Origin of the sequence: Comamonas sp. Z3, from assembly GCF_008121565.1 — a bacterium.
Lineage (GTDB): Bacteria > Pseudomonadota > Gammaproteobacteria > Burkholderiales > Burkholderiaceae_C > Comamonas > Comamonas brasiliensis.
Genome location: NZ_VOQU01000007.1, coordinates 113,781 through 339,711, shown reverse-complemented (window position 1 = coordinate 339,711; position 225,931 = coordinate 113,781). Strand labels below are relative to the sequence as shown.

The 225,931-nt window shown below is 60.6% G+C and carries 215 protein-coding genes and 2 tRNA genes (2 of these 217 only partly in view); 116 read left to right on the top strand and 101 right to left on the bottom strand.

The genetic code is table 11. The features are described from left to right. Positions 1-47: the 5' portion of a catalase family peroxidase gene (locus FSY59_RS21295; protein ID WP_255439628.1), read on the bottom strand. 1,054 nt of this gene lie to the left of the window's left edge; only the first 47 of its 1,101 coding nucleotides appear in the window; its start codon is at positions 45-47; its stop codon lies beyond the left edge, outside the window. Continuing rightward, positions 1-369: the 5' portion of a hypothetical protein gene (locus FSY59_RS21290; protein WP_019042853.1), read on the bottom strand. The gene continues 21 nt to the left of window position 1, outside the view; only the first 369 of its 390 coding nucleotides appear in the window; it begins with the start codon at positions 367-369; its stop codon lies off the left edge, out of view. Before FSY59_RS21290 ends, FSY59_RS21295 begins: the two co-directional genes overlap by 68 nt. 270 nt (positions 370-639) lie before the next feature. Between FSY59_RS21290 and FSY59_RS21285 the strand changes: the two genes are divergently transcribed. Beyond that, positions 640-1,089, top strand: a complete 450-nt coding sequence (locus FSY59_RS21285) for a MerR family transcriptional regulator (RefSeq protein WP_029158467.1) — start codon at positions 640-642, stop codon at positions 1,087-1,089. Here the strand turns inward: FSY59_RS21285 and FSY59_RS21280 are convergent. Then, positions 1,074-1,760: a type 1 glutamine amidotransferase domain-containing protein gene (locus FSY59_RS21280; protein ID WP_148729624.1), complete on the bottom strand. Its 687-nt coding sequence runs from the start codon at positions 1,758-1,760 to the stop codon at positions 1,074-1,076. The genes FSY59_RS21285 and FSY59_RS21280 overlap by 16 nt on opposite strands. 293 nt (positions 1,761-2,053) lie before the next feature. Here FSY59_RS21280 and FSY59_RS21275 point away from each other — a divergent pair, with 293 nt between their 5' ends. Then, complete coding sequence (locus tag FSY59_RS21275) at positions 2,054-2,854, top strand: MetQ/NlpA family ABC transporter substrate-binding protein (protein WP_148729623.1); 801 nt, start codon at positions 2,054-2,056, stop codon at positions 2,852-2,854. Between the two features lie 4 nt (positions 2,855-2,858). Beyond that, on the top strand, positions 2,859-3,962 hold the full coding sequence (locus FSY59_RS21270; RefSeq protein WP_148729622.1) for a DUF6817 domain-containing protein: 1,104 nt from the start codon (positions 2,859-2,861) through the stop codon (positions 3,960-3,962). Positions 3,963-4,080: 118 nt separating this feature from the next. Here FSY59_RS21270 and upp read toward each other — a convergent pair whose 3' ends face one another. The 5 genes from upp to FSY59_RS21245 form a co-directional block, all read right to left on the bottom strand. Continuing rightward, a complete protein-coding gene (upp, locus tag FSY59_RS21265) occupies positions 4,081-4,713 on the bottom strand; it encodes a uracil phosphoribosyltransferase (protein WP_003053872.1) in 633 nt (210 codons plus the stop codon). A 111-nt stretch (positions 4,714-4,824) separates the two neighbouring features. After that, positions 4,825-5,799, bottom strand: coding sequence for a threo-3-hydroxy-L-aspartate ammonia-lyase (locus FSY59_RS21260; RefSeq protein ID WP_043373650.1), 975 nt, complete (start codon positions 5,797-5,799; stop codon positions 4,825-4,827). A gap of 181 nt (positions 5,800-5,980) precedes the next feature. Further along, positions 5,981-6,877: an enoyl-CoA hydratase-related protein gene (locus FSY59_RS21255; protein ID WP_148729621.1), complete on the bottom strand. Its 897-nt coding sequence runs from the start codon at positions 6,875-6,877 to the stop codon at positions 5,981-5,983. Between the two features lie 93 nt (positions 6,878-6,970). Beyond that, the gene (locus FSY59_RS21250) at positions 6,971-8,545 is read right to left on the bottom strand and encodes a methyl-accepting chemotaxis protein (RefSeq protein WP_148729620.1); all 1,575 of its coding nucleotides are present in this window, start codon (positions 8,543-8,545) and stop codon (positions 6,971-6,973) included. Between the two features lie 260 nt (positions 8,546-8,805). Further along, positions 8,806-10,332 carry a helicase HerA-like C-terminal domain-containing protein gene (locus tag FSY59_RS21245; protein ID WP_019042846.1) on the bottom strand — a complete coding sequence of 509 codons (1,527 nt, stop codon included), beginning with the start codon at positions 10,330-10,332 and terminating at the stop codon, positions 8,806-8,808. An 80-nt stretch (positions 10,333-10,412) separates the two neighbouring features. Here FSY59_RS21245 and FSY59_RS21240 point away from each other — a divergent pair, with 80 nt between their 5' ends. The 7 genes from FSY59_RS21240 to rng all read left to right on the top strand — a co-directional run bounded on the left by FSY59_RS21240 (position 10,413) and on the right by rng (position 17,123). Beyond that, positions 10,413-11,132, top strand: a complete 720-nt coding sequence (locus tag FSY59_RS21240; protein ID WP_043373644.1) for a YebC/PmpR family DNA-binding transcriptional regulator — start codon at positions 10,413-10,415, stop codon at positions 11,130-11,132. After that, the gene (gene purD / locus FSY59_RS21235; protein WP_019042844.1) at positions 11,129-12,421 is read left to right on the top strand and encodes a phosphoribosylamine--glycine ligase; all 1,293 of its coding nucleotides are present in this window, start codon (positions 11,129-11,131) and stop codon (positions 12,419-12,421) included. Before FSY59_RS21240 ends, purD begins: the two co-directional genes overlap by 4 nt. Next, positions 12,421-13,374, top strand: a complete 954-nt coding sequence (gene hemF, locus FSY59_RS21230; RefSeq protein WP_019042843.1) for an oxygen-dependent coproporphyrinogen oxidase — start codon at positions 12,421-12,423, stop codon at positions 13,372-13,374. Before purD ends, hemF begins: the two co-directional genes overlap by 1 nt. 250 nt (positions 13,375-13,624) lie before the next feature. Next, a complete protein-coding gene (gene rsfS, locus FSY59_RS21225; protein WP_003053898.1) occupies positions 13,625-14,302 on the top strand; it encodes a ribosome silencing factor in 678 nt (225 codons plus the stop codon). After that, on the top strand, positions 14,303-14,770 hold the full coding sequence (gene rlmH, locus FSY59_RS21220; protein ID WP_003053899.1) for a 23S rRNA (pseudouridine(1915)-N(3))-methyltransferase RlmH: 468 nt from the start codon (positions 14,303-14,305) through the stop codon (positions 14,768-14,770). 110 nt (positions 14,771-14,880) lie between these two features. Then, positions 14,881-15,495 carry a nucleoside triphosphate pyrophosphatase gene (locus FSY59_RS21215; protein ID WP_148729619.1) on the top strand — a complete coding sequence of 205 codons (615 nt, stop codon included), beginning with the start codon at positions 14,881-14,883 and terminating at the stop codon, positions 15,493-15,495. Between the two features lie 140 nt (positions 15,496-15,635). Continuing rightward, the gene (rng, locus tag FSY59_RS21210; protein WP_019042841.1) at positions 15,636-17,123 is read left to right on the top strand and encodes a ribonuclease G; all 1,488 of its coding nucleotides are present in this window, start codon (positions 15,636-15,638) and stop codon (positions 17,121-17,123) included. Positions 17,124-17,605: 482 nt separating this feature from the next. Here rng and FSY59_RS21205 read toward each other — a convergent pair whose 3' ends face one another. The 5 genes from FSY59_RS21205 to hisD all read right to left on the bottom strand — a co-directional run bounded on the left by FSY59_RS21205 (position 17,606) and on the right by hisD (position 22,959). After that, positions 17,606-18,394, bottom strand: a complete 789-nt coding sequence (locus FSY59_RS21205) for an HpcH/HpaI aldolase/citrate lyase family protein (protein WP_148729618.1) — start codon at positions 18,392-18,394, stop codon at positions 17,606-17,608. Between the two features lie 331 nt (positions 18,395-18,725). Beyond that, positions 18,726-19,769: a tripartite tricarboxylate transporter substrate binding protein gene (locus tag FSY59_RS21200; protein ID WP_255439626.1), complete on the bottom strand. Its 1,044-nt coding sequence runs from the start codon at positions 19,767-19,769 to the stop codon at positions 18,726-18,728. A gap of 78 nt (positions 19,770-19,847) precedes the next feature. Then, positions 19,848-20,867 (bottom strand): LacI family DNA-binding transcriptional regulator, encoded by a 1,020-nt coding sequence (locus tag FSY59_RS21195; RefSeq protein WP_148729617.1) that lies wholly within the window; start codon positions 20,865-20,867, stop codon positions 19,848-19,850. After that, positions 20,864-21,637, bottom strand: coding sequence for an SDR family NAD(P)-dependent oxidoreductase (locus FSY59_RS21190; protein ID WP_148729616.1), 774 nt, complete (start codon positions 21,635-21,637; stop codon positions 20,864-20,866). The genes FSY59_RS21195 and FSY59_RS21190 overlap by 4 nt, the downstream gene beginning before the upstream one ends. Positions 21,638-21,639: 2 nt before the next feature. Then, the gene (hisD, locus tag FSY59_RS21185) at positions 21,640-22,959 is read right to left on the bottom strand and encodes a histidinol dehydrogenase (RefSeq protein WP_148729615.1); all 1,320 of its coding nucleotides are present in this window, start codon (positions 22,957-22,959) and stop codon (positions 21,640-21,642) included. A gap of 381 nt (positions 22,960-23,340) precedes the next feature. On the opposite strand from hisD, the gene hsdR reads away from it, so the two are divergent. The 3 genes from hsdR (at position 23,341) to FSY59_RS21170 (ending at position 29,264) form a co-directional block, all read left to right on the top strand. Further along, on the top strand, positions 23,341-25,941 hold the full coding sequence (gene hsdR / locus FSY59_RS21180) for an EcoAI/FtnUII family type I restriction enzme subunit R (RefSeq protein ID WP_148729614.1): 2,601 nt from the start codon (positions 23,341-23,343) through the stop codon (positions 25,939-25,941). A gap of 80 nt (positions 25,942-26,021) precedes the next feature. Then, positions 26,022-27,509 carry a class I SAM-dependent DNA methyltransferase gene (locus FSY59_RS21175; protein WP_148729613.1) on the top strand — a complete coding sequence of 496 codons (1,488 nt, stop codon included), beginning with the start codon at positions 26,022-26,024 and terminating at the stop codon, positions 27,507-27,509. Positions 27,510-27,551: 42 nt separating this feature from the next. Beyond that, a complete protein-coding gene (locus FSY59_RS21170) occupies positions 27,552-29,264 on the top strand; it encodes a restriction endonuclease subunit S (RefSeq protein WP_148729612.1) in 1,713 nt (570 codons plus the stop codon). Positions 29,265-29,470: 206 nt separating this feature from the next. Here FSY59_RS21170 and FSY59_RS21165 read toward each other — a convergent pair whose 3' ends face one another. Continuing rightward, positions 29,471-31,261: an acyl-CoA dehydrogenase gene (locus tag FSY59_RS21165; RefSeq protein WP_148729611.1), complete on the bottom strand. Its 1,791-nt coding sequence runs from the start codon at positions 31,259-31,261 to the stop codon at positions 29,471-29,473. A 484-nt stretch (positions 31,262-31,745) separates the two neighbouring features. On the opposite strand from FSY59_RS21165, the gene FSY59_RS21160 reads away from it, so the two are divergent. The 3 genes from FSY59_RS21160 to FSY59_RS21150 all read left to right on the top strand — a co-directional run bounded on the left by FSY59_RS21160 (position 31,746) and on the right by FSY59_RS21150 (position 33,797). Next, a complete protein-coding gene (locus tag FSY59_RS21160) occupies positions 31,746-32,726 on the top strand; it encodes a quinone oxidoreductase (RefSeq protein WP_019042837.1) in 981 nt (326 codons plus the stop codon). A 92-nt stretch (positions 32,727-32,818) separates the two neighbouring features. Continuing rightward, positions 32,819-33,475 (top strand): DsbA family protein, encoded by a 657-nt coding sequence (locus FSY59_RS21155; RefSeq protein WP_148729610.1) that lies wholly within the window; start codon positions 32,819-32,821, stop codon positions 33,473-33,475. Continuing rightward, positions 33,444-33,797 carry a Rieske (2Fe-2S) protein gene (locus FSY59_RS21150; RefSeq protein WP_050874111.1) on the top strand — a complete coding sequence of 118 codons (354 nt, stop codon included), beginning with the start codon at positions 33,444-33,446 and terminating at the stop codon, positions 33,795-33,797. The genes FSY59_RS21155 and FSY59_RS21150 overlap by 32 nt, the downstream gene beginning before the upstream one ends. A 138-nt stretch (positions 33,798-33,935) precedes the next feature. On the opposite strand, the gene FSY59_RS21145 is transcribed toward FSY59_RS21150, so the two are convergent. The 4 genes from FSY59_RS21145 to FSY59_RS21130 form a co-directional block, all read right to left on the bottom strand. Then, positions 33,936-35,048, bottom strand: coding sequence for a porin (locus tag FSY59_RS21145; RefSeq protein WP_255439625.1), 1,113 nt, complete (start codon positions 35,046-35,048; stop codon positions 33,936-33,938). Positions 35,049-35,290: 242 nt separating this feature from the next. Continuing rightward, positions 35,291-36,343: a tripartite tricarboxylate transporter substrate binding protein gene (locus FSY59_RS21140; RefSeq protein ID WP_148729609.1), complete on the bottom strand. Its 1,053-nt coding sequence runs from the start codon at positions 36,341-36,343 to the stop codon at positions 35,291-35,293. Positions 36,344-36,442: 99 nt separating this feature from the next. Beyond that, positions 36,443-37,045 (bottom strand): alpha/beta hydrolase, encoded by a 603-nt coding sequence (locus FSY59_RS21135; protein ID WP_148729608.1) that lies wholly within the window; start codon positions 37,043-37,045, stop codon positions 36,443-36,445. A 15-nt stretch (positions 37,046-37,060) separates the two neighbouring features. Next, a complete protein-coding gene (locus tag FSY59_RS21130; RefSeq protein ID WP_148729607.1) occupies positions 37,061-37,972 on the bottom strand; it encodes a TauD/TfdA family dioxygenase in 912 nt (303 codons plus the stop codon). A 110-nt stretch (positions 37,973-38,082) separates the two neighbouring features. On the opposite strand from FSY59_RS21130, the gene FSY59_RS21125 reads away from it, so the two are divergent. Next, positions 38,083-39,105, top strand: coding sequence for an AraC family transcriptional regulator (locus tag FSY59_RS21125; RefSeq protein ID WP_148729606.1), 1,023 nt, complete (start codon positions 38,083-38,085; stop codon positions 39,103-39,105). A 78-nt stretch (positions 39,106-39,183) separates the two neighbouring features. Here the strand turns inward: FSY59_RS21125 and FSY59_RS21120 are convergent, their stop codons facing one another. Continuing rightward, positions 39,184-40,236, bottom strand: coding sequence for a tripartite tricarboxylate transporter substrate binding protein (locus FSY59_RS21120; protein ID WP_255439624.1), 1,053 nt, complete (start codon positions 40,234-40,236; stop codon positions 39,184-39,186). A gap of 482 nt (positions 40,237-40,718) precedes the next feature. Here FSY59_RS21120 and FSY59_RS21115 point away from each other — a divergent pair, with 482 nt between their 5' ends. Beyond that, positions 40,719-41,789, top strand: coding sequence for a 3-keto-5-aminohexanoate cleavage protein (locus FSY59_RS21115; protein WP_019042828.1), 1,071 nt, complete (start codon positions 40,719-40,721; stop codon positions 41,787-41,789). 143 nt (positions 41,790-41,932) lie between these two features. Here FSY59_RS21115 and FSY59_RS21110 read toward each other — a convergent pair whose 3' ends face one another. Continuing rightward, positions 41,933-42,871 (bottom strand): MBL fold metallo-hydrolase, encoded by a 939-nt coding sequence (locus FSY59_RS21110; protein ID WP_148729605.1) that lies wholly within the window; start codon positions 42,869-42,871, stop codon positions 41,933-41,935. 97 nt (positions 42,872-42,968) lie between these two features. On the opposite strand from FSY59_RS21110, the gene FSY59_RS21105 reads away from it, so the two are divergent. Further along, a complete protein-coding gene (locus FSY59_RS21105) occupies positions 42,969-43,562 on the top strand; it encodes an NUDIX domain-containing protein (RefSeq protein ID WP_148729604.1) in 594 nt (197 codons plus the stop codon). 232 nt (positions 43,563-43,794) lie between these two features. Continuing rightward, positions 43,795-44,103 (top strand): metalloregulator ArsR/SmtB family transcription factor, encoded by a 309-nt coding sequence (locus FSY59_RS21100; protein WP_003053925.1) that lies wholly within the window; start codon positions 43,795-43,797, stop codon positions 44,101-44,103. A 59-nt stretch (positions 44,104-44,162) separates the two neighbouring features. On the opposite strand, the gene FSY59_RS21095 is transcribed toward FSY59_RS21100, so the two are convergent. Beyond that, positions 44,163-44,576, bottom strand: a complete 414-nt coding sequence (locus FSY59_RS21095) for a DsrE family protein (RefSeq protein WP_019042825.1) — start codon at positions 44,574-44,576, stop codon at positions 44,163-44,165. 160 nt (positions 44,577-44,736) lie between these two features. Here FSY59_RS21095 and FSY59_RS21090 point away from each other — a divergent pair, with 160 nt between their 5' ends. The 11 genes from FSY59_RS21090 (at position 44,737) to FSY59_RS21040 (ending at position 54,757) form a co-directional block, all read left to right on the top strand. Continuing rightward, a complete protein-coding gene (locus FSY59_RS21090) occupies positions 44,737-45,771 on the top strand; it encodes an MBL fold metallo-hydrolase (RefSeq protein WP_148729603.1) in 1,035 nt (344 codons plus the stop codon). Further along, entirely contained in the window at positions 45,768-46,262 is a 495-nt protein-coding gene (locus FSY59_RS21085; protein ID WP_019042823.1) for a hypothetical protein, read from the top strand. Before FSY59_RS21090 ends, FSY59_RS21085 begins: the two co-directional genes overlap by 4 nt. Positions 46,263-46,377: 115 nt before the next feature. Continuing rightward, positions 46,378-46,698 (top strand): c-type cytochrome, encoded by a 321-nt coding sequence (locus FSY59_RS21080; protein WP_019042822.1) that lies wholly within the window; start codon positions 46,378-46,380, stop codon positions 46,696-46,698. A gap of 55 nt (positions 46,699-46,753) precedes the next feature. Beyond that, positions 46,754-48,106 carry a sulfite dehydrogenase gene (gene soxC, locus FSY59_RS21075; protein ID WP_019042821.1) on the top strand — a complete coding sequence of 451 codons (1,353 nt, stop codon included), beginning with the start codon at positions 46,754-46,756 and terminating at the stop codon, positions 48,104-48,106. Beyond that, positions 48,090-49,160, top strand: a complete 1,071-nt coding sequence (locus FSY59_RS21070; protein ID WP_148729602.1) for a c-type cytochrome — start codon at positions 48,090-48,092, stop codon at positions 49,158-49,160. The genes soxC and FSY59_RS21070 overlap by 17 nt, the downstream gene beginning before the upstream one ends. 36 nt (positions 49,161-49,196) lie before the next feature. Further along, entirely contained in the window at positions 49,197-49,652 is a 456-nt protein-coding gene (soxY, locus tag FSY59_RS21065) for a thiosulfate oxidation carrier protein SoxY (RefSeq protein ID WP_019042819.1), read from the top strand. A gap of 32 nt (positions 49,653-49,684) precedes the next feature. After that, positions 49,685-49,996, top strand: a complete 312-nt coding sequence (gene soxZ, locus FSY59_RS21060; RefSeq protein WP_003053938.1) for a thiosulfate oxidation carrier complex protein SoxZ — start codon at positions 49,685-49,687, stop codon at positions 49,994-49,996. Between the two features lie 167 nt (positions 49,997-50,163). Next, on the top strand, positions 50,164-50,973 hold the full coding sequence (soxA, locus tag FSY59_RS21055; RefSeq protein ID WP_019042817.1) for a sulfur oxidation c-type cytochrome SoxA: 810 nt from the start codon (positions 50,164-50,166) through the stop codon (positions 50,971-50,973). A 9-nt stretch (positions 50,974-50,982) separates the two neighbouring features. Then, the gene (soxX, locus tag FSY59_RS21050) at positions 50,983-51,636 is read left to right on the top strand and encodes a sulfur oxidation c-type cytochrome SoxX (RefSeq protein WP_148729601.1); all 654 of its coding nucleotides are present in this window, start codon (positions 50,983-50,985) and stop codon (positions 51,634-51,636) included. 181 nt (positions 51,637-51,817) lie between these two features. Next, the gene (soxB, locus tag FSY59_RS21045; RefSeq protein WP_148729600.1) at positions 51,818-53,551 is read left to right on the top strand and encodes a thiosulfohydrolase SoxB; all 1,734 of its coding nucleotides are present in this window, start codon (positions 51,818-51,820) and stop codon (positions 53,549-53,551) included. Positions 53,552-53,647: 96 nt separating this feature from the next. Beyond that, positions 53,648-54,757 (top strand): YeeE/YedE family protein, encoded by a 1,110-nt coding sequence (locus tag FSY59_RS21040; protein ID WP_148729599.1) that lies wholly within the window; start codon positions 53,648-53,650, stop codon positions 54,755-54,757. 116 nt (positions 54,758-54,873) lie between these two features. Here the strand turns inward: FSY59_RS21040 and FSY59_RS21035 are convergent, their stop codons facing one another. The 5 genes from FSY59_RS21035 to lptF are packed head-to-tail and all read right to left on the bottom strand — an operon-like array spanning position 54,874 to position 59,722. Beyond that, positions 54,874-56,040, bottom strand: coding sequence for a pyridoxal phosphate-dependent aminotransferase (locus FSY59_RS21035; RefSeq protein WP_148729598.1), 1,167 nt, complete (start codon positions 56,038-56,040; stop codon positions 54,874-54,876). Positions 56,041-56,080: 40 nt separating this feature from the next. Next, a complete protein-coding gene (locus FSY59_RS21030; protein ID WP_019042812.1) occupies positions 56,081-57,022 on the bottom strand; it encodes a CysB family HTH-type transcriptional regulator in 942 nt (313 codons plus the stop codon). Between the two features lie 58 nt (positions 57,023-57,080). Next, positions 57,081-57,509, bottom strand: coding sequence for a sirohydrochlorin chelatase (locus FSY59_RS21025; RefSeq protein ID WP_019042811.1), 429 nt, complete (start codon positions 57,507-57,509; stop codon positions 57,081-57,083). A gap of 3 nt (positions 57,510-57,512) precedes the next feature. Then, entirely contained in the window at positions 57,513-58,616 is a 1,104-nt protein-coding gene (gene lptG, locus FSY59_RS21020; protein ID WP_019042810.1) for an LPS export ABC transporter permease LptG, read from the bottom strand. After that, positions 58,613-59,722, bottom strand: coding sequence for an LPS export ABC transporter permease LptF (gene lptF, locus FSY59_RS21015; RefSeq protein WP_019042809.1), 1,110 nt, complete (start codon positions 59,720-59,722; stop codon positions 58,613-58,615). The genes lptG and lptF overlap by 4 nt, the downstream gene beginning before the upstream one ends. Before the next feature lie 23 nt (positions 59,723-59,745). On the opposite strand from lptF, the gene FSY59_RS21010 reads away from it, so the two are divergent. From FSY59_RS21010 to FSY59_RS21000, 3 genes are read left to right on the top strand one after another with little or no spacing between them, the layout of a single operon-like run. After that, the gene (locus FSY59_RS21010; protein ID WP_019042808.1) at positions 59,746-61,302 is read left to right on the top strand and encodes a leucyl aminopeptidase; all 1,557 of its coding nucleotides are present in this window, start codon (positions 59,746-59,748) and stop codon (positions 61,300-61,302) included. A 52-nt stretch (positions 61,303-61,354) separates the two neighbouring features. Beyond that, the gene (locus FSY59_RS21005; RefSeq protein ID WP_029158463.1) at positions 61,355-61,786 is read left to right on the top strand and encodes a DNA polymerase III subunit chi; all 432 of its coding nucleotides are present in this window, start codon (positions 61,355-61,357) and stop codon (positions 61,784-61,786) included. A gap of 3 nt (positions 61,787-61,789) precedes the next feature. Beyond that, positions 61,790-62,596, top strand: coding sequence for a hypothetical protein (locus FSY59_RS21000; RefSeq protein WP_148729597.1), 807 nt, complete (start codon positions 61,790-61,792; stop codon positions 62,594-62,596). A 36-nt stretch (positions 62,597-62,632) separates the two neighbouring features. On the opposite strand, the gene FSY59_RS20995 is transcribed toward FSY59_RS21000, so the two are convergent. Then, positions 62,633-63,652 carry a D-2-hydroxyacid dehydrogenase family protein gene (locus FSY59_RS20995; protein ID WP_029158462.1) on the bottom strand — a complete coding sequence of 340 codons (1,020 nt, stop codon included), beginning with the start codon at positions 63,650-63,652 and terminating at the stop codon, positions 62,633-62,635. A gap of 621 nt (positions 63,653-64,273) precedes the next feature. Between FSY59_RS20995 and FSY59_RS20990 the strand changes: the two genes are divergently transcribed. Next, positions 64,274-65,704, top strand: a complete 1,431-nt coding sequence (locus tag FSY59_RS20990; protein WP_255439622.1) for a diguanylate cyclase — start codon at positions 64,274-64,276, stop codon at positions 65,702-65,704. 213 nt (positions 65,705-65,917) lie between these two features. Further along, positions 65,918-67,084 carry a GGDEF domain-containing protein gene (locus FSY59_RS20985; RefSeq protein ID WP_029158461.1) on the top strand — a complete coding sequence of 389 codons (1,167 nt, stop codon included), beginning with the start codon at positions 65,918-65,920 and terminating at the stop codon, positions 67,082-67,084. Between the two features lie 11 nt (positions 67,085-67,095). Here FSY59_RS20985 and FSY59_RS20980 read toward each other — a convergent pair whose 3' ends face one another. Both FSY59_RS20980 and FSY59_RS20975 read right to left on the bottom strand, forming a co-directional pair. Continuing rightward, the gene (locus FSY59_RS20980) at positions 67,096-67,875 is read right to left on the bottom strand and encodes a YoaK family protein (RefSeq protein WP_029158460.1); all 780 of its coding nucleotides are present in this window, start codon (positions 67,873-67,875) and stop codon (positions 67,096-67,098) included. A 142-nt stretch (positions 67,876-68,017) separates the two neighbouring features. Next, the gene (locus FSY59_RS20975) at positions 68,018-69,235 is read right to left on the bottom strand and encodes a GGDEF domain-containing protein (RefSeq protein WP_019042801.1); all 1,218 of its coding nucleotides are present in this window, start codon (positions 69,233-69,235) and stop codon (positions 68,018-68,020) included. Between the two features lie 320 nt (positions 69,236-69,555). Between FSY59_RS20975 and FSY59_RS20970 the strand changes: the two genes are divergently transcribed. Further along, positions 69,556-69,810, top strand: coding sequence for a DUF333 domain-containing protein (locus FSY59_RS20970; RefSeq protein ID WP_034399487.1), 255 nt, complete (start codon positions 69,556-69,558; stop codon positions 69,808-69,810). Between the two features lie 391 nt (positions 69,811-70,201). Here FSY59_RS20970 and FSY59_RS20965 read toward each other — a convergent pair whose 3' ends face one another. The 5 genes from FSY59_RS20965 to FSY59_RS20950 form a co-directional block, all read right to left on the bottom strand. Next, a complete protein-coding gene (locus FSY59_RS20965) occupies positions 70,202-70,396 on the bottom strand; it encodes a hypothetical protein (RefSeq protein ID WP_019042799.1) in 195 nt (64 codons plus the stop codon). 67 nt (positions 70,397-70,463) lie between these two features. Continuing rightward, complete coding sequence (locus tag FSY59_RS27430) at positions 70,464-70,634, bottom strand: hypothetical protein (RefSeq protein WP_155496371.1); 171 nt, start codon at positions 70,632-70,634, stop codon at positions 70,464-70,466. Positions 70,635-71,777: 1,143 nt separating this feature from the next. Next, entirely contained in the window at positions 71,778-72,125 is a 348-nt protein-coding gene (locus tag FSY59_RS20960; protein ID WP_019042797.1) for a PRC-barrel domain-containing protein, read from the bottom strand. Between the two features lie 68 nt (positions 72,126-72,193). After that, complete coding sequence (locus FSY59_RS20955) at positions 72,194-72,388, bottom strand: hypothetical protein (protein WP_148729596.1); 195 nt, start codon at positions 72,386-72,388, stop codon at positions 72,194-72,196. 471 nt (positions 72,389-72,859) lie between these two features. Continuing rightward, positions 72,860-73,720, bottom strand: coding sequence for a hypothetical protein (locus FSY59_RS20950; protein ID WP_019042795.1), 861 nt, complete (start codon positions 73,718-73,720; stop codon positions 72,860-72,862). Positions 73,721-74,103: 383 nt separating this feature from the next. Here FSY59_RS20950 and FSY59_RS20945 point away from each other — a divergent pair, with 383 nt between their 5' ends. Then, on the top strand, positions 74,104-75,906 hold the full coding sequence (locus tag FSY59_RS20945; RefSeq protein ID WP_187427951.1) for a clostripain-related cysteine peptidase: 1,803 nt from the start codon (positions 74,104-74,106) through the stop codon (positions 75,904-75,906). Between the two features lie 230 nt (positions 75,907-76,136). Here the strand turns inward: FSY59_RS20945 and FSY59_RS20940 are convergent, their stop codons facing one another. After that, a complete protein-coding gene (locus FSY59_RS20940; protein WP_019042793.1) occupies positions 76,137-76,580 on the bottom strand; it encodes a universal stress protein in 444 nt (147 codons plus the stop codon). A gap of 329 nt (positions 76,581-76,909) precedes the next feature. Here FSY59_RS20940 and FSY59_RS20935 point away from each other — a divergent pair, with 329 nt between their 5' ends. Continuing rightward, positions 76,910-78,715: an alpha/beta fold hydrolase gene (locus FSY59_RS20935; protein ID WP_148729594.1), complete on the top strand. Its 1,806-nt coding sequence runs from the start codon at positions 76,910-76,912 to the stop codon at positions 78,713-78,715. A gap of 89 nt (positions 78,716-78,804) precedes the next feature. Here the strand turns inward: FSY59_RS20935 and FSY59_RS20930 are convergent, their stop codons facing one another. The 3 genes from FSY59_RS20930 to FSY59_RS20920 all read right to left on the bottom strand — a co-directional run bounded on the left by FSY59_RS20930 (position 78,805) and on the right by FSY59_RS20920 (position 80,370). Further along, the gene (locus FSY59_RS20930; protein ID WP_043373585.1) at positions 78,805-79,446 is read right to left on the bottom strand and encodes an FABP family protein; all 642 of its coding nucleotides are present in this window, start codon (positions 79,444-79,446) and stop codon (positions 78,805-78,807) included. A 115-nt stretch (positions 79,447-79,561) separates the two neighbouring features. After that, the gene (locus FSY59_RS20925; RefSeq protein WP_029158458.1) at positions 79,562-79,966 is read right to left on the bottom strand and encodes a hypothetical protein; all 405 of its coding nucleotides are present in this window, start codon (positions 79,964-79,966) and stop codon (positions 79,562-79,564) included. 95 nt (positions 79,967-80,061) lie between these two features. Further along, positions 80,062-80,370 (bottom strand): hypothetical protein, encoded by a 309-nt coding sequence (locus FSY59_RS20920; protein WP_019042789.1) that lies wholly within the window; start codon positions 80,368-80,370, stop codon positions 80,062-80,064. An 891-nt stretch (positions 80,371-81,261) separates the two neighbouring features. Between FSY59_RS20920 and FSY59_RS20915 the strand changes: the two genes are divergently transcribed. Next, positions 81,262-81,645, top strand: coding sequence for a hypothetical protein (locus FSY59_RS20915; protein ID WP_019042787.1), 384 nt, complete (start codon positions 81,262-81,264; stop codon positions 81,643-81,645). A gap of 287 nt (positions 81,646-81,932) precedes the next feature. Here FSY59_RS20915 and FSY59_RS20910 read toward each other — a convergent pair whose 3' ends face one another. The 4 genes from FSY59_RS20910 to lexA all read right to left on the bottom strand — a co-directional run bounded on the left by FSY59_RS20910 (position 81,933) and on the right by lexA (position 84,459). Continuing rightward, complete coding sequence (locus FSY59_RS20910; protein WP_019042786.1) at positions 81,933-82,394, bottom strand: universal stress protein; 462 nt, start codon at positions 82,392-82,394, stop codon at positions 81,933-81,935. Between the two features lie 133 nt (positions 82,395-82,527). Next, positions 82,528-82,773, bottom strand: coding sequence for a hypothetical protein (locus FSY59_RS20905; protein ID WP_019042785.1), 246 nt, complete (start codon positions 82,771-82,773; stop codon positions 82,528-82,530). A 426-nt stretch (positions 82,774-83,199) separates the two neighbouring features. Next, positions 83,200-83,610 (bottom strand): hypothetical protein, encoded by a 411-nt coding sequence (locus tag FSY59_RS20900; RefSeq protein ID WP_148729593.1) that lies wholly within the window; start codon positions 83,608-83,610, stop codon positions 83,200-83,202. 177 nt (positions 83,611-83,787) lie between these two features. Next, positions 83,788-84,459: a transcriptional repressor LexA gene (lexA, locus tag FSY59_RS20895; RefSeq protein ID WP_029158456.1), complete on the bottom strand. Its 672-nt coding sequence runs from the start codon at positions 84,457-84,459 to the stop codon at positions 83,788-83,790. Between the two features lie 82 nt (positions 84,460-84,541). Between lexA and FSY59_RS20890 the strand changes: the two genes are divergently transcribed. Continuing rightward, positions 84,542-85,525 carry an asparaginase gene (locus FSY59_RS20890; protein WP_148729592.1) on the top strand — a complete coding sequence of 328 codons (984 nt, stop codon included), beginning with the start codon at positions 84,542-84,544 and terminating at the stop codon, positions 85,523-85,525. Between the two features lie 274 nt (positions 85,526-85,799). Here the strand turns inward: FSY59_RS20890 and adk are convergent, their stop codons facing one another. The 5 genes from adk to FSY59_RS20865 form a co-directional block, all read right to left on the bottom strand. Beyond that, entirely contained in the window at positions 85,800-86,456 is a 657-nt protein-coding gene (gene adk / locus FSY59_RS20885; protein WP_003054002.1) for an adenylate kinase, read from the bottom strand. Between the two features lie 390 nt (positions 86,457-86,846). Beyond that, a complete protein-coding gene (gene kdsB, locus FSY59_RS20880) occupies positions 86,847-87,623 on the bottom strand; it encodes a 3-deoxy-manno-octulosonate cytidylyltransferase (RefSeq protein ID WP_148729591.1) in 777 nt (258 codons plus the stop codon). Between the two features lie 3 nt (positions 87,624-87,626). Beyond that, positions 87,627-87,818 (bottom strand): Trm112 family protein, encoded by a 192-nt coding sequence (locus FSY59_RS20875; protein WP_003054006.1) that lies wholly within the window; start codon positions 87,816-87,818, stop codon positions 87,627-87,629. A gap of 96 nt (positions 87,819-87,914) precedes the next feature. Then, on the bottom strand, positions 87,915-88,958 hold the full coding sequence (gene lpxK / locus FSY59_RS20870; protein ID WP_148729590.1) for a tetraacyldisaccharide 4'-kinase: 1,044 nt from the start codon (positions 88,956-88,958) through the stop codon (positions 87,915-87,917). A 292-nt stretch (positions 88,959-89,250) separates the two neighbouring features. Next, complete coding sequence (locus FSY59_RS20865; protein WP_148729589.1) at positions 89,251-90,153, bottom strand: LysR family transcriptional regulator; 903 nt, start codon at positions 90,151-90,153, stop codon at positions 89,251-89,253. A gap of 135 nt (positions 90,154-90,288) precedes the next feature. On the opposite strand from FSY59_RS20865, the gene FSY59_RS20860 reads away from it, so the two are divergent. Both FSY59_RS20860 and dkgB read left to right on the top strand, forming a co-directional pair. Then, positions 90,289-90,480 carry a hypothetical protein gene (locus FSY59_RS20860; RefSeq protein WP_148729588.1) on the top strand — a complete coding sequence of 64 codons (192 nt, stop codon included), beginning with the start codon at positions 90,289-90,291 and terminating at the stop codon, positions 90,478-90,480. Positions 90,481-90,590: 110 nt separating this feature from the next. Then, positions 90,591-91,397 carry a 2,5-didehydrogluconate reductase DkgB gene (gene dkgB / locus FSY59_RS20855; RefSeq protein WP_148729587.1) on the top strand — a complete coding sequence of 269 codons (807 nt, stop codon included), beginning with the start codon at positions 90,591-90,593 and terminating at the stop codon, positions 91,395-91,397. Between the two features lie 21 nt (positions 91,398-91,418). On the opposite strand, the gene FSY59_RS20850 is transcribed toward dkgB, so the two are convergent. Both FSY59_RS20850 and FSY59_RS20845 read right to left on the bottom strand, forming a co-directional pair. After that, positions 91,419-92,258 carry a CHAD domain-containing protein gene (locus FSY59_RS20850; protein WP_043376568.1) on the bottom strand — a complete coding sequence of 280 codons (840 nt, stop codon included), beginning with the start codon at positions 92,256-92,258 and terminating at the stop codon, positions 91,419-91,421. A 202-nt stretch (positions 92,259-92,460) separates the two neighbouring features. Continuing rightward, on the bottom strand, positions 92,461-93,021 hold the full coding sequence (locus FSY59_RS20845) for a hypothetical protein (protein WP_255439621.1): 561 nt from the start codon (positions 93,019-93,021) through the stop codon (positions 92,461-92,463). Between the two features lie 66 nt (positions 93,022-93,087). On the opposite strand from FSY59_RS20845, the gene FSY59_RS20840 reads away from it, so the two are divergent. The 6 genes from FSY59_RS20840 (at position 93,088) to FSY59_RS20815 (ending at position 100,186) form a co-directional block, all read left to right on the top strand. After that, on the top strand, positions 93,088-93,537 hold the full coding sequence (locus tag FSY59_RS20840; protein WP_148729586.1) for an SRPBCC family protein: 450 nt from the start codon (positions 93,088-93,090) through the stop codon (positions 93,535-93,537). Between the two features lie 413 nt (positions 93,538-93,950). After that, positions 93,951-94,433, top strand: coding sequence for a GreA/GreB family elongation factor (locus FSY59_RS20835; RefSeq protein ID WP_148729585.1), 483 nt, complete (start codon positions 93,951-93,953; stop codon positions 94,431-94,433). A gap of 436 nt (positions 94,434-94,869) precedes the next feature. Next, entirely contained in the window at positions 94,870-95,367 is a 498-nt protein-coding gene (locus FSY59_RS20830) for an RNA polymerase sigma factor (RefSeq protein WP_029158488.1), read from the top strand. Positions 95,368-95,447: 80 nt separating this feature from the next. Then, positions 95,448-96,605 (top strand): FecR family protein, encoded by a 1,158-nt coding sequence (locus FSY59_RS20825; RefSeq protein WP_148729584.1) that lies wholly within the window; start codon positions 95,448-95,450, stop codon positions 96,603-96,605. Positions 96,606-96,734: 129 nt separating this feature from the next. Beyond that, a complete protein-coding gene (locus FSY59_RS20820; RefSeq protein WP_148729583.1) occupies positions 96,735-99,149 on the top strand; it encodes a TonB-dependent receptor in 2,415 nt (804 codons plus the stop codon). A gap of 581 nt (positions 99,150-99,730) precedes the next feature. Beyond that, a complete protein-coding gene (locus FSY59_RS20815) occupies positions 99,731-100,186 on the top strand; it encodes a DUF4198 domain-containing protein (RefSeq protein ID WP_255439620.1) in 456 nt (151 codons plus the stop codon). A 288-nt stretch (positions 100,187-100,474) separates the two neighbouring features. Here FSY59_RS20815 and FSY59_RS20810 read toward each other — a convergent pair whose 3' ends face one another. After that, a complete protein-coding gene (locus FSY59_RS20810) occupies positions 100,475-102,121 on the bottom strand; it encodes an S-layer protein (RefSeq protein ID WP_148729581.1) in 1,647 nt (548 codons plus the stop codon). A 279-nt stretch (positions 102,122-102,400) separates the two neighbouring features. Continuing rightward, entirely contained in the window at positions 102,401-102,883 is a 483-nt protein-coding gene (locus FSY59_RS20800) for an ATP-binding protein (protein ID WP_148729580.1), read from the bottom strand. 410 nt (positions 102,884-103,293) lie between these two features. Here FSY59_RS20800 and FSY59_RS20795 point away from each other — a divergent pair, with 410 nt between their 5' ends. The 4 genes from FSY59_RS20795 to blaOXA all read left to right on the top strand — a co-directional run bounded on the left by FSY59_RS20795 (position 103,294) and on the right by blaOXA (position 108,701). Beyond that, complete coding sequence (locus FSY59_RS20795) at positions 103,294-103,830, top strand: sigma-70 family RNA polymerase sigma factor (RefSeq protein ID WP_050874342.1); 537 nt, start codon at positions 103,294-103,296, stop codon at positions 103,828-103,830. A 27-nt stretch (positions 103,831-103,857) separates the two neighbouring features. Next, positions 103,858-104,928 (top strand): FecR domain-containing protein, encoded by a 1,071-nt coding sequence (locus FSY59_RS20790; RefSeq protein WP_148729579.1) that lies wholly within the window; start codon positions 103,858-103,860, stop codon positions 104,926-104,928. A gap of 295 nt (positions 104,929-105,223) precedes the next feature. Beyond that, positions 105,224-107,671: a TonB-dependent receptor gene (locus tag FSY59_RS20785; protein ID WP_148729578.1), complete on the top strand. Its 2,448-nt coding sequence runs from the start codon at positions 105,224-105,226 to the stop codon at positions 107,669-107,671. Between the two features lie 229 nt (positions 107,672-107,900). Beyond that, positions 107,901-108,701, top strand: a complete 801-nt coding sequence (gene blaOXA, locus FSY59_RS20780; RefSeq protein ID WP_148729577.1) for a class D beta-lactamase — start codon at positions 107,901-107,903, stop codon at positions 108,699-108,701. A gap of 227 nt (positions 108,702-108,928) precedes the next feature. Here the strand turns inward: blaOXA and FSY59_RS20775 are convergent, their stop codons facing one another. Continuing rightward, positions 108,929-109,378, bottom strand: a complete 450-nt coding sequence (locus FSY59_RS20775; RefSeq protein WP_148729576.1) for a helix-turn-helix domain-containing protein — start codon at positions 109,376-109,378, stop codon at positions 108,929-108,931. Between the two features lie 97 nt (positions 109,379-109,475). Here FSY59_RS20775 and FSY59_RS20770 point away from each other — a divergent pair, with 97 nt between their 5' ends. Next, positions 109,476-110,693 (top strand): MFS transporter, encoded by a 1,218-nt coding sequence (locus FSY59_RS20770; RefSeq protein ID WP_148729575.1) that lies wholly within the window; start codon positions 109,476-109,478, stop codon positions 110,691-110,693. 209 nt (positions 110,694-110,902) lie between these two features. On the opposite strand, the gene tssA is transcribed toward FSY59_RS20770, so the two are convergent. Together tssA and FSY59_RS20760 are read right to left on the bottom strand one after the other, a co-directional pair. After that, positions 110,903-111,973, bottom strand: coding sequence for a type VI secretion system protein TssA (gene tssA, locus FSY59_RS20765; protein ID WP_148729574.1), 1,071 nt, complete (start codon positions 111,971-111,973; stop codon positions 110,903-110,905). A gap of 550 nt (positions 111,974-112,523) precedes the next feature. Further along, positions 112,524-112,600: transfer RNA gene (locus FSY59_RS20760), tRNA-Val, on the bottom strand. Between the two features lie 174 nt (positions 112,601-112,774). Here FSY59_RS20760 and FSY59_RS20755 point away from each other — a divergent pair. Beyond that, positions 112,775-113,695: a Dyp-type peroxidase gene (locus tag FSY59_RS20755; RefSeq protein ID WP_148729573.1), complete on the top strand. Its 921-nt coding sequence runs from the start codon at positions 112,775-112,777 to the stop codon at positions 113,693-113,695. Between the two features lie 81 nt (positions 113,696-113,776). Here FSY59_RS20755 and FSY59_RS20750 read toward each other — a convergent pair whose 3' ends face one another. Together FSY59_RS20750 and FSY59_RS20745 are read right to left on the bottom strand one after the other, a co-directional pair. After that, the gene (locus FSY59_RS20750) at positions 113,777-114,208 is read right to left on the bottom strand and encodes a biopolymer transporter ExbD (protein ID WP_019042942.1); all 432 of its coding nucleotides are present in this window, start codon (positions 114,206-114,208) and stop codon (positions 113,777-113,779) included. A gap of 19 nt (positions 114,209-114,227) precedes the next feature. Then, entirely contained in the window at positions 114,228-114,860 is a 633-nt protein-coding gene (locus FSY59_RS20745; RefSeq protein WP_019042941.1) for a MotA/TolQ/ExbB proton channel family protein, read from the bottom strand. A gap of 446 nt (positions 114,861-115,306) precedes the next feature. On the opposite strand from FSY59_RS20745, the gene xseA reads away from it, so the two are divergent. After that, on the top strand, positions 115,307-116,644 hold the full coding sequence (gene xseA / locus FSY59_RS20740; RefSeq protein ID WP_043373549.1) for an exodeoxyribonuclease VII large subunit: 1,338 nt from the start codon (positions 115,307-115,309) through the stop codon (positions 116,642-116,644). A 325-nt stretch (positions 116,645-116,969) separates the two neighbouring features. Continuing rightward, positions 116,970-117,554, top strand: coding sequence for a superoxide dismutase (locus tag FSY59_RS20735; protein WP_043007846.1), 585 nt, complete (start codon positions 116,970-116,972; stop codon positions 117,552-117,554). Positions 117,555-117,740: 186 nt separating this feature from the next. Here FSY59_RS20735 and FSY59_RS20730 read toward each other — a convergent pair whose 3' ends face one another. Next, complete coding sequence (locus tag FSY59_RS20730) at positions 117,741-118,310, bottom strand: SMI1/KNR4 family protein (RefSeq protein ID WP_148729572.1); 570 nt, start codon at positions 118,308-118,310, stop codon at positions 117,741-117,743. 525 nt (positions 118,311-118,835) lie between these two features. Continuing rightward, positions 118,836-119,609, bottom strand: a complete 774-nt coding sequence (locus FSY59_RS20725; RefSeq protein ID WP_019042458.1) for a helix-turn-helix transcriptional regulator — start codon at positions 119,607-119,609, stop codon at positions 118,836-118,838. 177 nt (positions 119,610-119,786) lie between these two features. Here FSY59_RS20725 and FSY59_RS20720 point away from each other — a divergent pair, with 177 nt between their 5' ends. Together FSY59_RS20720 and FSY59_RS20715 are read left to right on the top strand one after the other, a co-directional pair. Next, complete coding sequence (locus FSY59_RS20720; protein WP_187427950.1) at positions 119,787-121,022, top strand: MFS transporter; 1,236 nt, start codon at positions 119,787-119,789, stop codon at positions 121,020-121,022. A 437-nt stretch (positions 121,023-121,459) separates the two neighbouring features. Continuing rightward, entirely contained in the window at positions 121,460-121,828 is a 369-nt protein-coding gene (locus tag FSY59_RS20715) for a DUF1428 domain-containing protein (RefSeq protein WP_019042460.1), read from the top strand. Positions 121,829-122,026: 198 nt separating this feature from the next. On the opposite strand, the gene FSY59_RS20710 is transcribed toward FSY59_RS20715, so the two are convergent. The 5 genes from FSY59_RS20710 to FSY59_RS20690 all read right to left on the bottom strand — a co-directional run bounded on the left by FSY59_RS20710 (position 122,027) and on the right by FSY59_RS20690 (position 128,714). Continuing rightward, positions 122,027-123,544 (bottom strand): PepSY domain-containing protein, encoded by a 1,518-nt coding sequence (locus tag FSY59_RS20710; RefSeq protein ID WP_019042461.1) that lies wholly within the window; start codon positions 123,542-123,544, stop codon positions 122,027-122,029. An 11-nt stretch (positions 123,545-123,555) separates the two neighbouring features. Continuing rightward, the gene (locus tag FSY59_RS20705; RefSeq protein WP_187427949.1) at positions 123,556-125,742 is read right to left on the bottom strand and encodes a TonB-dependent siderophore receptor; all 2,187 of its coding nucleotides are present in this window, start codon (positions 125,740-125,742) and stop codon (positions 123,556-123,558) included. A gap of 90 nt (positions 125,743-125,832) precedes the next feature. Further along, a complete protein-coding gene (locus FSY59_RS20700; protein ID WP_019042463.1) occupies positions 125,833-126,192 on the bottom strand; it encodes a DUF2946 family protein in 360 nt (119 codons plus the stop codon). A 411-nt stretch (positions 126,193-126,603) separates the two neighbouring features. After that, positions 126,604-126,897, bottom strand: a complete 294-nt coding sequence (locus FSY59_RS20695; protein ID WP_029158384.1) for an H-NS family nucleoid-associated regulatory protein — start codon at positions 126,895-126,897, stop codon at positions 126,604-126,606. 1,253 nt (positions 126,898-128,150) lie between these two features. Then, positions 128,151-128,714: a fasciclin domain-containing protein gene (locus FSY59_RS20690; protein WP_019042465.1), complete on the bottom strand. Its 564-nt coding sequence runs from the start codon at positions 128,712-128,714 to the stop codon at positions 128,151-128,153. A 425-nt stretch (positions 128,715-129,139) separates the two neighbouring features. On the opposite strand from FSY59_RS20690, the gene FSY59_RS20685 reads away from it, so the two are divergent. The 4 genes from FSY59_RS20685 to FSY59_RS20670 all read left to right on the top strand — a co-directional run bounded on the left by FSY59_RS20685 (position 129,140) and on the right by FSY59_RS20670 (position 132,515). Then, the gene (locus FSY59_RS20685) at positions 129,140-129,715 is read left to right on the top strand and encodes a sigma-70 family RNA polymerase sigma factor (protein ID WP_019042466.1); all 576 of its coding nucleotides are present in this window, start codon (positions 129,140-129,142) and stop codon (positions 129,713-129,715) included. Positions 129,716-129,733: 18 nt separating this feature from the next. Further along, positions 129,734-130,537 carry an anti-sigma factor domain-containing protein gene (locus tag FSY59_RS20680; RefSeq protein ID WP_148729571.1) on the top strand — a complete coding sequence of 268 codons (804 nt, stop codon included), beginning with the start codon at positions 129,734-129,736 and terminating at the stop codon, positions 130,535-130,537. Between the two features lie 780 nt (positions 130,538-131,317). After that, on the top strand, positions 131,318-131,992 hold the full coding sequence (locus FSY59_RS20675) for a dihydrodipicolinate reductase C-terminal domain-containing protein (protein ID WP_148729570.1): 675 nt from the start codon (positions 131,318-131,320) through the stop codon (positions 131,990-131,992). A gap of 100 nt (positions 131,993-132,092) precedes the next feature. After that, entirely contained in the window at positions 132,093-132,515 is a 423-nt protein-coding gene (locus FSY59_RS20670) for an Imm10 family immunity protein (protein WP_043373517.1), read from the top strand. Positions 132,516-132,690: 175 nt separating this feature from the next. Here FSY59_RS20670 and FSY59_RS20665 read toward each other — a convergent pair whose 3' ends face one another. Next, positions 132,691-133,251 (bottom strand): GNAT family N-acetyltransferase, encoded by a 561-nt coding sequence (locus tag FSY59_RS20665; RefSeq protein WP_148729569.1) that lies wholly within the window; start codon positions 133,249-133,251, stop codon positions 132,691-132,693. 157 nt (positions 133,252-133,408) lie between these two features. On the opposite strand from FSY59_RS20665, the gene FSY59_RS27755 reads away from it, so the two are divergent. Beyond that, the gene (locus FSY59_RS27755) at positions 133,409-133,543 is read left to right on the top strand and encodes a hypothetical protein (protein WP_019042470.1); all 135 of its coding nucleotides are present in this window, start codon (positions 133,409-133,411) and stop codon (positions 133,541-133,543) included. Positions 133,544-133,838: 295 nt separating this feature from the next. On the opposite strand, the gene FSY59_RS20660 is transcribed toward FSY59_RS27755, so the two are convergent. Together FSY59_RS20660 and FSY59_RS20655 are read right to left on the bottom strand one after the other, a co-directional pair. Continuing rightward, positions 133,839-135,689, bottom strand: a complete 1,851-nt coding sequence (locus tag FSY59_RS20660; protein WP_187427948.1) for a diguanylate cyclase — start codon at positions 135,687-135,689, stop codon at positions 133,839-133,841. Between the two features lie 297 nt (positions 135,690-135,986). Continuing rightward, entirely contained in the window at positions 135,987-136,520 is a 534-nt protein-coding gene (locus FSY59_RS20655) for a type II toxin-antitoxin system MqsR family toxin (RefSeq protein WP_255439619.1), read from the bottom strand. Positions 136,521-136,524: 4 nt separating this feature from the next. Between FSY59_RS20655 and FSY59_RS27750 the strand changes: the two genes are divergently transcribed. From FSY59_RS27750 to FSY59_RS20630, 5 genes are all read left to right on the top strand, one after another. Then, positions 136,525-136,989 (top strand): hypothetical protein, encoded by a 465-nt coding sequence (locus tag FSY59_RS27750; protein WP_148729567.1) that lies wholly within the window; start codon positions 136,525-136,527, stop codon positions 136,987-136,989. 9 nt (positions 136,990-136,998) lie between these two features. After that, the gene (locus FSY59_RS20645) at positions 136,999-138,396 is read left to right on the top strand and encodes a hypothetical protein (RefSeq protein ID WP_148729566.1); all 1,398 of its coding nucleotides are present in this window, start codon (positions 136,999-137,001) and stop codon (positions 138,394-138,396) included. Continuing rightward, positions 138,389-138,610, top strand: coding sequence for a hypothetical protein (locus FSY59_RS20640; protein ID WP_148729565.1), 222 nt, complete (start codon positions 138,389-138,391; stop codon positions 138,608-138,610). Before FSY59_RS20645 ends, FSY59_RS20640 begins: the two co-directional genes overlap by 8 nt. A 147-nt stretch (positions 138,611-138,757) precedes the next feature. Further along, positions 138,758-138,991, top strand: coding sequence for a Com family DNA-binding transcriptional regulator (locus FSY59_RS20635; protein WP_148729564.1), 234 nt, complete (start codon positions 138,758-138,760; stop codon positions 138,989-138,991). Next, positions 138,912-139,703: a DNA adenine methylase gene (locus tag FSY59_RS20630; protein ID WP_148729563.1), complete on the top strand. Its 792-nt coding sequence runs from the start codon at positions 138,912-138,914 to the stop codon at positions 139,701-139,703. The genes FSY59_RS20635 and FSY59_RS20630 overlap by 80 nt, the downstream gene beginning before the upstream one ends. A gap of 40 nt (positions 139,704-139,743) precedes the next feature. On the opposite strand, the gene FSY59_RS20625 is transcribed toward FSY59_RS20630, so the two are convergent. Both FSY59_RS20625 and FSY59_RS20615 read right to left on the bottom strand, forming a co-directional pair. Continuing rightward, positions 139,744-141,057, bottom strand: coding sequence for a hypothetical protein (locus FSY59_RS20625; protein ID WP_148729562.1), 1,314 nt, complete (start codon positions 141,055-141,057; stop codon positions 139,744-139,746). 300 nt (positions 141,058-141,357) lie between these two features. Continuing rightward, complete coding sequence (locus FSY59_RS20615; protein WP_148729560.1) at positions 141,358-141,654, bottom strand: hypothetical protein; 297 nt, start codon at positions 141,652-141,654, stop codon at positions 141,358-141,360. A 587-nt stretch (positions 141,655-142,241) separates the two neighbouring features. Here FSY59_RS20615 and FSY59_RS20610 point away from each other — a divergent pair. Together FSY59_RS20610 and FSY59_RS20605 are read left to right on the top strand one after the other, a co-directional pair. Beyond that, positions 142,242-144,473: an NADP-dependent isocitrate dehydrogenase gene (locus tag FSY59_RS20610; protein ID WP_029158278.1), complete on the top strand. Its 2,232-nt coding sequence runs from the start codon at positions 142,242-142,244 to the stop codon at positions 144,471-144,473. Between the two features lie 188 nt (positions 144,474-144,661). Next, positions 144,662-144,952 carry a CPCC family cysteine-rich protein gene (locus FSY59_RS20605; RefSeq protein ID WP_043373505.1) on the top strand — a complete coding sequence of 97 codons (291 nt, stop codon included), beginning with the start codon at positions 144,662-144,664 and terminating at the stop codon, positions 144,950-144,952. Here FSY59_RS20605 and FSY59_RS20600 read toward each other — a convergent pair. The 3 genes from FSY59_RS20600 to FSY59_RS27935 form a co-directional block, all read right to left on the bottom strand. Further along, on the bottom strand, positions 144,932-145,492 hold the full coding sequence (locus FSY59_RS20600) for a hypothetical protein (protein WP_043373502.1): 561 nt from the start codon (positions 145,490-145,492) through the stop codon (positions 144,932-144,934). The two genes, FSY59_RS20605 and FSY59_RS20600, sit on opposite strands and share 21 nt — an antisense overlap. Positions 145,493-145,516: 24 nt before the next feature. Continuing rightward, entirely contained in the window at positions 145,517-146,017 is a 501-nt protein-coding gene (locus FSY59_RS20595; RefSeq protein WP_019042029.1) for a DUF192 domain-containing protein, read from the bottom strand. A gap of 214 nt (positions 146,018-146,231) precedes the next feature. Next, positions 146,232-146,651, bottom strand: coding sequence for a hypothetical protein (locus tag FSY59_RS27935; RefSeq protein WP_370458238.1), 420 nt, complete (start codon positions 146,649-146,651; stop codon positions 146,232-146,234). On the opposite strand from FSY59_RS27935, the gene icd reads away from it, so the two are divergent. Further along, a complete protein-coding gene (icd, locus tag FSY59_RS20585) occupies positions 146,650-147,912 on the top strand; it encodes an NADP-dependent isocitrate dehydrogenase (RefSeq protein ID WP_043373500.1) in 1,263 nt (420 codons plus the stop codon). The genes FSY59_RS27935 and icd overlap by 2 nt on opposite strands. Positions 147,913-148,116: 204 nt before the next feature. Further along, positions 148,117-150,504 carry a membrane-bound PQQ-dependent dehydrogenase, glucose/quinate/shikimate family gene (locus FSY59_RS20580; protein ID WP_148729559.1) on the top strand — a complete coding sequence of 796 codons (2,388 nt, stop codon included), beginning with the start codon at positions 148,117-148,119 and terminating at the stop codon, positions 150,502-150,504. A 154-nt stretch (positions 150,505-150,658) separates the two neighbouring features. On the opposite strand, the gene FSY59_RS20575 is transcribed toward FSY59_RS20580, so the two are convergent. Beyond that, positions 150,659-151,429, bottom strand: coding sequence for a DsbA family protein (locus FSY59_RS20575; RefSeq protein WP_148729558.1), 771 nt, complete (start codon positions 151,427-151,429; stop codon positions 150,659-150,661). Between the two features lie 145 nt (positions 151,430-151,574). Here FSY59_RS20575 and FSY59_RS20570 point away from each other — a divergent pair, with 145 nt between their 5' ends. Continuing rightward, positions 151,575-152,117 (top strand): TIGR02281 family clan AA aspartic protease, encoded by a 543-nt coding sequence (locus tag FSY59_RS20570; RefSeq protein ID WP_148729557.1) that lies wholly within the window; start codon positions 151,575-151,577, stop codon positions 152,115-152,117. A gap of 329 nt (positions 152,118-152,446) precedes the next feature. Next, entirely contained in the window at positions 152,447-153,502 is a 1,056-nt protein-coding gene (mnmH, locus tag FSY59_RS20565; RefSeq protein WP_148729556.1) for a tRNA 2-selenouridine(34) synthase MnmH, read from the top strand. 39 nt (positions 153,503-153,541) lie between these two features. Here mnmH and FSY59_RS20560 read toward each other — a convergent pair whose 3' ends face one another. Continuing rightward, positions 153,542-154,069 (bottom strand): GNAT family N-acetyltransferase, encoded by a 528-nt coding sequence (locus FSY59_RS20560; RefSeq protein WP_148729555.1) that lies wholly within the window; start codon positions 154,067-154,069, stop codon positions 153,542-153,544. Positions 154,070-154,390: 321 nt separating this feature from the next. Next, positions 154,391-155,008 carry a LysE family translocator gene (locus FSY59_RS20555; RefSeq protein ID WP_043003791.1) on the bottom strand — a complete coding sequence of 206 codons (618 nt, stop codon included), beginning with the start codon at positions 155,006-155,008 and terminating at the stop codon, positions 154,391-154,393. Positions 155,009-155,142: 134 nt separating this feature from the next. On the opposite strand from FSY59_RS20555, the gene FSY59_RS20550 reads away from it, so the two are divergent. Next, positions 155,143-156,630: a PLP-dependent aminotransferase family protein gene (locus FSY59_RS20550; RefSeq protein WP_043373486.1), complete on the top strand. Its 1,488-nt coding sequence runs from the start codon at positions 155,143-155,145 to the stop codon at positions 156,628-156,630. A 101-nt stretch (positions 156,631-156,731) separates the two neighbouring features. Continuing rightward, on the top strand, positions 156,732-157,523 hold the full coding sequence (locus FSY59_RS20545) for a hypothetical protein (protein ID WP_043373484.1): 792 nt from the start codon (positions 156,732-156,734) through the stop codon (positions 157,521-157,523). A 7-nt stretch (positions 157,524-157,530) separates the two neighbouring features. On the opposite strand, the gene FSY59_RS20540 is transcribed toward FSY59_RS20545, so the two are convergent. Further along, the gene (locus tag FSY59_RS20540) at positions 157,531-157,866 is read right to left on the bottom strand and encodes a cupin domain-containing protein (RefSeq protein WP_043003822.1); all 336 of its coding nucleotides are present in this window, start codon (positions 157,864-157,866) and stop codon (positions 157,531-157,533) included. 461 nt (positions 157,867-158,327) lie between these two features. Here FSY59_RS20540 and FSY59_RS20535 point away from each other — a divergent pair, with 461 nt between their 5' ends. From FSY59_RS20535 to FSY59_RS20515, 5 genes are all read left to right on the top strand, one after another. Then, positions 158,328-159,314: a tripartite tricarboxylate transporter substrate binding protein gene (locus tag FSY59_RS20535; RefSeq protein WP_043373481.1), complete on the top strand. Its 987-nt coding sequence runs from the start codon at positions 158,328-158,330 to the stop codon at positions 159,312-159,314. 1 nt (position 159,315) lies between these two features. After that, positions 159,316-160,602 (top strand): CaiB/BaiF CoA-transferase family protein, encoded by a 1,287-nt coding sequence (locus FSY59_RS20530; protein ID WP_148729554.1) that lies wholly within the window; start codon positions 159,316-159,318, stop codon positions 160,600-160,602. Next, entirely contained in the window at positions 160,587-160,979 is a 393-nt protein-coding gene (locus FSY59_RS20525) for a cupin domain-containing protein (RefSeq protein ID WP_148729553.1), read from the top strand. The genes FSY59_RS20530 and FSY59_RS20525 overlap by 16 nt, the downstream gene beginning before the upstream one ends. 83 nt (positions 160,980-161,062) lie before the next feature. Then, positions 161,063-162,226 carry an acyl-CoA dehydrogenase family protein gene (locus FSY59_RS20520; protein ID WP_148729552.1) on the top strand — a complete coding sequence of 388 codons (1,164 nt, stop codon included), beginning with the start codon at positions 161,063-161,065 and terminating at the stop codon, positions 162,224-162,226. 976 nt (positions 162,227-163,202) lie between these two features. After that, on the top strand, positions 163,203-164,120 hold the full coding sequence (locus tag FSY59_RS20515) for a LysR family transcriptional regulator (protein ID WP_043373470.1): 918 nt from the start codon (positions 163,203-163,205) through the stop codon (positions 164,118-164,120). 57 nt (positions 164,121-164,177) lie between these two features. Here the strand turns inward: FSY59_RS20515 and FSY59_RS20510 are convergent, their stop codons facing one another. The 15 genes from FSY59_RS20510 to FSY59_RS20440 form a co-directional block, all read right to left on the bottom strand. After that, a complete protein-coding gene (locus FSY59_RS20510) occupies positions 164,178-165,698 on the bottom strand; it encodes an aldehyde dehydrogenase family protein (RefSeq protein WP_148729551.1) in 1,521 nt (506 codons plus the stop codon). Between the two features lie 34 nt (positions 165,699-165,732). Then, a complete protein-coding gene (locus FSY59_RS20505) occupies positions 165,733-166,821 on the bottom strand; it encodes a saccharopine dehydrogenase family protein (protein WP_148729550.1) in 1,089 nt (362 codons plus the stop codon). A gap of 270 nt (positions 166,822-167,091) precedes the next feature. Beyond that, positions 167,092-167,424, bottom strand: a complete 333-nt coding sequence (locus FSY59_RS20500) for a cupin (protein WP_148729549.1) — start codon at positions 167,422-167,424, stop codon at positions 167,092-167,094. Between the two features lie 4 nt (positions 167,425-167,428). Continuing rightward, complete coding sequence (gene mmsB, locus FSY59_RS20495; RefSeq protein ID WP_043373462.1) at positions 167,429-168,325, bottom strand: 3-hydroxyisobutyrate dehydrogenase; 897 nt, start codon at positions 168,323-168,325, stop codon at positions 167,429-167,431. Between the two features lie 72 nt (positions 168,326-168,397). Next, the gene (locus FSY59_RS20490) at positions 168,398-168,817 is read right to left on the bottom strand and encodes a DUF488 domain-containing protein (protein WP_148729548.1); all 420 of its coding nucleotides are present in this window, start codon (positions 168,815-168,817) and stop codon (positions 168,398-168,400) included. 18 nt (positions 168,818-168,835) lie between these two features. Next, complete coding sequence (locus FSY59_RS20485) at positions 168,836-169,339, bottom strand: TfoX/Sxy family protein (RefSeq protein WP_043373458.1); 504 nt, start codon at positions 169,337-169,339, stop codon at positions 168,836-168,838. Positions 169,340-169,370: 31 nt separating this feature from the next. Then, positions 169,371-170,537 (bottom strand): acyl-CoA dehydrogenase family protein, encoded by a 1,167-nt coding sequence (locus FSY59_RS20480; protein ID WP_148729547.1) that lies wholly within the window; start codon positions 170,535-170,537, stop codon positions 169,371-169,373. Between the two features lie 54 nt (positions 170,538-170,591). Continuing rightward, positions 170,592-171,041, bottom strand: a complete 450-nt coding sequence (locus FSY59_RS20475) for a lysozyme inhibitor LprI family protein (protein WP_370458241.1) — start codon at positions 171,039-171,041, stop codon at positions 170,592-170,594. A 38-nt stretch (positions 171,042-171,079) separates the two neighbouring features. Then, on the bottom strand, positions 171,080-171,553 hold the full coding sequence (locus FSY59_RS20470; protein WP_255439617.1) for a lysozyme inhibitor LprI family protein: 474 nt from the start codon (positions 171,551-171,553) through the stop codon (positions 171,080-171,082). A gap of 82 nt (positions 171,554-171,635) precedes the next feature. Beyond that, positions 171,636-173,159 (bottom strand): CoA-acylating methylmalonate-semialdehyde dehydrogenase, encoded by a 1,524-nt coding sequence (locus FSY59_RS20465; protein ID WP_019042050.1) that lies wholly within the window; start codon positions 173,157-173,159, stop codon positions 171,636-171,638. A gap of 292 nt (positions 173,160-173,451) precedes the next feature. Beyond that, a complete protein-coding gene (locus FSY59_RS20460; RefSeq protein ID WP_148729545.1) occupies positions 173,452-174,120 on the bottom strand; it encodes a hypothetical protein in 669 nt (222 codons plus the stop codon). 385 nt (positions 174,121-174,505) lie between these two features. After that, entirely contained in the window at positions 174,506-175,480 is a 975-nt protein-coding gene (locus FSY59_RS20455; RefSeq protein ID WP_370458240.1) for a Bug family tripartite tricarboxylate transporter substrate binding protein, read from the bottom strand. A gap of 136 nt (positions 175,481-175,616) precedes the next feature. After that, positions 175,617-176,261 carry a maleylacetoacetate isomerase gene (gene maiA / locus FSY59_RS20450; RefSeq protein WP_043373447.1) on the bottom strand — a complete coding sequence of 215 codons (645 nt, stop codon included), beginning with the start codon at positions 176,259-176,261 and terminating at the stop codon, positions 175,617-175,619. Between the two features lie 12 nt (positions 176,262-176,273). After that, positions 176,274-176,981, bottom strand: coding sequence for a fumarylacetoacetate hydrolase family protein (locus FSY59_RS20445; protein ID WP_043373445.1), 708 nt, complete (start codon positions 176,979-176,981; stop codon positions 176,274-176,276). A gap of 157 nt (positions 176,982-177,138) precedes the next feature. Then, a complete protein-coding gene (locus FSY59_RS20440; RefSeq protein WP_043373443.1) occupies positions 177,139-178,266 on the bottom strand; it encodes a cupin domain-containing protein in 1,128 nt (375 codons plus the stop codon). A 272-nt stretch (positions 178,267-178,538) separates the two neighbouring features. Here FSY59_RS20440 and FSY59_RS20435 point away from each other — a divergent pair, with 272 nt between their 5' ends. The 5 genes from FSY59_RS20435 to FSY59_RS20415 all read left to right on the top strand — a co-directional run bounded on the left by FSY59_RS20435 (position 178,539) and on the right by FSY59_RS20415 (position 182,040). Next, positions 178,539-179,087: a MarR family winged helix-turn-helix transcriptional regulator gene (locus FSY59_RS20435; protein WP_043373441.1), complete on the top strand. Its 549-nt coding sequence runs from the start codon at positions 178,539-178,541 to the stop codon at positions 179,085-179,087. A 23-nt stretch (positions 179,088-179,110) separates the two neighbouring features. Then, on the top strand, positions 179,111-180,013 hold the full coding sequence (locus tag FSY59_RS20430; protein WP_043373439.1) for a LysR family transcriptional regulator: 903 nt from the start codon (positions 179,111-179,113) through the stop codon (positions 180,011-180,013). 270 nt (positions 180,014-180,283) lie between these two features. Continuing rightward, the gene (locus tag FSY59_RS20425) at positions 180,284-180,604 is read left to right on the top strand and encodes a heavy metal-binding domain-containing protein (protein ID WP_043373436.1); all 321 of its coding nucleotides are present in this window, start codon (positions 180,284-180,286) and stop codon (positions 180,602-180,604) included. Positions 180,605-180,719: 115 nt separating this feature from the next. Further along, positions 180,720-180,796, top strand: a tRNA-Gln gene (locus FSY59_RS20420). Positions 180,797-181,563: 767 nt separating this feature from the next. Further along, a complete protein-coding gene (locus FSY59_RS20415; RefSeq protein WP_043003769.1) occupies positions 181,564-182,040 on the top strand; it encodes an Lrp/AsnC family transcriptional regulator in 477 nt (158 codons plus the stop codon). Positions 182,041-182,160: 120 nt separating this feature from the next. On the opposite strand, the gene selD is transcribed toward FSY59_RS20415, so the two are convergent. Next, positions 182,161-183,231, bottom strand: coding sequence for a selenide, water dikinase SelD (selD, locus tag FSY59_RS20410; RefSeq protein ID WP_148729544.1), 1,071 nt, complete (start codon positions 183,229-183,231; stop codon positions 182,161-182,163). Positions 183,232-183,792: 561 nt separating this feature from the next. Between selD and FSY59_RS20405 the strand changes: the two genes are divergently transcribed. From FSY59_RS20405 to FSY59_RS20335, 16 genes are all read left to right on the top strand, one after another. Further along, positions 183,793-184,605: an ABC transporter permease gene (locus tag FSY59_RS20405; RefSeq protein WP_255439616.1), complete on the top strand. Its 813-nt coding sequence runs from the start codon at positions 183,793-183,795 to the stop codon at positions 184,603-184,605. Beyond that, entirely contained in the window at positions 184,602-185,273 is a 672-nt protein-coding gene (locus FSY59_RS20400) for an ABC transporter ATP-binding protein (RefSeq protein WP_148729543.1), read from the top strand. Before FSY59_RS20405 ends, FSY59_RS20400 begins: the two co-directional genes overlap by 4 nt. Then, a complete protein-coding gene (locus FSY59_RS20395; protein ID WP_187427947.1) occupies positions 185,270-186,400 on the top strand; it encodes a chain-length determining protein in 1,131 nt (376 codons plus the stop codon). Before FSY59_RS20400 ends, FSY59_RS20395 begins: the two co-directional genes overlap by 4 nt. Before the next feature lie 26 nt (positions 186,401-186,426). Beyond that, the gene (locus tag FSY59_RS20390; RefSeq protein ID WP_148729542.1) at positions 186,427-188,205 is read left to right on the top strand and encodes an SLBB domain-containing protein; all 1,779 of its coding nucleotides are present in this window, start codon (positions 186,427-186,429) and stop codon (positions 188,203-188,205) included. Between the two features lie 50 nt (positions 188,206-188,255). Next, the gene (locus tag FSY59_RS20385; protein WP_222864301.1) at positions 188,256-189,266 is read left to right on the top strand and encodes a glycosyltransferase family 4 protein; all 1,011 of its coding nucleotides are present in this window, start codon (positions 188,256-188,258) and stop codon (positions 189,264-189,266) included. Next, complete coding sequence (locus FSY59_RS20380; protein WP_148729540.1) at positions 189,259-190,917, top strand: capsule biosynthesis protein; 1,659 nt, start codon at positions 189,259-189,261, stop codon at positions 190,915-190,917. The genes FSY59_RS20385 and FSY59_RS20380 overlap by 8 nt, the downstream gene beginning before the upstream one ends. A gap of 5 nt (positions 190,918-190,922) precedes the next feature. Further along, positions 190,923-192,377: a glycosyltransferase family 2 protein gene (locus FSY59_RS20375; RefSeq protein WP_148729539.1), complete on the top strand. Its 1,455-nt coding sequence runs from the start codon at positions 190,923-190,925 to the stop codon at positions 192,375-192,377. Next, complete coding sequence (gene kdsA / locus FSY59_RS20370) at positions 192,374-193,207, top strand: 3-deoxy-8-phosphooctulonate synthase (protein ID WP_148729538.1); 834 nt, start codon at positions 192,374-192,376, stop codon at positions 193,205-193,207. The genes FSY59_RS20375 and kdsA overlap by 4 nt, the downstream gene beginning before the upstream one ends. 175 nt (positions 193,208-193,382) lie before the next feature. Continuing rightward, positions 193,383-194,639, top strand: coding sequence for a 3-deoxy-manno-octulosonate cytidylyltransferase (gene kdsB / locus FSY59_RS20365; RefSeq protein WP_255439614.1), 1,257 nt, complete (start codon positions 193,383-193,385; stop codon positions 194,637-194,639). Positions 194,640-194,660: 21 nt separating this feature from the next. Beyond that, on the top strand, positions 194,661-195,653 hold the full coding sequence (locus FSY59_RS20360) for an SIS domain-containing protein (RefSeq protein ID WP_255439613.1): 993 nt from the start codon (positions 194,661-194,663) through the stop codon (positions 195,651-195,653). A 103-nt stretch (positions 195,654-195,756) separates the two neighbouring features. Beyond that, a complete protein-coding gene (locus tag FSY59_RS20355; protein WP_255439612.1) occupies positions 195,757-197,394 on the top strand; it encodes a capsular polysaccharide biosynthesis protein in 1,638 nt (545 codons plus the stop codon). Between the two features lie 2 nt (positions 197,395-197,396). Continuing rightward, positions 197,397-197,747 carry a hypothetical protein gene (locus tag FSY59_RS27745; RefSeq protein WP_255439610.1) on the top strand — a complete coding sequence of 117 codons (351 nt, stop codon included), beginning with the start codon at positions 197,397-197,399 and terminating at the stop codon, positions 197,745-197,747. A 158-nt stretch (positions 197,748-197,905) separates the two neighbouring features. Continuing rightward, positions 197,906-199,342: a capsule biosynthesis protein gene (locus FSY59_RS20350; protein ID WP_255439609.1), complete on the top strand. Its 1,437-nt coding sequence runs from the start codon at positions 197,906-197,908 to the stop codon at positions 199,340-199,342. Positions 199,343-199,363: 21 nt separating this feature from the next. Then, a complete protein-coding gene (locus FSY59_RS20345) occupies positions 199,364-200,677 on the top strand; it encodes a hypothetical protein (RefSeq protein ID WP_148729536.1) in 1,314 nt (437 codons plus the stop codon). Next, entirely contained in the window at positions 200,674-202,059 is a 1,386-nt protein-coding gene (locus FSY59_RS20340) for a cytochrome P450 (protein ID WP_148729535.1), read from the top strand. The genes FSY59_RS20345 and FSY59_RS20340 overlap by 4 nt, the downstream gene beginning before the upstream one ends. Further along, the gene (locus FSY59_RS20335) at positions 202,056-202,403 is read left to right on the top strand and encodes a hypothetical protein (RefSeq protein ID WP_003054158.1); all 348 of its coding nucleotides are present in this window, start codon (positions 202,056-202,058) and stop codon (positions 202,401-202,403) included. The genes FSY59_RS20340 and FSY59_RS20335 overlap by 4 nt, the downstream gene beginning before the upstream one ends. A gap of 195 nt (positions 202,404-202,598) precedes the next feature. Here FSY59_RS20335 and FSY59_RS20330 read toward each other — a convergent pair whose 3' ends face one another. From FSY59_RS20330 to FSY59_RS20290, 9 genes are all read right to left on the bottom strand, one after another. Next, complete coding sequence (locus tag FSY59_RS20330; RefSeq protein ID WP_003054160.1) at positions 202,599-203,771, bottom strand: acetyl-CoA acetyltransferase; 1,173 nt, start codon at positions 203,769-203,771, stop codon at positions 202,599-202,601. A gap of 1 nt (position 203,772) precedes the next feature. Next, complete coding sequence (locus tag FSY59_RS20325; RefSeq protein ID WP_148729534.1) at positions 203,773-204,171, bottom strand: Zn-ribbon domain-containing OB-fold protein; 399 nt, start codon at positions 204,169-204,171, stop codon at positions 203,773-203,775. Then, positions 204,168-204,872, bottom strand: coding sequence for a 3-oxoacid CoA-transferase subunit B (locus FSY59_RS20320; protein WP_003054165.1), 705 nt, complete (start codon positions 204,870-204,872; stop codon positions 204,168-204,170). The genes FSY59_RS20325 and FSY59_RS20320 overlap by 4 nt, the downstream gene beginning before the upstream one ends. Next, positions 204,869-205,555: a 3-oxoacid CoA-transferase subunit A gene (locus tag FSY59_RS20315; RefSeq protein ID WP_003054167.1), complete on the bottom strand. Its 687-nt coding sequence runs from the start codon at positions 205,553-205,555 to the stop codon at positions 204,869-204,871. Before FSY59_RS20315 ends, FSY59_RS20320 begins: the two co-directional genes overlap by 4 nt. Before the next feature lie 8 nt (positions 205,556-205,563). Beyond that, the gene (locus FSY59_RS20310) at positions 205,564-206,544 is read right to left on the bottom strand and encodes a tripartite tricarboxylate transporter substrate binding protein (RefSeq protein ID WP_148729533.1); all 981 of its coding nucleotides are present in this window, start codon (positions 206,542-206,544) and stop codon (positions 205,564-205,566) included. Between the two features lie 201 nt (positions 206,545-206,745). After that, a complete protein-coding gene (locus FSY59_RS20305; RefSeq protein WP_148729532.1) occupies positions 206,746-207,750 on the bottom strand; it encodes an alpha-ketoacid dehydrogenase subunit beta in 1,005 nt (334 codons plus the stop codon). After that, positions 207,740-208,723: a thiamine pyrophosphate-dependent dehydrogenase E1 component subunit alpha gene (locus tag FSY59_RS20300; RefSeq protein ID WP_003054173.1), complete on the bottom strand. Its 984-nt coding sequence runs from the start codon at positions 208,721-208,723 to the stop codon at positions 207,740-207,742. Before FSY59_RS20300 ends, FSY59_RS20305 begins: the two co-directional genes overlap by 11 nt. A 2-nt stretch (positions 208,724-208,725) precedes the next feature. Continuing rightward, the gene (locus FSY59_RS20295) at positions 208,726-209,448 is read right to left on the bottom strand and encodes an HpcH/HpaI aldolase/citrate lyase family protein (protein WP_148729531.1); all 723 of its coding nucleotides are present in this window, start codon (positions 209,446-209,448) and stop codon (positions 208,726-208,728) included. Between the two features lie 56 nt (positions 209,449-209,504). Next, entirely contained in the window at positions 209,505-210,818 is a 1,314-nt protein-coding gene (locus FSY59_RS20290; protein ID WP_148729530.1) for a Rieske 2Fe-2S domain-containing protein, read from the bottom strand. Between FSY59_RS20290 and FSY59_RS20285 the strand changes: the two genes are divergently transcribed. From FSY59_RS20285 to FSY59_RS20235, 11 genes are all read left to right on the top strand, one after another. Next, the gene (locus tag FSY59_RS20285) at positions 210,807-211,772 is read left to right on the top strand and encodes an IclR family transcriptional regulator (RefSeq protein ID WP_255439606.1); all 966 of its coding nucleotides are present in this window, start codon (positions 210,807-210,809) and stop codon (positions 211,770-211,772) included. The two genes, FSY59_RS20290 and FSY59_RS20285, sit on opposite strands and share 12 nt — an antisense overlap. 8 nt (positions 211,773-211,780) lie before the next feature. Further along, a complete protein-coding gene (locus tag FSY59_RS20280; RefSeq protein WP_148729529.1) occupies positions 211,781-212,722 on the top strand; it encodes a PDR/VanB family oxidoreductase in 942 nt (313 codons plus the stop codon). A gap of 322 nt (positions 212,723-213,044) precedes the next feature. Then, positions 213,045-213,548: a hypothetical protein gene (locus FSY59_RS20275; RefSeq protein ID WP_148729528.1), complete on the top strand. Its 504-nt coding sequence runs from the start codon at positions 213,045-213,047 to the stop codon at positions 213,546-213,548. Between the two features lie 384 nt (positions 213,549-213,932). Further along, positions 213,933-214,625: a substrate-binding domain-containing protein gene (locus tag FSY59_RS20270; protein ID WP_003054184.1), complete on the top strand. Its 693-nt coding sequence runs from the start codon at positions 213,933-213,935 to the stop codon at positions 214,623-214,625. Between the two features lie 162 nt (positions 214,626-214,787). Then, the gene (locus FSY59_RS20265) at positions 214,788-216,185 is read left to right on the top strand and encodes an MFS transporter (RefSeq protein WP_148729527.1); all 1,398 of its coding nucleotides are present in this window, start codon (positions 214,788-214,790) and stop codon (positions 216,183-216,185) included. A 39-nt stretch (positions 216,186-216,224) separates the two neighbouring features. After that, positions 216,225-217,253 carry an amidohydrolase family protein gene (locus FSY59_RS20260; protein WP_148729526.1) on the top strand — a complete coding sequence of 343 codons (1,029 nt, stop codon included), beginning with the start codon at positions 216,225-216,227 and terminating at the stop codon, positions 217,251-217,253. A 133-nt stretch (positions 217,254-217,386) separates the two neighbouring features. Beyond that, positions 217,387-218,070 carry a 4-carboxy-4-hydroxy-2-oxoadipate aldolase/oxaloacetate decarboxylase gene (gene ligK, locus FSY59_RS20255; RefSeq protein ID WP_019042088.1) on the top strand — a complete coding sequence of 228 codons (684 nt, stop codon included), beginning with the start codon at positions 217,387-217,389 and terminating at the stop codon, positions 218,068-218,070. A gap of 177 nt (positions 218,071-218,247) precedes the next feature. Further along, complete coding sequence (locus FSY59_RS20250; RefSeq protein ID WP_019042089.1) at positions 218,248-219,165, top strand: amidohydrolase family protein; 918 nt, start codon at positions 218,248-218,250, stop codon at positions 219,163-219,165. A gap of 82 nt (positions 219,166-219,247) precedes the next feature. Continuing rightward, positions 219,248-219,706 carry a protocatechuate 4,5-dioxygenase subunit alpha gene (gene ligA / locus FSY59_RS20245; RefSeq protein WP_003054194.1) on the top strand — a complete coding sequence of 153 codons (459 nt, stop codon included), beginning with the start codon at positions 219,248-219,250 and terminating at the stop codon, positions 219,704-219,706. 3 nt (positions 219,707-219,709) lie between these two features. Next, complete coding sequence (locus FSY59_RS20240; RefSeq protein WP_003054198.1) at positions 219,710-220,579, top strand: class III extradiol dioxygenase subunit beta; 870 nt, start codon at positions 219,710-219,712, stop codon at positions 220,577-220,579. An 89-nt stretch (positions 220,580-220,668) separates the two neighbouring features. Continuing rightward, the gene (locus FSY59_RS20235) at positions 220,669-221,628 is read left to right on the top strand and encodes a Gfo/Idh/MocA family oxidoreductase (RefSeq protein WP_148729525.1); all 960 of its coding nucleotides are present in this window, start codon (positions 220,669-220,671) and stop codon (positions 221,626-221,628) included. 151 nt (positions 221,629-221,779) lie between these two features. Here FSY59_RS20235 and FSY59_RS20230 read toward each other — a convergent pair whose 3' ends face one another. Continuing rightward, on the bottom strand, positions 221,780-222,787 hold the full coding sequence (locus tag FSY59_RS20230; RefSeq protein WP_255439604.1) for an AraC family transcriptional regulator: 1,008 nt from the start codon (positions 222,785-222,787) through the stop codon (positions 221,780-221,782). A 230-nt stretch (positions 222,788-223,017) separates the two neighbouring features. Here FSY59_RS20230 and FSY59_RS20225 point away from each other — a divergent pair, with 230 nt between their 5' ends. Next, positions 223,018-224,478 (top strand): NAD(P)/FAD-dependent oxidoreductase, encoded by a 1,461-nt coding sequence (locus FSY59_RS20225; RefSeq protein WP_148729524.1) that lies wholly within the window; start codon positions 223,018-223,020, stop codon positions 224,476-224,478. 53 nt (positions 224,479-224,531) lie between these two features. Further along, positions 224,532-225,479, top strand: coding sequence for an alpha/beta hydrolase (locus FSY59_RS20220; protein ID WP_043373329.1), 948 nt, complete (start codon positions 224,532-224,534; stop codon positions 225,477-225,479). Positions 225,480-225,931: the final 452 nt, after the last annotated feature.

Genomic DNA, 225,931 nt, shown 5'->3' with positions numbered 1-225,931 from the left:
GCTGTTGTTGAGCAATCCATCTCCCGTCCTGTCTCCGGGCTTGGCATCCTTGGCCCAGTAATAGAGAGGGCGGCCCTTGTAGGCCCATTGCTGGTCACCGTTGTCGCGGACAACCATGCTCCAGTCACCGGTAGCCGTCACACCCGGGGTAACCATCAGAGGGGGCCAGTTCGTGGCGCAGCCACCGTTGCATACGCTCTTGCCGGATCCTGCGGCATCTTTGTCGAAGACATAGAGCGTCATCTGGTTGGGGCCTACGAGCACGCCATTCATGGCAGAAGCGGGCGTCTGCGCCTGGGCAGCAGTTGTCACGGCGCAGGCCGCCAGGAACACCGAGGTGAGGGTGGCGAAGGAAGCGAGACGGGTCATGGAGATCTCCTTGAGGTTGACCTGCTGTAAACAGTTCAAGGACGCTGTTTATTCCATTGAAGACTCTGCCCTTTCATCCTTCGAGGCTGGCCAGGCAGAAATCGTCTTATAGAGTGCCGTGCAAGGCGATCTGACCGTTGGTACCCGAATGGATCTGCGCTTCCGTTCCTTGAAGAATAGGCTTCACCAGCCTCGACGACCGGGAATGACGCAAGCGTAAGCTTGAAGCTTGGTTCAAGGTCAAGCGCGGATTGCGCGAGAATGGCGCACATGAAGATCGGAGAACTCGCCCAGCGCACAGGTCTGGCCGCATCGCGCATTCGTTTTTACGAGCGCATCGGCCTGCTGGGCGTTGCCCAGCGCCAGGCCAATGGCTATCGCAGCTATCCCGAAGAGGCGGTGCTGGCGCTCAGGCTGATTGCCACGGCGCAGCGGGCCGGCTTCAGCCTGCAGGAGCTGCGCCAGCTGCTGCCCGAGGATCTGGAGAAGTGGCAGCATGACGAGTTGCTGGCCACGCTGCATCGCAAGCTGCAAAGCATCGATCTGATGCTGGCACAGCTGACGCAAAATCGCGCCGAACTGGGCGAGCTGATCGCCCAGATCGAGGCCAGACCCGAAGACATGGACTGCGCCGGCAACGCTCGGCGTGTGCTGTCGCAGATGCGCTTGCTGGGGCGGGACGAGGAGGCGGCGGGCCGGCCCGCTCAGCCCAGCAACTGAGCCACCTGCAGGGCAGTGGCCCGGGCCGACTGCGGGTTCTGCCCAGTCACCAACCTGCCGTCCGTCACGACCTTGGAGACAAAAGGCAGGCAGGCTTTCTCATACTGGGCGCCGCGCTGGCGCATCAGCGCTTCGGCGTTGTACGGCACTTTGCCGGCCACACCGGCGAGCCTTTCCTCCAGCCAGGAAAAACCTGTCAGCCTGCGTCCGGCGACCAGCAGCGAGCCGTCGGACAGGCGGGTTTCGAGCAAACCGCAATAGCCGTGGCAGACCGAGGCAACGACGCCACCGCGCTCATGGATGTCGCGCGTGATGCGCTGCAGTCCCTGCGAGGATGGAAAGTCCCACATCACGGCATGGCCGCCGGTGAAATAAATGGCATCAAAGTCTTGCGCGTCCAAGGCATCAGGGGCGGCCGTTTTGGAGAGCAGGGCCATGCGCGCTGCATCCGCGAGCCATGCCCTGGCCGTGGCATCCCGGTTCGGCCATTTCAGCGAGCGCGGCTCGAGCGGCGAGCGGCCGCCCAGCGGGCTGACCAGTTGCTGCGCATAACCCTGCCTGGCAAAGATTTCCCAGGCATGGCTGAGTTCCGACAGCCACAGTCCGGTGGTCTCGGCAGGGTCATCGTAATGGGCGACGTTGCTGACAACGTGAAGAATGCGACGAGGCATGGGGAGTCTCCTGTGGCTCCCAACTTAAGCTTGAAGTGCAGTTCAATGTCAAGCATGCGGTGTGCTGGAGGTATTCCTGTTTTGATAGCTTTAATCGCTTGTTAGGTAAGGGATTGATCCGGTCTTTATAGATATTTTCCGAGCCGCGCTGCCAGCCATCCTGCTTTGTGATGGGGGCAGGCCTCAGCCTGGCTGCCGAGGTTTGCTTTATGCGTTAAGTTTCAAGCTGCTGTCCCTGAGCGTGCACATGCTTGGCGGACCCGAGTTTCCCGGATTTGTCTTGAAAGGTGCCCATGGTGCACAAGCGTTCTCTCGTAAAAGCCCTGGCAGTTGCCGCCCTGGTACCTGCCGCATTGCTGGCCCAGGCCCAGGATCTGGCCGTGACCGTCGGCGTGACGGCCGGCCCCCACGCCCAGATTGCCGAAGTGGCCAGGCAGGTTGCGGCCAGGCAGGGCCTGAAGGTCAGGCTGGTGGAATTTGGCGACTTCATCCAGCCCAATGCGGCGCTGTCCACCGGCGATCTCGACGCCAACATCTACCAGCACCAGCCCTTCCTCGATGCCCAGAACAAGGACCGTGGCTACAAGCTGGTGCCCGTGGCCAAGGCCGTGAACCAGCAAATGGGCGTGTACTCCAGAAAGGTCAGGAAGCTGGCCGATCTCAAGAGCGGCGCGCGCGTGGGCATTCCCAACGATCCCACCAATGGCTCGCGTGCCCTGATGGTGCTGGCCAAGCAGGGATTGATCACGCTCAAGGCCGATGCCGGTGCGCGCGCCTCGGTGCTGGACATCACGGCCAACCCCAGAAAGCTCAGGTTTGTCGAGCTCGAAGCCGCCCAGCTGGCCCGCGCCCTTGATGATCTGGATGCCGCGGCCGTCAACAGCAGCTATGCCGTGGCAGCCGGCCTGTCCCCCCAGGGCGACTCGCTGGCGCTGGAAGATGTGAACACGCCTTATGTGACCGTGCTCATCGTCACGCGTGCCGGCCACGAAAACAGCAAAGGCTTGCAGGCCTTTGTGAAGGCCTACCAGTCACCCGAGGTCAAGGCCTTTGTGGAAAAGACCTTCAAGGGTGCCTACACAACTGCATGGTGAGCGCATGAATCAGCCCTGGAATCAACTGGATGAGGCGCTGTTCGAACGCGCCAAGACCTTGCTGGACGAGGAATGGCTGAGCCGTGACGCCGATCTGGCGCCGCTGCTGCCTGTGGTGCTGGAGCGCGGTGTGGGCCAGGATTGGCACAAGGCCGGCACTTTTCGCCACCATCTGGCAGGTGTGGCGCGCTCTCTGGCACTGTGGCAGCAACCCAGGCAGGTGCGCCAGCTGGGTCTGCTGCACAGTGTCTATGGCAATGCCTTTGTCGATCTGGTCAAGTTCGATGCTGGCAACGAGCGTGAGCAGCTCAAGAGCCTGGTCGGGGAGCAGGCCGAGCATCTGGTCTATCTGTTCTGCACCATGAGCCGTACCCAGTTTGTGCAAAAACTGCTGGCGGGCGAGCTGGGAGCCGACGGCAGCCTGCAGATCGAGCGCAACGGCCCCGAGCCGCGCGAGACCATCAGGCTCACCGCCTATGAAGTGGCTGTGTTCGCGATTGTCAGCATGGCCGACAGCATGGAGCAGTGGTTCAGCTGGCAGGAAGACATCTATTCGCGCTTCCCGGCCGTGGACCACAGTCGTCAGCAGGCCGTGCACTGGGCGGCGTCGCTGTGGCCCGGCCCCATGCGTCCAAGCAGCCGCATGCTCAGCCAGATCAGCGGCCTGGGCCAGGCGCTGCAGCATCCTGCGCTCAAGACCCAGCTGCCGCTGCCGCCTGTGTTTGCGAGCTGCAGCCAGTTGCTGAGCGGGGGCAACGAGGCTGCGGCCGTGGCGCTGTACTGGTCGGTGATTCAGCTCGATCAGCCGCTGGTCGATCTGGATGCAGCCACCGCCACGCTGGAGCAGGCTGTCGCGCTCAACCCGTGGGTGGGCGAGCCGCAGATGGTGCTGGCCCAGCTATACCTGAGCGCGGGCCGCAGCGCCGATGCCACTCGGGCCGCCGAGAGCGCGCTGCAGTGCTTTTGCACCTGGGGCAATGCCTGGGACAAGCGCGTGCAGTGGGATGCCTGGATTGCCTGGACGCGTATCTTGCTGCAGTCGGCCCGGCAGGACAGCTGGCCTGCTCGGCTGGACAAGCTCAACAATATGGCGCTGAATCAGATCTGAACCGGATCTCATATTGATAGCTGTCAGCGTTTGATACATAAGCGCTGCAGGCTGTTTTGAGCATGAAAAAAGCCCCAAGGCCTTGCGCCTGGGGCTTTTTGTTGGCAAGCAGCCGTGCTTACTTGGTGCCGAAGATACGGTCGCCCGCATCACCCAGGCCGGGCAGGATGTAGCCATGGCTGTCCAGTTCGCGGTCCACGGCGGCGGTGTAGATGTCCACGTCGGGGTGGGCGGCCTGCATGGTCTTCACACCTTCGGGGGCGGCCAGCAGGCACATGAACTTGATGGACTTGGGCGCGCTCTTGTCCTTGAGCTGCTGCACGGCCGCCACGGCCGAGTTGCCGGTGGCCAGCATGGGGTCGACCACAATCACGTCGCGCTCGCCCATGTTTTCGGGCATCTTGTAGTAGTACTCGACGGGCTTGAGCGTCTCCGGGTCGCGGTACAGGCCAATGTGGCCGATACGGGCGCCGGGCACCACGTTGAGCATGCCATCCAGGAAGCCGTTGCCGGCGCGCAGGATGGAGACCAGGGCCAGCTTCTTGCCGTCGATGACCTTGCCCGTCATTTTTTCCATGGGCGTCTCGATCTCGATGTCCTGCAGCGGGAAGTCGCGCGTCAGCTCATAGGCCATCAGGGTGGACAGCTCGCCCAGCATGCGGCGAAAGCTGTTGGTCGATGCTTCCTTGCGGCGCATCAGTGTCAGTTTGTGCTGGACCAGAGGGTGGTCGATCAAATGCAAAGTGCTCATGTTCTTGGTCTTTGTGGTGAAGGCAGGCAGGCCCGCTTGTGGCGGGCTCGTGCTTGCAAAATGGAGATCAGGAGGATGCGGGCCGGGCCGCAACGGACGCTATTTTCGCTGTCACTCGGACAGCAGGCTGGCAAAACGCTCTAAATCCACATTGCCGCCACTGATCACGATGCCCGCGCGCTTGCCCTTGAGCGGCAGACCGCCGTTGATGGCGGCAGCCAGCGAGAGCGCGCCCGTGGGTTCGACCACGATTTTCATACGCTCGGCATAAAAGCGCATTGCCTGGACCAATTGCTCGTCGTTAACGGTCAGCACCTCGTTCACGCGCTGCTGGATGATGGCAAAGGTCAGATCTCCCGCTGCCTGGGTCTGGGCGCCGTCGGCAATGGTACGCGGCGTGGCAATCTTGACGATATGGCCGGCACGCAGCGACTGCTGCACATCGTTGCCGGCTTCGGGCTCGACGCCGATCACCTTGCATTGCGGAGCCAGGGCGTTGGCGGCCAGCAGACTGCCCGAGAGCAGACCGCCGCCGCCCAGGCAGACAAACAGATAGTCCAGGTCCGGCACTTCCTCCAGCAGTTCCTTGACGGCCGTGCCCTGGCCGGCGATCACGTCGCGGTGGTTGTAGGGCGGGATCAGGGTCATGCCGCGCTCGGTCGCCAGCTTGTCGGCGATGGCTTCGCGGTCTTCGGTGAAGCGGTTGTAGGTGACGACCTGGGCGCCATAGCCGCGCGTGGCCGCCATCTTGGAAGCTGGTGCATCCTCGGGCATGACGATCAGGGCCGGCATGTCCAGCAACTGGGCCGCCTGGGCAATGGCCTGGGCATGGTTGCCGGAGGAAAAGGCCAGGGCGCCGCCCTTGCGCTGCTCGGGCGTGAACTGCGCCAGAGCGTTGTAGGCGCCGCGAAACTTGAAGGCGCCTATGCGCTGCAGGTTCTCGCATTTGAAGAACAGGCGCGCACCCAGCTGTTCGTCCATGGTGCGGCTGGTCAGCACCGGCGTGCGGTGGGCTACGCCCTGAAGGCGCTGGGCAGCGGCCACGACATCGTCATAAGTGGGCAGGGGGGCGTTGTTTGTGCTCATGGCAAGACAGGCTGGGGTGGTACTGAATCCATGATAACGGCGCCTCGCCCACTTCAAGCCGATTTGCTGCGTTGCGGTTCGGCTACCTGTCGATGGCGCTCAGCGGGCCATCGAGAAGATAGAGGAATACGAGAAGAAAAGGCACATAAACCTTTACTGGCAAGTGCTGGTAGCTATTTAATCAGGAGTAATTGCCCGCTGGAGGCAGTGCTGGTGCAAACGCCTGCAGCGGCTCCAGCGGGGGGAAATCGCCGGCGCGCTTGGCCTGCATGGCACTCACGGCCTCCATGACATGGCGGTTGCTCCAGATGCCGCTCTGCACCCAGCCCATTTGCTGCAGCGAGTCGCTCACGCTGTGGTCGCGCGCGTAATTGATCACCTGCTTGCTGCCCCAGATGGCCACGGGCGGCTTGGCCGCAATTTCGCGCGCGCAGGCGAGAGCTGCCGTGACGGTGGCTTCGGGCGTGTCGCAGACGGTGTTGACCAGACCGTGACTGGCTGCCTCCTGCGCAGTCATGCGGCGGCCGGTATAGGCCAGCTCCTTGACGATGCCCAGCGGCATCAGCTTGGGCAGGCGCTGCAGGCTGCCCAGGTCGGCGGTCATGCCGATATTGATCTCCTGCACGCAGAAAAAGGACTCGGCGCTGGCATAGCGTATGCAGGCCGTGGCCACCAGATCCAGACCGCCTCCCACGCAGGCGCCCTGGATGGCGCAGATCACGGGCATGCGCAGGGCTTCGATCTTGTTGAAGGTGGACTGCAGCTGGGCCAGGGTGTCGATGATGGCGGCGCGGCCCTCGGGCGTGCGGTCATTGGGCGCAAAGGCGGGGTCGGCGAAGGTCTCGAGTGCCATGCCGGCGCAAAAATGCCTGCCCGTGCTGCTGATCACCAGCGCGCGCGACTGGCCGCTGCGCTGCAGCGTATCCAGCACCAGGTCCAGCTCCTGCCAGAACCTGGGGTTCAGGGTGTTGAAGGCATCGGGGCGGTTGAGCACCAGATGGGCGATATGGTCGACCAGGTCCAGGCGAAAGCTGCTCAGACCGGCGGTCAGCAAGGTGTCGTCAGAGGTATGGGGCATGCCGGCATGGTGTCTTGCGGCGCCGAGCGGGCCAGTCACAAGCGTGACTGCCCCGGGCAAACCGGGGTGGACAGCCGGCATGCCCCTGCCGGTTCAGGCCGTCAGCGCCGGCGCCCTGTCCGCAGCCTGGACCTTGAACACGGACACCATGCCGGTCAGGCGCTGGGCCTGGTCGCTCAGCGAGACAGCGGCCGCCGTGGATTCCTCGACCAGGGCGGCATTTTGCTGCGTCATCTGGTCCAGGTTGGTCACGGCCTGGTTGACCTGGCTGATACCGTCATGCTGCTCCATGGCCGAGGCACTGATCTCGCCAATCATGTCCGAGACCTTGCCGACGCTGCTGACGATTTCCTCCATCACGCGCCCTGCCTGGGAGACCTGGTCTGCGCCTTCCTGGGCGGCGTCCACGGAGGTGGTGATGAGGGCCTTGATCTCCTTGGCCGCCTCGGCACTGCGGTGGGCCAGGGCGCGCACTTCGCCGGCGACCACGGCAAAGCCTCGGCCTTGTTCGCCGGCGCGCGCGGCCTCGACCGCCGCGTTGAGGGCCAGGATATTGGTCTGGAAGGCGATGGAGTCGATCACGCCGATGATGTCGGAGATGCGGTGTGCGCTGTCGCTGATGCGTCCCATGCTGCTGACCACGGACTGCACCACATGGCCGCCGCGCTGAGCGACCTGCGCGGCATTGCCTGCCAGATGGTTGGCCTGGCGGGCGGTGTCCGAGGCCTGGGCGACGGTGGCGGTCAGCTGTTCCATGCTGGCCGCGGTTTCCTCAAGATTGGCGGCGGTCTGCTCGGTGCGTGCAGACAGGTCATGGTTGCCGGTGGCGATTTCGGCCGAGGCGGTGCTGATGGAGTGCACGCTGGTGCGTACATCGCTCACCAGGCTGCGTAGCTGGGCTGCCATGGTCGAGACGGAGCTCAGCAGGCGGCCGAACTCGTCATGGCGGTTGTTGCTGGCGGTCACCGTGAGATCGCCCTGTGCAATGGCCTGGGTCAGCTCCACGGCTTCATTCAGGGGGTGGGTAATCGAGCGGGACAGCGCCAGCGCCAGGCCCAGTGCGGCAGTCAGCACCAGGGCCTGCACCGCCCAGGACAGCCAGATCGCTTTTTGCTGGTCTTGCTGCAGGTGAAGGCTGGCGGCGTCGCGCTGCTGCTCCTGCAGCTTCACAAAGTCCTGCAGGGAAGCGACATAACGGCCGATGGCGCCCAGATACTGCAGGCGGATGAAGTCGCGCATGGCTTCGATATCGCCGCTCAGCTTGATCTCCCGCGCCTTCTTGTTCAGCGCCAGAACTTCGGCGCGCACGGCTGCGATCTTCTGCAGGGCGGCCTTGTCGGCATCGCTTTGAGCCAGTTTGATGACCTGTGCCTGCAGCGCCCCATTGACGGCCACGCCTTCGCTGACACGCTCGTCCATGCGCTGGGTCAGCGCTTCGTCGGTGGTCATATTGCTGGTGAGCACGCGTTCGCCCGTAGACTCGGTGGCACCTTTCCACTGAAGGGCGAGATTGATGCGATTGTCATAGTCGGTCAGGGTCTGCATGCCGGCCTGCAGGGCCTGGGTGGACGAGTGCTGGTTCCACAGCGAGACGGCCAGCATCATGGTCAGAAGCCCGCCCAAAGTGCACCACAGCTTGGTGGATACACGCCATTGATTGAATTGCATTGGCTGAAAATTTGCAAAAGCACTGCCCGGCCCGAGCGAACTGGTGGTCTGCGGCAAGACTGGGCAGCGTGGTTAGCGTTGAGGAAAGAAGCGGCTGTGCCTGCAGGCAGCAGCACATGTCCAAGAGACTGGCGGCTGGCACCAGGGGATGGATTTATTATGTATCGTCATAATGACTGCCGCCTTGAGCGCTTTCTGTCCGACGGCTACAAAAAAAGGCCTGCTGACGCAGGCCCTTGGAGCGAGTGCACACCCTGGGATCAGCGCTTCTTGTTGCCCAGAATGCCACCCAGCACGCCGCGCAGAATCTCCTTGCCCAGGCTGTTGCCCACGGTGCGCACCGTGGACTTGGCCATGGTCTGCACCAGACCGTCGTGCTGGCCGCCGCGCGGGCCGGTACGGCCGAACAGCAGCTCCTTGAGTCCGTCCATCATGGAGTCCGTGGCGCCGCCTTGCGCGGCCGCTCCGGCCGCGGCAGGCGCATCGCCGGGCTTGGCGGGCACGGCGCTGGCAGTGCGGCCGCGCAATATCTCGAAGGCCGATTCGCGGTCCACGGCTTTCTCATAGACGCCGGCAACCAGGGAGCCCTCGATCAGCGCCTTGCGCTGCTCGGCCGTGATGGGGCCGAGCTGGCTGCCGGGCGGAATCACGAACACACGCTCGGTCACGCTGGGGCGGCCTTTTTCGTCGAGGAAGCTGATCAGGGCTTCGCCCACGGCCAGCTCGGTGATGGCGGCGGCAATATCCAGGCCCGGGTTGGGGCGCATGGTGGAGGCGGCCGAGGCCACGGCCTTCTGGTCGCGCGGCGTGAAGGCGCGCAAGGCGTGCTGCACACGGTTGCCCAACTGGCCGAGCACGCTGTCGGGAACGTCCAGCGGATTCTGGGTGACGAAGTACACGCCCACGCCCTTGGAGCGCACCAGGCGCACGACCAGCTCGATGCGCTCGATCAGCACCTTGGGCGCATCGTTGAACAGCAGGTGGGCCTCGTCAAAGAAAAACACCAGCTTGGGCTTCTCGGGGTCGCCGATTTCCGGCAACTGCTCGAACAGTTCGGACAGAAGCCAGAGCAAAAAGGTCGAGTACAGGCGCGGGGCATTCATCAGCTTGTCGGCCGCCAGCACGTTGATCACGCCCATGCCGCTGGCATCGGTCTGCATCAGGTCGTTGATGTCGAGCATGGGCTCGCCGAAGAAGCGGTCGCCGCCCTGGCTTTCGATGGTCAGCAGGCCGCGCTGTATGGCACCCACGCTGGCCGAGCTGATATTGCCGTACTGGGTGGTGAACTGCTTGGCGTTGTCGCCCACAAAGTTCAGCATGGCGCGCAGATCCTTGAGGTCCAGCAGCAGCATGCCGTTGTCGTCGGCAATCTTGAACACCAGATTTAGCACGCCCATCTGGGTCTCGTTCAGATTCAGCATGCGGCCGATGAGCAGAGGGCCCATGTCCGAGATGGTGGCACGTACGGGGTGGCCCTGCTCGCCGAACACATCCCATAGCGTTGCCGGGCAGGCCAGGGGCTGGGGCAGAGCCAGGCCGCGATCCTTGAGCGAGGCTGCCAGCTTGCCTTCGATCTTGCCGGCCTGGCTGATGCCGCTCAGGTCTCCTTTGACGTCGGCCATGAAAACCGGCACGCCGATCTGCGAGAAGCTTTCGGCCAGTTTTTGCAGCGTGACGGTCTTGCCGGTGCCGGTTGCGCCTGTGATCAGGCCATGCCGATTGGCCAGTCCGGGCAGCAGTACACATTCTGTGGCAGAGTGCTGGGCAATCAAAAGGGGTGAAGCCATTTCGGGTTTCCTCTGGGGGGGCATGCAGTCAAAAGTAAAATCGCTCCCGCTAGGTTAAATCAAATATCAAAGGATTCCCTGTGGCAGGACACAGCAAATGGGCCAACATCCAGCACCGCAAGGGTCGTCAGGATGAAAAACGTGGCCGCATCTGGACGCGCATCATTCGTGAAATCATGGTTGCCGCCCGCCAGGGTGGGGGCGATCTGAGCGCCAACCCGCGTCTGCGTCTGGCGGTGGACAAGGCCAAGGCAGCCAATATGCCGGCCGACAATATCAAGCGCAATATCGACAAGGCCACGGGCAACCTCGACGGCGTGACCTACGAGGAAATCCGTTACGAAGGCTATGGCATCGGCGGCGCGGCCATCATTGTGGACACAATGACGGACAATCGCGTGCGTACGGTGGCCGATGTTCGCCACGCATTCAGCAAGTACGGCGGCAATATGGGTACCGAAGGCTCGGTGGCCTTCCAGTTCAAGCATGTGGGTCAAATCATGTTTGCCCCCGGTACGGACGAAGAAAAAGTCATGGAGATCGCGCTGGAAGCTGGTGCCGAGGATGTGATCACCGATGACGAAGGTGGCATCGAGGTGCTGACGGCTCCCGGCGACTTTGAAGCCGTGCGTGACGCACTGCAGGCCGCCGGCTTTACCGCCGACATGGCCGAGGTGACCATGCGCCCCGAAAATACAATCGCTCTCGAAGGCGATGATGCAGCTCGCATGCAGAAGCTGCTGGACATGATTGAAGACTTGGATGACGTTCAGGACGTCTACCACAACGCAGAAATATGAAAATTCTTGTGATTGGCGGCGGTGGCCGTGAGCACGCTCTGGCGTGGAAGTTGGCCGAATCGCCCAAGGCGACCAAGGTCTATGTGGCTCCCGGTAACGGTGGCACAGCCCTGGCTGGCGGCAAGCTGGAGAACCTCGACATCACCGATGTGAAGGCTCTGCGCGAATGGGCCCAGGCCGAAAAGATTGCCGTGACGGTGGTGGGGCCCGAGGCTCCGCTGGCGGCTGGTGTGGTCGATGAGTTCCGTGCCCACGGACTCAAGGTCTTCGGCCCGACCAAGACTGCAGCCCAGCTGGAGTCTTCCAAGGCCTTTTCCAAGGACTTCATGGCGCGCCACAGCATTCCCACGGCGCAATATGAAACCTTTACCGACGCCGTCGCGGCCCACGCCTATGTGGATCGTCTGGGCGCTCCCATCGTCATCAAGGCTGACGGCCTGGCTGCCGGCAAGGGCGTGGTGGTGGCCATGTCGCTGCAGGAAGCCCATGATGCCGTGGACTTCATGCTGGTGGACAACAAGTACGGTGTTCAGCACAACGAAGGCGGTGCACGCGTCGTGATCGAGGAGTTCCTCGAAGGCGAGGAAGCCAGCTTCATCGTGCTGTGCGACGGCAAGAACGTGCTGGCGCTGGCGACCAGCCAGGACCACAAGCGCCTCAAGGATGGCGACCAGGGCCCCAATACCGGCGGCATGGGCGCTTATTCGCCTGCGCCCGTGGTGACGGCCGATGTGCATGCCCGCGCCATGCGCGAGATCATCCTGCCCACCATCCGGGGCATGGAAAAGGACGGCGTGCCCTACACCGGCTTCCTGTACGCGGGTCTGATGATCGACAAGGCAGGCCATCTCAAGACGCTGGAATTCAACTGCCGCATGGGCGATCCGGAAACCCAGCCCATCATGATGCGCCTGAAGAGCGATCTGGTGGATGTGATGCTGGCTGCCTGCGAAGGCAAGCTGGATCAGCTGGAGCTGCAATGGGACCGCCGCACTGCATTGGGCGTGGTCATGGCTGCTGCCGGCTACCCCGAAGATCCGCGCAAGGGCGATGTCATCACGGGCCTGCCCGCCGCAGCCGACGATGCCATGGTCTTCCATGCCGGCACCCAGCTGGGCGACGACGGCCAGCCCGTGACCAGCGGTGGCCGCGTGCTGTGTGTGACCGTGCTGGCCGACAGTGTCAAGCAGGCGCAGCAGAAGGTATATGACGTGGCACGTGGCATCCATTTCGATGGTGCCCAGTATCGCCGCGACATCGGCTTCCGCGCTGTCAAGAAAGCCGACTGATGACCCAGACATCCTCATCTTCTGTGGCTGATCAGCTGCCTGCGGCCGAGGTGCGTGAGTACCTGATGGGTCTGCAGACCCGCATCACCGAGGCGCTGGAAGCGATCGAAGGCGAGGGTGGTGCGCGGTTTCTGGCAGATGCCTGGCACAAGGAGCCGGGCGAGAAGCTGCAAGGCAACGGCGTCACCAGGATCATGGAGGGCGGGCGCGTGTTCGAGCGCGCAGGCTGCGGTTTCTCGCATGTGCGCGGGCCACAGCTGCCGCCTTCGGCCACACAGCACCGGCCCGAGCTGGCAGGGGCGCCGTTCGAGGCCATGGGCGTGTCGCTGGTGTTTCATCCGCGCAACCCCCTGGTCCCCACGGTGCACATGAATGTGCGCATGATCTCGGCCGGCCATGAGGGTCAGCCCAAGACCTGCTGGTTTGGCGGCGGCATGGATTTGACGCCGGTCTACGGCTTCGAGGAGGATGCCGTGCATTTCCACCAGAGCTGCCGTGATGCGCTGGAGCCATTTGGCGATCAGCTCTATCCGCGCTTCAAGCAATGGTGCGATGAGTACTTCTTTCTCAAGCATCGCAACGAGCAGCGCGGCATTGGCGGTATCTTCTTCGATGATTTCAGCGAACTGGGCCAGCAGCAGAGCTTTGCCATGCTGCGCTCGGTTGGCGATGCCTTTCTGAAGGCCTATCTGCCCATCGTGGAGCGACGCCGGGAGGCGCAGTACACTCAGCAGCATGTGGATTTCCAGCGCTACCGCCGTGGCCGCTATGTGGAATTCAACCTGGTCTGGGACCGAGGCACGCATTTCGGCCTGCAGTCCGGCGGCCGCACGGAGTCCATCCTGCTGTCCATGCCTCCTCATGCGGACTGGAGCTATCAGCGTGAGGATGCACCCGGTACGCCCGAGCGCGATCTGCTTGAAAAATACCTGATTCGCCGTGACTGGCTCTGAGGCACAGGCCTTTGTCCGGTAGGCCGGATTCCCCTGTTGATCGGGCATAAAGCCCTGTCAGCAGGGAAATTTTTAGAAAACTATAATTTCCATAGCTGGATGCGCGCTATTGACTGGCGCGTCAACCTTTTTCAATGCGTGAAGAGCACAGGCCCCTGGCGGTCTGGACGCCTATGCCAACCCAACCCTGATACGGGTGTGGCGCGGCACACGCTATATTGATCCCATCATTTACTGATTCCATCGCCTGATGACCACCTCCACCAAATCGGATTCCGCAGCCAAGCGCGACGTCACCAAACTCCAGCGAGCCATTGTTGACGGCCTCGAAGACGTCAAGGCCCACGACATCCAGGTGTTCAACACCGAAGCGCTGTCCCCGCTGTTCGAGCGCGTGATCGTGGCCTCGGGTACCTCCAATCGCCAGACCAAGGCACTTGCCTCCAGCGTGCGCGAAGCCGTCAAGGAAGCAGGCTTTCCCGTGCCTCGTCAGGAAGGTGAGCAAAACGGCGAATGGATCATCGTGGACTGCGGCTCGGTGGTCTGCCACATCATGCAGCCGGCCATTCGTCAGTACTACCGCCTGGAAGAAATCTGGGGCGAGACACCGGTGCGCATGAAGATCGGTGCCGCCAAGCCCAAGCCCGCCGAAGTGGCCGCCAAGAAGCTGGCCGCCAGGCAGGCCGTGGACAAGGCCGCTGCGGAAAACACCGTGGTCGAGAAAAAGCCTGCTGCCAGGAAGGCTGCGGCCAAGAAGCCAGCCACCAAGACAGCTGCCGGTGCCAAGCCTGCAGCCAAGAAGCCCGCTGCCAAGTCCGCCGCCGCCAAGACGGTCAAGACCGTGGTCGTCAAGCCCAGCACTCCTCGTACTGCCAAGCCGGCTGCTGCCAAACCCGCAGCCAAGCGTGCTCCCCGCGCCAAGGCCTAAATGAAGCTGACCATCGTGGCCGTAGGCCTGCATGTGCCCGACTGGGCGCAGACAGCCTACGACGATTACGCCAAGCGCTTTCCGCCCGAACTCAAGGTCGAACTCAAGGCCGTCAAGACCGAGCCGCGCGGCTCCAAGACGCTGGAGACCCTGTATGCGGCAGAGCGCAAGCGTATCGAAGCCGCCATCCCCAGGGGCACCCGCATCGTGGTGCTCGACGAGCGCGGCACCAATCTGACCACCAAGGCGCTGGCGCAGCGCCTCAAGGGCTGGCAGCTCGAGAGCGACGATGTGGCCCTGGTCATTGGCGGGCCCGACGGTCTGGACCCCGAGTTCAAGGCCGCAGCCCATGAGCGCATCCGTCTCTCCGACCTGACCCTGCCGCATGCCATGGTGCGCGTGCTGCTGATTGAACAGCTCTATCGAGCCTGGTCGGTCAATGCCGGTCATCCCTATCACCGCGAATAAGCGCTTGTGATCGGACTCTGCGTGCAATTTCACGCAGTGCGTGATACTATGATTTTGATAGCCTGTTGCGCTTTATATATGGGCGCTAGAGGCCATTTTTAATCAAAATCATGGCGCCCATTCTCTATCTTGCATCCCAAAGTCCCCGCCGTCGTCAGCTGCTCGAGCAACTGGGCGTGGCGCATGAATTGCTGCTGCCCAATGCAGCCGGCGATATCGCCGAGGATGCCGAGGCCATAGAGGCCGAGCTGGCCGGTGAAGATCCCCATGACTATGTACAGCGCGTGACGGCCGGCAAGCTCGATGCCGCCGTGGCCCGCCATGCGCGGCGTGGTCTGCCGGCAGCGCCCATTCTGTGCTCCGACACCACCGTTGCACTGGGCAAGCAGATTCTGGGCAAGCCCGCCGATGCCGAAGACGCGCGACGCATCCTGCGTCTGCTCTCCGGGGCCGAACATGAGGTGCTGACCGCCGTGGCGCTGCAAAGCGGCGCGCGGCGTCTGCAGGCCCTGTCGGTGTCCGCCGTGCGCTTTGCTCCCATGACCGAGGCACAGATCGAGGCTTATGTGGTCACGGGCGAACCCATGGGCAAGGCCGGAGCCTATGGCATACAGGGCAGGGCGGCCGCACATATCGCAGAGATCCGCGGCAGCTATTCGGCCATCATGGGCCTGCCCGTTTACGAAACTGCCGAGCTTTTGCGCCAGCTGGGCTGGCCGCTCTGAACCTTTGGCGCAATCGACACTCTGTTCTTGAGGCTTGCCCCGAGGGAAGTTCTGCATGGCAGCTGTCTTGCGCCAGCCATGCGCGCGTCGCACACTGGGCGCAGCAAAAGCCAGGACATATAAAGAAAGAACGACAGTCAATGCAGCAAGATATTTTGATCAACTGGTCGCCGCAGGAAACGCGGGTGGCGATTGTCGAGAATGGCGCCGTGCAGGAGCTGCACATGGAGCGCCCGCTGGAGCGGGGACTCGTCGGCAACATCTATCTGGGCAAGGTCTCGCGCGTGCTGCCCGGCATGCAGTCCGCCTTCATCGATATCGGCCTGGAGCGTGCTGCCTTCTTGCATGTGGCCGATGTCTGGCAGCGTCAGGACAGCGGCGAAGCCCCGATGTTCGCGCGCAAGGACCAGCCGCTGACACCCATCGAAAAGCAGGTGTTCGAAGGCCAGTCCATCATGGTGCAGGTCATCAAGGACCCCATAGGGACCAAGGGTGCCCGTCTGTCCACGCAGATCAGCATTGCCGGGCGTCTGCTGGTGTTTCTGCCCCAGGACGACCATATAGGCATCTCCCAGAAAATTCCCCAGAACGAGCGCGATGCCTTGCGGGCTCGTCTGCAGGAGCTGGTCGGCACCAAGGAGGGGGGCGGTGGCGGCGGATTCATACTGCGCACCAATGGCGAGGAGTCCAGCGATGCCGAGCTGGCCGATGACATCCGCTATCTGCGCAAGACCTGGGCGCGCATCAAGGATACGGCACAGAAGCTGCCCGTCATGTCGGTGCTGCACCAGGATCTGAACCTGCTGCAGCGTGTGCTGCGGGATCTGGTCGGCGAGAACACCCAGAGCATTCGCATCGATTCGCGCGAACAGTTTGCGCTGCTCAAGAGCTTTGGCCAGGAATACATGCCGGCGGCCGTGCCAAAGCTTGCGTTGTACAAGGGCGAGCGTCCGATCTTCGACCTCTACAACATCGACGAGGAAATCGCGCGCGCTCTCGGGCGGCGTGTGGATCTGAAGTCGGGCGGCTATCTGATCGTCGATCAGACTGAAGCCCTGACCACCATCGATGTCAACACGGGCGGCTATGTCGGTGCGCGCAATTTTGACGACACCATCTTCAAGACCAATCTGGAAGCGGCGCACGCCATCGCGCGTCAGCTGCGCCTGCGCAATCTGGGCGGCATCATCATCGTGGACTTCATCGACATGGTGCGCGAGGAGCATCAGGGCGAGGTGCTCTCCGAATTCCGCCGCCAGCTGGCACGCGACCGCGTCAAGACCATGGCCGGCGGCTTCTCGCAGCTGGGCCTGGTGGAGATGACGCGCAAGCGTACGCGCGAGTCGCTGGCCCATATGCTGTGCGAGCCCTGTGCGGCCTGCTCCGGCAAGGGCGATGTCAAGACCGCGCGCAGCATCTGCTACGAGGTGCTGCGCGAAATCCTGCGCGAAGCGCGCCAGTTCAATCCCCATGAGTTCCGCGTCGTGGCATCGCCCAAGGTGGTGGAGATGTTCCTCGACGAGGAAAGCCAGCATCTGGCCAGCCTCTCCGACTTCATCGGCAAGCCCATTTCGCTGCAGGCCGAGACCGCGATGGCGCAGGAGCAATACGATATCGTGCTGCTCTGAGTGCGAGCAGGAATAGTCCTGACACGGACGAATATCTTGCAGGGACAGTGCCTACGGATCGGGGAAAGGGTGTGCTGGCAGCCTGATGCTGAAGGTTGACCTTTGCACGGCCTCATGGGTGCTGCGCGATAGCGCCGAGGAGGCGCCCTGTTGGTCTCACGTTTAGGCTCTCCAGCCAGGCCTGCTCTGGTTGCTTTACGCAGGGTTGTGGCAGAGATCAGTGTGTAGCCATGGCACCCTGGCCTTGTTGAAACCCGAGGCTAGGTCGTGAACGGACCGGAGCATGCGGAAGCTGGTGGTGGATTCCCTGCGATTGTTGTGCTTAGGTCGCTCAACAGTACGCAGCACACCCGAAATGCAGCATCCCAGATGCAGCCATTTCGTTCCGCCAGACCATCGGCTTTGCGCAATCGTTGCTCCCAGGCGGAGGCGATTGAGAGCACAAAGAGCATGCTGCTGAACGTCGGTGTCGGAGGATACCCTCAATACTCGATTTTGACGCTGCCGGCATCGCCTTCCCTGGCGGCCTTGCGCAACGCCTGCGTGAAGATGCTGGTCGAGACATTGGCAAAGTAACGAGCACCCCAGGCGGCGTATTTCTGCTCGGCCTCATGGGTGAGCGCAACCGTGCCCGCGCATTTGCCTGCGGCGGTCACGGCGCGAATGGTGCGTTCCATGGCATTTTCGACATCCGGAGCAGACCAGTTGTTGTCGAAGCCCATGGTGTGCGACAGATCATTGGGACCGATGAAGACGGCGTCCACACCATCGACTGCGGCGATCTCGGCGGCATTGCGCACGCCTTCGGGAGTTTCGATCATCACAATGAGTGAGATGCCGCGGTTGCTGCGCTCGGTGTGCGGCATGCCGCCAAACGCGCCGTAGCCAGCCGAACGTGTGCTGAACGCGCTGCCCCGTTGGCCAATGCGAGGGTAGCGCACCTTGCTGACCAGCTCGCGGGCTTTCGCCGCTGTACTGACCATCGGAATCTGAACGGCGCCAGCGCCCATATCGAGCACGCGGGGCAGGTCGTGTTCCAGGCAGCGCACCACGGGAATTATTCCGCTGGCCCGTGCTGTGCGAAGCATGTTCTCGGTGGTCTCCAGGTCTGCGCAACCGTGTTCGTTGTCGATGATCACGAAGCTGAAACCGGCATAGGCGCACATCTCGATGATGGCCGGGCTCGGCAAGCCGTTGAAGAGGCCGCGGATGCGCCCCGTTCCATACAGCAGGGGCTGGAGGCGGGTGTCGATGGGGTGGCGGATGTCCATTGTGTGTCTCCTGTCGCTTGGTATTGTGTTCAGTGGATCTCATCGGCGTCGAGCATGGCTGTCCGAGACATGTGCAGGCTGAGCTGGCAGGCTGGATGAGAGCGATGCAGTGTTCCAATTGCGCAAGACACGGCGACTCGAGCACCACGGCGGTGTGTCGTGCCTGTAATGCCCGCAATAGAGGGGCGGGGCTTTAGCGCGGCCGCAATGCAGCTGTCGAAGAGGGCGGTCCTGTTCATGGCCAGTTGCAGTGCATTGCGGATGCGGCGGGGTGCATCGATATCGCGCAGGGAGCTGATGAGATCGAGGGGCGCATGGAATAAGGTTTGGCTCAATCAATGGTCAGATTGTTGGACTTGATGAGTTTGTCGAACTTGACGGTTTCATCCCGGATGAACTTTCTGAAGTTGTCGCTGGACATCGAGCGGGCGGCGAAACCCTGGGCGGCAAGCCGCTCCTGTACGGATGCAGTGTTCAGAATGCTCACCACTTCCTTGTTCAGATACTGCACCACAGGTGCGGGCGTGGCGGCTGGGGCCAGCAGGCCGAGCCAGGTCACCGCTTCGAAGCCTGGCACACCGGCTTCGCTCAGTGTGGGCAGATCGGGTTGCAGCGGCGAACGCTTGAGGCTGGTGATGGCAAGCGCTTTGGCCTGGCCGTTCTTGGCAAAAGCGAGCGCCGTAGCCATATTGTCGAACTGCATGTCTATCTGGTTGCCCGCCAAGTCCACTAACGACTGGCTGCTTCCCTTGTAGGGCACATGCACGGCCTTGCCGCCGATGCGCTCGAGCATCATCAGTGCAGTAAGGTGCTGCGATGTGCCGTTGCCGCTGCTGCCGTAGGAGATCGCGTCTGGTTTGGATTTGATGACCGTGCTCAGTTCCTGCACGTTCGTGGCACCGGACTTCTTGCTGGCCAGCAGCACCAGTGGTGTATCGGCCAGTTCGGTGATGGGGGCGAAATCCTTGTCGACGTTGTAGCCAACCTTCTTGAGCAGCACCGGATTGACGGCCAGCGCCGTCTGCGTGCCCAGCAGTAGTGTGTAGCCATCGCCCTTGGCACGGGCCACATATTCCGTACCGATGCCGCCGCCAGCGCCGGGTTTGTTGTCTACCACCACGGCGGTGCCCCAGCGCTTGCCGAGCTCATCGGCCACCAATCGGGCGATGATGTCTGTTGCGCCACCGGGCGCGAACGGCACAATGATGACCACGCGGCCGTTGTGCGGATAGCCATCGAGTCCTGCCGGTGTCGCCATGCTCTTCGCATGGCTCGTCCAGGAGGCAAGGCTGCTGCAGGCCAAAGCGGTCTGGGCTGCCAGCAGGATGGTGCGGCGTTTGAGCGAGGAAAAATTGAAAGGAGATGCTGTTTTCACGGGGTCTCTCTCTGGATCGTAGGATCGTTGTTGTGAGTGGTGCTCTGAGAGCGGTATCTCTGCGGTGTTCAATGGATTTCAGGCTGGCACGCGACCGACGGTGGCACGCTCCACCAGGCGGGCGGGTATGACCACATTGCGTGGGTTGACTTCGCCCTGCATCTGCTCGTGCAGCAGTGTCACCGTGGCACTGACCATGTCCTCCACGCTTTGAACCACGGTGGTGAGCTGGTAGGCGCCCCAGGCGGCCTGAGGAACATCGTCGAAGCCCACAGCGGCCACGTCTTGCGGAACGCGCAAGCCGAGTTCCTGGCGCAGTACGTCCATGGCGGCGATGGCCATGTGGTCGTTGGCGACGAAGACCGCCTCGGGCCTGTGTCGCGCATCGGCGAACAGATCCCGTGTGGCTTGCTGAGCGCCTTCGAAACTGAAGTTGCCGACGGCGCGGCTGTGCAGCGAAAGCCCGGCTTCCTCCAGGGCATCCAGAAAGCCGCGTTCGCGATCGAGGTTGGTGGAGGAATTTTCTAGGCCTGCCAGAAATGCGAGTTTTCGGTAGCCACGAGACACGAGCAGCTCCGCCACCATGCGACCACCACGGTAGTTATCCGAGGTGACTGAGCTGGTGGTAGGGCGGGCAAACCCACCCGTATCAGGCACGCGGTTGAACATCACCACTGGCACGCCCGCATCGGTGCAGGTCTTGGTCAGGGCAGGGGACAGCACGGTGGATGCCATCACCACGCCGTCCACCTGATACTGCAGGATGTCGGTGAGTACGGCATCGGCTTCGTCCATCTCGCTGATGAACATGAGCACGTGGTAGCCTTGCTTCTGCAATTTCTGCGACAGCGCCTGTATCACCAGCGGATAGAACTGATTTTCGAGATAGCTCATGACCAGCGCGATCATCCTGCTGCGCCGGGTGATGAGGCTGCGCGCCAAGGCGTTGGGCCGGTAACCCAAGGTCTGAGCGGCCAGAATCACCTTGGCGCGCGTGTCTTCCGAGACGCTTGCCCCGGGGGTGAAGGTGCGGCTGACGGCGGATTGGGAGACCTCCGCCAGGCGCGCAACGTCCTGTGCAGTTACCTGTAGTTTCATGCCGCTGTCCATCCTCCATCGAGCATCAGGGCGCTGCCAGTGACCAGGCTTGAGGCATCGCTGGCGAGGAACACGGCGGCCCCCATGATTTCCTCCGTCCGTCCGAGGCGCCCCAGTGCAATGCGCTCAAGCACCCAGTCTTTGAAGCCCGGTTGCAGGAACATGTCTGCGGTCATCTCGGTCTCGATGAAAGTCGGACACAGCGTGTTCACACGGATGCCGGACCTGCCCAGCTCCCAGGCCAAGGCCTTGGTCATGCCTTCCAGCGCATGTTTGGAGGCGCAATACAGCGTGCGACTGGGGCTTCCTACGAGGCCCATCTGCGACGAGACGTTGATCAGGCTGCCGCCTTGCCCCACTTTCAGCATGCTGCGCGCGACTGCACGCGAAACATAGAACGCGGCCTTCACATTCAGGTTTAGCACGGCATCGATGTCTTCGTTGCCCAGCTCCACCAGGTGCTTGGGACGGTTCATGCCGGCGTTGTTCACCAGAATGTGGAAAGGCGCACGGGCATCCAGCAACGCATCCACGCTCTGCGGGTTGGTGACATCGAGCGCCACATGGTCGCAGGTGTTGCCACCCATCTCGGCATTGATTCGAGCACAGGCTTCATGCAGTTCGGGCTCGGAGCGCGCAGCCAGCGTGACGGTGGCACCAGCCTCTGCCAGCGCAACGGCAATGGCCAGACCAATGCCGCGGCTACCGCCTGTCACGAGTGCGCGCTTGCCATCCAGCCGGAAGCTGGGGGTACGGGGCAATGCGTTCATGCTCATGCATCTACCGGCACGGGCTGGTACCAAGGAACTTCTGGGCGGGTGCCGTAGCGGCGCACGCGGATGTTGGCCTGCTCGCCGTGGCCCGCGAAGTTCTCCATATGACAAAGGCGCGAGCAGTATTCCCCCATCAGCGCGCTGGCTTCGTTGGTGATCACGCGCTGGTAGGTACAGGTCTTGAGGAACTTGCCCACCCACAGGCCCCCTGTGTAGCGCGCTGCCTTGTTCGTCGGCAGGGTGTGGTTGGTGCCAATCACCTTGTCGCCAAAGCTCACGTTGGTACGTGGCCCCAAGAACAGGGCGCCATAGTTGCTCATATTCTTGAGGAAAAAATCGGGGTCACGCGTCATTACCTGAACATGCTCGGAGGCCAGGTCGTCGGCCACTTGCAGCATTTCCGCGTCGTTGTCGCAGACGATGACCTCCCCATATTCGGCCCAGCTTTGCGCAGCGATGGCGGCGGTGGGCAGGATATTGAGTTGACGCTCCACTTCGACCATGGTGTCGCGAGCGAGTTTTTCGCTCGTGGTCAGCAGCACCGCAGGACTGGTTGGCCCATGCTCTGCCTGGCCCAGCAGGTCAACCGCGCAGATTTCGGCATCCACGGAATCGTCAGCGATCACCAGTGTCTCGGTGGGGCCGGCAAACAGGTCGATGCCCACGCGGCCGAACAACTGGCGCTTGGCTTCGGCAACGAACATATTGCCCGGTCCGACCAGCATGTCCACCGGCGCGATGCTCTGCGTGCCCACGGCCATGGCCACCACGGCCTGCACACCGCCGAGCACCAGAATCTCGTCGGCACCGGCCATGTCCATGGCGGTGACGATGGCCGGGTGGGACTTGCCCTGGAACGGTGGCGCGGTGGAAACCACGCGCTTGACGCCCGCCACCTTGGCTGTGAGCACGCTCATGTGGGCTGAGGCCAGCAGCGGGTACTTGCCGCCGGGGATGTAGCAACCCACGGCGCTCACGGGAATGTGCTTGTGGCCGAGAACGACGCCAGGATAGGTTTCCACCTCCACGTCCTTCATCGAATCGCGCTGGATCTGGGCAAAGTTGCGCACTTGCTTCTGGGCAAAGGCAATGTCCTCGATCTCGCGGGCCGAGAGACTCTTGCGGGCGGCTTCTATCTCGGCGCGGCTGAGGCGAAAATCCTGTGGATCCCAGCTGTCGAATTTGCGGCTGTACTCGCGCACGGCTTCGTCGCCGCGGGTTTCTATATCCTTGATGATGCCTTCGACAGTGGCACGCACCTTGGCGTCGTCATCGGCTCGAACTTGCATTTCCTTGCCGCGTTTGAGATATCTGATCATCAGGCTTCCTATGGTGGGTCAGTAGAGGTTTTGCATACGTATGCAGGTCACTTTCAGTGGCTTGCATTCGTATGCAAATAGGGGTTTTTACGGGGCTTTGTAAGTCCTCGAGTGCACGCAAAAGGACGAGAGCTCTCAATGCGCAGCATTGCATGGCGCTGCTGCGCGGGCGCGGACCACCCTGCCGCTGAGCCAGCAAGCTGCGGATTCAAGTGAAACGAGGCGCCAGGGCACCTCGTTTATCTAAGTAGCAGGAGTGTGGGAAGTTAGGCGACGCCTACGGATTAAATGGAAGATTCCTGCGAATCCATATGACCACGAGACCTGACTGAGGGCCTGTACATCCGCGTCATAATCCCGGTGAAAAGCAATGAGGATGGCATGGACAAGAAGCAGCTTAGCGAAGCCGACATTTGTGCGAAATTCATCAGCCCGGCTGTGCTGAATGCTGGTTGGAGCGAGTTGGACCAGATCTACCGTGAGTACACCATTGCTCCAGGGCGTATTGTGGTCAGAGGGCAGAAAGCCCAGCGCAATCTGCAGTCAGTTTTGCGTGCAGATTACTTGCTGTGTCATCGGTATGGTCAGCCTTTGGCTGTTATTGAGGCCAAAGATAACTGCCATGCCGTTGGCGCGGGCATGCAACAAGCCGTTGAATATGCCGAGCGCATGGGGGTGCCTTTTGCCTTTGCCAGCAACGGCGACGGCTTTGTATTCAGGGATGCCAGCTTGCTTTTCAACGGGCAGTTGTTGACCGACCTCCGAATGGACGAGTTCCCATCACCTGCGCGGCTTTGGGCGCTATTTCAGCAATGGAAAGGCTGGTCAGCTGAACAAACCCGTGTGAATGGCTTTGCCTACCACCAAGGCGACAACGGCCGTGTACCGCGCTACTACCAGCTGCACGCCATCAACCGCACGTTGGAGGCGGTGGCCGCGGGGCAAAACCGTGTGTTGCTAGTCATGGCCACAGGCACCGGCAAAACTTATACCGCCTTCCAGATCATCTGGCGCCTGCTCAAAAGCGGGGCTAAAAAGCGGGTGCTGTTCCTCGCCGATCGAAACATCCTGGTGGACCAGACCATGGTGGGCGACTTCAAGCCCTTCAAGGGTGGCATGGCCAAGCTCAGCCCCAACGCCAAGGGCATTGAGCGTGTGGATGCCAATGGAGTCACCACAGTGGATGAGCTGGAGCTGGCAGTCACCAAAGGCAAGAAAAGCACAGGTGGCAAGCAAGTCAACAAAGCCTATGAGGTGTATCTGGGCCTGTACCAGGCCGTTACCGGCAAGAGCGGTGCGGATGATGTGTACAAACAGTTCAGCCCCGACTTTTTTGACCTCATCATCATTGACGAATGCCACCGTGGCAGTGCCAATGAAGATTCGGCATGGCGCGAGATTCTGGACTACTTCAGCAGTGCTACCCAGGTGGGGCTGACGGCTACGCCTAAAGAAACCGAAGATGCCTCCAACATCCACTACTTTGGCGAGCCCGTCTACACCTACACCCTCAAGGAAGGCATTGAGGACGGCTTTCTGGCCCCTTACAAAGTCGTGCGCGTCGATCTGGATCGTGACACCTTTGGCTGGCGGCCCCCCAAGGGCATGCTGGACGACAACGGACACCCCATTGAAGACCGCATTTACAACGCGGCCGACATGAACCGCAACCTGGTGCTGGGCCTGCGCGACCGCGTGGTGGCGGGCAAAATCACCGAATACCTCAAGGGCACAGACCGCAACGCCAAAACCATTGTCTTCTGCGAAGACGTGGACCACGCCCAGCGCATGACGGCCGCGCTGGCGCAGGCCAACAAAGACATCTGCGCGACCCGCCACAAATATGTGATGCAGATCACTGGCGACAACGAGGTAGGCAAGCGCGAGCTGGACAACTTCATCGACCCTGACAGTCCAGACCCTGTGATTGCCGTCACCAGCAAGCTGATGAGCACTGGTGTGGATGCCCAGACCTGCAAGCTCGTGGTTCTGGATCAGAACATCAAGTCCATGACGCTGTTCAAGCAAATCATTGGGCGCGGCACGCGGTTGAACGAAGAGCATGGCAAGCAGTTCTTCACGATTTTGGATTTCAAGCGTGCCACAGAGCTGTTTGCCGACAAGGACTTTGACGGTGAGCCCGTGCAGATCTACCAGCCCACGGGTGATGACGATGTGGTGCCACCACCACCGCCGCCCGCGGATGATGAAAGCACCGTGATCGACGGCGACAGCTGGTTGCCAGACGCGGATGGCGATGGCCAGGGTGACGGAAGCTCTGTGCCGGCCGGCAACACCAAGGACCCGGCAGGCGTCTATGGTGACGGGACTGGTGGTAGCGCTGGCGCGGCAGGCGGCACGGACAAGCCCCGCAAATACCAGATCGGCGGCCGCGTCACCGTGGCCATTGCCCGTGAGCGCGTGCAATACCTGGACGCCAACGGCAAGCTGGTCACGGAAAGCCTGCGCGACTTCACCCGCATCAACCTGGCCAAAAAATACGAATCGCTGGACGCCTTTATGCAGGCCTGGAGCAGCGCCGACCGCAAGCAGGCCTTGATCGAGGAACTGCAGCACCACGGCGTGCTGCTCGATGTGCTGACCGAAGAGCTGTCACAGGAAAAAGGCGACGGCAGCAGCCTGCAAGGGGCTGACCCGTTCGATGTGCTGCTGCACGTCGCCTATGACCAGCCCATACTCACCCGCAGTGAACGCGCCAGACGGGCCAGGAAGAAGCTGCACGACGATGGCATCTACGCCAAGTACGGTGAGACCGCCCGCAAGGTGCTGGACGCTTTGATCGACAAGTACGCAGACGAGGGCATTGCTGCCATTGAAAATACCGATGTGCTCAAGGTCCAGCCATTGAGCCAGATGGGCTCGCCAGTGGAGTTGATCAAGAGCTTTGGCGGCTCCAAGCTCAATTACCAGGCTGCCATCGCCCACCTGGGCCAAGCCATCTACCAGCCAGGCCATCCATAAGCCTGCAAAATGTATAGCTGCCCACGCTTTTCTGAAAAGCGTGGGCAGTATTTTTTATTCAGATACCCAGAGTTCGCAGCATGTCCAATCTGTCATCCATCATCAAATCCATCCAAGACACCATGCGCCAGGACAGCGGGGTGGATGGAGATGCCCAGCGGCTGTCCCAATTGACCTGGCTGCTGTTCCTCAAGGTGTTTGATGCCCTGGAAGAAGAGCTGGAGTTCACCAAAGACAACTACCAAAGCGCCATCCCCGAAGCACTGCGCTGGCGCAACTGGGCCGCTGACGAAGAAGGCATGACGGGCGAGGCCTTGCTGGACTTTGTGGACAACCAGCTCATCCCCACGCTCGCCAACCTGCCCGGCAGCATCGAGCAAAACCCGCGCGCCTATGTGCTGCGCAGCGTGTTCGACGACACCTACAACTACATGAAAAGCGGCCACCTGCTGCGCCAGGTCATCAACAAGCTGGCCGTCATCGACTTCAACCGCCAGGCCGAGCGCCACCAGTTCAACGACCTGTACGAAAAGCTGCTCAAAGACCTGCAGGCCGCAGGCAATGCGGGCGAGTTCTACACGCCCCGCGCCGTCACCCAGTTCATGACCGATATCGTCAACCCCCAGCTGGGCGAAACCGTCATGGACCCCGCCACCGGCACCGGCGGCTTTCTGGTCTGCGCCATCGAGCATTTGCGCCAGCAAGCCCAGACGCCCGAGCAGCAGGCCCTGCTGCAAACAGCCGTGCGCGGCGTGGAAAAAAAGCCGCTGCCCCACAGCCTGTGTGTGACCAACCTCATGCTGCACGGCATTGAAGTGCCCAGCCAGATCAAGAACGACAACACCTTGAGCCGCCCGCTGCGCGACTACGGCCGGGCCGACCAGGTGGACGTCATCCTCACCAATCCGCCCTTTGGCGGAACGGAAGAGCCCGGTATTGAAGACGGCTTTCCTGCCGACCTGCGCAGCCGCGAAACGGCCGACCTGTTCATGATTCTCATCATGAAGCTGCTCAAGGACGGTGGTCGTGCCGCCGTGGTGCTGCCCGACGGCTTTTTGTTTGGCGAAGGCAGCAAAAGCCGCATCAAGGAAAAGCTGCTCACCGAGTGCAACTTGCACACCATCGTGCGCCTGCCCAATGGCGTGTTCAATCCCTACACCGGCATCAAGACCAATATCCTGTTCTTCGCCAAGGGCCAGCCTACGCAAGACGTCTGGTACTACGAGCACCCATACCCTGTGGGCGTGAAAAACTACAACAAAACCAAGCCCATCAACATCAAGGAGTTTGATGCAGAAAAAGCCTGGTGGGGCAGCGCCGCAGACGGCTACGCCAGCCGCGAAGGCAATGAGCAGGCATGGAGGGTAAGCATCGACACCTTGCGCGCCGCCAACTGGAACCTGGACCAGAAAAACCCCCATGTGGGCGAGCAAGTCAACCATGACCCTGACGAACTGCTAGCGCAATACACCCAGTTGCAGGCCGATGCGCAGGCATTGCGCAACCAGTTGCAAGCCATGCTGGCCCAGTCCCTGGCGGGTGGAGCTGTTGCGGCATCGCAGAAGTGATAGCTGCTAGCGCTTGATAGATAAGGATTTCAAGGTCAAACCATGCTGAATACCAGTAATGACCAGCGCAAGCTGCTACCAAACTTTGATCAACTCTTCGCCACCACCGCCCAGGCCCCCGGCGGCGTGGCCCGCTTGCGAGAGCTGATCTTGACGCTGGCCGTGCAAGGCAAGCTGGTGACGCAGGATGCCAATGATGAACCCGCCAGCGAACTGCTCAAAAAGATTCGGGTGGAAAAAGACCGGCTGATTGCGGAAGGGAAGATAAAAAAGGACAAGCCGCTGGCGGCAATCAGGGGAGAAGAAAAGCCATTTGAATTGCCGGTGGGGTGGGAGTGGGTGAGGTTGGGGACGGTAGTAAATGCTAGCGAAGCCGGCTGGAGTCCCTCTTGTATAAGTACACCACGCCGTGATGGAAACTGGGGTGTATTAAAGGTTAGTGCCGTTTCTTGGGGAAAGTTTGATTCAGCGGCAAATAAAGAGCTACCACCAGACCTACAGTCGAAACCTGAGTACGAAGTTAAAAATGGTGACTTCCTTCTTTCGAGGGCAAATACAGCGGATTTAGTTGCTCGTTCAGTGCTAGTGGTTAAAACCGAGCCCAAACTGATGTTGAGTGACAAAATCATCAGGCTAGATATATCTAGTCAAATTAATCGAGCATTCATCAACTTGGTTAATAATTCTATATTTTCCCGTATGCACTACGCAGCAAATTCATCTGGTACGAGTAGTTCGATGAAGAATGTGTCTCGCGAGGTGGTTCTTGCGTTGCCTGTTTCATTGCCACCCCTCGCCGAACAATCCCGCATTGTCACCCGCGTCGAAGAACTGATGCGCCTGTGCGATGCGCTGGAGGAAAAAGGCCGGCTGGAGCACACCCAGCACCAGCAACTGCTGCAAGCCTTGCTGGATAGCCTCACCCAAACCCAAAGCGCGCAAGAGCTGGCGTGCCACTGGCAGCGCCTGGCCCAATACTTTGACCTGCTCATCGACCGCCCCGAAGCCGTGGACGCGCTGGAGCAAACCATTCTTCAACTCGCAGTGCGCGGCCTGCTGGTGGAGCAGGATCCTAGCGATGAACCTGCGAGCGAGCTCTATGCAAAAATTCAAGCGGAAAGAAGTGGCCTTGCAGCGGCTGGACTACTAAAAAAAATAAAGCAGTTAGCGGAGCCAGAAATAATAGTCGGTAGAAATGGTTGGGTCGATGTTGCACTCGGCGACTTGATTGAGCTGATTTCGGGGCAGCATCTAGGGCCAAGTGAATATGTGGAGGGCTTAAGTGATGAAATACCTTATTTGACTGGTCCTGCAGAGTTTGGAGAAAAATATCCGACGCCATCTCGATCAACTAATGAGAGAAGGTCTGTTTCAATAATGGGAGATATATTGATTACAGTTAAGGGATCAGGGGTTGGTAAATTGAATATTGTTTCGCAAGATGAAATTGCTATCAGTCGGCAGTTGATGGCAATTCGACCACTTATGGTTAATTCAGATTTTGTTTATATATTTCTGGAGACAATGGGGAATTTTTTCCAAGAAAAGACGGTTGGAATTGCGATCCCTGGTATTGGTCGTGAGGATGTGAATATGGCAAAAATTGGTCTGCCCCCCCTCGCCGAACAATCCCGCATCGTCGCCCGTGTCACCGAGCTACGCGCCCTGTGCCAGCAGTTGCGCGAAAAGCTCACTCAAGCGCGCAGTACCCAAACCCAGCTGGCGCAGGCCTGGGTAGAGCAGGCAGTAACGTAATTACGATCTACGCAAAAACGGGTTCAGGCAGGATGACTGCCGCAGGGGGCAGGCCGTTGCTGCATTCTTGTTTGCGCAAGTCCTGGCAGGTGCGTTGTAGAGATTCAAAAAAGTAGCGGCCAGCGCTTTATCCATAGGCGCCAGCCGCTATTTCCATGCATTTCATGATGAGGCAGGGCGTTGCCGCCCCGCCTTCAGGTGCAGGATCAGAACAGATCCATGGGCAATGCCATCACGCTGGCCGCGCCGTTGATCACGGCATCGGCCTGGCCGGGTACCCGGGTCAGGATATGTTCGGCATAGAACCGGGCCGTGGCCAGCTTGGCCTGCATGAAGGCCGTGTCCTGGCCCTTGGCCAGCAGCTCCTGCGCAGCCAGCACCGAGCGGCCCAGCTGCCAGCCGGCGACCAGATTGCCGGTGAGCATCAGATAGGGGACGCTGCCCGCATAGGCCGCATTGGGGTCGGCCTTGGCCTGGGCCACGATGAAGTCCACCACCTGCACAAAGGCCTGACGGGCCTGGGCCAGATTCCTGGCGACCGCCTTGGCCGTATCGGTGCCGCTGGCATGGAGGGCGGCTTCGGTCTTTTCGATCTGGGCGGCAATCGCCTTGGCGGTCAGGCCGCCATCACGTGCGGTCTTGCGGCCGACCAGGTCATTGGCCTGGATGGCGGTCGTGCCCTCATAGATGGTCAGGATCTTGGCGTCGCGGTAGTACTGGGCGGCGCCGGTTTCCTCGATGAAGCCCATGCCGCCATGCACCTGCACCCCCAGGCTGGTGACTTCCAGGCTCATTTCGGTGCTGTAGCCCTTGACCAGCGGCACCATGAATTCATAGAAGGTCTGGTTGGCCTGGCGCACTTCGGCGTCCGGGTGGTGGTGGGCGGCATCGTAGGCGGCAGCGGCCGCGGTGGCCATGGCGCGACAGCCTTCGTTGCTGGCACGCATGGTCATCAGCATGCGGCGCACATCGGGGTGGTGGATGATGGTGGCGCTGGCCTTGACCGAGCCGTCGACGGGGCGGCTTTGAACGCGTTCCTTGGCATAGGCCACGGCGTGCTGGTAGGCCCGCTCGGCCACGGCCAGGCCCTGCAGGCCCACGGCATAGCGGGCGGCGTTCATCATGATGAACATGTATTCGAGACCGCGGTTCTCTTCGCCCACGAGGTAGCCGATGGCTCCCCCGTTGTCGCCAAATTGCAGCACGGCCGTGGGCGAGGCCTTGATGCCCATCTTGTGCTCGATGCTGACGCAGTGCACATCATTGCGCTTGCCCAAGGAGCCGTCCTGGTTCACCAGGAACTTGGGCACGACAAACAGGCTGATCCCCTTGACGCCTTCGGGGGCGCCGGCCACGCGGGCCAGGACCAGGTGGACGATGTTGTCCGCCATATCGTGCTCGCCATAGGTGATGAAGATCTTGGTGCCGAAGACCTTGTAGCTGCCATCACCCTGAGGCTCGGCCCTGGTGCGCACCAGGGCCAGGTCGGAGCCGGCCTGGGGCTCGGTCAGATTCATGGTGCCGGTCCACTCACCGGTCACCAGCTTTTCCAGGTAGGTGGACTTGAGTGCATCGCTGCCTGCAGTGAGCAGTGCCTCGATGGCACCGTCGGTCAGCAGCGGGCACAGCGCAAAGCTCAGGTTGGCGCTGTTGAGCATCTCGATGCAGGCCGCACCAATGGTCTTGGGCAGGCCCTGGCCGCCAAAGTCGGCTGGGTGCTGCAGGCCCTGCCAGCCGCCTTCGGCGTACTGCTTGAAGGCATCGGCAAAGCCGGGCGTGGTGGTGACGACGCCGTCCTTGAAGGACGAGGGGTTGACATCGCCTGGCACATTCAGGGGCGCGACCACGCCTTCGCAAAGCTTGGCGCATTCTTCGAGAACGGCCTGCGCGGTCTCCAGCCCCGCGTCTTCAAAGCCGGGAATCTGGGCGACTTGCTCGATCTGGGCCAGATGCTCCATGTCGAACAGCATGTCTTTGATGGGCGCTTTATAGGTCATCGTCTCTGTTTCCTCGAATGCTGGCCCGGCTGGCTGCCAGACCTGGGTTGTGCCTTGGATTGTTGGGGAAGTTGCCTGCCACGGATGGCAGGGGCTTCCCTCGACTTCATGTCCGGCGCCTGGCAAGAATGCCAGGCCCTCGCATTGGTTTGACGTTTACGTAAACGGAATGATTCTAGAGGCTGGGACGGGCTTGCCGCAGTCGCAGACGCGCAATATGGTGGCCAACGCTTGCGGCAAGCTTTCAATCAAAGAGAAACTTTGTAGTTAACTTTTTGCGCCTGGTATTTACCCGTGGTGTCGCGTAAAGACAAGAGAGCGGCGCTCTCGGGAAATGTCCTGGAGACGAACTCCCATAAATTCAGTCCAGTCTGAATGGAGAGATAGCGGAGATATGGTCTAAGCCATTGATTTGTATCGATTCTGTTCGAGGTGAGGGCGTGTGCCGTATCACCTTTCGATTGGTATCTGACTGGGAGTTTGTATGGCTAAAGTAATCCGTTATCACGAAGTTGGCGGCCCCGAGGTGTTGCGACAGGAAGACATTGAAGTCGGCCAACCCGGTCCGGGTCAGGTCCGCCTCAAGCAGGGCGCTGTGGCCTTGAACTTTGCCGATACCTATTTCCGCTCCGGTCTGTATCCCGCTCCTTTGCCCGCAGGCGTGGGCAGCGAGGCTTGCGGCACGATCACGGCCGTGGGCGACGGCGTGACGGATTTCAAGGTCGGCGACCGCGTGACCTATACCGGCGCACTCAACACCATCGGCGCTTACGCCACGGAGCGCCTGATTTCTGCTGCCCCCCTGATCCGTCTGCCTGACAACATCAGCTTTGAAACCGCAGCAGCCATCACCATGCGTGGACTGACTGCGGCTTACCTGATGCGCCGCATCTGGGACTTCAAGCAGGGCGACACCATCTTGCTGCATGCTGCAGCCGGTGGCGTGGGTCTGCTGGTGTCGCAGTGGGCAAAGCTGGAAGGCCTGAACGTGATCGGCACCGTCTCCAGCGATGCCAAGGCCGAAGTGGCCAAGGCCAACGGCTGCGTTCACACCATCAACTACAGCCATGAAGACGTGGCCAAGCGCGTGCGTGAGCTGACCGATGGCGTGGGCGTGAATGCCGTCTTCGACAGCGTGGGCAAGGACACTTTCGAGGGCTCGCTCAACAGCCTGAAGGTGCGCGGTCTGATGGTCTGTCTGGGCACGGCTTCAGGCTCCATTGCGCCATTCAACCCACAGACTCTGGCAGGCAAGGGCTCGCTCTTCCTGACCCGTCCCGCATCGGCGCATTACATCGCCGACCCCACGGAGCGTGCAGAGCTGGCCAACGAGCTGTTCGCCCATGTGGCCGAAGGCCGTATCAAGGTGGACATCAGCAAGCGCTATGCGCTGGAAGACGCCGCGCAGGCTCACCGCGACCTGGAAGCCCGCAAGATTGTGGGATCGGCCATCTTCACGCTCTGAGATATCGAAGGCAGCACTTCGGTATGAAAAGGGCTGAGCCATTCAGCCCTTTTTTGCATCAACTCCGATGATTGCCCAAAGAAATAAATGCCATGACTCAAAGCTCTGCTGCAACGACACTGCAGGTCGACTTTTCGCTGGACCTGATCTGCCCCTGGTGCTGGATCGGTCTGCGCAATCTGCTGGCCGCCCGTGAGATGCTGCTGGCCAGATATCCCGACCAGCAGCTTGCAATCCATTGGCATGCCGACACTCTGCAGCCCCAGATCCCGGAGCATGGAGTGCCTTATCAGGCCTTCTACGAAGCCCGGCTCGGCGGCCCCAGGGCCGTGGAGGTTCGCCGTGCCCAGGTGCGCTCGGCGGCCCACGCGGCGGGCCTGCAGATCAATCATGCGCTGATTGAGACCTTCCCCAGCACGCGCCTGGTTTGCGCGTTGGTCAACTACGCCCAGACTCTGCTCGATGGTGAGTCCATGATCCGCTTTGTGGAGTCCATCTTTGCCGCCTACTTTGTGCAGGGCCGCGATATAGGCTCGGTCATGGTGTTGCAGCAGCTGGCGTACTCGGCAGCACTGGACTGGAATCCTTCCCGCTTTGATGCGCTGCGCTACCAAAGCGAGGCCAGCCATACCGGCGGCGTGCCGCATATAGTGTTCAACCGGCGTCTGCAGGTGACGGGCGCGGTGGCGCCTGCGGAGCTGCTGCGCGCCATGGAGCATGCCCGTGTTGCCGACAGCATCTTCGCCTGATACTGCATTGCTGGCTGCCGGCGCCGTGCGGGATTTGCCGCCTGGCGGGCGAAAGCTGGTCTTCACGCCTGGTGGTCAGAGCATCTTGCTGCTGAATGTCGAAGGCGAGTTCTATGCCTTGGAGAACAGCTGCCCGCATGCGGGTGCCTCCATGGCAGGCGGAAATTGCGATGCTCATGTGCTGAGTTGCCCCGCGCATGGACTCAAGTTCGATATCCGCAGCGGCAAGTGCACGGCATCGCCGCAGATGACGATTCCTCTGCACGAAGTCCTGGTCAGGGAGGGACTGCTCTGGCTCAAACCGCCTGACAACTGCTGGTAAACCATCGAGCGCTTGTGTGCGATGAAGAAGGCCCGCAGATTTTCTCTGCGGGCCTTCTTCTATGGTTTGAGGATTGATGCCCTCTGGCCAGAGACCGGAAATCGGCAACCGGCAGACGCCGGTTGCCATGGATTGGACTCAGAACGTGTGGCGAATGCCGATGTCAAAGCCCGAGGCATTGCCGCCAGCGACCGGGATCGGGCCCTGCAGAGCGCCCGTGGCCACCGGCAGGTTGATGCTGCCGCGGTTGTCCACATAGGCATAGGTGCCGTAGAGGGCAGTGCGTTTGGAGAGGTTGTGCACATAGCCCACGGCGTACTTGTTGGAGCTGCTGCCGCTGTTGTCATTGCGGCTCAGGCGCATGAAGCTCATGGGGATGTTGTCGTTGCCGACCTTCCAGATGGCGCCCAGCTGCCAGTAGCGCACATGGTTGGCGTTGTCCAGGCCTGCCAGGCGGTTGCCGGTGCGGTGATCGGCAGCCAGAACCATGAGGCGGTGGCCCTCCCAGAGGTAGGAGGCGGCGGCATTGATCTGCCTGTAATCGTCGGCGGCGCGGTTCTTGGTGGTCGTGATGGCGACGGCTGCATCCCAGTTATCACCACCATAACCCAGGCGTGCACCATAGACGCGGCCGTCCTGGCGGTTGGGGCCGGCATCGTTTTCGCCGAATGCCGTCATCAATTGATAGAACAGGCCCTTGCAGCTGGAGCTGGAGCAGCCGGGCGAGAGGTAGCCAATGCTGTTCGACGCGCGAAAGCCCGTCACCGTCGTGCCGTGCAGCACATGCAGGCTCATGCCTACGCCCAGGCGAAAGGGGTCGTAGTTGAACATGTTCCAGAAGGCGGGCACATAGTCGCGGCCCAGGCGCACCTCACCCCATTGCTTGCTCTGCAGATAGACCAGGGACTTGCGGTTGAAGCTCAGGCCGTTGCCGCTGCCTGCCCCTGAGGGCTGGTTGTTGGTGTTGGAGGCCTGGCCGGTACCGTTGTCGGTATTGAGGCCCGCTTCCAGATCAAAGCCGGCGGCCAGACCGCTGCCGAGATCTTCGCGGCCCCGAAAGCCCAGACGGCTGGCCTGGTTGCCACTGGAGGTCAGCATCTGGCGCGAGCCCGCGCCCGCACCGCGGTAGTTGGATACGGCCATATCCACCACGCCGTAGACCTGCACCGACGATTGCGCCGAAGCCGCCAGCGGCGCCAGCGTGCATGCGAGAGCGCTCAGCGCATTGAAAGCCATTTTTCTTGTAGTCATTCATGTCTCCTTGAACCGTTGAAAAAAGATGCCTGAAGGCAAACCGACGAGAAACACAGCAGCGCAAGGCCGGACCCGGGCCTTGGGGATGGGCTGAAGGCGCAGACAAGCCCCGGCTCGAATCCCGCCAAAGGACTTGAGCCGGGTGCAGCCGCCCACGGTGCCAAGGGGGCACCGGGCAGAGGGCTTGAATCAGATAAGTAATGGGGCCGCTTGAGAGCAATTGCTCAAGGACCCGGGCTTCAGTTCTCGGGCTTGTAGCCTATGGACTTGAGCAGGGCCGCCTGCTTGCGGCTGGCTTCTTGGAGGTCGGTCGTCATCTCGGCTGTGCTCAGCGGCTGGCCGGGCTCCATGCCCAGCGAAGCGAGCTGTTTGAGAACGGCCTCCTTGCGGAAATGCGCCAGCGCCACATCCCGCAGCTTCTGCTGGATGGCTGCCGGGGTTTGCGGATGGGACCACACGGCAAACCAGCCTGGTTTGGAAAGTTGGGGGTAGCCCAGCTCCGAGAAGGTCGGCACCTCGGGCAAAGTCTGCAGGCGGCTCGGGTAGACGACTGCCAGCGCCTTGATCTTGCCGCTGCGAATCAGGGGCAGCGAAGTGGTGACTCCATCGAACATTACCGGGACATGGCCGCCCATGAGGTCCACCAGAGCGGAGGGCGAGCCCTTGTAGCCCACATGGCGCATATTGATATTGGCCAACTGGCCCAGCAGCATGCCCGAGGTGTGGCCCTTCAGGCCCGTGGCGTAGGAGGCAAAGTCCACGCCGTCGCGTTGCTGCCTGGCGTAGCTGATGAACTCGGGCAGGGTCTGGAACGGCAGCTCCTTGGTGGCAACCATGACCAGGCCGGTGCGTGTGAGCTGGGCCAGCGGCGTCAGGTCCTTGAACGGGTCGAAGCTGACTTTCTGGGCCTGCGGTGCCTCGCTCAGCGCTCCGTCCTGAATCACCAGGAAGGTATAGCCGCTCTTTCCATGCGACTTGAGGTCCTGGATGCCGATGGCGCCCGAAGCGCCGGGCTTGGACTCCACGATCACGGGCTGCTTGAGCTCTTGCGTCATGCCCTCTGCCAGCAGACGGGCCAGGGTGTCGGCCGTGCCGCCGGCAGGCCCGGTGACGATCAGGCGTATGGGCCTGGTCGGCCAGTCTGCGGTCTGCTCGGCCTGTGCGGGCAAGGCCAGGCTGGCGGCCACGGCCATGACGGCCAGGCCTGATTTCCGGCGCAGTGCGCTGGCTGTCGCGGTGCGAGAAGCTGCGGTGTCCACTGATTTGCGCGAGGCGGGTGTCGTTGCCTTCATTGCTTGTCTCCTTCAACGGGGAGATCTGGCTCCCCATCTGCGCGCACCTTTTATAGTTTGTGGGTGGCTGCGCATTCATCGTGATGGTCGTCTGGCGGCTCAGGCCGTTGGTTCGGGCTGACGGGCATCGATCCGCGCCTGCAAATCCTCGATCAGCTGTTTTGCCTGCGGCCAGGGGCCATGGCCCGAGGCCGGGTTCAGGTGGCCCTGGGGGCCCAGCTCCACCAGCTCGCTTCCCCAGTCGCGCGCAAAGCTGCGCGCGCGCTCCAACTGGGTCAGCGGGTCATTGCTGCTGGCTGCCAGCAGTGTGGGAAACGGCAGGCGCTGGCGCGGGATGGGCGTCCAGCCGTGGGCTGCCAGCACATCCTTGGGCGGGTAGCCGGCAGGCATCTGGGTTTCCACATCGGCGGGGGCAGCAAGCAAGGCTCCGAGAATGGGACGGGCTCGGCGCAGCGCCCAGTGCGCGACCATCATGCAGCCGGCGCTGTGCGCCACGATGATGACGGGGCCGGCGATGCCGTCCAGTGCACGGTCGATCGCGTCCAGGCGGGCCTGGCAGCTGAGCTTGTCCTGCTCCAGCGGCGGCACGGTAACGCAGGGGATGGACTGCGCAGCCAGCTCCTTGGCCAGCAGCGTCTGCCAGTGCTCTTGCACATGGTCGCGCAGGCCGGGGATGATGAGAATCGTGTGGTTCAAGGTCATCTTCTGTCTCCTGGCTCAGTCCGTGGTGCCGCCGATGATGGCCGTGCGTTCCATCTTGCGGTGGCAGGGCTGGTAGTCCATCACTGCGTAGTGCTGGGTGGAGCGGTTGTCCCAGAAGGCTACGCTGTTCCTGCGCCACTTGAAGCGCACCTGGTACTCGGGAATCATTGCCTGGCTGGTGAGGTAATTGAGCAGTTGCGAGGAGCCGGGCGATTTGTCCAGGCCGAAGCGCACATTGGCGGGTGTGTTGTAGTTGGTGAAATGGGTGGTGAAGCTGCTGTTGACGAACAGAATCTTCTCGCCGGTTTCGGGGTGGATGCGCACCACGGGGTGCTCCGCGTCGGGGTATTGGGCCTTGAGTGCCAGGCGCTTTTCGATAGACATGACGGCACCAAAGCTCGCTTCGATGCTGTGGCGGGCACGCAGGTGCTCGATCTTGACCTTGATGTCGGCTGGCAGGTTCTCATAGGCCATCACCATGTTCACCCACATGGTGTCGCCGCCCACGGGCGGGCACTCAACGCAGCGCAGCACGCAGCCCATGGGTGGCTGCTCGCGCCATGTCGCGTCGGTGTGCCAGGAGTTCTCGTTGCGGTCCAGAGGGCTGTCGGGGGTCTTGTAGATCTGCACCAGGCCAGGGTGCTCGGGGTGGCTGCCCACCACCGGGTGGTCTTCCAGTTCGCCAAACTTGCGCGCAAACGCCACATGCTCGGCGCGTGTGATGTCCTGGTCGCGGAAAAAGATCACGCGGTGCCTGAGCAGCGCCTGGCGGATCTCGGCCATCAGGCCTTCGTCCTCGGCGGCCGCACCCAGATGAACGTTGGCCAGCTCCGCACCGATGGAACAGGTCAGAGGATTGACTTCCAGAGAGCGGGTCAAAGAGCTGGAGCGGATAAGGGCGGGTGCTGCGCCAACCTCGTTTTTCATTGGGAAGTCTCCTTATAGAATCAATGTCGCCAGTGTGAAAACTCCCCTCGATCGGCGCTTGTCATTACATGACTGGTGCTTTGCAATTAGTGCCAAGTTAGTGAAACCCCATGGCCTCTCTCGTTCGCGCAGCCTGCTTGACCAATTACGCCGAAGTCGCCCAGGCTTCGGGGTTGAATGGCGCGCGCATGCTGCTCGATGCTGGTCTCAGCCCTGCGGTGCTCGACGAGCCGGATCTGATGATCCCTGTGGACAAGGTGGGGCGTTTGCTGCAGGCCTCGGCCACGCAGTCGGGCAATGAAAGATTTGGTCTGTGCATGGCGCGCTCGCGCCTGCTGTCCAATATGGGGCCGGTGGGCCTGCTGATCCGCGATCAGGCCACGCTGCGCGATTCGCTGAACCTGCTGGTGCGTCATCTGGCCCTGCTCAACGGCGCCATGACGCTGGAGCTGGACGAGCAGGCCGACACGGTGTTGATCCGTGAGCTGTTGCTGGCCGGCCGTGCCCATGAGCCTACGCGCCAGCGCGTGGAGCTGGCGCTGGGCGTGATGGTGCGCGCCATTCGGCAGCTGATAGGTCGCGACTGGCAGCCTCGCATGGTGTGTTTCGAGCATGCCGCGCCCAAGGACCTGAGCATGCACCACCTGATGTTCGGCCAGCGCGTGGAGTTCAACCAGGAGTTCAACTGCATTGTCTGCGCCAAGGCCGATCTCGATACGCGCAACGAGTTCGCCGACCCCGCCATGGTGCGTTATGCGCAAAAGCTGCTGGAGTCCGTGGCACCCGTGAGCGACGATGCGGTGCTGGACGATGTGCGCCGCACCATCTTGCTGCTCTTGCCCAGCGGCCGCTGCAGCATTGAGAAGGTCAGCGAGCACCTGGGTGTGGTGCCACGCACCATTCAGCGGCGGCTGACGGAAAAGGGTCAGAGCTTTTCCTCGCTGATGAACGATATCCGCAAGGAGCTGGCCGTGCGCTATGTGTTCGAGAGCAGCCGCTCGCTGACCGAAGTGGCCGAGTTGCTGGGCTTTACGGCCCCCAGCAGTTTTTCGCGCTGGTATCAGAGCCAGTTTGGCTGCAGTGCCAAGGACAGCCGCGCTAGGGCGCAACACGAAGGCCAGGGCGGCGCATAAAAAAGCGGGCCGCAAGGGTCCGCCAAACACACTACCAAGGTGCCGCCCTCGGGATGAGGACGGCTACGCCAGCTTCCTTCAGTTGCCGGCGACTCTGAGCTTGCTCAGAATTTTGCGGTTCTGCTCCACCGTGCTCAGCATTTTTTGCTGCAGCTGCGGCATGGTGCTCGGTTGGGGCGCATCAAAGCCCTGGCTCCTGAGCTGCGCCTGGAATTTGGGGGATTGGGTTACCTTGTCCATTTCCTGGCGCACCTTCTGGACCAAGGAAGGCGGCGTGCTGCTCAGCACGAACAGACCCACGCTGGCATCGGGCAGCACGAAGTCGGGCATGTTCTGCTCGGCAAAGCTGGGCACATCGGGCAGCAGCCGCGAGCGGCTGGGTGAAACCACGCCCAGGGCCTTGATCTTGCCGGCCTTGATCAGCGGGGCGGCATTGGTCACCACCTCAAAGGTCAGCTGCACCTGATTGCCGATCAGGTCGACGATGGCCGGGGCCGATCCCTTGTAAGGCACGGCGGTGATTCTGCCGCCGCTTTTCTCGCTCAGCAGCTCGCCCAGCATGTCGGAGCGGGTGCCGGGACTCAGGTTGGCGATATTGACCGGGCTGCTGCTCTTTTGCGCGTAGTCCAGCACTTCCTGAATCCTGTTGGGCGGGAAGCTGTTGTTGGCGACCAGCATGTGCACCATGGACGCCACATCCGAGACATAGGTGAAGGTCTTGTGCACATCGAACGGCGTCTTCACGGTGAGCGGAAAGTCGGTCCAGACGCTGGAGGGCGCAATCATCAGCGTGTGCCAGTCGGCAGGTGCATTCATCACGGCGCGCTCGGCAATCACGGCCGAGCCGCCGGGCTTGTTGTCCACCACCACGGGCTGGCCCAGATTGGTCTGCAGATGATCGGCCACCAGACGCGCCACGCCGTCAGTGATGCCGCCCGGAGGTGCAGGAATGACGATACGTATGGGCTTGCTGGGCCAGGCGGGGGCCGGGGTCTGGGCCTGCGCAGCCGTACCCGCTAGCAGGCCGGTACAAAGCACGGCGGCGCAACAGCGCAGGCTTTGAACCATGCTGCGCCTATGTTGCTTGCGTGATGGCGTGGCGGGTTCTGCGAAATTCACGGCGCTTGTCATGGAGGTCTCCTGTCGTTTTGTCATGGGGTCTGGCATTCGTCAAGCTGCCGATCTCGCTCCTGGCAGAGTGCAGATACGGCGCTGAATCGGCTGGCATGTCCTTGCGTGCAGGTGCCCGGGTGGAGGAATGCAGCAATTCATCATGGCTGGCGGCCAGTCGCCGGACTTGACGTTTCATGCCTGCGACTTCGCATTTGATGACTGCAGTACCCCGCACTTACCCGATGCGGGTGATGTCGTTCGCAGGCTGCGGCAGCTTGAGTCTGCGGCCCGCAAAGCGCTTGGCGCAGCTTTGCTGCCTGTCTCGCTTTCAGGCGTGGCTTGCCGGCCCTGTCGTGATTGAGAAAGCGCGTGTCCTGAAATGCAAAGTGGCATCCCGCACCGCGCTTGATACTGGCCTCACGCATCGGCAAGGGGCTGAAATGCCCTGCTGCCGCTGGTCCAGACACTGATTTCCCGCACTCAAACCGGAGACGACAACCATGAACTTTCTTGACGGTCACCTGTATCCCGAAAACCAGCAGCCGCTGATCATCACGGCCGCCCCCTACGCTCCGGGCTGGATTCCCTCGGACTTCCCCGAGGACATTCCCGTCACCATGGAAGAGCAGATCCAGAAGGCTGTGGACTGCTATGAGGCCGGTGCCACCGTGCTGCACCTGCATGTGCGCGAAGACGACGGCAAGGGCAGCAAGCGCCTGTCCAAGTTCAACGAGCTGATCGCCGGCGTGCGCGAGCGGGTGCCCGAGATGATCATCCAGGTCGGCGGCTCCATCAGCTTTGCGCCCGAAGGCCCGGATGGCCAGGCCAAGTGGCTCTCCGACGACACCCGCCACATGCTGGCGGAGCTGACTCCCGTGCCCGATCAGGTGACGGTGACCGTCAACACCACGCAGATGAACGTGACCGAGCATGCCGGCGAAGACGACTTTCGCGGTGTCTCGCGCGGCTTCCCGCATCTGCACAAGACCTACAAGGACATGATTGTTCCTTCGAACCCCAGCTTCGTCGAGGAACATATCCGCCGCCTGTCCGAAAAGGGCATCCAGAGCGCCTTCCAGGTCTACAACATCAACAGTTTCGAGACCATCGAGCGCATGATCCGCCGCGGCGTCTACAAAGGCCCGCTGGTCATGAACTGGGTCGCCATCAGCGGCGGCATGGACCAGGCCAATATCTACAACCTGGCCAATATGCTGCGTGCCGTGCCTGACAACGCCATCGTGACGGTGGAGAGCTCGGTGCTGAACGTGCTGCCCATCAATATGATCGGCATGGCCCTGGGCCTGCATGTGCGCTGCGGTATCGAAGACGTGCTGTGGAACCAGACCCGCACGGGCAAGATGAGCACCGTGGAGCAGATCAGGCAGCTGGTGCGTATTGCGGGCGAGTTCGGGCGCCCGATTGCCACGGCCCGGCAGGCGCGCGATATCAAGCAGATCGGCGTGTTCTACGAAACTGCCGACGAAACCCTGGCCAGGAACGGCTTTGCGCCCAACCGCAAGGGCGCCAATCAGGGCTTCCTGCGCAAGCCCATGGACGCTGTGGCCTGAATCTCAAAGCCCGGGTGACGGGGACCGGCTCATCAGCCAAGGGGTAGCCGCTGTGCGTTTGTCACGCTTGCCTGGTGGATGCGTGGCCGGGCGCCCGGCCACGCCGACTTCCCTGAGAAGTCGGCTTTTTTATCTCTCTGGATTCAAGCCCTCAGATAAAGGTCTTCGCCCTGCGCGTTGCGCTGCTGCAGGATTTCTCCGGCCGCCAGCAGCTCGTCCAGATGCTGGGAAATGCTGCGCGCCTCGGCCCCCCGTACCCATGGCGCATCAAAGCCCGGCGGGTAGAGCAGGCGCTGCTCGACCATCTGGGCGAGCGTCATGGGCCGCTGCGCCAGCCATTCGAGAATGCGTGCACCGCGCTCGTCAATGACCGCAGCAAAGCGCTTGAGGTCTCGCACAAACGTCTCGCGCTCGGTGTAAATGCCCTTGTGGTGCGAAGTCACCCAGATCCTGGCCTCGATCTCGGGCAGCTGCGCCAGGCTGCGGCGAAAGTCCGCCAGACAGGAGCAGGCGTCGCCGTAATAGGGCCCGAAGCCCGTCAGGTCGATATCGCCGATAAAGGCAACACCTTCGGGCTCGATCAGCAGCACGCTGTGGCCCGCCGTATGGCCCGGCATATGAATGGCGCGAATCTGCGACTGGCCCAGCCCCCAGACGGCTCCATCTTCGTAGCCCCTGGCATCGGGTCTGGGCGCGTAGAAGAATTCGCTCTCCAGCTTGCTGCGCATGATGTCGGCCTGAGTCGAATCGGCCCAGCCAAAGGTGGCTACCAGGCCCTCCCAGCTTTGCAGCGCCGCCAGATCGCTCAGGTGAGCAAAGACCTGTGCGTCTGGCAGGCGGTGCAGGCCGGCCATATGGTCCTCATGCACATGGCCCATCACCACCAGCTCGGCGGCATCGAACTCGGCTCCGATATGGTTGGCCACGATAGGCGTGTCCAGTACCGCCAGCGTGTCGCTGCCGCGGATCATGATCTGGTTGCCATCCGGGTATTTGCCGCCCTTGGCACCGCGAAACACCGCCACGCGGCCGAACTGGTGGCGCTGTATTTCCATCTGGCTGGTAAGGCTGGGGAGTGTCATGGTCTGAGTGCAGCAAAGTGAAGCCCGCTTCTGCGAAGATTAAGCCCATGCATGTTTTTGCGCTGTCGCCACGGCGCGTGTGAAGGATGAGTCAGCGATGACACGACAAGACCCCGAAATTCAGGAAGCCCATCTGATTGAGCATCCCATCAAGAGCGAGCTGGTACACCAGGGCAGTTTTCTGCAGGTCAGGCTCGATACCGTGCGCCTGCCCCATGGCGGGCAGGCCACGCGCGAGTATGTGGTGCACCCCGGTGCCGTGGTGGTGATCGGGCTGCTCGACGATGGCCGCGTGCTGCTGGAGCGGCAGTTTCGCTACCCCGTGGGGCGGGTCATGACCGAGTTCCCCGCAGGCAAGCTGGATGAGGGCGAGCTGCCGCTGATCTGCGCCCAGCGCGAGCTGCTGGAGGAAACCGGCTACAGCGCGCGCGAATGGGCCTATGCCGGGCCCATGCATCTGGCGATCGGCTACTCCGACGAGATCATTCACATCTTCTTCGCGCGCGGCCTGACTGCGGGCGAGCGCCAGCTCGACGCCGACGAGTTTCTGGATGTCTGCAGCATGACGGCTGCCGAACTGCTGGATGGCGTGCGCACCGGCCAGGTCACGGACGCCAAGACCCTGAGCTGCTGCCTGTGGCTGCAGAACGTGCAAAGCGGTGCCTGGTCTCTGGACTGGAAGCCCACCTGATTTTTGATAGCTGCTTTTGCACATCAACAATGGATTTCAGATAGGAAAGTTCCTAAAATCATTGTCAATCAAGCGCTAGCTGCTTCTTTTTTGGGATTGCCTGATGCCCGTCAGTGTTTGTCGTCGGGCGATGGCAGACGCTGCATGACCTTCCTATAAACTGGCGCCATGCACCACGGCACGCAATCCAGACGGGACGCTTGCAGGCCGCCAAGGTGCCCAGGAGTGTTTCATGGAATCGTCAGAGCTTGAGGATGACAGCGTGTTCGAGAGTGCGGCCGAGCTGTTCAAGGCCATGGCCGCGCCCATGCGGCTGAAGATCATCAGCGCGTTGTGCAACGGAGAAAAAAACGTCTCCGAGCTGCTGGCTTCCATAGACACCACCCAGCCCAATATGTCGCAGCATCTGAACACGCTGTACCAGTCCGGCATTCTGGGCCGCAGGCGCGAAGGGGTCAGCATCTACTACTTCATCGCCAACGAGAAGGTCGTCCATATGTGCCGCACCATCTGCGTGCAGATTGCCATCGAACAGAACTGAGGGCTGGAGCCCTCGAAGTAAAGGCGCCTGCGGCGCCTTTTTTCATGCCCGCTTCCAGCTCAGGGCTTGAGATAGACAAAGCCTTCCCTGGCCTGCAGGCGCGCCACTTCGGCCACGCCCGAGGGGACGACCGACGCTTCCATGAGCAGGCTGGAGGCTTCGAGCTTGCGTGTCTGCAGCGTGTTGTTGCAGACCTTGAACTCCACGCCGCGCCCCGCCAGCGCGCTGACCTGGCCGCTGAACTCGCGGCCCCTGCTGTCCTTGGCGTTGCTCAGCAGAAAGTCTATGCCGGGCCCGTGGGTGACCACCACGATCTTGTCGGTGGGCGAGGCGTTGAGTTCGTTGTTGATATTGCCGAGTATGGCGGCCGCCGTCTCCACGCCGGTGTTGACGTGATAGACCACTTTCACATCCTGTGCGGCGGCAATCGCCGTGCACAGGGCAAAGCTCAGGGCAACAAGTTGGCGCTTCATCGAAGGTCTCCTGTGGTGTCTGTGGGCATCAGGGAAGATGCTGCTGGTTAAATATTGCCACTTGCTTATATTAATGGGGAGGCAGGCATTCAAAAATAGGGCAAGCGCTAGTGGCGGCTTCGATGGCGCCGGTCGCTGCCCGCGCAAGGGAGACACCGCGATGACAAGCTGGGCAGGAGCTGCGCTGGGGAGCTTTGCAGGAATGGCAATCGCAGCGACCATCGCAGCGCCGGGTGCAGCGGCTGCGCATGATGGGCACCCCGTGGCGGGCACTCCCGTGGCGGGCACTCCCGTAGCGGGCACTCCGGTAGCGGCCAGCGCACCGGTCATGGCGCTGCAGCAGGTGGCGCCCAATGTGTTTTTCGTGCAGGGTGTATCGGCACTGGGCAGTGCGGCCAATCGCAATTTCATCTCCAACGCGGGCTTTGTCATCACCGCAGACAGCGTGGTCGTGATCGATGCGCTGGGCTCGCCCGCGCTGGCCGAGGAGCTGGTGCAGAAAATCCGCACGCTGACGCCCAAGCCCATCAGCCATGTGCTGCTGACCCACTATCACGCCGACCATATCTATGGCCTGCAGGTGTTCGAGGCCTTGGGCGCAAAAATCGTGGCCCATGCCCAGGCGCGTGAATACATCAACTCCGAGACCGCGCATCTGCGGCTCGAGGCCTCGCGCAAGGATCTGGCTCCCTGGGTCGACCAGGGCACGCGGCTGGTGCCGGCGAATCAATGGGTGTCGGGCGACAGCTCCACGCTCAGGGTCGGGGGCGTGGACCTTGTGCTGCAGCACATGGGGCCCTCGCATACGCCGGAGGATACGGCCATCTTCCTGCCGCAAAGCGGCGTGCTCTTCATCGGCGATGTGGTGTTTCGCAACCGCATTCCCTATGTGGGCCAGGCCGACAGCCGGCACTGGATTGCCGCGCTGGACGAATTGCTCAAGCTGCCCGTCAAGGTCATGGTGCCGGGCCACGGCCCGGCCTCCGAGCAACCGCGCCAGGATATGCAGCTGACGCGTGACTATCTGCACTATCTGCGCGAAGCCATGGGCAAGGCCGCCGCCAATCTCGACCCGTTTGACGAGGCCTACCAGGCGACGGACTGGTCCAGGTTTTCGGCCTACCCGCTGTTCAAGGAAGCCAATCGCATGAATGCCTACAACACCTTTTTGCTGATGGAGCAGGAAAAGCCGTGACGGCCACGGCCCGCTTCTTTGATGCCCGCAGAAGACTGTGCTTGCAGTTGCTGCTGGCGGGCACGGCACCGGCGTGGGCGGCGCTCGATGCTTCGGAGCGTCTGCTGCCCACCAGCCAGAGTCTGCGGCATGACCTGGCCTTGGCGCTGGCCCGCAAGCAGCCGCTGGTGGTCATGGCCAGCCTGCATGGCTGTCCGTTCTGCAAGCTGGTGCGCGAGCATCATCTGCTGCCGCTGCAGCGCTCCGGGGCCTTGGTGACCCAGATTCATTTTCTGTCGCGTGAGGCTTTGCAGGACTGGAATGGCGCGGCGACCACGCATGGCGACATGGTCAGGCAACTGGGCATCGAGGTCGCGCCGACCGTGCTCTTCTATGGAGCCGCTCACAAGGAGGTGGCCGAGCGCTTGAGCGGCAGCTCCATCCCCGACTTCTATGGCGCTTATCTGGATGAGCGCATGCAGACGGCCCGCGCGGCGCTGCAGGGGCGCTGAGCCTCGTTGTTCCTGTTCAGGAATAACGAGGGTTAGCGCGGGATTTCAAATTGGGCATCCTGGCCGATACTTTAAATAACAACATGCTTATATATAAATATAAGGAGACCAAGCGATGAAGACTGCATTCTGGCTGGGTGGCTTGACGGTGCTTCTGGGGCTGGCTGTTCCTGCACTGGCGCAGGCGGATCAGGCGCTGGCGCAGAAGAACGCCTGCATGGCCTGCCATGCGGCGCAGCAGAAACTGGTAGGCCCGGCGTTTCAGGACGTGGCCAGCAAATATGCGGCCCAGGCCGATGCACAGGCCTACCTGGTCAAGAGCATCAAGGCCGGCGGCTCCGGCAAATGGGGGCCGGTGCCCATGCCTGCCCAGCCCGCACTCAGCGATGCCGACACCCAGACACTGGCGGCCTGGATTCTCAAGGGTGCCAGATGAGACAGGCGCTTCACGCTTTCCCGGCGAGCACCACCAGCGATCAAAGAGAGAGCTTATGCAAAGCCAGTTGATGGGCAAGGTGCGCAAGGCACCCGAGAATTTCGTGCGCTCAGGCGATGTCGGCACCGTGTTTGCCGAGGGCAGGGCCGGCCGGCGGGACTTCATCCGCGGGGCTTTCGCGGCCGCAGCGGCCGGCGCTGCAGCTGTCCATGCGCAGGGCCGGCAGGCCGTGAGCGGCGAGGGAGACCCGAATATTCTGGAGCTGCCCGCGCACAGCAAGGGCCTGGGCCAGCCGGTGGTCACCGACGGCTACGGCAAGCCTTCCAGGTACGAGGCCAATGTGCAGCGTCGCCAGAGCCCGGGGCTGACCCAGACCAAGCAGGCTTCGGTATCGTTTGCACCGCTGCAGTCGCTGTTCGGCATCGTCACGCCCAGCGGTCTGCATTTCGAGCGGCACCACCAGGGCTGGTGGGATATCGACCCCTCCAAGCACCGGCTGATGATCAATGGTCTGGTGAAGAGCCCCAAGGTCTTCACCATGGACGAGATCATGCGTCTGCCTTCGGTGTCGCGCTTTCATTTCATCGAATGCGGCGCCAATACCGGCATGGAGTGGGGCAATGTGGCCGTGCCCACGGTGCAGTACACGCACGGCATGCTGTCGTGCAGCGAGTTCACAGGCGTGCCCCTGATCACCCTGCTGGAGATGGCCGGCGCCGATCTGAAGAAAGGCCGTTTCATCCTGGCCGAGGGGGCGGACGGCTCGTCGATGACGCGCACCATTCCCGTGGAGCTGATCACTTCCGGCGAGGTGCTGGTCGCCTACGGCCAGAACGGCGAGATGCTGCGGCCCGAGCAGGGCTATCCGCTGCGCCTGGTGGTGCCCGGCGTACAGGGCGTGAGCTGGGTGAAATACCTGCGCCGCATCGAAGTGGGCGACATGCCTTATGCGGCCAAGGATGAGGCCATCCACTATGTGGACCTGATGCCCGATGGGCAGCACCGCCAGTACTCCAGCATTCAGGAGTGCAAGAGCGTGGTCACCACGCCGTCCGGCGGGCAGATGCTGCTGGACAAGGGCTTCTACAACATCACGGGCCTGGCCTGGTCGGGGCGCGGCAAGGTCAGGCGCGTGGATGTGAGCGTGGACGGCGGCCGCAACTGGCGCACGGCCCGGCTCGAAGGGCCGGTGATGGACAAGTGCCTGACGCGCTTTCATCTGGACTGGGTCTGGAATGGCGAGGAATGCATCATCCAGAGCCGCGCCATGGATGAAACCGGCTATGTGCAGCCCAGCAACCAGCAACTGCGTGCCGCACGCGGAACGCGCTCCATCTATCACAACAACTCCATCCAGTCCTGGGCGGTACGAGCCAACGGGGAGGTCGCCAATGTTCAGCTTGCGTAAACCGCTGGTGCTGCTGGCGCTGCTGGCCATGGGCGTGGCTGCCGGGCCCGCTGCGGCACAGGGCAAGTCTGGCGAAGACCGCTATCCCGGCGTGGGTCGCAATGCCACGGGCAAGGAGGTTCTGGCCTGGGATATCGATGTGCGCCCGGATTTCAAGGGGCTGCCCCCGGGCTCGGGGTCCGTGCAAAAAGGCATGGATGTGTGGGAGGCGAAGTGCGCGTCCTGCCACGGGGTGTTCGGCGAATCCAACGAGGTGTTCAGCCCGCTGGTCGGCGGCACCACGGCCGAGGACATCAGGACCGGCCATGTGGCGCGGCTCAAGGATGCTGCCTTTCCGGGGCGCACGACCCTGATGAAGGTGGCCACGGTCTCCACGCTGTGGGATTACATCAACCGTGCCATGCCCTGGAATGCGCCCAAGTCGCTGTCCACCGAAGAGGTGTATGCCGTCACCGCCTATCTGCTCAACCTCGGCGGCGTGGTGCCCGAGAACTTCACACTCAGCGACAGCAATATCGCCGAGGTACAGCAGAAGCTGCCCAACCGCAACGGCATGACGACTCGGCATGCGCTGTGGCCCGGCAACGAGTTCGGCAAAGGCGCCAGGCCCGATGTGCTGGCTACTGCCTGCATGAGCAACTGCGGCCCCGCGCCCACGCTGCGCTCGGCCTTGCCCGAGCATGCCGGCAACAACCACGGCAATCTGGCCCAGCAGAACCGGCTGGTCGGTGCCCAGCGCGGCATAACCACCGATGGCGGTGCCAGCAAGGCAGCGCCGCCCGCAGCCACCGGGAAATCGGCCAGTGCGGCGCCGACGGCCTTGCTGGAAAAGAACGCCTGCATGGCCTGCCATGGCATGGCGCAGAAACTCGTCGGCCCGGCCTTCAGCGACATTGCCGGCAAGCACGGCGGCCAGTCGGACTATCTGGCAAACAAGATCAGGGTCGGAGGCTCCGGCGTCTGGGGATCAACACCCATGCCGCCTCAGCCCAATCTCAGCGATGCTGATGCCAGGGTGATTGCCCAGTGGCTGGCTGCCGGGGCCAAGCCCTGAGCCCGCTTGTGTGATGTGAATGAAAAGGAGACAACGATGAAACGTAGAGACGCCCTCAGGAACAGCGCGGCCGTGCTCGGCATGCTGATGGCCGCCGGCCTGCTGCCGCAGGCTGCGCAGGCGGCCTATAACAAGACCGCCTTCGACGCCAAGACCGTGGCCGATGTGCTCAAGGCCATGGGAGCTGCTGCGCCCGCCGAGAGCAAGGACGTGACGCTGACGGCGCCCGACATCGCCGAAAACGGGGCCGTCGTGCCCCTGGGCGCGGCCACCAGCCTGCCCAATGTGAAGCAGATGCTGGTGCTGGTGGAAAAGAACCCCAATACGCTGGTGGCGGCCTTCACCGTCAACGAGGCGCTGGACGCCAATTTCCTGACCCGCGCAAAGCTGGGCCAGTCCTCGGATGTGTATGCCGTGGCCATCACCAACGATGGCAAGGCCTTCTACGCCAAGAAGGAAGTCAAGGTCACCCTCGGTGGCTGCGGCGGCTGATGGCAACCAATCCTCTGAAACAGGAGAAGAACATGGCTGATCCAATGCGTATTCGTGCCCAGGCTGCAGGTGACAAGACTACCGTGCGCGTGCTGATGTCCCATGAGATGGAGACTGGCCAGCGCAAGGATGCGGAAGGCAAGACCGTGCCCGCATGGTTTATTCAGGAGGTGACGGCAGCGCACAACGGCAAGCAGGTGCTGCAGGCCGAATGGGGGCCTGCGGTTTCCAAGAACCCGTTTCTGCAGTTCGTGGTCAAGGGGGCCAAGGCGGGGGACAAGATCTCGGTGAGCTGGAAGGACAACAAGGGCGAGACCCGCACCGATGAAGCGACCGTGAGCTGAGCACGGCGGAGACAGCGGCTGGCCGGCGGCCAGCCTTCACCCTGGACCAGAATCAATCCCACGACTTACGCAAAACGGGTTCAGGCAAGGCGAATGCCTCAGAAGGCAGGCCGTTGTTGCATTCTTGTTTGCGTAAGTCCTAGATCCAAAAAACAGAGAGGTGCCCCATGAGACATTCCTCCCCGGGCCAGGCGGCTGCCGCCGTGCTGGCCTTGTGTATGGCCGCGCCGGTGCTGGCGCAAAAGTCCACGGCCGACGGCATTGCCGAGTACCGCGAGATGCTGCAGGACGGCAACCCTGCCGAGCTGTTCGAGATGAAGGGCGAGGCGCTGTGGAAGCAAAGGCGCGGCCCCCGCAAGGCGTCCATGGAGCAGTGCGATCTGGGCAAGGGGCCGGGCGTGGTCAAGGGCGTATTTGTAGAGCTGCCGCGCTATTTTGCCGACACGGGCAAGGTGCAGGATCTGGAGTCGCGCCTGCTGACCTGCATGGACAGGCTGCAGGGGCTGGACGTGCAAAAGATTGCGGCAACACCGTTCGGCAAGGACGAGCAAAAGAACATGGAAGGGCTGGTGGCCTGGATTTCATCGCAGTCCAAAGGCATGAAGTTCAACCTGCCCCAGAGCCATGCGCAGGAAGGGCAGATGTATGAGGCGGGCAAGCGCCTGTTCTATATGCGCGGCGGCCCGCATGACTTTGCCTGTGCCTCCTGCCATGGTGCGGACGGCAAGCGCATCCGCATGCAGGATCTGCCCAATCTGACCAAAAATCCAGGCGCAGCGGAAGGCTTTGGCGCCTGGCCCGCCTATCGCGTCTCATCGGGCGAACTCTGGAGCATGCAGCGCCGCCTCAACGACTGCTTCCGTCAGCAGCGCTTCCCCTATCCCGGTTACGCCAGCGACGTGACGGTGGCGCTGGAAGTGTTCATGGGCGTCAACGGCAAGGGCGGGGCATCGACCGCACCGGCCATCAAGCGATAAGGAGGCCCTATGCGCAAGCAAAAATACATGTCGTACCTGGCCGTGGCCGCATCGTTGCTGGTGCTGGGCTGTGCCTCGGTCGACGGGGCGGCGGACATCGATGCCTTGACGGCCAAGATGGTGCAGACCTCTTTTCGCGATCAGGGCATCGCCAGGGTCGATCGCCTGCAGCAGGACGAATCGAATGCGGCCTGCAGCGCTGCCGATGCTTCCGGCAAGCCGCTGGCGCCTGCACGTGCGCAAGCCATCGAAGCTGCCAATCTCAAGACCGTCAAATGGCCTCAGGATGGCAAGCTGCTCGGCGACTGGAAGGAGGGCGAAAAAATAGCCCAGAACGGCCGGGGCATGACCTGGAGCGACAAGGCAGGCAGTGCCAACGGCGGCAACTGCTACAACTGCCACCAGATCAGCAAGGAAGAAATCTCCTTCGGCACGCTGGGCCCCAGTCTCTACAACTACGGCAAGATTCGCGGCATCAAGGATCCGGCCAGCCCCGAATCCAGAGCCATCGTCGAGTACACCTGGGGCAAGATCTGGAATGCCAAGGCCTACAACGCCTGCTCGGGCATGCCGCGCTTCGGTCACTCCGGCATCCTCACCGAAGCGCAGACGCGAGATCTTGTCGCGCTGCTGGTCGATCCGGCCTCTCCCGTCAACAAATAGCTTTTTCAAGCAGCGCCGCTGTTTGCCCGTCTCGCAGTGTCGAGCCATCCGGCAGGAGGACGAGACCGGGCGACGCAGCATTGCGGACAGGGCTTGCGCCAGTTGGGGCAGCGCTGGGCGTCCTGTTGACTGAAAGGCCCGTGCTTGCCCCTGGTTGGAACAAGTAGCAACGGATATCACCATGAGTCTTTCCAAACGTGAATTTCTGCAGGTGCTGGCGGCGGCCAGTGTCTCGGGCATGGGCTTGCAGCGCCATGCCTACGCCGAGCAGTCCCTGGCCGACAAGGCCTTGTATGAGGTGGCGCCGTTCGGCAATGTGTCCCTGCTGCACATGACGGACTGCCATGCCCAGCTCAATCCGGTACACTTTCGCGAGCCCAGCGTCAATCTCGGCATCGGGGCCATGAAGAATCAGCGCCCGCATCTGGTGGGCGAGCATCTGCTGCGCTCCGTGGGGATCAAGCCCGGCACGCCTTCGGCCCATGCATTCAGCTATCTGGACTTCGAGGCGGCAGCCAGGCGCTATGGCAAGGTGGGCGGGTTTGCCCATCTGTCCACGCTGGTCAAGCGCATGCGTGCCTCGCGCCCGGGCGCATTGCTGCTGGACGGCGGCGATACCTGGCAGGGCTCGGCCACTTCGCTGTGGACCAATGCCCAGGACATGGTCGATGCCTGCAAGCTGCTGGGCGTGGACGTGATGACGGGCCACTGGGAGTTCACCTACGGCATGCAGCGTGTGCAGGAGATCATCGACAAGGACTTTGGCTCGCAGCTCGACTTTGTGGCACAGAACGTCAAGACGGCCGATTTTGGCGACCCGGTGTTCAAGCCCTATGTGATCCGCGAGATCAACGGCGTGCCCGTGGCCATCATCGGTCAGGCCTTTCCGTACACGCCGATCGCCAACCCGCGCTATATGGTGGCGGACTGGAGCTTCGGCATCCAGGACGAGCATCTGCAGAAGATGGTGGACGAGACGCGCGCCAAGGGCGCCAAGGTGGTGGTGGTGCTCTCGCACAACGGCATGGACGTGGACCTCAAGATGGCCGGGCGCGTGCGCGGCATAGACGCCATCCTCGGCGGCCACACGCATGACGGCATGCCCGTGCCCACCCTGGTGCAGAACGCAGGCGGCAAGACCATCGTCACCAACGCGGGCTCGAACGGCAAGTTTCTCGGGGTGCTGGACTTCGATGTCAGGGACGGCCAGGTGCGCGGCTTCCAGTACCGGCTGCTGCCGGTATTCGCCAACATCCTGCCTGCCGATGCCCATATGCAGGCACTGATCACCCGGGTGCGTGCGCCCTATGAAAGCCGGCTGGGCGAAGTGCTGGCGCGCACCGACGGCACGCTGTACCGCCGCGGCAACTTCAACGGCACGGGCGACCAGCTGCTGCTGGATGCCATGATGGAGGTGCAGAATGCGCCGATTGCCTTCTCGCCGGGCTTTCGCTGGGGAACCTCGCTGCTGGCCGGGCAGGACATCACGCGCGAATGGCTGATGGACATGACGGCCACCACCTATTCCTACGCCACGGTGACCGAGATGACGGGTGCCACGATCAAGACGGTGCTCGAAGACGTGGCCGACAATCTCTTCAACCCCGATCCCTATTACCAGCAGGGCGGCGACATGGTGCGCGTGGGCGGTCTGCAATACCAGTGCGACCCGGCGGCTGGCGCGGGTCGGCGCATCAGCGACATGCGCCTGAACGGCCAGTTGCTGGAGGCGGACAAGAAATACAAGGTGGCCGGCTGGGCGCCGGTGGCCGAGGAAGCCAGGACGGCCGGCAACAAGCCGATCTGGGAGCTGGTCGAGCCCTGGCTCAAGGACCGCAAGACGCTGGGGCCGCGCCGGCTCGACGAGCCCCGACTGATCAATGTCGGCGGCAACCAGGGGCTGGCCAAGGCCTGATGAAAGCCGATTCGAAAGCCGATTAAGACAGTGTTAGCGCGCGGGCTGGGGTATATGCCAATGCCTTGAAGCCGGGCCGCGCCGTCCAATGCCCGCATGAGTCCTGCCGAGTTTGAATCCCTGACGGCCACCGTTCTGGTGGCCATTTTGTTGCTGGCCGCCGTGCTGGGCTTTGTGATGCGCGAGACCCGCTTTTGCACCATGGGCGCCATCAGCGATGTGGTCTATCTGCAGGACTGGGGGCGGGCGCGCCAGTGGTGCATGGCCATCGCCGTGAGCATGCTGGGCTTCACGGCGCTGGCGCTGTGGGGCCAGTTGCAGGTGGGCGATGCCCTGTATGCCAGCCGCCGCCTGCTGTGGCTGTCGGCCCTGGCCGGAGGGCTGCTGTTTGGCGCAGGCATGGTGCTGGCATCGGGTTGCGGGGCCAGGAATCTGACCCGGCTGGGAAGCGGCAGCCTCAAGGCGCTCGTGGTGTTGCTGGTCATGGGCGTGGCCGCCTTTGCCACACTCAAGGGCATTACCGCCGTGGCGCGGGTGCGCTGGCTGGACAGCGTGCATCTTGAATTCGCGGGCCCGGCCTTGCTGCCCGAGTGGCTGGCCGGTCATGTCGACTGGCCCTTGACGCTGCTGCGCGGCCTGCTGGGCCTCGGGCTGGGGGGCATGCTGTTGCTGCTGGCCTTCGATCCCCGGCCCGGCGCCCAGCGCAGCCGGGCCCTGCTGCTGGGCGGGCTGCTGGTCGGCCTGTGCGTGACGGCGGCCTGGTGGCTAGGCGGTCATCTGGCGCGGGTGGCCGAGCACCCCGAGACGCTGGAGCAGGTCTATGCCGCGACCTACAGCGGCCGTATCGAGGCCTTCAGCTTTGTCACGCCGGTGGCACACACGCTGGACTGGCTGATGTTCTTCAGCGATCGCAACAAGGTGCTGACCTGGGGCATTGCCTCGGTGGCAGGCCTGGTTCTGGGCAGCTTTGTCCATGCGCTGTGGCGCAGGGACTTCCAGTGGCAGGGCTTTGCCGACCGCCGGGACCTGGCCCGCCATCTGCTGGGCGGACTGCTGATGGGCGTGGGCGGGGTGACGGCCATGGGCTGCACCGTGGGCCAGGGCATCAGTGCGATTTCCATGCTCAGCCTGGGCAGCTTTGTGGCGCTGGCCGGCATTGTGCTGGGGGCGGTGCTGATGCTGCGCCATCTGGCGGAGACGGCATGAGGTCTTATAAATTCGATAGCTGCTTGCGCTTGCGGATAAACAGATTCAGCATGAAAACATGCTGAAAACAAGAAAAGGAGCGCGATAGGCGCTCCTTTTTTATGGGCCGCAGCGTTTCAGAGCTTGCGCAGGCGCGCGGCTGCCTCGATCAGGGTTTCGTCCTTCTTGGCAAAGCAAAAACGCACCACGCGCTGATCGAAACCATCGCCGTAGAAGGCCGACAGCGGAATCGCGGCGACGCCGATTTCCTTGACCAGCCACTGGCAGAACTCCGCCTCGTCGAGATCCGAGACCGAGGAGATGTCGGCACAGAGGAAATAGGTGCCAGCCGTGGGCAGCAGCTTCAGGCGCGAGCCCTGCAGGCCGCCGAGGAACAGATCGCGCTTGGCCTGGTAGAAGGCCGAAAGCTCCAGATAGGGCGCCGGGTCCTGCATGTACTGCGCCAGACCCGCCTGCATGGGCGTGTTCACGGTGAACACATTGAACTGGTGCACCTTGCGGAATTCGGCGCTGAGGGCGGCGGGCGCGGCCACGGTGCCGACCTTCCAGCCCGTGACATGGTAGGTCTTGCCAAAGCTGGAGACGATGAAGGCGCGTTCGGCCAGGCCCGGGTAGCGGGCGCTGCTCAGATGCTGGGCGCCGTCGAAGACCATGTGCTCATAGACCTCGTCGCTGATCAGCAGTACATTGGTGGGTGCCAGCAGGGCTTCGAGCTGGCGCATTTCCGCATCGGTCCAGACGGTGGCGCTGGGGTTGTGCGGACTGTTGATGATCAGCAGGCGCGTGCGCGGCGTGATGGCGGCCGCGATCGAGGCAAAGTCGGGGCGGAAGCTGCCGGGGGTCAGCGGCACCCGCACGGCCACGCCGCCGGCCATCTCGATATTGGGCACATAGCTGTCGTAGCAGGGGTCGAGCACGATGACTTCGTCGCCCGCATGCACGGTGGCCAGAATGGCCGTGAGAATGGCCTGGGTGGCGCCGGCGGTGATGGTGATTTCGCTGCCCGCGTCATAGCGGCGGCCGTGCAGCGTTTCGATCTTGGCGGCCACGGCCTCACGCAGCGCGGGCCAGCCCGCCATGGGCGGGTACTGGTTGTGACCGGCGCGCATGGCGTCGTTGACAGCGTCGAGCAGCCTGGGGTCGCAGCCGAAGTCGGGGAAGCCCTGGCCCAGATTGACGGCCTTGTGCTCGGCAGCCAGCGCCGACATGACGGTGAAAATGGTGGTGCCCACATTGGGCAGCTTGCTGGGGAAGTTGGGAGTCACGATAGTCTTGCAATGCATGGGCCGGGCGCACAGGCACCGGCCCTTGAGGCGGGCCGGATCAGAGCCCGAAGTCGTCCACGCTGCCGTTCATGGCGCGCATGATGAGGTCTCGCGAGAGACGGTCGCTGAGCAGCTCGGCAAACCGGTAGACGAAGTTGCGCAGGTATGCGCCGCGCTTGATGGCCACACGGGCCACGCTGGTGCCGAACAGATGGCCGACGGGACGAATCACCAGGTCATTGACGGTGTCGTCGCGCATGGCCATCTCGGCCACGATGCCGATGCCCAGGCCCAGTCGCACATAGGTCTTGATCACGTCGGCATCGATGGCTTCCAGCACGATATGCGGATGCAGGCGGCGCATCTCGAAGGCATGGTCGATCTTGCCGCGTCCGGTAAAGGACGGGTGGTAGGTGATCAGGGCCTCCTGGGCGATGTCCTCGAGCGTGATGCGCTCTTTCTGCGCCAGCGGATGGCCAGTGGGGATGACCAGCACATGCTGCCATTCGTAGCAGGGCAGGGTCACCAGGTCGGGGTAGTCGGCCAGCGATTCGGTGGCCATGCCGATCTCGGCCACTTCGTCGATCACCATGCGCGCGACTTCGGCGGGCGTGGCCTGGTGCAGGCTGATGGTGACCTTGGGATAGAGCTCGCGCAGGCGTGCCACGGCGGGCGGCAGCACATAGCGTGCCTGGGTGTGGGTGGTGGCGATGCTCAGCGTGCCGCTGTCCTGGGCGCTGTATTGCTCGCCGATGCGCTTGAGGTTGCCCACCTCGCGCATGATCAGCTCTATGCTCTTGAGGACTTCCTGTCCAGGCTCGGTGATGCGCTTGAGACGCTTGCCGTGGCGCGCAAAGATATCGATGCCCAGCTCTTCCTCAAGCTCGATGATGGCTTTGGAGACTCCGGGCTGGGAGGTGTGCAGGGCCTTGGCCGCCTCGGTGAGGTTGAGATTGCGGCGGGCGGCTTCCTGGACGAAGCGGAATTGATGCAGGTTCATGACGGCATGGACTAAGAACTTGCATCATTATGCTTCAAATATCTAAAGAAGCCATTTTTTATTTGAAATCTGTATGTTTGAGTGCTTCGGTCCCGCCGACTGCCTCTATCGCCAGCTGTGCCAGCAGGGCCGTGACGCGCGGATTCTCGCCGGCTGCGGTCTGCAGATCGAACTGGCAGCCGGGATGCTGGCGGCGCAGTTCGTCCAGCAGGCACGGAATGTCTTCGCGCGCATGTTTGCCGGTACCGAGGAACAGCGGCAGCACGATCAGATGCTGGACGCCCTGGGCAATCAGGCTCTGCGTGGCGGCAGGCAGATCCGGGGCGCAGGCGTCCAGATAGGCGCAGATGCAGGGCAGGCCGGGCTGCATTGCCTGCAGCAGTTGGTGCACGGCTTCTATGGGCTGGCGCCAGAGCGGGTCTCTGGAGCCATGGGCCAGCAGGATCAGGCCGGATGGGGCAGGAAAAGTAGCTTGCTTGTCAACCATGGTTTAGCGTCTCAATACCAGCCAGCCGAAGGCCGAGAGCGATAGTGCGGTGTAGAGCAGACCGGGTGCTGCGGCGGCCAGCCAGGGCCACCAGGACTGCAGGGTGCCGATATAGCCGAACACGTTGTTGAGCAGGAAGAAGCTGATGCCGGCCATCACCCCGCCAAACACATAGGCCGTGATGCCGCCCGAGCGGAAATGCAGATAGGCAAAAGGCAGGGCGAGCACCACCATCACCAGGCAGCTCAGCGGGTAGAAGACCTTGCGCCAGAACTCGATTTCGTACTTCTGCGCGGCCTGGCCGTTGTCCTGCAGATGGCGTATGAACTGGAACAGCGCAATCGTGGTCATGCGATCGGGCTTGAGCAGCGCGCCCGAGACCATGGCCGCCGTGACCTTGGTGGGCCAGTTCATGCTGGCTTCGTTGATCTGGCTGAGTTGGGTGACATCGCCATCCTGGGCCACCTTGCTGCCTTGCACGCCCTGCAGCGTCCACTGCTCCTTGTCTTCATCGACCTGTGCCGACTTGGCGTTGATCTGCGCGGCGATACGGCCCTTGCTGTCGAACTCGAAGATGCGCACATTGACGAAGTCGCCAGGGCTCTTGACTGCGCCGACGTTGATGGCAACCGAGTGATTGCCCTGTTTTTCCTTGAGCCAGGCGCCGGTGGCGCCTCGGGAGATCTGGCCTTTGCTGACCACGCGCAGTTTCTGGCTGAAGTTGTCGGCAGCAGGGGCAATGTAGTCGCCCACCAGCACCGTGAGCAGCACAAAGCTCATGCCCAGAATCAGCAGCGTGCGCAGTGCCAGCCAGGGGCCCATGCCGCTGGTGCGCATGATGGTGAACTCCGAGCTCTGAGCGAACTTGGCCATCACGAAGATGGCGCCGATCAGCACCGCAATCGGCATCAGCTCGTAGAGGTGGCCCGGAATGGACAGGGCCACGAACAGCAGGGCGCGCGTGGCGGTATAGCCGGCGTTGCCGCTGCCCACCCAGCGCATTTCATCGACCAGGTCAAAGAAGAAGAACAGCGCCAGAAAGGCCAGCGAGACATACAGGACGGCCTGTATGACCTCGCGATAGATCAGGTTGCGCAGGACTTTCATCGTGCGGCCTCCTTGCGGGTGCCCGAGCGCTGCAGCAGATCGCGCGGCGACCAGCGGAAATGGCGCGCCAGTAGCACCAGCACGCTGACCGTGAGGATGCTGCCATGCAGCAGGCCCAGCAGGCCCCACATGCCTATCTTGTTGGCGCTGACCCAGCTCTCGCCCAGGGTCATGAGGTTGTAGTAAACGATGAAGGCGAAGAGGGCGATCATCAGGCTGCTGCTATTGCCCGCACGCGGGTTCACGCTGGAGATGGCCAGGCCCAGGATGACGAAGTTGAGCGCGGCAAAGGGCAGGCCCAGGCGCCATGCGAGCACCGAGCGGGCAATCGGTTCATCCTTGCCGATCAAGTCCTTGGTGGGCATGCTGCGTGCCGCCATCTCCTCGATGGCAACGGGGTTGTCGTTGTCGACCTGCACACCGTATTCCTTGAATTCGGTGATGCGCACCGAGCCGTCGTCGCTGCGTGTCTCCATGCGCTGGCCGTCTTCGAGAATCACCATGCGCTGGCCCTTGATGACGGCCAGATGCGCGCCCTTGGCCGAGGTCACGGACTCCTTGCCCGGGTCGCGCGAGACCACGAAGACATTGCTGGCTGCCAGGTCGGAGGGGGAGTCCTTGTCCACGAAGAACACGCGTGTGCCGCCTGCCGATTCCTGGAACTCGCCGGGTGCGATGCGATCCAAGTCGCTGCGCTGCTGGAACTGGGTCTTGATCTGCTCGATTTGCTGATAGGACCAGGGCAGCACGCCGAGGGCCAGGACTGCAGTGATGAGAATCACCGGCCAGGCAAAGCGCAGCAAGGGTTTGAGCAGGCTGGCCAGACCCTGGCCGGCAGCAAACCAGATGACCATCTCGCTGTCGCGATACATGCGGGACAGAGAGCCCACAATGGCAACAAACAGACTCAGGCCCAAAATGGTGGGGAGTTGTCCGAGCACGGTGAAACCCATGACCAGCATCACGTCGGAAGGGCTGACACTGCCCTTGTAAGCCTGACCCAGGGTGCGGATCAGCATCATGGTCATCACCACAGTGATCAGAACCACGGCCGTCGCGCCAAAGCTGCGGGCCAGCTCTTTGCGTATGGATGAATCGAATAACATTGGCTAAAAGGAAAACACCGATTATGAACTTTGAACTGAAGGCTCTGACCGCTGCTGCCGCAGCGCGTGAAAAATGTGATCTGTTGCTGGTGCTGGTTTCCGAGCAGGCAGCTTCGGGCACATTCGGCAGCGACGCCATCGGAGCCATGGTGGCTCACGCGGTGAAACAGGGGGATTTTGCCCTGTCTTGCGGCAAGCAATTGCCTTTGTACCAAGTGCCCGCCATTGCCGCACGCCGTGTGGTGCTGCTGGGCGCGGGGTCCGGCTCGGCCAGGGATGTGCGCAATGCGCTGACCGGCTGTGGCGCGGTGCTCAAGACCGACGGCATTGCCAAGGCCGTGGTGAGCTTTGCCTTTGAGGCCAGCGCCCAGGCGGTGGCGGCTGCCGTGCAGGCAGTGGCCGATGCGACCTATCTCTATACCCACACCAAATCCCAGGCCAAGCCCATTGCACTGACCAAGGTCGTGCTCGGCGTGTCGTCCAAGGCCGCTGCGGTTACCGCTGCTTTCAATACTGCCGTGGCGCAGCAGGAAGGCGTGAACACGGCCCGCGAATGGGCCAACCGTCCGGCCAACCATGCAACGCCCACCTTGCTGGCCAATGCGGCCAAGAGCATTGCCAAGGCCGCACGCATGAGCTGCAAGATCCACGGCCCTGCCGAAGTGGCCAAGCTGGGCATGGGCGCCTTCATGGCGGTGGCCCAGGGCTCGCGCGAGCCCCTGCGCTTCATCGAGCTGCACTACAACGGTGGGGCCAAGAGCGAGGCCCCCATCGTGCTGGTGGGCAAGGGCATCACTTTCGACACCGGCGGCATCTCGCTCAAGCCTGCGGCCGAGATGGACGAGATGAAGTTCGACATGGGCGGCGCTGCCAGCGTGCTGGGCGTGTTCCAGGCATTGGCCAGGCTGCAGCCCGCCATCAATGTCGTGGGCCTGATCCCCGCCTGCGAGAACATGCCCGACGGCGCGGCCGTCAAGCCCGGTGATGTGGTGACCAGCATGAGCGGCCAGACCATCGAGATTCTCAACACCGACGCCGAGGGCCGTCTGGTGCTGTGCGATGTGCTGCACTACGCGGCACGCTTCAAGCCTGCGGCACTGGTCGATATGGCCACGCTGACCGGTGCCTGCGTGATCGCCCTGGGCGGCTTGCGCAGCGGCCTGTTCTCGACCAGCGACGAGCTGGCAGCGGCCCTGCAGACTGCGGGTGATGCGGCGCTCGACCCCTGCTGGCGCATGCCTCTGGACGAGGAGTACGCCGATGGCCTCAAGAGCAATTTTGCGGACATGGGCAATGTGGCAGGGCGCGCTGCGGGTGCTGTGACGGCCGCCAAGTTCCTGCAGAAGTTCGTGGGCGATATTCCCTGGGCGCATCTGGACATCGCCGGCACCGCCTGGAAGAGCGGTGCTGCCAAGGGCGCCACCGGCCGCCCCGTCGGTCTGCTGGTGCAATATCTGCTGGGCCAGCAAGGCAAGGTTGCCGCTGCACCCGCAACGGCCAAGACCCCGGCGTCGCGCAAGAGCACGGCCAAGCCTGTGGCCTCGCGCCGCACGCGTACGACCGCCAAGGCCTCGACTTAAGGAAAGCCGGCAGTAGCAGCCTGGTTTCGGATTGCTGCTGCCGCCAATAGCTGTGACAGAAATTGCCTTTCATTTCAACGCACCGGACAAGCTGGGCTATGTGTGCCGCTTCGCACGCAAGGCTTTGCGTCATGGTGCGCGCCTCGTGGTACTGGGGGATGGCGCCGCGCTGAGCCGGCTTTCGCCTCGCCTGTGGAGCGTCTCGGCCACGGACTTTCTGGCCCATGCCTGCGAGTCCGAGGGTGCGCAGATGCTTGCGGCTTCCCCCATCATCCTGGCCGAACACCTGCAGGGCCTGCCCCATCACGATGTGCTGGTCAACCTCACGCCGCAGGTGCCTGCCGAGTTCGAGCGCTTTGCGCGTGTGGTGGAGATCGTGTCCTCGGGCGATGAAATGGATCGCCAGGATGCGCGTGTCCGCTGGCGCGACTATGCTGCGCGTGGTTTTTCCATCGTCCGGCACGACCTGAATCTCAAGGGCTAGGTCATGAACTCCTCATCCAAGGTTCCGCCACGCTTTGTTCCCACCCTGACCGAGGTGGTCCAGCCCGAAGCTGCCGCGCCCGAAGGCATTGCAGACAGCGCTCAGCCGGCGGCGCCCGAGTCGTCCCAGGGAGCTGTGCAGCAGGTGCCAGGCCCGCGGACGCTGGGAGACAGCGTCGTCGCTCTGGCGCGGCCGTCGTTTCACGCCTCTTGGCTGGCCGATGGTCTCTACGGTCGCGGCCGGCCTGCAGGCATTCCGCATCAGTTGCCCCCTTTGCCCGAATCCTTGCCGCCGCAGCAGTCATTTGCGCAAAGCATGGCGGAGGAGGTGGTGGAAGCCATATCGGCTGGGAAGGCGGAGCCTGAGACTGAGTTGGCAGCTGCCGAAGTCGTGGAGGCACTACCGCTCGCAGACCCGGCGGAGCAGCCAGCCGTTACGGACGCCGGCCAACCCCAGGATGAAGAGCTTCAACCCGGGTCTGAAGCACTCGATGAGGAAGCCGCCGAGCCACTCATCCAGGCACAGGATCTGGAGCAGGCCGTTGAGCCCGCACCGGTCTTCGAGGCAGCCGGGCTGCAGCAGGCGCTGGATGCGCACGGAGCCGTGGTGACCGAAGAGTATCTGGTCCACAGACTCATGCAGCGGGTGGACCTGGTGCTGGAGCAAAAGCTCAGGGAAGCGATAGCGCAGGTCGTGGAGGCGCAGACCCGATCCATGGTGCTGCGCCTGCGTGAAGAGGTGGAGACCGTGGTGCGTCAGTCGGTCTACGAGGCGGTGGAGGCCGAGCTTGCGCAGCAGACCCGGCAATAGCCGATAGCCGCGGGCCGCTGGCCGCGGCATCCCAGCCTAGCGGTTCAGGCGCAGCGGACCGTTGAAAACCTCGGGGTTCAGGATATTGCTGGGCTGGCCGTTGGCAAAGTTCACCACGTTCTCGAACGCCGCGCGGAAATACAGCTCATAGCTGTCCTGCTCCACATAGCCGATATGGGGGGTGCAGATGCAGTTCTCCAGCCTCAGCAAGGCATGGCCTTGCAGTATCGGCTCGCTTTCGAAGACATCGATGGCAGCCAGACCTGGGTGGCCGCGGTTCAGGGCGCATAGCAAGGCTTCGGGCTCCACCAGCTCGGCGCGCGATGTGTTGACGAACAGGGCGGTCGGTTTCATCCGCGCCAGATCCTGTGCCGTCACGATGCCCCGCGTTGCGTCGTTCAGACGCAGATGCAGCGACAGCACATCGCATTGCTCGAAAAAGGCTTCCTTGGAGGGGGCGCTCAGATAGCCGTCGGCCTCGGCCTTGTGGCGCGAGGCTTCGCTGCCCCAGACACAGACCTGCATGCCGAAAGCCCTGCCATAGCCCGCCAGCAACTGGCCGATGCGGCCGTAGCCCCAGATGCCCAGCATGCGTCCGCGTAGCACGCTGCCCAGCCCGAAGTTGGGCGGCATGGATGCTGCCTTGAGTCCCGACTGCTGCCAGGCACCATGTTTGAGATTGGCGATGTATTGCGGCAGGCGGCGCATGGCTGACATGATCAGCGACCAAGTCAGCTCTGCCGGCGCAATCGGAGAGCCCACGCCTTCCGCAATCGCCACGCCACGCTCGCTGCAGGCCTGCACATCGATATGCGCGCCCGCCTTGCCTGTCTGCGCGATCAGCTTGAGCCGGGGCAATTTATCGAGCAGCTGGCGCGAGATCTGGGTGCGCTCGCGAATCAGGACAATGACATCCGCATCGCGCAGCCGGACCGATAGCTGCCCCACACCCTTGATGGTGTTGGTGTAGACCTTGGCGTTGAAGGCATCGAGCAGCTTGGCGCAATCGAGCTTGCGAACCGCGTCTTGGTAATCGTCCAGGATAACGATGTTCACCACTGGCATCCTTAAGTAAGTGGCTGAGTTTATTGAATGAAATTCAATGCGATCAAAGGCTTAGGATTGCTCTCGTGAAAACTTACGCCAAATCGACGCCACCAGATTCCCTGCGTGCACACCCTACACATACCAGAGCTTAGCTCAGGTTTGGCACCGGATTTGAAAGCCAGGCTGACGCACGGCATTTGCAGCTGCTTGATGACCATGCCGCACGAAGTTCCGGGTTGCGAATGCCATTGTGATCCAGGCCGGAGACGGTCCGTGGCTTGCAGTGGCTGTGACCGGCAAAACTGGGGTTTACCGGTAGACGGACCTGTGCGTCTGCGCATCGAGCCAGCACGATCCCCAAACGCCGTACTGCCGGGCTTGCGCGGTATCTGCGGCATGGCCGCTTCAGGCCGACCGTTCGAGCCTTGCCGATGTGCAGTCGCTTGGTAATATCTTCTGCTTGATTCAGAGGCCAAGGCTTGCGCGTCCGGTCTGTTGACCAGGCAGTCGTTGTCGGTGCGCTGCCAAATGCAAACCGGTTCGCAAACCGGTTCGCAAACCGGTCCATAGAGGCAAAACGCCTGTCAAGCATTTCATATATGTCCAATCATTAACACCTCTGCTGGCCGCTTGCTCAATACCGGTGCAGATAGCGGTGACCGTGCGGGTGTCAGGGCCGGTCAGAAATTAATATGTCGCTGCGTTCCCAATCAAGGTGAGAATGTGGCGATGGAGAATAATAGTTATATTTCGTCACTTTCTGATTCTCGCCTGGAGACCCAAACGCAATTGCTTGAGGTGGCTGTGGCCCAGGCATTTAATGCCGTGGTGATAACCGATGCTGAAATGGCCGGCGGCGGCCCGTTCATTCGCTATTGCAACAAGGCATTTACCAGCATGAGCGGTTACTCCACAGAGGAGCTGCTGGGCCGGTCTCCGCGTATATTGCAGGGCCCCGAGACGGACCCGCAGGTGATTGAGCAATTGCGCCAATGCCTTGCCGAGGGACGCTTTTTCGAAGGCAGTGCAGTCAATTACCGCAAGGATGGAACGCCATACCATGTGTCCTGGAATATCTCTGCAGTGCGGGATGCAGACGGGAAGATCGCGCATTTTGTATCCGTGCAGCAGGATGTGACGCGGCAGGTGGAAAGCGAAAGGCAGCGGGATTTGATGATCCAGGCATTGAACTCGGCCAATGCGCCGGTATTCATTACCGATCGCAACGGCTATCTTGTGTTTGTCAATGATGCATTTGAGCGTCAGACGGGTTATTGCGCCGCTGAAGTAATGGGTCGCACGCCGGCCATGCTGCACTCCGGCTCACATACGGCACAGTTTTATGCCGAGTTGAGCGATGCCTTGGCGCGCGGAGAAAACTTCAGCCGGACTTTCATCAATCGGCGCAAGGATGGCGAGCTCTACCATGCCTCCCAGAGCATTTCGGCGCTGCGCGATGCCAGGCAGCGGATAACGCACTATGTGAGCATTTCCAAAGACATCAGCGACCTGGTTCAGCGTGAACAGGAACTGCTGGTACGGGCCTACCGGGACGATCTGACGGGCTTGCCCAACCGCAGCGCCGGAAGCTATGAGCTGGAAAATTGCCAGCGAATTGCCGAGCGTCAAGGCGTTCCCTATGCACTGATCATGTGCGACGTCGATCTGTTCAAGCAGGTCAACGATCAGTTCGGCCATGAAGCCGGCGACCGGGTTCTGCAGCAGATCGCCAAAGTCCTCAGGAGCACCGTACGGTCCTCGGAGCATGTTGCGCGCTGGGGTGGCGAGGAATTCCTGATCATCGTACCGGGCGTCGGCCTGCAGGCGGCCCTGGAGCTGGCCGAGCGGCTGCGCCGCAGCATCGCATCGCACAGCTACGCAGGGGCAGGAACCATCACCATGTCGTTCGGCGTGGGCGGCTGGCAGGCCGGAGAGGCCGGTGTGGATGTGCTGCGCCGCACCGACCAGGCCTTGTACCGTGCCAAGAACTCGGGCCGCAATCAGGTGGCCTCCGGCCCACAGACCCCTGTGCAGGCGCTTTCGCGGAGCTCCGATGCTTAGCCAGCCATGTTTGCCGTTGCCTGCGACAGCTCGATGTCGGTCTATGGGAGCAGAGATTTCTCAGGAAATAAATTCACCGATTTTTGGACACTTGCTAACATCGCCCCGAATTCAACAGTCCACTGATCAAACGGACTCCTTCTTCCTAACCTCAGAGCATGGGTAGCCACCAATGTGTAGCCGCGCGAATGAGCTTTACTGAACGGCTGATTCATGCCTAGCAATTTGCAGCTCTATTTGCTGGTCGCGCCGGTGTGCATTACCGCGCTGGGCGCGCTCATGGCTTTTTGCTGGCTGGCGCAGCGCCGTTCCGTATTCCTGCTCTCGACGGCCTGCGGCCTGACGCTGACCGGGATTGCCCTGGGACTGCAATGTTTGATGCCTGCCGGTGAGCTGGTGAAATGGGCTGTTTACACCGGGCCTGTATATCTGCTGGGGGCCTGGCTCTGCACCTGGGGAGTTGCCCAGAAATTCTCCGTTTCCTCCTATCCCAAGACCTCGGCCCTGGTGTCCATCATCGTTGTCGCTGCGCTCTATGAATACAGCGTCGTGCAGAACAATATTGCGGCGCGGGTGCTTTGGCTCAATACCGGGCTGGGCATCATTCACTTCATTCCCTTTCCTGCGATCGCGCTGAAAAAGGTCAAGCGTGACGGGCTGGAAAAGCTGCTGTACTGGTCTTACGGCGTGTTTGCCATCTATACGGTGCTGCGACCGGTCATGGTGTTGTATCTGGGCTTCAGCGAGCTTCAGGACATGCTCAGCTCGATCTACTGGCTGGTTACCATGCTGGGCTCGCTGCTGTTCAGTCTGGTCTTCTCGGGACTGATGCTCATTGTTTCCATGGCGGATGCCATGTCCAAGCTCAGGGAGGAGCGCAACCACGACGCGCTCACCGGGGTATTGAACCGTCGCAGCTTCTGGGAGCTTGCAGAGCCGCTGGTCCGCGATCGAAAAGCGCAGCCGATCTCGGTGGTCGTGGCCGATCTGGACCACTTCAAGCGGGTCAACGACAGCTGGGGGCACGAGTTTGGCGACAAGGTGCTCAAGGCCGCCGCGCAAGTCATACAGGCAGGGGTGCGTGGCACCGATCTGGTTGCCCGCTTTGGCGGCGAGGAGTTCGTGCTGTTGCTGACCCATGCCGACATCGATACTGCAGGGCGGGTGGCCCAGCGCATCCGTGTTGGAATCAGCGAAGCCATAGACGCTTTGCCCGACGGTCAGCGCGTGACCTTGAGCCTGGGCATCGTGGCATGTCCCTTGGGCAGCGACTTGCGCGAGGCCGTGATGCAGGCTGACCGGCAACTCTACAAGGCCAAGGAGCAGGGGCGCGACCAGGTTGTCGTGCACGATCCGACGGGTTCTGCAGCAGCGGCTTGAGCCGCGGGCGCTCAGCCCTTCTTGCTGAAGAGGGAGGGCCGCTCCGTCGCTTGCGCGGCATCGCGCAGAAAGGGCGGTACGGACAGGGCGAGCAAGAGAGCGGCCAGCGGCACCACGCAGATAAAGCCGATATGCTTGAAGCCCAGGGCGCCGGTAATGCCGCCCAGCACGAACATCAGGATCAGTCCTGCCGAAACCTGCATGCGGCGCCAGTCATGCCGGACCAGGGACGGCAGGGGCAGGCCGGCCTGGGCGTGGCGCTTCCAGAAGAACATCTTGCCCAGTTCCATCCCCAGATCCGTGAAATTGCCGGTCATGTGCGTGGTGCGCGTGCTGCCGCCTGAAGTCTTGGAACCCACGGCATTTTGCAGCCCCATCATGAATGACAGCAGCAGCACGGTCAGCGGCACCGCGAACGGGGTGTTCCACGTCAGGGTGACGGCGCCCATCAGGCCGAAGGCGATCAGCATCAGCGCTTCCAGCATCAGGGGCAGGGCATAGACGCTGTATAGATGCCGTTTGCGCCCCCAGTTGACCAGCACTGCGCAAACGGCCGCGCCGGTCGTGAAGGCGATGATGGCGCCCAGTGCGTTCAACAGCAGCGTGGCGTTTTCCAGCACCATGCCGTCGGCCACCTGCGAGGCGAAGCCCGTCATGTGCGAGGTATACATGCGCAGCACCAGAAATCCGCCTGCATTGACCGCGCCGGCGTTGAAGGCCAGCAGCAGACCCAGGGCGACATTGGTGGACGGCGTGCGGTGCCGGTTGGTGAGATGGCGAAGTCTGCGCATCAAGGATTCCACTGACAAAAGTGCAGCCATGGCGGATGCAGCAATGCCGGCGAGCCGGGCGCCGGCAACCCATGGTCAATCCTTGATTGTGGGCCAAATTGGATCAACGAGCTGTCCGGTGCGTGATGGCCGGATGCCTAGCCTACATCAGCAGGGCCATGGGATGGTCTGCCGGCATGGTCTGCTCGAAGCTGATGTCCGGGTAGAGGCGGCCCTCCACATGCACGCGATCACGCCCTGCATTCTTGGCGCTGTAGAGCAGTTGGTCAGCCTGGCGCAGCGCTCCTTCGAGCTGGTTGGCATTGTGGATGGCGGTGATGCCAAAGCTCAGCGTCACGGCCGGCCCGTCGGGCAGCACCTTCTGGTCGCTTCTCAGTTCCAGGCCTATGCGCCTGGCGACCTGCTCGGCGCCCGGCAAATCGATGCGGGTCAGCAGCACCATGAATTCCTCGCCGCCAAAGCGTGCCACCAGATCATTGCTGCGCACATTGTGCTGCATGGCTCTGGAGACCAGTTGCAGCACCTCGTCGCCCTTGTCATGTCCCCAGTTGTCGTTGATGCGCTTGAAGTGATCAATGTCGCTGGCTACCAGCGCCATGGGATACAGGCGCTTGTCGGCCAGGCGGTGCTGTGCGGTTTCTCCAAAGGCGCGGCGATTCAGTACCTGGGTCAGAGCATCCAGATCGCGCTCGGTGCGCAGCTGGCGCACGGTGTCGCGGATGGTGACGGCGCAGATCAGCACGGTGAAGAGAAGCGCAAAAAACAGAATGCTCATCAGCGTGGTCAGCCAGTAGGTCGAGTTGGCCTGCATGGCATCGCTGAGGCCGTTATGCGCGAAAGTCGCCACCAGCGTCGGGCGCAGCATGGTGAGGACGGCATAGGACAGATAGGACCACAGCAAAGTCCTGTCCAGCCAGTCACTGGAGAGGCCCCGCCTGAGGACTGCGGGCACCGGCAGCAGAAGAATCAGAGCGACGCCTATGCTGAATGCATGCAGCCGGCCTTCAGGGTTCTGCGTCAGATTGGCGAAGTAGTACAGCGAAGCCAGGGTGATGGAGCACAGGACAAGGACGGCGAGCGGATGCATCGGCACACGCCGGCGCTCTGAAAAACTCTTGGACAGACACCATGCTCCCGCCAGAAACAGCCCGTTGACGAGAACGACATAGTGGTTGAGGACCTCGAACTTCAGCACGCTGCGAATGCTGACGGACACTGCCGTCAGCATGAAGGCGGCGCACAGCCAGAGCAGAAAGCGTTGCCGTGGCTGGGTCACCCAGCACACACCGAGCAAGCCCGCGAGAAACAGCAGGGACAGCGATGGCATCAGCACATAGATGTAGTCGTTGCTCGTATGCATACACGCAGCCCTTCTGCTAGTGATTACCAACAGACAGGCCAGACTGGCCATATCCCTCATGGAATCTAAATGCCATGGCGATCGGCAATGTGTCAGTCGCTGATCTTCCGGATCAGAAATTAACAACTTCTTGCGATTTCTGACAGTTCCCTTTTTCCTTTTTTTGAGGGGAAATGACTAAAAGTGACATTCGCTGACAGCGTGCGCGGGGATGGCTGGCGCAAACCCTTGGCCCCAATGGGTGAAGCCCTGATGAAATGGCTCTGAAGCATGACTTTATGAGCCCCAGCGAGAGGGTGGGCATTTGCTACATTGGGCCCATGAAAAAAGCACTTGAAACCACCGGCGCGGTTCTTAGCGCGATTGCCATCAGCGGCTGTGCACAGCCTCGGGCCACAGCGCCTGCCGCGCCCATGGTCGGCATGGCCAACCCGGCCTCGGTCTACTGCGCCCAGCAGGGCGGCAAGACCCGTATCGAGAAGACGGGCGCTGGCGAGCGCGGCATCTGCGTGCTGCCCGACGGTAGGGAAATTGACGAGTGGGAACTGTTCCGCCGCGACCACCCCTCCCGGTAACGACGCCCTGAACCTGGCATTGGGCGGGCCTGGCCACCAGGGCGAGACGGTGCAGCTCATGCTGCGCATGAGCTGCGTGCCGGCAGGGCTGACCTGCATCTGGTCGGGGTCAAGGCTGCCGCTGCGGCCTGCGCAAGCTCGCTGCTGCGACCAGGAATGGCAAAGGCCCGCCGGGTAGCAAACCTTGCGGGCCTTGATGTACATGTCGAATTGACTGAATACTCGCTGAATTTGTGAGCGCCTTGCGCTTTATCTATATGAATTTAAAGGTGTTTTTATTCTGAAACCTAAGTATGGATTGCGTTAGATGCTTTGATTTTTATAGCGGAACGCGGGCAGATTGATGAGCATAACGCTGCCGCCGTGGATGGGCGATGTGCGTGGCGGCAGGTCAGGGCTTTTCGCGCAGGCATTGGACGGTATGGGCATCCAGCCATTCGGCGTGCATGCCCGGGCAGGCGAAATCATCGCGCACGGATTTGGTGAGGGTGGTGGGTTCGTCCGCCTGGGCACTGGGAGTTGCCAGCCACAGGGCACCCATGCCGATGGCGGCGACGAGGATCAGGGATTCGATGATCTTTTCCATGATGTTTCTCCGGTCTGGCGCTTATCAATCAAGCGCATATAGCTATCAGAATTGATGGATTAAGCGGTCAAAGCGGCCAGGCTTCGGGCGTGGTGGCAATGACGGCAACGGCGCTGATGAGGCCCAGCAGCGCAAGCATCCATTGCGCGGCACTCAGAAGCTTTGCTCCAAGGCCGGGGCGAGCAGGAGCAGGACCGCCAGGAGCAGTGCGAGCAGGGCGGTGGGGATGTGTGGCCATTTCACAGGCCTCCCTTCTCGCGCAGGCGCTGCACGAGGTCTTCATCAACGGGCTGAGGCACGGTGCTGTACAGCATGGAATTTCCTTTTGGCGAGAGGCAGGCCCGCTGCATGGGCGGGGGCGAATAAAAAGGCCAGTGCTCTTGCGAGCAGGCGAAACCAACGAAGGTGCGGAGTGAATGCGCTTCGCGCTCTGGCGGGGAAAACGAGGGCTGAGGCACGGATCTGCAAGCAGCGATTGCATCGGATTCTACTGTTATTTTTATCAGTGCTGTTTATTTGTACAGTAGTTTAGGGCTGAGCTGCATAGCGCGTCAACAGGCGTGAACGCAGGGTGTTGCGTGGCTGCAGCGGATGTCTGCGGGCAAAGAAAAGCCCACCGGCTTTCGCGGGTGGGCTTTTGAATAAAGGCCGATGCCTTGCGGCGTGCCTGAGGAAGCGGAGGGAGGGTCAGAGAACCTCAGGCTCGGCAGAAAACGATGGGCGTCTTCACCATCGGGTGTGACGACTGCGGCGATCCGGCGATCCGGCGATCCGGCGCAGTCCATGGTTGGTGCACTGCAGTATCCGCAAAGCGTATTTCAGGCCTTGATCTTGAGCAAGATCGTCTGCCCGGACGATCACACCGGATGGCCCCGCTTGACCCTGCGGGGAGGCCGCGCTGAGAACGTGTTGACAATCTCTAGGCAGCCGCGTTGGAGCGCCATCGGGATGAGTTCGAAGCGATGGCTCACCGCTTGCACCGGGGTGCAAGCAGGAGTCAGCGCGCAGCACATCGCCCGATTTCGCGCCAACCCTTCGGGACAGGTGCTTTGCGCACGCCCGGTCAGGGGCGGTCTGCGGCGTTGCCTCGCCGGCCGCGCGAATCCTCGCAATAGCGCGGCTATTGCTGCGGTATCGCGTGCGGGAGGGGCGCCCCCTTGCATCCTTGCATCCCAGCCCGCAAAGCCTGTGTCACGGCGCGAGGAGATCGTCAACACGTTCTTGCGACCCGCGGGGCCGGGAAGCTAGATTTGAACATCTCCGGGCAAAAAAAAGCCTACCGCGAGGTGGGCTGAACTCCAACAGGATGGCGGCCGGCGCTCACCGGCCTGCCGTTCTTCTTCGGATCGGGCGCTAGCGCTTGCGCGGCTGCGCGCCGGGCTTAGACAAAGGGCACACCGTAGTGATCGTAGACGCGGCGGCCGTAGTCGTCGGTGTATTCGGGCAATGCGCCACCTGCGTAGTGAGGGGCGTTTTCAAGCCGTTCCTTGGTGACGGAAACCACGTAACCGCCTTGACTGGGCTCGTATTTGAGGCTGTCCCACGGCAGGGGATAGAGATCCGAGCCTATGCCCAGGAAACCGCCAAATTGCATCACTGCGTATCGAACCTTGCCGGTGAGCTTGTCGATCATCAGTGAGTCGATGGACCCCAGCTTGTCGCCGTTGGGGTTGTAGACATTGGTGCCGTTGACACGATCGGATGAGATGACAGGTGAGGCTGATTGCATTCCTGCTCCTTTCTTTGCGTGGTTCAGAACAGCGCTGCCGCACAGGGCCAGCGCTGAGGCGTGCACTTTCAGTGCTGGGGCGTCTTGTGCTGCTGCCCATGCTGCTGCTGGGCGGGATTCTTTTGCTGGCCCGGGCTCTGCTGCTGTTGCTGGCCGGGCTGGTTGGTGTTCTGGCCTGGCTGGCGTTGCCCAGGGCTTTGCTGCTGCTGTTGCTGCTTGTCCTGCTGGTTGGGGCTGTGCTGCTGGTTGGCTTGTTGCGTCATTTCCTTCACTCCTTCAGGTTGGTGATCAGCAAACCGGTTGGCTTGCTGAGGGTCCATGGTCACCGACTCAGGAAAAACCCTTCTGTAGGAGAACGGGGCGCAAGCCTGAAAACTGTGAGTGAGCCGCCATTACGTAGCATTTGGTTTACGTTTGAGGCGGAACTCTCGATATTCCTAACAGGATTAATCCGGCAGGCAGGGGGTGCTGCCGCGATTCCCGCCGGATCTGGCCATGCCTGCAGTCTGCGCAGGCGCTCCTGCCGCAGTCTCTGCAATGCGCACGGTGTGAAGGGTGAGCAGCTCCGTGTGTCGATATGGCACGCAGCTGCTGGCGCGGACGTCAGCAGCCAGGCCTGCAGATGCAGGCTTTGAATCTCCAATTTTGATCGCTGCCAGCGCTTTTGGGATAAGCGATAGAGGCTGGGCGTCGTCAAATTCCGCTGCAGTGACTGACCGGTAGGGCTTTGCTGTTCAGGCCAGGCAGTTCAGGTCGTAGCCGACCATGAAGAGCGAGGCTTCCATGGCGCGCATGCGATCGGGCTGGGCGGCAAACAGGCCCGGGCTCTTGCGCAGGGTTTCGGCCATGACCCAGGCCAGCCGGACCTTGGCGCCGGCCCAGCGTTGGGGAGTGCCTTGGCTGGTGTAGAGCAGGGTGCCCGGCGACGGGGGCTGGTCAAACAGGCAAGCCAGTTTGTGCTGGGGCTTCTGGCTGCCGCCGGCAAGGGGAAAGCTCAGCGTGTCGGGCAACTGGCGTGTGCGGCTGTGGCGACGCCAGAACTCCACCAGCGCAGCCGCTGCGGCGCTGACGCGCGAATCATAGATGGGCAGACCTTCTGCCGAATAGAACGCATGCACCTTGGTGAGCATGGAGTTCATGAGCTGTACCGCCGGAAAGCCGCTGCGCAGATTGGCCGTGCCCAGCGCCATCTCCTGGTGGGTCTGGGCAATGTACTGGCTGATGTGGTTGCCAAGGCCCACGAGAAAGGGCCGTGCACCTTCCCTGGGGTTGCGCTCGCCGCCCCAGTCCAGCACATCGCTGCAGGCGGCCAGCGTGGCGGCGGCATCGCCGGCCTGCACGGCGGCGCGCAGCCCGGCAGACAGGGCACCGGTCTTGGCGCACGACTCGGCCCAGTCGCCCGTTGTCAGGCCGGTCGCCCGCCAGCGGTAGTGGTCGGGCACCAGGTCGGCAAAGCAGGTAGTGGCGTTCAAGCCTTTGGGTACATAGGTGGAGGAGCGAATGTCCAGCCGAATCTGTCGCTGCGGCAGTGTGGCTGCGAGCCAGTCGGTGAAGCCAGCCACTTCGGGCTGTTGCAGAAATTCGGTGCGATTCATGGGTGTCTTGGGGCCGGTTGGATGGCTGGAAAGGCTCATTTGCGCTTTTGCCCAGCGCGATGATTATGGCGCCTGTGGAATCAATTTTGATAGCTGCAGGTGCTTTATTCATCAGTGCTTTGACCTGCTCCTTCTCCGGGGAATAGGCGTGTGAATCCTGCTTGCAGGGACGGGCGGCAAGGAATGTGTGCGCACCCTGAAAAAGCCGATAAAAGTCGATTCATGGGGCGGGGCCTGGATGGACTGATCGATGGATCCGTTTGCGCTGCTAAATACCTGATTCCAGTGATTGTTTCTGTCTAGCTCAAAAGTTGTAATTCCTATTCATTGAATATTTCAAAAAGTAATGGGAGGCAGCTATGCGATGGATTCGATGGTGGGGGATGTTGTTGCTCACGATGCTGCTGATCGCCTGCGGTGGAGGCGATGGTGACAGGCCGCGCGCAAAAACCACGATGCTGGTCTATCTGGTGGCCTCGGATCTGATTGCCAGCGCGGAGGGCGATCTCACCCATATGCTGGCAGCGGCCAGCAGCAAGGACATCAACGTGGTTCTGCAGGTCGGCGGCGGCTCGGCTGCAGGCTCGGTGGCCGGTGTCGATCTGACGCAGACGGTGCGCTACCGGCTGACTCCTGCCGCAGCCCCTTCGAATGGCAGGGGCTGGACTCTGGAGCGACTGCCTCAGGCAGAGCAGCCAGGTGCTCAGGTGGCCATGAACAAGGCCGATACCTTGCGCAACTTCATCCAGTGGGGAGCACGCCAGTACCCCGCGCAGCAATATGCGCTGACGCTCTGGAACCATGGTGGCGGCCCGGTCGCGGGATTCGGCTGGGACGAGGCATATGGCGGTGGTAAATCCATGAGCGTGAAAGACATCACCAGCGCAATCCAGCAGGCCGATGTCAGGCTGGAGCTGCTGGGCTTTGACGCCTGCCTGATGTCCAGCCTGGAAGTGGCTGCGTCGCTACAGCCCTATGTCAACTATCTGGTGGCTTCGGAAGAGGTGACCACCGGCTGGGACTGGACCAGACTGGTGCAGTACATGGTGGACAACCCCCTGGCCAGGGGCGATGCCCTGGGCAAGACCATCGTGGACACCTACAAGCAACAGAATGGCTCGCTCGACTTCACGGCCTATGCGGTGACCGACCTCCAGCAGATCCCGGCGCTGATTGCCGTGCTGGAAAAGGCTGCTGCCCGCCTGCATCAGTCACTGCAGAGCGGCGGGCTCGACGCCTGGGTGCAACTGGCTGCGGCACGGCGCAATGCCGAGGATTTCCAGACCAATATCTTCAACACGCAGTTTGATCTGGTGGACGTGCTCTCCTGGGTCAATGAGCTTGCCGCGCGCAGTCTGCTGAGCAGCTCGATGCAGCAGGACATTCGCACTGCATTCGACCGTGCGGTGATTCACAAGGATGGCGGCGAGGACGAAGCCTACGGCCTGATGATGTACTTCCCGCGCTATTCCACGCTGAACTCTCGCCTGCTGGCGCAGTACGCGGAGCTGGACTTCTCCGCCCCTATCAAAGGCTTTGTGCAGGCCTATGCCGCTTTTGCGGGCAGCTCGCTGATGCCGCAAATCACTGTGACCAGCCCGGTGCTCAGCGGCAATGCCTTCAGCGCGCTGGTCAACAGCAATATGCCGGGCCTGGGCCGTGTCTTTGACCGGGGCTATGCCGTGCTCACACAAAACGGCCTGGCACTGGCCATGCAGCAGCTGGATGTGAACGGCAATGAAGTTCGTCTGCCTCAGTCCCAGGTCTGGCCGCATCTCGATGGGCAGGTGATCACCATGCTGCCCGAAAACGATGAGGACACGGTGTTCATGATCCCTGTCAGGATGCTTGACGAATATGGTAGCGAAGCTGACGGCATGCTTTATGCGCTGCAGGACGAACAGGGCCGCTTGGTCGTGAAGTACAAGCTTTCCTCGCAGGGGCTTGCCGGTATCGGCCTGGCCATGGCCGAGATTGAAGAAGACGAAGAATTCCATCCGCTCGTCATGAACGCGCAAGGGCAGTTGGTGGATTCCGGCGTCGAGCTGATCGCCCCCGAAGGCGACTGGATCATCGAGATGCAGGCAGTCAGTGGAAGCGGCTACAAGCTCTATGCCGCAGCCTCCGATCTGGTCGGGCGCCTCAGGATTTCGCCCACTTCGGTGGACCTGGTCACGGCGAACTGAAGCTCGCCCAACGCAAAAGGCCATCGACAGATGGCCTTTTCATTCCGTGCCTGAGCTTTGCCATACTCCTTCGTCGCGCATCCCGGTGCTCTCTTCGTGGGCCAGCTGGCAATGCTCCGTGTTCCCGAGGCATGTCTGGCTGGCACGCTTGAAAAGCGCCCCGACGCACGAAGGCGTCGGGAGCGTTGCTGGTCTGCCGAGTGCCGCCGCGAGTCTTTGCCGCGCAGCCCTCAGGGGCGGTGCACCAGCACCGGGATACTGCTGTTGATCAGCACGCGCTGGGTTTCGCTACCCAGCAAAATGCCGGCGATGCCCTTGCGGCCATGCGATGCCATGCAGATCAGATCGCAATGGCTTTCCTGGGCTGTCTTGATGATGGCCTGGTTGACGGAGATGCTGGTCGCCCGCAGCGTCTTGCACTCCACGCCCGCGGCTGCGGCAATGTCGGCCGCAGTCTGCAGTACCTTTTCGGCTTCCTTCTGGGCACTCTTGTCAAACTCGGCGGAGTTGTACGACATCAGTGCCTCGGCGCCGTAGATGATGGCGGAGTAGTCCGGCATCACATACAGCGCGGTTACCTGCGCGCCTTGCTCCTTGGCCAGCTGTATGCCTGCGTGCAGCGCTGCTTCGGAGAGTTTCGAGCCATCCGTGGGAATCAAAATATGCTTGAACATGTCTGCCTCCTTGCGCGCCAGCGCGCATATTGGTTGCCAGATGAAATGGACCGCTTCAGGCCGATTTCCGTCCCCATACTCACACTCGGAAGCAGTTAATGCAAGCTTGGGAGTGTCGGTTCATGCAGTATCTTGATCAAAATCAAGAGGTAAGAAAATGATTGGAAAGCGGATTAATCATCTGTAGTTGAATCGCTGATAGCTATTAAAAGAATAGTTGTGGCATTGGATTGCTTTCGGCAAATACCTGATTCCAGTGATTGTCCTTGTCTAGCCCGAAATATGTAATTGCTCTTGCCTGAGTTTTTCAAAAAGTAAGAGGGGGAGCAATGAAATCGATGCAATGGTTGGGGCTGGTACCGCTGGCCGTGCTGCTGGTGGCTTGTGGCGGCTCCGATGCCGAGCCTGAAACCAAAGATCCGCTGGCGGCATACAAGAACCAGAAGCTGAGCTGGGGCAGCTGCGATGCGTATTTTTCGAAGTACTCCTCGGAGGGTGCCGAGCGCTACATCAGCAAGCTCGGCAGTCGTTTGCAGTGTGCAGATATCGAGGCTCCGCTGGATTACAAGCATCCCGATGGACTGAAGATCAAGGTCTCGGCCCTCAGGGTGCAGGCCGCCGATGCCCCCGAGAAAAAGCCTCATCTGTTCTTCAATCCCGGCGGGCCCGGTGGCGATGGTCTCAACTTGTCGCTGGCATATTCCCAGATGCTTGCCGGCGGCAACCCGAATACCGCCCTCGGCGCGATCTACAAAAAGGTCAGTGAAAGCTTCAACTTCGTCGGGTTCTCGCCCAGAGGAGTCGGGGCCAGCACCAATTTGCAGTGCAGCGGCAACGAGCAGGTCTATGCGCAGGACTCCTCGGCCGACGGGGAGAACGCAGAGAACATCCGCAGAATCACTGATTCAGCCAGATACATGGCCGTCAACTGCCAGAAGAACCCGATCTCCGATTTCATCAATACCGATGCCACGGCGCGTGACATGGATCTGATGCGCCATCTGTTCGGCGACGAGAAAATGCATTACTACGGCATCTCGTATGGAACCTGGCTGGGCTTCTGGTACGCGGGTCTGTTCCCCGAGCGCGTCGGCCCCATGGTCGTCGACAGCAATATGAACTTCAGCCAGAGCATTCATGCGGCCAGCATCAGCTACGAAGTCGGCAAGATACACAGCTTTGCCAACCATATTGCTCCCTATGCCGCGCGCCACAACAGCAGCCTGGGCATGGGCACCAGCACGCAGGAGATTGTGGACAGGCTGAAAAGGCTCGCGCCACCTTTGAATCAAATGCTGGTGCAGAGCAGCTTCCGGGCCGAGCCCGACACGATTGCCAACGAGCTTCTCTATGCCCGCATGCTCATGGATGCCAGCGGCTATCTGCGCAATGGCATGCAGCCTTCCGACATTGCCAACCGGCTGCAGAACATTCAGGTCAGCACCGGTGATCCTGATGTGGATGCGAGCATTCCAGACAAGGCATCCAGCATCGGCAGCGGGATATCGATGTTGAACGATCCGCAGTACTGGACAGCGGCCGTGCCGTTTTCTGCGGACAACTCCGACTCGGTCTTCAATACGGTGGTTTGCAACGACGAACTCTTGTTGGAGCGAGATCCGGTCTACTGGGTCAACAAGGGCTTCGAGCTGGCGCGAACGCTGCCCATCGCCAACAACCGTATTGCGGGCCAGCCCTGCCTGTACTGGAAACGACAGTTGCAGTTCTCCAAGCCGTCGATGGCCAGTCTGAAGACCGCCAGGATGCTCATGGTGCAAAGCGAGTACGACGTGCCCACACCGCTGGCCGGTGCCATGGAGACCTTCGAGCAGTTGCCGGCCACCAGCATGGTTTACGTCATGAACGAAGGCAGCCATGGCCTGATGGTCTATCAGACAGAGTGCGTGGACCTGACGGTCATGAACTATCTGCTGGGCCAGGCACCAGCGCAGCGCTTGACGCAATGCCAGGGCAAGCCCTTGCCGCTGGATGCCCAGGTGCAGACATTGCAGGCACGCAGCATCAGGTCCCTGTCGACCTCAGGGCAGGAGCCCAGCAATTTCGAAGATCCGGAACTGGCTCGGACGCTGCTTGAACGCCTGCGCAAGGCCATCAGCTCTGCCTCATTGCATTGATGCAGCGCTGCGCAAGCATTGAGCTCAACCCCTCGCTGCCGGGGTCGGGGAGTGCGCGATGCTTACGACAACGTCCTGGCTATTCGCCATCAGATCTCGACTGCGGCTCTTGCCGTGGGGTTGGGCGTGGGCTCGCCGATCTTGTGCAGGGTATTGCGGTCGGTATGGGCAAAGGGCTCGCCCTGACCGGGGATGGTGAGCGTGGTTTCCTGCTCGTACGACCAGGTGCCGTCGGCGTGCTTGGTGACGGTGATGGTGTAGGCGTCGGTTCTGAAGGCGTGCTCCAGAAACGGGTTGCTGGAGATGCCGTTGACCGTGGAGCCGCGCACGGCCTTGAGGGTGAAGCTGGTGGCATCGGCCGTGGTGTTTCCCGTGGCCATGGCCGTCTGCCCGCGCGGGATGCTCAGGGTCTGGATGATGTTGCCGGTGGCAGGCTCCCACAGCCAGTAGCCGACCTGGTCGTGAAAGGTTTCCACGTCGTCGGGCTTGACGATGCGCGTGTGATAGCGCAGCCCGTAGAAGAGTTGTGGACCATTGGTCTGCGCATCAATGGGTTGCAGCTCCATGTGCTCGATGAAGGCCTGTTTTTCGGGGCCGTCAGCCTTGGGATTGATGTCCAGGCCACGCCTGCCGGTCCAGATGCCGGCCATGCCGGTGAAGGGGCCGAGGTTGGCCAGGGTGTTCGCATCGGGTGTGGGCTCGGTGTAGATGTCCTTGGGAAAGTTTTCCATATCGTGTAACGAGCTTTCACTTTGAATCTGGTGAAGCCAGTTTACAAGCCGTTGGCCAAGGTCAAATTGAGGGTAGTCAAGACGCCGGGCGCACCAGGGCTGCCGGTGAGAGCAGTCAGGTGCTTTCTTCGGTCGTGAGCGTGAAACGTGCACTCTCGCCGCGCTGGGCGGCATCACGTGTGAGATAGATCAGCACGCGGTAGCTCGCACCCCGTTCGACGCGGAAGGTACAGACGTTTTGCCTGGCCGAGCCTGCGCAAAGCGGCTGGGCATTGCCGTCCTTGAAGACGTTCATCTGGCTGGACGGATTGTTGGTGTCGAGCGTGACGGTCATGCGCTGGAAGGGCCGCGTTTCCAGTCCGTATTGCACAACCCCATTGCCCGTGATCTGGCCACTGTAGGAGTTGGTGTAGCCGCCCGGCGTCGTGAAGGCGGCCTGGGCCATCGAGCTGCTGCTGAGGTGTAGGGTCATCAGACTGAGCAGGGCAGCAGTTGCAAGCATCGGTTGGAAGCGGGTCATGCAACTCTCCTGAAGGTGCTGGACAGGATGGCGCCCCTGGCGCTGCGGCAGGTGTCCATGCCGACAGCCGGGCCGCCATCCCCCACTGCTGCGCCCTAGCGGCAGGAGACATTGCGCCAGCTGAATTTGCCGTCATTGAAGAACTCTGTCCATACCGACATGATGGGAGCCTGGCGGTAAGAAAACGTAATCTGGTTAGGGATCTTCGGCCCCAGCGCAGCGGGCTGGCCGTTCTTGTCGAAGACCTTGACGATGAAGAGCGTGACGCCGCCGTCTTCGTCGGTGTTGAGAACGACCCGGTAGTCCTTGGTGAAGATATCCCAGTCGAATTGCTTGGTCACATAGGTGTGCAGCCGGACAAAGGCGCGATTCGCGTTCTTGGCGGCAGGATTAACTTTTCTCATGTTCACACTCCCAGTTGCTCAACCACATGCCGCAGAACCTGCGAGCTGACATTTCTTTGCATTTGAGTGATGTTGTATCAAGCGGATGTAAGTAAGTATGTAGGCACTTACAGATCGCGCCGATGGATAGCTCTGATCCCGTTTGTGAGCTTGCAGGAAGCCCGGAGGCAGCACTTTGCCGGTGCGGCTGTCATCTTTTCTTGATGAAGTAAGCGTGCTAAGTAACGGAGTAAAAGATAGTTTTTATTAATTGAGTGAAGCCTGTGCAGATGTGGAAATCCGCTCTGCATTCCAGGGCCGAGAAGCGAACCCGAACGGGTGGTATGTCGATGTCCGCGAACAGAATTCGCGGCTTGAATCGCTTGGTTGCCTGTCTCGATTCGAGCAAGAAAAACGTGGCTGGGCTGCGCTGGCCCCGGGTGCTGCGACATAGGACTTCGAAGCAGGGGACGCTGGCTTCATCCAGCTGTTTTCTGCTCATGCCGCTGTCCTGAGTCGTGGGGGCAGTGTCGGCATGGGCCGCTGAATCGGCTCGCATTGCCGGATCGCCCATCCAGGAAGCCACCACGCGCAAGCTGATTGCCTTGGAGCACTCCGGTTGGCACGACTGAGCCGGTACAGCCACTACCGATCAGGGCGCAGAGTTAGGCCTGGTCGATGCGTCCATCGAGGCATTGACATGACGGATACGGCAGCCCGAGACCGCAGATTCCTAGGGTTTCACCGGGCCGGCTCTCTTGATCCAGCTATTGACAGCCTTAAACCCTGAGCCTATTGGTGATGTGTATTTTGTTTCAGACGAAGTTTTAGGTAAATTGTGCGTAGGAAAATTCTGAAAGTGATGTGCAAATGGCGATTTAGCCTGGTGCGCTATTGAATTCAAGAAAACTCATGCCTCACCACCTGCAATACACCTTTGCCTCCCGTCTGGATGCCTGGATCAGGCATATGAAGATGGCCAAGCCGTGCCATACGCAGCAGATGGCCTATGAGCTGGTGATCGACAGCTGGGTGCATGTCAACGCGGAGCTCGGCGCTTCACCGGAGTTCCTGAGGGCTTTGCGTCGGCGCCGCCTGTGCGAGGAGCATGGCTGGCGGGGCGTGAATACCAGCGTGGCACATTGGGATCTGGACGATGACCGGACGGTGCGGATCTATCTGCACGAAGACGGCTCCATCGTGGTGCAGCAAATGGATTCGCAGAATCTCCAGATCCTGTTCACCTTGCCCGGGCATCGAGAGCGCTTGGGTGAGACATCGGCACGATGTGCCTAGCACCCAAAAAGATGCCCGCGCAAGGCGGGCAAGTTTCGGGGTCCCTTCGATTCCGTTCTGCAGCTCACACAGTCAATGCATTTGAATAGTTGGCAGAGGCTCCAGCCTCGGTTGCCGTTTATCGCTCTTGCACTGTTGCTGACGCGTTTGAACGGTCGACAGGTTGCCCCATCGGGTGCGGCCGGCAGCTTGGGCTGGCTGGCCTGCATTGCTAAGCAGTCATGGTCTATCGGTGGTCGGCGTCCATGCGTGCAACGATAGATCCGCTGCCTGATATTTTGTGCTCCTTAGTGATTGCCGGTTGAGGCGGGCCGGTGCACCAGCACCGGGACATGGCTGTGCGTCAGAACGCGCTGGGTTTCGCTGCCCAGCAAGATTCCGCCTATGCCTTTGCGGCCATGGGAGGCCATGCAGATCAGGTCGCATTGCAGTTCCTGGGCCTGCTGAACAATGGCTTGGTAAACAGAAGCGTGAGTGACTCGCACGAAGTTGCAGGGCACGCCTTCAGGCCTGGCGATCTGGTCGACAAACTGCAGGGCCGCATCGGCATCGCTGTTGGCACTGCGCTCGAATTCCGCACTGTTATAGGTCAGCAGGGCATCCGCGCCATAGATGATGGCGCGGTAATCGGGCATGACATACAGGCCGGTCACCTTGGCGCCTTGCTCACGCGCCAGCAGAACGCCTGCGCGCACGGCTGCCTCGGACAGTTTGGTGCCATCGGTGGGAATGAGCAGGTGCTTGAACATGTTCAATCTCCTGATACCGGAAGATGTCCCGGAATGCCAATTTATTCCAATATTTCAGGCTGCGCAATGTTCAGAACCTTGTCTGGAGCAGGGCGATGAACGCAGGGGAATTCTGCCCAGGCCAAGACATGGCTTATTCCTCCGGTGAAGCCGGAACGCGATTGAGGATCTCGCCAGTGGCTTCCATCTCGAACTGCTGGGGATTGAGCCAGTTGACCTTCTGGTGATCGGAGGTTTCGAAGTAAATGGCAGACGGGCGTATGGAGACGCCATGCGGCATGTCGACTTCGTCAAAACTCTGATAGACCAGAATCAGACGCAGGTTGCCGTTGGCGTCCTTGGCCTGTATGTGCTGCAAGAGCTTGCGGTAGGCACTCATAGGACGCCCTCGTTGACATGTGTGTATGAATGTTTCCACTGTCGAGAAGGTGCCGCAATACCCTGATCCGGGTACTGCGATCGCGGATATTCGCGCCTGACAAGGAGTTTTGTCGCTTGCGGGCTGCTGCAAAAGGCGTTTCTGCAGGCAGGAGCAGCCTGAACGTCCGGCAAGAAATTTACATGGCGATCCAGATCGTTTGGCGCCGACGAAATGAAGTTTTTCGTCGCGGTACTGGCGGCAGTGGCATCTCGCGCCATCTGTCGATCAACGGGGCAGAAACTTCAGAGAGCGCCTGCGGCCCACAGCGAGTCAGCGAGTCAGCCAGTCAGGCGGGCATATGGAAGCCTTGCTGCATCAGTTGCAGGTCTGTCGCGACTCGCGCTTGCGCTGCATGAGCGCAGTGAGCCCAAGCTCGTCGTGCTTTCAGGCCTGCCGGGCTGCCTGCTCATTGAGAACCATGCGTTCCAACGCTGCGCAGACATCGGCCATGCGCCCGGAGATCAGCAGGCATTCGGGTTGCTTGCGTGGTTCACGCTGAACGATTTTGAGCAGCCGTGCAGAGGGGGGCTGCACCGCCTCGGCGGTGATGGGCGAGGTGGTGACCAAGGTCCGAGGATGAAGCACGCGGCTGCCAAGGCGGCTGCGGCCGCGATTGGCGCGCATGACCGGAATGCTGATCTGCGCCGCCTTGGGGCGATGGGCCTTGCAGGAGGCAGTCTCTGTGGCGGCCGCGCTTGCTTCGCCGGAATGGAAGTCCGGGGTGAGAGGATGCAAGGACGACAGGCTTTTCAGTGTCCGGCGAGTCAAAGACTGCAGTGATGTGGCGAATCCCATTTGACAACTCCTCTTGATGACCTTGCGGCATGGATAAGGGCAGGATTGCGTGCTTCAGGCAAAGCTCCGCCCAGGGCGAGGCTAGGCAGCCTCGCGCCTACCACCTGGGCTCGAGAGGGAAACAGGCTTGAGGCACCTCCTGTACGCAGACGGAGATGTCGGCAGGCCGCCTGGCCGCTACATGAACATGCTGTTGCGGATCAGGCCTACGGCCAGGCCTTCGATGGCGAATGGCTCTTCAGGCGAGACGTGAATGATCTTGTAGTCGGGGTTTTCGGGCAGCAGCTCGATGCCCTGCGGCGTACGCTTGAAGCGCTTGACGGTCACGTCATCACCGAGACGGGCCACCACAATCTGGCCGTTGCGCGCTTCATGCGTGGCCTGTACCGCCAGCAGGTCGCCGTCCATGATGCCGGCATCACGCATGGACATGCCGCGCACCTTGAGCAGGTAGTCGGGCTTGGCGGCAAACAGGCTGGGCTCGACCGAATAGCTTTGATCGATATGTTCCTGGGCCAGAATAGGCGAGCCGGCCGCGACGCGGCCGACCAGGGGCAGCACCAGCGGAGCCAGGGCCGTGAGCGGCAGCGCAAAGCTGGCACCGCGTGCCGCATTGATGGTGCGCACGGTGTCGGCGCGCAGGCGAATGCCGCGCGATGTGCCGCTGACCAGATCGATGACGCCCTTGCGGGCCAGTGCCTGCAAATGCTCTTCTGCAGCATTGGCCGACTTGAAGCCGAAGGTGCTGGCAATCTCGGCCCGGGTAGGGGGCGCACCCGTGCGAGCGATGGTGGACTGGATGAGGTCCAGAATCTGCTGCTGGCGGGGAGTGAGCTTGGGGTGGTCCATGGGCATTCCTTGATCGATCGATGATGAATACTGTGTGTTCATCCAGTACCTGTATTTTTAATCAGTTTAAAGAGGACTGCAAGTGGAACGTGACAAAAAAATCGTCATCCTGGGCACGGGCGGCACGATTGCCGGTGTCGCCGAGCAGGCTGGCACCAGCGTGGGCTACCGCGCGGCCCAGCTGGGCGTGGCTCAGCTGCTGCAGGCCGTGCCGGACCTGGAGCGCGTTGCTGCCGCGTCGCTGCAGGCGGAGCAGCTGGCTCAGCTGGACAGCAAGGATATGGATCACGCCACCTGGCATGCGCTCGCGCTGCGCTGTGCCGAGCTGCTCGCGCGTGATGATGTGAGCGGCATCGTGATCACCCACGGCACCGACACCCTGGAGGAAACCGCCTGGTTTCTGCAGTGTGTTCTGTGCCCGGCAAAGCCCGTGGTGCTGACCTGTGCCATGCGCCCGGCCACAGCCATCTCGGCCGACGGCCCTGGCAATCTGCGTGATGCCGTGGCCTGTGCGGCCGATGCACAGGCCGCTGGCCGGGGCGTGCTGGCGGTGGTGGCGGGCAGGGTGTTCAGCGCACGCCAGGTGCGCAAGGTGCATCCTTACCGTGTGGATGCCTTTGACGGAAGCGGCGCGGGTCCGCAGGGCTGGGTGGAAGAGGGGCGACTGCGCTGGGCAACGGGTGGGCTGCCGAGGGCTGCCGCGGCTGGCTCGTCTGCAATCGCTTTACCGCCCGCAGGTCAATGGCCCCAGGTGGAGCTGCTGCACAGCCATGCGGGCTGCAACAGTGCCGTGGCGCTGGCGGTGATGCAGGCCTGGCATGCGGCGTGCGTGCGTGGCGTGGTGGTGGTGGGCACGGGCAACGGCACGGTCCATCAGGCATTGGGGCCAGCCCTGGACTGGGCGCAGGCGCAGGGCATGGTTTTGCGCATCACGACCCGGTGCGAGGAGGGGCAGGTGGTGCAGGCTCAGGGTGCACCGGATGACCGTGCGGGCAGCCTGCCGGCGGCCAAGGCCAGAATCAGCCTGATGCTGGAGTTGATGGGCTGGCCTCGCGCATTGGGTTGATGCTCTTATTCTGAGAGCTTCTATCCTTCGTGATACCTGGAATCTTGGATGTTTTTTGCCTAAGAATCAATGAATATGAGCGTAGATAGCTATGAATATTGATGGCAGCAACTCCACCACGGTGCAGTTTGCCCGCATCGGATGGATTCCGGCCGAACGGCAGGGGCCTTGAGGCTCGAGAACAAAAAAGGCCGGTGAAGACACCGGCCTTTTTGCCCAGAGATGCCCGACCGCCAAAAGTCGGCAAGGCTCCATGAGCGAGTGATCAGGGCGATCAGGAAGCCAGGGCGGCCAGAGCGCGCTCGGTGATTTCTTCCACGCTACCTGTGCCGCTGATGGCACGGTACTTGGGGGCCGCTGCTGCGTCGGCCTTGGCCCAGTTGCTGTAGTAGTCCACCAGAGGACGGGTCTGGTTGCTGTAGACGTCCAGGCGCTTCTTGACGGTTTCTTCTTTGTCGTCTTCGCGCTGCACCAGGTCTTCACCGGTCACATCGTCCTTGCCTTCCACCTTGGGAGGGTTGAACTTGACGTGGTAGGTGCGGCCCGAGGCGGGGTGGCTGCGGCGGCCGCTCATGCGTTCGATGATGGCGTCGAAGGGCACATCGATTTCCAGCACATAGTCCAGCTTCACGCCGGCGGCCTTCATGGCGTCGGCCTGGGGGATGGTGCGGGGGAAGCCGTCAAACAGGAAACCCTTGGCGCAGTCGGGCTGGGCAATGCGTTCCTTGACCAGGTTGATGATCAGATCGTCGCTGACCAGCTGGCCGGCGTCCATCACGGCCTTGGCTTGCAGACCCAGAGGGGTGCCAGCCTTGACGGCGGCGCGCAGCATGTCGCCCGTGGAGATTTGAGGGATACCGTACTTTTGGCAAATGAAGGCCGCCTGAGTGCCTTTGCCGGCGCCGGGTGCACCCAACAAAATCAGTTTCATGGAAATCCTTGAGGAGAGTAGAAATTCTTGCTGGCCCAGGCAGACGGGTGGTCGTCCGTAGTCCCCGGGCCGTATTTTTTCGCGGGCAAGGATAGCACGCACAAGACCAACACAGGCTTACACAATTCAGTCAAGGCTGTCACAAGCGCGGCCAATTGAAGGCATGTATCCGCTGCAAACGCGATTGCTGTAGTTGTAATCCAGATGCCGAAGCCGTTACATATGCTATTCGGACTATGCGGAAAGTATAGCGATCGGCGCTTTCCTGGACTGGCCCAGGGCCCTTTGGGATGGCGCACGCCGACAGGGCTGCTGCCGGCTTGATGCGTGAGCAGCCCTGGACGAAGACGGCCTGCGCACCGGTGTCGCCAAGGTGCGCAGGTCTTTTACTCAGACAGCAAAAACAGCGCGCACGCGCTCAAGGTCTTCAGGCGTGTCTACGCCGGCACCCGGTGCATCGGGCGTGATATGCACGGCAATGCGGTGGCCGTGCCAGAGGGCGCGCAACTGCTCCAGCTGTTCCATGGCTTCGGTCGGCGCGGGTGCCAGTTGTGGGAACTCGCGCAGAAAACCGGCCTTGTAGCTATAGATGCCAATATGGCGCAGCGGTGTGAAACCCGTGTGACCGGCCTTGGGGGCCGCCGTCTGCCACCAGGCTTCATCGCCGTTGTCGCGCGAGAAAGGGATGGGCGCGCGGCTGAAATAGCTGGCCAGACCCTTGGCGTCACAGACCACTTTCACCACATTGGGGTTGCGGTAATCCGTCAGGCTATCAATGGGATGGGCGGCCGTGCCCATGCTGGCTTCGGGGCGGGCCAGCAGCAGTTGCGCCACGGCCTCGATGAGCTTGGGGTCGATCAGCGGCTCATCGCCCTGCACATTGACGACCACATCATCGCCGGACAGGCCCAGTTGCGCACAGGCTTCGGCCAGACGGTCGCTGCCGCTGGGATGATTCTTGCGTGTCAGGATGGCCTGGACGCCATGCCGGGCGCAGGCCGCCACAATGCTTTCGTCGTCGGCCGCCACCACGCAGCGGGCTGCGCCGGCCAGAGCCGCACGCCGGGCCACGCGTACCACCATGGGCAGGCCGGCAATATCGGCCAGCGGCTTGCCGGGCAGACGGGTCGAGGACAGACGGGCCGGGATCAGTACCGTATAGCTCATGGCTTATTGCTTTTCTTCTTCCAGCTCGTCGTCGGACAGGGTGCGGGCTTCGTTTTCCAGCAGCACCGGGATGCCGTCGCGCACCGGGTAGGCCAGGCGCGCGCTGTGGCTGATCAGTTCCTGATGCTCGCGGTCAAAGCGCAGCGGGCCCTTGGTGACGGGGCAGACCAGCAGTTCGAGAAGTTTGGCGTCCATGGAATATTCCTGCAAAACGGGATGAGGGCGCCAGCAGGGGCTGGCGCTGCAAAAAAGGGGTGATCAGCCGGGACCGATCCATAGGCTCAATGATAGTCAGGCTGGCTTGCCATCCCGGCGAATATTGGCGTTGGCCTTGGCCAGCTGCGCATCCAGCAGTTCCCAGAAGGCCTGCGGCAGCTGCAGCTGCAGGGGTATGGCCCAGGCTTCGGGATGCCTGCGCCAGAGCTTGACGGCGTCTTTTTCGGTGCAAATCAAGGGCTTGTCGTTTTCCAGCTTGCGCGAGAAGCTCTCGAAATCATAGTGATCGGGCAAGGCCTGGGTTGCTGCCGCAGTGATGCCCTGGGCGGCCAGCATGGCAAAAAAGGACTCGGGGCGTGCCACGGCGGCCACGGCCTCCGGGCTCTGGTCAGCCAGGCTGCGCAGCGGGATGCTCTGGCCATGGCCGTTGTAGGCGGTATCGGCCAGGTTGCGCTGCAACGCGAACGTCGGGGCCGTGCCCGGCGGCCTGGGCGGCCGGCCCGCATGCAGTGTGGCCGTCACCGGGCGGGGCCAGGGCTCGCGCAATGGGCCTGCGGGCAGCAGAAAGCCGTTTCCGACACCTTCATCATTGAAGACGCACAGCTCGACATCGCGTGCCAGGGCCAGATGTTGCAGGCCGTCGTCGCTCACGATCACATCGACCTGCGGGTAGCGCTGGCGCAGCGCTTGCGCTGCCTCCAGACGTCTGGAGGCGACAAAGACCGGCACGCCGGTGCTGCGCGCCAGCAGGGCGGGCTCGTCGCCGACTTCGCTGGCGGGGCTGTCCGGCAGGGCCTCGCGGCAATCCTGCCCGCTCTCGATCCTGCGGCCATAACCGCGCGAGATGATGGCCGGCTGCCAGCCCCTGGCTTTGAGGTGGGCCACCACGGCCTGCGTCACGGGTGTCTTGCCCGCGCCGCCTGCAATCACATTGCCGACGACGATGACCGGCAGCCCCGTGCTTTGCTGGCGGCTGCGCATGCGCCGTGCGTTCCAGGCCTGCAGCAATCCATAGAGTCGCGACAGCGGCCACAGCAGCCAGGCACCCGCTCCACGCTGGCGCCAGAGGGCGCGCAAGCCATGTTGCGAGGAGGATGCTTGGACGGTGTTTTGAGGCATAGGGGTTCGGATCATACGGGCGCGGCCGGAGTTCCCGCAGCCAATCGGCCTGTGATGCGCAAATACCTGGGCCCTGATCCCGGCAGCCTGAGGTCAGAAGCTGCCAAGGAGGCGAGCCAGCGCCTCGATGACGGCAAGGGCTGCAGGGCAAGGCGGAAGGCCTGATTCTGCCGTCCAGCCATGGAGTGCCCTGCTGCGGCGTTACAGCCTCGCTGCAAGTGCTGCGCTGCCGGCCCATAGCGCAGCCTCACCGCGATACAGGTACGGCAGCCGCCGCGCCGGCTCGGGCCGCTCAGGTCTCGAACGGGCGGCTGCCCAGCGTTTCCACCACATGGTCCACAAAGCAGGTGATGCGCGCCGCCAGTGCGGTGTTTCGATAGTAGACCGCATTGACGGGCTGGCAGATGTCCAGCGTCTGCTTGCCGAACAGCTGCACCAGATTTCCTTGCTCGCGGTCTGCGCGGGTCATGAAGTCCGACAGGCAGACGATGCCCAGGCCGCCCAGCGCCATGTGCCTCAGTGTCTCGCCGCTGGAAGACGCAATGTCCGGGCGAATGTGCACGGCGTTGCCGTCGGCGTCGCGCAGCGGCCAGTCATTGAGCGATTCGGGCTGGGTAAAGCCCAGCAGGCTGTGCTGGCTGAGCTGTGCCGCACTGGCGGGCATGCCGTGGCGCTTGAGATAGGCCGGGCTGGCCAGCACGCGTATGCGGCTGATGCCCACAGGGCGGGCATGGAGGGTGGAGTCCTTGAGCACGCCGATGCGGAATGCCACGTCGGTGCGCCTTTCGAGCAGGTCGATGATGCCTTCGTTGGAGTTCAGCTCCAGCTCCACCTCGGGGTAGCGCGCACGAAATCCTGCAATCAGCGGCACCAGCACATGCAGCATGAAGGGCGTGGCTGCATCGACACGCAACCTTCCCGCCGGACGCATGCGTCGCGCGGCCATCAACTCCTCCGCTTCGTCGACCGATGCAAGAATGGCGCGGGCGTGCTGCAAGAAAGTGGTGCCTTCCTCGGTCAGCGCCAGGCGTCTGGTGGTGCGGCGCAGCAGCGTGGTCTGCAGCTTTTCTTCCAGCCGCCCCAGCGTGCGGCTGGTGGCTGAAATCGTCAGGCCCAGCAGTTCCGACGCGGCCGTGATGGACCCCGTGTCCACGACGGCCACAAAGGCCTGCAGTTCGTCGAGCGTGGTCTTCATTGTTGAATTCGGTTCAAGAAAAAATGGGGGATACCAAGCTTGATCTGCAAATATTAATCGAGGACACCGCGCCGCAAACCTGTCCGTGGTTCTGTTGGTCGCCCTGGTCAACGGCGTGTTGCCGGATTCACCTCCATGGAACTGACGCCAGTGATTGCCGATGGCGCGCAGGCCCGTGTTCCGCAGCTTCCCGCAGCGGGCATGGGGCTCAAGTCGGGCCGGGTGCGTGCGGTAATCACAGATCATGAAAATTGGCGGCGGCTGCTGCAAGATTCTGGTTCTATATTTGATTTGATTTCAAGAGTATTTGTGAAATACAAGGCTTAATCCGCGAATATGAACGCGGCAAACTTCAGGCATCGGGAAAGCCGGTACGGCCAGCAGACATGCAGGCTCCGGACGGGCTGCTGCCCTCAATCTCATTCAGGAGTGATTTCATGAGCCCTATTCCTTCCTTCGGCGTCGGTACTTTCCGCCTCAACGGTCAGGTCGTGATCGATTCCGTGCGCAACGCACTCGATGTGGGTTACCGCGCGGTCGACACAGCCCAGATCTATGGCAACGAAGCTGAAGTCGGTCAGGCGATTGCCGACAGCGGTGTGGCGCGCAGCGATCTGTTTGTGACCACCAAGATCTGGACCGACAACTACAGCCGCGCCAAGCTGATCCCCAGCCTGCAGGACAGCCTCAAGAAACTGCGTTGCGATTATGTGGACCTGACCCTGATCCACTGGCCCGCACCTGGAAACGGCGTGGAGCTGTCCGAGTACATGGAAGCCCTGGCCGAAGCCAAGGCCCGGGGCCTGACCCGCCAGATCGGTATCTCCAACTTCAATATCGAGCTGACCCGCCAGGCCATCGCCGCCGTGGGCCAGGGCGAGATTGCCACCAACCAGATCGAGCTGAGTCCCTATCTGCAAGGCCGCAAGCTGACGGCCTTCCTCAAGGAGCAGGGCATTCAGGTCACTTCCTACATGACTCTGGCCTACGGCAAGGTGCTCAAGGATCCGGTGCTGGCGCAGATCGCGGCCAAGCACCAGGCCACGGTGGCGCAGGTGGCGCTGGCCTGGGCGCTGCAGCTGGGGTATGCGGTGATTCCGTCGTCCACCAAGCGTGAGAACCTTGCGAGCAATCTGCTGGCGCGCGATCTGAAGCTGGACGTCGATGACATGGCGCTGATCGCGGCGCTGGAGCGCAACGGGCGCGAAGTCAGCCCTGAGGGCCTGGCTCCTGTCTGGGACTGATAACGGCGCCGTCATGAGCGCTCAAGCCTGCTTGAGCGTCCGATCCTTGCGCAGCAGGCAGGAGAGGGCGCTCAGGCGGTTCTTGCGTTTCTTTCTGAGCCAGCGTCTTATTTGTTTCGCCTGATGCGCAGAAGGGATCAGGTGCGGGTTCTGCCTGAGCAGGCTTTCGCTGACAGCAAGGTCATTCAGCTCGCCAAGCGGCTGCTGGATTTTCTGCAGCCGCTTGAGCAAGTGGCGATGGTCTGCGGGCAGCAAGGGCCCGAACAGCTCCAGCAGATAACGTGTTTTCTTGCCGGCCTTTCTGACATCGTGAAAGGCTTCAAGGTCTGGCCTGCCGGCGGTGATCGCCCGCTTGGTGCGTCGGCGCAGCTGTCTCGCTGCCTGCGCAACCCGGGCCTGTGCAAGAGCTCGCAGTCGCGGCTGGCCGGACCCAGGGCCCAAGCTGGCCGACGTTTGCGCCAGCGCTTCCTGCAATCGTGTCTGTATATGGGGGGGCGAAAGGTTTTCCCGGCCAGCCTGCAGAGCGGATTCGCGGGCGGTCGATAGGGCCGCAATGCCGGCTGCGCTGCATTTGTCGTTACGTCTCAGCAGCTCGATCAAAATGTCGTAATCGCGGGCCATGCCTGCTGCGTTGGCAATCGATTTCAGGCTGCTGCGCTGCCGTGCATACTCTCTTGCCTCCATCAGAGGCCGGTAAAACCACCACAGCGTCAGCAGGCTGCGCAAGGTGACGCGCAACTGATGGATCCCCTCGACGTCAGGTACCCGTGCAATGTCCCTGGCCTGTTCGACTGCCGAGTCGACGAGCGGGGTTGCGAGAGCTGAAAACGCCGCTTTGGCGCCGGTTTTGCCTTTGCCCATACGAACTCCCCGTGCTGTTGTCATGGGGCTGCGACAGGCGGCGACGCGCAATGCGGTGCGGTAATCGCCGATGTCCGCCACAGTGTGCCATGTTCCGTGCCTCTGGCCGTATGGGGAACTCTGCCTGAATTCCGGCAGCTGTGTGTGCAGATCGGCAGCGGCTCGGGTTGCGAAGAGCCTGAACATGCGCCTGAAGATCAGGCTATGGCAGATGGGCGACGAACACCGCCAAGCTCAACGCCGGCTCCTCACAGAGGTCATCGGGCGCAGCCTGGTCTGGCCCAGGCTGGCCCCACTCGGCATTGAGCCAGTCCTTTTCGACAATATCTGCTGCAATGGATGCAAGCTTCGCTCCGGGGTCGACAGCGCAGCCGAAAGGCAGCCGGCCATGCGCGGCGGATACAAGGCTGAAGCGCAGCTGCCTGGTCTGTGCCTCATGCCAGCAATAGAAAAGCATGGGTGCATTTCCACCCAATTGCTCCTGTCTGGCTGCCACGACCTGCCCGATGAAATCGGCAAGGGCTTCAGCGCTGATGCCCAGAGACTCCTCATCGTCTGGAGAAAAGCACCATGGATTGGACGATGCTTCGTGGTTGATGTCGGTGGCATCGACGACGATCTCGTCATCGCGCGCCATGGACAGCCATCGTCTTAATGTCGGCGAATCTTGCATGGGGTCGGTGGGGTGTGGAGCCGAAGCGGCTTGTGCGTGTGATATGTGTGATGGCGTTGTGCCGAAGAGGCGACTGATCAATACATCCAAGAAAGCCTGGTAGCCAGCTGCGGTGATGAGGGCTAAGCTTGCTGGCCTCTATCTCAGGAGTCTCGCATGCCACAGACCATTCGACTGCACCGTGTGATCAAAGCTCCGCCCGAACGCGTCTACCGGGCCTTCACGACTCCCGAGGCCATGGTCAAGTGGCTGCCTCCGCATGGTTTCGCGGCGCAGGTGCATGAATTTGACGCACGCGTGGGCGGTCGCTACCGCATGAGCTTCATCAATTTTTCCACCAACAGCAAAAACAGCTTTGGCGGTGAGTTTCTGGAGCTGGTGCCGGGCCGGCGCATACGCCATACTGATCGATTCGAGGACGCCAATCTGCCCGGCGAGATGATCACCACCGTCGATCTGAAGGCGGTCTTTTGCGGCACCGAGCTGCATGTGGTGCAGGAAGGCGTTCCCGACATGATTCCCGAGCAGGCCTGCTATCTGGGCTGGCAGGAATCTCTGCAATTGCTTGCCCTCTTGGTGGAGCCAACCATCCCTGATGGAGCGTGAGTGCGGCCGTGCCTCTGGAAGTGGAATATGGGGCCTCAGGATCATGCCTTGGGGCTCACAACCACAAGCGCCATCTGTTGTCTGCATTGGCAAATTTTCAGCACTGAAAGCGGCGCAAAAAAAAGCCTGCGGCAAGCTGCTTTGCGCCTCGTAGCAAGTGCTGAAAATCGATGCTAGCTATCAATAGTGGAGCTGGTTGCGTATGTCTAGCATTGATTTCAATATCAAATGTATTTGAAATCAATATATAGAAGCGCAGCCAGCTATAAATTTAGAGTCTAAGAGGCCTATGGTGCATTGCGGCTTATCGACCTGTGAATAGGCGCTGACCATAGCCAATGGGAAGCGTCCAGCGGTGAACAGGCCCTTCATAATCGGGGCCCCTCAACTTGTTCGAGATGCCTCTTTTCGCTATGGATAAATTGTTGTTGCAGCAGCAGGTGCTGGAACGGCTCGCGGAGGACCTTCTGCAGGCCGAGAAGGCTGCTATGGCTGCTCATGAAGCGGCGACTCATGAGGAAAACATCGCCGAGAACAAGTACGACACATTGGGTCTCGAAGCTGCCTACCTGGCTACCGGCCAGGCTCGTCGCGCAGAAGCCATCCGCCAGGCGATGGCTGATTGGCGCCAGTTCCGCTCGCAACCTTACGACGCCAGCAAAGGGATTCAGCTCGGCGCGCTGTTCTGTCTGGTGGATTCAGACGACAAGCAACAACAGTTCTTTCTCGGACCGGATGGAGGGAATATGAAGCTGGTCAACGGCGCAGATCCCATTCAGGTCATCAGCAGCAAAGCGCCTTTGGGCAGGGCGGTGCTGGGTAGGAGCGAAGGGGATGAGGTGTCGATACAGATCACTTCAACCCGCCAGCAGTTTGAGGTGCTGTGGGTTCACTAAGCCGCGAGCGAGTTCACGCTGAAATGATCAGCAGTGATTCGTTCCAAGCCGCCTGGCATGGCCCCTGGCGGGGAGGCGGTGGCCAGCAAGCGTTCGACATGCGCGCTGCCTCAGCCTGCGCCTGATTTCGGACTCGCAAGCGAGATGGAGTTTTCGGCCATGGGCTGAATTTCTGCTCATCGGCCCTGACGGCTGTTTCTGGCTACTTGCTGTCGACAGTCGGCACAGACATGCCGGTCAACGCTGGGTCGAATGGGGCCGTGGCTGATCCGTACCTATGACTCGCATCATATTGCATGGATTCATTGAGAATAAGTCGCATTAGCAATCTATAATTTTGCCGTGTAGTTGATTGCAACTCTTTGCGCCAGGGCTCCAAGGCTGTCTTATCGCAGCGCATGTTCGACCTCACTTATTGCTACTGGCTTTTTGGATCGTGCTGACCCGCTACTACAGAGATCTGTTGAATTTCTGCATGCGCAAAGTGAGAGACCGCGATACTGCGGCCGACTTGGCGCAGGAAAGCTATGCCCGTGTGCTTTCCATGCAGCAGAAGGGGCAGGTCATTCTTGAGCCAGGTGCACTGTTGAGACAGGTGGCCTTGCGCGCCAAAATCGATATGGATAGACGGGCTGAGGTGCGCCAGCATCAAAGTATCGATTCCTTGGAGGAGCTGGACCAGCCTGCGAGCCCTCTGCATCTGCAGCCCGAGCATGCCTATGCATCGTCTCAGAGCATTCAAGCGTATCTTGACACTATCGAGGGGCTGCCGCCTCGGTGTCGTGATGCCTTCTGCATGTACATCTTCGATGAGTTGCCCAACAAGGAGATCGCAGAGCGTCTGGGAGTGTCGCTGAGCATGGTGAATCAGTACATCAGCCGTGGAAAACTTGCATGTGCTGCGCGCAGAATGGAACTTGATAATGTCGAGTGATCGCAAATTTGCGTTCGTTTTGCGTAGCTGCTTCGCCGAGGGTGAATTCTTGCCGCGCCCCGCGCATCCCTATCCATAAGATGAGTCACTCTTTTGCATCCCAGCGCAAAGTGCCAGCCTCCTTTGACGAGGCTGAGGAAGCGCGCGAGCTTGCGGATTTTTTCAGTCGACAGAATCCGGTAGAGGTGGCGGCCGTCGAATGGCACTCTCGCTGGGAGCAAGGCTTGAGCGAGAGCGAGCATGAAGCCCTGCGTCAGTGGTTGGCTGAGGATGCGGCACATGACGCGGCATTTCGTCGTCTGGCGCAAGACATGGCGGTGCTGCGTTCTGCTCCTTCCGACATGGTTGCAAAAGCACGGTCCTCGTTCGAGCGCGAAACCATTGCCGGTGGTGGAACTTCTGCGCAGTCTGCCAGTGGGCCTGCGAAACCGAAGGCGATGGAGGGATGGGCGCGCGCCGGCGCTCTGTTGAACTGGATGCAGCCGCGCTCTGCCTTGGTCGCTGCCTGTGGTGCTGCGCTCTTTGCGGCAGGGATTGGATGGCACCAATGGATGCAGCCGACATTCGAGAGCAGCTATGTTGCGCAGAAGGGGCAGCAAAAGCTTGTCACCTTGCCTGATGGCACCGAGCTCGCCATGGACGCCGACACGCAAGCCCAGGTCACCATGTACCGCGACCGCCGAGAGGTGCGGATTGCTGATGGGCAGATCATGTTCTCGGTTGCCGCCGATCCCAAGAAGCCATTCCATGTTCTCGCTGGGCCTGCGCGTGTCACGGTGCTGGGTACACGGTTTTCCGTTCGCTATCGCAACCAGGGGGCCGATGCCGGGGCGGTCAATGTTTCGGTGGAGAAGGGCCATGTACAGGTCGCCAGTTCCTACAGCAGCGCCAACGCGAAGGCTGATCTGCCTGTCGAATTGCTGGCAGGGCAAGGCCTGAGGGTGTCATCGGACGGCGTATTAGGCCAGGTGGCCAGTGTTGCTCCCGGCAGTGTCGCCCTATGGCGCAAGGGCTTGGTGCGTTTTGATAACACCGCCTTGGCGGATGCATTGTTTGAACTGGAGCGCTACGGGTCTACGGGTCTGGAGATTCGCGACCCGGCGGTCGCTGCAATGACCATCGGCGGCAGCTACCAGATTGATAGACCCGGGGAATTTGCGCGCATGCTGAATCAGATCCTGCCTGTGAAGCTGATCAGCGAGCCATCTGGGAAGACCGAAATCGTCAGCGCGCCTTGAGCACTTTCAGGCTCGATGCGGGAATTTCAAATTTTTTCTGACTAGGGGTGTATTTCTGGTGATCTGATGCGTCTTAAAGAGTAGTGAGTCTTATTTTCATTCATTACTTGACGTTCGGAATCCCTCTCCATGCGCTTCACGCAGCCTCATTTTCAGCCCGCTCCTCTTGCTCTGGCCGCAGCCCTGGCCATCCTCTCTCCGGTGATTGCGCAGGCGCAATCCGCTGCCGAGAAGGCACAAAGCATCAGTTTCACGATCACTTCCCAGCCCTTGGGGAGCGCACTTAACGAGCTGGCAGCAGCCTCTGGCACTTCCATTGGGTTTGCTCCCGCGCTGGTAGCCGGCAAGACAGCGCGTCCTGTGCATGGAGCGCTCACGCTCAGGCAGGCGGCGCAGCAGATGCTGGCCGGAAGTGGTCTGGTCGCGGTCCCCCAAGGAGGAGGCCTGGTCATCAAAGCCATCGCGCCAAACGATGACTCCTCATCCCTGGCCACCGTCACTGTGACTGCCCAGCTCGAGAGGGACGGCGTGACCGAGGGTACGGGCAGTTACACCCAGACCGGTCCCAGCAGGACAGCAACGGGACTGAATCTCTCGCTGCGCGAGACACCTCAGTCCGTGACCGTGATGACGCGTCAGCGCATGGATGACTTCAAGCTGGAGACCCTGACCGATGTGATGGAGCAGACACCCGGCATCGCCGTGTACAGGCAGAACAACGCTACCGATTTTCAAGCGCGCGGGGCGAAGGTCAACCTGCAGACCGACGGCATGGCACAACTGAGCAGCGGCTGGTATTACCTGACCAGCACCATGTTTTCGCTCGACGACATGGCGGAGATTGACCGGATCGAGGTCCTCAAAGGTTCATCCGGTCTGGTTGTGGGCAAGGGTGACTACGGCGCCACGGTCAACATGATCCGCAAACGACCGACCCGCGAATTTCAGGCCAGCGTGCGCGCCAATGTGGGGAGTTGGGATACTTATCGAACACAGGCCGATGTGAGCGGCCCACTGAACGAAGCGGGCACGGTTCGGGGGCGTCTGGTTGCCTCCGCCATGGACGCCGGTGGTTTCCGTGACCATGAAAAGAGCCGCAGCAAGATGCTGTTTGGGGCACTTGAAGCGGACATCACCCCTGGCACAGCCCTCAACCTTGGCATGACCTATCGCGAACGCGATGCGCAAGGCATTGGCACCACGCAACCGATCCAGCGATACACGCGCACAGGCGGTGAGGTGGCGTGGTTGCCACGCTCGTTCAACACCGGTGCCCCCTGGGGGGGATATACGCAAAAAGGCCTCAATATCTTCGGCAGCCTGGAGCAAAGACTGGCGGATAACTGGGCCGCCACGCTCAAGTTCTCACATCAGAACGTCTCCATGGACGATATGAAGGCTGGCTACTTCTACGACCAGGACCGCGCAAGCTTTGGTCGATGGCGCAATATGGAGACCGATAACTGGAGCGTCAATCTGGATGTGAAGGGGACATTCGAGCTGTTGGGGCGTTCGCATGAGCTCCTGGCAGGTGCGGGTGTATCGCGTTTTCACAGCAATGTGCAATTGCCGCTGAATGCGTTGAACCTGGTGCCGCTGGGCAATCTCGGCATCAACATGGCACAAGGAGGCGCTGTGCTGCCTCAGCCCGACTTCAGTGTCTTGAACTACGGCAACAACAAGTTCAGTCAGAAGCAGCGTTATGCCTATGCAGCGGGGCGCTTCCGGCTGGCGGATTCTCTGCAAATGATCACGGGGTTGCGCGTTACGCGGTTTGAAGAGCGTGACATCACACCTTACTGGTGGAACTATGACATGAAGGAAAACGGCGTGATCACCCCCTATGCCGGGTTGGTCTACGAGGTGCAGCCGAACATGTCGCTGTACGCAAGCTATGCCAATATTTTCCAGCCGCAAACGGCTCAGGATGCACGGGGTGCAACACTGGCACCGGAACAGGGCAATACCTATGAGATCGGCGCTAAGGGGGAGTTTTTCGACAAGCGCTTGAACGCCAGCATTGCGCATTTCTGGATGAAGACGGAAAACACTGCAGAGGAAAGTGGTGATCTCACTCCTGCAGGCAATACGGCCTATCGTGCGGTCTCTTCTGCCACGCGGCGTGGCTGGGAGCTGGAGTTGGCGGGCGAGCTTGCGCGCGGCTGGCAGGCACAGGGCAGCCTGGTGCAGCAAAGCAGCTCACTCACCAGCGCCAGTCAATATCCCAAATACCAGTTCAAGCTGGGCACGACCTATCGTTTCGAGGCAGGCTTCTTGCGTGGGCTGACTGTGGGAGCCGCCACACGTTGGCAAGGCAAGACGTCTATGAGCAATAGCGCCGCCACTTTGTCGCAGAGGGGTTACGCGGTGCTGGACCTGATGGCGCGCTATCAAGTCGATAAGCACCTGTCGTTCAGCCTGAACGTGAACAATGCACTGGACAAGAAGTACATGGCCGGGCTCACCAACTTTACGGCGGCAGGCTTGTTCTATACCTGGGGTGCTCCGCGCAGCGTCAATGTAGGGATGCGTTATGACTTTTGAACGCCGACATTCAAGGTCATCCAGAGGACGGCCTGAACCAGCTTCGATGGCAGATCAGACGCCAAGGTGAAGCAGGGCCTGGCTGCATATCTGGACCGGACTTCGGGTCGGTTCGGTGCGGTTCTTCATCCGCGTCAACGGAAGCCCAGCGGTTCCCCGCAAGGCGTCACGCGCTGAATGCAGTGCGAACGGCCACGGATGCTGATTGCCATTATCTGAGGCGAGCAGGTAGCAGATGGTGGAAGCAGGGCCTGATCGTCGTAGCCCGCCCAGCCTTTGTGATGTGCTGCTCGACACCGGGTCTGGGTTGCAGGCCGGTGTCGGGCTGGAAGAAATCCAAGCGGCGCCAATAGGCCGAGCGCATTGGATGCAAGTTTGAGGACAAGGATTACCTAGTGCATTTACCTGATGTATTCCATCGAACGGCTCTGTGCCTGTTAAGCAGCAGCGTCCTATGGTGTTCGGCAAAGGCGCAAGCGGAGTATCTCTGGGTGCAGCCCGAAGGGGCGGAGGTCCGTGCCTACGTGGGAGAGCTGCACCGCCCTTTGGAAAAGTGGCCTGCCTTGCTGGAGCCCAGGGCAATGCAAGCGGATGGCAAGGCACTGCCAGTGCAGGCTGCGATCAACCATCTCGTTGTTCCCAAACCCGTCAGCGATCTGCGCTTCACTGCTACCGGGTTCGATGATGGCGTTCTTACCTACTATCAAGCCCGCTACGGTCGCCAGGGCACTCAGGCCCTGAACGACCTGGAGCTGGTTCCGATCCACCCTGATGGAAACACCTTTCGATTGATGTTCAAGGGACGGCCCGTCGCCGCCAGTCAGGTGAATGTCGAAACGGGGGAGGGGTGGCGGCGTTCACTGGCTCCGTCAAAGGACGGTACGGTGAGCTTTACGCCATCCTTCCCTGGCCTGTATGTGCTTGAGGTATCGGCGCGTGTCAATGATGCAGTGGTGACTGTGGGCGCTAGGAAATATCACGATGTGCGCTATACGGCGACGCTCAGCTTTACCGTCCCTCAGCCAGAGGGGCGGTGAGTTGTCCCGCGGTGAAGGCGCACCTCTATCGACTCTGCCAAGAAGCGTAGGCCAGTCATCGCAATAGCTGAGGGGAAAGGACGGCGTCGGCTGCGAAGCTGCCATCGGCACGAATTTCGCGCATGGTTGCGACGGGACTATCGCACCAAGTCAAGACATGCAAAAGGCGGTCACCCGGAATTGCTGCGATTCCCGGGACGGGTGAGGCGCAGCACTCTGCTGCGGCACCAGTTCGTGGAACAAAAATGCCCGGCGGTGAGCCAGGCAGTTCAGGGGAGAGTGCAGAAATTACTGGGCTGCCGTCTTCACAAACACCGGATTCGAATAGAACCACAGGTCGCCGTAGTTGCGTGCATTGATCTTGTTGAAGCGCGCCACATGGTCGGTGCCGTCATCGGTCTTCAGATCGGGCAACGGTTCGCCGTTCGCTGTCTCTCCGGCCACATCGGTGCCCAGGTTGGTGCCGCGCAGGCGGAAGTACTGGTCGCCGGTGGCTTTCACCGTGGTGGTCACGGTGTAGTAGCCCTCGGAGTCAAGCTTCCAGTCCGCACGGGTAAAGCGCTTGAGCACGCGGGTCGATGGGGTGGTGGCTTCATCGTAGCCAGGGGTGCCCGGGGTCTTGCGGCCGGTGACATTGCCCGCGATCAGGTCGATATGGTCCACCACGGGTTTGACGTTGGCATACAGCCCGCTGCCCAGCTGGTATTCGAAATTGTTGCGATCAGGGCTCTTGAAGCGGATGGTGATGCTCAGGTCTTCGCCGCTTTGTGCCGACACTTCAGAGCCCATCTCGCCCGTGGCCTTGGCACTCTTCACCTTGAAGTCCAGCGCATTGATCAGATCGCCATACACGGCAAACAGCTTGCCGGTGCGCAGCGTGGCCAGCAGCGATTGTGGGTCCTTGATATCGCCCCACAGGTAGTTCTTGGCATATTCGCCCGGCGCGTAGCCACTGCTGTATTTGCCTTGCGACGTGGTGAAGTGGTAGTCGGAGTCGGCTACGTTCCAGATACGGCGTCCTTCGGACAGCAGCGCGTCCCAGGTCCCTCCGAGCTTGGCCACCATATAGTCCACGCCGCCATAGGTGCGCGAAGGCAGATTGGCTTCGATGTAGTCGCTGGTGTAGCCTCCGCGGTCCGGCTCCATCTGGTTGCCCACCATGCCTTCGAGGGTAAAGACAATATTGGGGGCCAGATCATTCATCTCACGCAGTTGGGTAATCGTGTATTTGCCAGGGTTGCGAGATGGATGGTTGATCTGCAGATAACTTGTGCTGGGGTAGTTCTGCTTGAGCCAGGCAATCGCGGCCATGGCTTCGGCATGGGTGTTGTAGCCGGTGCCGGCCTTGGGGCCCCAGACCGCCACATCTTCGGGCTTGAACAATGCCGCGTCGCGGTTGGTGAACAGATACTCGAACTGGCTGGCGGCCTTGAGCGCACCTGCCGACATGGGGTTGTCGGTCAAGATGCCGACGTTGCCGTGGTCGTGCGAAGGCATATCCCATTCAAAGGACGAGAAGATCACCTTGTCGGCGTACTTGCCCTGGGCCTGGAGTTCCTTGATGCGCGGCACCTGGAATTTGGCCATGGCTTCCGACATCGGAATCTGCGGATTCAGACGGTTGCCGTCATTGTCCCAACTGCTCAGGCGCAGATGATCGGACAGCGTAGCCCAGTCCAGACCAAAGCGGTCAAAAGCGGAGGCCAGCACTTTGTCCAAGGTGTTTACTTGCTGCGCATCGTCGGACTGCATGGTGTGCACATGCAGGTCACCCGTGGTCCAGCGGCCTTGTACGACCGGTGGCTGGGGCGTGGTGGGGGGAGGATCAGAATCGTCGGAGCCTCCGCATGCCACCAGCACGGCAGTGCTGAGGAAGAGTGTGGCAGCGGCATAGGCAACGCGTTTGGGGGCGAAGCCGGGGGATGCAGTTTTCATGACAGCGAATACAAGGAGGCAAGGCTTTGCGGCCCATCCACATGGCATGTGGATTGGTGAAAAACCGCAGTCTCCGCCTGTGTCGTGACAACCCAATGACAGCGGAGGATCGGAATGCTTCATCCGATCATCGGCAGCTTTCGACTGTGGATTCAACCGATCGATGCAACGCATTCATTGAACATCTCAGCCGGAGTTCTGTACCCCAAGGTCTTCCTGGGCCGCTCGTTGAATTCTCTTGCAATCGCATCCAGCTCCTCCTGCGAGCAGCCCGAGATGTCAATGCCCTTGGGCAGGTCCTGCCTGAGTAGCCCGGTCGTCAGTTGTCTGGAATGGGTTATCGCCCGATGAATTCCTGAGATGCAAACGCTGTTTGCATTCTTCGTCCGGCACATCGAGGAAGTGCAAGTACTGAGACGCTCCCGCTTTCTCAGAAATGCTGCGGTCCCATGCTCTTGCATTGAGGGTGGTGGAAGGGAAGTCCAGCACCACCGGCGTTCCTGACTGCAGAAGAGCAACGATGTGCGCCTCCATTGCAGCTCTCAGTCGTTCCGAGAGCCTTACGTAGTCTGAGATGGAGCGAAGTTCATCGGGATAAAGCCGTGCCAGCCAGACATCCTCACTGAGGATCACCGTATGCGGACGGGATGCGAGCTGTTTGGCAAGTGTGGATTTTCCAGCAGCAATCTTTCCGCAGACGAGGTGCGGCGAGCCCTTGCTGGACTGCTTGGCAGACGCGCTTTCGGCAGGTGTGACGTCCATTCTTTCCATCTCCTTTGCAGTGCCCTGGAGACAGAAAACCCACCTCCAGGGTGGGTTGCTTGGCTATATGGTCGCAAGCTATCCCACCTTCAATCTGAAGATGCCAATAATTCGCTGGGTAACGCAGTAGGCCATTCAAGGATGCCAGCAGATTGGACACGCGTTGCTCTTGCTGCACTGCTCGTGATCAACTTGAGCGTTGAGCGCGCGGCATGCGGGCTGCCGCAGGCATTCGCTGCTTAGCTCGAAAATGAGCTCACTGCTGACAAAGCTGCGGTGGTGGTCGAGCCATGACGCTGATGCCAGGCCTCGTTGCGAAACAAGCAACCGGGCAGGGCCATTGGCCAGGCGGGCTCGCAAAGAGCAATTTGATTAGACGCTAGAATGAGAATAGTTCTCACTATCAAATAATGCCGCGTCATCGCGGTCTACCGTCTGTGACCGCATCTTCCTCTGCTCCTGCTGATCCCGTTCACGCGCTGTACGTTGAACATCATGGCTGGCTACAGCATTGGCTGCGGCGCAAGCTGGGCAATGCCTTCGAGGCATCAGATATTGCTCACGACACCTTTGTCAACGTCATCGTCTCCGGGATGGCGACGCGCATCGAGCAGCCACGGCCTTTCCTGGTCACGGTGGCCAAGAACCTGGTCATTCGTCGCTACCGCCGTCGTGTGCTGGAACAAGCCTATCTGGATGCGGTGGCGCTATTGGCAGAAGATCTGGTGCCACCGCCAGAGGAGCGCTTGATTGCTCTTGAGTCGTTGCAGGCAGTCGATCAAGTACTGGATGCCCTGGCTCCAAAGGCACGCGAAGCATTCTTGCTGGCTCATCTGGAAGGCCTGACTTACTCTGCCATTGCAGAGCGGCTCGGTGTCTCCATGACTTCGGTGAAACGCTATCTGATGCAGGCGCATCGTCAATGCTTTCTCCTGGCGCTTTCCTGATCCCTTGAGCACCGCTTCTGTTTCGTCATGACCAATCGCTCTGCCTGCCGCCTGGCGGCCCCTGCACCGGGCACTGGTGTGCAACTGCGCGCCGGTGGTGCCCCCTTGGATGCTGCCGTTGCCGAAGCTGCCGCAGACTGGTTTACGCGTCTGCATGGCTGCACCGCTACGGCAGCAGAGAAAAAGAGCTGGCGTCAGTGGCATGACGCTCACCCAGACCATGCCCGTGCATGGCAGCATTTGCAGTCCATTACCGGTGCGCTGCACGGTTTGAATGCGGACGGTGTGGGCTATCGAACCTTGCACACTGCACCCACATCCGCGTCACGTCGCCATTTGCTGGGCTTGTTCGTGGGCGTGGGAGCGGCCGCGGGCACAGGCTGGATGGTCACGCGCACACCGCAATGGAAGCAACTGGCGGCGGACTACCGCAGCGGTACCGGCGAACGCCAGCGTCACACATTGCCCGACGGCACGGAGCTGCTGCTGGGTACGCGCAGTGCGGTGGCACTGAACTTCGCACGCCCTGAGCGCCGTGTGCGTTTGCTGCAGGGCGAAGCGCTGTTCACCACCGGTCATCCGCCTGGCGAGCTGGGCGAGTTGCCTTTTGTGGTTGAAACCGCCGAAGGACTTGTACGTGCCATAGGTACGCGTTTTACAGTGCGGCAGAACAGCGGCATGACGCAGGTGGCGGTGTTCGAGGGCGCCGTGGAGATACACCCCGTCGATGCTTCCCCGGGCAGCCCACCTTTGCGACTGGATGCAGGGCAGGTCGTCGTTTTTGAACGCACGCACGCGCATGATCCGGGCGCCGCCGGTGAGCGCGAGCTGGCCTGGAGCCAAGGGCAGTTGTGGGTGGACAACCAGCGCCTTGATGATTTTCTGATCGAGCTGGGACGCTACCGCAGTGGCTGGCTACGCGTAGACCCAGCGGTGGCCGGGCTGCGTTTTTCGGGCGCCTTCCCTCTGGGGGCAGAAGGAGGTGTCGCCAATACCGATGCGGTTCTGGCAATGCTCCCGAGTTCATTGCCGGTGCAGGTGCGCTGGCGCTCACAGTGGTGGGTGAGAGTGGAGGCAGCCCAGGCCAGCGGTCATTGAGGCAACGGTGGTACTGCTTCTTAGCTGTCTTGCCGCCTAGGACTTCGGCCGATTGAGTGCCTGGCTGGGCCGGCCTGTTTCCTGACCTCTTCTGTTAACCCCATCCAGAAGCGGCTTGCAGCGATAGCTTTCCAAGCGTCCGAAAAATATTTGCACGGGAGGTGACCCGATACGAACTCTCAGGCTTCTTTATTTCCGAAAGCTTTCATTCATTGCCATCGGATTTCAAAGACTGTCCAACGTCATGCACTTTCAAACTTTCCAGCGGCCGGCGTGCCGCCTTTTCGCTCCATCCATGCTCGCTCATTCCGTGCACTGGGCTTTGTGTGCAGGTGTCATTGCCACATTGCCGCTGGCCGTGACCACCGCTCATGCCCAAACCTCGCAGCAGCACAGCTACGATATTCCCGCCGGACCGTTGGATACGGCTTTGCGCAGCGCAGCCAGTCAAGCAGGTGTGGCACTGATCTTTACGCCGGAACAGACGGCAGGTCGAAGCAGCAGCGGGCTGCGCGGCAGCTACACCGTAGAAGGGGCTTTTGGAGCGCTGCTCAAGGGCACTGACTGGCAAGCCGTGCGCCAGAGCAATGGCGGCTGGGCGTTGCGCCGTGTGCCGCAGATAAGCCAGACCGCTGCCGGATCAACTGCGGGGGAAACAGAGATGGCTGCGGTCACGGTGACTGCAGCTGCAGAGCGCCCGGTTGTGGCAGAGGGTGCATACACCCCCACAGCAACTGTGGCCACGGCCACACGCATGGGTATGACGCTGCGTGAAACGCCGCAATCCGTAAGCGTCGTTACGCGCCAACTGATGGACGATATGGCGTTGACGGCCATGCCCGACGTGCTGGAGAAAACCCCTGGCATCACCGTGGGCCGCAACGACAGCGAGCGCTACACCTTTTATTCGCGTGGCTTCACCATCGAGAACTTCCAGTTCGATGGCGTGCCCAACACCATGGACTCGGCCAACCAGTACACGACCTCGCTGGCCGACAGCGCCATTTACGAGCGTGTGGAGGTTGTCAAAGGCGCCACCGGCCTGTTGACCGGGGCGGGCAACCCATCGGCAGTGGTCAATCTGGTGCGCAAAAAGCCCACCAAGGAGCTTGCAGCCTCGGTGGAGGTGGGCGCAGGTTCATGGAACCGTTACCGCTCCACCGCCGATGTTTCCGGCCCGCTGAATGCGGCAGGGACGGTGCGCGGCCGTGTCGTGGTGGCTGGACAGAATGCCGAGTCCAATGTGGACTACTACAGCCGGGACACCCGCAACTTCTACGCCATCGTCGAGGCAGATCTCACGCCCAACACGCTGCTGAGCCTGGGCTTTGACTACATGCAGTCCAAGGCCGATGGCTCGACCTTCGGTCATTTGCCGTTGTTCTACAGCGATGGCACACGCACCGACTTCAGCCGCTCGGTCAATCCGGCTGCGCGCTGGTCCTACTGGGACAACGACAGTCGCAACCTGTTTGGCAGTCTTAAGCATGATTTTGGTGGCGGCTGGGTGCTGGATGCATCGGCCAGCCATCTCACGCAGTCGCGTGACGTGGTCTACGGTGCGGCCTATAACGGCACCGTGAACAGGGTGACGGGGGCGGGTATCCGCATGATCGCGGGCACCATTCCCACGCAGACCGACGTCAACACCTTCAACGCTGCATTGAACGGCAAGTTTCAGCTGCTGGGCCGCAGCCATGATGTGATGCTGGGTGCGGGCTATTCGCGTCAACACCGGGCAGCCCAGTTGTCGAATACGGTCTGGACGAACATCCCCAATTACTTTGCCTGGGACGGCAACATTGCTCAGCCCACGTTCACGCGCAGCTCGGACCGCGAGATCGTGGTGCTGGAAAAAGGCCTTTCGGCGGCCACCCGCCTGCGGCCCACGGATGACCTGTCGGTGATTCTGGGTGCCCGCGCAAGCTGGTACGACATGCTGGACACCACCACGGTCCTGGCCACGGGAAAGAGCTCTGTGGGCAATGACCTGCAGGTGAACCGCAAGATCACGCCCTATGCAGGCCTGGTCTATGACCTGAACCCGCAGTGGTCCGTGTACGGCAGCGTGACCAATATCTTCAACCCGCAGACCTATTACAAGGATGCAAGCGGCAACCCTTTGTCGCCGCTGACGGGGCTGAGCAAAGAGGTGGGCGTGAAGGGCGAGTTGCTGGATGGCAAGCTCAACACCAGCGTTGCGCTGTTCCACATCAAGCAAAAGAATGCGGCGCAGTACCAGGGCGTGAACGGGGCCAGCGGTGAAGAGATCTACACCGCCATCGATGGCATCACCAGCCAGGGTCTGGAGGCCGAGTTGTCCGGCAGTATCGCGCCGGGCTGGAACCTGTTCGGGGGGTATACCTACCGCACGTCCAAGGCACCGGCACAGCCTGATGTGGTCACGCCAGCGGTGAATACCAATCAGCCCCGCCATCTGCTCAAGCTGGGCAGCACCTACCGCCTGCGCGGTGACTGGTCGCGCTGGACCGTGGGTGGCAATGTCACCTGGCAAACCGAAACCTATTACCAGCAACCCAGCGCCCCATACTGGCGTGCTACCCAGCCCTCATACGCCGTGGTGGGGCTGATGGCACGTTATGAGATGGACAAGCACTGGTCAATGTCGATCAACGTGAACAATCTGTTCGACAAGACCTATATGCCGGGTCTGGGCTCTTACGGTACGGGCGTCTATGGCGATCCGCGCAATGTACTGGTGACAGCGCGCTATCGGTTCTGAGGGCAGGGCGCGTAGCACTCGGCGATGCTAAACGTCGACTGGCTGTTTGGCATCGTCATTGATCTTCGGGGTGTCCGCCGCTGCCATGCAGGGAAGGCCGCAAATGTTCGTGTATGGCCGAAAGCAACCACTGCACAGGAACCGCAGAAGACGTCCATCCTCGCCCTAGCCGGTGCTATCGCCGCTCAGGTCCCCTCGGGTAGGTTCCGTTGACCTTTAAACTGTTCGCATGAATCGACGAAGTTTGGTCTTATCGGCCTTGGCTGCAGGGTTTGCTCAAATAGCAGTGGCGGGTCAGCCATTTCAGGAAATGACGGAATGGTCCCGGTTTTTCACGGAAGCCGATGCTCAAGGCAGCATTGTTGTACTTGATGCGCGAGCTCCAGCCGAAACGACGCTGGTCTACAACGTCTCGCGCGCCCATCGCCGTTACTCGCCGGCCTCTACTTTCAAGATCCCGCACAGCCTGTTCGCGCTTGATGCGGGGCTGCTGCGTGACGAATTTCAGGTCATCCCCTGGGATGGCATGAAGCGTCCCACGCCCGCATGGAACATGGACCAGAACCTGCGCTCGGCGATGAGGAATTCCACCGTCTGGGTGTATGAGCGCTTTGCCAAGGAACTCGGCGATGTGCGCGAGACCGGGTACCTGCGAAAGATAGGGTATGGCAATGCCATCGCCACGGGCGACAAGCCGTTCTGGGTTGAGGGAGACCTTGCCATCTCATCCTTCGAGCAGATTGCTTTCCTGCAGCGGCTGTACCTCAATCAACTGCCTTTCCAGCTCGAACACCAACGACTTGTGAAGGATGTGATGGTCAATGAGGCCGGCCCTGACTGGATACTGCGTGCAAAAACGGGCTGGACCGGCCAAATCGGATGGTGGGTGGGCTGGGTCGAGTGGCCCAGCGGCCCCGTCTTCTTCGCGTTGAACATGGATACTCCGAACAGGCTCGGCGACCTTGCCAAACGCCAGAGCATTGCCCGCAAGGTTCTGCGTTCCATGAACGCGCTGCCGACTGCGCCCTGATTCCGGCTCACGATTCGCAACATGCCGCCAGGCTTGCGTGCAGCAGAGCCTGCGCTGGCTTGCTGCCAGGTCCGCCAGCTCCGCTAGCTCCACGCAGACGCCAACGCGAACATGGAGGACGGGCTTGCAAGCTCCGATCTCCCCATCCTCTGCAGCCGGCCTTCAAACCACGAGGTGGAGCCACTGCGGCGATGAGGGAGCGACGAGAAAGTTCGCCTCCCGGCAAGCTATTTCGATTTCTCAATCACAACCACATCGTTGAACGCCAGGCTTCGTCCGTCAGCACTTTGCACTTGCATGCGGGCAATGGGTTGACCGCTGGCTGCCTCCACAAGCCTCGAATGATGTTCATTGTGGTGAAAAAGGTTGTCCTCACCCCACTGGCGCAGCCCGACGACGATAGGAAACAGGGTCTGCCCTTTCGCCGTGAGCATGTACTGCTGATAAGCCGTACCGTCGGCTGCGGGTTGTGCCTCCAGGATGCCTGCTTCCACCAATGCCTTGAGTCTGCCGGCCAGGATATTGCGCGCCACACCCAGATTTTTCTGGAAGTCGCTAAACCGGCTGATGCCGTCAAAGGCGTCTCGCACGATCAGCAGCGACCAGCGGTCACCAATGACATCAAGTGCCCGCGCCACCGGGCAAGTCGCGGTATCCATGCGTTTGCGTTCTGCCATCAGACCAGCTCCATCAAGTTTTCCGTCTTTTCTGGTTGCATTTTAAAACTTACTTCACTATGCTCAATCTAGTTTTATATTGAAACTAGATTTGGCAATGTCTCAGAATTCTTCCCATGCTGCAGCAGCCATGCCCCGAAAGCTCGTGGCTCTTTTTTCCTGTACCAGCGGTGCAAGTGTCGCCAACGTTTACTTTGCGCAGCCGTTGCTCGACCGATTGGCGGCGGACTTTGGTGTCTCGCTCGGCGCGATTGGTGGTGTGGTTACTGCCACGCAGGCTGGCTCAGTGCTTGCCTTGTTATTCCTGGTGCCTCTGGGGGACCAGCTTGATCGTCGCCGGCTCGCCCGATGGCAGCTGGTAAGCCTCGTTCTTGCTCTTGTCTGGCTGGCGATGGTCCAGAACGCCGTCGGCCTGATGGCGGGCATGCTGTTCGTGGGACTGCTTGGCACTGCGATGACACAGGGGATGATTGCCTACGCGGCAAGCGTTGCAGCGCCTTGGGAGCGAGGACGGGTGGTGGGGGCCGCTCAGGCGGGTGTGGTCGTGGGGCTGTTGCTCGCCAGAGTCTGGTCCGGAGTGATTGCGGATCTGAGCAGTTGGCGCGGCGTGTATGCCGGCTCGGCGGTGCTCATGTGCATGCTGGCCGCGCTGATCTGGCGAAACTTGCCGCCTCAGATAGCGCCTGTTCAGCGTCTTTCGTATTTCGAACTCGTCGGCTCGATGCTCGCACAGTTGCGGACGAACCGGGTGCTTCAGGTTCGAGGCTTGCTGGCGCTGCTGATGTTCGCCGTGTTCAGCATCTTCTGGAGCGCGCTGGCTCTGCCACTGAGTGCTCCACCGTTGTCGCTGCCGCATTCGGCGATTGGCGCTTTTGGGCTGATCGGCGCAGCAGGGGCCTTCATTGCAGGCCGAGCCGGCCGATGGGCCGACCGGGGCTGGAGCCACAGAGTCAGCGCGGCGGCCCTGGTGTTGTTACTGCTTGCGTGGATACCGCTGAGTTTTCTGGACGTATCGCTGTGGTGGCTGGCTGTCGGCATCCTGCTGCTCGACCTGGGCTGCCAGGCACTGCATGTCACCAACCAGGCCATGATTTTTCAAAGTTCGACACAGGCGCATAGCCGGTTGGTCGCTTGCTACATGCTGTTCTACGCGATGGGCAGCGGCGCCGGTGCACTGGCTTCCACCGCGGTCTATGCGCGGGGCGGCTGGATTGGCGTCTGCATATTGGGCGCCTGCGTGAGTATGGTTGCGTTCATGGTCTGGGCAGCGAGCGTGCAACGAAGCGGCGCTCGCACTGTCTGCGTTCAGTCATGAAGATGCTTGCCCATACCTGGGCCGGTTTCACTACCGGCGCAGCGCCGCATGCATCTCCTTGGCAAGCCGCAAGATCCGCTGTGGGCCGACGGCTCAGCCGCAACCGGAACAGGCGGTAGATTCAGCCGGAATATGCAGAGGCACGGCTGTGCTGCTTTTTGGTGGGCCCGGACCGCGTTAGCCATTGTTGTTCACTCGTGCGTGGCTGCTCACGCCAAGCATCTCTTCGAGAGTTGAGCCAGCTCATCATCGTTTTTGATGACATGCTTGAGCCACTCAAGCAGTGGCCATCGGGCCCAGCATGCGGCCCTCTGGGCCATATGGGCGGCAGGGCTGGATGGCTCGGTGTGTTCAAAAGAGGCGGCGACCTGCTCGAGAAGTGCAATGGCATCTGCACGAGTGCGGACAAGCGTGTCGGAGTGCGGCCCGTGTTCCGATCCGGTTGGCGCAGGCATCCGAGCGGCATTCTCGAAAGGTGCGGAATCGGCAGCTGCCTCATCAGCTGTGGGCAGCTGAACGGGTTCATCATTGGCGCCCCAACGCCGAGCCAGATGCTGAAGATCTTCCAACGCCGCCCATATGGCTGCAAAGCTGGGGGCTTCATCGCCCAGTCTGTCATTCAGCGTGTCCTCCAAGGACTTCGACGCTGCACGGAATTGAGCCAGCTGCGCGGCCAGCACTTTCAGACTGCTGTCGGGAACCGAGGATCGCTGTTTCTCCAGCTCTTCAAGAGTTGTCCTGCCCTTCACAATTTCATGCGCTTCGCAAGGATGGCGCCGTACTGCTTGATCCAGCGCCACTGCGGCTTGCCAGGCCAGCATATTGATGCGAATGCTGCCAGACTGCAGCAGAGGTGCATTTCCCAGCTGCTCTACGGAGCGTTTGAGAAACCAGCTGATATTGCCAATACGAGCCCCATATCGCCAATCTTCCGGCTGCGGGTGAAGGCTGTCCCCATAGCGAGCGGCCAAGGCGTCGAGCAAGGCATAGCCTTGCGTCAGACCCGGTAGGCCGTGCTGGCTGGCCACGGCGTCAGTGAGCCATATCGCGAGTCGAAGGTCTTTGGTTTGCTCCTGAAGCAATTGGATACAACGCCGCGTGACAAATGGCAGGTCAGCTTCCTTGCGGGCCGTGATCCATTCGCCTTGATCGAGTGACGGATCTTCCTGTTGGAGCGCACTCTGTATTTCGTCGAACTCCGTGCTCAGCAGCATGTCTGTTCCACGAGGGTCCTCGCTGGTGACGGGCCGCAGAAGATCGTTGAGGTCAAAGAGTGTGATGGACTACATGGGCTGGGGTTGATGTGTGTCAGAGCAAAAAATGAAGCGCATATGCAATGAACTCTGAAAGCATTGAGGAATATCCAGAGTCTGCAAGATTTCACGAGCTCACCAATGCCGCCCGCCAGCGGGCAGGTGACTTACTCGCTGTGCAGTATTTCTGGTAACCGATGTGCTGCCCCGCGGCAGCCGCCAGTCCGGCGATTGACTGTTTTCCAGGAGATCATGCTTCACGAAGCAGGGTTGGTTGGGGCCCGAGGGAAACGACAAAGACAGGCATCAGGAGTCACTGATCTACCGGTGCTTGAGACCTCGATGAAGTCTTCAGTGTCAGATGCTCCCAGTTCCCGTCATTGCGGGTACTGTTTCTTTGGTTCGACCGGCACCGATATAGTCATAGCCGGACTGAAGTTGCAGGGCGGGATGAGCAAGTTCTTGCGTGCCATCCATGCATCGCGTTTTGACGTGCCTGTTGCGAAACGCAAAAACAAAAAAGCCCGCTGTGAAGCGGGCTGTCTTGTTTGCAAGCTCTGGTTTTGCTTGCGATATTTGGTAGGCGCGATTGGACTCGAACCAACGACCCCCACCATGTCAAGGTGGTGCTCTAACCAGCTGAGCTACGCGCCTGTCGTCGATGGGATGAATTCTAGCAGCGGAAAAATGGTGGTTTGGGCAAAGTCGCGACTTTTTTGCGTTCGAGCCCCATTTTTCTCATTCTGCTACCCGCTCAAGGCTTGGCTGGGGACGGCTGATTCGCTACTAAACTTTGATGTGTTTTCCATCCAATGAATCGGCAACCCCATGATAAAAGCACAAGCAGGCATTCTGGCGTCTCTTCCTGAGCAGGGACGCTATGTTTTTTTCACCCTGGCCGGTGCAAGTACGGATTTGCAGGACAGCCTGAGGAAATTGCAGGCAAATGTTGACGGTCAGCAGGTAGTGGTGGGTCTGGGCCTGCAGGTGCTGCAGCAACTGGACAGGAAGCTGCCGCTGATGCGCGAGTTTCCCCCGCTCAAGGGCCCTGAGTTCGCAGTGCCCAGCACACCTTATGCGCTGTGTCTGTGGCTGCGTGGCGACCAGCGCGGTGAACTGATCACTTTGACGGCTAGGCTGGCGACCTTGTTGGCGCCGGCCTTCAAGCTTGATCATGTGGTGGATGCCTTTGTGCACCAGCGCTCGGATAACGGCCACGGCCGAGATCTGACTGGCTATGAAGACGGCACCGAGAACCCCGAGGAGGATGAAGCCGTGGCTGCCGGCATTGCTGCAGAGCAGGGGGCTGGGCTGGATGGCTGCAGCTACTGGGCTTTGCAGCAGTGGGAACACGACTATTCGGCTTTTGAAAGCATGAGCACCACTCAGCAGGACCATGCCGTGGGTCGCCGCCGCAGCGACAACGAGGAGCTGGACGATGCTCCGGAGTCGGCCCATGTCAAGCGCACGGCGCAGGAGAGCTTTGAACCTGAAGCCTTTGTGGTGCGCCGCTCCATGCCCTGGTGGAGCGTCAGTCCGCAGGGCAGCGATCGCAGCGGATTGATGTTCTCTGCCTTTGGTTGCAGCTTTGACGCGTTCGAGGCCCAGATGCGCCGCATGCTGGGCATCGATGACGGTATCAGCGACGGGCTGTTTCGTTTCTCCAGGCCGCTGACGGGCTGCTATTTCTGGTGCCCGCCGCTGTCTGGCGGCAAGCTCGATCTGACGGCGCTGGGCCTGCAGGCCTGAGTCAGGACGCGAGGGTAAAGAAAAATGGGCCAGATGGCCCGTTTTTTTGTATTTCACCCATAAGGGGATGGAGGCGGGGGGCTAGTTGGCCTTGCCTGCGCTGGCCGATGACTGGGTCGCAAACGTGATCTGCGACATTCCGGCGTGGCGGGCTGCCTCCATGACGGTCACGACCGACTGGTGCGGGGAGTTGGCATCGGCGCTGATGATGACCACGCTGTCACGGCCTGCCGTTGCCGCGCCGGAAAGAGCGGCTGCGACGGAGGAGACGCTACGGTCATCCACGCCTTGCTTGTTGACGGAGTAGCGCCCGTCGGCAGAGACGCCGACAATGATTTCCTTGGGCCGGTCGCGTTGCTGATCGGCATCTGCCACGGGCAGGGTCAGTTGCAGCTCGGTGAACTTGCTGTAAGTGGTGGAAAGCATCAAAAAGATCAGCACCACCAGCAGCACGTCGATGAAGGCGATCAGATTGATCTCGGGCTCATCGCGGTGACGAGGACGGAAGTTCATGGTGAATGCGTTCCGCTTCTTACTTGGCAGGCTTGAGGCGGCCCAGATGGCGCACGAACTGCTCGGATGCCAGTTCCATGCCCAGCAGATAGCCATCCACCCGCGCGCGGAAATAGCGCCAGAAGATCAGCGAGGGAATGGCCACCATCAGACCGAATGCCGTGTTGTAGAGCGCGATCGAGATGCCATGAGCGAGCTGGGCGGGGTTGCCAGCGCCGGAGCTGGCACCGGGCTGGGAGCCGAAAATCTCGATCATGCCGATCACCGTGCCCAGCAGGCCCAGCAGCGGCGCCGCCGAGGCGATGGTAGCCAGGGCGCTCAAATACCTTTCCAGCTTGTGGGCGGCGGCGCGTCCTGCGCCTTCCATGGCCGAGCGCAGCTCTTCCTCGCTGCTTTCGGGGTGTGCCTGGCGGGTGCGCAGGCCGGTGGCCAGCACCTCACCCAGTACCGAGCTTTGCGCCAGTTGCTGGGTGGTTTCTGCACTGGGCAGGTTTTTGTTGGAGACCGAAATCGCTTCGTTGAGCAAATTGGCCGGCGCAACCTTGCTGGCTTTCAGCGAGGCAAAGCGCTCAAAAATCAGGGCCAGAGCCAGAATCGAGCAGGCAATCAAAGGCCAGATAGGCCATCCTGCGGCTTGTATGATCGACAGCAACGTTGCTCTCCCTCGTCGTTCTGAAATTGCAGCCGATGATTATCACCCACTGTCGTGCTGTTGCGAGCCGTTTTTGCGGGCCTGATATGTTGACTTGAGTCAGTGCAGCAAGATCGCCAAGCGAGGCTTGAGCGATGGAGCTTGTTCAGGCAGCAGGGCACGCAGAACTTGCGTTTCTTTGCGAATGTTTTCGCGTATAGCACAGAAATCTGTGGATAACTTTGTGATCTAGTCGCCGTGTCGGCAGTCTGTCGGCGTTGCAGTGAAGGCTTGTTACGAGTTTGACAGCTGTGTGAATGGCAATAAATTGTTTTAAATCAATGAGATGGGTTTTGTCCTTAAGGTGATTTTTAGAGTCGTTCCGGATTTGTCGCCGACAAGGCTGGACGCCGACATCTGTGGAGAATCCGGCCCGCGTATGACCTCGCTGACACCGCATGAATTCAATGTTTGAACGATCAAACCCAACAGCCACGCAGCATGTATGGGAAGTTGGCGCGCTATGCCACGCCATCGGTGATGCCTTGCAGGCGCGCTTCAATCCAGTCGCGGTGCGTGGCGAACTCAGTGGCTTTTCGCGCGCCGCCAGCGGGCATTGTTATTTCAATCTCAAGGATGCGAGCGGGCAGATTCGCTGCGCCATGTTCCGCCGTGCGGCCGAGCAGGTCGGTTTCTCGCCACGTGATGGCGAGCTGGTCGAAGTCAGAGGGCGTCTAGGCGTCTACGAGCAGCGCGGTGATTTGCAACTGGTGGTGGATACCATGCAGCGAGCCGGGCAGGGGGCTCTGTTCGAGCAGTTTTTGCGCCTCAAGGCCCAGCTGGAGTCAGAGGGTCTGTTCGACGCTGCGCGCAAGAGGCCGCTGCCCCCCTTGCCGCGCGGCATCGGCTTGGTCACGTCCCTGGGCGCAGCCGCCTTGCACGACGTGGTGACGGCGCTGCGCCGTCGGGTGCCGCATATTCCGGTGGTGATCGTGCCTGCTCTGGTACAAGGCGCACAGGCGCCGCAGTCACTGGTGCAGGCATTGTCAAAACTGTATCGGCTGGCACAAGACGGTCAAGGCTCAAGCGGCAATTTGCCTGCTGACTCCGCACGGCAGCCGGTGATTGACACCATCTTGCTGGTGCGCGGTGGCGGCTCGCTGGAAGACCTCTGGGCCTTCAACGACGAACAGCTGGCGCGCACCATTGTGCAAAGCCCGGTGCCACTGATCAGTGGCGTGGGCCATGAGACTGATTTCACGATTGCCGATTTCTGCGCCGATCTGCGCGCGCCCACGCCCACGGCAGCGGCCGAGCTGGTGACCCAGCCGCGCGAGGTCTGGTTGGGCGCGCTGGGCCTGATGGGGGACCGTCTGGACAACGCCGTGCAGCGGGTGATGGATCGCCAGGCCCAGCGCCTGGATATGGCGGCCCAGCGCCTGGGCCGGCCCAGTGAGCAGCTGACACGCAACCAGTTGCAGCTCAGCCGGCAAGCGCAGCGTCTGCGCCATGCGATGCTACTTAAATTACAGCATCTATCGCAGAACCAGAAAGCGTTTCAGGCTAATTTTCCCAATATTCTCCGACGCAGCCTGGAGCAGCAAAGGCACAAGCTCGATCGTATCGACCTGCGCATGCAGTTGCTGGACCCTCGCCTGGTGCTGCAGCGCGGCTATGCCTTGCTGACGGATGAGCAGGGCAGGCCTGTGACTCAGGTTGGACAGGCCGTGCCGGGAGCGGCGCTGAAGGCCCAGTTGTCGGACGGAGCGGTGGATGTGGTGGTCACTCAGCCGCGTCTGCTTTGAGGCTCGCCAGCCACAGGCGGGCCACAAAACACCTCCACGCTCACCGGGTTCTTCATCAGAACTCTTTTGCAATCGGCGCAGGCAATGCAGCAGGGTCCAGCGTTCATGCGCTGTAAGCCGTTAGCGCATGCTTTTTCCCGCTTGAGCAATAGTCCTGATGAATGGCGCGCAGCCTCTCAGTTCTTTCTACAATGGTTCGGTTAGTGCAATACTTGACGTCTGCAGTACAGCAATGTGCTTGCCGCCCTGGCCGGCACAACGGTCACCGCTCAGGCGCCATGGCACTGGACGGCTCCCAAAAATTTCAACCACGAGGAAAACCATCATGGAACGCACCCTGCCCCCCCTGCCATACGCTATTGATGCACTGGCTCCGTTCGGCTACAGCCAGGAAACGCTGGAATTCCATCACGGCAAGCACCATAACGCCTATGTGGTGAACCTGAACAACCTGCAAAAGGGTACCGAGTTCGAAAACATGGATCTGGAAGAGGTCGTCAAGAAGTCTTCCGGCGGCATTTACAACAACGCTGCCCAGATCTGGAACCACACCTTCTTCTGGAACTGCATGACTCCCAACGGCGGTGCAGAACCTACAGGCGCTCTGGCCGATGCCATCAACAAGAAGTGGGGCTCCTACGCCGAGTTCAAGAAGGCTTTCGTGGCTTCCGCTGCGGGCAACTTCGGTTCCGGCTGGACCTGGCTGGTGAAGAAGGCCGACGGTTCCGTGGACATCGTCAACATGGGCGCTGCGGGCACCCCCCTGACCACCGCCGACAAGGCGCTGCTGACCGTGGACGTGTGGGAACACGCTTACTACATCGACTACCGCAACCTGCGTCCCAAGTTTGTCGAGACCTTCCTGGAAAAGCTGGTGAACTGGAAGTTCGCTGAAGCCAACTTCGCTTGATGCTGCACAGCTGCGGTCGCTGACTGCAGGCCGTCTGCAATGATCAATGGGCCCACGAGATTGCGATCGTGGGCCCATTGTTTTTTGCGTTGGTGCGCAGGGGGCGGCGGTGAGGGTAGCCAGACAGTGCCCGGCCATGCCTCGCCGCCAATGCCCGCCGGCAGCTCCGCTCTGCACTGCCTGGCTTCATTCAAGCTCGTCAAGTGGGCCGTTCAAGAACTCCTCTCTGTCGGAGTCGATGGAATCGGCTGCCGCCTGCAGGTAGGCACCGAAGCTGGGCGCAATCCATTGGATCTGGTCGGGGTCGTGTACGTAGGCGATGATCTGGCCACGCTGGCCTTCAGGACCGGGGTGTTGATCGACCAGCAGCACGATATCTCCGTAAAAGCTGGCAAATGGCTGCCAGCCGGCCTGCCACCAGCGCCCGCTAAGGCGCGGGTCCTGCGACGCAGGACCGGCCAGATCCCACATGCGCTGGGCCCGCTTTTCCATGCCGGCTGCCCGGGCCGTGGCCTGCGCTGGCGTGAGAAGGTCCAGCGCATCCACAAAGCCCGGCCGCTGGAACAAAGGCTGGGTGCGGTCGGAACTGCTGCCCGCCGTCAGACGCCAGAGGGCGGCGAGATCGGGATCCAGCGGCCCGAGCTCTGCCACCAGAGCGGCCAGCTCTTGCTCGCCTGCCGGAGGCATCGGATCGAAGGGCAACTGGAATGCGGCATACACGGCCTGCAAATGCGCAAGATACTGATCAGGTCTCATGGTGATTGGAGCGCCTTCATCGGAGGTGGATGGGTTGGAGCGAGGGGGCCGTTGGGGCTCGGAGATCGGAGGGTGGAAATTCAGGGAGTGACCAATGTTCGCAGGAAACTGCGACCGATCGTGGCTTGGGAGACCTCGCGACGGGAGAGCTTCCAGAGGGTACGCCAGTCAAGGGGACATTTCTGCGCTGAATGGGCCGACGCCACTGATGCCGCATGTTTTTGGCGAGGTCTTGCAGCTAGTTCGGTGGACGCAGTGGCGCATCGATCGGCTTTTCGTGAGCGGGTCACTGTGAAGCGGGACATGGCCGGCTGCTCCCGTTGCTGAAATCAGGAGGGCTGGGCATGCACGCAGGCTCGTAGCCGCGCGCAAGAGCACCCGGCTGGCAATCATTTGGCGGGATGCGAGGAGATTCAGCTTGGGGCAGCTCGTCCCGGACTCAGAGGATGCGCACAGATGGACTATGGCTGGCCACTCGATATTGATCGCGTCCGACGAGCTGTAGCAGCCAGATGAGGCGCAGCGTCATTGGTAGAAACTGGACGGCGGGGTCTTGAAGTGGCGCCTGAACATCGCTGCAAACGCGCTTGGGCTTGAGTAGCCGCAGTCCATGGCCACTTCGATGAGCTTGTCGCCCTCGGCGATCCGGCGCAAGGCGTGGAGCAAGCGCGCCTGTTCACGCCACTGCGCGAAAGTCATACCGGTTTCCTTGGCAAAAAGCCGGTGCAATGTTCGCTCGGCCACGCCTATGGATTGCGCCCAGTCGGCGGCACTGGATGTGTCCGAGGGGCGTTTGGACAAGGCATCGCATATCAAGCGTATCCGCGTGTCGACCGGCATGGGCAGGTGCAGCGGTATGCTGCTGGAGACTCGAAGTTCGCAGACCAGCAAGTCCAACAGCAAGGCTTCGCGGCCTTCGACTTGCGCGGTTGGCGCAATCCTGACGGCTTCGACCAGCAGCTCGCGCAATAACGGCGATACGTTGATGACACAACTTTCGGCTGGCAGATTCGCAATCTTTGTCTCGTCGATGTACGCGGTGCGCATCAGCACATCACCGGACATGGTCACATTGTGTCGCAGCCCCGCGAGCATCCACAGAGCCCGGTTGGGCGGGACCACCCATGAGCCGATGTCCGAGTGCACCACCATCACACCATCGGTGGCGTAGAGCAGCTGCCCCCTCGGGTGTGAGTGCCATCCGGTAGAGCTTCCCGTCGGCCAGGCGTTCTCCATGACGACCAAAGGGCGTGGCAGGTTGTCGAAGTGCTTGTGCTTGTCTGATGGATGGGCGTGCATGGCAGAAACTCTACAGAAGTTGGCAGATCAGCGTGCGACTGCCGTGCAGCTTCTCGGTACGCTTCATGCTGGCAGTGACCTTGATCATCATCAAGGCCTAGATGCCCGAATCCATTTTGTCCATTGGGTCTGTCGAACTCCTCGTTCGCAGGCTTCCATCTGCTCTACAAGCCTTCCATGTCCGCGAAATCTGCAACGCTCGACGCGCCGGCCGTGTCATCTTCTGGATCAGTGGCGGAGCAAAAGCCACACGGCTTTTTGCTGCCCATCGTCGGAGGCGCGGCCTTTGCCCACCTGCTCAACGACCTGATCCAGGCCATGCTGCCGTCGATCTATCCGCTGCTCAAGTCGAATTTCTCGCTCAGCTTCGGGCAGATCGGCATCATCGCCCTTGTTTATCAGGTCACAGCCTCCCTGCTGCAACCCTGGATCGGGATGTACACCGACAAGCATCCCAAGCCCTACCTGCTGCCTTCTGGCATGGTGATGACCTTGATTGGCATTGCACTGATCGCCACGGCAAATTCCTTTCCCATGCTGCTGATTGCCTCGGCCGTCATCGGCGTGGGCTCTGCCACTTTCCACCCCGAAGCATCGCGCATAGCGCGTCTGGCGTCGGGTGGCCGCTTCGGCACGGCGCAGTCCACCTTCCAGGTCGGCGGCAATACCGGAAGTGCCATCGGACCGCTTCTCACGGCCGCCATCGTCATCCCCCTCGGTCAGGGCGGAGTAGCCTGGTTCATGCTCGTGGCGCTGGTCGCCATCTTTGTGCTGTATCGCCTTACGGTGTGGGTGCAGCACCATGGTCAGGCCAAGGCCAAGAGTCTGGCCAGGAGCCATGGAGCCGGCCTCAGCCGGGCTCATGTGATCCAAGCCGTGATCGTCATCTGTATTCTGATGTTTGCGAAATTTGTCTACATCGCATCGTTCACGAATTACTTCACCTTCTACTTGATCGAGCGCTTCGACCTCAGCGTGCAGCAAAGCCAGATGTTTCTTTTCCTGTTCCTCGCTGCCGTCGCTGCTGGAACGTTCGTGGGCGGCCCGGTGGGTGATCGCATAGGGCGTAAGGCCGTCATCTGGATTTCCTTTCTCGGCGTTGCTCCGTTCGCTCTCGCGCTTCCCTACGCAAACCTGTTCTGGACGGCGGTATTGGCCATCACCGTGGGTCTGGTGATGTCATCGGCCTTCGCAGCACTCGTTGTCTACGCACAGGAGGCTGTTCCCGGCCGCGTGGGACTGGTATCTGGCCTGATGTTTGGTCTGATGTTCGGCATTGGTGGCATCGGCGCCGCCGGCCTTGGCGAACTGGCAGATATAAAGGGCATCGTCTGGGTTTACGGCGTCACATCGTTCCTGCCTTTGCTGGGGCTGGCCACCGCCTTTCTCCCCAGCACGCACCACAAGGCGTGATCTTCAGGCCTGCGACGATCACTTCCGGGCCATGCCCTGCAAAGGCGCGTGGCTTCCAGATGCCCGCAATTCAAGTCCGCCGATGGCCTCCTGCTTCGCGCAGGCAGAGTCAAGGTCTGCTGGGGGCGATCCGGCCAGAAGCCGTCGGTCACAAACGTCAGCCTTTGTGCACAGGAGCAGCAGTACCATCGAACCCCTAGTCATCACCACCTTCCCGGCGATCCTGCCAATCAGGTCCAGGGCCAGCGTGCTTGGGCCTTGGTCTGGTTGCTGTTCGCCAAAGACAATGTTGAATGCTCAGGCTCGGCTCCTATTGCCCGAGCCTGAGCTGCGAGCCCAAAGGGTCCATGTTGAAAGCAATGCAGCGGTGGACCCGGCGGGCATTCTGTAGCGGTGTTGTTCAAGCACCGACGGGCCAACTTGGCAGGAGTGAAAACATGTCATATATCGATGGTTTCGTGATCGCAGTCCCCACCGCCAACAAGGAAAAATTCATCGAGCACGCACGCAAGCTCGATCCGATATTCCTCGAACTGGGTGCAATCCGCGTGATCGAGGGATGGGGCGATGATGTCCCCGAGGGCAAGGTCACGGATTTCCGGCGCTCGGTCCTGGCCACCTCCGAAGAAACGGTTGCTTTCTCCTGGGTTGAATGGCCGGACAAGGCCACGCGCGACGCCGCAATGAAGAAGATGATGGAAGACCCGCGCATGGACCCGTCAGCTCCCGGCAACCCGCCCATGCCCTTCGACGGCAAGCGCATGATCTTCGGTGGCTTTGAGCAGGTCGTCGAAGTGAAGGCATGAACCCTGCGCTGTGCTACTGATTGCGGCTTGCTGATTGGCTCGCCAACGGTCTCACTTCACATGTGACTGCGGCATCGGCTTGCGCCAATCCCTGGTGCAAGTGCAGCCGGGAATGTGCAACGCCCGACCCGGAACAAGGTCGGGTGTCTTTTCATGGCGATAGCACGCGAGGCTGGGCCGTAGCCCTTGCGGCCCAGGTCAGCTGCGGAGCTTGTGGCTGATGAATAGCTTGAGCCGTCTGTAGCCCAGCACGATGCCTGTGAATGCCAGCGCAAACGCACCCAGGCTGAGCAGGACCAGCATGACATCTCGCGGCCAAGCGCTGCGCAGCATCCACGGCAAGTCCCAGCTGTGCAGGAAATTGAACAACCATCTGCCTGTACGCTGGCTACGGTCCAGGCTCAGCACCACATCACCGGAGTACGGGCTGATGTAGACGATGGTGTTGCCCGGATCCTCGAACTGGACCCTGAGTACGGGTAGCTCGCGCGCCGCTGCAGCATACATGGAAGCCTCGCCCCGACGGTAGTAGTAGGCGTCGAATTCGTGCAACCAGGCGGTGGAGCGTATGGCAAAGGGCAGCAACCTCTGCGCTGCCTGCTCCAGCAGAGACTGCTCAAATGCACGCTCCACCTTGGGCGCAACAGCATCTGCGGGCAGCACGCGGGTGTCGCCCGCTCCGTCAAAGGCCAGCAGATAGGGCTGCCCGTTCAGCCATTTCCATTCGACCTCGCGCGTGTCAAAGCCCTGGGCATCGAGCAGGGCCAGTGCCTGGTGCGTGGTGAGTCCAGCGCTCGTGGCGCCCGGGCCTGCATGCTGGTAGGCGCCCAGGTTGGGACGGGCTCCCTGCGGGCTGAAGAGTCCCAGTGGATTCATGGACATCAGGCCGCTGAAAATCCAGCAGGTCATCACTGCCCCGAATACGAGGCCCGTGATGTGGTGCCAGCGCATCTGGAACTCCCGGTAAGGAGTCTTGGCGCCAGATTTGTAGCGGCCATGGAAGCGCCATCGCCAGATGCCCACGAAGGTGCCAGTGATGGCACACAAGGTGCCCCAAGCGGAAAGGCCGATGACCAACCAGCTCCATAGGGGATCCCTGGAGCCATCGCGGAACATGTATACCCAGTGGAGCCAAGCCCCCACGTAGTTCCAGTAGCGTTGATGACGCGGCACATCCATGACCACCTCACCGGTGCTTGACGAGATGTACAGCAGGCTTGATGCGGAATCATCCATCCGGACCTTGATGAGAGGCCTATGGGGATTCAGCAGGGCCGAGTGCGTCCAGCGATCGTCCTGGGTTCGACCTTGTAGAACGCCATTCGCTCCAGACGTGAATGCTCGGGCGCTATGCAGTGCGGTTGCGTCATCGGGTGGCGGAGCAACAGCTCCCGTCCCGGCATCAACGACTCGCAGCGTGCCGTCAGCCTCCTTGAGCCGGTAGCTGGGACGGCCTGCAATCGTGGTGAGGGTGATCTGCTGCACCTTGTCCGGCGATGGGCTGTGGTTCAGCGCTGCCTCAACCGGCAGGCAGCACTGACCAGTGCTCAGAGAGGGCAGTGCGCGCAGGTGCTCGGACGGCAGCAGCTTGGGGTAGCCGACAAAGAGCATGACCACTCCGCTGAAGACCCAGAGGGCCATCAGCACACAGGCAGCCACTGCTGTCCATCGATGCACCAGGAACACCAAGCGTTTGGCATGGGCGGAAGTCCACATCAGCAGCCCGATCAGAAACGATGGTTCAAGGTCAGCTCGACACGTCGTCCTTCCCCGACAAACCACTGGGTATTGGTGTAGTAGGAAGTCGTGAAATAGTGCTTGTCGAAGAGGTTGAACCCGCGCAGTGTGAGCGTGGTGGCCTTGGCTGCCTTCCATTGCAGCGCCAGGTCAGCGGTGGTGTATGCCGGCAGCTTCAAGGTGTTTGCGTTATCTGCATAGCGCTTGCCCACATGGCGCAGACCGCCGGACAGTGTCCAGTCAGGCACGAGCTTCCAGCTGACCCAGACATTGGCAACGCGTTCCGGTACGTCCGTCGGCACATTGCCGTTACGCGAGACCGTAACGCCGCCTGCCGACTCGCTGAATTCGTCATAGCGAGCCTTGAGCAAGGCGATGTTGGCATCGATCTGCACCGTCTTGCCAAGCGGCATCGATAGCGTGCCTTCAATCCCCCTGGACGAACGCTCGCCGACCTGCACGCGCAAGGCAGGGTTGGCAGGATCTCGTGTCAGCAGATTGTTCTTGGTGATGGAATATGCGGCAAGCGTCCAGTCTCCCTTGCCCTCCCAGAACGATTGCTTGACGCCGATCTCGAACTGTCTGCCGGTCGATACATCGAAGGTGGAATTGGCCGCCGACAGTAGAAGCAGGCCGCTGACGGGATCTGCCGCCCTGGAAGCTTGCGCATAGAGTGACAGATCCGGGTTCAGCTTGTAGACGGTGCCAAGGCGCCATCCGGTATTGGAATAGCTTCGCTTGAAGGCTTGATTGCCGGCGACCAGATCCTGGCGCGAGAGGTCCGTGTGGTCGAAGCGCGCACCCGCCACGACAGACCAGCGATCGGTCAGTTCCAGCCTGTCTTCCGCGAACAGCGCATACTGCTCCGCCTTGTTCTCATAGCGGGGAATGAAAGGGACAGAGCTGTTGTAGTTGCCGGGGACCGGGTTGTAGGGATCCACGGAGCCCGAGCTGCCTGTGTAGGTGTTGTTGGTGTGCTGAAACGATGCCCTATTGACGTCGAACCCTAGGGAGACCTGATTGGCGCGCCCGAACAGACTGCCGCTGAAGCTCACATCCGTCGTGTTGCCTGTCTGGGTCTGGTCGTGACCGATTTCCGTATTGTCCGAGCGGTCGATCAGCCCTGTGGCCATGTTGTATCGATAGGCTTCCGCAGTGCGCCAATAGCGATCACTGCCGATGTGGTAGAGCTTGCTGCGCACCACCACCTTGCTGCTGGGGGCCCATTGGGCGAGCAGCTCGGTCCAGCGGTCCTTGTACTGAATGCGGCTGTCCGCGACGTTGTAGTTGCGCTCACGGATGGCTGGATCCTGGACCCCATTGATCAGCGGTGTGCCGAAGTAGCGCATGGGCTTTTGCCGGCCCTGCGCATGCGACAGCTGCAGGTTGAGATCAGGTGTCACATCCCAGCGCAATGCGCCAGAGACTGTGCGGTTGCTGGAGTCCCCGCGATCCACCCAGCCCTCTGATTGATCACCGCTGACATCCAGGCGGTAGGACCACTGGTCGTTGATTGCGCCGCCGCTGCCAAAGGCCAGCGCACGCCTGCCATTGGTTCCTGCGGTGGCCTGGATTTCGTTCTGAACAGGCCCGCGTGCCGGCTTTTTGGGGATCACGTTGACCACGCCGCCAATGGCGCCGTCACCATGGATCACGGATGCCGGTCCACGCAGAACCTCAATACGCTCGATGGACCAGGTGTCGAAGGGAAAGCTCACTCCGACGCCGCCGTACTGACGCGTGCCGTCGTATAGACGCATGACCGAGGTGGTGTCCGTGAAACCTCTGGCCGAAAGAGAACTGCCGCTATTGCCCGGATGTCCGAGGCTGGTGATGCCGGTAGATCGCGTGATGGCGTCGACGAGAGCCGTGTCGCCGCGAGCCTCCAGTTGCTCGCGCGTGGTGACCTCGACACTGGCCGGTGTATCGCGTGCACTGAGGTCAAGCCGGCTGCCGGTGCTTACCGCACGCTCCAAAGAGGTATTGCCCGAAGAGTGAACGGTGACCGTGTCCAGGGTGACATCGGGCTGCGCCCAACCCGCTGAAGAGGCCGCGAGAAGAGGCGCGGCTAGCGATAGCTGGGCAACCGTCAGCGCCACATGCTGGCGTTGGAGCGGTAGGGACGAAAAAGAGCGAGCGCTGCCATCAGGCATCGCACCAGAAGAGTAAGAGGTCATGGAAAAACTGCGTGCAAGTGGAATCGGCCGGGCAGGGCTGAGCCCGACGGCGATAAGGTGCGGCCGTCTCAGTAGACGGGCACAGCGGACTTACACGAGTGCTGGTGGTCCTCGCGGGGGCAAAGCGGCCCCCACCAGCGCGGCAATGCGCGCCGAAACCACGGGATGCAGTGCCAGGCCAAGCGGCTGTGGCTGTTCAAGATGCTGGGAGGAATAGGCCGGAGGTGCTGTGATGGTCAGGCACAGGGGGCAGTCCAGCGAATGATGCAGACCGGGTGTGGCTTGCCCATCGTCATCCAGCATGATCACCTGCATGCTGCCGCTCGAGGTACAAACAACCTCGATGACTTTGGGATGCACGATGGGTGACGCGACTGCAATTGCCAAAGTCAGCATGAACCACGCCAAAACCAGGCGGGTCAGTGACAGTGAGTTACGCAGCGCTTGCATGGTCGCGCATTATGAATGCCTTCGCGCGGGAACTGAGCAAAGACCTGCGTTTACCGCGTTTGAGCAGAGTCGAGTCACCCTAATCTTTCTGCAATCGAATCCAGCATTCTTGCCCAGGCCTGACTCTCAAAAGCCTGCGATAAAAACGATTGGTCTTCCAGAGGCCGGGTATGCCTTTGCTCCTGACCGCGGCAAGCGGTTTCCGGGGCAGCATCGTCCAAGTCTCTGCGGTCAATGATTTTGCGATGGCCGAGTGGCCAGGAGCAGGGTTAGCAAGCCGGTGCAGCCAGTATTTGACGAAGTGATAGCGAGAGAGACCAGGAGCCTCAGTGATGCACCAGAAAAGGTGTCGCCGACAGGCCGTCGGTCGTGAATGTCTCCATAAAGAAAAAGTGGCCGCTAGGGCCACTTTTAAATCGCAAACTGCGAACGGTCTTGATCCTTGATCCAGTTCGGCGGCTTTCCTCGGCCGGTCCAGGTCTGGCCAGTCACGGGGTCGCGGTATTTGGGAGCCACAGTGCCTGCCTCGCGCTTTTGCTTTTGCTTGGCTGGAGGAAAGACATCGTCCTGTGTCAGGCCGAAAGCCTCAATCAAATTCTTGATCTTTTGCACCGCGTCTGCGACTTCAGTCTTTCGGGCCGCAGCAATCTGTTGCTCAAGAGCCTCGCGTTGCGCCAACAAATCCTTATAAGAATGTGTACTCATCTAAAAGAGGTCCTATGTAAAGTTATGAACCAGCACTAAAGGGATGCACCCATACATGAGATACGTCGTTTATGCAGTTGGTTCACTTTCAGTGGAAAGTGACCGCGTACATTGTGTCTTGGTTTGAGGCGGGTCAACTTCAAAAACTCAGGCGCGACACAAAAAAACGATTCTCGTGGGTTGCGCTGATCTGCGCTCAGTCATCTCGCAGGGCTCATATTCCATCGCAAGCGATGGAATGCCTGGCTGAGTTCATGTGGGGGAGTGACCGTTTTGGCACAGGGGCTGGTCCAGGGGAATTCTGGATTCGCTAATGCTGGCGCGGGTTTGCGGGCGATTTGGGCCGAGCGCGGGGTGTTGTCAGCGTTGGCTCGAACTGGGTCGGCCCAGCGCACAAAGCGGCCAGAATGGGCAGATAGTGCCCGGAAGAGGGCTGGCACGCGACTGCCGGTTTTTCCTGTGCCTCGGGCGTTTACAGGCATGATTGGCTGCAAAGCTTGGAATTTTTCAAGGCGCCAAGGTCGGAAGTTTTTAGGTCGGAAGATCTGTTGCTTCCAACCTTGGAAGCCTATGAAAATCAGATAGTTATCTGGAGATGCCCCGGAGCACCTGAACTTCCCACGTCGCGAACGTCGGAAGTGGAAGAATTAGCCCTTAAAGGCGCATCTCAAAGTAGTGTGCCCAGCAAGCCGAAGGTGACCTTTAAAACAAGGATCGTTGCCTTCGCTTTGGTGGTTCAGTCACCCCGCAAGCTTCCCACATATCTTCGGGAAGCAAATGCCGTCAGGAGAACTCACGGCCAGTCTGGCTTGTCGAAGGCCTTGAGCGTATCTTGAACATCGCAACACGATCCATTGCGGTCGCTCGCAAGATCGCCAGCCAGCGTCTGCTCTCGGCGGGAGCAGTCACTCGACACTGGGCAATCTGGACGAGGTTTGGCCGCAAGTTTGCATGCCGGTTAGCGGTCGTTTGTGAGAGCCTGCGATCGACCCATTGCTCGGTGCGGCAACTGTTCTGACTCACCAGGACCGCCTGGCGGTACTACCACTGATGCATTGGCGCGAAGCCTTTCACACTCGATTCGGCTTCGCGCCTCGTCTCAATCAAGACTCTCTGATTGTTTGCTCGAATTCACGCCTCTTGGACTTAGGGAAATTGAGCATCCAATCCTATTTGGTTGTCCTGATACTGCATTTTGACCACTCAAATTTGTGGTCAGTGATCGAGACGATACCCTTGTGACAACCCTTCCGTTAATTGGGCAGTAGTACTTTATCGATCACATGAATCACGCCATTGGATTGGTATACGTTGGGAATGGTCACCGTGGCTGCGCCACCTTTTTCATCCATCAGCATAATTTTCTGTCCACTCGACTTGGCCGTAAGAGTGCCGCCACTGACGGTTTTGATCATGGCCTTGCCGTTTCCATCCTTGATCATCTTGCTCAGTGCTGCGGCATCCCACTTGCCCGGTACAACGTGGTAGGTGAGGATCGTTGTCAGCATCCCCTTGTTTTCAGGCTTGAGCAGCGTGTCTACGGTGCCAGCAGGAAGCGCATCAAACGCCGCATTGGTAGGCGCAAAGACAGTAAACGGACCAGGTCCCTTGAGCGTGTCGACGAGACCAGCGGCTTTGACCGCTGCAACCAACGTGGTGTGATCCTTGGAGTTGACCGCGTTGTCGATGATGTCCTTGGTAGGCAGCATGGGTGCACCACCAACCATCACATCGGCCATCGCTGCGACGGAGGCCGCAGTCATCGAGATAGCCAGACCGAACGAAGCCAACTTGCGTGCAGATTGAATCGAGTACATGGATGCTCCTTGATGTACAAGCCGAAAAATGCCGGCTGTAAGGAATACGCAGCCAATTCCTGTCTGGATTCATTGATTTTTGCTATTCATTCTTTGTTGGCGATGAGACGGATGCGCGGACATACAGCAAGGTTGCCTCTGACTTTATTTCGGCGGTAGAAGTCAGTGCCCCGTCTGCGAGCTATTCGGGCGGTTCGTCTGGTCACGCCCTGCAATTTGTGGCGCTGCGATGTCCGACGCTTGGAGCACGCAGCCTTTGGCAAGATGCATTCAAGATTCTGAGAATATTTTTCTGTTTATTCGTGCGCTGCCCACATCCAGCAGCTCAGTTGCTGCGTATAGGTAAATACCCAAGGTCAGCAACATGCCTTGGCAGTTATCCAACAGCGCCGCATGAAGGATGTGCTTCTGATCACAATGGCTACATGAGCGCCAATACACCGGACCACGAACTGATGGACTTACTCGATCGCGTAGCAACCCGGGATGAGGTTGCTCTCAAGCTTCTATACGATCAGACTGCTTCCCGGCTGTATGGTCTGGCTTTGCGCATCCTCGGCAACAAGGAGTGGGCCGAGGATGTGCTGCAAGAGAGCTTTCTGGCCATCTGGCGCAGTGCGGGGACTTACCGGGACTCGCTCAGCCCACCCCTGGCCTGGATGGGCATGCTGGTGCGCAGCCGGGCATTGGACTTTTTGCGCCGGCGCAGAGCCGAACGCCTGCATCTCAATGTGCCTATTGAGGATGCCGACGCGCTGCCGCAGGACAAGGACACGCAAGGGCCAATGCAGTTGGTGGAGGCCAGTGAACAAGCCGTTGTTTTGCATCAGTGTCTAGAAAAGCTGGAGCCGCCCCAGCGCCAAGTGGTGAGCTTGGCCTATCTGAGGGACTTAAGCCATAGCGAGCTGGCCAGCAGCCTGAAGCTGCCGCTGGGGACCGTCAAAACATGGGTACGCCGCAGCCTTGAGCAACTGCGCAAATGCATGGCGCGCCATGTCTGAGTGCCAGGAGTCCACATCATGAATCTGATCCGAAACCCTGAATTGCTCGATCGCCTGGCAGCCTCCTATTCGCTAGGTACCTTGCACGGCGGGGCGCGCAGGCGTTTTGAGCAGATGGCTCGTGAGTTTCCCCAGGTTCGTGCGGCGGCCTTGCTCTGGCAAGGTCGCTGGTCAGCCTTTTCCGAGGTGCAGGCTCCGGTGCAGCCCGACGCAGTAGTCTGGACACGCATCGCCAACTTGCTGCAGGCAGAGAAGTCCAGCGCCAGGCTGGCACGGCAGCGTGAAGCCGCTGCATCGAAGTCGCCTTCAGGAGCGCTGGCATGGTGGCGCGGACTGGCCCTGGCAGGCGGCTTGGCCACGGTGGCGGCTATCTCGGTAGGGCTTTGGTCGCATCAAGGTCTCAGGGAAGCCTCGCAACAGAAATTGTCTGCGCTGCAGACTCAGCTCCAGATGGCGCAGGCTGAATTGCAGGCAGTACCCCAAATTCAATATGTGGCGGTACTGGCCGATGGCAAGGCCGATGCATCCATGCTGGTGACCTTTGATCCCCAGCACCAGCAACTGGTTTTGCAGCGCGTGAGCGGCTTCAAGGAGGCGGACAACAAGTCGCTGCAATTGTGGGCCTTGCCTCAGCAAGGCGCGCCACGTTCCCTCGGGATCATGGGTGATGGAAAGCTCGAGCAGCTCACGGCACAAGAATCCGAGATGAGAGCGATTCCCGCACTGGCCATCAGTCTGGAGCCCAAAGGCGGCGTACCCAGCTCAGCGGGGCCGACTGGCCCAGTGCTGTTCAAAGGGGCACTCATTCGCCGAGATCTTTGAACTATGTCTGCGCCAGCTCTGAGGCAAGCTGCACTTAATTAACTCAATGCAAAGCACAAGTCCTGGTGCCCTGACTGCTTTCAGTCATTGACACTTGATACTTGAACGACTACAGCCATCTGTGAATCAGCCGCTCGCGGCCACGTGTGGGGGAGTGACCGTTTTGGCACAGAGGCTTGTCCAAGCAAATTCTGGGATCGCTAATGTTGGTGCGGGTTTGCATGCGATTTGGTGTCTGCGGGGCATCTTGGGCGCGTTGGCACCGAATGGGCCGATCAGGGGCACAAACGGCCGGAATGGGCCGATAGCGTGCTGAATAGGGCAGGTGCTGGGATTTCCTATTTCCCTTGTATGGCGGGCACTTAGCGGGTATCAGCGCCGATAGGGCCGGGTTCCTGTCAGTTCACCGAGGTCGGACAAGATGAGGTTGGACATGCATTTGTGTCCAACCTCATCTTCTCTATGTATATCAGTGACATAGGCGCAAGATCGGCTCAATGCAGCGACGTCCGACCTGCGTGGAGGTCGGACGCTGTTTATGCGTCTTGAAATTGGTAAAGGGCTTAAAACAAGGCTCATTGCCCTAGCGTCGGAGAGACGGTTACACGCAAGCAGGCCGCAGTTCTGCGCTCCTGGCTGTAGGTGTGGCGAGGCATTGCAAATATCTCGTGTTCAGCCAATCTGCGGCTGTCGCTGTTCTACCCCTTGCGGTCATTCGCGGCATCATTTTCACGATACGATGCAGTACATCAATAGTGGTTGAACGGGTAGATCTATTTCATGCAAGTCTTTGTAGCCGGTACAGGAAAACTTGGTTCTGAATTGTTGAAATCTCTCACTTCTAAAGAGGGACAGGCAATTCTTCCCTGGCATGGCGAGCCGATTTCGAATGAAAAGAGCATCGTCATTCATGCGGGCTCTGGACGTGAGCTGCAAACAATTTCCACTTTCTGCTCTCGCACATCCTCCGTACTGATTGAACTGTCCACGGGTTCCGCAATTGAGTCCGTGGATGTCTGCTTTCCAGTTGTGCTATGCCCAAACACCAACATCCTCATGCTTAAATTTATGCATATGTTGGAATGCTCAGGCAGCTTGTTCAGCGGCTATGACATAAAGCTAACGGAATCTCACCAAGCATCTAAGAAGTCTGTTCCAGGCACTGCTGTTTCTATTGCCAACGCATTGAACATTCCTTTAGACAAGATTGCTTCAGTTCGTGATACAGCGATCCAAAAAGATGAGTTAAACATTCACGAAGAGCATCTGGGGCGGCATGCCCTTCATCAAATCAGAATCAATGACGGCTCGTGCCAAATCGAGATGGAATCGAGAGTAGTTGGCGACTCTCCTTACGTTCATGGCGTACAGCAAATCGTAAGTGCAGTGATAGGGCAAAAGCTACTAAATCGGATTTACTCGATTACTGAGTTCATTGAGAAGCGATGGCTCTGAACAAGCTCAGTCACGAGCTTCCGACGACCGCTTCTGGCCGCTAGTGAGCGGCAGGACGTACCATACTCCTGTCGCTGCTTTGCCCTCTCAAACCACCAACATGAACAGCCTCTCGTTCACCGCTGCTTGCATAGTCACAAAAGACCCTGAAGGCTTCTGCCACCTTGTCGGCTTCGCCGACAAAAAGCACGGCACGGAGCACTACCTGATGCTCCAACGCTCCTTCGCAGAGGACAAAGACGAACAGGATGAAGTGCTGGGCATGGACACCTACCATGTCGAGTGGAGCGGCCCGCAAAGTCCTTGCTATGGCGGCATCGCGGAGTTTGTGCTGAAACGTTCTGGTGTGGAGGTCACGTTCAAACGCGAGGGGGCGCAGGGCATGAATAGTCTTGAGCACATGTCCATCGACTTCGATCTTTCGGCCAGCGAATACGAGGAGCTGAAAGCAGCCTTGACGGATATTTTTGCTGGAGATGGCTGCTTTGAAATGACCGATAGTCAAGCTACCAGGACCTCATAGGCATGGCGATAGAGTACTAGGGGTCTTTAGTTCGGATGGAGCGCAGCCAATTATGGTCGATTGTGCCTGTGCTTCAGTGAGTATTTTTACCGGCCCAGTTGGCGCGGTGGCCGGTAGCAGCCGGCCGCCGAAGGCCCCTTAGTAGACGTTAGCTGCTTTCTCATTCCAAGTATCGTTATACGGAATCTGATGCCCTTTCGCCTGGGTGAGCTCGATACAAAAGGTGTTCACGCAACGGGTGCCCCGTAGGCAAGGACGGGTGTTCAAATGTTCTAGGCTCTCGCTTCATGCCTAGGCGCTGCATAACGCGTTCGGAGGGTGTGTTATCCAAAGTTGTAAAGGAAACTACTTCAGACAGGGCTAACTTATCAAATGCAAAGGAGAGTGCTGCGCTGGCCGCCTCTGTTGCAAAACCATTTCCCCATGATGCTCTGTCAAGGCGCCAAGCAATTTCAACACATGGAGTAAACGGAAGTTCATCCGTAGGCTTGTGCAATCCGGTAAAGCCGATGAATTTGGCCGTCGTCTTTTCCTCCACAGCCCAGACCCCCCAACCTTGCTGCTCGATGAGGCTACGACAATACCTCGCCAAGTCATTACTCTGTTCAACAGTAAGTGTCGCGGGAAAAAAGCGCATACTCTCCACGTCTGCATTGATGCTAGCAAATACAGGGTAGTCAGGGTCTTGCCATTGCCTGAGACGCAATCGCTTGGTCTCTATTTCCTTAATGCGCATCACTAATCCTTTCGCGTCAACGTGTCTATGACCAAATTCTCACCATGTGCGACTGCTCCCGGCCTGACAACGACAGTCGCAGTTAGACCCAGAGGGGGCAGTGCATGACCAGCCAAAGATGAGCCATAGAATTGGTTTTTTCGGGAGACTTCATAGTATGAAGGCTGTGCAACTCATCGTTTTAGTGATTGTCGTTGGCGCGATTTTTCTTGTGGTGAATGGATTATTTTCTGCTTGGGCTTTGCTGGAGCTGGCTTGGTCGATGTTGCTCAGCTTTGTAAATCTCTTTTGAGGTAGCCCGCAATAATGCGTTCCACGCCATATGGTTGTCACATCCTTGGATGCTCCGACTCAATTTTCATCCCATTGGATGCATGACGACACCGTTATCCCGGGCCCGGTGGCCCGATGTTTTAGGTCGTGTAACTGGGACGTTGAGCGTCGCTTTCATCTGCCGAGACCGACTGCTTCTGGCCGGACTGCGCCAGTCAAAGATCGGCCCAGATCCGCCACTGAAACATTCACACAAAGCAGACGTAGAGTTCATCCGAATAAAAAGGCACTTTTCATATTGCATCACTCGCGGGTTAAGCTGCGACTGGCGAATGCTCGAATGTGGATCCACTAGCCTGCGTCCGAACAGACTCGATGATGCGGCCTTTGCCGGCGTGCTTTGCCATGTACATGGCCTCATCGGCACGCTCCAATAATGAGTCGCAGGACTCGTTGTCGCCCGCATAGTAGGCAATGCCGATGCTGCAACCCACCGTGGCGGCATGTCCATCTTCTACCACGATGGGAATCTGCACCATGTCCAAACAGCGCTGCATGATGCCCACCACATTCTCGCGATTGTTTTTCCCCGTCAACACCACCACGAACTCGTCGCCACCCAGACGGGCTACACAGTCATGCGAACGCACTGCACTGTTCAACCTCTCGGCAATTGTCTGCAGCACAATGTCGCCTGCGTCGTGTCCGTGCGTGTCGTTCACGCTCTTAAAACCATCCAGATCGATAAAACACACGGCAACAGTGCCTTGGTCTCGATCAGCAAGCGCGATGGACTGTTTCATTTGCGCGATGACGAGACGGCGGTTAGGCAGCCCCGTCAGAGCATCATGAGTGGCTTGATATTCAATCTCTTTCTGGCGCTTTTTATGAGCTTCCACATCCACAAAAATCCACACTGAATCGGTATCAGTGATCTGTGCAGCATTGGCATCGACCCAGAAGATTTGACCACTGCTGTTTTGCAGCTGCACCTCGGTGCGAAAGCGCCTATTGTGGTTGAGTGCCTCGCTGGAAAGTCTCCCCATCCGCTCATATGTTTCATCGTTGGGATAAATGCAGCGCTTGGATTGCTGGAGTAACTCGGAAACGCGCTTGCCCACCATGCGTGCCATGGCTTTGTTAGCCCAGAGTATTTTGCGGTCGCGTACCTTGATCATGCCGATCAGCTCATTTTCCACAAAGAAGTTTTGCTCCTTAAGCAGCTGTGCGTTCTGGAGTTTGGCAGCGAGCTCCCGCTGCTGGTGCAAGAACAAGTTCCCAGCACCAAACGCCATAAGCAGCACGCAAAACGCGGTCAAGCTCCACGCGGACACCGCTTCACTGCGCCAAGGCTGAAGGTAGCTTGCAGTGCCCAGACCTGTATACACCGTCAATGGATAGGGGGCTGAAAGGCGTTGATAGGCGGTAATGCGCTCGATGCCGTCCAATGCAGTAGGCGTGATGTACCAGCCATGCTCTGGGTTGAGCCGCCGGGTTTCTTTGAGCGCCGAGGATGTCAAGGTTCCGCCGATACCTTTCGTCGACGTTGGGTCAGCAGCGGAGTAACGAGCCACTACCCGGCCCTCGGCAGAGCGCAAGGTGGTGGCGCTGTCTTCACCTGGTGTCAGCGTCTCAAACAATTTGCGGAAATGTTCCACCTCCAAAACAACAAAGACGGCCCCCTTGAATGCCCCATCACGGGACTCCAGCTTGCGGCCCAAGACAAGACTCCATTTTCTAAAAGAATGGCTGATCAGTGGCTCGGAGATCACCATCTGGTTTGAGTGCTTCAAAGCGTCGAAGTAGCCCCTATCCTTGATTGAGAAGGGGCGCTCGCCAGATAAAAGGCCAAGGCGAACCATGCCGGATTCATCGGCCACGCGTACGGCCTTGGAAAAAGGCAGCAAGGCCTGCTGATTGATAACGGCGTTTTCAAACTGAGGTGCGGTGAGTCCTGTCTCTTGGAATTCTTGAGCAATCGTCGCTAGAGCGTTATCGATAAGCCGCATCTCGGTGTTTAGCTCATAGCTCAACAGGCGAGCTTGGTTAACCGATGCATCCACTCCCCGCTGAACGTGATAGTCATACGACTCGTTCAGATTGTGCCAAGTAGTTGCTATCAATATAGAAGCAATAAAGAAAACTCCTGCAATGGTTTTCAGCAAAAGACATCTAGACTGGATAAGACTTCTAACTAAGCCATCTATCAGCTGATCAATGGAGCTGACTCTCTTCTTGTGCGGGGCGCGAATGCTCAACATGAATTCCGTTGTGTCAGGAGAAGCTCACTCAGCGAGTAGAGCACAGGCTCCAGCAACTGTCTCAGCCGATCTAAGCAACTTTTCTGCTCCACATCAATGCTCTGACGCGTGAGTTTGTTGCGAAGAAACGTAGAGTTTTGATAGATGTCTGCTTTCTGCAAGAGTCACCGGCAGCTTCTGGCCGTCGGGGGACATGGCAGCTCATTTCGTTGAATACGCTGTGGACCTGATAGGCCAGCAAACTGGCACCGCTTTGTTGAATGAAAGACGCCCAACCAAGCATGGTCGGGCATATGTTAAGCGAGGTGTATGGCGGGCTTGAAAGAACGCTCCTTGCCTCCGGTCAAGCGGGGCCGTCACTCCCATGCTGGCCACGATGCGAACGACTTGCTCCTCAGTAAGACCATATTCGGCAGCGATCTCCCGAGCGGTCTTGTTCGTCGCATACTCTGCCGCAATCCATGCATTGCGCACGGCCTGGAGCGCTCTTTCCGCTTTGGACAGCTGGAAATGAGGCAGGCTTCCATACTCCTTTGCCAGCTTTAAAAGCGCGTCGACGCCAATCACCGCGGCATAGGGGTGATGTTCGGTGACGCGCTCTGGGGTGGGGAAGTAGACCCGCAGCACGCCCCATCTGCGCACCAGTGCCATGGTGGCTTGCAGGCCGACCAGGCGCTCAAACTCCTGCAGCAGCGGCGGCAGCAGGTCAATGGGGATGGGGAAGGCCTGATTCATTTCAATGCTGCCTGACACGACCGGCAACCCGGTCGAGCTGGTGTTTGGCGACGATGGCGGTGGCGGGCAGGTGCCCGATGCAACGCTGGCCGTTGCCGCGCGCATGCCGGGTCTGCGGTTCAGATCGTTGGTGCATGTACGCAAGGATCTGGTCGCAGCAGGCGGCATGCCGGGCCTGCGCTGCAGTGCGGTCGTGCGTTACCACACCGACACGCCCCGGCCCGTGGTGGCCGAGGTGGCCGCCAGTGCCCAGCAGGCGCAGCCTGTGACAGAGGGCTGGCTCTCTGGCTGGCAGGACACGGATGCGCTGCCTGCGGGTTGGGTATCGAACGCGCAGGATGCCATACCTATGCAAGAGCAGTTTGGTGTTGCCTGGCAGGACGGCCAGCGGCAAGGGGGGGGCCTGCAGGGGCGGTTTCAGCAAGCACGGTCTCTGCCTGGTGCTGCAACCCAGGCCCGTTGGCAATAGGCCCAGAGCGTGCGCGTGGGCCTGCTGGCCGAGGCCCAGGACGCCGCGCCAGTGCGGGCCGGTTGGGCTGTGCGATTTCAGGAAAGCCTGCGCGACCGTCGCCGCATGGTCGAGGCAACGGCGCAGGATGCGATGGGCCTGCAATACCTCTTCACTACGGGCGCAGGCCCCTCGGTGCCGCTGTACCGAGGATTTTTGGGCCGCTATCAGCAGGCCATGAAGCCGCCTGCAGGCAAGTCACAGACCAAACCGCCAGAGCCGGAGAAGCCCGGTTGCTATGAGCAACTGGTGGGTGGCCCCATCCAATTGCTGTTCTGCAAGCCCTGGGCTACGTCGACCGCGCTGGTCTTTGCGTGCTGCAAGGACGGAGGGCCGCAGCCGGGCAAGGTCATTGTTCCCGTCAGAAAGGTTTACATCGTGCTCAACAAAATCGTGCTGACGCGGCTGGATAGCGGTGTCGAGCTGCCTGCTCTGGCCTTCAATATGTCCTTGGACTTCCAGAGCTGGACATGGAACTGGACGGCCTCACTGCATAGGGATGCGGCTTTGCACCTGGGCCGTGACGCGGACGGCGACCCAGCGCAGTTTCTGGCCAACGTCAATGGCGTGCCGTTCAAGCTGCGCCTGGAGCGCACCAGCCGTGACCGCAGATTCTTGCCCCAGGAGCGCTGGTCTGTCTCCGGGCGTAGCCTTGCAGCAGTCTTGGCAGAGCCTTGGGCAAAGTCCATGCCCTTTGGCAGCCCGAATCAGACGCTGACGGCCCAGCAACTGGCTGCCGAAGTGCTCAGGGTCAACGGCGTCTCCATTGGCTGGGGTATCGACTGGCAGTTGGTGGACTGGCAAGTTCCTGCTGGAGCCTGGACGCTGCAGGGCAGCTATATCGATGCCATCAACGATATCGCTGCGGCGGCTGGCGGCTATGTACAGCCCCATAACACCGACCAGGTGCTGCGCATCCTGCCCAAGTACCCCGCCGCACCTTGGCATTGGGGTGATGTGGTGCCGGATTTTGAAGTTCCTTCAGCCGTGGCCGAAGTGGAGGGCACGGAGTTTGTGGACAAGCCCGACTACAACCGGGTATTTGTCGGTGGCATGAGCGCGGGTGTGTTTGGTCCGATCACTCGGGCTGGAACTGCTGGCGACCTGATTGCGCCTCAGGTCACGCATGCCTTGATCACCGACTCCACGGTGCACAGGCTGCGCGGCCTGGCTGAGCTTGCCGACACGGGCCGTCAGGCGCGGGTGTCGCTCTCCATGCAGGTGCTGCCCGAAACGGGTGTGATCCTGCCTGGCCAGTTTGTCCGGTATCGCGGCAATGAGGCGGTTCAAGGCATCGTGCGCTCAACCTCTGTCAGCTGGGCTGCTCCTAAGGTGCGCCAGACGCTGGAGGTTGAAACCCATGCCTAACCTCTACAAACAGTTCATGGATCTGCAGTCGCCCAAGCCTTTGCTGGTGGGCACTGTAGCTTTTGTCGTCAACGGATTGGCGACGATCAGCCTGCCTGGCGGAGGACGGATGCAAGCGCGAGGCCCGGCTCAGGCTGGCCAGCGTGTGTTTGTGCGAGATGGAGCGATCGAGGGGGAGGCTCCGAACCTCACCTATGCAGAAGGGGAGGTGTAGCAATTGAAAAGACGGGCGACCTGAACAGGTGCAGCAACACCTGATCAAACCCCAACCTGCAGAACGTGCCTGCAAGCCGGCAAGGCCCGCCACTCTCGCGAGAGTGAGGCCAGCCTACCAGAGTTTTAATGGTTTAAAGGCTTGCAAATGGAAGAGATCCGCTGCGGCAACTGCCGCAAGAAGTTAGGCGAGGGCGTCTATGTACGCCTGAGCATCAAGTGCCCCAGGTGCGGGGCATTCAATCAGCTGAGTGCCGTGAGTGCCACACCAGAGCCCGCTACAGGGCCACCAGCTGAAACCCATGACAAACCCAATCGTGCCCTGGATCGGGGGCAAACGCCGCCTGGTCGATCTGCTCCTGAAACGCTTTCCAGCCCATAGCTGTTACGTGGAAGTCTTTGCGGGTGGGGCGGCGGTCTACTTTGCCCGCCACCCCGCAGATGTCGAAGTCCTGAATGACGTCAACGGTGACCTAGTCAACCTTTATCGGGTGGTAACCCACCACTTGGAAGAGTTTGTGCGGCAGTTCAAATGGGCCTTGACCAGCAGGCTGGTCTTTAGATGGCTGCAAGAGACCAGGCCCGAAACATTGACGGACATTCAGCGCGCTGCCCGGTTCTTTTACCTGCAGCAGCAGAGCTTTGGAGGGAAAGTGGCAGGCCAGACCTTTGGTACGGCCACTACGGCTCCGGCCATCAATTTGCTGCGGATCGAGGAGAACCTTTCGGCAGCGCATCTACGAATGGCTGGAGGCACATACATAGAGCAGCTCGATTGGGCGCAATGCATTGACCGATACGACAGGGCGCACACGCTTTTCTACCTTGATCCTCCCTATTGGGAGACCGAGGGCTATGGAGTGCCGTTTGAGTGGGAGCAGTACGAGCTGATGTCCACAAAGCTCAAGGAAATCAAAGGCAAAGCTGTCATCAGCATTAATGATCATCCTGCAATCCGGGCATGCTTTAAAGACTTCGAGATGGAGGCACTAAAGCTGGATTACACGGTCGGCGGTGGCGCGAACCGGGTCGAGCGTGGCGAGTTGGTGATTTATAGCTGGGCCAGGAGCGAGGAGCCTGCGGGGCTGTTTTGAGAGGATATGGCCAACTGTAGTTGGCCATCACTCAAAAAATTTAAGCTGTGGTTTCGGTGGGCTGCTTAACTTCGTCAGAGGCTGGTTGCACAACCGCTTTGGCTTTGGGCTGTGACATGGTATTAATTGCCTTGGCTGCCAGCTCTTTGACCTGTCCAGCAAAACCGGGAACAGCACGCATTGCTTCTTTCATGAGATCTGAGGAAGCAAGTTCATGCCATGGACTACCGTGGCTGTCAGTCTCTACCAGTCGTAATGGCAGTTCGTCCAAACGCGTCAGGGCAGACGCTAGCAGTCGAGCCTCCATATCCTTGTCCACACGGGCAGCTTCACGACGAAATCCCTCGTAAGCACGAGAAATTGAGGCCTTGAAAGCGTAGTCTTCTGCTAACCGAAATCTCTGTCCGATCTGCTTCGTCGCAAGCCAGGCGAACCATACTGGTGCCCCAACCGACAGCATCGATAGCATTAGGTTCAGGATGACCACTGAAGTAGTGACATTTGGTTGTTTAAATAGCTCCGACAAGGAGTGAAGTTGTGCTGAGCCGAAATAGCTGCCCGCTGCCAGCGCCGCCACGAGTCCGAGTACCCATATCCACATTGACTTGGACAGGGCTCCAGATCGTTCGGTGAAGGCTGCTGCAAGCCCAACGCTTGTCGCGGCAGAATAGGCTGTTTCACATCGATCTAAAACAGACTTCGCGTCCTCTGTACTCTGTTGAAGTCTTTTGTCTAGGTCGTCTGCCTTACTGCGCAGTTCTTCAATATGTCCATGATCTTTGGTTGCCTCCCGGACTAAGGACTGGAGGTTTTCACGAGCTTCGGCTAAAGAAGCAAGGTCGGTTGGCAATTGGTCTGCTGCATCGTGTGCGCTTTCAATTCGGGAGACCATTGTTGTCAGGCTAGTGGTGCGTGGCTCCAGATCTTTCAGCCTAGCTTCCAAGCTGCGCACTTGGTTTGTAAGCTTGCGTAGTTTTGCCGTGCTCGCATCCTGAGCACCCTGAATATTGGCTGCCGCCAGAGCTTTTCTTAGACCTTGAAGTGTCAGGAGATAGGTCGGAACACCAGTTCCAGCATTTCCCCAAATGCTCGGAACTGTGTGTTCATGCAGAAATTTGATGCGCCGCACATAGTCTTGCAAAATGCTCTCGGCTTCTCCGAGCTGGTCGGCGTTGTGCTCGTCAATCAAATCAATCAGTGACTGAGCTTCAGCTGCAAGTTCCTCACTCGTGAGTCCTGGAAAGCTCCAATTGCCGTGAGCGATTCCGAAGGGCTGCGCAGAAGGAACATGTGACTGTACTTTTGCGATTACCTGCTTGAGTTGAACGTTAATATTTTCGAGTGTTTCATGCATTCGTTTATATCTCCCTGAAGTCATTGTTACAGATGGTTCACGGAAATAGATTTCAGGGAAGCTATCTAGTGGCTTCGTCTAAGACGCATGACAAAAACCGGATATGTTTAAAACGGTGCAGGTGGACGCAGAGCGCTTGCCGGACCAGGCCCGAAATAAACGAGACCGCTTTCGGTAGTGACTACAAGCAGCCACCCTCGATGGCTCTTGTCTGTGATGTAGTCGCTGGCTTTGCCAGGCAGGATGCGCTCATTGGGAAAGCCGCATCGGCCTGGCGTGCGCAGCAGAGTAGGGTGGCTATCAGCAGTCGAAGTCACAGCTCCACTCTTGCGCATACCAAGCGCCGTCTACATATTCCAGGCCGCTGAACTTGATGGTTCCTGAACCCATGTACGTTATGCGTGGCTCAAAGAGCTTTCTGCGCTTTGCAGGCAAAGCGCTGCTGCCATCAAGAATGTGAAGAACAGGCACGGTGCGCTCATCGGATGAGCTGGGGTGCTCGTGATAAAGGGAGATCGAGCCAGACGCTTTGTTGGCAATTCCTAACGGCACTTTGATGCGACCGAACTCGCGCAGGATCAACATTTTGGCGTTCATAACTGTATATTTATACAGCAACTTTGAGCGCGGCTTGTTAGCGGATGCTTGCGCTAACAGACATACGTCAAAAGCACGACGCTTGTCTCAGAAGAACTTTGTCGATGACTAAGAGTGATGAGCAGAGATCCGAAGTCTTATATGGATCAGCGAGCTATTGATATGCAGCAAAGCAACACTTGTGGTGAAGTAATGCTTGCCGATTTGTCAGCCTTGGTGCCAAAGCCTGTGCTACTTTGTGCCAAAGATCGCGCAAATTTGTGCCAAAGGCCGCGCCACGCAACTTTAACTCGCAACTTTCATGGCGGCGATGGCCGCAGAATGACTGCAAGATGCGATATTTTTACATGGTCGAAAACACGGCGAAAAGGCCGGTTTCCCTATGAAAACAGCTGATGAAAGTTGAGCTAAATCCCTGAGTCTTGTACAAGACTTAAAAAAACCGGCCCGGTTGCGCGTAGAATTTTGTATTGTGGGAACGCATTGCATCAAGAAAGTGTCGTCCCGCTGTGTCAGGCCCCATTGCGCAAGCCCGGGATGCAGGCCCAAGGCACCTTTCCCCCTTTTTTCACAACCTGAGACAAGAGATGAGTACGCAGCAACCCACCATCATCTACACATTGACTGACGAGGCTCCCCGCCTGGCTACCAGCGCATTCCTGCCCGTGATCCGTGCTTTCGCAGCACCGGCCGGCATCAATGTGGAGACCAGCGATATCTCACTGGCAGGCCGTATCCTGGGCGAGTTTCCCGACTTTTTGACCGAAGCCCAACGCGCTCCGAACAATCTGGCTGAACTGGGCAAGCTGACGCTGACGCCTGAAGCCAATATCATCAAGCTGCCCAATATCTCCGCATCCGTGGGCCAGTTGCAAGACGCGATCAAGGAATTGCAGGGCAAGGGCTACGCCATCCCCGACTATCCTGAAACCGCCACGACCGATGCCGAAAAGGACATCAAGGCACGCTACAACAGGTGCATCGGCTCTGCCGTGAACCCCGTGCTGCGCGAAGGCAACTCGGATCGCCGCGCACCTGCTGCCGTGAAGAACTACGCCAAGAAGCACCCCCATTCCATGGGTGAGTGGAAGCAGTGGTCGCAAACCCATGTGTCGCACATGGAAGAGGGCGATTTCTACCATGGCGAAAAGTCCATGACGCTGGACAAGGCCCGCGAAGTGAAGATGGTGCTGGAGACCCAATCCGGCAACAGCATCGTTCTGAAGGACAAGGTCAAGCTGCAGGCTGCAGAAGTGATCGATTCCATGTTCATGAGCAAGAAGGCCTTGTGCGCTTTCTATGAAAAGGAAATCGAAGACTGCCGCGAGTCGGGCATCCTGTTCTCGCTGCACGTGAAGGCCACCATGATGAAGGTGTCCCACCCCATCGTGTTCGGTCACTGCGTGAAGATTTTCTACAAGGAAGCCTTCGAAAAGCACGGCAAGCTGTTTGATCAGCTGGGCGTGAACGTGAACAACGGCATGGCCAATCTGTACGAGAAGATCGAGACCCTGCCTGCTTCGCAGCGCGAAGAAATCATCCGTGACCTGCACAAGTGCCAGGAGCACCGTCCGCGTCTGGCCATGGTCGACTCCGCCAAGGGCATCACCAATTTCCACTCGCCCAACGACGTGATCGTGGATGCTTCCATGCCCGCCATGATCCGCGTAGGTGGCAAGATGTGGGCGGCTGACGGCAAGCCTTACGACTGCAAGGCCGTGATGCCTGAGTCCACCTTTGCCCGTATCTACCAGGAAGTGATCAACTTCTGCAAATGGCACGGCAACTTTGACCCCAAGACCATGGGCACCGTACCCAACGTGGGTCTGATGGCTCAAAAGGCCGAAGAGTACGGCTCGCACGACAAGACGTTCGAGATCGCTGAAGACGGCGTGGCCAACATCGTGGACATTGCCACCGGCGAAGTGCTGCTGAGCCAGAACGTGGAAGCCGGTGACATCTGGCGCATGTGCCAGGTCAAGGATGCTCCTATCCGTGACTGGGTGAAGCTGGCTGTGACCCGTGCCCGCAACTCCGGCATGCCTGCCGTGTTCTGGCTGGACCCCTATCGTCCCCACGAAGCCGAGCTGATCAAGAAGGTGCAGACCTACTTGAAGGAATACGACACCAACGGCCTGGAAATCCACATCCTCTCGCAAGTGCGCGCCATGCGCTACACGCTGGAGCGCGTGGCCCGTGGTCTGGACACCATTTCGGTGACCGGCAATATTCTGCGTGACTACCTGACCGACCTGTTCCCGATTCTGGAGCTGGGCACCTCGGCCAAGATGCTGTCCATCGTGCCTCTGATGGCTGGTGGCGGCATGTACGAAACGGGTGCTGGCGGCTCCGCTCCCAAGCATGTGCAGCAGCTGGTGGAAGAAAACCACCTGCGCTGGGACTCGCTGGGTGAATTCCTGGCCCTGGCCGTCTCGTTCGAAGACCTGGGCATCAAGGAAAACAATGCCCGCGCCAAGCTGCTGGCCAAGACTCTGGACGAAGCCACCGGCAAGCTGCTGGACGAAGACAAGTCGCCTTCGCGTCGCACCGGCGAGCTGGACAACCGTGGTTCGCAGTTCTACATCGCTCTGTACTGGGCCCAGGCTCTGGCTGCTCAGACCGAAGATGCAGAACTGGCGGCCAAGTTCGCCACTCTGGCTAAAACCCTGGCCGAGAACGAAGCCAAGATCGTGGCCGAGATGAAGGAAGTGCAAGGCAAGGCTGCCGATATCGGCGGCTACTACATGCCCGACGTGGCCAAGCTGGACGCCGTGATGCGCCCCAGCGCCACCTTCAACGCCGCCATCGCGTCGGTGTAAGCCAGCCTGCCTCGCAGAGCGGGTTGCCCCGCCTGCGTGCAGGCAGTGCCCCATAAAAGCCGGTGAGCCTGAAAAGGTCTCCGGCTTTTTTGTGTCCGGTCTCAGTGGTTGCTATATAAATAGAAGCTGCCTGTGCTTGATGTATGAGCGCTGTAGCTTGATTGATTCGAATTTATGAAAGGCGCTCCATGCCGCTGTATCAGTGTCCGTGCTGCGACTATTTCTCGCTGGATGAGCGTGGCGAGTACAGCATCTGCAGCGTCTGCTTCTGGGAAGACAGTGGCTGGGATGTGGACTGCCCGGATGAATACTCCGGCCCCAACCATATGACGCTGCGCGATGGTCGGCGCAACTTTCAGTACTTTGGTGCCTGCGACTACCGAATGCTCAAGAGCGTGCTCCCACTGGCAGCGCGCAACCGCTATCGGCATGGGCCGCGCGTTCTGAGTAAAGTGGCATCAATCCGCGTGGGGCAGTGATTGGCGTGCCTCTTCAACCCAGCGCAGAAATCGCATGCCTGGATGCTGGTGCAGCAGCGGATAGCGTTGGCGGTGGTAGCAATCCCAGTAACTGGCGGCCTGCTGCTTGCAGGCAGTCACAAACTCGGGGTTTTCGGCAGCAAAACGCCCGTAGTTGTGTGGCGATAGCCTATGGGTCTGGGCTGGCAGATGCTCGGCAATTTCCAGCACATACTCGCCAGCCGCGCGGACTACAAACGGTAGCACCCAGTCGCAGTCATGCGCCAGCAACTGGCGCAGACAGGTTTCGCGCACATGGCCGTTGGCGTGGCGGCTGCCCAGGCACAGGGCCAGTGGATGTGCGGGGCCGGTGCTTTTTTGAATGCATTGCTGCAGCTCACGTTCGTCGTAGTACACGCGGTAGGGAGCATGCAGCAATTCGCCATCAATCCTTACCGTGAAGCCGGGGCAGGGCTCAAGCGCCTGCGACTTGCCCAGTTTCTGCAGCAGCGCAGCGGCGGTATCGCTCAGCGCTTGCGGAAACTGGGGCCGGTAGAGCATGAAGGATGCTGACTCTGGCGGTGCTTAGCGATTGAAGGGAGCGCCGCCCAGTTTGGTGCCGGCCTTGATGCCGCGCTTGGTGAACCAGCCCTGGTTCATCTCCAGCACATAGCGCACGGGCTTGGCCGAGCAGTGGGAGTCTTCGCTCATGGGCTTCATGTCGGCCAGATTGACGATGGTGCCGTCATCGGCCACAAAGGCCGCCGTCAGCGGCAGGATGGTGTTGCGCATCCAGAAGCACTGCACGCCGGGCACCTCGAAGACAAAGAGCATGCCTTCCTGCTGCGGCATCTCCTTGCGGAACATCAGGCCGATCTCGCGCTGCTGCGGCGTGACGGCCAGCTGGGTGTCGATGCGGTACATGCCGGCCGTCAGGTCGATGCGGCGCAGATTCATCTGTGGCTGACCTTCGTCGCGGGCCATCGCGGGGCTGCCGAACAGGCCCAGCAGGGCGGTACAGGCCAGGGCCAGCAGCGGAGCGCGCCAGCCGGATTGTTGGGGTGTCTTGGTGGAGAGGGTCTTCATGAGCCTTGCTTGCCAAACAGGAAGTCGGAAGTCGCAAGCCTATAGCAATCCGGGCAGGTTGCGGTGCAAATCAGCGTCATGGGGATGCGGCCGTAGCCGGTCTGCAAAATGCAGAGCCCGCAGGACTTGCGGTCCGGCAGGCCCGGGGGCGAGTCAGATCCGGTTGTCAGGGCCATGGGCCCCTCGATGTCACCGGGCTGCTCTCAGTGAGCGATCAGGCGGGCTTGTGCATCTTTTTGGTGCTGTGCTGCATATGATGCTTTTGGGCTGGCTGGGCCTTCATATGCTTGACGGTAGGCGCCGCTGCTGCAGCGGCAGGGGTGGCAGGCTGCGCCGGCGTGGCGGTTTGAGCAAAGGCGCCAGCAGCGAACGAACCAGCAATCAGGACAGCGAGTAGTTTTTTCATGGATGCCAATTTCCCAAATATGCGGCAATGCCAGGTTTCAGGTTGAAGTGTGGAGCAGCCCATCTGCTGCCACAGCCTCTCAACGGCAGCCCTGTGCCGCCGTTGACAGATTTTTATGCGGCATTTCTTAAAATTTGCTGAGTTCAAGGTGCCAAAATCGGGGGCAAGAAGCAGCACCAAAAAGGTGCGCCGCCGCGCAGTATTCAAGACTAGGAGATTCCACAGCATGAGCAAGTCCCAGCACATCCAGGTTCCGCCGCAGGGTGAGAAGATCAGCATCAATGCGGACAAGACACTGAATGTTCCGAATCAACCCATCATTCCTTTCATCGAGGGCGACGGTGTCGGCGTCGATGTGACGCCGGTGATGCGCAAGGTGGCTGACGCTGCCGTGGCCAAGGTCTATGGCAGCCAGCGCAAGATCGCCTGGATGGAGGTGTATGCAGGCGAGAAGGCCACGCGCATCTACGGCCCCGATGTCTGGCTGCCCGAGGAAACCGTGGCCGCCGTGCGCGACTATGCCGTGTCCATCAAGGGCCCGCTGACCACGCCCGTGGGCGGCGGCATCCGTTCGCTGAACGTGGCGCTGCGCCAGGAACTGGACCTGTATGTCTGCCTGCGCCCCGTGCAGTACTTCAAGGGCGTGCCTTCGCCACTCAAGGAGCCCGAGAAGACGAATATGGTGATCTTCCGCGAGAACTCGGAGGACATCTACGCGGGCATCGAATACGCGGCCGGCAGCGAGAAGGCGAAGAAGCTCATCGACTTCCTGGCCAAGGAAATGGGCGCCAACAAGATCCGCTTTCCCGAAACCTCGGGCATCGGCATCAAGCCCGTCTCGCGCGAGGGCACGGAGCGCCTGGTGCGCAAGGCCATCCAGTACGCCATCGACAACAACAAGCCCAGCGTGACCCTGGTTCACAAGGGCAACATCATGAAGTACACGGAAGGCGCTTTCCGTGACTGGGGTTACGCGCTGGCGCAGCGGGAGTTCGGTGCCGAGCTGATCGACGGCGGCCCCTGGTGCCGCATCAAGCACCCGAAGACGGGCAAGGACATCATCATCAAGGACTCGATCACCGACGCCTTTTTGCAGCAGATTCTGATGCGTCCGGCCGAGTATTCGGTGGTGGCCACGCTCAACCTCAATGGCGACTACATCTCCGATGCGCTGGCCGCGCAGGTGGGCGGCATCGGCATTGCTCCCGGTGCCAACCTGTCGGAGAGCATTGCCTGCTTCGAAGCCACCCACGGCACGGCGCCGCGCTATGCGGGCAAGGATTATGTGAATCCGGGCTCCATGATTCTGTGTGCCGAGATGATGCTGCGCCACATCGGCTGGCGCGAGGCTGCGGACCTGATCGTCGAGTCGCTGGAAAAAGCCATTCAGAGCAAGCACGTGACCTATGACTTCGCCCGTCTGATGGACGGTGCGACCCAGGTGTCCTGCTCGGGCTTCGGGGATGTGGTGATCTCGATGATGGACTGAGCTGCGCTGCCTGCCCGGCAGTTGCAAGAGTTGCCGGCACTGCGATCTGAGCGGCCGCACCGTCCCTACGGTGCGGCTTTTTTCTGCGCCCGAGACCTGGCGCTTGTAGTCCTGAGGCTGGCGTGCAAACCCTCGAAAGTATGTCGATGTGTATCGGCGTTAAGGCGTGCAATACACAAATGGCAATTAATTTCAGGTGAGGCTATGGCTCCTTCATCCAATGACGGGCGCTGGTACTGGCTTGTGGTGGGGCTGCTGATGCTGCTGATGGGTCTGTACATGACCATAGGCGGCGGCATTCTGCTCGGCAAGGGAGGCAGCTGGTACTTTGTGTTGATGGGGCTGGCGCTGCTGGTCTCGGCGGCATTGCTGCTGGCGCGGCGCAGAGCCGGTGCCCATCTCTATGCGCTGGCCTTTGTGCTGACCCTGGTATGGGCCTGGTGGGATGCAGGCTGGGAGTTCTGGCCGCTGGTTTCGCGCCTGATGGTGTTTGCCGTGCTGGGCCTGCTGGTGGCCCTGGGCTATGCACAGCTTGAAGCGGGCAAGCTGGTCATGAACGACTATGGCCGCCTGGGCGCCGCAGTGTCGGTGGTGGTGCTGGGCCTGGCCATCGTCGCGACAGCCGTCAGCGCCTTCTCGCCCAAGGGAGTGATCGCCCCCGAGGTCACCGAGCTGCCATCGCTCGGCTCCATGGAGATCAAGGCCTCGGACTGGACGGACTGGGGACAGGGACCCGCAGGCCAGCGCTTTGCGGCCGTCGAGCAGATCAGCCGCAACAACGTCGACAAGCTGGCCGTGGCCTGGACGGCACGCACCGGCGATGTGCCCCAGAGCACCGGCTCGGGCGCCGAAGACCAGAACACGCCGCAGCAGATCGGGGACCGCCTGTATGTCTGCACGGCCTACGGCAAGGTGCTGGCGCTGGATGTGGACACGGGCGAGGAGAAGTGGAAATTCGACCCCGAGGCCAAGTCGCCCAACTGGCAGCGCTGCCGGGGCCTGGCCTACTTTGACGGCAACGAGGCCGCGCTCAGGGCGTCGGGCGCATCCGGCAGGTCCGGTGATGTCGCACCGGGCTGCCGACGCCGGCTGTTTCTGCCCACCATCGATGCGCGATTGATCGCGCTCGATCCCGATTCGGGCAAGCCATGCACCGACTTTGGCAAGGACGGTGTGGTGGATCTGACCCAGGGCATGGGTGAGGTCAAGCAGGGCTGGTATCAGCAGACCTCGGCACCGCTGGTGGCCGAGAACCTGGTGATCGTGGGCGGCCGCGTGGCCGACAATTTCTCGACCGACGAGCCATCGGGCGTGGTGCGCGCTTTTGATGTGCTCAGCGGCAAGCTGGTCTGGGCCTGGGACCCGGGCAATGCCGGCATCACCGGGCAGCCGCCGCAGGGGCAGACCTATACGCGCAACTCGCCCAATGTCTGGGGCGGCATGTCCTATGACGCCAGACTGGGCCTGGCCTATCTGGGTACGGGCAATGCGACGCCGGACTTCTATGCGGCCCAGCGCACGCCGGAGATGGAGAAGAACAGCTCCGCCATCGTGGCCATGGACATCAGGACCGGCAAGCCGCGCTGGCTCTACCAGACCGTGCACCACGATCTGTGGGACTTCGACATTCCGTCCCAGCCCGCTCTGGTCGATGTGACCAATGCCCAGGGCGGGGTGGACCCCGCGCTGCTGCAGGTGACCAAGCAGGGCATGATCTTCATGCTCAACCGCGAGACCGGCGAGCCTTTGGCAGAGGTGCAGGAGCTGCCCGTGCCGCAAGGCCATGTACCCGGCGAGCGCTATGCGCCGACCCAGCCGCATTCCACGGGCATGCCCAATATCGGCAACCAGACCCTGAAGGAGTCGGACATGTGGGGCGCCACGCCCTTCGACCAGCTGCTTTGCCGGATTGCCTTCAAGGACATGGATCATCAGGGCGTGTTCACGCCGCCGGGCATGGGGCCGACACTGCAGTTCCCGGGCTCGCTGGGCGGCATGAACTGGGGCGGCGTCTCCATAGACCCGATCACCCAGACCATGTTCGTCAACGATATGCGTCTGGGCCTGGCGAATTACATGATTGCACGCGCCGATATGAAGCCCGGCGCCAGCGGTATCGAGATGGGGGCCGTGCCCCAGGAAGGCACGCCGTTTGGTGCCATGCGCGAGCGCTTTCTGTCGCCGCTGGGCATTCCCTGCCAGAAGCCGCCTTTCGGCACCATGACGGCCGTGGATCTGAAATCGCGCCAGATCAAGTGGCAGGTGCCCGTGGGCACGGTGCGCGATACCGGTCCTCTGGGCATTCCCATGTGGCTGACGATTCCCATCGGCATGCCCACGCTGGGGCCTTCCATGGTCACCAAGTCGGGGCTGGTGTTCTTCGCAGGCACGCAGGACTTCTATCTGCGTGCCTTCGACAGCGCCAACGGCAAGGAAATCTGGCGCTCGCGCCTGCCCGTGGGCAGCCAGGGAGGGCCGATGAGCTATGTCTCGCCCAGAACCGGCAGGCAGTATGTGGTGATCACCGCCGGTGGCGCACGCCAGTCGCCCAAGCGCGGTGACTATGTGATCGCCTATGCCCTGCCGCAGTAGCGGCAGGGTGCGGAGCCGTCGGTAGAGGGATTAAAAAAGATAGCTGCTTGCGATTTATAGATAAGGAATTCAGATTGAATAATGCCTGAAATCTTTAAATAACAAGCGTTGTAAGCTATGAATAAAAGAGTGTCTGCCGCGCAGACTACGCCGCTCAGCGCGCTGGCAGCTCGCAGCCGTCGGGGCCGCAACTGGGGTCGCCACTGGTGTCGGTGTCGCCGGCCTGCTGCTGATTGAGTTCGGCAATCTGCTCGGCCCAGGCGGCCAGCTGCTCCTTCCAGCCGTCGACATCGCCCAGCCATTCGCCGATCTCGATGCGCTGCACGGCGCGTTGGCCAGCCTGCTCGGGGTGGTCGAACTCCAGCGCCAGGGTGGGGAAGCCCTGGCCCTGCACCATGCCCAGCCATTCGCGGCTTTCGGCGATATGCTTTTGCGTGGCCGCGCCGCTTTGCTCGGCGCAGGCTGCGTCATAGGCCGCGCTGTCCAGACCGATGCCGGCCGCCAGCTCGCGCAGCACGGCGGGCTCGCTGATGCGGCGGCCCTCCACGTAATGGGCTTTCTGCTCGGCCGCCAGCATTTCCAGGCCCTTGCCGGCCAGCGCTTCGGCGGCCAGCAGGGCCGTGGTCGGGGGTTCGGAATCCAGCGGCGCGCCGATGTCATTGAGCAGGCCGTTGAGATAGGCATCGCCAAAAGGCTGGCCCGTCATCTCGGCAATGCGCTGGTCGCTGGGCATGACTTTGTCACGCCAGTCTGCGGTGATGGTGCGCGTCTGGGCGCCGGTCAGCATGCCGCCGGCATGCCACTGCACGGCGATGCCGGGCACTTCGCGCGCGGCCTTGACCAGCGGGGCGGCGGCATAGCACCAGCCGCACAGGGGATCGAAAATATAGTGCAGCACCAGAGCGGGCAGCTGGGATGTGTTCATGGTTGGACGACCGGCAAGGCCGGTGGATTTTGCAGACAAGCTTCAATGTAAGCGCTGCCGGGGCCGCAGTGCCGTGATGCGGGGGATGACCTTGGCGCCGGTCTTGGCAAAATGGCTGCATTGTCCTCAGCTTCTTTGCCTGTCCATGCGCCTGAATGTCACGCCGCCGCCCCAGTCCTCGCCAAAGTCCGAGCCTTCCCCGCAATCCGTGGCACGGCGCAGCACCATGCTGTTTCTGCTGTTCTGGCTGGTGGTCATGGCAGCGATGTATCTGGTCATGCAGCATTTCCTCAAGCCGGCCCAGGCCAAGGTCCTGGCCGATGGCACGGTGCGCATCGAGCGCGGCATGGACGGGCACTTCCGCGCCAAGGGCTATGTCAACGATCAGCCAGTCACCTTTCTGGTCGATACCGGGGCCACCTCGGTCAGCGTGACCGATGCGCTGGCCGAGCGTGCCGGCCTGGAGGGGGGCGAGAAAGTGCGTTTTCGCACGGCCAACGGCGAGCGTGATGGCCGCATCGTCACGGCCGACGAGGTACGCATTGCCAGCCTGCGTGTGCGCGATGTGCGCGTGGGCACGGGCTATACCGGCGACGACAGCGAAGACGCCTTGCTGGGCCAGAACTTTCTGCGCTTCTTCGATGTGCAGATGAGCGGCGACGAAATGCTGCTGCGTCCGCGCAAGTGAGTAGTGCCAGAGCTTGATTCGGTCTGGGCCCGGGTGTGCCGGGTTTTGGCTGCCGGCGCTGAAGCAGGCCGCCACATCTGCGAAAATGCAGCACACAGGGAATGACCGCTGCGGGCAAGCTTGCCGCAGCGGTGGTGCGTATCGAGGCTCGATCCACGCCCATGCTTCGTGGCCTGCCGGGCTCCATCGTTGGAGGAGGCGGCAGGTTTTTCATGTTGCCGAGCCTCAAGTCGAATCGCAGCCCATCGCGATTGCCGCTTCACGCCCGAGCACACGCCATTTGCCCGGCGGCCCTGCAGGCCGTCAGGCCCAGCCATGGATAGTCTGCCGTGTCCCACCGCCAGCCCGTTCGCGTTCCTGAACGCCACCAGTTCGATGCCCTGATCGATGCCCGCTCGCCCGCCGAGTTTGCGCTCGACCATATTCCGGGCTCCATCAACTGCCCCGTGCTGAGCAATGCCGAGCGCGCCGAGATCGGCACCATCTACAAGCAGGTCAGCCCCTTCGAAGCCAAGCGTCTGGGCGCTGCCTATGTGTCGGCCAATCTGGCGCGCCATCTGCGGGAAACCTTTGCCGACAAGCCCGCCAACTGGAAGCCCCTGGTCTATTGCTGGCGCGGCGGCCTGCGCAGCGGCTCCATGGTGACCTGGCTGCGTCTGGTCGGCTGGGATGCCCAGCAACTGGCCGGCGGCTACAAGGCGTTTCGCGGCCATGTGATCGCGCAGCTCGAAAGCCTGGTGCCGCAGCTGCAGATGCGGGTGCTGTGCGGCGCCACCGGCTCGGCCAAGACGCGCGTGCTGCATGCGCTGGCCCAGAGCGGCGAGCAGGTGCTGGATCTGGAGGGCTATGCCAGCCACAAGGGTTCCTTGCTGGGCGGTCTGCCCGGCATAGAGCAGCCCAGCCAGAAGCGCTTCGAGACCCTGATTGCCGAGCAGCTGGAGACCTTCGATCTCTCCCGCCCCGTCTATGTGGAGGGCGAGAGCGCCAAGATCGGCCGTGTCGGCTTGCCGCTGGTGCTGGTCCAGCATCTGCACAGGGCTCCGGTCATCGAGGTACGCGCCACGGCTGCCGCACGTCTGTCCTATCTGTTGCGCGACTATGCCTATCTGGGCGACGACCCTGAAGTGCTGGCCACCAAGCTGGGCTGGCTCAAGGAGTTGCAGGGCAAGGAGACCGTGAGCCGCTGGCAGCAATGGGCTCGGGAAGGGGAGCTGCCTGCGCTGTTCGAAGAGCTGATGCTGCGCCACTACGACCCGCACTACGAGCGCTCCCAGTCGAATCACTTCGAGCAATGGCCCCGGCGCCAGATTCTGGAGACAGACCAGCTCTCGGACGAGGCCATCACCGCTCTGGCGCAGCAGATCATTGCGATGCAGGCGCGCTGAGTCGGGCCGCCTATTCACTGCGAGCGGCTTGACCAGCCGTCAGGGGCTGGCCAGAGGCCGGCCCAGCTCCTGCACCATCAGCACTTCGTCAAAGTACTCGCCGCCCACATAGAGGGCCGCCGGCTCCAGCCCGTAGGCGCGAAAGCCCGCTTGTTCATACAGGCGCAGCGCCTTGTCGTTGCCGGCATTGCAGCCCAGCATCAGCTGGCGCAGCTTCAGCACTCTGCCGTGGGCCACGGCCGTCTCCAGCAGGGCGCGGGCCAGGCCCTGGCCGCGCGCCGGTGCAGCCACATACATGGCAAAGAGATGGCCTTTGTGCGCGGTCTTCTCTCCCTGGTCGCGATACAGGCCCAGGCTGGCGCAGAGTCTGCCGTCTGCGTCAAAGCCTCCCCACATGGCCTGGCCCAGGGCGCCGCTGAAGCGGCTCAGCAGCTGTGCCTCGCCGAGTGCCTGCTCGGTCGCGGGCGTGGCGCCGAAGGCGGCGGGGCATTGGGTCAGAGCCTGCAGGCGCAGGGCTCGATAACTGCAAAGATCGGACTTGTTCAGCTGGCGTATGGCATAGGACATGGGTGAGTCTAGAACGTGCTGGCGATCTTCTCGCACCGCGACACAGGCTTTGCGGGATGGGATGCCAGGGGGCGGCCCCCCGCGCGCGATACCGCAGCAACAGCCGCGCTAATGCGAGGATTCGCGCGGCCGGCGAGGCAACGCCGCAGACCGCCCCTGACCGGGCGTGCGCAAGGCACCTGTCCCGCAGGGTTGGCGCGAAATCGGGCGATGTGCTGCGCGCTGTCTCTTGCTTGCACCCCGGTGCAAGCGGCGAGCCATCGCTTCGAACTCATCCCGATGGCGCTCCAACGCGGCTGCGTAGAGCTCGCAAACAGGTTCTTAGACATGCTCGGCAAAGATGGGCACCAGCGACAGCAGCAGCAGGCCGGCCATCACGCCGTTGAACATGCGCAGGGCCTGTGGCGTGCGCAGTGCTCGCCCCACGGTGCTGCCGAACAGGGTCCAGACGCTGATGCTGGGGTAGTTGACCAGACCCAGCACCAGGGCCGACAGCATCAGATTGACAAAAAAGCCTTCGCGCGGCGTGTAGGTTGCTACCACACCCACGGCCATGATCCAGGCCTTGGGGTTGACCCACTGGAAGGCAGCGGCCTGCCAGAAGCCGAACGGACGGTTGCCCGACTGTCCCTGATCCACGCCGCCGGCACGGGCGATTTTCCAGGCCAGCCAGATCAGATAGGCGGCGCCCACATATTTGAGCAGGGTGTAGATGCGCGGCTCGGCCTCGAACAGCTTGCCCAGACCCGCGCCGATCAGCAGCACCATGATGACCACGCCCAGACAGATGCCCAGCATATGCGGCACGCTGCGGCGGTAGCCGAAAGTGGCCCCCGAGGCGGTCAGCATCACATTGTTGGGGCCGGGCGTCACGGAACTGACAAAGGCAAACATGGCCAGTGGCAGGATGAAGGCTGAGGATTCAGGCAGGAATGACATGGTGAACCTTGGGGCGACATAAGCGTTGTGCCTCTATGCTAAGCTTGGATATCAGTACACTATCAGTACACTTTTGCAGGCCAGTTGATGAGCTGGCCTGCTCTAATTGACCTGACACTTTGAGAAAGCGCCCGATGCTGGATGCACAGATCGACGGCGGGGCAGCGGCCCCGGCAACCTTGCCCTTGGCCGGGACGGGATCCATGGGATGGCAACCCATGCGCTCCAGTGCGGTGGGACTGGTGGATCAGCTGGTCGAGCATTTCGGCGGCCTGATCCGCAACCATGGCCTGCGTGTGGGCGTGCGCCTGCCTTCGGTGCGGGCGCTGGCGGAAAACGCCGGTGTCAGCCGCGACACCGTGGTCCAGGCCTATGACAAGCTGGCGGCCCAGGGTCTGCTGCAGTCGCGGCGCGGCAGCGGCTTTTATGTGGCGGCCCAGCGCCGCGTGATGGAGCCTGCGGCCGCCGCTGCAGCCTCGGCGCAGCCAGCGGACTTTGACACCGCCTATCTGCTGCGCGGTATTTTTCGCGACGACAGTGCGGGAACCGGAGGCGCGGGCTGCCTGCCTTCGAGCTGGATGGACCAGGGTCTGATCACCGGCGCCATGCGCGCCATCACCCGCAACAATGCGCGCGCCGAGCAGAGCTTTCTCAGCTATGGCCACCCCCAGGGCTTTTTGCCGCTGCGCCAGCAGATCGCCTCGAATCTGCAAGCCCATGAGGTGCCGGCCCATCCCGAGGCCAATCTCATGACGGTGGGCGGGGTGACCCATGGCCTGGATCTGGTCGTGCGCTGTTTTCTCAAGCCCGGCGATACCGTGCTGGTCGAAGACCCGGCCTGGTTCCTGATCTTCGGGCGGCTCAAGTACATGGGCGTGAATGTGGTCGGCGTGCCGCGCCTGCCCGGCGGGCCCGATGTGGCGGCCCTGGCATCGCTGGCCCAGAGCCACAAGCCAAAGCTCTTCATCCTCAATACGGCGGTGCACAACCCCACGGGGCTGAGCCTGTCTGCCGGTGTCGCCCACGAGGTGCTGCGCATTGCCGAGCGCCATGATTTCCTGCTCGTCGAGGACGATACCTATGCCGAATTCCTGGGCGCCATGCCGCTGCGGCTGGCGGCCATGGACAGATTGCAGCGTGTGATTCTGGTGGGCGGCTATTCCAAGAGCTTGTCGGGCGGCCTGCGCGTGGGCTATATCGCGACCAAGCCCGAATATGTGCACCGGCTCACCGACATGAAGCTGCTGGCGGGCCTGACCTCTTCGCTGCCGGCGGAGCAGATCGTCCACCATATTCTGGCCGACGGTTCCTTTCGCAAGCATGTGGACCGGTTGCGCGAGCGGGTGGACAGGGCGCGCGGGCGCTGTCTGCGCAAGCTCGAAGCGCTGGGCTGCCATGCGGAGTACGAACCCGTGGCCGGCACCTTTGCCTGGGTGGACTGCGGCGTGGATACCGAGGTACTGGCGCGTCAGGCGGCGCTGAGCAATCTGCTGCTGGCGCCGGGCCTGCTGTTTTCGCCGCAGCAGGCAACGAGCAGCAAGCTGCGCGTGCCCGTGGCGATGGCCGACCAGGCCGAGCCGTGGCGGGTGCTGGAGCAGATCCTCAGGCAGCTGCGCAAATAGCGTCCTGGCCGGTGAGCGGGCCCGGGCTTTGTTCACGATTGATAACAATCGCGCGCCTTTGGCGTGACTGACCCGGCAGCATCTGCTGTTATGTTTGTAGCATGACAGCAGCACGAGCTTTGCCCCTTGCCGCCGCAGGCCACTGCACGCGCGATCCTCTGCGCGGCGGCTTGCGCATGGGGCTGTGGCTGCTGCCAGGGCTGGTGCTGTGCAGTCTGGCCGCCTGTTCCAGCGCCCCCACGAATCATGGCGAAGTAAAGGGCGAGAACTTTCACTCGCGCGAGCTGCTGCAGTCCGACAGCAACCGCATGGCGACGCTGGCCATGAAGGAGAACCTGGAGAGCCTGTTTCTCATCATGGACAAGCTCTACCGCCGCAATCCCGCCGAATGGAAAAAGACCGCCTCCAGCCGGGAAGCGGCCATGACCTATGTGCGCATTGCCGTCATGGAGCGCCAGCCCTGGCATGAGCTGCAGGACAAGCGCGACGTGGCGGCGCTGTCCCTGGCCTTGCAGCCCGAGTTCGCCGGGGACCGGGTCGCGGCCTTCGTACATGCTGCCGCCGATATGCTGATCACCGCGCATGGCGGGCGAACCAGCTTCACGCTGATCGACGGGCTGGACCCGCAGCATGTCTTCAATGCGGCGCGCAATCTGGAGATTGCCAACTGGATTCTCAACTCGCGCAAGGCGCCCGGTGGAAAGCCCTTGCTGCTATCGAACCAGATAGCAGAGGAAGGCCGCAATCTGAGCTTCGAGCGCGAGATGGGCAAGATCATCGGCCGGCTGGATCTGGTGGCGGACTACACCACCGAGCGCTACCGGCGCTCCGTCATCGGCTATGCCCAGGGCCTGCTTGCCGGCCCTTTCATGCAGTTTTTGCCTGTTCGATAGAAATGCTTCAGGCCTCACAGAGCACGATGGTGGCAATCGCAGACGAGTCTTCCATGGCACGCACGGCGTGGGGCATATTGGCTGGCAGATGCATGAGCTGCTTGGGGCCCAGTTCATGTACGGTCTGACCGATGAGAACCTCGAGCCGACCTTCCAGGCATTGCAGGCTGACGCTGCCAGGTACGCGATGCGGCGGCAGCGACTGGCCCGAGCGCAGCACGACGCGAATGACTTCCAGATCTTCCGCCTTGAAGAGCACGCTCGAGTGAGCGGCTGAAAGCCTGGCTCCGTAAGGAGCGACATCCAGAGCTTGGTGGGTGGGCGTGGAGTGGATATGGTCCATGACAGCACCTGAGCGAAAGCGGTAATAACGCATTCTCCCCCGAGCGTGGCCCAAGTTCAATCACCGTTTTGTGACAGCGCTGTAGGGCATCAGGCCTTATCGCCTCGCTTCGTTGCTCATCAGCGCTGGTCAGCGCGTATCACTCAGGTCCGGGTGCGCTGGCTGCGATCATGCAAACTGCCGTAGATTCTCGGCAGGCATGGGGCTGAAGCCCGCTGTAGAGAATGCTCCAGCCCAGCGTCTCAGCAAGATCGAATGACGCAGGTACAGATCCGGTTCATTTGGCCTCAGAGGGGGAGGCGAGGCGCCGTGCGCAGCGGCCGCAAATGTCTAGCTGGATTTAATGATTGGAAAATCGAATCATTCACTCTTCTTAAACAATTGGACTTGAATGCTTGAACGCCTCAGCATGCACGGCAGGCACCGGTTACAGGTGCCGCAGCCTGAACAAGGAGACAAGCATGAACAAGCGATTCTTACTGCGTGCCTGTGCGAGCGCAGGCCTTGCAGCCACCATGGGCATTGGCCTTGCGGGGACAGCACTGGCGCAGGAGGGCTATCCAGCGGCCCCCATCACGCTGGTGGTGCCGTTTGCTGCGGGCAGCGGCACCGATGCGGTGGCCCGCGTGGTGGCCAACAAGCTGGGCGAGCGGCTCAAGCAAGCCGTGGTGGTGGACAACCGGGCCGGGGCCAATGCCCAGATTGCGGCCGCGCATGTGGTCAAGGCCAAGCCGGACGGCTATACGCTGTTCATGACCACCAACACCTCGCATTCGGCCAACCCCTGGCTGGTCAAGGGTCTCAAGTACGACCCCATCAAGGACTTCACGCCCGTGGCGCGCGTGGGCGAGCTGCCGTTTGCGCTGGTGGTCCATCCCTCGGTGCCGGCCAGGACCGTGGCCGAGCTGATTGCCTATGCCAAGTCGCATCCGGACAAGCTCTCCTACGGCACGCCCAACAGCACCTCGCTGGTGGCTTCGGAAACCTTCAAATACATCACGGGTACGCAGATCACCGGCGTGCCCTACAAATCCAGCCCGCAGGCATTGACCGATGTGATGGGCAACCAGATCCAGATGTATGTGGCCGACCTGGGTTCGGCCTGGGGCACGCTCAAGACCGAGCGCGTGCGCACGCTGGCCGTGACGGCGGCCAAGGGATCGCAGCTGCTGCCCAACGTGCCGGCCATCGGCAAGACGCTGCCGGGCTTCGACATCACCTCGTGGAATGGCATCTTCGGCCCGGCCGGCATGCCCAAGGCCATAGCCGAGCGCATCAACGGCGAGCTGCAACTCATCCTCAAGGACAAGGCCGTGCAGGAGCAACTGGCCCAGGTCGGCTTTGAAGTCTGGCCCACGGCCACGCCCGACGAGTTCGCACTCTATGTGAAGGAGCAGCTTGCCAAATGGGGGCAGCTGGTCAAGCAGGCCGGCATCGAGGCGCAGTGATATGACGAGCATGCATAGCGATAGCCGCCAGGCTGTGGGTACTTCAGCCGGGCCATTGGCAGGCGTCAGGGTCGTGGACATGACCTCGGTGATCATGGGGCCGTTTGCCACGCAGATTCTGGCTGCCCTGGGTGCCGATGTGATCAAGGTGGAGTCCCCCGAGGGCGACAACATGCGCCATGTAGGCCCCATGCGCAACCCCGGCATGGGCCCCATTTTTCTCCAGGCCAACCAGGGCAAGCGCTCGGTGGTATTGGATCTCAAGCAGGCCGCAGCGCGCCAGGCGCTGCTGCAGCTGCTGGCCGATGCAGATGTCTTCATCAGCAACGTGCGGCCCCAGGCCATGGCCCGGCTGGGCCTGGACTGGCAGACGCTGGAGCCGAGCCATCCGCGGCTGATCCATGTGAGCTGCTGCGGCTTTGATCAGGCCGGCCCCTATGCGGCCAAGCCGGCTTACGACGACCTGATACAGGGGGCGACAGGCGTGCCCTGGCTGGCCCAGCAGTACGGCGGCGGCGAGCCGTCCTATGCGCCCATGACGCTGGGCGACCGGGTCACGGGCCTGCATGCGGTCTATGCGGTCACGGCCGCGCTGTATGCGCGCGAGAAGAGCGGCCAGGGCCAGGCGGTGGTCGTGCCCATGTTCGAGGCCATGACGCAGTTCATCCTCGGCGATCACATGGCCGGGCTGAGCTTCGAGCCGCCGCTGGGCGATGCCGGCTATGCGCGGCTGCTGACGCGCCATCGCAAGCCCTACCGCACCAGCGACGGCCATCTCTGCGTGCTGATCTACAACGACAAGCACTGGCACAGCTTCTTCAACGTCATAGGCCAGGGCGAGCGCATGCATGAGCCCATGTTTGCCACCCACGGCCAGCGCGCAGCGAATATCGATGCCGTCTATGCCGAGGTGGCAAGCCTGATGCGCGAGCGCAGCACGAACGAGTGGCGCGCGCTGCTTGATGCGGCCGACGTGCCGAATATGCCCATGGCCTCTCCCGAGGACTTGCTGGCCGACCCCCACCATGCGGCCACGGGCTTTGTGCGCGAGATTGAGCACCCCAGCGAGGGGCGGCTGCGCACCACGGCCAATCCCACGCAGTGGAGCGCCACGCCCCCGGGCAGCCAGGCCAGCGCTGCGCCGCAGCTGGGCCAGCACACGCTGCAGGTGCTGCGCGAAGCGGGTCTTGGCGAGGCGCAGATTGCCGCGTTGCAGGCCAGCGGTGGCTGCATGCAGGCTTCATCATCCAACGATAAAAGAGAGACAGACATATGCCCCGCTATCTGATCCGCGAGCAGGACGTACAGGGATACAGCCCCGCCAACCACCACGGCACGGTGAACCGGCGCCTCGTCAGCCAGGCCAATGTCGGCGCACAGCATATGGAAGTGGTGCTTGGAACGCTGGAAAAAGGCGGTGGTGCGTTGCCGCATGCCCACCCGGGCATGGAGCAGGCCTGCTATCTGCTGGACGGCACGGCCGAGGTGGAGGTGCAAAGTCAGGGCCAGACCGAGCGCTTTGCCATGCAGGCGGGCGACACCTGCTTCTTCCCGGAGGACTGCATGCATGTGTTTCGCGTCACCAGCGACACGCCCGTGCGTCTGCTGGTCATCTACAGCCCGCCCTACGGTGAGAACCCGGCGCGCGTGCGCCGACCTGAGTGATTAAAAACAATAGCTGATGGCGCTTGTAATACGGGCGTTTGAGGCGGATTTCATTGAGATTCAACCGATAGAAAGAAGCCGCCATGGATTTTTTATGGAGCGCCGAGCAGGAACAGATCCGGGACGCCGTGCAGCGGGCCTGCGCGCCTTTTGACGATGACTACTGGCTCAAGAAGGACAGGGACGGCGGCTTTCCGCACGACTTCCACCAGGCCCTGGCTGAAGCCGGCTGGCTGGGCATTGCCATGCCCGAGGAGTTCGGCGGCGCGGGTCTGGGAATCAGCGAAGCGGCGCTGATGATGCACACCATCTCGGCCACGGGGGCCGGACTGTCGGGCGCTTCGGCCGTGCACATGAACATCTTCGGTCTGCACCCGGCCGTGGTCTTCGGCACGGACGAGCAAAGACAGCGCTGGCTGCCGCCGCTGATCGCGGGCCGGGACAAGGCCTGCTTCGGCGTGACCGAGCCCAATGCCGGACTCAACACCCTCAAGCTGCAGACCCGTGCCGTGCGCGAAGGCGATGTCTATGTAGTGCATGGGCAGAAGGTCTTTATCTCCACGGCCCAGGTGGCCAACAAGATATTGCTGCTGGCTCGCACCAGGCCCGTGGAGGAGTGCAAGGGTACCGAAGGCCTGTCGCTGTTCTACACCGACCTGGACCGCAGCCGCATCGCCGTGACCGAGATCGAGAAGATGGGCCGCAAATGCGTGGACACCAACCAGCTCTTCATCGACGGGCTGCGCATCCCGGTGCAGGACCGTATCGGCGAGGAGGGCAAGGGCTTTTCGTACATACTGCACGGCCTCAACCCCGAGCGCATCCTGATCGCGGCCGAAGCCGTGGGCCTGGGCCGTGCGGCCCTGGCGCGCGCCACCCAGTATGCGAACGAACGCGTGGTCTTCGACCGGCCCATAGGCCAGAACCAGGGCGTGCAGCACCCGTTGGCCCAGGCCTGGATGGGGCTGGAGGCCGCACACCTGATGGTGCAGAAGGCCGCCTTCCTCTACGACCAGGGCCTGCCCTGCGGCGCCGAGGCCAATGCCGCCAAGTACCTGGCCGCCGAAGCCTGCGCCAAGGCCTGCGAGACCGCCATCTTCACGCATGGCGGCATGGGCTATGCCAAGGAGTTCCATGTGGAGCGCTATATGCGCGAGTCGTGGATTCCGCGCCTGGCGCCCGTGAGCCCGCAGCTCATCATGTGCTTTATTGCCGAGAAGGTGCTGGGCTTGCCCAAGTCGTATTGACGGGCCGAGGTGCAGGGGATGGAGGGTCGAGCCAATGACCTGATTGACCTTTCTTCGCCAAGGTCAGAGGGCGGGTCTCGGCCCGCCAGCCGCCTTACTTTCTGGCAACAGAAAGTGAGTCGCCCGCCGCGGCGAAATCTCGGCCCGGCCGGCAAGGCCTCTGTCGCCCGCGACCAAGCCATGCTGTTTTGATAGCTGCTTGCGTTTGCTGTAAGTGGGTTAGAGGGTGATTTTGCTTGGATTTCTGCTTCGGCAACATGCCGGATCTTTAGACAGAGGGCTGGGCGCCCCCGGCGGGTCTCGGCCCGCCATGCCGACCTACTTTTCTTGCTTCGCCAAGAAAAGTAGGCAAAAGAAGGCGACCCCGCTGCCCCCGTCCCTGCGGCTTCGCCTGCGGGCAACCTGCGCCGTCAAGCTATTGCGGCTTTGCGGCCCAACTCGCTGCGCGTGCTGTGCACGCTTCGCTCAGACAGGCGGCCGCAAGTCAGAGCACAAAGCGTCTGCACTCTGCGGTGCAGCCGCACGCCGCAAGAGCTTGTCGTCGCAGGCGTTGGCACAAGGGGCGAGACCAACAACCGGCTTCGTCCCAATTCTTGCAGGCCGCCCGTATCCACCCGTGTGTCTGCGCCTGCGGCACGCGGTTCGGGCTGCGGGCAACGCTGCCGCAGGACAGCGTTGCATCGTGAACTGGCTTGCCGCCGTCTGTCTGAGCGAAGCGGCAAAGCCGCGCAGCGAGTTGGGCGGCAGCGCAGCCTGAATGGCGTGACGCAGGTTTGCCGGCAGAGAAGCGCAGGGACGTAGACGGTAGGGAGGCGCTCTTTGCTTACTTTCTGACGCGTCAGAAAGTGAGTCGCCCGCCGGGGCGAAAACCCGGCGTGGCCGGCAAGGTCTCTGTCGTTGGCGACAAATCTGCTAGCTGTTTTGATAGCTACTGTCTTGCTGCATCAGGTAAGGTCTTGGCCAAACTTTGCGAATCATGATGAAAACCCATTTGCTGCGTTACTTTGTGGTCCTGGCCGAGGAGCTGCACTTCGGCCGGGCCGCCCAGCGCCTGTGCATCACCCAGCCGCCGCTGAGCATGGCGCTCAAGGCGCTGGAGCAGGATCTGGGCACGGTACTCATGGAGCGCGACGCCAAGAACGTGAAGCTCACTGCGGCAGGCGAGGCCTTCTTGCATGAGGCACGCAAGGTGCTGGCCCAGCTCCAGCATGCGGCCGAGGTGGTGCGCGGCGTGGCCCAGGGGTTGCAGGGGCGGCTGGACATCGGCATCACCGGGTCCATGGTCTACCGGCAGGTGCCCGGGTTCTGCCGGGCCTTTCGCGCCGAGCGCCCGCTGGTCGAGCTCTGCCTGCACGAGATGTCCACGCGCGACCAGCTGCAGGCCATCGCCAGCGGGCAGATCGACTGCGGCTTTCTCAATATCGGCACGCCGCAGGACGATATACGCACGCTGTCCATAGGCGAGGAGCCTTTTGTCTGCTGCCTGCCCAGTGACCATGCGCTGGCCCAGCGCGGCGAAATCGATCTGCGCGAACTGGCCCAGGACACTTTTGTCATGTTTGCGCGCGAGGTGGCGCCGGCCAACTACGACAACGTCATCGCCTGTCTGCAGCAGGCCGGCATCCATCCCCATACACGCCATGCCGCTCGCCAGTGGCTGACCGTCATGGCACTGGTTTCGGCCGGGCAGGGGGTAGCCCTGGTGCCTGCTTGCATGCAGACCGTGGGCATGAACGGCGTGCGCTTTGCGGCGCTGCGCGGCAGCCGGGTGACCACGCCGGCCGTGCTGGCCTGGCGGCCACAGGGCATGCCGGCCGTGCTCGAGGCCTTTGTGGCCAGCGTGCAGAACCTGGTGGAAGCCGGGCAGCCAGGACTCCTGGATGGAGTCCGTTAACCCCGGAATCCGCGTTGCATGGCTTCCCTGGCAGTCACGGGCTGCGGTACCTGTGGTTCACCCGAATTGAATGCCCTGGGCCAGCGGCAGCTCGCGCGAATAGTTGATGGTGTTGGTCGTGCGGCGCATGTACTGCTTCCAGGTGTCCGAGCCGCTCTCGCGGTCGCCACCGGTCTCTTTTTCGCCGCCAAAGGCGCCGCCGATCTCGGCACCGCTGGGCCCGATGTTGACATTGGCCATGCCGCAGTCCGAGCCGGCCGCGCTCAGGAACAGCTCCACCTCGCGCAGATCGTTGGAGAAAATGCAGGAGGACAGGCCTTGAGGCACATCGTTGTTGAGCGCAATGGCCTGCTCCAGCTCGTCGTAGCTCAGCACAAAGAGCAGCGGGGCAAAGGTCTCGTGGCGTACGATGCCGGTCTGGGCCGGCATGTCCACGATCGCCGGTGCCACATAGAAGCCCTGAGGAAACTGCTGCTCCAGCTGGCGCTGGCCGCCCGTCAGCAAATGACCTCCGTCTTTCAGCGCCTGACTCAGCGAGTGCTGCAGTGCCTCGAATGATGCCTGGTTGATCAAGGGGCCGACCAGGGTATCCGGCTGCAGCGGGTTGCCGATGCGCAGGCTGCGGTAGGCCGGCAGCAGCCTGTCCAGCAGCGGCTGTTTGACATCGCGGTGCACGATCAGGCGGCGCAGCGAGGTGCAGCGCTGGCCGGCCGTGCCCACGGCGCTGAAGACGATGGCGCGCACGGCCAGATCCAGGTCGGCTGCCGGCGTGACCACCATGGCGTTGTTGCCGCCCAGCTCCAGAATGCGCTTGCCAAAGCGCGCCGCCACCTTTGGGCCCACGGTACGGCCCATGCGGCTCGATCCCGTGGCCGAAACCAGCGCAATCCGGGGACTGTCCACCAGGGCCTCGGCGACAGCTGCGCCGCCCAGCACGATCTGCGCCAGACCTGCCGGAGCCCGGTCGCCAAACCGGGCAATGGCGCGTTCCAGCGCCTTGAAGGTGGCGAGGCCCGATAGCGGAGCCTTGTCGGAGGGCTTGAAGATCACCGGATTGCCGCAGACCAGGGCAATCGCCGCGTTCCAGGCAAATACGGCGCTGGGAAAGTTGAAGGCCGTGATGACGGCCACCGGCCCCAGCGGGTGGTATTGCTCCATGATGCGGTGGCCGGGACGCTCGGAGACAATGGTCTTGCCATGCAGCTGACGCGACAGGCCCAGCGCAAATTCGCAGATGTCCACGCCTTCCTGCACCTCGCCCAGGCCTTCCTGCACGATCTTGCCGACCTCGCAGGAAATCACATGGCCTATATCGGCCTTGGCGCGGCGCAGCTCCTCGCCCCAGAGCCGGACCAGCTCGCCGCGCACCGGGGCGGGCATCAGGCGCCATTGCTTGAAAGCCTGCACCGCGTGGTCTATGACCGGCGGGATCTGGGCACCTGGCAGGGCGGCCAGGCCAGCCAGTTCCGTGCCGTCGATGGGCGAGTGCACTCTGATGTCCTTGCCTTCAAGGGCCTGCAGCGCAATGCCGCAGCGGCTCAGTACGGTCTGGAAGTCGGCGGCGGAGATGGCAGTCATGGCGTTGCCTCCTGATGGGTGTGAGATACAGGCCTCAGTCGAGCAGGCCTGCAAAGTAATGGGCCACGCGGGTGCCAGAGAGTGCGGCCAGCGTGCATTGCTCCTGGCGCACAAAGCCATGCCGGGGCAACTGGCCCGTGGCGAACAGCTCCACCGCGGCCAGCATGCCTGCCGAGGTCGTCAGCTCTATGGCCGTGCGCTGCTTGCCGCGCAGTGCAGCGCCAAAGACACGGGCGCCGCGCGTCAGCTGCTCCAGCCGGCCCGCGCGCATGCCGCTGGCCATGGCGGCAATCACCACCATGTCTTCGCGGCTGTGGGGCACCGCGCCTTCGAGCACCTGGCGCAGCAGATCGCGTCGCTCGATCAGGCGCAGTCCATGCAGCAGCAAATGCATGGCATCGCGGTGTCCGGGATGGCGTATGGTCTTGTAGTTGAGGTTGCGCACCCGGCCCTGCAGCGTCTCGCACAGCGTGCCCAGGCCGCCCGAGGTGTTGAAGGCCTCGAAGTTCTCACCGTCCAGAATCAGGGCTTCGACCCCCTCCAGCGGCGGCACCAGCATGGGCTGTCCGTTGACGATGGTGTTGCAGGGCTTGCAGTACTCGTTGATGACGCCGTCCACGCTCCAGGTGAAGTGGTAGCGCAGCGCATTCGTCGCATGGCGCGTGAGCGCGCCCACGCGCAGCTGCAGATCGAACAGCTCGTCGAACTGCTGGGCCAGATGGCCGCCCAGCATGCCGATCAGACCCGGCGCCAGTCCGCACTGCGGCATCAGCACCGAGCGTGCCTGCGCCGCCATCTCCTGTATGGCGCGCATGGCCGCCACATCCTCGGTCAGGTCGAAGTAATGCACGCCCTGCCGCGCCGCAGCCCGGGCTACGCGCTCGGCACAGAAGAAAGGCAGGGCATTGATGACCAGCGAGTGCTGCTGCAGCGTGCGGGTCAGCGCCGCATCGTCGTGGATGTCCAGCTGCAGTGGGCGGATCTGCGGGTCGCTGCCGGGCGGGGGCTGCATATCGGCCAGCGTGACGGTGGCTTCATGCAGCTCGGCAGCCATGTCGGCGATCGTTGAGCCGATCTTGCCGGCGCCGAGGATGAGAATGTTGTGTCCAGTCAGCTTCATCATGGAGAACTCCTTGAGAGCAACGCAGCGATCACTTCCTCTGGGGCCATCTTAAACACAGGGCAGCGATTTGCACCACCGTGGCAAGCGTCAGCAGGAGTCGATTTGCGTGGGCAGACAAGAAGTCTTCTGGCGGCTGTCTGACTTCAGAAACAATAGCTGTCAGCGCTTGAAAATCAGAGCTGACAGCTTGGCAGGCTTCAGTCCCGGAGGTCAGTCGTGATACCCGCTGCAGCAACGCGGGGTCGGCTGGCCGGTGACCGGGTCTGGTGGTTAGTGGCTGTGCAGCACGATGGTGAGCAAGGCCGAGGAGTCGAGCTCGGCCTCGATCTCGTATCGGACCTGGACGGGCAGAAACAGCAACTGCCCCGCGCTCAACGTCTGGCGACTTGCGCCCTGGATGACGGCGAGCCGGCCCTCCATGCATTGCATCGTCAGCTCGCCCGGCACCTCGTGTTCAGGCAGGCGTTTGCCTGCCGTGAGCACCAGACGGATCACTTCCAGGGTGTCGGACTTGAACAGTGCCGTGGACACCTGGCTTCCCAGCGAAGTGCCGTAGGGCAGCACGTCGACCGGAACCCCGGGTTGGGCATGGGGCAGGGCCATGGCCTCAGGCCTTTTTCTGCAGCATCTTGATGACGCTGGAAAAGTCTTCACCGCCATGGCCGGACAGGCTGTGCGCCGCATAGATGGAGCGCGCCATGCCGCCCAGCGGCGTGCTGGCGCGGTTGGCGGTGGCGTTGTCCTGCGCCAGGCCCAGATCCTTGAGCATCAGGTCCGTGCCGAAGCCGCCTGCATAGCCCTTGCTGGCCGGTGCGTTCTCATGCACGCCTGGGAAGGGGTTGTATTTTTCCAGGGCCCAGTTGCCGCCCGAGCTACGGCGCATGATTTCGGACAGCACCTTGGGGTCCAGGCCGTTGGCCACGCCCAGTGCAATCGCTTCGCTGGTGCCCACCATCAGAATGCCCAGCAGCATGTTGTTGCAGATCTTGGCCGTCTGGCCCGCACCCACAGCACCGGCGTGGAAGATATTGGCGCCCATTTTTTCAAGCAGAGGCTGGGCGCGTGCCAGCTGCGCATCGCTGCCGCCCACCATGAAGGTCAGCGTGCCGGCAATCGCACCGCCGGTGCCGCCCGAGACCGGGGCGTCGATAAAGTCGATGCCTGCCGCCTGGGCCGCCTGTGCCACCTTCTGGCTGGTGGCTGCGGCGATGGTGGAGCTATCGATGACCAGCGTGCCCTTGGCGATATGTGCGAGCAGGCCGGCCGCGCCCTCGCGGCCCAGGAACAGGCTCTCCACATGCTGGCTGGCAGGCAGCATGGTGATGACGGCTTCGGCGCCCTGTACGGCATCCTGGGCACTGGAGGCTTGCTGGGCTCCTGCGGCCACGACCTTGGCGATGGCCTCCTGGCTCAGATCAAAGGCCTTGACGCTGTGGCCAGCCTTGGCCAGATTGATGGCCATGGGGGCTCCCATATTGCCCAGGCCGATAAAAGCGATTTGCATGTCTGTCTCCTTGCTGTTATTGAATTGATAGCGTCTAACGCTTTATCCATAAGCGATTGATCGATATTTCGCTTAATCCTTGAGAGTTGCCCCACTGTCCGCGAGCAGGCTGCGCAGGATGCTTCGGTGGCAATGCGCCTCGTCGTCGCAGTAGCAGCCCAGAGAAAAGGCGGAGCTATGCGACAGGGCCGCAAGCAGACCCAGTGTGCGATCGGCGGCGGGCTCGGCCAGTTGCTTGCGAAACTGCTTTTCAAACTGCTTCCAGAGCTTGTCGGCCTGTGCCTCCTGGCCTGCCTTGCGCAGCTTGATGGACTCCAGGGCCTGCTGCATCAGCTCCACCTCGGGCGAGAGCTCGGGATACCAGCAGTCGTAGTAGTTGCGGCTTGCGAACTCGGCCTTGGGCACGCCGCGCGGCGGTCTGCGCACCGTACCTATGCGCAGGCCCTCGTCGGGGGCACGTTCGCTGCCTAGCTGGACTATGCGTATGGCCATGAGTTCAGTCCTTGGTGCTTATTCGCTGTCGAAAATGGGGTGCTTGCGGGGGGCGTCGGTATCCAGCGGCTTGGGCGACGGCTTTGAGCGCTTGCGTGCGCTGCTTGTGCTTGGAGCGTCGGGGCTTTCTTCGGCGGCCGGCTTTCTGATATCGGCCTTGCTGGCGGTCTTGCGTTTTGGCGTGGCCTTTGCCAGCGGGTTGAAGGCCAGGGCCTCGCCTATCCAGTACAGCCATTGATCACGCCTGGCATAGGCCGTGGGGCCGACGAGAAAGTAGCCGTCCATCAGACCGCGCGAGGACAGCGGGCGCACGCCCGGCATCTCCGCAATCTGCGCGTGGCCGGCCGGCGGCAGGCGCACCAGCAACTCGTCGTTTTCCACGCCCAGGCACATCTTGCCGTCGACCATGAACACATGGCAGCCGAACATGGTCTTCTCTTCCACGGCTGTGCAATCCTGCAGCGCATCGCGCACGGCGTCTATGAGCTGCAGGGTTTCAGGGGCGATGGGTTTGGCGGGCATGGCAGTCCTTGCTTGGTAGGAAGGCAGCAGCTTAGCGAATGAGCTCCGGCGCATCGCCTTCCAGCATGCGCCTGGCAATGATGACGCGCATGATTTCGTTCGTGCCTTCCAGAATCTGGTGCACGCGGGCGTCGCGCATCAGGCGCTCCAGCGGGTACTCGCGGATGTAGCCATAGCCGCCATGCAGCTGCAGGGCCTCGTTGCAGACCATGAAGCCGGCATCGGTGGCAAAGCGCTTGGCCATGGCGCAATAGGTCGATGCGTCGCGCGCCCCGGCATCCAGCTTGGATGCAGCCAGGCGCACCATCTGACGTGCCGCGACCAGCTCGGTCGCCATGTCGGCGAGCTTGAACTGCAGGGCCTGGAAGCTCGCAATGGCCTTGCCGAACTGCTTGCGCTCCTGCATGTAGTGCTGGGCCTGGGTCAGCGCCCCCTGGGCCGCGCCCACCGAGCAGGTGGCGATATTGATGCGACCGCCATCCAGCCCCCTCATGGCGATCTTGAAGCCTTCGCCCTCGCGGCCCAGCAGGTTGTGCGCAGGAATGCGCACATTGTCGAAGCTGATGACGCGCGTGGGCTGGCTGTTCCAGCCCATCTTCTCTTCCTTCTTGCCATAGCTCACGCCGGCCGCATCGGCAGGCACGGCAAAGGCCGAGATGCCTGAAGCCCCGGAGCCGGCATCGCCGGTTCTTGCCATCAGCACCAGTACATCGGTGCTGCCCGCGCCGCTGATGAAGGCCTTGCTGCCGTTGACGATGTACTCGTTGCCCACCAGCTCGGCCCGGGTCTTGAGCGAGGCTGCATCCGATCCCGCGCCGGGCTCGGTCAGGCAGTAGCTGGCCAGCTTGCTGCCGCTGGTGAGCTGCTCGCCCCATTCGGCGCGCACGGCATCGGTGGCCCAGGTGCCCAGCATCCAGGTCGCCATGTTGTGGATGGTGATGAAGGCCGTGGTCGATGGGTCGACGGCTGCCATTTCCTCGAAGACCAGGGTCGCATCGAGTCGTGGCAGGGCCAGGCCGCCAATGCTTTCCGGAGCATAGAGGCCGCAGAAGCCCAGCTCGCCGGCCTTGGCAATGGCCTCGCGCGGGAAGATATGCTCGCGGTCCCACTCTGCCGCATACGGCGCCAGCTCGGCCTGCGCAAAAGCACGGGCGGTATCGGCAAAAGCGCGTTGATCTTCGCTGAGTTCAAAGTCCATTTCATGTCTCCTTTTTTGTTCTACTCGTCTTCTGGCCCCTGACGGCTTTGCAGTTCAGTCCGGCGGCCCTTGGTGCAGCCAGCGCTTGAGCACCGCATCGCGGGCCGTGATCTGCTGCACCAGACAGCCGTGGTAGCGGCTGGGCCAGTCGGGCTGCGCTTCAAAGGCCTTCGTGGCCTGCTTGCAATGGGTGACGCGATGGCGGCTCCATTCGCCTTGCTCCTTGCGCAGGGCGGGGCGCTCATGGGCCGATAGCGCACGCATCACATCGCCGTAGAGAATCTGGTGGTCGGTGTCGGCCTGCTGGAAATCCTTGATGGCGCAGGCATTGGTCTGGGCCGTGGTGCCGCCGGGCACGCAGTCGGCACCGGCCTGTGCCAGTGCATGCTGGCTCAAGCTGGCTGTCATCAAAAGAGCTGCAAGCGATTGGCTGGCAACGGCTGCAGGCCATGTGCGCCTGCTTTGGGGATTGCGGATCGTCATGCCCGCATCATCGCAGCCCATGGTGGGCTGCAGGCGCTGTCGGTGTGCAATTGCCCGGTTCATGGCTGTTCGCCGCCTTGCTCGTTCCAGGCCAGCGGATGCCACTGGTTCTTGAAGACCACGACCCGGCTCAGGGCCATGCCGATGCGGCAGGCAGCCATGTCCTCGGCTTCATGGACATAGCCATTGGGCTGGCAGCGCCGGTCGCGCTCCTGTGTCCACTCTTGCTGCTCGGTCTGCAGAGCCCGGGCGCTGGCCTGCGGCAGCCGGCGCTGCAACGACAGATAGAGCACCTGCATGCTGCGTTCTATGACCTGGGCCTGCTGCTGCAGGCAGGCAAGCGACAGCGGCTGGCCGGACGGGCAATGCGGCGGGTCCTGATCGCCCTCCTGGGCTGCAGTTGCAGGCAGATGGATGAGCAGCAGGCCGCTGACGGCCAGGGCGCAGAGTCGGGCCAGCGGCCGGGCAGCAATGCCGGCTGTGCCGGTGGCAGGGCGCTGAGATGGGCAACGGGACAATTCTTGAGCGTACATGCCAGCCATCATGAGCAAAGCCAGGCAGTGCGGCCCGCGCCTTGCAAGAGGCAGGGCGGCACTGTCGGGTTTCATGGCCGGCTTACTTCAGGCTGATGGTGGTGTTCACGCCGTGGCTGGTGGTGCTGTCGTCGAACCAGCGCGCCGTGATGGTCTTGGTCTGGGTGTAGAACATCACCACCTGCTTGCCGTAGGGGCCCAGGTCGCCCAGCTTGGAGGCCCGGCTGCCCGTGAACGAGAACAGCGGCACCGGCACGGGAATGGGCACATTGATACCGACCTGGCCCACATCGATGTCTTCCTGGAACTTGCGCGCGGCCGCACCCGACTGGGTGAAGATGGCCGTGCCGTTGCCATTGGGGTTGGCATTGATGAACTCGATGGCCTGATCGATGTCCTCGGCCGCGACCAGGCACAGCACGGGGCCGAAGATTTCCTGCTCGTAGATGCTCATGCCGGGCTTGACGCCGCTGAAGATGGTGGGGCCGACGAAATTGCCCTTGGCATAGCCGGCCACCTCGGGTTTGCGACCGTCCAGCTCCAGCGTGGCACCGTCGGCCAGGCCGCGCTCGATCAGGCCTTCGACCCGCGACAGGGCCGCGCAGCTCACCAGCGGGCCGACATCGGTGCCGGGCTCGGTGCCGCCATTGACCTTGAGGGTCTTGGACTTTGCCACCAGATCGGGAATCCAGTTGCGGGCTTCTCCCACCAGCACCGCCACGGAGACCGCCATGCAGCGCTGACCGGCCGCACCGAAGGCCGCGCCCAGCAGTGCATTGAGCGACTGCTCCTTGTTGGCGTCGGGCATGACGATGGCGTGGTTCTTGGCGCCCATCATGCATTGCACACGCTTGCCGTTGAGGCTGGCGCGGTTGTAGACATGGGTGCCGACCTTGGTGGAGCCCACGAAGCTGATGGCCTTGATATCGGGGTGGTCGCAGATGGCGTTGACCACGTCCTCGCCACCGTGGATCACATTGAGCACGCCGGGAGGCACGCCGGCTTCCAGTGCCAGTTCGGCCAGGCGCATGGTGACGATGGGGTCCTGCTCGGAGGGCTTGAGGATGAAGGTATTGCCCGTGGCGATGGCCATGGGGAACATCCACAGCGGAATCATGGCCGGGAAGTTGAAGGGGGTGATGCCTGCGCACACGCCCAGCGGCTGGTTCAGCGTATAGGTATCGACGCCGTTGGCCACATTGTTGGCCAGCTCGCCCAGTTGCAGCGTACCGATATTGGCCGCATGTTCCACGACTTCCAGGCCGCGGAAGACATCGCCTTCGGCGTCGGGCAGGGTCTTGCCCTGTTCGGCCGTCAGCAGGGCGGCCAGCTCCTTCATGTTCTCGCGGATCAGCTGCTGCAGCTTCAGAAAGATGCGCGCACGTGCACCGATGGGGGTCTTCTTCCAGGTCTTGAACGCCTGCTTGGCATTGGCCACGGCAGCGTTGACCTCGTCGGGCGTGGCGAAAGGCACGCGCGCCAGCACTTCCTGGGTCGCAGGGTTGACCACATCGCGCCACTGAGTGGTTTTGGATTCGACCATCTGCCCGTTGATGAGCAGCTTGACCGTGGGCGCCAGAACCTTGGCGGAAGTCGGTGCGTTCATGAGGTGTCTCCGTTGGTGAATTTGTTCCTCATGGTATGTGTGCGGATTTGCTCTAGCAATAGCAAACACTGCACATAGGGTGTGCAAATGTGCACGAGTGGATGCTATGTCTGCCAGCGGTTTGGAGCTCGTGCCGCAGGCATGGCTGCAGTACCTGCGGCGGCACAAGGCGAAACGGCCCGGCTGCGACCCAGGCATTGCTGCAATGCCTGTGGGCGGGCTGGGCCGCAGAAGCCGAGCCGCGGAGGCCGGGCCGTATCACGCTGGGCCCTTTCGCAGGGCTCAGACGCTCTTAGAGTTCGCTGAACATCTCGTCAAAGGTTTCGCGCGCGAAGTCGTTGCGCCATGCCTTGTCCTTGTCCTTGGGCACCATGCCCAGAGACAGCGTGCCTTCGTAGGTGTGGTTGGCAGGAGCCGAGTAGGCGGCCTGCAGCTTCTTGAGCTCGCCCTGCACCTGATCCACGCTGAGCTTGTTGCGCGCCATGCGCTGAATGCCTTCAGCCCAGGTTTCGGGAGTCTTGACCAGTTGGCAGCTGAACTTGACTTCGGTATTGAGCACGCCATGCTTGTCGAGCTTGGGCTTGCTGGCGGAGACGGTCTTGCACTGCGATTGCTGGCGCGTCTTTTGCACCGTGCTCATCAGGCTTTCCACGGGCGCGCGCAGGGCATTGCGTTGTGCTTCGGGGAACAGGGGCAGGGCCACGTCGGCGATTTCGCGCGGGAAGTCCTTGTCAGCCTCTTTCAACTCGGCTGCATTGGCGTAGTCCGCGCTGCGGCCCGAGCGCAGGCGGTCGGGCCGCAGATAGTCATTGAGCTGGCTGATGGCCTGCTCGTCGTGATTGACCAAGGTGCGGATGTATAGCTCGGCCGCAGCAATGGGCGAGGGCGGCTCGGCCGCCTGTGAGGCTGCAGCCAGGGGCAGCAGCAAAAAGGCGATGGCTGTCTTGATGGAATTGTTCATCTTTTTATAACGATTTGAAGGGGCTGAATCGCGTGGAGTCACGTGAAAACAGGATTGGCGCCCGGCGCTGCAGCCTGGGCGGTAAGCGGCCTTGAGAGAAGGCCTGCCGCGGATCGGCAGCAGCCTCTTGGCATGGGGGCGCTCCAGAGTCTGGATACAAGTCCGTGGGAGCGCCTCGCAACAAGTGTAACCCTGGCTTGCTAGCATTTTTGCAGGCCTGCAGGAACCGCGCTGCAACGGGATCGAGAACTGCAGCCCCTGCGCAGCACCTGTTGCCCAGTGTCGGTGCGGCAGGCAAAAAGCCCCGTGCAGCCAGTGCTGACGGGGCTTTTTGAGGGCTGGGGATGTGTCCGGGCCGCGCTTTCGGGATGGCCGCAGCCAGCTCTCAGTCGAGGCTGATCTGGGCCTTCTCGATCAGCAGCTTGTATTGCTCGGACTTCTTCCTGGCAAATTGCTGCATTTCGGGCACGGTAAAGCTCATGGGCTGGAAGGCAAAGGTGGAGAACTTCTCGCGGACCTGTGGGTCCTGCAGCACGGCCACCACATCGTTGCGGATCTTGTCGCGCACGGCGGCGTCCACGCCCCTGGGGCTGAGCAGGGAGACAAAGGAGTTCACATCCAGCTCGGCAGGGCCGCCGGCTTCGGCGACCGTGGGCACGTCCGGCATTTGCGCAATGCGCTTGGGTGCGGCCACGGCCAGATAGCGGATCTTGCCGCTTTTGTAGATGCCCTGGCTGGAGGGCAGGCTGGCAAAGCTCCAGGTCGGGTCGCCATTGGCGACCGAGGTGAACAACTGGCTGACCTCGCGGTAAGGCACATGGGTCATCTTGCTGCCGGTCAGATAGTCCAGCCATTCGCCGCCCAGATGGCCGGGGCTGCCCACGCCCCAGGAGCCATAGCTGATCTTGCCGGGTTCGGCCTTGGCGGACTTGATCAGGTCGCCCATGTTCTTCCACGGTGAATTCGTGGGGACGGCCACAAAGAAGGGCGTCAGGAACAGTGGGGCCACGGGGTCGAAGTGGCTCAGCGTGTTGAAGTTCTTGTTCTTGTAGAGATAGGGCAGGGCGGAGATATGCTCGCTGTCCAGCTGCAGCAGGGTATAGCCGTCGGGCTTGGCGCGGCGCGCGTACTCGATGGCGACAAAGCCGCCGCCGCCGGGGCGGTTGTCCACGGTCACGCCCTGTTTCCAGCGCTGGGCCAGTTTTTCGCCCACGATGCGCAGCACGGCATCGGGGCCGCTGCCCACGGCAAAGGCCGTGACCACGGTCACCGGGCGGTTGGGATAGCCGGGCGCATCGCCCTGGGCCAGCGCCTGGCCGGCTGCGGCCAGCAGAGCGGCTGCGGCAACTATGGTCTTGATAGCTGTTTGGGTATGTGTGGATTTGCTTTTGGGCTGATTTTGCTCGTATTTCACAGTTTGTCTCCGGTGGATATTTTTTAGGGACTGCAGAGCGTTGGTGGGCAGCCGCGTCTGGGCGCGGCTGCAGGGGGAAGGTCTATTGCGGGGCGTCGGGCTGGGCCAGCGGCGCTGCCTGGGCAAAGGCGGGCAGGGCGCTGCAGGCTGCATCGACGGCGCTGATCAGTGGCCAGCGGGCGAGATCCACGCCAAAGCGGCGTGCGCTCTCGACCTGCGGAATCAGATAGACATCGGCCAGGCCGGGGGCCTTGCCGAAGCAGAAGCGCCCGCGTGTGCCGTCCTGTGCCAGCAAGGCTTCGATGGCGTCAAAGCCGGCCGTGATCCAGGTGGCGCACCAGGCGTTGATGGCGGCCTCGTCGGCACCGAACTGCTGGCGCAGGGTCTGCAGGATGCGGCGGTTGTTGATCGGGTGCACATCACAGCCCACGATGGCCGCCAGGGCGCGCACATGGGCGCGTGCCTCGGGGTCGGTCGGCAGCAGCGCGGGCGTGGGGTAGCGCTCTTCCAGCCATTCGATGATGGCCGGCGACTGGATCAGCGTCTCTCCGCTGTCCAGCGTCAGCGCGGGCACCAGGCCTTGCGGGTTGATTTGCTTGAACGGCGCTTCGGCCTGCTCGTCCACGCGCAGATCGACAGGGAGGTAGTCGGGCGTGAGGCCCTTGAGCCTGAGGGCGATGCGCAGACGGTGCGAGGTGCCGCTGCGAAAAAAACTGTAGAGCTTCATGGTCTGTGCGCCTTACTCGGGCTGGCCCACGCTCAGTGCAATCTCGCCCACGCCTTCCACGCGGCCCGTGATCTGGTCGCCGGGCACTACCGCCCCCACGCCCTCGGGCGTACCCGTGTAGATCAGGTCTCCGGCTTGCAGGTGATAGAACAGGGACAGGTCGGCAATGATTTCGCGGATGTTCCAGATCAGCTTGTTCACATCGGACTGCTGTTTGATCTGACCGTTGACGCTCAGCTCGATCAGGCCGGACTCGATCACCTTGCCGGCCATGGGTACGATTTCGCTGGAGACGGAGGACTGCTCCACATCCTTGCCCAGATCCCAGGGGCGGCCCTTGTCGCGTGCCACCAACTGGAGATCGCGGCGTGTCATGTCGAGGCCGCAGGCATAGCCGTAGATGTGCTCATGGGCCTGGCTGGCAGGAATGCGAAAGCCCGCTTTGCCGATGGCCACGACCAGCTCCATCTCGAAGTGGTAGTTGGCGGTTTCGGGGGGATAGGCCACGCAGGCACCCGATTCGGTCAGTGTCTGCGGGGCCTTGGTGAAGTAGAAGGGGCGCTCGACGCTTTTGTCCACGGGGCGGCCCATCTCCACCGCATGGGCGTGGTAGTTGCGGCCCACAAAGAACAGGCGGTTGACGGGCAGGCGCTGCTCGCTGCCGCGCACGGGCAGAGATTGCACGGGGGGCGGCGCCCAGAGATAGTTGGCTTGGGTCATGTGTGATTCCTGATGGGGGTATTGGTGACTAGGTGCTTGAAAAAGACACGTTCTATGTGTGAGGCAGCCAGCAAGGGCCTAGGAGGCTCCGCCGCCTCGCAGTAAAGGTTGTCGTCCCTCAAGGGGGGGGACGGGCACGGGGAAGACGCAAAGCGCCTCAGAGGGTTTCTGCCCTGTACGCGTGGACGGCCTCGAAAATCGGCGTATCCGCAAAGCGGAACAGGTCCAGCTGCGGCTGGTCGGCATCGCATTGCGCGCTGAACAGCTGCCAGGAGGGCACGACGAACATGTCGCCGCGCCGCACCTGCCATTGGCGCTCGCCCACAGTCACCGTGCCCTGGCCGTCGAAGACCTGGAAGACGGCAGAGCCCACTTCGCGCTTCGGTCGGGTGCTGGCGCCGCAAGCCACGCGGTGCATTTCGCAGCGTATGGTGGGCAGCACGTCGCGGCCATTGGCGGGATTGGTGTAGCGCACGGCGGCATGGCCGGGGCTGACTGTGGCGGCATGGCCTTCGGCTTCGAGCGCCAGCTGCTCGGTCAGCGCGCGGTCGGTATCCACCCATCGGTAGGCCAGCAAAGGCGTGGTCGGGCGGTCCTGCAGATGTGCCACTGGGCTCAACCCGGGATGGCCCCAAAGGCGCTCGGAGCGCGAGAACTCGGGCGTGATGCGCTCCTGCGGGTCCAGATGCAGGCGGCCATGCTCGAAGAACTGGGATTCGGTGGTGTAAGCAAACGGAATATCCAGCCCGTCTATCCAGGCCATGGGCTGGCTGGCCGCATTGTGGTGGGCGTGCCAGTTCCAGCCGCCCTGGGGCAGGAAGTCGCCGCGCGACATGCGGATCGAGTCGCCGTTGACCACAGTCCACACGCCTTCGCCTTCGACCACAAATCGGAAGGCATGCTGGGTGTGACGGTGCTCGGGGGCATCTTCCCCGGGCATCAGGTATTGGATGGCAGCCCACAGCGTGGGCGTGGCAAAGGGACGGCCGCCCAGCGCCGGATTGGCCAGGGCAATCGCGCGGCGCTCGCCGCCCCGGCCCACGGGCACGATGCGACCGGCCTCATCAGCGAGCTTGAGCAGATTCTCCCAGCGCCACAGATGCGCGGCAGCCTGGCTTTTGGGGTGGGCGGGCATCAGGCCGCCGATCTCCGTCCACAGCGGCACCAGCATTTCCTGCTCGAAGCCTCGGTACAACTGCTCCAGCGCAGCGGTGGGTTCGGGTTGGCCGGGTGTGTTGCGGGCCGTGAGCTTGACCGGTGAGGGCTGGGCTTGCACAAGGCTCATGGTTTGTCTCTTTCTTTGGTATCTGCCGGGCAGTGCGTTGCTGCCTTGAGTCAGGCTCTGGTGGCCTTGAGTTGGGCCAGGAAAGGCTGCGAATCAAATAAACAGCACACTGATGATTAGCATAATGTTGATCTGTGTCAGCGTTGATTGGGTGAAACCCGGTAGCAGGCTTAACGCGAATCAGGGCGGCACTCGTGCGAATATCGGGGTCTTTCAGTCATGGCCCTTCAACTGCCGCGCGGCAGGGCGGGCCCGGCGTCGGCCCTCAAGACATGCAATACCAACCCGCAGAACTAGAAAACTATCCCGGCTATCACATCCGCAGGCTGCAGCAGATCGCGGTGGCCGTGTTCATGGAAGAAACCGAGGAGTTCGGCGTGACGCCCGTGCAGTACGCAGCCCTGTCGGCCGTGCTGCGTCAGCCGGGCATTGACCAGCGCACGCTGGCACGCAATATCGGCTTCGACACCTCCACCATAGGCAGCGTGATCGACCGTCTGGAAGCGCGTGGCCTGATGGCGCGCAACGCCAGCCCTGCGGATCGACGCGTGCGTTTGCTGAGCCTGACCGAAGAGGGGCGAGATCTGCTGGTCGCTGCCGAGCCTTCGGTGCTGCGTGCCCAGCGCCGCATGCTGGAGCCTCTTGCCGACGACAAACGGGCACAGTTCATGGAAATGCTGTCGCTGCTGATTCACGAGAACGACGAGTTCGCGCGCGCGCCCAGCGCAGTTGCCCAGCGCAGTGCCGAGCGCAAGCGCAGTGCGGCGGTCAAGGCGGTCAAGGGCCTCGCGGGCAACGCGCAGGACAGCGTGAACGACTGAATCACTGATCGCAAGGAAAGACATTGGACTGGGACCATCTGCGTTTTTTTGGCGAACTGGCCCGCAGCGGCAGCATGGCCGCTGCTGCGCGGCGCATGGGAGTCGAGCACACCACGGTCTCGCGGCGCATTCAGGCGCTGGAAAAGCAGCTCGGTGCCGTGCTGTTCGCGCGTGAAGGCGGGCAGTGGCGGCTGACCGAGGCCGGGCGCCAGTTGCAGGGCGTGACCAATACCATGCAAAGCGCAGTCGACGGCCTGGAGCGAGGACCGCTGGCACATGCCGCCGCCGCTGAGGGCCCGGCCGGGCTGGTGCGGGTGGGGGCCACCGAAGGCTTCGGCACGCAGATGCTGGCCTCCGAACTCGCCAGGCTCACAATGCGCTACCCGCTGCTTAGCGTGGATCTGCTGGCGCTGCCGCGCATGCTGCATCTGTCCAGCCGCGAGGCCGATATCGTCATCTCACTGGAGCGGCCCAAGCGAGGTTCGGTGGTGGTGACCAAGCTGACCGACTACCGGCTGTATCTGTACGGCCAGCGTGAATATCTGGCGCGCAAGCCACTGGTGGCCAGAACCGAGGATTTGCGCCACCACAGCTTTGTGCACTACGTGGACGATCTGCTGTTCACGCGCGAGCTGCAATTGCTGGACACCTTGCACCGGCCCGAACGTTTTGCGCTGCGCAGCACCAGCATCACCGCGCAATATGAGGCCGTGCGCGCCGGCGCCGGTCTTGCCGTGCTGCCCGCATTTGTGGCCGACAAGGACCCGATACTGAGCCGTGTATTGCCCGAGCAAGCATGTTTTACGCGCACTTTCTGGATGAGCATGCCCGTGGAGTCGCGCCAGATTCCACGCATAGCCACGACCTGGAGCTTTCTGCGCGACGCCGTGCAAGGCATGCAGAAGCTGCTGCTGCCGGACTCATGAATATTTGATAGCGCCTTTCGCTTGATGGTATCGGGGTTGAGCGGTATTTGATGTTGAATATCGATGCGAGACAGATGCAGTCCGGCATTGCTGCATTGACGTTTTGCAGTCCAGGGTCGCGGCTAGTCATGATGCATGGTTTGCATGCCTATACTGGGCCTGGCGGATTGCACCGATCCCGTCTGTATCTGCTGCATCAGGAGCGCTGAGCGATTCCCGGCAGTGCGGACGCGCACCGATCTCGGTGTGCTGTTTTTTTGAAAGCCCAACATGATTGTCACCACCACTCCCTCCATCGAAGGCAAGCGCATCACCCGTTATTGCGGCGTGGTGGCGGGCGAGGCCATTCTGGGCGCCAATGTGTTCAAGGACTTCTTTGCCGGCATCCGCGATATCGTGGGCGGGCGTTCGGGAACCTACGAGCGCGAGTTGCAGAAGGCGCGCGAGATTGCCCTCAGGGAACTGGAGCAGCGTGCTGCCGAGGCCGGAGCCAATGCGGTGGTCGGCGTGGATCTTGATTTTGAGGTGCTGGGCCAGGGCAACGGCATGCTCATGGTCTCGGCCAGCGGCACGGCTGTCGTGGTGGAATAGGCGGCCTGGGCCTGAGCCTGCTGGATGGCGGCAAACCTATTCCATGTGCAATTGCACATTTTTGGACCACTTCGAAATTTGTAGCGAAAAGTCGTTGTAGAATTCGATCCATCGTAGGGGAGTCGCCAAGCTGGTTAAGGCACTGGATTTTGATTCCAGCATGCGAAGGTTCGAATCCTTCTTCCCCTGCCAAAATTCAAAACCCTGCTCATCACCATGAGCAGGGTTTTTTTGTTTGCGGGCCAAGCGATGTGTGCCGTGCGTTGGTAGCGAGCCCCGAGTTTGTGGCCTCTGCCTTGGGCATGCAGGTGCGTCTTCCGGTGGGCGACTGCACTGCCGGGTACAAGGTTGCAACGATTGAGGGCAGCCGTGTTGTCTGGCGGAGTCGGGAATGAGAGCAAACGACGCGTAGGCTCAATGAATGGACTAGGGTAAGTACTTACCATTTGCAGATAGTTGTGCTAAACCAGCCAAACTTACCGAGCGATTTCGCCGTATCGTCGGTGGTTTGAATGGGTGCGGGAAAACAGCCGGTAGACTCTTCGCTCTTTTGTGTCGCTGTTATTCAATGAGCGCTCCCGGGTCTTTGTGAACGAGCTGGAATGCTCGCTGCAGAAGCCTGACTTTGGCAGTAATCCCGGCTGAAAGTATCGCAGCGCGCTCTTGCCCTGGCCACAAGCACAGGCAAGTGCAGATAGGTTGAATTTCTTGCCTGGATGAAACAAATGTATACAGATTTGCCATCTGAAAAGACAAGCTCGCTACCAAACTGGGTTAGCTGACACAATCACTGGCAGTTGGGTGCAGTTGATGCTCGCGCCAAGCGTTTGGCCGATAGCAAACAGGAACACAAGCCACTTGGCAAATGAATGACTGCAGTTGCTGGCAGAGAGTTCTTGGGGATGAGTGTCTGGCGCAGCGTTTGCGTAAGAGCACGGCAAGATTTGGATAGACAAGGTATGGAATATCGACTGGATGAAACGGACCGCCAGCTGCTGCGCCTGCTGCAGACCAATGCGCGCGCCTCGACCGCGCACTTGGCCCGGCAGATGAATCTGGCACGCACCACGGTGGTCGCCCGCATCGCCAAGCTGGAGCAGGAAGGCGTGATCGCCGGGTATGGCGTTCGCCTTGGCTCTCGCATGGAGCAGTCCGCCGTGCGTGCCTACTGCGGCATCCGTGTCCAGCCCAAGACGGCCACTTCGGTGATGCAGGCACTCAACCGCTTCACCGAGGTGGAAGAGGTGTCGGCTGTTAGCGGGCAGTACGACTACATGGTGTTTGTGCGCTGCGAGAGCAATGAAAAACTGGATGCGCTGCTTGATCGCATCGGCCTGATCGACGGTATCCAGCAGACCTATACCTCGGTGGTGCTGAGCCGCAAGATCGACCGCCGCACTACGGCCGAGGTGGTCGGTGAGACTTCGGCGCCCTGAATTCATCAGGCGCCTCATGCAAAAACGCCCGGTCTATGCCGGGCGTTTTTGCATGAGGCGGGAAGATGGGGCAGGGGGGCTCATGCCCCTTCGTCCCGTTTTTCCGACTTCCAGCCGCTCTCAGTCCACAAAGACCTTGGGTGCACCTGCTTCCATGCGCCCAATCACGGCGGCATCGGCAAACCCGCTATCGGCAAAGACCTTGAGCACCTGCTGGACGGCATCGGCGGTGCAGGAAACCAGCAGGCCGCCGGAGGTCTGAGGGTCGGTCAGCAGCGCCTTCTGGGCATCGCTCAGGGACGAAGCCAGCTGGACATGTTCTCCATAAGACGCCCAGTTGCGCCCCGATGCGCCCGTGAAAATGCCCTGCGCTGCAAGCGCCTGGACACCCGGGAGCACAGGCAGCCGGGCGCTGTCAATGCGTGCGCTGAGCTGGGCGCCACGGGCCAGTTCCAGTCCGTGGCCCAGCAGGCCGAAGCCCGTCACATCGGTCAGCGCGTGCACGCCGTCAAGCTTGGCAAGTTCGGTGCCGGGGCGGTTGAGCTTGGTGGTTGCATCCACCATGGCGCGGTAGCCTGCATCGTCGAGCAAATTCTTCTTGAGCGCCGCCGAGAGAATGCCCACGCCCAGGGGCTTGCCCAGAATCAGCACATCGCCATCCCTGGCATCGGCATTGCGCTTCATCTGCCTGGGATTGACGATGCCGATGCCGACCAGACCGTAGATGGGCTCGACCGAATCAATCGAGTGGCCGCCCGCCAGCGGAATGCCGGCGTCGCGGCAGACCGATTCGCCGCCTTCCAGAATCTTGGCAATCACATCGTGCGGCAGCACATTGATGGGCATGCCCACAATGGCCAGCGCCATCAGCGGCGTGCCGCCCATGGCGTAGATATCGGACAGCGCGTTGGTGGCGGCAATTCGGCCAAAGTCATAGGGGTCGTCGACGATGGGCATGAAAAAGTCAGTCGTCGCCACGATGGCCTGCTCCTCATTGATCTTGTAGACGGCGGCATCGTCTGCGGTTTCCGTGCCCACCAGCAGGTCGGGGAAAAACTGCTTGGGCAGATTGCTTTTGGCCAGCAGCTCCGACAGCACGCCGGGCGCAATCTTGCAGCCACAGCCGCCGCCGTGAGACAGAGAGGTCAGGCGCGGGGTCGCGGGGGAGGCGGTTTCTTGAGTGGTGTTCATATCAATCCAGACGGCAAGCAGCTCCGATGTTGCTGCGGTGACGGTAGCGATGTTTGTGCTCGGTCAGAAGTTCATCCTGAACGCACAGTAGGCTCTCATTATTGACTGCCTGGGGTGTGGATCTGCCGTCTTGTGGTCGATTCCATCGGAGATCTGCTCGGGCGAGGCATGAAGAAGGTGCGGTGGTGTGCCTGGAGACGTGAAATATATTTTTCAACTATTCATTGTTTTAAATATGAGGTAAATAAATAATTGAGATTATGTTTCTTCGATTTTTACTATTGAATGTTTACTTCGAAAAATATATATGAGAAATGATTCTGATATTGATATGCTAATTCTCTTCTTGGATTGAAAAATCCTAATTGATTTTTCTTTGAATTAAAAATATCTAATAGATAAAATATATTAATTTATAGATTTCGATAGTTTATTAATAATGTAATTGAATGTGAAGTGGGAGGCAGTGGCTGCCTGTAATAAGGTTTTGCTTATGTTTTCATTTACAATCAGTCGATTGGATTTCAGTGCGTCTTGAGTCCAAAAGAACGAGGATTTATCTTGGACTCAGCCCCGTCTTCTGGTGCGATCTCTGCGCCACGTAGTTCACTTTCCGTCACCTTTGCGGTATGGAACGCACTTTTCCTGCGCGAAGCCGTCGCGCGCCTCAGCGCCACGCGCGGCGCCTGGGTGCTCATTGTGCTGGAGCCGGTGTTGCATGCATGCTTCATGTTGCTGCTGTACACGGTGCTGCGCACACGCACCATGGCGGGTGCTGATGTAGCGGTGTGGCTGGTCTTGGGCTTGACTGGCTACTTCACGGTACAGAACGTCTTCCAGCGATCAATGGGAGCAGTCGATGCCAACAAGGCACTATTTGCCTATCGTCAGGTGCGCCCCATCGACACGGTTATTGTGCGTGCGGCCCTTGAAACGCTTATGGGCTTCATCATATTGCTGGCCTTGCTTTTGGTTTTGGCTTTTTTTGGCCGATCAATTATTCCAGAATCACCTATTGAGTCAATATTCTCGTTTATAGGTCTGATTCTTTGTGCGCTCGGTGTTGGTCTCATTCTTTCTGTTCTCAGTGATTTGGTGCCTGAGGCGGCAAATTTGGTGAATTTTCTTTTTCGCCCCTTGTATCTACTTTCAGGGGCTATTTTTCCATTGTCAGCTATTCCAATCAAGTATAGGGAATGGGCTTTTTTAAATCCATTTGCGCACGGATTGGAACTGCTAAGAAGCAGCTTTTTCCCGACTTACCATGCCTCGCCTGAAGCTAATTTCAAGTATCTTTATGCTTTTGCAGCCTGCTCCATCTTTTTGGGGCTTGCTTTGCAGGTCCGTTTTTCTCAACGGTTGAGAGCTCAATGATTATCGTCAATAACGTACACAAGCGTTATCAGACCCCTCATGGTGCTGGCCGCTGGATTCTCAAGGGTGTGAATTTCACGATCCCTTCTAATGTCAGCGTTGGCTTAATCGGACGTAATGGGGCAGGTAAATCTACATTGCTGAATTTAATCGGAGGCGTAGACACGCCTACTCGTGGAACGGTGGAACGGCGTTGCCGTGTATCTTGGCCCATGGGTTATGGAGGCGGCTTGCAGGGCTCCCTGACTGGTCGGCAGAATGCAAAATTTGTCTGCCGCTTGCATGGGTTTGATTCATTACAAGCCATGGCGGAAAAAATTGCCTATATACAAGATTTTGCCGAGCTAGGTTCATCCTTTGATGAACCTGTTCGTACTTATTCTTCGGGCATGAAATCTCGTCTGCAGTTCGGATTGTCATTGGCATTTGACTTTGATGTCTATATATCGGATGAAGCGACATCTGCTGGTGATGCATCTTTCCGACAAAAAGCGGCTGATGCATTCAAACGGATTGCTGACCGTTCTGGACTTATTATGGTTGCGCATGGCGATGGAACGCTGCGTCAATTTTGTCAAGCAGGTATCTGGCTCAATGATGGTCAGGCCTATTGGTTTGATGATATCGAAGATGCTTTAAGAAACTATAAAGATAGTATTTCCAAATGACAGAGTTTTCAATAAAAGAACGCCTTAAAGGCCATTGCAAAGCCATCTGGCGCATGAAAGCCCTGGCTATTGCGTTATGTGTATCTGTATTGGCGATTATCTACTGGGGGCTTATCGCTTCTGATCGATATGTTTCCGAAGCCCGTGTGCTGATTCAGCGTACAGATATGGCGGCTTCTCAGGCCATGGATTTCAGTTCTTTGCTGGCTGGTGGAGATGGAATCTCGCGTGCTGATCAGATGCTGTTGCGAGATCGATTGCTGTCCATCGATATGTTGCTGCAGCTGGATAAGGATCTGAACCTGCGCGAGCACTACAGCAGCCACGATCATGACATTCTTTCGCGGATGTTCTTCCATGATGCCTCTCTGGAGTTTTTTCATAGGCATTTTTTGTCACGTGTAAGCGTGGACTATGACGAATATGCCGGTGTGCTGGTCATTCAGGCTCAGGCTTATGACGCTGAAATGGCCAAAAAGATCACCAGCGCACTGGTACATGAAGGCGAGCGTTACATGAATACACTGGGCCACCAGTTGGCCCAGGAGCAGGTGAATTTTCTGGAAAAGCAGGTCAAGGCGCGTGGTGAACATGCGCTGAATGCGCGTCAGCGTGTGCTGGCCTTTCAGAATGCCAAGGGCCTGATTTCGCCGCAGTCCGCTGCCGAAAATCTGGCCGGTGTGGTCAACAAGCTGGATGAGCAGTTGACCGAACTTAGCGCGCGCAAGACTGCGCTGCTGGGCTATCTGGCACCCACGGCTCCTGCGGTCGTGGAGGTTGATCTACAGATCCAGGCCGTGGAAAAGCAGATCAAGACAGAAAAGGCCCGATTGACCAGTGCCAAAGGGCAGTCGCTGAACAAGACGGTAGAAGAGTACCAGCGCCTGGAGCTGGAGGCCCAGTTTCAACAGGATGCCTATAAGAGCGCTCTGGTGGCACTGGAAAAAGGCCGGGTGGAGGCAACGCGCACTTTGAAGAAGGTGCTGGTGCTGCAAAGCCCGTCGATGCCTGAATATCCAATGCGGCCCCGTCGTCTCTATAACATTGCCACCTTTATCCTCGGAGCCCTGCTGCTGGCCGGGCTGGTGCAGTTGCTGGCATCCATCGTGCGCGATCACCGCGACTGATTGTTCTAAATTTTTCGAGTTTTATCATGCAACGTTTTATCGCGCGTACCTGTATCAGTTCGGCAGTCGCGGTGCTGCTGACTGGTTTGGTACCAGCTTTGGCCCAGACCCAGACCTCTCAAGCCCGGTCCAGCCAAGATACATCGGCATCCAGTATTGATCCTTTCCAGATCAATCAGGCGCTGGGGCTGGTTCCTTCTGGTGGATCTAGCGATGCTTCGGTAAGTCGCTCTGCTGCTGCCGTCCCCATGCAGTCCCCTGTGTTGCCGCAAGCCCCACAGACCGCTGATTACACGGCCAACCTCAATAGCGATGTCTTTGGCGCAAACCTGTTTACCGGCAACTTTGCGCGCGCCGGGGCAACGCAGTTCAACCCCGACTATCTGGTAGCAGTCGGCGACCGGATTCATCTGCGCCTCTGGGGTGGCTTTACCTTTGACAGCGTGGCTTCTGTTGACCCGCAGGGCAATATCTTTCTGCCCCAGGTCGGGCCGATCAAGGTATTGGGTATTGCCAACAAGAATCTGCAGCAGCAGGTAGAGGCTGCTGTGCGGCGCGTGTTCCGCGCCAATGTCTACAGCTATGCCAGCCTGGCCGCCGCCCAGCCGGTGCGCATTTTTGTGGGCGGCAATGTCATGCGCCCGGGCCTGTACAACGGCACCAGCATGGACAGCCTGCTTAACTATCTGGACCAGGCGGGCGGTATCGACCCGGAGCGGGGCAGCTTTTTGACTGTGCAGGTCAAGCGCGGCAACTCCGTGCGTGGCACCTTCAATCTCTATGACTTTCTGCTCAAAGGGCAGTTGCCGCTGCTGCAGCTCAATGATGGAGATGTGATTTTTGTCCCCCAGATTGCCAACCGGGTGCGCGTTTCGGGTCTTGTGAATAATGCCAAGCGTTTTGAGTTTGCCCAGGGCTCTGAAACCGTTGCTCAGTTGATGCAACTGGCCAAGCCGCAGGCCCAGGCCACCCATGTGCGCATTGCTCGCAATACCGGAACAGTGAAGAACACGGAGTATTACCCACTGCAGGAGGCCAATGCCTTGGTGCTGCAAAACGGTGACGAACTGGAATTCACTGCGGACAAGAAGCCCGGCACCATTACCGTGCGTGTCGAAGGCGAGCATCTGAATTCGCAGGAATATGTGCTGCCCTATGGCACACGCCTGGGGGCACTGATGCAGAGCATTCAGACCTCGGCAGACGCCGAGCCCGAGAGTATTCAGCTCTTTCGCCAGAGCGTGAAAGATCGCCAGAAGGAAATGCTGGCTACCAGCTTGCGCAGTCTGGAAACCGCATTGCTCACTGCCCGTAGCGGCAGCAGCGAAGAGGCCCGACTGCGCAAGGAAGAAGCCGATCTGACCCTGCAATGGGTAGAGCGTGCAAAGAAGGTAGAGCCCACCGGCCAGGTGCAGATTGCTCAGGCGGCGCAGCGCGACAACATGCTGTTGGAAAACGGTGACGTCATTCGCATACCGCGCAAGGATGGTTTGGTGCTGGTCAGTGGTGAAGTTCTCTTCCCCAATGCTGTGGCATTCGATGGCTCTTTGAGCCTCAAGGATTATATCGATCGTGCTGGCGGCTTTACCCAGACCGCAGATGCGGCTCGCGTCGTTGTTGCGCATCGCGATGGAGCCTTCGAGCAGGTGGATACCGGCAAGCTTTTTGAGAATACCCGACTCAAGGCCGGCGACCAGGTGCTGGTATTACCTAAGGTGGATGAGAAAAAACGCCAGTTCTGGAAAGACATCACTCAGATCATGTACCAGATTGCTATTGGTGCGAAGGTTGTATTCGGACTTTAATGAGATAGGGAAAGTTAATGCAAGTCAGAAAATATACAATCAATCATGTAATGAGCAAAGATATCGATAGTGGTATCTTTGCGGCTATTCTTCGATATTTTAGAGAGAATAGCCCCGAATGGGTTGATAACGTTGAGAGCGTAGAGCCTTTGGAAGAGGCTGATGTTTATCACTATCATCGACCACATTTGGAAACGAAGCTGAGAAAAAACTCGGTCTGCACAGTGCATCATGATTTGGATGATCCAGATATTTGGCATGCGCGCCAGAGGTTTATTCCTAGATATAACGAATCGTCAGCTGTTATATGCCTCAATGAAACACAGAAAAAAATACTTATTAATGAGGAAGGCGTAAAGGAAGAGAAGGTATTTGTTGTTCCCCATGGTTACAATAATAAGATTTTGTCGCCCATTAATAAAGGAAAAAACAGGCAGGGAAAATTTACATTGGGAATTGCATCACGTCGATATGGTCGACGTGTAAAAGGCGAGGCGTATCTCTCTGAATTAATTAAAAGACTCGATCCAGACTTTGTCAAATTTATATTGGTTGGGCAAGACCGGAGTATCGATGCAGTTGACTTTCGTCAATACGGATTCGAAATCGAAGTTTTTGAGCGTCTGCCTTATCGCTTGTTCCAAAGCTTCTATTCTGAAATAGATGCTTTGCTGATGTGCAGCAGTCACGAAGGTGGCCCTGCCAATATCCCAGAGGCGATGGCTACTGGAACTCCTGTCTTTTCAAGTCCTATTGGAATGTCTTTGGATTTCATCAGACACGGGGATAATGGGTTGTTCTTGACCCTGGATCCAGACGTTGATGCGAATCTGATAATGAATTATGCTACAGATAGATTGGAATTTGAAGGGGTGGAAGAGAGATGCCTCGGACAGGTGGCGAATATTCCAACTTGGGGCGATTCAATTCTAGGAAATCTGAATGCTTATTCAAAAATAATCGGTGCGAATATTCTTGAGCCTATATATATGAATATCTTGGAAGACGAGCACGCCCCAGAAGAAGGTTTAGTTATGGAACTGGAGTCTGTTCATGAGTAAAAAATACAACATTCTAGTTCCTGATGATTTGCACTTGAATCAAAGGAATTTTCCTTCATTTCATAAGTTTATTACAAAAACTGGTTCTAGTATAAAATTTATAAAAGATAGAAAAGATTGGGTTGCCTTGTATGGGAACTACGAATCCAAGGTATCGGAATTAAATGAAAAGGCGAGAGTTCTCGCTTGCCTGCCTGCAGACACGTTGTTTAATTACAATGTCAGAGGTGTTAATCTTTTTAAGATATCACGGGCGGAAACCCTTTCGAAGGTTGCTGTTGAACCTGAATGGTATGACGTTGCGTATCCGGAGTCATCCAGAGGTATTTTTGATAAACTGCTAATTAATAATAAGCCTGTTTTGATGCTGTGCCTTGCTGCGGCATGGGATTGGCTTGATTTTTGGTCGAAAATTTTAGCGGACGAGAAGGCATTCACTCACTGCTGCGTCTTCTCTGGATCATTGATATATCAGCGCTCTTTAATTGAGTTGCTGCGCTACACGCCGACAAAAGTCATGGTGATGGAGTCACTCTTTACCGGTAATGATTATTACTGCGAAGAAAAATATGGCCCTATAGCGAATAATTGTGAAATCCGTCATAAAGCTGTTTATGAATCGTTGGCTGTAGATCTTTCCGCCAATGATATGGATAAGGAGCGGATGAAGGCAATTAACAAGATCATTCTTGCAAAGAACAAAAATGTAGAGCAACCGGATTTTGGAGAGGATATTAGGTTCTTGCATTCAGGGAAGATTGTAACAATTCTAGGGCAGGTTGTTAATGACTTTTCCTTGCTGGAGTACAAAAATACAGGTTTAGCATCTATTGAATTCTATAAAGAACTTATTTCCGCTCTGGTTCAGAGTGGATTCAATGTTGTATTTAAGGCCCATCCTTGGGAAGAGAAGAAAACTAACATTCAGACCCCTTTTACCCGTGATGCATTGATCAAATATATAGCTGAATTTCCTGATATGGAAAAAGAGCGTATAAAGATTGTTGATCATTACCCAATAGAAAAATTATTTGCTAAATCTGATTTTGTTACAGGTCTTAATTCCCAGAGTTTACTTGAGGCGGCTTTTAGTGGCTTAAAGCCATTGCAGTTTGGAAACGCGTTCTTTGGAGCAAAGGGATTTACTAGCGATTACAATCTGAGGAATATTAAGGATTGTGTGGCTGATTTGAATTCAGGAAAGATTAGTGGCACATTGCACTTGCGTGAATATAAGAATTTTGAAGAATTTACGCGTAGGCTTCTTCAAGGGCAACTAGTGTCGGTTCATGATTCTGGGGTTGTTAGATTGGAATCAATTTTTGGCTCGCCTGTAACTATTGGCCTTGCCAAAAAGGTAGAAAACCCAGTCAAATCTCAGGGCGTTGTAGCGACCCAGGGGAAAAAGTCTAGCGCTACTAGTCCGACTTTAGTAGAAAAGAATGAAAATGCGACATCTCAAAAGGGTGCGGCATCTCTAAAGGGTAGTGCGATCAACGAGGTGATTCCAGATGCCGGTGTAAGTGGAAATATTTTTACACTAAAGAGTAAAAAACTTAGAAAGTTTGTTAATAACCCTAGAAAATTTTGCGCAGATTCTAACATCTCTCTTGTCAGAATGGCGAGATTTGTATTTCCCTCTTCTAGATAATCATTATGATGCCTGAATTTTCAATTATTATCCCGACGTTTAATCGTGCAGATATCACGAAATCATGCGTTTTCCTTCTGTTGAAGCTTCTCGAGAAAACGGATATTGGCTATGAGATTATCGTTGTTAATGACGGATCTACTGATGACACAGAGGCTTTCTTTCATCAGTTGGCTAATGAGAATATAAATATTCGCTTAATTAGAACAGATAAGACTGCTGGCGAGTATCGAAATCCTGGATTCGCTCGTAATGCTGGAATTAAAGCGGCAAAAGGGAAGTATATATGCTTTTCTGATGGCGATATTATGCATTTGTTGGATCCTCTTGCGGAGACAAAAAGGATTATGGATGCAAATAATGGTGAATGCTATATAACAGGCGTTCACTATCGGTATATGAATGGGGAATTGCAGGGGCCACGTGGGGTTGGTGTTGATATGCCGCATGGTTCTTGGCTGGCGGTAAGTCGCGATAAATTGATATCTATCGGTGGCTATGATCAGCGCTTTAAAAGATACGGTAATGAAGACCATGATATTGTCCAGCGCTTGCGTCGCTTGGGCCTGAAGCACATCAGCTCTTCTAAAGTTGTAGCATTTCATCCTGAGTTTGATTCAGGTAGATCTGCGACGGAGTTAGATAGTATTACCAAAGAACTTCAGATGGAGGTTCAGCGAGATCCTTCTGTAATAAGAAATCAGGGACTAAAGTGGGGAGTTTTTACTGAGGCGGAGCGCAATGCTCCTATTAACGAGGGTGAAAAAAGTAAACGCCCAGAAGAAATTAATATTTCAGCTATTAAGAACAATATAGAGTCTATTGCCGATAATCTATCAATATTGGCCTCTAATAATAAGAAAATAGATGCGATTTTTAATATATCGAGAAGCCTGCATAGTGGATATGTTTCTTTAGAGAATCCTATCTTTCAAAGAAAAAAGCATTCTTCTGCGGAGAAAGAAATATTTTCTCTTTTTGATATCGAACCAGGACATAAAGTTGCTTCAGATTTTCAAGATTTCCTGAAGAAATATCAGTATGTGCAGCCTTGGGATGCAGTAAAGAAAAATCCTTCTGAATTTGATTTTGTAATAATTTCAGAAGTTCATCGTCAAAGAAATCTGGGGTTGTATTTGGATTCCGCATTTAATGCCTTGAAGGAGGGGGGAATTTGCATTGTAATTTGTCCTGCATTCACGAACAGCATTGGATCAGGTAATGCAAACTCTTTGTGGAATGCTGGATATATTCTATATAATCTGATTATGGCTGGATTTGACTGTAAAAAATCAAAGGTTTCTACCTTTGAGAACGAGATACAGTTGTCAGCTTATAAAACGGGGCGGCGGGCAAAGACTTTTTCTATTGCTGATTGTTTTGATTATTTTCCGGTGGATGTTTATCAGCACTTCAATGGAAATATTAAGGAAATTAACTGGGTCAAGGATAGTAAATGATTTCATTTAGTCACGTATCTAATGAAAGTACATTCTCGTTATTTGGGGGAGTGAATGTTCTTGAGGATCTGGATTTCTCATTGCGGTGTGCAGAACATTTCGTCAAAGTGACAAATAAGCTGCATATACCTTATGTTTTTAAGGCCAGCTTTGACAAAGCCAATCGATCTTCCATTCATTCCTACCGTGGCCCAGGCCTGGAAGAGGGTTTAAGGATTTTTGAGGCGGTAAAGAAAGAATTTGGCGTTCCGGTGATTACCGATGTGCATGAGCCCTGGCAGGCTGCGCCTGTGGCTGAGGTCGTGGATGTTTTGCAACTGCCGGCCTTTCTGGCTCGACAGACCGATCTGGTAATGGCCCTGGCCAAGACAGGCAAGCCGATCAATATCAAGAAACCACAGTTTTTGAGCCCTTCCCAGGTGCTCAATATCGTGGAGAAATTCAAGGAAGCCGGCAACGACCAGCTCATGCTGTGCGACCGTGGCACCTGCTTTGGCTATGACAACCTGGTGGTGGACATGCTGGGCTTTGGCGTGATGAAGAAGGTGACAGGCGATCTGCCCATCATCTTTGACGTGACGCATGCGCTGCAGCAGCGCGACCCTAACGCAGGCGCATCGGGCGGACGCCGTCAGCAGATCGTGGACTTGGCCCGTGCGGGCATGGCAACAGGGCTGGCTGGCTTGTTTCTGGAAGCTCACCCCGATCCGAACCAGGCCAAGTGCGATGGCCCCAGTGCATTGCCGCTGGACAAACTGGAGCCCTTCCTGGCCCAGGTGAAGGCAGTGGATGACCTGGTGAAGTCTTTCGAGCCTCTGGAGATTGACTGAGCCGCGATATATCGCGGTTTTCGCTGATTTTTATAAAAATGGCTGCTATCGCTTGCCTGATAAGCGGTAGTAGCTATTGTTTTTATATTTATTGAATATGCAACATGCTCTGACGGAGCCCACTTCGGACGCTTGTTCCATGGGCGGTGCTGGCCCAGGTACAGCAGTAGCTATTGTGATTCCGGCCCGCTATGGCTCCACCCGCTTGCCCGGCAAGCCTCTGGCTGATATCGCTGGCAAGCCCATGATTCAGCATGTGTACGAGCGCGCTTGCCAGGTTGCAGGTGTACAGGCCGTGCTGGTGGCAACCGACGATGATCGCGTGGCGCAGGCCGTGCAGGCATTTGGTGGTCGCTGGGTGATGACCTCAAAGGATCATCCGTCCGGAACGGACCGTCTGGCCGAGGTAATGGCTCAAGTCCACGCAGACATCTATGTCAATCTGCAGGGTGATGAGCCGTTGGTACGCCCTGGGGATGTACAGCGACTGGTGGACGGCATGCTGGCTGATGCCCGCGTGGCTGTGGGAACGCTCTGCCATTCGATCGATGGGCAGGAAGCACTGAACCCGAATACGGTAAAGGTGGTTCTGGCCGATAACGGCGACGCGCTGTATTTCAGCCGTTCACCGATTCCGTATCCACGTGATCCGCAGGAAGCCACCTATCTCAAGCATGTGGGCGTCTATGCCTATCGCCGTGAGGTGCTGGAGCGCTATTCCGGGTTGCCCCAGCCCATGGCCGAGAAAGCTGAAAAGCTTGAGCAGCTGCGCCTCATGGCTGCCGGTCTGAAGATCCGCGCCTATGCCGTGGAGCCTACAGGGCCTGGCGTCGATACTCCCGAATGTCTGGAGCGCGTGCGCGCGCTGTTGGAAGGGCGTGAGCCGGAGTCGCGGTCGACGTTGGCAGATGTTCGTCTGGTGATTACCGATGTGGACGGGGTGTTGACCGATGGCGGGCTGTTTTATGACGCGACTGGTGAGTGCCTGAAGCGCTTTCACGTGCGGGACGGCCTGGGTATGAAGCTGTTGGACGAAAGCGGTGTGCGTGTGGCCGTGCTCTCCGGTCGTGACTCTGCCACGCTGCGCAAGCGTGTTGCCGATTTGGGCTTGACTCTGTGCATGCTTGGCGTCAAGGACAAGGCCGCTGCTTGTCGTGAACTGATGTCCCAGGCTGGAGTGCAGGCAGAACAAACAGTCTGTATTGGTGACGACAGCATTGATTTGCCGGCATTTGCGACTTGCGGCCTGAGCTTTGCCGTCCCTGATGCCCCTGTTTACGTGCGCCAGGCAGCAAGCGGCGTGTTGCAGACCCCGGGTGGGCAGGGCGCCTTTCGTGAACTGGCAGATGCCATCCTGGCCGCACAGGGCAAACAAGATGTGATCGGCTCTGCCGAAGGCTATGCAGGCGTGATGTCTGCCATGACTCAATGACGAACAGAGGGAAGTAGACAAATGGACATGAAAGTGAAGAACGATACTGCTGGCGATGCTCTGGCCATTGCGCAAGAGACGCTGGACATAGAGATCGAAGCACTGCGCCGCATGCGCTCGCGTATGGATGCCCGTTTCAACGATGCGGTGGAGATGGTGCTGGCCATGCAGGGGCGCGTGGTGGTGGTGGGCATGGGCAAGTCCGGCATCATTGGGCAGAAGATTGCTGCCACCCTGGCATCCACCGGAACGCCAGCCTTTTTTGTGCACCCGGGAGAAGCCTTCCACGGCGACCTGGGCATGATCAAGCCCATCGACGTTGCGCTGCTGATTTCCAATTCGGGCGAGACGGAAGAAGTGCTGCGCATTCTCCCGTTCCTGCAACATCAGAAGAACAGGATCATTGCCTTGACCGGCAAGATGGAGTCCACACTGGCACGCCATTCGCACGTCGTGCTGGATGTCGGGGTTGAACGTGAAGCTTGCAAGAACAATCTGGCTCCAACCAGTTCCACCACCAATACGCTGGCGATGGGCGATGCCCTGGCGGTGGCTTTGACGGTAAAGCGCGATTTCCAGCCAGAGGATTTTGCGCGCTTCCATCCCGGCGGTAGTCTGGGTCGCCGCCTGCTGACGCGCGTATGCGATGTCATGCAAAAAGGGCCGTTGCCTGTATGTTCACCCGAGGCATCGTTCCGCGATGTGGTGACCTCTATCACCTATGGCCGCATGGGACTGACTTTGGTGATGGATGGCGAAGCGCTGCAAGGCATCATCACGGATGGCGACCTGCGCAGGGCGTTCGGTGCCCAGGATGATGTGAAGCTTTTGAGTGCTCAGCAGATGATGTCCTCGAACCCCCTGACGATTGGTGAAGAGGTTCGTTTTGCGGAAGCCGAAGCCTTCATGAGGGAAAAAGAGGTGGGTGCTCTGGTTGTGAAGAATGGCGGAGGTCAAGTGACGGGGGTGCTTCAGATCTATGGTTTGAAGGGCGAATCTTCTCCGGCAGTTTGATATGAGGTTCGGGATTCTCTCGAAGGGCATTGGCAGAATCCCTTTCCTTGATAGGTTGGCGGGAGCTGATGTCTCGCGCCTTTCGTCCTGGCTTCGTTCTGACGTGGATGCTGTGGCCGGATGGGGCCTGCGCCCCAGCACACGCAAGGCCCTGGCTTATGCAAGCAAGCATGGCCTACCTTATGTGGCGCTTGAGGATGGCTTTCTTCGCTCTTTCGGCACCGGCGAACATTTCCCGCCGCTGTCGCTGGTGGTCGATGACGCAGGCATCTATTACGACTGCACGCGGCCCAGTGCACTGGAGCGCCTGCTTTGCAGTAATGCCGATGTACTAGCATCGGATGCCGTGCAAGTGCGGCAGGCCCGCGAGAAATTGTTGTTCGCTGGGCTGAGCAAATATAACCATGCTCCTGATCTGCCTGAGGGCATGCTGCGCAGCGATGATGTTCAGCGGGTGCTGGTGGTGGATCAGACGGCGGGCGATATGAGCGTGGCAAAGGGCGGGGCGGATGCTGCTACGTTTGACGCCATGCTGGCCGCTGCGCTGGCCGAGAATCCGCAGGCCACGGTCTATGTCAAGACCCATCCCGAGGTTACTTCGGGCCGCAAGGGCGGCTATTTGACGGGCGTGCAGCCTGATGCCCGCACGGTGGTGCTGCGCGACGCCGTCAATCCGATGAGCCTGATTGCGCAGATGGACAAGGTCTATGTGGTCAGTTCGACGATGGGCTTCGAGGCCTTGCTGGCCGGCAAACCGGTGGTCTGTTTTGGCGTGCCCTGGTATGCGGGCTGGGGTGTGACAGATGATCGCCAGCCGCAGCATGCCGCCATGCTGCGCCGCGCCAGTCACCGGCGCTCGGTGGACGAGTTGTTTGCTGTCGGCTATATGCACTACAGCCGTTATCTGAATCCCGAGACGCGGCAACGCGGCAATGTGCTGGATGTGATGGAGTGGCTGCAGCGTCAACGCATGGTGGTCAGGCGCTTTGGCGGGCGCATGATCGTGGTGGGCTTTCGGCGCTGGAAGGCTGCGAACGTGAAGGCCATGCTGTCCCTGCATCCGGGCAATGTGGTCTTCGTCAAGAATGCAACTGCTGCCAGGGCTTTGCAGCCTGGCGGTGACGATTGCCTGGTCTGCTGGGGTCGCGTGCCGCCGGCAGGTGTACAGGAATTGGCGGATGCATCGGGAGTGCGCCTGCTTCGCATGGAGGATGGCTTTGTCCGCTCCGTGGGCCTGGGCTCCGACCTGATCCCGCCGCAGTCCTTTGTGCTGGACGCCAAGGGCATTTATTTCGACCCGGGTCAGCCGTCGGAGCTGGAGGACCTGCTCAACACCCGGGCATTCACGAAGCAGGATTTGCAGCGTGCGCGCAATGTGCGTGCGTTTATCGTCGAGCATGGCATCACCAAGTACAACCTCGAGCCCAATCGCCCGGTGGACTGGTTCAGCACGGATCGTCCGCAGGCCGGTCGGCAGGTGGTGCTGGTGCCGGGTCAGGTGGAAGACGATGCCTCCATTCGCTTTGGTTGCGATACCGATGGCGTCTGCACGAATCTGGGTCTGATCCAGGCCGCGCGCGCTGCGTTTCCTCATGCATTCATTGTCTTCAAGCCGCACCCCGATGTGAGCAGCGGCAATCGCAAGGGCCATGTCGAGCCGGCCCAGGCTTTGCAGCATGCCGACTGCATTGAACAGGGCGCTTCGGTGGTCAGCTGCATCGAGGCTTGCGTGTGGTGGTGACCATGACCTCGTTGACGGGCTTCGATGCCTTGCTGCGCAACAAGCAGGTGGTTGTGCATGGGCGCCCGTTCTACGCCGGCTGGGGTCTGACGCAGGACCGCTTGCCCGTGCCGCGCCGCAGCCGCCCGCTGTGTCTGGATGAACTGGTGGCAGGGGCGCTGCTGCACTACCCCTTGTACTGGGATCCGGTGCTGCGGGGCTACACCAGTTGCGAAGCGGTGCTCAGGCGCTTGCTGGAGCAGCGTACGGCGCTGGAGCAGTCTGGCGGCCTGCATCGCCTGAAGTCCGGCTGGTTGCGGCGGCAATGGCGCAAAAGCGGGGTGTTGCTGCGGTCGATTTTGTCGGACTGGTGACACTTACCTTTTTTTGCAATTATTTTCCATCGATTTGTTGTCATCGTGCAGTGATGTGCGAGGGTGTTGTCCGGTGAAACCCCTAAAATGCAGGGGTCATGCTTCATGACGCCTCCATAGAAATACCAAGCGGCCTGACAGCCCGCAGTCCTGAACGCATGAAGAATAAGAGTGGATTTGCGTCTAAACGTGTTTTGTTGCTGCAAGGCCCGGTGGGGCCTTTTTTCTGGAACCTGGCCAAGGACTTGCGCTCGGTGGGGGCGACTGTCTTCAAATTCAACTTCAATGCCGGTGACTGGCTGTTCTATCCGCGCAAGGCCCATTCGTTCCGGGGGGATCTGACCCAGTGGCCCGAGGTGCTGGAGGCCTTTATCGTCAGGCATCGTATCGATGCGGTGCTGCTGTTCGGCGATTGCCGGCCGGTCCATGCCTGCGTGCGCTCCATGACGGAGCGTCTGGGTTGTGCCTTCGGGGTGTTCGAAGAGGGCTATCTGCGGCCCGATCACATCACGTTCGAGCCCATGGGCGTCAACGGGCATTCGCATTTCGAAAAGAGACTGGCCTTATGGCTGAAACAGAGGGCGCACCAGGAAGACGTGCCACCGCGTTCTCATGCGAACGGGCCGGCCACGGAGTCGTGGAAGAAGGTCGGAAACTCGTTCTGGCATTCGGCCATGTGGGGCATGCTGTATTTTTTTGCGGCCTGGCTGGGCCAGTGGTTCTGGAATAACGCCCTGCATCACCGAAGCATGACGGTGCGCGATGCTCCCTGGTGGTGGCTGAGCTATCTGCGCAAATTCTGGTACCGGCGCACTGAAAAGGACATCGAAGACCGGCTGCTCGGTGACCTGCGCAAGAAGTTCTTTCTGGCGCCCTTGCAGGTTTATAACGATGCCCAGATCGTGGTCCACTCCAACTATGATTTCGTGACGGATTTCATCAATCACGTGCTGCATTCGTTTTCCCGGGCCCAGGCCTTGGAGCGCACGAGTGGCGTGCCCGAAGGTGGAGAGTCGATTGCGGATGACGTGGTGGTTTTCAAGCACCACCCCATGGACCGCGGACACAGGAACTACGCCAACATCATTCATCTGCTGGCGCGGCGGCATGGTTTGCAGGGCAAGGTGCTCTATATCCATGACCAGCATCTGCCTTCCTTGCTCAAGAGCGCCAAGGGGGTGGTGCTGGTCAACAGCACGACCGGGCTTTCGGCCTTGGGTCATGGCGCTCCCGTCAAGGTCTGCGGCAATGCCTTGTATGACCTGGAAGGCTTGACCTATCAGGGCAAGATGCGCGACTTCTGGTTTCGGGCCCATCAGGCGATTCCCGACCAGGAAATGCTCTCGCGCTTTCGCAAGGCCTTGATTGAGTGCACGCAGATCAACGGCAGCTTCTATCGCCGGCTGTCGGGGGTTTCCTGGCGCTGCGGGGCTGCGCTGGACGGTCAGATGGCCCAGCGCCTGTGGGGCGGTGGCCCGTCGGTCGATCCTGTGCTGTGGCCCGAAGAGGCTGCGGAGCCAGTCCTTTTTTCCAGGCCGGCCAATCAGAAAGATGCCATGCCTTCCATGCTGCAGGGGGTCGCCTCTGTCGAATAAGCCTTGGTATGGAGGGGACCAATGACTAGCAGCGAAAAGAACATCTCATTCGATTCTTCAAAGAAGACAGGGGATGGCGAGCGCCTGGTGATCTTCATGGGCGGCTTTGATCCGCGCGGTGCAAGACACTATCACCAGCTGATGCGTGCCGAGGCGCAAAAGCAGCCGGTGGCTTCTGCGGATCGAAAATACGCGATTGGCGCCAGAGAAAAATGGAGCGCCGGGGAGCATGGGCAGGAGAAATCGCTGCATTCACGCTGGAAAGTCTCTCAGACGGACTCCGGAAACTCGGCTAGCGCCGATTTTGTTTTTTTCGACTGGCATGATCAGGTCCGTCTGCACTGGCCTTCAAGTCGGGCAGAGGTTTTCCGCCAGGCCGTGGGCACCTATGTCTCCATCTGGAACTTGAGGCAGTGGCTCCAACCCGTGCGGGAGCAGGCGCGCTTTACCCTGTGGGCGCTGATGTATCCGCTGTGTTACATGCTGCTGGTGCTGCTGGCCGGACTGGGCTTGGGCTCTCTGCTTGTCAGTGCCTGGGACGGCTTGCCGCCAGTGGGCGCAGCCGCGCTGATGCTGGCTGCGGTCGCTGTCGTCGGCTGGGGCGGCCTGGTGCTGGATGGCTATCTGCATATCAGCTGGCTTCTGAGGATTCTGAACTTTGCCCATGTCAGTTCCCGGGAAACCTTTCCCGTGCTCGATGCGCGCATCGAGACCATGGCCGCCGAGGTAGCGCAGGCCCTGCAGCAGCAGCAGCGCTGGCGCGAAGTGGTGGTGGTCGGTTTCAGTGTCGGCAGTGTGCAGGCTTTGAAGCTGACTCAGGCACTTCGCCGCAAGCTGGCAGAAAGTCCCTTATCCTTGCAGCCTTCGCGCAGGCCGCTGGTGAATCTGGTCACCCTGGGCAATTGCATTCCGCTGTTCGGGCTGTTTCCAGGTGCCGGTGCCTTGCGCCAGACCTTGCGCGAGATCGCCATGGACGAAGCGGTGTACTGGGCCGATATCTCTTCCCCCAGCGACAGCGTGTGCTTTGGCATGTGCGATGTGGTGGGGCTGTCCTTGCGCGAGGATGGGCGAAAGGATGAGACCCAGGCCGTCCGCTCCTTTACCGAGGCTGGCAAGCGCCGGGCCCAGTGGGGGCTTAATCCGCAAGCCGTGTGCTCACCGCGTTTTCACAAGCTGTTTTTGCCGGCAACTTACCGTTGGTTGCGCAGGAACAAGATGCGCATGCATTTTCAGTATCTGATGGCCGGCGAAGTTGCCGGTGCCTATGACTATTTCGAGTTGCTCACCAGCGCCGGTCCGATGCGTGACTACATAGAGAGGAAATTGGTGCGATGAGTCGTTTTTGCCCCGCCTATCCCAAACCCCATCCCGAGCAGACATCGAAGCTGCGCATGTTCTGGCATGCACGGCGCTCCTGGATGGATGCGCTGTTCGAGCGCAGCTACAGCATGCAGATGGGCGAGGTCCATCTGCCTGGCGTGGATCTCTACATGCTCAACGACATCGCGGAAGTCAAAAGAGTCATGCAGAGCGAGGCGCAGCAGTTTCCCAAGAGCCATCTGCTGCACGAGTCGCTGGAGCCCTTGCTGGGAGACAGCATCTTCACGACCAATGGCGAGCAGTGGCAGCGTCAGCGCACCATGATGAACCCGGCGTTTGCCCAGGCCCGCGTGAACGTCGCCTTCCCGCGCATGCTGGGTGCCGCGCAAGCCATGCTGGAGCGCCTGGATGCCGTGGACCAGGCCCAGCCCTACGACATCGAGATCGAGATGACTCATGTCACTGCCGATATCATTTTTCGCACGATCTTTTCCACGCCCTTGCAGGGGCCCGATGCGCATCGCATCTTCGAGGCCTTTGCCCGCTACCAGGCACTGGCTCCCAAGCTCATGCTGCCGGCCCTGTTCGGCGTTCGCTGGCTGACCATGCCTTGGTATCGCTGGCAGAGCAACCAGGCCGCCCGCGAAATTCGAGGCCTGCTGCACGCCATGATCAAGCCGCGCTATGAGGCGCACCTGAGGGGCGAGGCCGAGGAGCAGGAGGACATTCTTGCCGCCTTCATGCAGGCCAAGGATCCGAATACGGGCGAGCCTTTCAACGAGGAAGAGCTGGTCAATCAGGTTGCCATGCTGTTTCTGGCGGGGCATGAAACCTCTGCCAGCGCACTGACCTGGGCCAGCTATCTGCTGTCCCAGTCTCCCGACGTGCAGCAGCGTGCCTATGAGCAGGTGCTGGAGGTGGTCGGCGACCGTCTGCCGCAGCAGGCGGATATGAAGAGCTTCTCGCAGGTCTGGAATATTTTTCGCGAGACCTTGCGCCTGTTCCCGCCAGTGGGCTTCTTTGCGCGGGAGAACGTTCAGTCCTGCCCCATCCGGGGCAAGCAATTGAAGGAGCGCAGCACGGTGGTGGTGGCACCCTGGCTGCTGCAACGTCACCGCAAATGGTGGCAGAACCCCGATGCCTTCGACCCTGATCGCTTTGACCGTGAGGAGGACAAGGAGGCCATCAAACACGCCTACATGCCTTTCAGCATGGGCCCGCGCGTCTGTCTGGGCGCTGCATTTGCCCTGCAGGAAGCCGTCCTGATTCTGGCCTGCCTGCTGCAGCGCTATGAAATCCTGCCCGCGCCGGGCCATGTGCCGCAGCCCGTGGGGCGGCTGACGATTCGCTCTGAAAATGGGGTACGTATCAAGTTGCGCAAGAGGAAGGATGCATGAAGGAGCGCCTGGCAGGTTTTGTGTTGATGTGCGCCGTCGTCCCGCTGGCGGTCGTGGGCTGGCTGATTCTTTGCTGGGTCGGCCTGTTCGGCAAGACGGAGCGAGGCAGGGCCGGAGTGCGCGCCCTGGATCATTTCGTCAATGCCGCAGTGCTCAACGGCTATGCCTGGGAAAGCGTCTCATCGCATGCCTGGCGCGAACGCGAGAACAAGCGCTGGGCGCGCTGGGTGATCAGGGTCACAGACCACTTCCAGAAGGATCACTGCATGCGCGCCAACAAGCGCGAGCAGCCCGTGGTGGACCTGATCCTGAAAAAAGGCCTGCAGGGCCAGACCATCAAATAGGCGGTTTGCCTGGCCTGCCAGTTTTCATTGCGCACTGATCTCTTTGGGGCAATGGCTGATGAAGTGGGCGTGATCAAGAGGCCTCATCTCGGCTGCCAGCGCAGCCCTGCAGGTAGCTTGCAGAACTCATCAGCAGGCGGTTGGCATTGGTGTCGTCAAGCATGGAGAGGGCGTGGAGCCTTTTGAGCGCAGCACCTAGAGCGTGGCTTGCGTACCTAATATGGCCGTGGACTGGCTGGCGAGCACTCCCCCATTGCCGTGGCAAAGCACGGCATCGATCTGCTTGAGCCCGCGTGATTGTCCACCTGTACGAAGCAACTCAACGGCCTCGATGACGGTGAATATCCCGTACATGCCAGGATGCACGCAAGAAAGGCCACCTCCGTTGGTGTTCACGGGCAGCGCGCCGCCAGGACCGATACCCGTTTCTGTGATGAAGCCTCCTCCCTCGCCTTTCGCGCAAAAACCCAGGTCTTCGAGAAAGAGCAGAACGTTGATGGTGAAGGCGTCATACAGCTGCGCTGCATGTATGTCTTTCGCGGAAAGTCCGGCCATGGCGAATGCGCGAGCGCCCGACTCGCGGGCCGCCGTGGATGTGAGGTCTGGCATGCAGGAAATCTGCCGGTGTGTCTGTGAGGCAGCCACGCCCAGGATATAGACGGGCTGCGCTGCGCTGGGTCCAACCAGATCCGAGCGGGTCATGACAAAGGCACCTGCGCCGTCCGTGATCAAGCAGCAATCGAGGGTGGTCAGCGGGTCACTGATCATGCGAGCCGAGAGCACATCTTCGACAGTCAATGGCCCGCGACGAAAGGCCAGCGGGTTGGCTTGTGCCCATTGCCGGGCTGCGACGGCAATAGCGGCCAACTGCTCGCGGCTGGTTCCATATTCATGCATATGCCTCGCCGCAGCCAAAGCATAGGAGCTCGCGGGGTTGAACGGTGCATAAGGCGCCTCAAAGGGTTGGGGCTCAAGCTGAGCGCGCGCAGCGATCTGCTGGCGAAAGTCTGAAGCGGAAAAAGCGGTGCTTCCGTAGGCAACCAGCACCGCATTGCATGCACCGCTGTTCAAGGCCATGGCAGCATTTTTTAGGCAGCTGACGTAGGCGCTTCCGCCAATATTCGTACTGTCCATGTATGCTGGATTGATGCCAAGGTATTCAGCGACCGAGAGTGCCGGCAAGAATCGGTTGAAGCTTGCCGTAAAAAGTCCGTCGATGTCGGACATCTTGAGGCCGGCATCACGCACGGCAGTGTGTGCGGATTTTGCCAGTATTTCCATCTCGGTAAAACCGGTGGCATCTCCCATCCCCGCCAGACCTATTCCGGTAATTGCTGCCGTGGCGCGCAGTTGATTGATATCTCTCATTTCAATTGCCGACTATCGGTTCGAACAAAACCTGGGGCTGTGCAATACCATCAAGACACGCAAGCAGTGACTTCACCCGCATTCCGATATAAGTCTCTTCCGGTGGAAGGTTGTGCATGCGGCTCATCATGCGAAAGCCCTCGTCCATATCGACAAGCACAATGCAGTAGGCGCCGCCATTTTTTTCAGAGCGCGGGATAACGCTTTGGGAATAAATGGTGCCCGTGCCTTTGGGGGCTATCCATAGGAATTTGCCTCCCCCGCAGTTGGGGCATATTTGTCTCGGGTAAAAAATGATCTCGCTGCAGTCGGTGCAAACAGGTATTCGCCATTGGCCAGAAGCCAGGTAATCGAAATAGCGAGCCTGCACGCCATGATCCTCTGGTTCAAGAGTGCTCATGAGCTGCTTCTCCTGTCTTCGTCAGAACGGGCAAACAGCGTGAGGCCAGGTGCTGCGCTCAGCGGTGCTTGCGTGACTTCCTGAAGCATTTTCAGATCCAGGGAATCGACCATTTCCTGCACGACCATGCCTTGCGGGGTGATATCGATGACCGCCAGGTCGGTGTAGACGCGGTTGACGACTGACGCTCCCGTAAGAGGATAGGTGCATGTCGATACCAGCTTGGGGCGGCCATCGCGATCCACATGGTCCATGATCGCGAAAACCCTGCGAGTTCCGGTCACAAGATCCATGGCTCCTCCCACCGCGGGTAACTCGTCCGGGTCGCCAGTCCACCAATTGGCGAGGTCTCCCTGCTCCGAGACTTGAAACGCACCCAGAATGCACAGGTCGAGATGGCCTCCGCGCATCATGGTGAACGAGCTGAGGTGGTCGAAATAGCAGCCGCCCGGCAACAGGGTTACCGGCTTCTTGCCCGCATTGATCAGGTCCCAATCGACGGCTTCAGGGGCTGCGGGGCCACCCATGCCCAGCAGGCCATTTTCGCTGTGCAAGATCACGCTCTTGCCTGCGCCGATATGGCCTGCAACCAGTTCGGGCAGTCCAATTCCTAGATTGACATACCAGCCGTTCTCGATGTCATCGGCGACACGCCGCGCCAGGCTTTGGCGGCTGCGACCCCTGTTGGCAGAAAGACTCATGACTGTGCTCCCGCAATATTCACCACGCGTTGAACGAAAATCCCCGGGGTGACAACATGCTCCGGATCGAGTTGGCCGAGATCCAGCGTCTGGTGAACCTGTGCAATGGTGACTTTCGCCGCCATGGCCATGACCGGATTGAAATTGCGTGCCGCTTTGCGGTAGGTGAGATTGCCCCAGCGGTCACCTTGATGCGCTTTGATCAGGGCGAAGTCCCCGTGCAAGGGCAATTCCAGCAAATAGGGTTTGCCGCCAATCATGCGCATTTCCTTGCCCTTGGCCAGCAGTGTGCCGACTCCGGTCGGGCAGTAGACACCGCCCAGGCCGGCTGCAGCCGCTCGCAAGCGCTCCACGATGGTGCCTTGCGGCACGAGCTCCAGTTCGATGCGTCCTTCCCTGTACCAGCGAGAAAAAATGTTGGGATCGGACTTGGGGTTTGCCGCTTTGGGAAAGGAGCAGATCATTTTTCTGACCCGTCCGGCATCCACCAGTGCAGCCAGACCGCCATGTCCGGTTCCCGAGTTGTTGTTCACGATGGTCAGGTCGCGGGCGCCTTGGTCTATCAGTCCATGAACCAGCTCGTAAGGCAGGCCGGCTCCTCCGAAGCCGCCCACCAGGACGGTGGCCCCATCGACGATGTCGGCCAAGGCCGAAGGAATATCCGTATGGATCTTGTCAAGCATGGCGGGCTTTACTGCTGAGCCTGAATGCCGATCTTTGCCATGAAAGTCGGCCAGCGTTTCGATTCTTCCCGCATGAAGTTCCCGAATTGCTCGGGAGAGCTGGACTCGATCGTCAAGCCATAGCCCACAAACGGTTGCGCGAATTCGGGACTGGCGAGAGTGGCTTTGACGGCTTTGTTGAGCGTATCCACAATGGGTTTCGGAGTTCCGCTGCGTACCACCAGCCCCCACCACACACTGATATCCACGGAAGGATAGCCAGCCTGCTTCATCGACGGAATACCCGGCAGCGCCGGGATTGGCTTGTCTCCGGTCACGGCCAGTGCACGCAGCCGTTTGCCCTCGACCTGCGGAATCACCGTCGATCCTGCATCGAAGATCATGGTGATGTTGCCGCCCATCACATCGTTGATGGCCTGAGCGCTGCCCTTGTAGGGCACGCGCAGGAGTTTGATATCGGCGGCCTGAGAAAACAGCTCGCTGGCGAGATGGAGACTGCCGCCATCTCCCAGTGAGGCATAGGTCGTCTTGCCGGGATTCTTTCTTGCGAGTGTCACCAGGTCTTCAACGTTATACGCAGGAAGATCGGCTCGAACGGTGAGAATGAGTGGCGATGAAAAAAGGCTTGAGACCGGAGAAAAATCCCTTATCGGGTCGTAAGGTAATTGTCGGTAGACCCCGATGTTTGTGGCCAGGCTGGTCATGGAGCCTAGAAACAGCGTATATCCATCTGCGGGTGCCCGTAGAGCAGATTCCACGCCTATGACCTGATTGGCACCCGGCTTGTTTTCAATGATCACCGGCTGTTTGAGCTTGTCACCGATATTTTTTGCGAGTGATCTCGAAAATGTGTCGGCCAGACCGCCAGGTGGGTAGGGAACGATAAGCCGAATGGGCCTGCTTGGATATATGTCGCTGGCGTGAGCACTGGTCATTCCAATTGCGCAGGTGGCAAGGGTGGCGAACCAGAGTTTGATGTTCAATCGCATGGGGCTGTCTCCGTTGTAAGTGTTTTAATGGCTGTCAGGAATATGGATCTATGTCGTGAGTTAGTGAGTGAATCGGGGTGCAGCGCCTTTTTTGTACGGTTGCCGATTGAAGGGCTGACTTTCTGTCTGGTTTCAGTTCTTGAGAGATACCTGGGTCAATGTGTCGCTCTTGGCGCCTCCTTGATTGACGGTGACTCGAAACTAACCGACGAGCTCTCGCGCTTTTTGAATAATGTTTCTTGCACAAGGAATGACAGCCGTTTGCAAGTGGGGCGCTGCGGGGATTCGAATATCCGGTGTTGCCAGGCGCGCCACAGGTTTTTTGAGAGCGCCGAAGGACTCGGCATGGATGCGGGCCGCGATCTCGGCGCCGAAGCCACCGGTCAGGTTGGCTTCGTGCACGATCAGCAGGCGACCGGTTTTGTGCACGCTTTGCTGTAGTGTGGGCCAGTCGAAAGGCGCAATCCAGCGTGCATTGATGACCTCGGCATCGATGCCATGCTCGGCGTGCAAGGTCTGCGCTGCTTCATGCACGCGGTGCAGCATGCTGCCCCAGGTCACAATGGTCAGGTCGCGGCCGCTGCGTGTGATGTGAGCGTCAAAGCTGCTTTGCACCGGGCCGTTCAGGGTGACCGGCTCCGTCAGGGTGTGATAAAGCCCCCGGTTCTCGATGATCAGGCTCGGGTCATTGCAGGCAATACCAGTCAGCAGCATGTCGTAGGCATCCTGCACAGTCGCCGGCAGCCCGACCCGCAGGCCGGGTACATGGGCAAACATGGCCTCGAGGTTCTGCGAGTGCTGGGCGCAGGAGCCGGGCAGGGCGCCTTGCTGCGTGCGGATGGTCATGGGGGCCTGTAGCTTGCCGGCCGAGACATAGCGCACATTGGCGGCCTGGTTCGCGATCTGGTCCATGGCGACCAGGCTGAAGTCGATCCACATGATCTCGACGATGGGCCTCATGCCGCACATGGCAGCGCCCACAGCGGTGCCCAGCATCGCGGTTTCGCTGATCGGCGTGTCAAAAACGCGTGCGCTGCCGAACTCCTTTTGCAGATCCTTGGTGACCCCGAAAACGCCACCGGGTTTGGCCACATCTTCGCCGAAGAGCAAGGTTTCAGGCATGTGCGTCAAGGCCCGGCTCAAGGCCGCGTTGATGGCCTTGGCGTAGCTCAGTGCTAGGGTCGATGTGGCTTGTTCATTCTGCATAAAGGTGCTCCATCACGGTGTCGGCAGAGGCCAGGGGGGCGTTCAGTGCCTTGGCGGTGGCCGCTTCGATATGGGCGGCAGCATTGAGGTGGATGTTCTGAACCTCGGCATCGGACACGCCGCTGAGTTGCAGGCGTTGACCCAGGCGCACGATGGGCTCATGCAGCTTGGCCTCGGCAATTTCACGGGCTGTGCGGTAGCTCTGCATGTCGCCGATGTAGTGGCCCACCAGGCGCTGCGTCATCATCTCGATGAGCACAGGCCCGTGGCCATTGCGCACCTTCTGACCGAAATGCTCCATGCATTGCCTGACGCCCAGGATGTCGTTGCCATCGATGCGTACGCCATCCATGCCGAAGGCGCGGGCACGCTTGAAAAGTGCGGCATCGCGCACGGTGTCGGCAATCGGTGTCAGCTCGGCATAGGTGTTGTTCTCGCACAGAAAAATCACTGGCAATTTGAGATATGAGGCAAAGTTCATCGCCTCGAACACGCCTCCCTGGTTCATCGCCCCATCACCGAAGGCGGTGATGGCGAGGCTGCCGTCCTTGGCCATCGTGCTGGCCAATGCGGCACCGCAGGCTATCGGGGCACCGGCACCGACGATGGAGTTTTCGCCAAAAAATCCCCATTCAGGCGCACTGAAGTAGGCAGAGCCGCCACGGCCCGCGCACACCCCGGTCTCACGGGCCAGCAATTCCGCCAGAATGGCTTCGGCTGGCACGCCGCAGGCATGGGCCCAGCCATGGCCTCGATAGGTGGAAAACACCCGATCGCCGGGTTGACGGGCAGCGCAGCTGCCGCTGTAGATGGCTTCCTGGCCTATGCACAGGTGAACGGAACCCTGAATCTCGCCACTTTTGCGCAGGTCTGCAATCTTCTCTTCCAGCAGACGTATGCGGATCATTTGCTCCAGCAACTCCTTTGCCGCCAGGACATCGCTGGCGCTGATCGGCTCTATTGAATATTGCATCGTCATCTCCTTGTATTGGCGAGCTCTTCGAATCGTTGAAGCAGTTGGGCTGTGGAGTTCAGCAGCACGCCCATGTCGGAGCCCAGCACAAACATGCGTACCCCCGCCTCCTGGAAAACGGGCATGTCTTGCGGCGTGCACAAAATGCCCGAGGCCTTGCCCAGGCGTGTCGCGGTCTGGATGGCCTGGACGCACAGTGCCGCCACGCGCTCATGCCGGGGCTGGCCCATCAGGCCGATGTCTGCGGCCAGGTCATGTGGACCGAGAAAAACGGCATCGACATGACTGGTGCTTTGCAGAATTGCTTCGAGGTTTTTCACGCCCTGCAGCGATTCGATCTGAATGATCAGCGAAGTCTGTTGGTTGGCCTCTTGCAGGTACTGCTGGTTTCTGCCGTATCGGGCAGCTCGCACCGAGCCCGCAATCCCGCGCTGCCCCAGGGGGGGGTAGTAGGCGTAGCGCACCATGCGCTGCACTTCTTCCGGGGTTTTGACGTTGGGAAGCATCAGCGAACGAACGCCCAGGTCCAGCGCGAGCTTGATCGTGAACTCGTCGATCATGGGCAGGCGCAGCACCGCTTCTGTGCCGGTGCCCTTCAAGGAGCACAGCTGCGCATGCAGGTTGACGGAGTTGTTGGGGGTGTGTTCGTTGTCGAACAGCAGGAAGTCGAGGCCTGTTTCGCCCAGGGCCTCGGAGATCTGTGGGCTGTAGGTGCAGCAAAACAGGCCGACGACCTGCTGGCCCGATTACAGCTTCTGCTTGAGGCTGCTGGCGATCGTGCTCATGCCACGATGCCCTGTTGGTGGCCGAAGCGCTCGACCATCACTTCGTGCAGCTTCTTGTCCTTGTGTGCCACCCAGCCGCCGGAACGCATCTTGTAGGACCCGGCAGGGGCTGCCGCCTTGGGGGCTTGCTGTGTTTCCTTCAGCGCACGCACCGCCTGCAGCATGTGGCGACGAAAGCGCGCAACGCCCACATCGGTCGGGAAGAGGTGCTCGCGGGTGCGGTCGGCAATCGGGCCTTGGCTGTCCTGGATGGCGGCATCCTGCTCGGAGACGCCCTCGATGCCCGTGAAGCTGTGGCTTTTTTGGGCGGCACGGTCAATCAGGTAGTCATTGCCCTTGGTGCGCAGAGGAACGTAGTTGTCGTCGACCTGCGCGTGCACGGTATGGCCTATCTTGCAGCGCGCGATTTCCTCATCCGTGAGCGGGCGATCGGGGTTCCATGTGTAGGTGTAGATCCAGCAGGAGTGGTCATCCACGGGCACAAAGGTCTGGCCGTGGTAGTTCTCTCCAGGAAAGGCACTCGGCACAAGCGCATGGTTGGGGTGCAGGAACTGGGCAATGCGCCAGTACAGATCATCGCCGTCGGCCTTGCGAGCGCCACCAATCGTCAGACCGACATCGGTTTCCAGCACTTCGAACTTGGGCGTCGGGTCGTCCTTGACCCAGCGGATGCGTGCGTTCTGGGCGGATTGCGCGCCGATGGCCGCGTGCTGCAGCTTGCTCAGTGCCTCTTCTTCGTCCTTGGCAATCACCATGTGAAGAAACGAGAAATGGGCGGTGTCGATGGCGCCTTCCAGGCACTGGGCCCAATTGCAGTCCTGCCATTTTTTCGAGACGTAAACATGATTCGCCGGAACGGCGGTGAATTCCATGGCCGGGAATTCGGGAGTTTCCTCCCTGGGGCCCATATAGGCCCAGATATATCCCCCGGCCTCGTGCGTGGGGTAAGACTTGAGATTGAGCTTTTCACGGCAGGTGCCTGGAGCGGCAATCGGAATATCGATGCATTTTCCATGGCGATCGAATTTGAGGCCGTGAAAGACGCAGCGAATGCCGTTTTCTTCATTTCGGCCGTAATAGAGGCTGGCGCCGCGATGTGAACAAACATGATCCACCAAGCCCACAAAGCCATCGGTATCCCGGAAGGCCAGAAGATCTTCGCCGAGGATCTTTACTTTCTTGGGAGGGCCATCGGCATCGGGAAGTTCACACGATAGCAAAACGGGCTGCCAAAACCTCCTGAAATAATCACCCATACCGGTTTGAGGCAGGGTCGATGTCAATAGCTGGTTGTCTTCATGGTTCAACATGGGCGCTCCGTGGGGATGGAATCGGCTGGATACGTTCTTGGTTTGATCCAGCAGGGTGGACAAAGCTGGAATATGCGTATATTGTTTTTCGATTCGGAACAGAAAATATGTTTTGTTTCGCATGTCGAAACAAAGTTCTGCTTAGCGAGTCAAACCATGGTTGATTACCCTCAAGACGATAAAAATCCCTCGGATCGACAGTTCGCCTACACGCTTGCCAGAGGCATGGATGTGCTGCGTTGCTTCTCGCCGGAGCGCGGAAGCCTGAGCAACAAGGAGCTTTCGGAGTTGACGGGTATGCCGAAAGCGACGGTGTCCCGCTTCACCTATACCTTGATGCAATTGGGCTATTTGCGCTCTGACAAGGACACGGGCCGCTATCTGCTGGCTCCGGCGATCCTGACCCTGGCCTACCCTTTGCTTGCGAATCTCGGGGTACGCCAAATGGCCAGGCCCGCCATGCATGATTTTGCCAATGCGGTTCAAGGCTCGGTCTCTCTCGGTTTTCGGGAGCGCATGCAAATGGTTTATGTGGAGACGGCAAGGGCTCGCTCTGTGTACTCCGCCAATATGGCTGAAGTAGGGATGGCACATTCGATGATTTCGAGTGCAATTGGTCGAGCCTATTTATGTGCCTGCACTTCCGTGGAGCGGGACGCCTTGCTCAATGAGGCCAAGGTGAAAACCCCGGAGCTCTGGGAAAAATTTGGCGAGGCGGTGGAGCGTAGCTTGGCGGAATACAGGGTAAAGCGCTTTTGTTATTCGTATGGTGATTTGAGGCCTGATATTTATGCGGTGGCGGTTCCCTTGATCCGGGAGCCGAATATGGAAATTGCCGTCATGAATTGCGTGTTGCAGTCATATCAGGTGGCAAAAGGCGAGCTTGAGTCCAATTACGGCCCTCGATTGCTGTCGCTGGTTGGCAGTTTGACGGGGGGTGTTGCAATGAGGTAAGGGAGTCCATGGTGGGAAAAATCAAGGTCAAAGTGACGCGGAAAACAGCGGAAACCGATGAAATATCCAGCTACCGGCTGGAAGCCGCCGGGCCGCAGCCGCTGCCGCATTTCTCACCGGGATCGCATATTGACGTGCATCTGCCCAATGGCCTCATCCGTCAGTATTCTTTGATGAATACGCCGGGTGAGCATTACCAGATTGCCGTCCTCAGAAGTCCGCAGGGCCGTGGCGGGTCGGTGAACATGCACGCTGCGGTGCAGCAGGGCGACGAGCTCTGGATCAGCCAACCGCGCAACCACTTTGCGCTGCGGGAGGAGGCGGCCCATTCGCTGCTGATAGCTGGCGGCATCGGCATCACCCCGATGGTGAGCATGGCGCGTCGTCTGCAGGCACTGGGACGCGGCTTTCGTCTGCATTACGCCGCACGCAGCCGCAGCAAGATGGCGTTCCATGACCTGTTGGCTGCAGAGCTGGGCGAGCACGCGCAGTTTCACTTTGACGACCAAGGCGGGCTGGCGCTGGCAGCCTTGCTGGAGAATCCCGCCGCCGATGCCCACCTTTATGTGTGTGGCCCCAAAGGTCTCATCGACGCGGTCCTGGACTGTGCCCAAAGCCTGGGCTGGGCTTCGGATCGCGTGCACTGCGAATTGTTTGCTGCGCAGGTCTCGCAGGCCGACTCCAGCGGATTCGACATCGAGATTCAAGGGCAGGGCCGGATCGTGCGGGTGCCAGAGGGGGTCACGGTGGTCAATGCGCTGGCCGCTGCAGGCATACAGATTCCGGTCTCGTGCGAGCAAGGCGTGTGCGGGACCTGTCTGACCAGGGTGGTCGAGGGGGAGCCCGAGCATCGCGACATGTACCTCACGGACGATGAAAAGCAGTCTTGCAGCGTCTTCCTGCCTTGCTGTTCGCGGGCCAAGTCCAGCATGCTCGTGATTGCGCTCTGAGCGCATGGCGATCGCCCTTTGCCTTAGCGTGATGGCTTCTGGCGGCGTGTCGGCAAGGCCCGGCGCCGCCATAGGATGGTGCATGGCGCAATCGAGCTTGCGCTGCATCTGTGGGCGGTGAGATGTGGGGCCGGACGATCAGGTCAGAGGCTGGCCGGCCCGTTCAGCCGATTGAGCCGAATCCGCGCATTACGCCTCTTTACGCTTCGAGATGGATACAGGTCAGCGGGAACCGGCTCTGGCGCGTTAAGGGCTTAAGCGTTTCCGGGTTGAAGCGCGATCTCGCCGGCCCCACGGTGATCTCAATCGAGCATGGAGACATATGTCCAATCGCACTTCACTCACTCGCTGCCTGGCGGCCCTGGCGCTGGTTTGCGCAGCGGGTGCCGCCCAGGCCCAGGCCTATATCAGTGGCTCCGTTTCCGGGCAGCTGGCGCCCGGGGTTTACGGTCAGGTCAATATCGGCAATGCGCCGCCGCAGGTGCTTTATGCCCAGCCGATGTGGGGCGGCCCGGTGGTGCCGCAGGTGCAGCCCATCTATATGTGGGTGCCACCCGGTCATTCGCGCAACTGGCGCCGTTACTGCGGTCGCTACCATGCCTGCGGCCAGCCGGTCTATTTCCTGCGCAATCCGCCACCCCATTGGCGTGCAGCACCACCGCCGCATCACCATCACGACAGGCGCGACTGGCGTGACGAACGCCGCGATCATCGCCACTGGGACCGAGGCGATCGCCACGACCGACGTGACTGGGACAGGCATGATCGCGACGACCGGGGGCACGGTCATGGTCACGGCCGTGGACATGGACGCCATGGCGACTAAATTAGGGGTTAACCACTAATTTTACTGTTGCTTATGCACAGCAATGAAGGCTGGTTGCTATTGAAAAAATAGCATTCAGCCTTTTCTCTTTATTGGATTTGTGGTTTGTTTGTAGGTATTTATACGTGATATGAGCAAGCACTTTGCTATGCCTTCCTGGCATAGCTGCTAGCGGAGGGCTTGCCTAGTAGGGGCGCTCGGGGCTATCGACAATAGTCTCATTCGTTTTGACTAGATGGTTGCCCTTGCGCAAACCCTGTCGAGCGTCCCTGTCCTGCCGGTGCAGTGTGCCCGCAGCATGAGGGAGTGGCTCGCAAAGCCTGGAAGGCTGGGTTGCGGAATCTGGCGGGGCAGCCACTGCATCCACTTCAGGAGTCTTTCGGCATGAGCGCAGCACTCAAGGGCATTTCTTCCATGGCAACCCGCCAGGTCCTCGCCGATCTGGCCGCAGCCTGGCAGGAGCAGGGCGGCGAGCCGGTGCAGATCGAATCCGTGGGCGGTGTGGATGCCGCGCAGCGTGTGCAGTCCGGCGCAGAGGCCTTCGATGTGGTCTTCCTGGCCTCCAACGCCATCGACAAGCTGCAGGCCGCCGGCCGCGTGGTTGCAGGCAGCAAGGTGGATCTGGTGCTCTCCAGCACCGCCGTGGCCGTGCCTGCCGCTGCGGCGCAGCCCGATATCGGCTCGGAAGAGGCCGTGCGCGCTGCCGTGCTGGCCGCGCCCAGCATTGGTTACTCCACCGGCCCCAGTGGTGTGGCGCTGCAAAAGCTGTTCGAGCGCTGGGGCATTGCCGACGAGATCCAGTCCCGCATCGTGCAGGCCAGGCCCGGCGTTCCCGTGGGCTCCATGATTGCCTCGGGCGAAGTGGCGCTGGGCTTTCAGCAGCTGAGCGAGCTGATCCATGTCGAGGGCATCAGGATCGTGGGCGGCCTGCCTGCTGCGATTGCCATCGACACCGTGTTTTCTGCCGGCCTGGTGGCGGGCTCGGCCCATGCCGATGCCGTGCAGCGCCTGCTGGCCTTCATGGCTTCGCCCGAGGCCGCAGCGGCCAAGCGCCGCCAGGGCATGGAGCCCGCTTGAATTGATTTCGTGTCCAGGCGGGGGCCTGGGCACTGCAACCCATCCAGCAAAAGGGCAGTCATAGCCCTTTCGTGACGGACGTACCAGATGCCTTTGAGGCTTTGGCGCCAGCCGCGAGACAGGAGATAGAGGCGACAAAGAGAGGCAACTGAGATTCCAACTATGACTTCGCAAACTAGCAAACAGAACACCGACCCGACGGTCGTCAACGTGCAGACCGTGCTCAACGAGAGCCCGTTCTCGGGCTTCCAGTGGGGGATTTTCTTCCTCTGTTTTTTGATTGTTCTGCTCGACGGTTTTGATACCGCCGCCATCGGCTTCATCGCGCCTTCGCTGCTCGGCGAATGGGGCATCGACAAATCCCATCTGGGCCCGGTGCTGAGCGCGGCCCTGTTCGGCCTGGCGTTCGGCGCGCTGGGCGCGGGTCCGCTGGCGGACCGCGTGGGCCGCAAGACCGTGCTGATCATCGCTGCGTTGGTGATGGGCGGTGCATCGATTGCCTCCGGTCTGGTGCACGATCTGCAAGGCCTGACCATCTGGCGCTTCATCACCGGCCTGGGTCTTGGCGCCGCCATGCCCAACGCCATCACGCTGATGAACGAATACTGCCCCGACAGCAAGCGTTCCTTCATCACCAACTGCATGTTCTGCGGTTTCCCCATCGGCTCGGCCTTCGGCGGCTTTATCGCGGCCTGGATGATTCCGCATTTCGGCTGGCGCAGCCTGCTGATCGTGGGCGGCGTGGTGCCCCTGATCCTGGCCGTGCTGATGATCGTGATGCTGCCCGAGTCGGTGCGCTTCATGGTGCTCAAGAACTACTCGGCCGACCGCGTACGCAAGGTGATGGTGCGCATCGCCGCAGGCACGCGCAATGCCGCGCGCTTCGTTCTGAACGACGGCGGCGAGGCTGCCGCCCAGGCACAGCAGGGTCCCCAGGGCCTGCGTCTGGTGTTCTCGCAGAAATATCTGGTCGGCACGCTGGCCCTGTGGGTGACGTATTTCATGGGCCTGGTGATCGTCTATGGCCTGGTCAACTGGATGCCCGTGCTGTTCAAGGAGGCGGGCGTGCCCGCCAGCCAGGCTGCCGTGATTGCCGCGCTGTTCCAGCTCGGCGGCGTGGGCGCGATCTTTGTCGGTCTGCTGATGGACCGCTGGAATGCCAATCTGATCATTGCGGCCGGCTACTTCCTGACCAGCCTGGGCGTGGCCTTCATCGGCCAGGTGCTCGGCGGCGGCGTGGGCATGCTGGTGGCTTCGGTCTTCATTGCCGGTTTGCTGATGAATGCGGCACAGTCGTCCATGCAGGCGCTGGCTGCCGAGTACTACCCCACGGAATGCCGTGCCAGCGGCGTGTCCTGGATGCTGGGCATCGGCCGCTTTGGCGGCATTGCCGGCTCTTTCCTGGTGGCCGAGCTGTCGCGCCGTCACCTGGAGCTGCCGCAGGTCTTCATGGTGGTCGCCATTCCCGGCGTCATCGCTGCGCTGGCGCTGCTGGTCAAGAACCGCTATGCCGGCGGCGCACCGCGCACCTCCATGCTGGGCCTGGGCGGCGCGCACTGAACTTTTTGATAGACGAATTATTTTGAACGGAGCTTGAAGATGATCATTGACGTACACGGTCACTACACCACGGCGCCAGCGGCCCTGGGCGCATGGCGCGATCTGCAGATCGCCGGCCTCAAGGACCCGAGCAAGACCCCGTCGGTGGCCGATCTGAAGATCAGCGACGATGAAATCCGCGAGACCATCGAAACCAACCAGCTGCGCCTGATGAAGGAGCGTGGTTCCGATCTGACCATCTTCAGCCCCCGTGCCTCGTTCATGGCGCACCACATCGGTGACTTCCAGACCTCCAGCACCTGGGCCGCCATCTGCAACGAGCTGTGCTTCCGCGTCAGCGAGCTGTTCCCCGATCACTTCATTCCCGCCGCCATGCTGCCCCAGTCGCCCGGCGTGGACCCTGCAACCTGCATTCCCGAGCTGGTCAAGTGCGTGGAGCAATACGGCAACGTGGGTCTGAACCTGAACCCCGATCCCTCGGGCGGCCACTGGACTTCGCCTCCGCTGTACGACAAGAGCTGGTACCCGATCTACGAAAAGATGGTGGAGTACGACATCCCCGCGATGATCCATGTCTCTACCAGCTGCAACAGCTGCTTCCACACCACGGGCAGCCACTATCTGAATGCCGACACCACGGCCTTCATGCAGTGCCTGACTTCGGATCTGTTCAAGGACTTCCCGACCCTGAAGTTCCTGATCCCCCATGGCGGCGGCGCCGTGCCTTACCACTGGGGCCGTTTCCGCGGTCTGGCGCAGGAGATGAAGAAGCCGCTGCTGGAAGAGCATCTGCTCAACAACATCTACTTCGACACCTGCGTCTACCACCAGCCCGGCATCAATCTGCTGACGGAAGTGATTCCGACCAAGAACATTCTGTTCGCCAGCGAAATGATCGGCGCCGTGCGCGGCATCGATCCGCAGACCGGTCACTACTACGACGACACCAAGCGCTACATCGAAGCCACGCAGAACCTGACGGCCGATGAAAAGCACGCCGTCTACGAAGGCAATGCCCGCCGTGTGTTCACGCGCCTGGACAAGGCGCTGAAGGCCAAGGGTCTGTAACTTCTCAAAAAAGAGAGCTGCTACCGTAGGTAATGAAACGTTTTCAATATGAAAACTATTCAAATTTGATGTATGGCATGCGATGGCAGCTCACTTTTTTGATTCAATAACGTCTTAGCAAAGAGGTATTTCCATGTACGAACTGGGAGTTGTCTACCGCAATATCCAGCGCGCCGACCGCGCTGCTGCTGACGGCCTGGCCGCCCTGGGCTCCGCCACCGTGCACGAGGCCATGGGCCGCGTCGGTCTGCTCAAGCCCTATATGCGCCCCATCTATGCCGGCAAGCAGGTCTCGGGCACCGCCGTCACGGTGCTGCTGCAGCCCGGCGACAACTGGATGATGCATGTGGCTGCCGAGCAGATTCAGCCCGGCGACATCGTGGTCGCAGCCGTCACCGCAGAGTGCACCGACGGCTACTTCGGCGATCTGCTGGCCACCAGCTTCCAGGCGCGCGGCGCACGTGCGCTGATCATCGATGCCGGCGTGCGCGACGTGAAGACGCTGCAGGAGATGGACTTTCCGGTCTGGAGCAAGGCCATCTCTTCCAAGGGCACGATCAAGGCCACCCTGGGCTCGGTCAACATCCCCATCGTCTGCGCCGGCATGCTGGTCACGCCCGGTGACGTGATCGTGGCCGACGACGACGGCGTGGTCTGCGTGCCCGCCGCGCGTGCCGTGGAAGTGCTGGCCGCCGCCCAGAAGCGTGAAAGCTTCGAAGGCGAGAAGCGCGCCAAGCTGGCCTCGGGCATCCTCGGCCTGGATATGTACAAGATGCGCGAGCCCCTGGAAAAGGCCGGCCTGAAATATATTGATTAACCCCCCTGAGTCGCTTCGCCTAGGCGGCCCCGCGCCTTCCTCCTCTCTCGCTTTGCTTGGCAATGCGAAGGGGGGCGATGCCCTCGCTGCGAGGCGGCTCTTGCTTGGCATCTCTGAGTTGTGCGGCGCCAGTATTGGCGGCTATGGCCCACTCACAGACCATCGAGGAAAAGACAAATGAGCGAATTTGAAAAGACCCCCGGCTGGATGGATTGGTATGCCAACCCCAGCAAGCCCCAGTTCAAGCTGCCTGCCGGCGCTGTGGATGCGCACTGCCATGTGTTCGGCCCCGGCAACGAGTTCCCCTTCGCCCCCGAGCGCAAGTACACCCCCTGCGACGCCAGCAAGGCCCAGCTGTATGCGCTGCGCGACCATCTGGGTTTTGCACGCAATGTGGTGGTGCAGGCCACCTGCCACGGTGCGGACAACCGCGCCATGGTCGATGCCTGCAAGTCCTCGGGCGGCAAGGCCCGTGGCGTGGCCACGGTCAAGCGCTCCATCAGCGATGCCGAACTCTCGGCCCTGCATGACGCCGGCGTGCGCGGCGTGCGCTTCAACTTCGTCAAGCGTCTGGTGGACTTCACGCCCAAGGACGAGCTGATGGAGATCGCGGGCCGCATCGCCAAGCTGGGCTGGCATGTGGTGATCTATTTCGAAGCTGTGGACCTGCCCGAGCTCTGGGACTTCTTCACCGCGCTGCCCACCACCGTGGTGGTCGACCACATGGGCCGCCCCGACGTCACCAAGGGCGTGGACAGCGAAGAGTTCGCCCTGTTCCTGAAGTTCATGCGCGAGCACCAGAACGTCTGGAGCAAGGTGTCCTGCCCCGAGCGTCTGTCCGTCACCGGCCCCAAGGCGCTTCATGGTGAGCAGAATGCCTACCAGGACGTGGTGCCTTTCGCGCGCCGCGTGGTCGAGGAGTTCCCCGATCGCGTGCTCTGGGGAACGGACTGGCCGCACCCCAACCTGAAGGACCACATGCCCGACGACGGCCTGCTGGTGGACTTCATTCCCCATATCGCTCCCACCGCGCAGCTGCAGCAAAAGCTGCTGGTGGACAACCCCATGCGTCTGTACTGGCCCGAAGAGGTCTGACGGAGTTCCGGCGACACATACACCCGGAAACAGGCTGCAGCCTTGTCGCATGGGCTGCGCCATCCGTTAACGAGGAGAATTTATGGCTTTGGAAAAACCGTATCTGGACGTGCCCGGCACCATCATTTTCGATGCCGAGCAGTCCCGCAAGGGCTACTGGCTCAACCAGTTCTGCATGAGCCTGATGAAGGCAGAGAACCGTGAGCGCTTCCGCGCCAACGAGCGTGCCTATCTCGACGAGTGGGCGATGACCGAAGAGCAGAAGCAGGCCGTGCTGGCGCGCGATCTGAACTGGTGCATGCGCACCGGCGGCAATATCTATTTCCTGGCCAAGATCGGCGCCACCGACGGCAAGAGCTTCCAGCAGATGGCTGGCTCCATGACCGGCATGACCGAAGAAGAGTACCGCGCCATGATGATGGGCGGAGGCCGCTCTGCCGAAGGCAACCGCTATGTGGGCGAGGATGGCGATGCGCAGGCACACCATCAGCCACAAGGAAGTGCTCGCAGCGCAGGCAACCAGAACCAGGAAGGCAACTAAGACATGGCACGCATCACCGCATCCGTTTTCACCTCGCACGTGCCTGCCATCGGCGCCGCCATGGACATGGGCAAGACGCAGGAAGCCTACTGGGCGCCCCTGTTCAAGGGTTATGACTTCTCCCGCCAGTGGATGAAGGACAACAAGCCCGACGTGATCTTCCTAGTCTACAACGACCACGCCACGGCCTTCAGCCTGGACTGCATTCCGACCTTCGCCATCGGCACGGCTGCGGAATTCCAGCCCGCCGACGAAGGCTGGGGCCCGCGTCCCGTGCCCAAGGTGGTCGGCCATCCCGATCTGGCAAGCCATATTGCCCAGTCCGTGATCCAGCAGGACTTCGACCTGACCATCGTCAACAAGATGGACGTGGACCATGGCCTGACCGTGCCGCTGTCGCTGATGTGCGGCGAGCAGGACCCCAAGACCGGCTCCTGGCCCTGCCCGGTGATTCCCTTCGCCGTGAACGTGGTGCAGTATCCCGTGCCCACGGGCCAGCGCTGCTTCAACCTGGGCCGCGCCATCCGCAAGGCCGTGGAGAGCTACGACCAGGACATCAATGTGCATATCTGGGGCACGGGCGGCATGAGCCACCAGCTGCAGGGCGCGCGCGCTGGCCTGATCAACAAGGAATGGGACAACCAGTTCCTGGATCTGCTGGTCGAGAACCCGCATGGACTGGCCCAGATGCCGCATATCGACTATGTGCGCGAGGCCGGCTCTGAAGGCATCGAGCTGGTGATGTGGCTGATTGCGCGTGGTGCCATGTCCGATGTGGACGGCCCCGCACCGCTGCCCAAGGTGGCGCACCGCTTCTACCATGTGCCCGCATCGAACACCGCAGTGGGCCATCTGATCCTCGAGAATCAGTGAACGTTTCACCACGTTCGCTGCTTCGCGTATTCACTGCCCCCCTGTGGGGGGCTTCGCCTCCCTGAGGCGGCTCTACGGAGATCCCAATCATGAGCAAGACCATCAAAGTAGCGCTGGCTGGCGCGGGTGCCTTCGGCATCAAGCACCTGGACGGCATCAAGAACATCGACGGCGTGGAAGTCGTCTCCCTGGTCGGTCGCCGCTTTGACCAGACCAAGGAAGTGGCCGACAAATACGGTATCGCACATGTGGCAACCGATCTGGCCGAAAGCCTGGCGCTGCCCGAAGTCGATGCCGTGATCCTGTGCACGCCCACGCAGATGCACGCCGAGCAGGCCATTGCCTGCATGAAGGCCGGCAAGCATGTGCAGGTCGAGATTCCCCTGGCCGATGCCCTGAAGGACGCCCAGGAAGTGGCCGAGCTGCAAAAGCAGACCGGCCTGGTGGCCATGGTGGGCCACACCCGCCGCTTCAACCCCAGCCACCAGTGGGTGCACAAGAAGATCGAGGCCGGCGAGTTCAGCATCCAGCAGATGGATGTGCAAACCTACTTCTTCCGCCGCACCAATATGAATGCGCTGGGCCAGGCCCGCAGCTGGACCGACCACCTGCTGTGGCACCATGCCGCCCACACCGTGGACCTGTTCGCCTACCAGGCCGGCAGCCCCATCGTCAAGGCCAATGCCGTGCAAGGCCCCATCCACAAGGATCTGGGCATCGCCATGGACATGAGCATCCAGCTCAAGGCGGCCAATGGCGCGATCTGCACACTGAGCCTGTCGTTCAACAACGACGGCCCTCTGGGCACCTTCTTCCGCTACATCGGCGACACCGGCACCTATCTGGCCCGCTACGACGATCTGTATACCGGCAAGGACGAGAAGATCGACGTGTCCCAGGTCGATGTCTCCATGAACGGCATCGAGCTGCAGGACCGCGAATTCTTCGCCGCCATCCGCGAAGGCCGCGAGCCCAACTCCAGCGTGCAGCAGGTCTTCAACTGCTATAAGGTCCTGCATGACCTGGAGCAGCAACTGAACGCGGACTGATCAGCGCGGACTGATTGACTGGCGCATCTGCGCACGCAAGCCCCCCAGCCTGTGGCTGCGGGGGCTTGTTTCATCGCGCAAAGTCTCTGTCGCTGCGCGAGGAGATCGTGGTCGCATTCTCGTGTGGCCGAATCCAGAGCCTGTACCGAGGCTATCCCTCCCGGGAACCATGGCGCAGCTGACGGGGGGATTGGCCAAACCAGCGCTGGCACGCTCGGGTGAGCACGGCCTGGTCTGAATACCCCAGCAATTGCGCGATATGGCCCAGGCTCAGCTCGGGCTGTGCCAGCAATTGGGCCACCCAGGTCCTGCGTGCGCTATCGCGCAGTTCCTCGAAGGCCGCGCCTTCCGCTTGCAGGCGTCGTTGCAGGGTGCGCGGGTGCTGGCTCAGGGCGCGTGCCGCCGAGGGCAGGTCGGCCATGCCCATGCGAACCAGATTGGCCAGCGCGCTGCGCACCTGGTCCGTCACACTGGTATTCCTGCCTGGCGCGGCTCCCAGCAGGAAACGTTCGACAAACTGCTGCAGCAGCCGGTTGTGGCGAGGCATGGGCTGACGCCAGGCCAGCGGGTCGATGGCAATGCCGTCAAAGCTGGAGCCGAAGCGCGGCAACTGGCCCAGGTGCCGCCGGTATTGCGCGCTGCTGCCCACGGGGGCATGGCGCAGATGGATGGCGGAGGGGCGCAGCGCACCTTCGGACAGCACATGGATCAGGCGGCACATATAGGCCACGCAGATTTCCGTGCCCTGGGGCATGTGGGCGTGGGGGGGCAGGCGCGAAAGCACTTCCACGCATTCCAGCCCCTCGTCAGGCGCCATGAAGGTTCTGTAGCTCAGGGTGGGGTTGTGGAAGTGGACGTACTTGCCGCCCTGCATCATGCCCTCGCGCACGGTGGGCGCGGACTGTATGACCAGCCCCAGCAGGCCCAGGGTTTCGACACCTTGCCGGGCGCACAGGCGCAGCCCGAAATCCTGCACGCCCAGCACGCAGGCCGCTTCCTCTATGGCCAGGGCCACGGCGTGGCTGGGCAGGTAGCGCTCGGGGTCGGCCAGATCGTCAGGCACCAGGCCGCAGGCGCCCAGGATGGCGGCGGGGTCGCCGCCCTGTGTGCGCACCAGGTCTTCAAAGCCCGCGAGCGAGGCGGCGCGGACACTGGTCATGACGGCGGAATCAGCGGGCTTGGCAGGCATCGGGGTATGTACTGCATGTCGTTCAACATCAAAATCCTGTCGCGCAAACACAAGTTTTGCCAGAGGGCTAGACCTAGCATGTCTGCGTGACAGACACGGTTGACGCAAATCAGGTCTAGGCAGGAGCTTCACCTCAAGGCCGCGATCCCTGCACATTCCTGTCGGCTCACGCACCAGCAGACAAGCAGGAGACACCCGGTATGGCACAGCATTTCGACTTTCTCATCATCGGCGCCGGTATTTCCGGCATTGGTGCGGCGCGTCATCTGCGTGAGCAGTTCGCGGACCGCAGCCTCGCCATCCTCGAAGCCATGGACGGCTTCGGCGGCACCTGGTGGACGCACCGCTACCCGGGGGCGCGCTCGGACAGCGACCTGTTCACCTATGGCTATGGCTTCAAGCCCTGGACGGGCAATGCCATTGCCACGGCGGACGAGATTCGCCACTACCTGGCCGAGACCATTGAGGAGAACGGTCTGGCCCCGCTGATCCGCTACGGCCACAAGGTGCAGTCGGCCCGCTGGTCGTCCGAGGACAGGCGCTGGACGCTGGAAGTCACCCACAGCGGCTCGGACGAGGTGCAGACCTTCACCACCGGTTTTCTCTGGGTCTGCGCCGGCTATTACGACCACGGCCGGGGCTATGTGCCCGAGTGGCCGACGCTCAAGGACTTCAAGGGCCAGGTCATTCACCCGCAGCACTGGCCGCAGGAGCTGGATTACGAGGGCAAGCGCATCGTGGTCATAGGCTCGGGTGCCACGGCGGCCACGCTGATCCCCAGCCTGGCACCGGATGCGGGCCATGTGACCATGCTGCAGCGCTCGCCCACCTTTTTCCTGCCCGCGTCCGAGCATCCGCTGGTGCCGCTGCTCAAGCCTCTGAATCTGCCCGAGGACTGGTACCACGAGATCATGCGCCGCGCCTTTATCGCACGCACCGACGAGATCGTGCAGACCTCCAGGCAGCACCCCGAAGCGATGCGTGCCTTCCTGCTTGGCGAGATCCGCTCCCATCTGCCAGAGGGCTTCGACATCGATAGGCACTTCAACCCCGGCTACCGCCCCTGGCAGCAGCGCATTGCCGTGGTGCCCAACGGGGACTTCTTCCAGAGCATGCGAGAAGGCAAGGCCTCGGTGGTGACGGACACCATAGAGCGCTTCGATGGCAGCGGCATACAGCTGACCGGCGGCGGGCATCTGGACGCCGACATCATCGTTACTGCCACGGGCTTCAATCTCAAGCTGTTCGGCGGCATCGCGTTCAGCGTGGATGACGCGCCGGTGGATTTTCGCAAGCGCATCTCCTACCGCGGCGTGATGATCGAGGGCTTGCCCAATATGGCCTACACCCAGGGCTACTTCCGCTCCAGCTGGACGCTGCGCTGCGACCTGGTGTGCGACTGGGTGTGCCGCCTGCTTGCCCATATGCGCGAGCAAGGCCATGCCGAGGTACGGCCCACCGTGGCGGCAGCCGATGCCGGCATGCAGCGCCTGTCATGGATAGAGGCCGACAACTTCAACGCCGGCTATGTGCTGCGTGCGCAGGATGCCATGTTCGGCCAGGGCGACCGCCAGCCCTGGAGGCATGACCTGGAGTACGCCGAAGAGCGCGTGGTTCTGCCTGCCGCATCGCTGCAGGACGATGCCTTGGCCTATCGCTAGGTCCGCCCCCGTATCCGTTCCCTCACTCTTTGTAACGACAGGAGACTACAAGCATGGCTCTCGATCCCCATCTGGCCGGCGTCCTGCAGCAACTGGCCGCTGCCAACAGGAAATCCACCGCCGAAGGCACGCCCGAAGAGGGCCGTGCCGGCTATCTGGCGCTGACCCGTGGCTCGCTCACGCCCGAGCAGATCGTGCCCGTGGCCAGCGTGCAGGACACGACCGTGCCCGGCGGTGCAGGCCCAGTGGCCGCGCGCATCTACAGGCCCGAAGGCGCAGGGCCTTTTCCCACCGTGGCCTATTTCCACGGCGGAGGCTATGTCATCGGCAACCTGGACACGCATGACAATATCTGCCGCGAGATCTGCCGTGGCGCGCAGGCCGTGGTGGTGTCGGTGGACTACCGGCTTGCCCCCGAGCATCCCTTCCCCGCAGGCATAGAGGATGCCGTAGCTGCCGCCCGATGGGTGGTCGCCAATGCGCATGCGCTGGGGGGCAGCGCCACCGTGGCCGTGGCCGGCGATAGCGCCGGCGGCAACTTTTGCGCCGTGGTGACGCAGCAGCTGCGCGATGCGGGCATTGCCCTGGCTGCGCAATTCCTCATCTACCCCGCGGTAGACCACGCCGCCGCCGAGTACGCCAGCGCCGAGCAGAACGCCAAGGGCTATTTCCTGGAGGCCGAGACCATGGCCTGGTTCTACAACCATTACGCCGGCACCTCCCCCGATGCGCTGGATCCGCGCCTGGCACCGCTGCAGGCCAAGAGCCTGGCAAACCTGCCGTCCGCCGTGATCGTGAATGCCGAGTTCGATCCGCTGCGTGATCAGGGCGCGGCCTATGCCGAGGCGCTGCGTGCTGCGGGCGGGCAGGCCGAGCTGATTGAAGGTGCGGGCATGATCCACGGTTTCTTCGACATGGGTCGCTGGTCGCCCGGCGCGCAGGCCGTCATCACGCACAGCATCGAGCGCTTTGCCGCGCTGCTCACAACGAGAGCCCGCTGAGTCAACCAACGGGACCTCGCGGGCATGAAGACTTGCTTGATGAGCAACGAGTCTCCGTCGGCCTGATGGCAGTAGAAGGTGCGCTGGGCAAACGAACTGCTTGATTGATTTGCAGAGGGCTGGGCGGCCCCGGCGGGTCTAGGCCCGCCAGCCGACCTACTTTCTTGCGCCGGTGTGCCTGACCACAAGAAAGCAGGCAAAGAGCCGGCCCTGCTGCCACGACTTCTTCGCTGCGCTACGGGGTAACCTAAGCCCCAAGAGCTTGCCGTCGCAGGCGTGGGCACAAGGGGCAATACCAGAGCTTCTTTGTCTTTTTGATGGCTGTTATCGCTTTCTGGATGGGCATTTGAGATTGATTTCGCCATAACTCTTGCTGGCAGCATGAGTTCACCCGTGTGTCAGCGCCTGCGGCACGCGGTTCGGGCTGCGCGCAACGCTGCCGCAGGACAGCG

Excerpts from the sequence above, each read along its gene's own strand:
- FSY59_RS21285 (WP_029158467.1), top strand. The coding sequence starts at position 640 with ATGAAGATCGGAGAACTCGCCCAGCGCACAGGTCTGGCCGCATCGCGC.
- FSY59_RS21280 (WP_148729624.1), bottom strand. The coding sequence starts at position 1,760 with ATGCCTCGTCGCATTCTTCACGTTGTCAGCAACGTCGCCCATTACGAT.
- FSY59_RS21275 (WP_148729623.1), top strand. The coding sequence starts at position 2,054 with ATGGTGCACAAGCGTTCTCTCGTAAAAGCCCTGGCAGTTGCCGCCCTG.
- FSY59_RS21270 (WP_148729622.1), top strand. The coding sequence starts at position 2,859 with ATGAATCAGCCCTGGAATCAACTGGATGAGGCGCTGTTCGAACGCGCC.
- upp (WP_003053872.1), bottom strand. The coding sequence starts at position 4,713 with ATGAGCACTTTGCATTTGATCGACCACCCTCTGGTCCAGCACAAACTG.
- FSY59_RS21260 (WP_043373650.1), bottom strand. The coding sequence starts at position 5,799 with ATGAGCACAAACAACGCCCCCCTGCCCACTTATGACGATGTCGTGGCC.
- FSY59_RS21255 (WP_148729621.1), bottom strand. The coding sequence starts at position 6,877 with ATGCCCCATACCTCTGACGACACCTTGCTGACCGCCGGTCTGAGCAGC.
- FSY59_RS21250 (WP_148729620.1), bottom strand. The coding sequence starts at position 8,545 with ATGCAATTCAATCAATGGCGTGTATCCACCAAGCTGTGGTGCACTTTG.
- FSY59_RS21245 (WP_019042846.1), bottom strand. The coding sequence starts at position 10,332 with ATGGCTTCACCCCTTTTGATTGCCCAGCACTCTGCCACAGAATGTGTA.
- purD (WP_019042844.1), top strand. The coding sequence starts at position 11,129 with ATGAAAATTCTTGTGATTGGCGGCGGTGGCCGTGAGCACGCTCTGGCG.
- hemF (WP_019042843.1), top strand. The coding sequence starts at position 12,421 with ATGACCCAGACATCCTCATCTTCTGTGGCTGATCAGCTGCCTGCGGCC.
- rsfS (WP_003053898.1), top strand. The coding sequence starts at position 13,625 with ATGACCACCTCCACCAAATCGGATTCCGCAGCCAAGCGCGACGTCACC.
- rlmH (WP_003053899.1), top strand. The coding sequence starts at position 14,303 with ATGAAGCTGACCATCGTGGCCGTAGGCCTGCATGTGCCCGACTGGGCG.
- FSY59_RS21215 (WP_148729619.1), top strand. The coding sequence starts at position 14,881 with ATGGCGCCCATTCTCTATCTTGCATCCCAAAGTCCCCGCCGTCGTCAG.
- rng (WP_019042841.1), top strand. The coding sequence starts at position 15,636 with ATGCAGCAAGATATTTTGATCAACTGGTCGCCGCAGGAAACGCGGGTG.
- FSY59_RS21205 (WP_148729618.1), bottom strand. The coding sequence starts at position 18,394 with ATGGACATCCGCCACCCCATCGACACCCGCCTCCAGCCCCTGCTGTAT.
- FSY59_RS21195 (WP_148729617.1), bottom strand. The coding sequence starts at position 20,867 with ATGAAACTACAGGTAACTGCACAGGACGTTGCGCGCCTGGCGGAGGTC.
- FSY59_RS21190 (WP_148729616.1), bottom strand. The coding sequence starts at position 21,637 with ATGAACGCATTGCCCCGTACCCCCAGCTTCCGGCTGGATGGCAAGCGC.
- hisD (WP_148729615.1), bottom strand. The coding sequence starts at position 22,959 with ATGATCAGATATCTCAAACGCGGCAAGGAAATGCAAGTTCGAGCCGAT.
- hsdR (WP_148729614.1), top strand. The coding sequence starts at position 23,341 with ATGGACAAGAAGCAGCTTAGCGAAGCCGACATTTGTGCGAAATTCATC.
- FSY59_RS21175 (WP_148729613.1), top strand. The coding sequence starts at position 26,022 with ATGTCCAATCTGTCATCCATCATCAAATCCATCCAAGACACCATGCGC.
- FSY59_RS21170 (WP_148729612.1), top strand. The coding sequence starts at position 27,552 with ATGCTGAATACCAGTAATGACCAGCGCAAGCTGCTACCAAACTTTGAT.
- FSY59_RS21165 (WP_148729611.1), bottom strand. The coding sequence starts at position 31,261 with ATGACCTATAAAGCGCCCATCAAAGACATGCTGTTCGACATGGAGCAT.
- FSY59_RS21160 (WP_019042837.1), top strand. The coding sequence starts at position 31,746 with ATGGCTAAAGTAATCCGTTATCACGAAGTTGGCGGCCCCGAGGTGTTG.
- FSY59_RS21155 (WP_148729610.1), top strand. The coding sequence starts at position 32,819 with ATGACTCAAAGCTCTGCTGCAACGACACTGCAGGTCGACTTTTCGCTG.
- FSY59_RS21150 (WP_050874111.1), top strand. The coding sequence starts at position 33,444 with ATGCCCGTGTTGCCGACAGCATCTTCGCCTGATACTGCATTGCTGGCT.
- FSY59_RS21145 (WP_255439625.1), bottom strand. The coding sequence starts at position 35,048 with ATGACTACAAGAAAAATGGCTTTCAATGCGCTGAGCGCTCTCGCATGC.
- FSY59_RS21140 (WP_148729609.1), bottom strand. The coding sequence starts at position 36,343 with ATGAAGGCAACGACACCCGCCTCGCGCAAATCAGTGGACACCGCAGCT.
- FSY59_RS21135 (WP_148729608.1), bottom strand. The coding sequence starts at position 37,045 with ATGACCTTGAACCACACGATTCTCATCATCCCCGGCCTGCGCGACCAT.
- FSY59_RS21130 (WP_148729607.1), bottom strand. The coding sequence starts at position 37,972 with ATGAAAAACGAGGTTGGCGCAGCACCCGCCCTTATCCGCTCCAGCTCT.
- FSY59_RS21125 (WP_148729606.1), top strand. The coding sequence starts at position 38,083 with ATGGCCTCTCTCGTTCGCGCAGCCTGCTTGACCAATTACGCCGAAGTC.
- FSY59_RS21120 (WP_255439624.1), bottom strand. The coding sequence starts at position 40,236 with ATGACAAGCGCCGTGAATTTCGCAGAACCCGCCACGCCATCACGCAAG.
- FSY59_RS21115 (WP_019042828.1), top strand. The coding sequence starts at position 40,719 with ATGAACTTTCTTGACGGTCACCTGTATCCCGAAAACCAGCAGCCGCTG.
- FSY59_RS21110 (WP_148729605.1), bottom strand. The coding sequence starts at position 42,871 with ATGACACTCCCCAGCCTTACCAGCCAGATGGAAATACAGCGCCACCAG.
- FSY59_RS21105 (WP_148729604.1), top strand. The coding sequence starts at position 42,969 with ATGACACGACAAGACCCCGAAATTCAGGAAGCCCATCTGATTGAGCAT.
- FSY59_RS21100 (WP_003053925.1), top strand. The coding sequence starts at position 43,795 with ATGGAATCGTCAGAGCTTGAGGATGACAGCGTGTTCGAGAGTGCGGCC.
- FSY59_RS21095 (WP_019042825.1), bottom strand. The coding sequence starts at position 44,576 with ATGAAGCGCCAACTTGTTGCCCTGAGCTTTGCCCTGTGCACGGCGATT.
- FSY59_RS21090 (WP_148729603.1), top strand. The coding sequence starts at position 44,737 with ATGACAAGCTGGGCAGGAGCTGCGCTGGGGAGCTTTGCAGGAATGGCA.
- FSY59_RS21080 (WP_019042822.1), top strand. The coding sequence starts at position 46,378 with ATGAAGACTGCATTCTGGCTGGGTGGCTTGACGGTGCTTCTGGGGCTG.
- soxC (WP_019042821.1), top strand. The coding sequence starts at position 46,754 with ATGCAAAGCCAGTTGATGGGCAAGGTGCGCAAGGCACCCGAGAATTTC.
- FSY59_RS21070 (WP_148729602.1), top strand. The coding sequence starts at position 48,090 with ATGTTCAGCTTGCGTAAACCGCTGGTGCTGCTGGCGCTGCTGGCCATG.
- soxY (WP_019042819.1), top strand. The coding sequence starts at position 49,197 with ATGAAACGTAGAGACGCCCTCAGGAACAGCGCGGCCGTGCTCGGCATG.
- soxZ (WP_003053938.1), top strand. The coding sequence starts at position 49,685 with ATGGCTGATCCAATGCGTATTCGTGCCCAGGCTGCAGGTGACAAGACT.
- soxA (WP_019042817.1), top strand. The coding sequence starts at position 50,164 with ATGAGACATTCCTCCCCGGGCCAGGCGGCTGCCGCCGTGCTGGCCTTG.
- soxX (WP_148729601.1), top strand. The coding sequence starts at position 50,983 with ATGCGCAAGCAAAAATACATGTCGTACCTGGCCGTGGCCGCATCGTTG.
- soxB (WP_148729600.1), top strand. The coding sequence starts at position 51,818 with ATGAGTCTTTCCAAACGTGAATTTCTGCAGGTGCTGGCGGCGGCCAGT.
- FSY59_RS21040 (WP_148729599.1), top strand. The coding sequence starts at position 53,648 with ATGAGTCCTGCCGAGTTTGAATCCCTGACGGCCACCGTTCTGGTGGCC.
- FSY59_RS21035 (WP_148729598.1), bottom strand. The coding sequence starts at position 56,040 with ATGCATTGCAAGACTATCGTGACTCCCAACTTCCCCAGCAAGCTGCCC.
- FSY59_RS21030 (WP_019042812.1), bottom strand. The coding sequence starts at position 57,022 with ATGAACCTGCATCAATTCCGCTTCGTCCAGGAAGCCGCCCGCCGCAAT.
- FSY59_RS21025 (WP_019042811.1), bottom strand. The coding sequence starts at position 57,509 with ATGGTTGACAAGCAAGCTACTTTTCCTGCCCCATCCGGCCTGATCCTG.
- lptG (WP_019042810.1), bottom strand. The coding sequence starts at position 58,616 with ATGAAAGTCCTGCGCAACCTGATCTATCGCGAGGTCATACAGGCCGTC.
- lptF (WP_019042809.1), bottom strand. The coding sequence starts at position 59,722 with ATGTTATTCGATTCATCCATACGCAAAGAGCTGGCCCGCAGCTTTGGC.
- FSY59_RS21010 (WP_019042808.1), top strand. The coding sequence starts at position 59,746 with ATGAACTTTGAACTGAAGGCTCTGACCGCTGCTGCCGCAGCGCGTGAA.
- FSY59_RS21000 (WP_148729597.1), top strand. The coding sequence starts at position 61,790 with ATGAACTCCTCATCCAAGGTTCCGCCACGCTTTGTTCCCACCCTGACC.
- FSY59_RS20985 (WP_029158461.1), top strand. The coding sequence starts at position 65,918 with ATGCCTAGCAATTTGCAGCTCTATTTGCTGGTCGCGCCGGTGTGCATT.
- FSY59_RS20980 (WP_029158460.1), bottom strand. The coding sequence starts at position 67,875 with ATGCGCAGACTTCGCCATCTCACCAACCGGCACCGCACGCCGTCCACC.
- FSY59_RS20975 (WP_019042801.1), bottom strand. The coding sequence starts at position 69,235 with ATGCATACGAGCAACGACTACATCTATGTGCTGATGCCATCGCTGTCC.
- FSY59_RS20970 (WP_034399487.1), top strand. The coding sequence starts at position 69,556 with ATGAAAAAAGCACTTGAAACCACCGGCGCGGTTCTTAGCGCGATTGCC.
- FSY59_RS20965 (WP_019042799.1), bottom strand. The coding sequence starts at position 70,396 with ATGGAAAAGATCATCGAATCCCTGATCCTCGTCGCCGCCATCGGCATG.
- FSY59_RS27430 (WP_155496371.1), bottom strand. The coding sequence starts at position 70,634 with ATGGCCACACATCCCCACCGCCCTGCTCGCACTGCTCCTGGCGGTCCT.
- FSY59_RS20960 (WP_019042797.1), bottom strand. The coding sequence starts at position 72,125 with ATGCAATCAGCCTCACCTGTCATCTCATCCGATCGTGTCAACGGCACC.
- FSY59_RS20955 (WP_148729596.1), bottom strand. The coding sequence starts at position 72,388 with ATGACGCAACAAGCCAACCAGCAGCACAGCCCCAACCAGCAGGACAAG.
- FSY59_RS20950 (WP_019042795.1), bottom strand. The coding sequence starts at position 73,720 with ATGAATCGCACCGAATTTCTGCAACAGCCCGAAGTGGCTGGCTTCACC.
- FSY59_RS20945 (WP_187427951.1), top strand. The coding sequence starts at position 74,104 with ATGTTGTTGCTCACGATGCTGCTGATCGCCTGCGGTGGAGGCGATGGT.
- FSY59_RS20940 (WP_019042793.1), bottom strand. The coding sequence starts at position 76,580 with ATGTTCAAGCATATTTTGATTCCCACGGATGGCTCGAAACTCTCCGAA.
- FSY59_RS20935 (WP_148729594.1), top strand. The coding sequence starts at position 76,910 with ATGAAATCGATGCAATGGTTGGGGCTGGTACCGCTGGCCGTGCTGCTG.
- FSY59_RS20930 (WP_043373585.1), bottom strand. The coding sequence starts at position 79,446 with ATGGAAAACTTTCCCAAGGACATCTACACCGAGCCCACACCCGATGCG.
- FSY59_RS20925 (WP_029158458.1), bottom strand. The coding sequence starts at position 79,966 with ATGACCCGCTTCCAACCGATGCTTGCAACTGCTGCCCTGCTCAGTCTG.
- FSY59_RS20920 (WP_019042789.1), bottom strand. The coding sequence starts at position 80,370 with ATGAGAAAAGTTAATCCTGCCGCCAAGAACGCGAATCGCGCCTTTGTC.
- FSY59_RS20915 (WP_019042787.1), top strand. The coding sequence starts at position 81,262 with ATGCCTCACCACCTGCAATACACCTTTGCCTCCCGTCTGGATGCCTGG.
- FSY59_RS20910 (WP_019042786.1), bottom strand. The coding sequence starts at position 82,394 with ATGTTCAAGCACCTGCTCATTCCCACCGATGGCACCAAACTGTCCGAG.
- FSY59_RS20905 (WP_019042785.1), bottom strand. The coding sequence starts at position 82,773 with ATGAGTGCCTACCGCAAGCTCTTGCAGCACATACAGGCCAAGGACGCC.
- FSY59_RS20900 (WP_148729593.1), bottom strand. The coding sequence starts at position 83,610 with ATGGGATTCGCCACATCACTGCAGTCTTTGACTCGCCGGACACTGAAA.
- lexA (WP_029158456.1), bottom strand. The coding sequence starts at position 84,459 with ATGGACCACCCCAAGCTCACTCCCCGCCAGCAGCAGATTCTGGACCTC.
- adk (WP_003054002.1), bottom strand. The coding sequence starts at position 86,456 with ATGAAACTGATTTTGTTGGGTGCACCCGGCGCCGGCAAAGGCACTCAG.
- kdsB (WP_148729591.1), bottom strand. The coding sequence starts at position 87,623 with ATGAGCTATACGGTACTGATCCCGGCCCGTCTGTCCTCGACCCGTCTG.
- FSY59_RS20875 (WP_003054006.1), bottom strand. The coding sequence starts at position 87,818 with ATGGACGCCAAACTTCTCGAACTGCTGGTCTGCCCCGTCACCAAGGGC.
- lpxK (WP_148729590.1), bottom strand. The coding sequence starts at position 88,958 with ATGCCTCAAAACACCGTCCAAGCATCCTCCTCGCAACATGGCTTGCGC.
- FSY59_RS20865 (WP_148729589.1), bottom strand. The coding sequence starts at position 90,153 with ATGAAGACCACGCTCGACGAACTGCAGGCCTTTGTGGCCGTCGTGGAC.
- FSY59_RS20860 (WP_148729588.1), top strand. The coding sequence starts at position 90,289 with ATGGAACTGACGCCAGTGATTGCCGATGGCGCGCAGGCCCGTGTTCCG.
- dkgB (WP_148729587.1), top strand. The coding sequence starts at position 90,591 with ATGAGCCCTATTCCTTCCTTCGGCGTCGGTACTTTCCGCCTCAACGGT.
- FSY59_RS20850 (WP_043376568.1), bottom strand. The coding sequence starts at position 92,258 with ATGGGCAAAGGCAAAACCGGCGCCAAAGCGGCGTTTTCAGCTCTCGCA.
- FSY59_RS20840 (WP_148729586.1), top strand. The coding sequence starts at position 93,088 with ATGCCACAGACCATTCGACTGCACCGTGTGATCAAAGCTCCGCCCGAA.
- FSY59_RS20835 (WP_148729585.1), top strand. The coding sequence starts at position 93,951 with ATGGATAAATTGTTGTTGCAGCAGCAGGTGCTGGAACGGCTCGCGGAG.
- FSY59_RS20825 (WP_148729584.1), top strand. The coding sequence starts at position 95,448 with ATGAGTCACTCTTTTGCATCCCAGCGCAAAGTGCCAGCCTCCTTTGAC.
- FSY59_RS20820 (WP_148729583.1), top strand. The coding sequence starts at position 96,735 with ATGCGCTTCACGCAGCCTCATTTTCAGCCCGCTCCTCTTGCTCTGGCC.
- FSY59_RS20815 (WP_255439620.1), top strand. The coding sequence starts at position 99,731 with ATGCAAGCGGATGGCAAGGCACTGCCAGTGCAGGCTGCGATCAACCAT.
- FSY59_RS20810 (WP_148729581.1), bottom strand. The coding sequence starts at position 102,121 with ATGAAAACTGCATCCCCCGGCTTCGCCCCCAAACGCGTTGCCTATGCC.
- FSY59_RS20800 (WP_148729580.1), bottom strand. The coding sequence starts at position 102,883 with ATGGACGTCACACCTGCCGAAAGCGCGTCTGCCAAGCAGTCCAGCAAG.
- FSY59_RS20795 (WP_050874342.1), top strand. The coding sequence starts at position 103,294 with ATGCCGCGTCATCGCGGTCTACCGTCTGTGACCGCATCTTCCTCTGCT.
- FSY59_RS20790 (WP_148729579.1), top strand. The coding sequence starts at position 103,858 with ATGACCAATCGCTCTGCCTGCCGCCTGGCGGCCCCTGCACCGGGCACT.
- FSY59_RS20785 (WP_148729578.1), top strand. The coding sequence starts at position 105,224 with ATGCTCGCTCATTCCGTGCACTGGGCTTTGTGTGCAGGTGTCATTGCC.
- blaOXA (WP_148729577.1), top strand. The coding sequence starts at position 107,901 with ATGAATCGACGAAGTTTGGTCTTATCGGCCTTGGCTGCAGGGTTTGCT.
- FSY59_RS20775 (WP_148729576.1), bottom strand. The coding sequence starts at position 109,378 with ATGGCAGAACGCAAACGCATGGATACCGCGACTTGCCCGGTGGCGCGG.
- FSY59_RS20770 (WP_148729575.1), top strand. The coding sequence starts at position 109,476 with ATGTCTCAGAATTCTTCCCATGCTGCAGCAGCCATGCCCCGAAAGCTC.
- FSY59_RS20755 (WP_148729573.1), top strand. The coding sequence starts at position 112,775 with ATGATAAAAGCACAAGCAGGCATTCTGGCGTCTCTTCCTGAGCAGGGA.
- FSY59_RS20750 (WP_019042942.1), bottom strand. The coding sequence starts at position 114,208 with ATGAACTTCCGTCCTCGTCACCGCGATGAGCCCGAGATCAATCTGATC.
- xseA (WP_043373549.1), top strand. The coding sequence starts at position 115,307 with ATGTTTGAACGATCAAACCCAACAGCCACGCAGCATGTATGGGAAGTT.
- FSY59_RS20735 (WP_043007846.1), top strand. The coding sequence starts at position 116,970 with ATGGAACGCACCCTGCCCCCCCTGCCATACGCTATTGATGCACTGGCT.
- FSY59_RS20730 (WP_148729572.1), bottom strand. The coding sequence starts at position 118,310 with ATGAGACCTGATCAGTATCTTGCGCATTTGCAGGCCGTGTATGCCGCA.
- FSY59_RS20725 (WP_019042458.1), bottom strand. The coding sequence starts at position 119,609 with ATGCACGCCCATCCATCAGACAAGCACAAGCACTTCGACAACCTGCCA.
- FSY59_RS20720 (WP_187427950.1), top strand. The coding sequence starts at position 119,787 with ATGTCCGCGAAATCTGCAACGCTCGACGCGCCGGCCGTGTCATCTTCT.
- FSY59_RS20715 (WP_019042460.1), top strand. The coding sequence starts at position 121,460 with ATGTCATATATCGATGGTTTCGTGATCGCAGTCCCCACCGCCAACAAG.
- FSY59_RS20710 (WP_019042461.1), bottom strand. The coding sequence starts at position 123,544 with ATGTGGACTTCCGCCCATGCCAAACGCTTGGTGTTCCTGGTGCATCGA.
- FSY59_RS20705 (WP_187427949.1), bottom strand. The coding sequence starts at position 125,742 with ATGACCTCTTACTCTTCTGGTGCGATGCCTGATGGCAGCGCTCGCTCT.
- FSY59_RS20700 (WP_019042463.1), bottom strand. The coding sequence starts at position 126,192 with ATGCAAGCGCTGCGTAACTCACTGTCACTGACCCGCCTGGTTTTGGCG.
- FSY59_RS20695 (WP_029158384.1), bottom strand. The coding sequence starts at position 126,897 with ATGAGTACACATTCTTATAAGGATTTGTTGGCGCAACGCGAGGCTCTT.
- FSY59_RS20690 (WP_019042465.1), bottom strand. The coding sequence starts at position 128,714 with ATGTACTCGATTCAATCTGCACGCAAGTTGGCTTCGTTCGGTCTGGCT.
- FSY59_RS20685 (WP_019042466.1), top strand. The coding sequence starts at position 129,140 with ATGAGCGCCAATACACCGGACCACGAACTGATGGACTTACTCGATCGC.
- FSY59_RS20680 (WP_148729571.1), top strand. The coding sequence starts at position 129,734 with ATGAATCTGATCCGAAACCCTGAATTGCTCGATCGCCTGGCAGCCTCC.
- FSY59_RS20675 (WP_148729570.1), top strand. The coding sequence starts at position 131,318 with ATGCAAGTCTTTGTAGCCGGTACAGGAAAACTTGGTTCTGAATTGTTG.
- FSY59_RS20670 (WP_043373517.1), top strand. The coding sequence starts at position 132,093 with ATGAACAGCCTCTCGTTCACCGCTGCTTGCATAGTCACAAAAGACCCT.
- FSY59_RS20665 (WP_148729569.1), bottom strand. The coding sequence starts at position 133,251 with ATGCGCATTAAGGAAATAGAGACCAAGCGATTGCGTCTCAGGCAATGG.
- FSY59_RS27755 (WP_019042470.1), top strand. The coding sequence starts at position 133,409 with ATGAAGGCTGTGCAACTCATCGTTTTAGTGATTGTCGTTGGCGCGATT.
- FSY59_RS20655 (WP_255439619.1), bottom strand. The coding sequence starts at position 136,520 with ATGAATCAGGCCTTCCCCATCCCCATTGACCTGCTGCCGCCGCTGCTG.
- FSY59_RS27750 (WP_148729567.1), top strand. The coding sequence starts at position 136,525 with ATGCTGCCTGACACGACCGGCAACCCGGTCGAGCTGGTGTTTGGCGAC.
- FSY59_RS20640 (WP_148729565.1), top strand. The coding sequence starts at position 138,389 with ATGCCTAACCTCTACAAACAGTTCATGGATCTGCAGTCGCCCAAGCCT.
- FSY59_RS20635 (WP_148729564.1), top strand. The coding sequence starts at position 138,758 with ATGGAAGAGATCCGCTGCGGCAACTGCCGCAAGAAGTTAGGCGAGGGC.
- FSY59_RS20630 (WP_148729563.1), top strand. The coding sequence starts at position 138,912 with ATGACAAACCCAATCGTGCCCTGGATCGGGGGCAAACGCCGCCTGGTC.
- FSY59_RS20625 (WP_148729562.1), bottom strand. The coding sequence starts at position 141,057 with ATGCATGAAACACTCGAAAATATTAACGTTCAACTCAAGCAGGTAATC.
- FSY59_RS20615 (WP_148729560.1), bottom strand. The coding sequence starts at position 141,654 with ATGAACGCCAAAATGTTGATCCTGCGCGAGTTCGGTCGCATCAAAGTG.
- FSY59_RS20610 (WP_029158278.1), top strand. The coding sequence starts at position 142,242 with ATGAGTACGCAGCAACCCACCATCATCTACACATTGACTGACGAGGCT.
- FSY59_RS20605 (WP_043373505.1), top strand. The coding sequence starts at position 144,662 with ATGCCGCTGTATCAGTGTCCGTGCTGCGACTATTTCTCGCTGGATGAG.
- FSY59_RS20600 (WP_043373502.1), bottom strand. The coding sequence starts at position 145,492 with ATGCTCTACCGGCCCCAGTTTCCGCAAGCGCTGAGCGATACCGCCGCT.
- FSY59_RS20595 (WP_019042029.1), bottom strand. The coding sequence starts at position 146,017 with ATGAAGACCCTCTCCACCAAGACACCCCAACAATCCGGCTGGCGCGCT.
- icd (WP_043373500.1), top strand. The coding sequence starts at position 146,650 with ATGAGCAAGTCCCAGCACATCCAGGTTCCGCCGCAGGGTGAGAAGATC.
- FSY59_RS27935 (WP_370458238.1), bottom strand. The coding sequence starts at position 146,651 with ATGCTGTGGAATCTCCTAGTCTTGAATACTGCGCGGCGGCGCACCTTT.
- FSY59_RS20580 (WP_148729559.1), top strand. The coding sequence starts at position 148,117 with ATGGCTCCTTCATCCAATGACGGGCGCTGGTACTGGCTTGTGGTGGGG.
- FSY59_RS20575 (WP_148729558.1), bottom strand. The coding sequence starts at position 151,429 with ATGAACACATCCCAGCTGCCCGCTCTGGTGCTGCACTATATTTTCGAT.
- FSY59_RS20570 (WP_148729557.1), top strand. The coding sequence starts at position 151,575 with ATGCGCCTGAATGTCACGCCGCCGCCCCAGTCCTCGCCAAAGTCCGAG.
- FSY59_RS20560 (WP_148729555.1), bottom strand. The coding sequence starts at position 154,069 with ATGTCCTATGCCATACGCCAGCTGAACAAGTCCGATCTTTGCAGTTAT.
- FSY59_RS20555 (WP_043003791.1), bottom strand. The coding sequence starts at position 155,008 with ATGTCATTCCTGCCTGAATCCTCAGCCTTCATCCTGCCACTGGCCATG.
- FSY59_RS20550 (WP_043373486.1), top strand. The coding sequence starts at position 155,143 with ATGCTGGATGCACAGATCGACGGCGGGGCAGCGGCCCCGGCAACCTTG.
- FSY59_RS20545 (WP_043373484.1), top strand. The coding sequence starts at position 156,732 with ATGACAGCAGCACGAGCTTTGCCCCTTGCCGCCGCAGGCCACTGCACG.
- FSY59_RS20540 (WP_043003822.1), bottom strand. The coding sequence starts at position 157,866 with ATGGACCATATCCACTCCACGCCCACCCACCAAGCTCTGGATGTCGCT.
- FSY59_RS20535 (WP_043373481.1), top strand. The coding sequence starts at position 158,328 with ATGAACAAGCGATTCTTACTGCGTGCCTGTGCGAGCGCAGGCCTTGCA.
- FSY59_RS20530 (WP_148729554.1), top strand. The coding sequence starts at position 159,316 with ATGACGAGCATGCATAGCGATAGCCGCCAGGCTGTGGGTACTTCAGCC.
- FSY59_RS20525 (WP_148729553.1), top strand. The coding sequence starts at position 160,587 with ATGCCCCGCTATCTGATCCGCGAGCAGGACGTACAGGGATACAGCCCC.
- FSY59_RS20520 (WP_148729552.1), top strand. The coding sequence starts at position 161,063 with ATGGATTTTTTATGGAGCGCCGAGCAGGAACAGATCCGGGACGCCGTG.
- FSY59_RS20515 (WP_043373470.1), top strand. The coding sequence starts at position 163,203 with ATGATGAAAACCCATTTGCTGCGTTACTTTGTGGTCCTGGCCGAGGAG.
- FSY59_RS20510 (WP_148729551.1), bottom strand. The coding sequence starts at position 165,698 with ATGACTGCCATCTCCGCCGCCGACTTCCAGACCGTACTGAGCCGCTGC.
- FSY59_RS20505 (WP_148729550.1), bottom strand. The coding sequence starts at position 166,821 with ATGATGAAGCTGACTGGACACAACATTCTCATCCTCGGCGCCGGCAAG.
- FSY59_RS20500 (WP_148729549.1), bottom strand. The coding sequence starts at position 167,424 with ATGGCCCTGCCCCATGCCCAACCCGGGGTTCCGGTCGACGTGCTGCCC.
- mmsB (WP_043373462.1), bottom strand. The coding sequence starts at position 168,325 with ATGCAAATCGCTTTTATCGGCCTGGGCAATATGGGAGCCCCCATGGCC.
- FSY59_RS20490 (WP_148729548.1), bottom strand. The coding sequence starts at position 168,817 with ATGGCCATACGCATAGTCCAGCTAGGCAGCGAACGTGCCCCCGACGAG.
- FSY59_RS20485 (WP_043373458.1), bottom strand. The coding sequence starts at position 169,339 with ATGCCCGCCAAACCCATCGCCCCTGAAACCCTGCAGCTCATAGACGCC.
- FSY59_RS20480 (WP_148729547.1), bottom strand. The coding sequence starts at position 170,537 with ATGGACTTTGAACTCAGCGAAGATCAACGCGCTTTTGCCGATACCGCC.
- FSY59_RS20475 (WP_370458241.1), bottom strand. The coding sequence starts at position 171,041 with ATGGGCTGCGATGATGCGGGCATGACGATCCGCAATCCCCAAAGCAGG.
- FSY59_RS20470 (WP_255439617.1), bottom strand. The coding sequence starts at position 171,553 with ATGTACGCTCAAGAATTGTCCCGTTGCCCATCTCAGCGCCCTGCCACC.
- FSY59_RS20465 (WP_019042050.1), bottom strand. The coding sequence starts at position 173,159 with ATGAACGCACCGACTTCCGCCAAGGTTCTGGCGCCCACGGTCAAGCTG.
- FSY59_RS20460 (WP_148729545.1), bottom strand. The coding sequence starts at position 174,120 with ATGAACAATTCCATCAAGACAGCCATCGCCTTTTTGCTGCTGCCCCTG.
- maiA (WP_043373447.1), bottom strand. The coding sequence starts at position 176,261 with ATGAAGCTCTACAGTTTTTTTCGCAGCGGCACCTCGCACCGTCTGCGC.
- FSY59_RS20445 (WP_043373445.1), bottom strand. The coding sequence starts at position 176,981 with ATGACCCAAGCCAACTATCTCTGGGCGCCGCCCCCCGTGCAATCTCTG.
- FSY59_RS20440 (WP_043373443.1), bottom strand. The coding sequence starts at position 178,266 with ATGAGCCTTGTGCAAGCCCAGCCCTCACCGGTCAAGCTCACGGCCCGC.
- FSY59_RS20435 (WP_043373441.1), top strand. The coding sequence starts at position 178,539 with ATGCAATACCAACCCGCAGAACTAGAAAACTATCCCGGCTATCACATC.
- FSY59_RS20425 (WP_043373436.1), top strand. The coding sequence starts at position 180,284 with ATGATTGTCACCACCACTCCCTCCATCGAAGGCAAGCGCATCACCCGT.
- FSY59_RS20415 (WP_043003769.1), top strand. The coding sequence starts at position 181,564 with ATGGAATATCGACTGGATGAAACGGACCGCCAGCTGCTGCGCCTGCTG.
- selD (WP_148729544.1), bottom strand. The coding sequence starts at position 183,231 with ATGAACACCACTCAAGAAACCGCCTCCCCCGCGACCCCGCGCCTGACC.
- FSY59_RS20400 (WP_148729543.1), top strand. The coding sequence starts at position 184,602 with ATGATTATCGTCAATAACGTACACAAGCGTTATCAGACCCCTCATGGT.
- FSY59_RS20395 (WP_187427947.1), top strand. The coding sequence starts at position 185,270 with ATGACAGAGTTTTCAATAAAAGAACGCCTTAAAGGCCATTGCAAAGCC.
- FSY59_RS20390 (WP_148729542.1), top strand. The coding sequence starts at position 186,427 with ATGCAACGTTTTATCGCGCGTACCTGTATCAGTTCGGCAGTCGCGGTG.
- FSY59_RS20385 (WP_222864301.1), top strand. The coding sequence starts at position 188,256 with ATGAGCAAAGATATCGATAGTGGTATCTTTGCGGCTATTCTTCGATAT.
- FSY59_RS20380 (WP_148729540.1), top strand. The coding sequence starts at position 189,259 with ATGAGTAAAAAATACAACATTCTAGTTCCTGATGATTTGCACTTGAAT.
- FSY59_RS20375 (WP_148729539.1), top strand. The coding sequence starts at position 190,923 with ATGATGCCTGAATTTTCAATTATTATCCCGACGTTTAATCGTGCAGAT.
- kdsA (WP_148729538.1), top strand. The coding sequence starts at position 192,374 with ATGATTTCATTTAGTCACGTATCTAATGAAAGTACATTCTCGTTATTT.
- FSY59_RS20360 (WP_255439613.1), top strand. The coding sequence starts at position 194,661 with ATGGACATGAAAGTGAAGAACGATACTGCTGGCGATGCTCTGGCCATT.
- FSY59_RS27745 (WP_255439610.1), top strand. The coding sequence starts at position 197,397 with ATGACCTCGTTGACGGGCTTCGATGCCTTGCTGCGCAACAAGCAGGTG.
- FSY59_RS20350 (WP_255439609.1), top strand. The coding sequence starts at position 197,906 with ATGAAGAATAAGAGTGGATTTGCGTCTAAACGTGTTTTGTTGCTGCAA.
- FSY59_RS20345 (WP_148729536.1), top strand. The coding sequence starts at position 199,364 with ATGACTAGCAGCGAAAAGAACATCTCATTCGATTCTTCAAAGAAGACA.
- FSY59_RS20340 (WP_148729535.1), top strand. The coding sequence starts at position 200,674 with ATGAGTCGTTTTTGCCCCGCCTATCCCAAACCCCATCCCGAGCAGACA.
- FSY59_RS20335 (WP_003054158.1), top strand. The coding sequence starts at position 202,056 with ATGAAGGAGCGCCTGGCAGGTTTTGTGTTGATGTGCGCCGTCGTCCCG.
- FSY59_RS20330 (WP_003054160.1), bottom strand. The coding sequence starts at position 203,771 with ATGAGAGATATCAATCAACTGCGCGCCACGGCAGCAATTACCGGAATA.
- FSY59_RS20325 (WP_148729534.1), bottom strand. The coding sequence starts at position 204,171 with ATGAGCACTCTTGAACCAGAGGATCATGGCGTGCAGGCTCGCTATTTC.
- FSY59_RS20320 (WP_003054165.1), bottom strand. The coding sequence starts at position 204,872 with ATGAGTCTTTCTGCCAACAGGGGTCGCAGCCGCCAAAGCCTGGCGCGG.
- FSY59_RS20315 (WP_003054167.1), bottom strand. The coding sequence starts at position 205,555 with ATGCTTGACAAGATCCATACGGATATTCCTTCGGCCTTGGCCGACATC.
- FSY59_RS20310 (WP_148729533.1), bottom strand. The coding sequence starts at position 206,544 with ATGCGATTGAACATCAAACTCTGGTTCGCCACCCTTGCCACCTGCGCA.
- FSY59_RS20305 (WP_148729532.1), bottom strand. The coding sequence starts at position 207,750 with ATGCAGAATGAACAAGCCACATCGACCCTAGCACTGAGCTACGCCAAG.
- FSY59_RS20300 (WP_003054173.1), bottom strand. The coding sequence starts at position 208,723 with ATGCAATATTCAATAGAGCCGATCAGCGCCAGCGATGTCCTGGCGGCA.
- FSY59_RS20285 (WP_255439606.1), top strand. The coding sequence starts at position 210,807 with ATGGTTCAACATGGGCGCTCCGTGGGGATGGAATCGGCTGGATACGTT.
- FSY59_RS20290 (WP_148729530.1), bottom strand. The coding sequence starts at position 210,818 with ATGTTGAACCATGAAGACAACCAGCTATTGACATCGACCCTGCCTCAA.
- FSY59_RS20280 (WP_148729529.1), top strand. The coding sequence starts at position 211,781 with ATGGTGGGAAAAATCAAGGTCAAAGTGACGCGGAAAACAGCGGAAACC.
- FSY59_RS20275 (WP_148729528.1), top strand. The coding sequence starts at position 213,045 with ATGTCCAATCGCACTTCACTCACTCGCTGCCTGGCGGCCCTGGCGCTG.
- FSY59_RS20270 (WP_003054184.1), top strand. The coding sequence starts at position 213,933 with ATGAGCGCAGCACTCAAGGGCATTTCTTCCATGGCAACCCGCCAGGTC.
- FSY59_RS20265 (WP_148729527.1), top strand. The coding sequence starts at position 214,788 with ATGACTTCGCAAACTAGCAAACAGAACACCGACCCGACGGTCGTCAAC.
- FSY59_RS20260 (WP_148729526.1), top strand. The coding sequence starts at position 216,225 with ATGATCATTGACGTACACGGTCACTACACCACGGCGCCAGCGGCCCTG.
- ligK (WP_019042088.1), top strand. The coding sequence starts at position 217,387 with ATGTACGAACTGGGAGTTGTCTACCGCAATATCCAGCGCGCCGACCGC.
- FSY59_RS20250 (WP_019042089.1), top strand. The coding sequence starts at position 218,248 with ATGAGCGAATTTGAAAAGACCCCCGGCTGGATGGATTGGTATGCCAAC.
- ligA (WP_003054194.1), top strand. The coding sequence starts at position 219,248 with ATGGCTTTGGAAAAACCGTATCTGGACGTGCCCGGCACCATCATTTTC.
- FSY59_RS20240 (WP_003054198.1), top strand. The coding sequence starts at position 219,710 with ATGGCACGCATCACCGCATCCGTTTTCACCTCGCACGTGCCTGCCATC.
- FSY59_RS20235 (WP_148729525.1), top strand. The coding sequence starts at position 220,669 with ATGAGCAAGACCATCAAAGTAGCGCTGGCTGGCGCGGGTGCCTTCGGC.
- FSY59_RS20230 (WP_255439604.1), bottom strand. The coding sequence starts at position 222,787 with ATGACCAGTGTCCGCGCCGCCTCGCTCGCGGGCTTTGAAGACCTGGTG.
- FSY59_RS20225 (WP_148729524.1), top strand. The coding sequence starts at position 223,018 with ATGGCACAGCATTTCGACTTTCTCATCATCGGCGCCGGTATTTCCGGC.
- FSY59_RS20220 (WP_043373329.1), top strand. The coding sequence starts at position 224,532 with ATGGCTCTCGATCCCCATCTGGCCGGCGTCCTGCAGCAACTGGCCGCT.